The organism is Aeromonas sp. 602396, from assembly GCF_049173735.1.
Lineage (GTDB): Bacteria > Pseudomonadota > Gammaproteobacteria > Enterobacterales > Aeromonadaceae > Aeromonas > Aeromonas veronii_A.
Genome location: NZ_JAAKSD010000001.1, coordinates 173,015 through 403,700 on the forward strand (window position 1 = coordinate 173,015; position 230,686 = coordinate 403,700).

Here is a 230,686-nt window from a genome sequence, read left to right on the forward strand (position 1 = left end):
GGAGCGATCCACCCCTTCGTAATCCTTGATGTTGCCACCGTTGGCGGCGACCAGCGCGATGCCCTTGGCACAGTCGTGAGGCGAGCCGCCACCCAGCGAGATGACGCAATCACAGCCGTTGGCCTTGATCATGGCCAGACCCGCTTCGACGTTGCTGGTGGTGGGGTTGGGTTTGGTCTCATCGAAAACAGCGCTTTCAATGCCATGTTCAGCCAGCAGGGTGGTGAGCTTGGCAACCACACCGATCTGGTTGAGGATTTTGTCGGTGACGATCAGCGCCTTGCGATAGCCGTAACCCTTGATATCGGCGGCAGCCTCTTGCAGACAGCCGGCACCCATCAGGTTGATTGCGGGAATATAGAATTTGAATGTAGCCATGATGGACTTCCTATAGTTAGCCATTAAGTGGTAGTTGAGAGCTAGGCTACCATCTAGAAAGGGATACAAAAGCATCTTGTTTACAACTTTACGGGGTCGATCACGAGTCGTTAATTAAGCGCTGAACCAGGCTTGACTTTCCCGCATCTGACTCGATTTGCAGAAAAACGTTTGTCAATTATTTCATTGAGTTAGCAAACGTTTTGCGCAATGTTTGTCACTGTCAATGCGTGGAAGTGTGAGGCGCTTCAAGGAATTGGAAAGCGCTTTCGACCATAGTTGGCGCCTCCCCGAAGAGGGGGTAAAGGCTTGAAAGTATCATAAAGAATCATCTTAACTTGTGCCCTGACCATGCTGGCAGGGGGCAACCAGGAGTCCAATATGTCTGATGTATTTCACTTGGGTTTGAAGAAAGCGGATCTGCAAGGCGCCACCCTGGCGATCGTCCCCGGTGACCCCGAGCGCGTGAAGCGTATCGCAGAGCTGTTGGATAACCCGGTGCACCTGGCCAGCCATCGTGAATTTACTACCTGGCGCGGCGAGATGGACGGCAAGGCCGTGATCATCTGCTCTACCGGTATCGGTGGCCCGTCCACCTCCATTGCAGTGGAAGAGCTGGCCCAGCTGGGCATCCGCACCTTCCTGCGTATCGGCACCACCGGCGCCATCCAGCCGCACCTGAACGTGGGTGACGTGATCGTGACCACCGGCTCCGTGCGCCTCGACGGTGCCAGCCTGCACTTCGCACCGATGGAGTTCCCGGCTGTTGCCGACTTCGACTGCACCACAGCGCTGGTCAACACCGCCAAAGAGATGGGCTCCAAGCTGCACATCGGTGTGACTGCCTCCTCTGACACCTTCTACCCGGGTCAGGAGCGTTACGACACCGTATCCGGCCGCGTAGTGAGCCGTTTCCAGGGTTCCATGAAAGAGTGGCAAGCCATGGGCGTGCTGAACTATGAGATGGAGTCCGCAACCCTGCTGACCATGTGCTCCAGCCAGGGCCTGCGTGCCGGTATGGTGGCTGGCGTTATCGTCAACCGTACCCAGCAGGAAATTCCGAACGCCGAAACCATGGCGAAGACCGAATCTGATGCCATCAAGATCGTACTGGGCGCTGCCCGCAAGCTGATCTGATAGCCCTCTTTGTAACAAAGAGTACCGAGTGGGGGGTGGGGGCCGTTGCGAAAGCGCGGCCCCTATCTTTATCTGCCGTTTACCGCTTTTCCTCTCCCGTCACCCCTTTCACTGATCCCGTCGCACTTGCGCTGGTTGTCTCTGCTGGCAGCCTCTACCTATTGCCCCTAAAAAGGCGCTGCACAGCGGATCTGCATCGGCTCGCCGCTCACCGGATGAGCAAAATCCAGCTCGCTGGCATGCAGCATCAGCCGCGGCGCCTGTTCGCAGCCGGGTGGCAGCAGGCCGCCATAGAGATCGCAGCCGAGGATGGGGTAGCCCAGCAGCTGGCTGTGGATGCGCAACTGATGGGTGCGACCGGTCTCTGGCACCAACCTCACCCGGGTCAGGGGAACGGTTTGCCCCTGCATCTGCATCTGCAACTCCAGCCGCTCAATCACCTGATAGCGGGAGCGGGCGGGTTTGCCGCTGGCGGCGCAAATCTTCATCAGCGGAAAGAGGGCCGGATCCTTGGCGATGGGGGCGTCGATAACTCCTTCGTCGTCAATCAGATGACCGCAGAGCAGGGCGCTGTAGGCCTTGCTCACCGCCCGTTGACTGAACTGCTGGCAGAGCAGGGCATTGATGGCCTTGTTTCTGGCGACCACCATGATGCCTGAGGTGCCAAAATCGAGGCGATGCACCAGGGTGCAGCCTGGGAAATCCTGCACCAAGCGATAGTGCACCGAGTCGAGGTTCTGCGGATTTTTGCCCGACAGACTCAGCAGGCCGCTCGGCTTGTTGATGAACAGCAGGTGTTCATCCTCGAACAGGATCTCGATGGCGGCATTGCAGGGCGGGGCAATAAAGGTGTCGACGATAACGGACATAGGTGGCACAGGCTGGAAATGGGGTGCGATCATACCCGAACCGGCGCGGCCGGGCGAATGGGCGGTGCGCTGCCTCGGAAAATGAACGGCATGACGCCATACAAACTTTTGATAGTGAGCCGTGTTGAGCTAGGTGGCGTGCCGTGCAAACCGCCCAGGTCAGCAACAAGGCCCCGTTTTGTGACCCCCTCCCGAGTTAATCCGAGGCTTGCTTGTTAAGGTATGGCTCCCTGTTATGTTGTAAGGACTCATCCCATGGCACTGCCCGTTATTCTCGATTGTGATCCCGGCCACGACGATGCCATCGCCCTGATTCTGGCGCTGGCCAGCCCTGAACTGAAGGTGCTGGCGGTTACCACCAGCGCGGGCAACCAGACGCCGGACAAGACCCTCAACAATGCCCTGCGCATTCTCACCCTGCTGGGACGTGACGATATTCCGGTGGCGGCGGGGGCACCGAAACCGCTGGCCCGCGAGTTGATCATCGCCGACAACGTCCACGGCGAGTCGGGCCTCGATGGCCCCAAGTTGCCGGATCCCGCCTTTGCACCGCAGGCCATGACGGGGATCGAGCTAATGGCCAGATGTCTGCGCGAGAGCACGGAGCCCGTGACTCTGGTGCCGACCGGCCCGCTGACCAATATCGCCCTGCTGCTGGCAGCTCACCCCGAGCTAAAGAGCAAGATCGCCCGCATCGTGCTGATGGGGGGCGCCGCAGGGGCCGGCAACTGGACGCCAGCGGCGGAATTCAATATTTATGTGGACCCGGAAGCGGCCGATATGGTCTTCAAGTCGGGTATCCCCATCACCATGTGTGGCCTCGATGTGACCCATGAGGCGCAGGTGATGGATGAGGATATCGAGCGGGTGCGCGCCATCACCAATCCGGTGGCCCAGTGTGTGGCCGAGCTGCTCGACTTTTTCATGATCTACCATCGGGACCCCAAGTGGGGATTTGCTGGCGCACCGCTCCACGACCCCTGTACCATTGCCTGGTTGCTGGCTCCCGAGCTGTTCCACGGGGTCGAGTGCCGGGTCGATATCGAGACCCGGGGGGAGCATACCGTGGGGATGACGGTGGTGGACCGCTACGGTCTGACCGGCAAGCCCGCCAATGCGCTGGTATTGTTGGGGCTGGATCGTCCGGGCTTTATCGATCTGCTGGTGACGCGGCTGCGGGCGTTTGACTGAGCGCCGGTTCATTTTTGCAAGAAGGGGCGGGGAATGTGGAAGAGAGGCTTGATGCTGCTGGCCGGGTTGCAACTGACAGGCTGTGCGACGCCATTCGAGCGGATGTGGCAGGGGCTGGCGACCTGTGAATTTACCGATCTCTATGTGGATGAGACGGGCAGGCCCGCCAATCTACAATTGGCCAACTACACCCCCTACAAGGTGAGCGACGGCTTTGCCTGGTACAAGGTGCACGAGGAGCTGCACGGCTTGCCGGTGGTCGGTTTTATCGTGCCGGCCTCCAGCTTCGAAGTGCATGCCCTCTTTGTCGATACCCCCATCGCCAATGCCCGCCGGTTGACCCACAACGCCTACGGCAGCGAGTTTGGCGACGAGCAGAAGCATGACGAGGGCTCAGCCCCTCTGCTTTTGCGCGATCCCAACAACCCCAAGCGCTCCATCATCGATTGCACCCGCGGCGAGTCTGATGGGGAACTTGAGGATTCGGCCATGCCCGAGTAGGACTACCTGTCATGCTATCGGCCTGAAATAGAGGGGCCAGCCTTGCCGGCTGGCCCCTCTTTTTTATTGTTGCTTAGCGCCCTGATCAGGGATAGCTCAGCGTCTCCTTGATAAGAGGCAGTTGGGCCTTGATCCATGCCGGATTGCAATAGGTTCCCCAGTCGCAGGCCTGACTCGACATCATTTCAGGGATAGCTCAAAGTCTCTTTGATAAGCGGCAGTTGAGCCTTGATCCACGCTGGGTTGATGGGGCCCCAGTCGCTGATGCGGTAGTGTCCCTGCAGGTGGCGAGCCCCCTCGGTCTGCTCGAAGGCGCAGCTGATGTCGAGCTCGGCCAGCGCGCTCAGGGTATCTTGCGCGGTGCGGCGCGGCATGCCGGTTGCCTCCATGATGGCGGGCACCGTATCCGTGCCTTGGCTGATCAGCCAGGCCACGTAGAGCCGCCGGTAGAAACTGGTGCGGGTCTTGCTCGGCTCCATCAGATCTCATCCTCAAGACGATCGAAGTAGCGCCAGGTTGCGATGGCGGCTTTGCCCATCACCAGTGCCCAGAGGCCGAACCAGAACCAGCGGAAGAAGCTCCAGGTGGAGGCGTCAGGCTCTGTGCTCTCGATCTTGGTGACGTTGGGGAACATGGAGAACATGTTCACGCGCCAGCCGTAGGAGGTGATGATGGCTAGGCGTTTCTCGAACTCCATCGACTTGGCCTTGGCCTGGACGTCGGCGGCGTTGAACTTAAAGTAGAAGGGCCAGCCCCACTCGGTATCTTCATTGCGAAACACCCGGATCTTCTCGCCGGGGCGCTCGGTGTAGATGTAATAGACGTCGGTGGTGGGGCCGTCAGCCGGGTTTTTCTGGCTGATGGGGCCATCCTTGTCGGTGCGCTTCACCTCGACCCCGGTGATGGTAGCGATGGTGTGCTCCGGCAGGTAGTAGTCGAGCCAGGCGGCGGAAATGAGGGCGATGAGCCCCAAGGCGATAAAAGCGGGTTTCTTGAATCTCAGGCTCATGGTGTGCTCACGTGAGGGGGAGTAACGTGCCTCTACCATACCGATATTTGACAGGGCAGCCCAGCCCCTTATGGCGCCACAAGCCAAAAAATGGCGTTTAAAACAGATACAAAGCCATTGATCCATCAACAAGAAAGGCCCCTGCGGGCCTTTTTGTCTGGTTCACTTTGTGCGCTTACAGCTGGAATTGGGCCAGCTGCTTGCGTTGCTGCTCGGCGAGCTGGGAGAGTTCGTTGCTGGCACTGGCGCTCTGGCTGATGCCGGCGGAGCTCTGGCTCACGATCTCGTGAATATTGGTGATGTTGCGGTTGATGTCGGCAGTGACGCAGGACTGCTCCTCGGCTGCGGTGGCGACCTGGGCGTTGGCGTCGTTGATCTGGCGTACGGCACCGGTAATGCCACTCAGCAGATCCTGCACCTGAGCTGACAGGCGTTGGTTATGACCGAGGATCTCCAGGGTCTCCTGCACGCCGTTGTTGGCGGATTGGGACTGGCTCTGCAGCCGCTCGATGATGGCCTGGATCTCCTTGGTGGAGTCCTGGGTACGGGCTGCCAGCATTCTCACCTCGTCGGCCACCACCGCAAAACCACGACCCGTTTCGCCGGCACGGGCCGCTTCGATGGCGGCATTGAGCGCCAGCAGGTTGGTCTGCTCGGAGATCCCCTGGATCACTTCAATTACCTTGCCGATCTGCTCGGACTGGGATTTGAGCTGGGCCACGATGGCGGCAGCATCTTCCAGACTGCCTGCCATCCGGCTGTTGGCGGCGATGCTTTCGGTAAAGAGGGCGAGCCCCTGTTCGACCCGGCCATTGGCATCCCGCGCCAGCTCGTCGGCGATGGCGGCGTTGTGGTTGACGTTGTCTGCTGTGCTGGAGAGTTCGGTCACGGCGGAGGCGACCTGTTCGATCTCGCTGTGCTGCTGCTGGGCGTTGGCTTCAGCCTGGGTCATCACGGCGGCCAGCTCGGTGGCGGCGGAGGCGACGCTGTTGCTGATCCCGGTCAGGTTCTCGATGGTGCTACCAAGTTGCCCCAGAGTGAGGTTGATATCTTTGGCCAGACGGGTCAGCTCGTTGTTGCCATCCGCTTTGGCGCGCACGTTGAAGCGCCCTTGCGCCACGGCGTACATCACCTCTTGCAACTGACCGATGGGGCTGACGATGCGACCGGAGAGGACCCAGCCACAGATCAGCGCCGCCAGTAGGGTACCGGCGGTGAGCAGCAGGGTACGCAGCAGGGTTGCGTCGTAGTGAGCCTGCTCGTCGGCCAGCTCTTGCTGGATCAGCTGGTTGATGTGGGCCGACATGCTGTCGATCTGTTTGATCAGCTGTTCACCCAGCTCGCGGAAATGGAGGCGGGCCGCCTCGTAGGCGACCGGATCGCCGCCACCCTGATGTTTTTGCGCCAGCAGCGGCAGCATGTTGCTGCGGGTATGGCTGAGGTAGGCCTGCAGGGCGGCAGCGACCTGCCGGTTATCCTGCTCGGCACCGGGGAGCACCAGACGGCCGAGAATGGTGTTGATCTCCTGCTCGGCGCTGTTGAGGTTCGCAGGTAGTGCGGCAAACAGCTTGGCATCGTAGAGGCCATAGATGGCGCTGGTGCGCAGCCGGTAGGTGGCGTGGATCAGTTTGGCAATATCGTCCTTGTGCTGGACCACGCTCTGGGTCGTCTCATCTATGTCATTGATGGCTTCATCCAGACCCTGTTTACTGATGGCAATCATCACCATCATCAGCAGGCTGGCCAGCAGCAGCGGTATCAGGACCTGGACACGTATTGATAGATTATTCAATGACATAAATGGCTCTAATCCGAAATGGGAGGAGCCGACATATTACACACCTACGTCAGGAGCTGTCACAGGCTTTTATTGCTGAAATTTGCTGAAGAAAAGGTTTTTCCTTGTGAAAAAGGCGCCATATATGCATGATTGAACGCTTGATCCCCTGAATATGTGGTACAACTGGCCGGATTGAGTCAATCCTGTCCCGTTTTCGTGATTCCCCGCTCTTGGCGTATGGAGGTGTGTAGTGTCCAGCTGGATCGATCCGGCCATTCTGGCTCTGTTTATCCCGACCTTTTTCTTTGTCTCGGTGACCCCCGGCATGTGCATGACCCTGTCGATGACGTTGGGGATGAGCCTGGGGGTGCGCCGTACCCTGCACATGATGTGGGGGGAGCTGATCGGAGTCGGGTTGGTTTCGGTGCTGTCGGTGATCGGGGTGGCTGCCATCATGCTCAACTATCCGGGGATCTTTGCCGCCTTCAAATATGTGGGGGGCGCCTATCTGGTTTGGCTCGGTATCCAGATGTGGCAGGCCAAGGGGAAGATGGCCATTCCGGCGGATCTTTCGTCCGGTCAGCAGACCAGCGCCATGGGACTGGCGGTGCAGGGTTTCGTCACCGCCATTGCCAACCCCAAGGGGTGGGCCTTCATGATCTCCCTGCTGCCACCGTTTATTTCGGCCAGCAAGCCGATGGTGCCGCAGATCACTGCGCTGGTGGCGCTTATTCTGGTCATCGAATTCTCCTGCCTGCTGCTCTACGCCAGTGGTGGCCGAACTCTGCGCCACTTCCTCGCCAAGAGCGGCAACGTCACCCTGATGAACCGCATCGCCGGTACCCTGATGCTGGGGGTGGGAGTCTGGCTGGCGCTTGGTTAAGCGCTGTCAGTGACCCTGGGCAGACAAGAAAAATGCCACCGGTCGGTGGCATTTTTTATGAGTGCCAAGTGGTTCAGCGGGGTTTGAAACGTGCGACCCAGGGGTTGGCGGTGATGCCATGCAGCAGCACGCTCAATATGATGGTGCAGAGCACAGTGGCGATGATGGGGCGCTGGCCAATCAGGGCAGGCTGGTTTTGCAGCACCATCACTGCAAAGACGATGCTGGCAAGGCCCCGCGGGCCGAACCAGCCGATAAAGAGCTTGAGCTCTGGCTTGAGGCCGGTGCCGAGCAGGCTCAGCCAGACCGGCACCATCCGCAGCAGGGTGAGGCTGGCAATGGCATAGAGCCAGTATTGCCAGTGCATCAGCTCCGACAACATGGGGAGCAGAGTTGCGCCAAACACCATCCAGATCACCACGGAGAGCAGGTCGCCGTAGCCTTCGCAACTGTCCATATAGGCGTGCTTGTGTTCACCGAGTCTGCGCCCGATAAAGAGACCGCCGACAAAGGCGGCGATAAAGCCGCTCCCCCCCAGACTCTGGGCCAGCGCAAAGCAGAGCAGGGCCAGTCCCGGCATGGTGAGCTGGCGCCAGAGCGGCAGTTGCCAGCCGTTGAGATAAGAGATTTTCAGCAGCCGTATGGTTAGGCTGGTCAGCACGAAGGCGACCAGCAGGCCAATGCCGATCTCCTCCAGCATCAGGGTGATGGCCAGCGTGGCTGTGCCTGCGTGCTGCTCTGTGGGGGCGATAAGGGCCAGCAGCAGAAGCAGCACAGGCACACAGATGCCGTCGTTGAGGCCGCTCTCCTGATTGAGCCCTTCGCGCAGTGGCGCCGGTACGGCCGGGTTGCTCACCACCGCCTTGCCGAGCGCCGCATCCGTGGGGGCAAGAATGGTGGAGAGGATGGCCATCTCCAGCAGTGGCAGGTCGGGGAAGATCCAGTGACCAAACAGGGCTCCGGCGATGAGCGTCAGTGGCAGGCCGATCATTAGCAGCCGGATGGGCAGCTGCCGGTTGGCCAGCAATACTTGCCAGTTGGTGTTGGCGGCATCGTTGAACAGCACGATAACCAGAGTCAGCTCGGCCAGCAGCTTGATGCCGGCGCTGTCGATAGAGAGGGAGAGCAGCTCCAGCCCGCCAGGCCCCAGCAACCAGCCGGTCAGTAGAAAGAGCAGGGGGCCGTTGACCAGCTTTGATTCGAAGCGCCCCGCGATCAGGCTGTAGATCAGCAAGAAGGCAGCGATCACCGCCAGATTCTGGTAAAGCAGATGTGCATCCATACAACCTCCTTTCTGCCCCCCGCAGGGGTGGTTTAATCGGTCAGGCAGTCGGGGTCGAACACATACTCCCCATCCAGCCAGCGCACGATTTCGTCGACACAGGATTGGTCGCGAAACGGCAGGTAGCGGGCCTTGAGATGGGCCACCTGCTCGGGGGTCAGCTGGGCCAGCCCTATGTCCTGAAACAGCGGCAGGTCGGCCTCGATCATCGCCGAGATCTGCGGGCCACAGGTGGCGTTGAGGGCGGCGTGCAGCGCCTTGTCGGGATCATACTGCTTGCCGAGTCGGTAGCTCATTGGCAGGGTGGCGAGGGGCAGGGCGGAGAGCGCCGCCTGCTTCATCGGGTTGACCGCATGGCCAGAGACCAGCTCCGCCAGCTCGGCGGGGCGGTTCTCGAAAGCGCGCAGGTGCAGGTAGCTGCTCGCCTTGCTGCCATCGTTAACCGGGTAGTTGTCCCAAAGGAAGGGCTTGCGGCCGAGCAGTTCGGTCACCTGCTTGAGGTGGCTGGCCGGATATTCGCTGGAGCAGACCTTGGGGCCGGTCCAGAAGATCTCGAAACGGCGGTCGAGTTGTTCGCCAAGCTCCTCCAGATAGCGGGGAGGCATGGCGCCAAACACCTTCTCCAGCACCGGATCGGTCGAGTAGTAGCTGGGACAGAAGATGAGGCGGGTCGCCTTGCTGTGGGCCGCGATATCGTGGGCGATGGTGAGCTGGTGACGGGCCAGATCCGGGGTATCCCCCTTCATGTCGTCAAACAGCACCGCCAGAATATCGGGCTGGAGCATCTCGTCGATGAGGCGCACTTTCTCAAGCAGCGCCGGGCGTTTGCGATCGTAGTCGTGATGGGCCCCCATGGGGCTTAAGCCCACCCCGAAGGCGAGCCCGTTGGCGCGGCACTGGCGCGCCAGCTCGGCGAGATCCGCCAGCTGCTGCTCGGGCCAGGGGAGGGCCCAGTGCTTGCGCAGATAGCCATCCTCTTTCGGTGCATAGATATAGAAGACGTAACCGTGGCGTGGCAGCCACTGTGCGTAGCGGGCGCGGGTCTGCCAGCTCCATCCCTTGCCAAAAAAACCTTCAATGACCCCCAGATTGGCAGCTGGGGGGAGGGGGCCGGACAGCAAACTTTGATATGGCATAACGCTCTCCCTTCTTGCTGGGGACTTGATACGGGACGGTCGGTCAGACCGGGTCCTCTTCCTGAAAGCGCACCCCGATTTTGCTCGGCACGCTCTCGTCCATTTCGGCCACGGTCCAGATCAGGCCCTGCCATTCGATGTTGTCACCGACCACCAGATTATCGCCCAACTGGCTGGCAATAAAATCACCCAGTGTCTGATCCGCCACCTCGCTCACATCCAGCCCGTAGAGAGGGGCGAGATCCACCAGCCGTGCCGCTGCTTCCAGCAGGAAGTCACCGAAGAAGCGGGGGCCGAGATCTTGCTCCGGCGCCTGACTGAACAGCTGGCCGAGGGCGGGGAGGTCACGTTCGTGACCGATCACGCAGAGAATGTCATCGGCCTGCAGACAGGTACTGCCCGAGGGGTGGAGCAGCTCGCGGCCACGAAACAGGGCACAGATCCGGGTGCCGGCAGGCATCTGCAGATCCCGCAGCGGCGAGCCGATACACCACTTCTCTTCCCCCAGCTGGTAGACGAAGGTCTCCCACTGGCTGTCGAGATCGATCTCGAGCCCTGAGCGATTGATGGGTGACGGTGGTGCCGGGACTTCGACCCGTGCCAGTTTTGATGCCAGCGGCAGCGAGCTGCCCTGCAAAATCAGCGAGACCAGCACCACGAAGAAGGCGACGTTGAAGTAGAGCTGGGCATTGGGCAGTCCTGCCATCATGGGGAACACCGCCAGAATGATGGGCACGGCGCCGCGCAAGCCAACCCAGGAGATAAACCAGCGCTCGCGCGGGGCGAAGTTCTTGAACGGCAATAGCCCAATCCAGACCGACACCGGGCGGGCAAACAGGATCATCCAGGCTGCCAGCGCCAGTGCGGGCAGGGCGATGGGTAGCAGCTTGTGGGGCGAGGCGAGCAGCCCCAGCACCAGAAACATGCCGATTTGGCTCAGCCAGGTCAGACCGTCCAGCACCGACAATGTGGTGCTACGGCTGCGCAGGGAGAGGTTGCCGAGCAACAGACCTGTGAGGTAGATGGCAAGAATGCCGCTGCCGCCTACGGCAGTAGTGAGGGCAAAAATGAGCAGGCCGCCGCTGACGGTGAGCAGCGGATAGAGCCCCGGGGCCAGGCGGGCGGTGTTGATGAGGCGCCACAGCAGCCAGCCGCCGCCAAGGCCGATCCCGGCACCAAGGCCAAACTGCTTGACCAGTTGTAGCAGCAGGAAGCCCGCATCCAGCCCCTGCTGGGCGGTTGCAAGTACCTCAATCAGGGTGACGGTGAGAAACACCGCCATGGGGTCGTTGCTGCCTGACTCTATCTCCAGGGTGGCGCTCACCCGCTCGTTGAGACTGCGCCCGCCGAGCAGGGAGAAGACCGCCGCCGCATCGGTGGAGCCGACGATGGCTCCGATCAGCATTCCCTGCATCAGGTTGAGGTCAAACAGCCAGGCGGCGGCCAGACCCGTCAGGCCGGTGGTGATGGCCACCCCGACCGTGGCCAGCGACAAGGCTGGCCAGAGTGCCACCCGAAACGAGGAGACCCGGGTGCGCATGCCGCCGTCAAGCAGAATGATGGCTAGCGCCAGGTTGCCTACCAGATAGGCGACGGAGTAGTCGGCGAAGTGGATGCCACCTGGACCATCTTCACCCGCCAGCATGCCGACGGCGAGGAAAATGACCAGAATGGGAATGCCGAGGCGGGAAGAGAGTGCGCTCAACAGTACGCTGGCTCCCACCAACAGGGCAGCGACAAGAAAGAAACTGTTGATGGTAGCGGCATCCAAGGGCGAACTCCTTCTTGGTAATGTGCAAAGTAGGCACATTATATGCAGTTAGGTCCCCTTTGTGTGGCTTATTTGTGCATCAATTTGCACTTTTTTACATTTTTTGCCTCATGGCCACGCCATATTCTGACTGTGACGGGGTTAACGAAAGCAGTGTAAAAGGTGCATCGATATCGGGATGCGCAGGGAGGAGCGGGCGGGGAAAAGCGAAATGACACGGCAGAGGAAGAGGGGAGCACAAGGGCGCTCCCCACGGGATGGAGCGGGACTCAGTCGTCCTCGTCATCCTTTACTTCGCGGATCTTGTCCTTGTAGTTGGGCAACTGCTTCTCCAGCCGTTTCATGTCTTTGATGGCATTGAGAAACAGCCCGAGCAGGAACAGCAGCGGCAACCCTATCCACAGCCAGAGATTCATGGGATTTTCCTTTCGTCAGGACAGGTGGTGACATAACGGACCAAAATTTCATCAAGGTTGGCCAATATGGTCGACTTGCCTTCAATATCCGCCTGTTGCAGGCAAAGCGCCAGTGCCGCGGGATCGAGTCGCTGCTCGTCGGACTCCAGCGAGAAGCTGACATGCCAGGGCTCGTAGGCGACCCCGCTCTGTGCCCCGACCGGCTTGGCATAAGGGAGGAAGAAGCCGAAGTCGCTCATATGGTCGCTGAGCCACTCGCTGAGATCTGCAAACCAGCCTCCGGCTTCATATTCCCAGGGCTCCAGCGCCAGTTTGGTATCGGCGGGCAAACAGTCCGGGTCGTAGATGTCGAGATCGGTCCCCCAGTGGTGACGGCTGGTGCCGGGCAGGGCACTCCAGCGCAGGATGGCGTGCAGCCGCTCTACCTCGCTTAGTTGCAGGGCATCGATGGGCTGGCTGTTGGCATCGAGCAGTGGCCGTTCGCCGCGCCACTTGCCATTCCAGATGGCGAGCTGGCGCTCGAAGCTGCGCCAGCTGGAGGCCGCCTGCAGGTTGAACCCCTCATAGGCGGCGGCTACCTGCATGTCGTTGAAGGCCGCCGCGGTGGCGGCGGTCAGACGATGAGGGCCGCGCCCCACCAGAATAAGGTGGCTCTCGTCGAGCCCCAGCAGTTGTTCCTGCGTCATGCCAGCAATCTCTCGAGCACCCCTTGGTACATGTCGGCCAGCAGATCCAGATCGTCCGCCTTCACGCACTCGTTCACCTTGTGAATGGTGGCGTTGACGGGGCCAAGTTCAATCACCTCGGCGCCGGTGGGGGCGATAAAGCGCCCGTCGGAGGTGCCGCCGGTGGTGAGCAGGGCCGGTCGCTGACCATTAACCTGTTCGATGGCCGCCACGGCCGCATCGAGCAGCGCGCCGGTATCGGTGAGGAAAGGTTGGCCGGAGAGGGTCCAGTTCAGCTGATAATCGAGTCCATGTTTATCCAGCAGCGCTTCGACCCGCTCGCGGATATCCATGTCGGTCAGTTCGGTACTGAAGCGGAAGTTGAACTGCACCTGCAGCTCGCCCGGAATGACGTTGGAGGCGCCGGTGCCGGCCGAGATGTTGGCGATCTGGAAGCTGGTGGGGGGGAAGTAGGCGTTGCCCTCATCCCACACGGTGGCGGCAAGTTTCGCCAGCGCTGGCGCCGCCTTGTGGATCGGGTTGTCCGCCAGATGGGGATAGGCCACATGCCCCTGCACCCCGCGCACCAGCAGATCGCCGGTGATGGAGCCGCGGCGGCCGTTCTTCACCACATCCCCCACCACGGCGGTGGAGGAGGGCTCGCCGACGATACACCAGCGGATCTTCTCGTTGCGGGCCTCCAGGGTGTCGATCACCCGGGTGGTGCCATTGATAAAGGGCCCCTCCTCATCGGAGGTGATGAGAAAGGCGATGGACCCGGTGTGATCCGGATTCTCGGCCACGAAGCGCTCGACCGCCACCACCATGGCAGCCAGCGAGCCCTTCATGTCGGCGGCGCCACGGCCGTAGAGCACGCCATCCTTGATGGTCGGCTCGAACGGCGGGGTGTGCCATTTGTCCAGCGGCCCGGCGGGCACCACGTCTGTGTGACCGGCGAAGCAGAACAGTGGCCCCTCGCTGCCACGACGGGCCCAGAGGTTGGTGGTGTCCTCAAACACCATGGGCTCGATAACGAACCCGATCCTGGCGAGGCGCTCCGCCATCAGGGTCTGACACCCTTCATCGAGGGGGGTAACGGAGGGGCGGCGGATCAGATCCTTGGCCAGTGCGATGACATCCGACATCAGTTGTCCTTAGTTGTCCTTAACGGGAGAAGAGGGATTGGTAGTGATCAGCCTTGAAACCCAGAGTCAGTTCGCCGTCACGGTCGAGCAGCGGGCGCTTGATCATGGCCGGATGTTCCAGCAGCAGGGCACGCGCCTTGGTGGTGTCGAGCCCCTGTTTGGCCTCATCCGGCAGGGCGCGGAAGGTGGTGCCGCGGCTGTTGAGCAGGGCTTCCCAGCCGAGTTTTGCCAGCCAGCTGTCCAGATCGTCCGGGTTCAGGCCGTCGGCGCGGTGGTCGTGAAAGCGGTAGTCGATACCGGCCTCATCCAGCCACTTGCGGGCTTTCTTGATGGTGTCGCAGTTCTTGATGCCATAGAGGGTGATGGCCATGGGGAGTCCTTCTCTTGTGTGCGCTGGCCGTGGGCCGCGTCCCGAAAATCCGAATCAACACAGTGCAAGGGCCCGATTCTGGCATTGTGGCAATCCCATGGCAACGCCGATGGTCCGGCTCGCGGGTTTTACCGGAACTGGTCACACCTGAACGGCGATTTTGAGCACAAGATCAGAAGCGGTGCGGCTGGCGTGCCCGATGGGGCGGTTATTGCGGGAGAAGAGCCGCGTTTGCAGGAGAAAAAGAGAAGGGGGCAAACGCCAGATAGCTAAAACGCGCCAGCGGGCGCGTTTTGGTCGGCATCATCAAGCACCTCAATTAGTGCAGGGTGGTCCACTCATGGTCAAAGACCCGGGCCCGTTCCCAGGGTGCATCAGGCAGGCTGGAAGAGAGGCCAGTGTATTTGCCCACGTCGTCCACCACGATGGCGGAGAGGATCGGCAGGTTGTTTTCGGTGCAGTACATGCGGATGCGTTGCAGCAGGGTGCGCAGTTCATCCTGGCACTGCTCCAGCCCGGCCTGTTTGGCCAGTTTGGAGTAACGAATGGTAGTGCGTTCCTTTGCAGACTCGACGAGGATGTCCCACAGCTTGTAGTCGCAGGTCGAAGCACCTGCGGTGGCTTGGCTTGTCATAACTCTCTCCGGCGCGAAATGGTCGCTATATGTCGAAGCGCATCTTCGCCAGTTCGGCGCCGTCATATGTTGATCCAACGCAAAAAAGAGGGGAGTCGCGTCACACAATTCCCGGATATGGGGTGATAAAGGTTTTACGGCAGTTGAAATAACGAAAAATTGTTACATGGCCGACATATTATGCTAATGAATCACGGTGACGGCACCTTTATTGATAGGGATCAAAGGCAAACAGTGGTCAGATCACTAGATTTCGCTCTTCGATAAATTTATCAGGAGTGAATATTGGAACTTTTATTCGTCTTGCTCGTTCTGGTCGCCGTGGTCTACGGCATTATCAAGGATTACAACCCGCAGGCGGTGTTGGCGCTGGCGGGCATGGCCATTTTTGCGGTGGCCTACTGGCTGGGGCTGCACCCCATTCTCCCCGCTGACAAGAGCACCGGTTTCGCCCTGTTCGACCTGTTCGAAGTGTTCAAGGGAATCTTCTCCTACCGCGCGGCGGGCCTCGGCCTCACCATCATGGCGGTGGCGGGTTTTGCCACCTACATGTCCCATATCGGGGCCTCCCAGGCGCTGGTGCGGGTGGCGGTCAAACCGGTGGCAGGCATCCAGTCCAGCTACCTGATGCTCTCCATCTGTTATCTGGTGGCGGTCTTTGTCTCCCTGTTCGTTACCTCCGCTACCGGCCTTGGCCTGCTGTTGATGGTCACCATGTATCCGGTGATGCGCAACCTCGGTATCAGCCCGGCCTCCGCTTGTGGCGTTATCGCCACCTCACAGGCGTTCGAGATTGGCCCGACCCAGACCAACGCCATCTTCTCCGCCGGTCAATCCGGCATGGATCCGACCAGCTATTTTGTCGACTACCAGATCTGGCTGGTGGCCCCCATGCTGCTGGTGACCATGGTGCTGCACTTCTTCTGGCAGCGTCACTGCGATCGCAAGGATGGCTGGGATCCTGCGCTCCATCGCGGCGATCACGCCGAGCTGGACGAACAGGGCACCGAGAGTGTGCAGGCCCCCACCTGGTATGCCCTGCTGCCGATCATCCCCTTCGTGCTGATGATGACCTTCTCCAAGCTGCTGGTGAGCGACATCAAGATGAGCGTGGAGGTGGCCATGCTGCTGTCGGTCTTTATCGGCATGCTGTGCGAGCTGCTGCGTAGCCGCTCGGTGCGTACCGCTTTTGCCGGTCTGTCGAGCTTCCTCGACGGCATGGGCAAGGTGTTTGGCCCCGTGGTGGCGCTCATCGTCTGTGCCGAGCTGTTTGCCGAATCTCTCAAGGCCATCGGCGCCATCGATACCCTGCTGCACTCTGCCAGCAATGCCGGTATCGGCAGCGGCCTGATGACCCTGGTGATGGTGGCGCTGATCATGGTAGCGGCGGTCATCATGGGCTCCGGCAACGCGGCCTTCCTCAGCTTCTCGACCCTGGCACCGGCGGTGGCGGCCAAGTTTGGCGTACCGGCGGTGACCATGCTGCTGCCGATGCAGCTCGCTTCCAGTATCGGCCGTACCGTCTCTCCCATCGCGGCTGTGCTGATCGCCTGTGCGGGGATTGCCAAGGTATCGCCCTTTACCGTGGTCAAGCGCACCAGCGTGCCGATGGCGGGGGCGCTGGTGACGGCGCTGACCCTCAACTATCTGCTGTTCATGTAGTGATGTGGGTTATGTAGTGGTGTTTGGAATTTACCGGTCGGGCGGGTGGCATGGCTGCCCGCCTTTTTCTCACTGTGTCGCATTGTTGCAATAGACGATCGGCCATCAATGCTGATTGTTGCATGGAGAAGATAATGACAGTTGTAAAGAGCCCGTTTTCCCTCGATAACTATCTGGCCGATTTGGCCCCGCTCATCAACCTCGATTGCGGTACTCGCACCCCGGCCGGGGTAGCGAAAGTGGCCGACATCATGACCGAGAAATATGAGGCCATCGGCTGGCAGGTGACTCGCCACCAGTTCGCTGCCGAGTGCGGCCCCTGCCTCGAGATCACCAATGCGCCGGGTGCAGATCACTACGACGTGATGCTGTGCGGCCACATGGATACCGTCTTCCCCGAGGGGACGGCGGCCAAGCGCCCGCTGAAAATCGAAGGCAATCAAGCCTTTGGCCCCGGCGTTTCGGACATGAAGAGCGGCTTGCTCTCTATCTGGTATGCCCTCAAAGAGATGGACCCGGCATTGCTTGCCAAGCTCAAGGTGCTGGTCTGCTACAACTGCGACGAAGAGATTGGCTCCCCCTGGTCCAAGGATTGGCTGGTGAAAAAAGCCAAACAGAGCGGCTGCGTGCTGGTGGCCGAGGCTGCCCGTCCCAACGGGGATCTCATCAGCGCCCGCAAGGGCAATGCCAAGTACCGCATCACCTTCCACGGCAAGGCGTCCCACGCCGGTTCGGCCCTGACCGAAGGGGTCTCTGCCATTACAGAACTCGCTCATTGGGTGCTGGCCATCAACGAGCAGGTCAACATGACCACGGGCACCACCATGAACGTTGGCGTGGTACAGGGCGGCACCGGTGTCAACGTGGTGCCGGACTTTGCCGAGGCGATCGTCGATCTGCGCTTCTGGAGCAACGAAGAGGCCGCTGTGGTACACGATCGGCTCACCTTTATGGCCAACAACCCCTTCCTCGCGGGTTGTCGGGTCGAGGTGGATCGCCAGACCTTCAAGCCGGCGATGCGCCCGAGTGGCGACACCGAGGCGCTGATGGCACTGGTGGAGGCGGCAGCCAAGGAGGAGGGGATCCCCTTCAACTGGCTGGAGGCCGGTGGCGGCTCGGATGCCAACTTCACCGCCGCCGCGGGGGTGCCGTCGCTGGATGGCTTCGGCCCCATGGGGGGCGGTTTCCACTCGGAGGCGGAGTTCCTGCTGCTGGAGAGCATCGAGCCGCGCATCCGCCTGCTGCAGCGGGTGCTGGGCAAGCTGGCGAAATAAGCCGGTTTATCCCTTGTTCGGGTCGTTATTGGCCCGCTCAAAACTGGTCCGCTCAAATCCAAACGGGAGGCTGTTGCCTCCCGTTTTTTTATCTCGATTTTTCGCGCGCTGAGTGAGCGGGCCAGATGGCCTGATGCCGTTACCCCTGCGGTTCGGCCAGATAGGCCAGATGATCCTGCCGCGTCACCTGCCAGCCATCGAGGCGCAGCGGGGCGGCAAAGCCCGGGCCGTCGGTCACCATGGTGTGGTACTCCCCTTGCTCGCCGCAGGCATCGAAGCCCTCGTGCTCGGCCAGTTGCTGCAGATCGCTGAGGGTGGTGGCATCAAGGGTGCGTCCAGTCCACTCGGGGGAAAGCACCCGGGTATCGACGCAGGAGAGGTGGGCGACGATGCCACGCGCCAGCATATCCGCCAGCAAGGCTTGACGAGATTGCTGCCAGAGCGGGGTATGGACGGTGAGGCCCAGCGGCTGGCAGCGTTCGCGGATCCAGTTAGGCGCACCGCCCACGCTGTCGATATCGCCGGTGACCACGCCATCGAGTTGCCACTCCTCCTTGAGCCGTGCCAGTGCCCGCTCATAACCGAGATCGAACGGCGCTTCTATGGTGACCAGCAGATGGGGCAGCCCGAGGGCTTCCGCCTGACGGCGCACCAGCGGCAAGGGGTGAGCGAGAAATCGGGGCTCAGGCGGCGCAAAGGTGGCCAGTGCCACCAGCTGATGGCCCGCTTGGCGAGCATGACAGAGGGCCAGCATGGCATCTTTGCCACCGCTCCAGAGCAGGATGACGCGAGACATGGATGAGATTCCGGTGGTGAACGAGGGGGCATGCTACCCAGCGGCGGGGGCAGAGGTAAAGGTATTGTGTCCGGAAATGGTGGCGGGGAAGTGGTTGAGGTAACTGAGCGGGGAAAAAAGCAGGCCCCCGAAGCGGGGGCCTGTATTGCAATAGCGTGGTAAACGCCGCTGCGATTAGAGCAGGATGCTGGTGAGGATAAAGCCCAGCGAGCAGGAGGTCACCACCCCGATCAGCCCCGGAATGATGAAGCTGTGGTTGATGATGAACTTGCCGATGCGGGTGGTGCCGGAGCGGTCGAAACCGATACAGGCCAGATCGCTCGGGTAGGTCGGCAGCACGAAGTAGCCGTAGCTCGCTGGCAGGAAGGCGATCAGCAGCTTCGGCTCGACACCCAGCGCCAGACCCATGGGGGCGATGGCGGTGAGGGCGGCGGCCTGGCTGTTTACCAGCTTGGAGATGAGGAACAGCACCAGGGCGTAGGTCCAGGGCTGGGCCTGTACCACATGGGCCAGGGTCTCTTTGAGCAGCGGCATGTGGGCCTGGAAGAAGGTCTCACTCATCCAGGCAACCCCGAATACGGAGAAGATGGCGACCATGCCCGCCTTGAAGACGGCGCCGTTGGCGATCTCGCCCGGCTTGACCTTGCAGCGCATCAGGATGATGGCACCGGCGATCAGCATCATCATCTGGATCACCAGGTTCATGGAGAGCGGGCCGGTCTTGTCCTTGATGGTGAACACCGGCCGCAGACCTTCGTTGGCGCCGAGCAATACCACGGCAGCGATGGCGGCGAAGAAGATCCAGGTAGACCAGTAGGCCTCTTTCGGGAACTTGGTGTTGAGCAGGGTCTCGCCACCACCGTAGATAAAGGCACGCTGCTCCGGGTCTTTGATCTTGGCCTGGAACTCTTCATCCTTGTCCAGATCCTTGCCGCGACGCAGGCTCCACAGGGCCGCCACGATGACACCGGTCAGGGAGGAGGGGATGGCGATCATCAGGATGTCGAGCAGGCCGTAAGCCTGACCGATACCGTGACCTGCCGCCAGAATGGAGACCATGGAGACCACGGCAACGGAGACCGGGGAGGCGCAGATGGCCATCTGGGAGGCAACGGAGGCGACAGCCATCGGGCGCTCGGGACGGATGTTCTTCTGCAGCGCGATGTCAGCGATGATGGGGAACATGGTGTAGACCACGTGGCCGGTACCGCACAGGAAGGTGAGGGTCCAGGTGGTGAGCGGCGCCAGGATAGTGATGTATTGCGGGTGACGGCGCAGCAGGCGCTCGGCCACTTGCATCATCAGGTTGAGGCCACCGGCAGTCTGCAGGGTGGCGGCACAGCCGATCACCGCCAGAATGGTCAGCATTACCTGAACAGGCGGTTCGCCCGGCACCAGGCCGAAGACGAAGGTCAGCAGGAAGAGACCGATACCACTGATGAGACCGAGTCCCATGCCACCAAAGCGGGTACCCAGCAGCAAGCAGCCGAGTACCACCAAAAATTCCATCAAGATCATTCCGTTACCTCGTGTGATTCAACCCATATTGCCGCGGGTAGCCTGAACCATGAATTGTCATTGTCTGTTTTATTTAGCCCAAAAGGGTTAGTTGCTATTCTGCTCCCCTGAAAAAGTGAAAAAATTGAGTTACTTCAATAACTCGATGAATTTTTGATTAAACCACTTAAAAACCACGTACTAACAAAAACATCATTTTTGTCACCAAGTGGTATCACTCGGGGCCAGCCCATCAGAGTGCAACCAGAGGCGTTGTGATGGGGAAGGCGTTGGTAAGGAAGGTGTGGAAAAAGGCCCGGGTCAGGGGAGAAGAGGCTGTAAAAACACGGGTTAAAGATATCTTTTTTGACAAATGGGGTGTTCTGCGACTCTGCTCATCGGGGGGCGGGTGCTGATAGCAGATAGCGACGCTGATACTGTTCGCTCAGCTGCTTGATATCGAGTCTGGCTAGCGCATTGTTCACTCGCTGTTGCAGTTGCTGTTGATCGGGACGGAACATGATGTGCAGGCTCTTGTACCCGAGGATCTTCGGGTTGAACTGCAGCTGTTCGGGGTGGAGTTTGTCATCGTGATAGGTGAGCCAGTAGAAAACATCCCGGTCGATCACGGCCAGATCGAGCCGGTCGCGCTGCAATTTTCGCAGGTTGAGGTGATCGTCGTCCACGGCAAAGGTGTTGAGGCGCTTGCTGGCCATCAGGGCATCAAATTCACGGGTATTGATATAACCTGCGACGACCCCAATCCGGTAGGAAGCGAGATCTTCGAGTCGCTGCCAGTGGATAGGGGGGCCGGCTTGCTGCGCCATGCCCAGCACACTACTGCCCACGCTGGTGGAAATATGCCACCGTTTATCCAGATCATCGGCGAAGTATTTGGGGAAGTAGCCGCTGTAGTGCTGGGCGGGATCGGATGCCAGCAACATGGCTCGATGCCAGGGGTAGAAGTCAAACTGAACCTCCAGCCCCGCTTCGGCAAATGCACGCTTGACGATATGGCCGGTAAGGCCACCATCAGGGAGATGCTGGCTGGTATAGGGGGGCCACTCCAGGGTGGTCAGGTGCACGGGTTCTGCCCGCAATTGCAGGGGGAGCCAGAGCAGCAAGAGTGTCAGAAGCTGACGATATCCCATGAACGACCCATTCCTTGTGTCGATTGGTTCTGAGTATTACCCATAACGGGGGTAATAAAAAAGCCGACCCTGAGGACGGCTTTTGCAATGTAGTGGCAATATGCCGCTGATCAGAACTCGGCGGTACGCGGAGTACGCGGGAACGGGATCACGTCGCGGACGTTGCCCATACCGGTCACGTAAACCACCAGACGCTCGAAGCCCAGACCGAAGCCGGAGTGCGGGACTGTGCCGTAGCGGCGCAGATCGCGATACCACCAGTAGTCTTCCTGCTTCAGCCCCATCTCGGCCAGGCGGGCATCCAGCACCTCCAAACGCTCTTCACGTTGGGAGCCACCGATGATCTCGCCGATGCCCGGTGCCAGTACGTCCATCGCGGCAACGGTCTTGCCGTCGTCGTTGAGGCGCATATAGAACGCCTTGATATCTTTCGGGTAGTTCTTCACTACCACCGGAGACTTGAAGTGCTCCTCGGCCAGATAGCGCTCGTGCTCGGAGGAGAGATCGATACCCCAGGAGACCGGGAACTCGAACTTCTTGCCGCAGTTCTTCAGCACTTCGATGGCATCTGTGTAATCGATCTGGGCGAAGTCGGAGGCGACGAAACGCTCCAGACGGCCGATGGCATCCTTGTCCACGTGCTGGGCAAAGAACTCCAGGTCGTCGCGACGCTCGGTCAGAACGGCGTTGAAGACGTACTTCAGCATGGCTTCAGCCAGCGCGGCGTTATCTTCCAGATTGTTGAAGGCCACTTCCGGCTCCACCATCCAGAACTCTGCCAGGTGACGGCTGGTGTTGGAGTTTTCGGCGCGGAAGGTAGGACCGAAGGTGTAGACCTTGGAGAGGGCACAGGCATAGGTTTCGGCGTTCAGCTGGCCGGATACGGTCAGGAAGGCCTCTTTGCCGAAGAAATCTTCGTTGTAGTCCACCTTGCCGGCGTCGGTGCGCGGCAGGTTTTCCATATCCAGGGTAGAGACGCGGAACATCTCGCCGGCCCCTTCGGTGTCAGAGGCGGTGATGAGCGGGGTCGCTACCCAGACAAAACCCTCTTCGTGGAAGAAGCGGTGGATGGCTTGCGCTAGGCAGTGACGAACCCGGGTCACGGCACCCACGATGTTGGTGCGCGGACGCAGGTGGGCCTGTTCACGCAGGTACTCGATGCTGTGGCGCTTGGCGGCCATCGGGTAGGTATCGGGATCTTCGACCCAGCCGACGACCTTCACATCGGTGGCCTGCAGTTCGAAAGCCTGGCCGCTGCCCTGGGATTCGGCGATGATGCCAGTCACTTCCACGGAGCAGGCGGTGGTCAGACGCAGCACTTCATTCTCGTAATTGGCCAGGGTATTGGGGACGACGGCCTGTACCGGATGGAAACAGGAGCCATCGGAAATGGCCAAAAATGAGATCCCCGCCTTGGAATCACGGCGAGTCCGGATCCACCCTCGTACAGTCAGGGTGGTGCCAACCGCATATTTACCGGTCAGCACATCAACTACGGATGCGTGCGTCATCGAAATATTGTCTCCAGCTTGTTCTTGCAGCGCTATTTGCAACACTAGGGAGTCTGGCCCGGGCACAGATGGCCCACCATGGCAGACTAAGCCGTCAATCTTACCCGCGCGGGTTTGATAAACAAGCAAAAATGTCGGACTCTGGTGGGGTTTTCAGCATGGTTCACCCAAGCAGGGTTCCCTCGGGACAGGAGATGCGAGTGAAAGAGCGGCGACAAGGGCCGGATTGGCTGACACGACTGTTGCGAGCAATGGTGCTGATCTGCTGGTGCGGTTTTATCGTGCTGCTTGCGCTCTATCACTATGCTAGGCCGGAGATTGCATATGGTTTTCTGGTTTACGGCGGCATCAAGGTACGCGATTACTGGGATCCCGCACTCACTCCCTGGTTGGTGCATGGCCTGTGGGGTTGCAGCTTGCTGACCCTGGCTGTACTGCTGCTGGAGCGGCGGCGCAGTCGGCGCAGGGATGATGCCTATCACGTCAATCTGGCGATCCTGCTGCTGATCCTTATTGCTTGTCTGCTGTTCTATTACACCGGTTAGCCGATGCCGGGCGGTGTGGTCCGCTATTCGCCAGGGCGAGCTCCCGGCTTGCCGCCGAGCGGTCGCTTGCCGAGTTGGCGCTCCACGCTGTCGAGCATCTGGTTGTAGGCCACCGCCACCCGGCCAATCTCGTCGCCGTCATCCCCCTCCAGCCGATGACCGAAGTCGTGCAGGTCGGTGGCCTCTTCCATGGAGCGGGTCAACTGGTTGAGAGGGCGCACGATCCAGGTGCGGATGACCCAGAGGGTCAGCAGCAGTCCCATCCCGAAGATGCCGGTGAGAATGAGCGCCGAGGTGAGAATATTCTGCTCGACCCGGGTAAACAGCGAATCGAGGGAGTAGTCAAAGCGCACGGCCCCTAACACAGTGTTCTCCGGCACCAGATGACAGCTGGTGCAGTCGGTGCCGCGAAAATCCTTCTTGGCCAGTAGTGGTCGGGTGACCACCAGACGGCTGTGCATGCCGTTGTGCACCACCTCCAGACTCCCTTTGCCCGCCAGAGCCAGCTCATCAAACTCATCTTTTACCTGTTCTGTCTCCCGTCCTGGCCCGAACTGTTTGCTCACCGCATCGCCACGAACGATGCGGGCATCCTCCACATGGGCGTGGTCGAGAAACTTGCCGCGCAGGGTATCGCGGGCATCCATCTTGCCGGTCAGCATCAGCATGTTGAGGCCATCAAAGTAGGCTTCGGTCTGCTCGCGGCTCTGCTCCTTGATGAGGGTCAGGATGAGATCGCGCTCGCGCACCGCCTGATAGGCTGCGGAGAAGACCAGTACCATGGAGAAGATGAAGAGCAGGAAAAAGTTGATTTTGGCAGCAATGGAGAGGCGCATGAGCAGTCTTTCTTGATGGTAAAACCGCAGCAGTTTACCCCTCTTGAGGCCTCAGGTCTGGTGTTTTGCTCACATTACGGCAAGTGAAACTGCACTGAAGTGGATAAAGTTGCCCTCTTTATATATCAAATGCCGGTAGTCAAACGGGCGGCTGCGATGGCCGCCCGCTGCATGCATTAAAACTCGCCTTCGGTGATGGCCTGACGGATGGCGCCGGTCAATACCCGCAACTCTTCAGGGGTAATGACGAAGGGGGGCATCAGGTAGACCAGCTTGCCAAAGGGGCGGATCCAGGCGCCCAGTTCGACAAACTTGCGCTGGATGCGCGCTACATCCACCCGCTCTTTCATCTCCACCACCCCGATGGCGCCGAGCACCCGCACATCCGCGACCGCCGGGTGCAGGGTCAGCTCTACCAGTTCTGTTCGCAGCTGATGCTCGATGGTGCGCACCCGCTCCTGCCAAGGTGAGGTCAGCAGCAACTCGATGGAGGCGTTGGCCACCGCGCAGGCGAGGGGATTGCCCATAAAGGTGGGGCCGTGCATAAAGACGCCGGCCTTGCCGTCACAGATGGTGCGGGCGACATGCTCGGTGGTCAGGGTCGCCGAGAGGGTGAGGTAGCCGCCGGTAAGCGCCTTGCCCAGACACATGATGTCGGGGCTGATCCCCGCCCAGTCGCAGGCAAACAGCTGGCCGGTGCGGCCAAAGCCGGTGGCAATCTCGTCGGCAATCAGCAGCACGCCGAACTCGTCGCACAGGGCGCGTACCCACTGCAGGTAGCGGGGATGGTAGAAGCGCATGCCGCCAGCGCCCTGCACTATGGGCTCAAGCACGATGGCGGCGATCTCCTCGTGATGATCGGCCATGAGTGTCGCCAGCTCCACCACGCACTGTTCATCCCACTCGGCGTGGAAGCGACAGCTGGGCGCGTCGACAAAATGGTGCTCCGGCAGGAATCCCTTGTAGAGCTCATGCATGCCGCCATCGGGATCGCAGACGCTCATGGCGCCAAAGGTGTCGCCGTGATAGCCGTTGCGCAGGGCGACAAATTTGGCTCTGGGCGTCCCCCTGGCGTGCCAGTACTGCTGGGCCATCTTGAGCGCCACTTCCACTGCCACCGAGCCGGAATCAGCCAGAAATACCCGATCAAGCCCCTTCGGAGTGATCTCCACCAGCTTGCGGCAGAGCTCGACCGCCGGAGCGTGGGTGAGGCCGCCAAACATTACGTGAGACATCTTGCCGAGCTGGGCGGTGGCGGCGGCGTCCAGTTCCGGCACCTGATAGCCGTGCACGCAAGCCCACCAGGAGCTCATGCCATCCACCAATTCACGGCCGTCGCTGAGGGTGATGGTCACCCCTTTGGCGCTGGCCACTTCATAGCAGGGCAGGGGGTGAGTGAGGGAGGTATAGGGGTGCCAGATGTGGTGCAGGTCGAATTCTTGGTTGGTCATTTGTTGTTCTGTTGTCAATTGGTTTGATCTGGTCGGTGTTGACAGTCTACGCGTGCTCTCTACACTAGCCAACAATTTCAGCCACTTGGCACTGCGCATCACCTTGAGCGCGCGGGCCCGGCGGCGGGTTCTGTGGCCGTCCATCCCAAGATGGCGGGCGCAGGATCCCACTAATAACAACCGGAAGCCATGTATGAATGCTCTCACCGCGGGCGGTCACGCCCTTCGTCATGACTGGACCCTCGCCGAGGTTCAGGCCCTGTTTGCCCTGCCGTTCAACGATCTGCTGTTTCAGGCCCAGACCGTCCACCGCGCCCACTTTGACCCGAACGAAGTGCAGGTGAGCACCTTGCTTTCCATCAAGACCGGCGCCTGCCCGGAAGATTGCAAATATTGTCCCCAGAGCGCCCGTTACCACACCGGTCTTGAGGCCGAGCGGCTGATGGAGGTGGAGAAGGTGCTGGAGCGGGCCCGCGAAGCCAAGGCCAACGGCTCGTCCCGTTTCTGCATGGGGGCCGCCTGGCGCAATCCCAAAGAGAAGGACATGCCCTACATCATCCGGATGATCGAGGAGGTGCGCGGGCTCGGCATGGAGACCTGCATGACGCTGGGGATGCTCACCGCCGATCAGGCGGCGCGTCTGGGGGCCGCGGGGCTCGATTACTACAACCACAACCTCGACACCTCGCCGGAGTTTTACGGCGAGATCATCTCCACCCGCACCTATCAGGACCGGCTCGATACCCTGGAGCATGTGCGCAGCGCCGGCATGAAGGTCTGCTCCGGCGGTATCGTCGGTATGGGCGAGCAGGCGAAAGATCGGGCGGGCCTCTTGATGGCGCTCGCCAATCTGCCCCGTCACCCGGAGAGTGTGCCCATCAACATGCTGGTCAAGGTGAAGGGGACGCCGCTGGAGGATCAGGAGAACCTCGATCCGTTCGAATTTATCCGCACCATCGCCGTGGCACGGATCATGATGCCTGCCTCCCATGTGCGCCTCTCTGCCGGGCGGGAGAAGATGAACGAGCAGATGCAGGCGATGTGCTTTATGGCGGGGGCCAACTCCATCTTCTACGGCTGCAAACTGCTGACCACCCCCAACCCGGACGAAAACAGCGACATGCAGCTGTTCAAGCGGCTCGGCATTCGCCCCGCCCAGCGGGCCCAGAAGCCGGATCAGGTTCAAGAAGAGGAGCTGCTGGCCGAGGTGAGTCGCCAGAGCGAGCCCACCGAGATGTTTTATGACGCCACTCGCCCCCGTGCAGGGGCCGCTCGGTCATGAACGGCCCTGCAGTAACGGGCCCCTTTGTGTTGGGCACGGCGCTGGCCGAGCGCGAGCAGGCGGGTCTGCTGCGCAACCGCATCGCGACCGACGGGGCGAGTGGCGGGCGGCTCAGGGTTGCAGGGCGCGACTACCTCAACTTTTCCGCCAACGACTATCTGGGACTGGCGGATCACGGCGCCATCAAGGCCGCCTTCAACGCGGGGATTGAGCGTTATGGCACGGGCTCCGGCGCTTCGCCGCTGGTGACCGGTTACAGTCATGCCCACCAAGAGCTTGAGAAGACCCTGGCCGAGTGGCTCGGGGTGGAGGCGGTGCTGCTCTTCAACTGCGGTTTTTCCGCCAATCAGGCGGTGCTCAAAGCCCTGCTCGGCAAGGATCATCTGCTGTGGCAGGACAAACTCAACCACGCCTCCCTGCAGGAGATGGGCAGCCAGCTCCCCTGCAAGATGAAGCGCTTTGCCCACAACGACATGGCGGCCCTTGAACGGCAGCTTGAGCCAAATCGCGGACTGATTGTCTCGGAAGGGGTGTTCAGCATGGACGGGGATCAGGGCCCTTGGCGCGAGCTCGCAACCCTCGCCGCCCAAAGCGGCAACTGGTTGATGATCGACGATGCCCATGGTCTTGGTGTGCTGGGATCCGAGGGGCGCGGCACCCTGGCGGCACAAGGGGTTCAACCTGCCAGCGTACATATCCAGATGGGCACTTTTGGCAAGTCGCTTGGCGTCGCCGGTGCCTTTGTCGGCGGCAGTCGCGAGCTGGTGGAGTATCTGGTCAACTTTGCCCGCCACTATGTCTACAGCACCCATATGCCCGCCGCGCAGGCTTGCGCGGTCAGCAAGAGCATCGAACTGGTGCGCGCGGCTGATGAGTCCCGCGCCCATCTTGGCCAGCTGATCGCTCGCTTCCGGCAAGGGGCAGAGGCGTTGGGTTGGCAGCTTGGCGCGAGCGATACCCCGATCCAGCCGCTGCTGGTGGGGGAGAGCAGCACCGCCCTGCAACTGGCTGAACGGCTGCGGGTGCGCGGTGTCTGGGCTGGCGCCATCCGCCCGCCCACTGTGCCGGTCGGTACGGCCCGGCTGCGCATTACGCTGAGTGCAGCCCACCGCGAGCAGGATGTGGATCGCCTGCTCGATGCCTTGGGGGTTTGCCCTGCAGCGACAACGGTTGGGGAGGCTTGCCATGGCTGAGCGTTTTCAAACGGTGGACAAGGCGCAGCTCGCCCGTCGTTTCGGGGCGGCGGCCCGTCACTACGACGCCCATGCCCGCTTTCAGCAGGAGGTGGGGCAGGCGTTGATGGAATGGATGCCGAGCAGGCCGGTTGGCACTGATCTGACGGTGAGCGGGCTGGATCTGGGCTGCGGCACCGGCTTTTTCTTGCCCCAACTGGCGAACCGTTGTCACCAGCTGGTGGGGCTTGATCTCGCCCCCGGCATGCTGGCGCAGGCCGCCTTGCGTGGCAGCGGTGCTCGCTTGCTCTGCGGCGATGCGGAGCAGCTTCCTTTCGCCGACAGCGCGTTCGACTGGGTTTTCTCCAGTCTGGCGCTGCAGTGGTGCGAGCGTCCGGCCCAGGCTTTTGGCGAGCTGCTGCGGGTGGTCAAACCGGGCGGCCAGATCTTTTTCTCGACCCTGCTCGATGAGTCGCTCTGGCAGTTGCGAGCCGCCTGGCAGCAGCTTGATGGTCGCGCCCATGTCAATCGCTTCCTCAGCCTGCCACAATTGGAGCAGGCGCTGGCTAGCGCCGGGGTATCTGCTCCCGAGCTGCGTTGTATCACCTGGGATCTCGCCTATCTTGAATTGCCGCAGTTGTTGCGCGATCTCAAGGGGATTGGGGCCAATCAGATCAACGACAATCAAGGGGGCGCCGCCCCGGCCGGTCTGAGCGGTCGCGCCAGATTGCAGCAGCTGGCTCAGGCATATGAAGCATTTCGCCAGCCCGATGGCAGGTTGGTCGCCAGTTATCGGGTGTGTCTCGGTCGCCTCAGCAAGCCTTGCTGAGCGCCGGGAATTGCAGTGTGTGCAGGGCAGTGAGCCACTCCCTGCCAAGGAGAGAACCATATGAAATCATTCTTTATCACCGGCACAGATACCGATGCGGGCAAGACGCTGGTGGCACGCACTCTGCTGCGCGAATTCAGCGCACAGGGGATCCGCTGTGCCGGCTACAAGCCTATCTCGGCAGGGTGTGCCCGAACACCCGATGGATTGCGCAACCTCGACGCTGTTCTGTTGCAGGAGGCGGCGAGTGTTCAGCTGCCTTATGAGGTGGTCAATCCCTTTGCCTATGAGCCGCCGATTGCGCCCCATATCGCTGCCAGCGAGGCGCGCCAGCCCATTACCATGCAGGGGCTGAGCGAGGGGCTGCGCAAGATTGAACAGGCAGGGGCCGAGCTTGCAGTAGTGGAAGGGGCGGGGGGCTGGTATCTGCCGCTGGATCGCAAGCATCTGCTGTCGGATTGGGTGAAGCAGGAGAACATGCCGGTGATTTTGGTGGTGGGGGCCAAGCTGGGCTGTCTCAACCATGCACTGCTCACCTTTGCTGCCATTCGCAACGATCGGTTGCCAGTGGCGGGATGGGTTATTAATCGCCTTCACAGTGCCATGAGCCACTATCAGGAAAATCTGGACACCCTGAGGGGGATGTTACCGGCCCCGTTTCTGGGGGAAATTCCCTTTATAAACAATCCATTTGAGGCTGATTTGCAGGGGCGGCTTGATATCTCTCCGCTCTTGTGACGTCACATTCAGCGAACATTCATCGAGTCTCCCTAAAATTCATCCATAACATGGAGATAGGGAGGTCGAGTGATCTCTCTCCGTGTCTTTAATTCTCACAAGGAGTCTATATGAAGCGAATTATGCTATTCCTGGTGACCAACCTGGCCGTCATGCTGGTGCTGGGGGTGGTACTCAATATCCTGTTCTCGGTTCTGGGGATCAACAAGTCCAGCATTTCCGGGCTGTTGATGTTCTGTGCCGTGTTCGGTTTTGGGGGTTCCTTTATCTCCTTGCTGATGTCCAAGTGGATGGCCAAGCGCAGCTATGGCGTCCAGGTCATCGAGCAACCCCGTAACGAGACCGAGCACTGGCTGGTGAGCACTGTTGCCCGTCAGGCCCGCGAAGCGGGTATCAAGATGCCGGAAGTGGGGATCTACGACTCTCCCGAGATGAACGCCTTTGCGACCGGCGCCCGCCGAGATGATTCGCTGGTGGCGGTCTCCTCCGGCCTGCTCTACAGCATGAGCCGTGACGAGGCGGAAGCGGTACTGGCCCACGAGGTGAGCCACGTTGCCAACGGCGACATGGTGACCCTGACCCTGATCCAGGGGGTGGTGAACACCTTCGTGATGTTCTTCGCCCGCATCGTGGCTGGCGTCATCAGCAACTTCTTCAGTTCCAACAACGAGGAAGAGAGCAGCAGCACCGGTGGTTTTGCCTACATGATCACCGTGTTTGTGCTGGAGATGTTGTTCGGCATTCTGGCCTCCATCATCGTCATGTGGTTCAGCCGTCAGCGCGAGTTCCGTGCCGATGCCGGTGCCGCCAAGCTGGCAGGTCGCGACAAGATGATTGCCGCCCTTGAGCGCCTCTCCCGCGGTGCCGAGCCGCAGCTGGAAGGCTCCATGATGGCCTTTGGCATCAACGGCAAGCGCTCCATGAGCGAACTGTTCATGAGCCACCCGCCCATTGAGCAGCGTATCGCCGCCCTGCGTGGTTGATAGATACTGAATGACAGGGGATAACCCCGCATAAAAAACGGCTGCCTTGGGGCAGCCGTTTTGTTTTGCAGCCTTCTTTAAAGCTTGAAGTGCCCCATCTCCTGGCGCAGCACCCGTGACAGCTGCTTGAGCTTGGCTGCCTCTTGGGACACGTGGCGGGCGGCATCCCCCGATTGTTCCGAGAGGGAGGTGATGTTGCCGACGGTAGAGACCACCTCGTTGGCGGCGGTGGACTGCTCGCGCAGGGTGTGGCTGATCTCTCCCATCAGACCGGTGAGATTGGAGGCGTGGCTCTGGATGCTGGCGATTGCCTGCCCGGTCTGGTTGGCCAGTGTGACCCCGCGGGAGACGTTGTTGACCGTGTTCTCCATGCTGCGGATAGAGGCATCCGCCCCGCTCTGGATCTTGCTGATCATCCCGGTGATCTGCTGGGTCGAGGCCGCCGAGCGGCTGGCCAGATTGCGTACTTCGTCGGCAACCACCGCAAAGCCACGTCCCTGCTCACCGGCCCGCGCCGCCTCGATAGCCGCGTTGAGGGCCAGCAGGTTGGTCTGATCGGCGATGCCGCGGATCACGCCGATGATCTCCGAGATCTGCTGGGTATGGCTGTTGAGTTCTGCGATGGTGCTGGCTGCTTCACCGACCGTGGTGGAGATATTCTCGATGCTGCCAAGCGTCTCCTTGATGACCCCGGAGCCCTCCTCCAGCGTGTCGGCTGAGACCTTGCTGAGCTCGTCTGCATGGCTGGCATTGTCGGAGAGGTGGCTGATGCTCACCACCAGCTCTTCGATGGCGGCGGCCATGGTCTGGGTACTGGTTTGCTGATCGGTGGCGAACTGGGCGGTCTGCTCCGCTATCTGGGCGATGCTGTCGGCCGAATTGGACAACTCCTCGGTGGAGTGGGATACCTTGCCGATGATCCCCTTGAGGGTGCTCTGTGTGGTGCCAAGCAGGCCGATAAGACTCTCTTTCGAGCCTTGGGGCACCTTGATGGGGCGGGAGAAATCCCCTTCCGCCAGCAGATGGAGATCGGTCTTGAGCTGTTCGACCGAGGTGCCCACCAGATCGAGCAGGGAGCGATAGGTGCGCCAGAGGAAGAACATCAATACCAGGCCCAGAGCGATAAAAAGGTAGCGCAGCATGTCGGTATTGGCGGTGGCACTCTCGACCGCCTCCTGGTTGCGCCCCTCCATCATCACGTAGAAATCGTCGATGGGTGACATGATGCGACCCTTGTTCTGGTGATAGGCCTTGTCATGCATCATGGCGATGGCCTTCTGCTGGTTGGCGGCCAGATCACCGTCCGTCTGCTGCACCAGTTTGAAGGCAGCCACCTCGGTGTTGACCAGTGCATCCGAGTTGTTCTTGGCCTCGTTGAGCTTGGCGAGTTCAGCATCGGTGAAACCGGCATCCTTCATCAGATCGATCAGGCCGCGGCGAACATTGCTGTCGGGGCGAGGATTCTGGCCGTTGGCCGCGACAAAATCCCAATAGATACGGTTGTAGCCATCCGGTCTCGGCTGTTCGCCGTTGCGAATGGCCAGTATCCGCATGTACTGCTGCTCGTAGGCTGGATCCTTGGTGATGACGTAGGTGCGACCGAGTCGGGTCAGGTCATCGGAGGATTGGCGCAGCTCGTCGGCCAGCAGGTAGGAGAGATATTGTTGTCGATAACTCTCTTCCAGTTGTTTACCCGCCCAGCTGTAGGCGAAAAACACCAGTGACAGCAGGATCAGGGTGATCACGGAGAGCAAGAGGTTGAGTTGAAAGGCGGGTTTGTTCTGTTCCATGGTTTGAGCGTCCTTATTCTCACCGGGTAACCCCCTTGGTCAGACGGCAAAGGCCGCTACGTCGGAGGGGTTTTGTTGTTATTGCTGTGAGTATAGAAGTCATCGTCGGCATGGTTGCGCAGGCGGGGCGAGAAAGAGACGAGAATGGAGGAACCGCGGGTCGACAGGGGGGAAAAGGTCGGCCAGGATCGGGGCCCAGCCAGCCTTTTCGTGGCTCGATCACCTTATTTGATGACGATGTCTGTGAGCGGTACGGCGCAGCAGGTGAGGATTTTGCCCTCTGCCCGCTCGGCGGCACTGATGGCGGGGGCGTCGGGGTGATCCACCTCGCCCGAGATCAGCGTCTGTTTGCAACTGCCGCAGATCCCGGCGCGGCAGCTCCAGGGCAGCTCTACGCCTTGCTTGTTGGCCTGATCCAGCACAGTGCCCTGATTGTTGCCGGTAAAGGCTTGGGCGCCGATACGCAGTTGTACCGCCTGATGGGGGCGGGCCACCGAGAGAATGGCGCCGCCAAAACTCTCCTGTTTGATCCGTGCGGCCGGAACGCCGAGGGCCGCAACTTTGGCGGCAGCATCGGCCATAAAACCGTGGGGGCCGCAGATAAAGACCTCTTTTTCGGCCAACCCTTTGACCAGTCGCAGATGCTCATCATTGAGTCGCCCTTGCAGCCCCTGCCAGTGATTGTCCGGCTGGCTCAGGATAATGGTGAGGGTCATGCCCTGCTGCGCCATGGCGTACAGTTCGCTGGCGGCGGGAATGTCCGCTTCACTGCGGCACAGGTGCATAAAGTGAACCTCTTCCAGCTCCCCGCGTAGCGCCAGGGTGCGGGCTATCGCCAGCATGGGGGTGACGCCGGAGCCTGCGGAGAGCAACAGGAGGTTGCGCTCGCGGCCTAGGTGAAAATCGCCAGCGGGGTTGGCGGCCAGCAGCCGATCACCCACCTGCAACTGCTGGTGCAGCCAGTGGGAGATGCGGCCACCCTTCACCTTCTTGACGCTGATGCCGTAACGCTCCGGGTGATCCGGCGTGGAGCTCAGGGTATAGCGCCGCTGGATCCGTTCATTTTTGATATCGAGGCTGATGGGCAGATGCTGGCCCGGCAGGTAGTCGGGCAGAGGCTCGCCATCGGCTGCTTCGAACCAGAAGGTCTCCAGAGCCCGCGCCAGCGGTTCGCGGGCCATGCAGACCAGCTCCCGCTTCTTCGGCGCGGCGGCGGGATAGACCACCGGACGGGTGCGCTCCAGCACTTCTATCTCGCTGCCTGCCTCAATCCAGCCCTCGTTCAGCGCCACCAGATTCTGGCCGAAGTAGACCTCGCCATCCTCGCCACGGCGGTAGCGGGTAAGGGTGGCCAGCGGCTCTTTCAGGGCGTTGAAACGATCGGTGCCCGCTTCCACCGTGGTCATGATGCAGCGGCTGCAGGGCTTGACCACTTTAAATTCCACTTCGCCGATGCGGATGCGCACCCAGCTGTCCTCCTCGAAGGGCTGGGTATTGCTTGCCACCAGATTGGTGCGGAACTGGCTCATCTGGTGCAGCGCATCGGAGCGCAGATTGAGATCCTCAAGGGAAGCCTGGCTTATCAGCAGCAGCGGATAACCGTCGGCAAAGCTGACCCGGGTGCCGGTCTTCTCGCGAAAGCGATCAGAGGTCTCACCCAGCCAGAGTAGTTGCACCGTTTCCCCTGCCACCCGGCTCAGCCACCCATCGGCTTTGGGGTCGGTGTGCAGGGCGGTGAAACGGTCGCTCCAGACTCCGGTAGCTTGCGGGGCGCAGCTGAAGTCGGCCTCTTGCAGGGTGAGCGGTTCAAAGCCCGGATAGCGCAGTTGCAAGCCTCCTTCGATGGGGGTGGCCACGACCTGTTGCAGCTGGGGATGGGTACGGGCGGTGATAAAGGTGCCGTCCGGTTTGACCACCATGTAGCGGCGATCCCCTGCCAGTCCCTCTTCGGTCACCCGGGCGCGAGCCAGCGGCATACCTGCAGTCGATTTGATGGGGTAGAGGTGAATGCTGTCTAGCCTGGGCATCTTCATATCCTTGTGACGCGGCGCGATCGCCTAGAAAAAGGGGAACATAACGGTTCCCCGGCGATCCGGCAATCCTTTCAAGGGGGCGGTCTATAGTTGGGAAAAGAGAACAAGAGGGCATCGGGATGAAAATAAGCTGGTTGCTGGCGGGGAGCCTTTTTTGCCACGGGCTCTGGGCGCAGGAGCTGACCCTGACCACGGGAGAGTATCCCCCTTACTGCTCCGAGACGCTGAAATATCAGGGGCTTATCCCCCATGTGGTGAGCGAGGCATTCAGGAGTGAAGGGGTGAGCGTCAAGTTCCAGTTTCTGCCCTGGAAGCGGGCCTTTCGCTTGTCGGAGGAGGGAGTGGTGGATGGCACTGTCCACTGGTATGAGTCGAGCGAGCGGCGCAAAACCCATCTCTACAGCGATCCCATCCTGAGCGAAACCTACGTCTGGTTCTATCTCAAATCAAACCCGCTGGAATGGCGTGGCTATCAGGATCTGGCGGATCGCAAGCTGGCTGCGGTCAGTGGCTATACCTACAATGCAGATTTTTTTGCAGCCATCGCGCAGGTGCCGCTGCAGGTGCAGTTCGTCACCCGGCTGCGCCAGAGCTTTGATCTGCTGCTCTCCGGCCGCGCCGACCTGACCCTGGAGAACATCGATGTCGGCTACTACTCCCTGCGTCAGTTCTACCCGGCCAGCACGGTCGATCTCTTTGCAACCCATTCAAAACCCGTGATGAAAGTTGAAGGCCACCTGCTGATCAGCCGCAAGCGTGCCAACGCTGACGAGCTGATCAAAACCTTCAATCGGGGGCTCGCCAAACTGAAAGCCAGCGGTCAGCTGGAGAAGATGTTACTTGAGTCACGTTCTGGTCTCTATGAACCATAAAGTGCAACATTTTTTGATCCTGATTCGCTAATCAGTACAAAAAAGCGGCCATTATCGACTCAGTTCCCAGTTTCTAACGCTTTCGCTTCTTCCCCATCCGGCCACCGTCCGCTTCGGCTACACGGTATCAAGCGCCATCGGGTGGGGCCTGTCACACAAAAAGAAGAAAGCAATGTATGAGCAAACAACTGGACATGACCCCATTGCCGGATCTCTCCCTGAAAACGGGAACAGGCCCGGTGCGTACCCGGCTACCCGTTTGGCGGCCGGCCCTGCCACCCTGCAATCACGCCTGCCCGGCCGGAGAAAATATCCAGGCCTGGCTCTCTTTGGCGCAGGCCGGCCGTTTTGAGGCGGCCTGGCAGACCCTGATCGAAGAGAACCCCTTGCCCGCCATCCATGGCCGGGTCTGCTATCACCCCTGCGAGAGCGCCTGCAACCGCGGTCAGGTGGATGAATCCGTCTCTATCCACGCCATCGAACGCTTCCTCGGCGACGAAGCGCTGGCCCGTGGTTGGCAGCCTGCGCCACCTGCCCCTGCCAGCGGCAAGAAGGTGCTGGTCATAGGCGCTGGTCCCTCAGGTCTCTCCTGCGCTTGGCACCTCAACCGGCTCGGTCATCAGGTGGAGATCCGCGAAGCGGGGCCGCTTGCTGGCGGCATGCTGCGCTTTGGCATTCCCGCCTACCGTCTGCCCCGCGACGTGCTGGATCGGGAGGTGGCCCGCATCGTGGCTGCTGGTGTCACCCTGACCCTCAACCACAAGGTGGAGGATGTGCTGCGCGAGCGCGACGAGGGGGGCTTTGATGCCGTCTTTATGGCCATCGGCGCCCATCTGGCCAAGCGGGTCGATATTCCGGCCCGGGAAGCGGGCAAGATCCTCGATGCGGTGAGTTTCCTAGAGCAGGCCAGTCTGGCCGAAGAGCAGGGCTTGCCGCCCCCCAAACTGGGACGGCGGGTAGCGATTTATGGGGGTGGCAATACCGCCATGGATGCGGCCCGTACCGCCCGCCGTTTGGGCGTTGAAGAGGCAATGATCATCTACCGCCGCGACCGGGACCATATGCCTGCTCACGCCTTTGAAGCCGACGAGGCCGAGGAGGAGGGGATCAAGATCAACTGGCTGCGCAGCATCCGCCAGCTCGACAATACCCATATCGAGGTGGAGGTGATGGCGCTGGATGCCGAGGGCAAGCCGGTGCCCACCGGCAAGTTTGAAACTCTCGAAGCGGACTCCCTTATTCTGGCGCTCGGTCAGGAGGTCGACCTCTCGGTGCTGGAGAGCATTCCCGGCGTGCGGGTCAACAAGGAGGGAGTGGTGCAGGTAGCGGGTAACCTGATGACGGATGTGCCGGGTTTGTTTGCGGGCGGCGACATGGTGCCCTCCGAGCGCACCGTCACCATCGCCACCGGCCATGGCAAGAAGGCGGCGCGCCATATGGATGCCTGGCTGCGCGGTCGCCACTACCAAAAGATGGTCTCCTACCCGCTGGTGGGGCCAGAGCAGTTGCAGCTCTGGTTCCAGACCCACGCTCCGGCCAGCAGTCAGCCGGTCAAACCGGCGTGGGCGCGGGATGACTTTGGCGAGATCATCGGCGGGCTGGATGAGGTGGCCGCCCGCTACGAGGCGGCGCGCTGCTACTCCTGCGGCAACTGCTTCGAGTGCGACGGCTGCTATGGCAGTTGCCCCGAGCAGGCCATAGCCAAGCTGGGGCCGGGCAAGGGGTATCAGGTGGATGCCGAGCGCTGCACCGGCTGCGGTGCCTGTCATGATCAGTGCCCTTGTCACGCCATCGAGCTGCGCCAACCACAGGAGTCCCTATGAAACATGAATTGATCATGGTCGACGGTAACGAAGCCGCGGCTCGGGTGGCGTACCAGCTGAGCGAAGTGTGTGCCATCTACCCCATCACCCCGAGCTCGACTATGGCCGAACTGGCCGATGCCTGGGCGGCAGAAGGGCAGACCAACCTGTGGGGCAACATCCCCACCGTGGTGGAGATGCAGAGTGAAGGGGGGGCGGCCGGCACGGTACACGGCGCCCTGCAGGCGGGGGCGCTCGCCACCACCTTCACCGCCAGTCAAGGGCTGATGCTGATGCTGCCCAACATGTACAAGATCGCCGGTGAATTGACTTCGGCGGTGTTCCATGTGGCGGCCCGCTCGCTGGCGGCGCAGGGGCTGTCGATTTTTGGTGACCATCAGGACGTGATGGCGGCGCGCAGCACCGGCTTTGCCATGCTCGCCTCCGGCTCGGTGCAGGAGGCGCAGGACCTGGCCTTGGTCGCCCACAGCGTCACCCTGCAGTGCCGGGTGCCCTTTATCCACTTTTTCGACGGCTTTCGTACCTCCCACGAGGTGAACAAGATCACCGCCCTGCATCGGGATGAGATCCGGGCGCTGATCGACAACGATTGGGTACGCGCCCACCGTGCGCGGGCCCTCAACCCGGATCATCCGGTGATGCGCGGTACCGCCCAGAACCCGGATACCTATTTCCAGTCCCGCGAGAGCGTCAACCCCTTCTACGAAGCGGTACCGGCGCGGGTGCAGCAGTGCATGGACAATCTCGGCGAGCTGACCGGCCGCCACTACCGGCTGGTGGAGTACCACGGCGCGCCCGATGCCACCGACGTCATCGTACTGATGGGCTCGGGAGCGGCCACCGCCCGCACGACTGTGGATTGGCTCAATCAACAGGATCGCAAGACCGGGGTCTTGGTTGTGCGCCTCTATCGCCCCTTCCCGGTACAGGCGCTGCTCGATGCGCTACCGCAGAGCGTGCGGCGCATGGCGGTGCTGGATCGCACCAAGGAGCCGGGGGCGGGCGGCGAGCCGCTGCTGCTGGATGTGCAGAGCGCCCTTATCGACGGTTTGCAGCGCGGCCTTATCAAGCGGCTGCCCTGGCTGAGCGGCGGTCGCTATGGCCTCTCTTCCAAAGAGTTCACCCCCGCCATGTGCGCGGCGGTGTTCGAGGAGTTGGCATCCGATGCGCCGCGCCCCCGCTTTACGGTGGGGATTGTCGATGATGTGTCGGGCCTCAGTCTGGCCTGGCACCCCATCGGCGATCTGGAGCCTGCCAGCCGGGTGCGGGCGCTCTTCTTCGGCCTCGGTGCCGACGGCACGGTGGGCGCCAACAAGAACAGCATCAAGATCATCGGTGAGCTGGAGGGCTTCCACGCCCAGGGCTACTTCGTCTACGACTCCAAAAAGTCGGGCTCGCGCACCGTCTCCCACCTGCGCTTTGGCCCCGAGCCCATCGACGCCCCCTGGCTTATCGAGCAGGCGAGCTTTATCGGCTGCCATCAGTGGGGCTTTGTCGAATCGGTCGATCTGCTGGAGCACGCCGCCGAAGGGGCGACCCTGCTGCTCAATGCCCCCTACGAGGCTGACAAGGTGTGGGGCCAGCTGCCCGAGCGGCTGCGTGCCCGCATTCGCGCCCTCGATATCCGCCTCTACTGCATCGATGGGGATCGGGTGGCCGAGCAAAACGGCATGGGCAATCGCATAAACACCATTATGCAGACCTGCTTTTTCGCGCTGGCCGGAGTCTTGCCGCGGGATGAGGCCATTGCGCTGATCAAGGAGAGCATCGAGAAGAGTTATGCCCGCAAGGGGCCCGAAGTGGTTGAGCGCAACTTCGCGGCGGTGGATGACACTCTGGCTCATCTCCATCAGGTGGCCATCCCGGCCGGTGAGGAGCAGATCAGCGACTATCCGCTACCGCTGGCACCGGGTGGCAGCGAGTTTGTCCAGCGGGTCACCGGCGAGATGCTGGCGGGGCGTGGCGATCTTATTCCGGTCTCCATGTTGCCGGTGGATGGCACTTACCCCACCGCCACCAGTCGCTTCGAGAAGCGGGATATCGCCCGCGAGATCCCGATCTGGCACTCCGATATCTGCATCCAGTGCGGCAACTGTGTCTTTGTCTGCCCCCACGCGGCGCTGCGGGCCAAGTTCTACCATCAGGACTGGCTGGCGACCGCCCCCGAGGCAGCCCAGTCGGTGCCCGTTACCGCCAAGGGCTTCCCCGACAGCCGCTACACCCTGCAACTCTATCCGGAGGATTGCACCGGCTGCGGTCAGTGCGTGCAGGCCTGTCCGGTGCGGGTCGGGGCCGATGAGGAACACGAGGGCGAGCGCGCCATCACCATGATGGACAAGGCGCCCCATCTGGCTGGCCAGAAACAGGCGCTGCGCTGGTTCGAGAGTCTGCCGTGGCCTGCCCGCGAGCGGGTGGATTTCTCCACGGTGCGCGGTGCCCAGTTCCTCGAACCCCTGTTCGAGTTCTCCGGTGCCTGCGCCGGCTGTGGCGAGACTCCGTATCTCAAGCTGCTGACCCAGCTGTTTGGCGATCGCATGCTGGTGGCCAATGCCACCGGTTGCTCCTCCATCTACGGCGGTAACCTGCCGACCACGCCGTGGGCCAAGAACGGGGAAGGGAAGGGGCCGGCCTGGTCCAACTCCCTGTTCGAAGACAACGCCGAGTTTGGCTTTGGTTTTCGTCTCACCGCCGATCAGCATCACGGGCAGGCGGTGGCGGCCCTTGAAGCGATGAAGGGGGAGCTGGGGGAGGCATTGGTCGAGTCGCTTATCAACGCCCCGCAGCGGCTGGAGTCGGAGATCCGTGCCCAGCGTACCCGGGTCGCGCAAGTGCGGGAGCGGCTGGAGGAGGTGAAGTCCGGCAAGGCCCGCGAGCTGCTCTCCTTGATTGATCAACTGGTGCGCCGCTCGGTCTGGATTATTGGCGGCGATGGCTGGGCCTATGACATCGGCTCATCGGGGCTCGATCATGTGCTCGCTTCCGGCCGCGATGTGAACGTGCTGGTGATGGATACCGAGGTCTACTCCAACACCGGCGGCCAGATGTCGAAATCGACCCCGCTCGGCGCCGTCGCCAAGTTCGCGGCGGGAGGCAAGACGCTGGCCAAGAAGGATGTGGCGTTGCAGGCCATCTCCTACGGCAACGTCTATGTTGCCCGCATCGCCTTTGGTGCCAACCCGCAGCAGGCGCTGCAGGCCTTGCGTGAGGCCGAAGCCTATCCGGGCCCGTCGCTGATCATCGCCTACAGCCACTGCATCGCCCACGGTATTGATATGGAGTTTGGCCTGACCCAGCAAAAACGGGCCGTGGCCTCCGGTCACTGGCCGCTGATGCGCTACAACCCGGTATTGCGCAGATCGGGGCAGAACCCATTCAGTCTCGACAGCCTGCGTCCCTCCATCCCCCTTGCGGAATACCGGCAGGAGGAGACCCGTTATCGGGTGCTGGCCCAGAGCCATCCGGAGGAGGCTGAACGGCTGATGCAGGTGGCACAAAAAGTTGCGTGGCAGAAGTGGGCCACCTATGAGGAGATGGCCACCCGCGAAGCCAGCCATTTCCATCCGCCGGTATGAGGATGGGGTGAGTGAAATATAACCAAGCGGGCCACTGGCCCGCTTATTGTCTCGGGAGACTATTGGATGTCACTCCTCACTATCTGATAGCAACTACAGGCGTTGTGTTGGTGAAATCAAAAATGATGTGTTGATATGTTAGAGGAAGCTGGGCAGGATATATGCGGAAAAAACAGACCATTACATTAATTCTTTAACTTAAAACCGGAAAGCTTAACATTATCACGCAAGGTAAAAATGGAACATTTATTAGAAGATAAGAATATATCATTGGCACATGACGTGATATTACCCAATGTGCAGTTGGCTGAAGGGGGAAGTAAGATTACGATTCTATCCTCTCAAGGTTGCTTTAATGGCTACAATATGCGAGTTCCACCTCCAGAGTTTGAAGCTCTTATGTTTTTCAATTCTCTTGATGCGGCTGTAAAAGCAGAAATATTAAAGAAAGGTATTAAAGTACAAAAGTCAAATTTTGACAAATTGCCTGAAGTGGACTCTTCGGGAGAAAATATGAAATTATTTTTCGCAATGTGTCAGCAAGCAATGGCAGCTATCACATTTTCAATCGGAGCTATAGAATCATGGGTTAACAAGTCATTTATTTTATACGGAACAGAAAATGGCAAGGTTTCACAACTGAAACTAGAGCGACCTGGCAAGCCGGATAGAATTATTGCAGCTGACAAAATTGCATCTGATCCATCAATACCTATTAGGCCAAAAATTTTCCAACTCGCTCCACAGATCTTCAATGTCCAGCCTCTTAAAACTCATAGCACTTTAAGAAATGCTGTTGCCGATATTGTAGATGAGAGAAATATTGTAATGCATATGCAATCTAGCTTGTCCATAAATAATATGGAGTTAGATAGGGTTAGTTATGCCGTAAAACTATACAAGATTAGTGCTTTAAATGGGCCGGAGCAGGTTTTAAAATACTTAAACTATATCTATCAAAATTCGGCAATATCTTCACCGTCTTGGTTGGAAATTGCAAATAATGAATTAAAGGTGGTTAGGAAAAAGCTTAAGTCATTATAAAAATATCACGGTTGCACTTAGATAACTTAGCAGTTTTTATTGTTAAGCGGCTTTGATGGAATGATTGGCCTGTAAATGTATGTTTTGTCGGTTCTATTTTATTTTACGTTATGTGTTTTTACATTGCAGTTTCATTCTCAAAGGTGCCATATATTCCGTCAGTATTTCGTACCTATTGTGTTTTTCTTTTTATGTAACGGCAGGTAAGCTGCGGGGCACATAGCGTCAAGCAGGAGAAGGGACGATGACAGAACAAGATATCGCCGGGACGATCGGCATTCTGGGTGCGGGGTGGCTGGGGCTACCGCTGGCGCGGGCCCTGCTGGCGGCAGGCAAGCAGGTAGCGGTGACGGTCAGCAGTGCCGAGAAGGCGGCCCGTCTGCAGGGGGAGGGGATCAACGCCCATCCGCTGACGATTTCTGCCCATATGTCGGATGCGTGGCCCATCCCCTGCGAATCGCTGGTTATCTGCGTACCGCCCAGCAAGACCGATGACTACCCGCAGGCGGTGGCAAAGGCCTGTCAGCTTGCCAAAGCAAGTGGTACCCGGCGGGTGCTGTTTGTCAGCGCCACCTCAGTGTGGGGTGCAGGGCAGCAGGAGGGGGAAGAACCGCAACCCCGCCATGCCCGTGGCGAGCGGATGCTGGCGGCGGAGCAGGCGGTGCTGGCGGCCGGTTTCGAGACGGTGATGATAGTGCGCCCCTCCGGACTTTATGGCCCAGATCGCCATCCCGGCCGTTTTCTGGCGGGCAAGACTCTCGATGGCGGCGAGCAGTCGGTCAATCTGGTTCATCTGGACGATGTGGTGGCGGCCTGCATCTTGCTGCTGGAGCGGGGCAAGGACGGGGATGTCTTCAACCTGAGCGCGCCTGTGCATCCGCGCCGCGAGCAGTTCTACCCCTTTGCGGCTCGCCAGCAGGGGCTGCCCGCGCCGGTCTTTATCGAGCCTGCCGGTGAATTTCAGCCCATCGATGGTCAGCTGATTTGCCAGCAGATGGGATTCAACTATCGCTGGCCCGATCCGGCCCACTGGTTTGCCGAGCTCGCCGCCTCGGGCAATTGAGGTTTGCCAAGGGGGTGATCGCCCCCTATCATGCCGCCATCCATGAGAGAGAGGCGGTAATGATGGTAGATACAAAACGTCACCCCGATGGGGAGTTGTTGCTGAGAACCCTGGCAATGCCAGCCGATACCAACCCCAATGGCGACATCTTTGGTGGTTGGATCATGTCCCAGATGGATATAGGTGGGGGCATTATGGCCAAGGAGCTGGCAAAAGGACGTATTTGTACCGTATCCGTCGAAGGCATGACCTTTCACAGTCCGGTCAAGGTGGGCGATGTGGTCTGCTGCTACGGCCGCTGCATGAAGATCGGCCGCAGCTCCATGAAGCTCAAGCTGGAGGTGTGGGTCAAGCCGGTACTGCGGGAAAACGATGCCCAGCGTTACTGCGTGACCGAGGGGATCTTCACCTATGTCGCCATCGACGAACATGGCAAATCCCGCCCGGTTCCGGTGAGTGTCTGATTAAATCAGCCGGGCATTGATGATGGATATTTCCTGCTCAAGCCCGGTTTTTTGCCGTATCATGCGTTCCAGCATCTCTTCCGAGCCCACATATTGCAGGGTGTCGAACAGGCAGAGATCGCATTGAGGGTCCCGTCTTATCTGGTAGACGGTGGACAGCTCCACTTGATGACAATTTCCTTGTTGATCATAAAACGTCACGTTGTACCGAAGTTCTTTCGCCATGAGACAAGGTCCTTCTGGTTGGGTGGAACAGGGACTATCAGCTTAGTCGGCGTGGATGACGTTTGTGATGGTCGCAACAAAAAGCAAAGGCGGGCGGTTGTTAGCCAATGAAAAATAGTTATCGCATTCTTGGCACCTCCCTGCTGACCCTGGGGTTGGTAGGCTGTTTTGAGGTGCCGGATCAGAACCATCTGGTCACAGCTCAAGGGATTGTGCCGGGACTCGACTGCCAGCGTCCGCCGCTGGTAGCGTTGGCGACCACGGCGCTGCCCCGTGAATTCGGGGTGACGGTGTGGAATCTCTACAAGGGCCAGCGCAAAAACTGGCGCGAAGGGATGGACAGTTATGCCAAGGGGCAGGATCTGGTGCTGCTGCAAGAGTCGGCCACCCGTCCCGATATGCTCGACTGGCTGCGCGCCGGTGATTTCCAGTGGCAACAGCTGCAAGCCTTCACCCAGGGCGGCGTCTCGTTCGGGGTGATGACGGTGGCCAAGACCCCGCAGGCGTTCGTCTGTGGCGTGCGCTCCCCCGAACCTTTGCTGCGCATCCCCAAATCCGGGCTGGTCAGCCTCTATCCGCTGCAGGGCGATCCTGATGGCGTCATGGTCATCAATATCCATGCGGTCAACTTCGAACTGGGGATGGCTACCTTCCGCGAGCAGCTCAACGATCTGACTGCGCTGGTGCGCCGCCATCAGGGGCCGGTGATCCTGGCCGGTGATTTCAACACCTGGAGCGACAAGCGCCAGTTCTGGCTGAATAAATTGGTGGACGAGCTGGGTCTGCAAGAGGCCGTGCCGGTGCCTGACTTGCGCCGAACCGCCTTCGGTCGCCCGCTGGATCACCTCTACTACCGCAATCTGGATTTGGTCGAGGTGAGCTCACCGGCGACCGACAGTTCGGATCACAACCCCATCATTGCGCGCTTTGCCGCCCAGTCTGTGACTCCCTGACCCCAGTCTGTGACTTCCTGACAAGGGATGGTGCGAGTTCCGCTAATAAAAAATCCGGCGCCTGATGGCGCCGGATTTTTTATACGTTCTGGCGGTCAACCCGCTCGGGATGACCCGCAGGCATTACTGGTAGAGACCCAGATTCGCTTTGGCGTAGGCTTCGAAATCGGTGCAGCCGCCGATGTGCTGCTCATCCAGGAAGATCTGCGGCACGGTATTGACCGGCTTGCCGGCGCTCTTGGCCAGATCTTCTTTGGTGATCCCTTCGGCATGGATATCCACGTAGCGGAATTTGAAGTCATCGCGCTGTTCGGTCAGCTGCTCGGCGATCTGTACGGCACGGACACAGTAGGGGCAACCCGGGCGACCAAAAATCACTGCAAACATATTTTCTCTCCGTTTTTTAAGCCGTTTATGTATGGCCGTTGATATGAGGCAGGCAACAGCATAGCCCTGCCTCGTGGCGACTTGAAGCCGAAATTATCGATACCCTGATTCGAGTGGGCCTATTGGCTCAGCTCTCATCGGCGATCTGGATCGGCTGCTGCTGATAGATGCTCTCCAGCACCCCCTTCTCGAATACAGTCCAGGGCCACGGCGCCTTGCTGGCACGGTAGCGCTCATGGGTGGCCGGATCTTGGGACAGGCCGCGCTGGAACATCACGAACGCCTTGCGCTGGCCGCCCGCAGTGTCGATAAAGCCCACCAGATTGGAGGTGCCGGTGATGGTGCCGGTCTTGGCGTGGACCTTGTTCTTCATCATGGGGGCGGTGACACTGCGGCGCCACGCCAGGGTGCCATCTACCTGAGAGCTCGGCAGCAGCTTGATCAGGCCAAGCTCGGCATCATTTTTCTGGATGAAGTTCAGCACCGACATCATCTGACGGGCGCTGATGAGATTGTGAGCGGAGAGACCGGAGCCGTCAGCCAGAGTGGCGTTGCCCAGATCGATACCGTTCTTGGTCAGAATGGCGCGCACCGCCATGGTGCCGCTGCGATAGCTGCCCGGCTTGTTGTAGTAGTGACGGCCCACGGTTTTGAGGAAGGTATCGGCGTAGAGGTTGTCCGATTTCTTCAGCATCTTGGCGAGCATCACCGGCAGGGAGACCGAGTAGTGGGTGCCCAGCGTCTCTGCCCCTTCAGGGGCCTTGTGGGTGACCCGCAGCAGGCCATCATGCTTGATACCGGCCCGGTTCATCGCCCAGCGGATATTGTCCCAGCCCCAGGCTTCCACGTCGTGGATGGCGAAACGCAGCCCCTGCGGCTCTTTATTCGGGGTGATGCAGCCCTTGAGCTCGTAGAAGTTGCCCTTGGCCATGTCCACTTCCAGTGCGCAGAACTGGCGCGCCATGTCGCCATAGCTCATCACCTCCACGTTGTCGGCCCCGACCCCGATGGGGACGCCGGTAGCCACATTGCCCACCGCCGGTTTGCCAATCTGGGTGGCAGTGATGGTGCCGTAGGCGCAGTTCTTGTCGATGATGACCGAGGAGACAGGAGCGGCGAAGCAGAGGGTCTGATCTCCCCACGACCAGCCGTTGCCACGCTCGTAGCCGTTGTAGGCGCCAGTGTTGACGTAGACGTTGCCCTTGATCTGGTTGACGCCAAGCTGCTTGAACAGGGCCAGCAGATCCATCCGTGACAGAGTGGGGTCGCCGACGAAGTTGATCCAGATATCGCCGTTGATGGTGTCACCCTGTTTGGCTCCGGGTTGGGCCTGAATGTCAGTGGCGAAGCGGAAGTCGGCACCCAGCTCGAGGCGGGCCGCCAGCGCGGTGAGCACCTTCATGGTGGAGGCGGGGGCGATCATCTGATCCGCGTGGCGGGCGAACTCGACGCCGTTATTGCCCTGCACCATGATGGCGTACTGGCCACCCTGAGGGGGCGTCAGCGGGGCGGCATGAGCCGCCAGAGAAGAAAAAAGAGCACAAAAACCAATCAACAGCCGCTGCATAACATCCTCTAACGTGATGAAGGGCCCGGCAGTGGTGCCGACCCTGATAATTCAACCAGCCGATGCGGGATCGACGGGGGTAATGCAATTCATGCCATATATGCTGGTCGCCATCATGCCATCGAGTTGGCGGTACGATAGCGACCCTCATAATCAAAAATTTTCTCTTTTATCTGCCAGAAGCGACCCGATTTGCGGGCGATGACAAAATCCGGATGACGGAACTGGCTTTGCGCGGCCAGCACGCTCGCCAAGGTGGCAAATTCGGGCTCCAGCCCCGGTGCGGGCCAATGATGACGCACAAAGTGCTGTTGAAACAAGCGCCGTGCGCCCGGGGAGTGAAATCCGAAGTATTCACTGAGGGTCAATCCATCCTCATCGTGGTAGGTCACCTCCAGCCGCTCCCCCTGTTTGCCGCGCCCGGCTGTGAGGGTTAGCCCCGCGCAGCGGATCACCATGCAATCCTTGAGATTGAGCGCCTCTTTGAGCTTGTCGTCAGGGTCCACCAGTAGTTGAACGCAGCTCTGGCAGCGGCGGGCGGCGATGTCGTTCTCCGCACCGCAGCCGGGGCAGATCTTGGCGCGAAAGCGGTAGTCACACTCTTCGCGGTTGCCCTCATCATCTTCAAACAGCCCCTGACAGCGGCGGCCGTAGTGCTCGATCACCTTGCCATCCTCGTCGGTCTTGCCCCAGAAGGTGTTGGCAAAACCGCAGGCGGGGCAGGGCACCTGTACCGGCTCGGTACCGGCGTGGGGGCGAGGCTCCCCCACTTCGGGGGCGAACAGGTTGAAGTTGTTGCCCGCATAGTCGAGTACTAGACAATCGCTCTTGCCCGGCGAGAGACGCAGGCCCCGCCCCACAATCTGCTGATAGAGGGAGACCGACTCGGTGGGCCTGAGCATTACGATAAGATCGACATGGGGGGCATCGAAGCCGGTGGTGAGCACCGCCACGTTGACCAGAAACTTGAGCTCCCGCGCCTTGAAGGCGCTGATGAGGGCATCGCGCTCCGGCCCCGGCGTTTCGCCGGTGATAAGGGCTGCCTGCTGGCCTCGGGCGCCAAGCAGGCCGTGAATTTCACGGGCGTGTTCGACGGTGGCGGCGAAGATCATCACCCCCTGCCGGTCGGCGGCATACTCCAGCACCTGGCTCAGGATATGGGGGGTAACCCGCTGCTGGCGCTTGAGCTCGCCGTTGAGATCCGCCTCGCTGAAGAGGCCGTTCTCCCTCGCCACCAGCTTGCTGAAGTCGTAGTGGACTATGGGGGCATCCACCATGCGCGGCGGAGTGAGGTAGCCGTTTTTCACCATAAAACGCAAGGGCAGCTCGAACACGCAGTCGCCAAACAGCCGCTCGCCGTGGCTCTTGACCATGCCGTGGTAGTGGCGCCGGTAGATCCAGCCCAGCCCGAGCCGATAGGGGGTGGCGGTGAGGCCGAGGGTCTTGAGGGCGGGATTGGCGGCCTTGAGGTGGCCTAACACCTGATGGTACTGGCTGTCGTCATCGAGCGAGACCCGATGGCACTCATCGATGATCAGCAGTGAAAACGCCCCGTCGAAGGCCGCCAGATTGCGGGCGACCGACTGCACCGAGCCGAACACCACCTGGGCGCTCGCCTCCTTGCGATCCAGGCCGGCAGCGAAAATATCGGCCTTGAGCCCCCACGCCTCGTATTTAGCGTGGTTCTGCTCCACCAGCTCCTTGACGTGGGCCAGCACCAGCACCCGACCGCGTGCCTTGCGGGCCAGCTCGGCGATCACCAGACTCTTGCCGGCCCCGGTGGGCAGCACCACTACGGCGGGATCCGGGTGTTTGCGAAAGTGGCTGATCACGGCGTTGACGGCGTCGGTCTGATAGGGTCTGAGAACGAACATGCAGGCTTGGGTATGTCGATGTGGGGTGGTGCAAGATGGCGCCATTATAGGGTGCTTGCCGTCACAAAAACAGCGGGCCGGCATGATGCCGGCCCGCAGGGTGCTTGGGTGCTGATCAATGGAACGGGAAGATGTAGTTCATCCAGCTTGCCATGCGCAGCAGCACTTTGCGCATCACAGATACATGGTGGAAGTAGTGGGTATAGATGGCAGCCTGCCCGCTGGAGCCTGCAATTACCTGATACTTGGCCCACTCGGGGTCGGTGATGGAGATAACCACCGGCAGACGACCCGGGCGCACCGCAGTGGTTTGATCCAGCAGACCGGCGTTGGCCTGCACGTTACCGGCGGCAATGGCCGGAACCACGGCTGTCACCTTGCCTTTGAAGATCTTGCCGGGTACGCCATCGATCACCACTTCGGCCTCATCGCCCACCGCCAGTCTCTGCATGCTGTTCTGCCAGAACCAGCCGACGTAGGCAGTGTCATCCTTGTGGATGAAGGTCATCACCGGACGATACATGAAGGGGGTGGCGATCATGCCGGGGCGTAGGGCCAATTGCACCACATGACCATCGCTCGGGGCATAGACCACGGTTTGTGACTGCTGGTACTTGGCTTCCATCAGCTGGGCCTGCAGATCGTTCAGGGTGGCTTTCTGCTGGTCAATCTGGGCCACGATGTCGTCCACGTTGGCCTGGGTGACGTCGAGGTCGCGCTGCTTGCCCACGCCACGGCGCATCAGGTCGCTGGCGCGATCCCGATCCAGCCTGGCGGAGCGCAGTCTCGCCTCGATGGACTTGAGGTGTTCGCGGTTGGATTCGACCCGTGCGGTGAGGCTCTCCACTTTCAGGCGGAACGGCTCGTCATCGATGCGAAACAGCACATCCCCTTTTTTCACCGGCTGGTTGGCCTGTACCGGCACCTCAACCACCCGGCCCTTGACCAGCGGCACTATGGGGGTGGAGACGTAGTAGTTGCGCGCCATCTCGGAGTAGGGGTGGTTGTAGTTCATCAGCATGATCAGGGTGCCGATGAGCAGCACGCCACCCAGAGCTGCGGTGGGGACGGTCCACTTGTTGAGCGGGATGCGGAAGATTTTGAATATGGCGACACACAGCGCCGTGTAGGTCAGGATCAGTAGCAGGTCCATGGTTTATCCCTGTTGCTCACTCTGTTCGATAGTGTTGATACGGCTCTTCAGATCCGCCAACTCCTGCTTGAGGGCCGCCAGCTCCTCTTCATCTTTTTGCAACCGCTGGCTAAAGCCCCAGCCGCGATCGGGGCGATAGATGGTTGCCCAGATCCAGAGGAAGGGCCACAGCACATGCAGGGTAAACAGGCTGACCCAACCTGCCACGTGAATGGCATCCTGATGAGGGTGATTCCGATGTTTGGCGATTTCGTAAGGAATATCGTGGATAACGATGACTCCATAAAAAATGACCAGCCCGACAAAGACGAGCAGACCAAGGGCAAAATAATCAAGGGCCATTTATAACCTCCACTGGCATGACGCACAGCTTAATCATTGGTTCCAACAAGCACTAAAGCAATTAAGAATCACACATTTATCGTCAGTTTGCCCGGAATCTTAAAGCTATTCGCTGTATTGAAGCTGAAGCCGTTCAACAGTTGCATTATTAGTCTTTTTGTCATTAAAAAAGGCGCCATCAGGCGCCTTTTTTGTGCTGCTTTCGCTGCATTTTTTGCTGTTTTTACCCTTCGCTGGTACTGCTGACCAGCGGCTGGCGGAACTTCATCAGGAAGGCCACGGTAATGGCCGCCGTTGCAGTCAGGCCGATGATGGTGGAGGTCCCCATCTCCAGCCCGAACCCGATGGGGGCGTTGGCCAGATAGGTGATCACTACAGCAGTCATGAACATGGCGGGAATGGTGCAGATCCAGTGCAGCTTGCCCTCTTTGATGAGGTAGGCAGCCGCAGCCCACAGCATGATGACGGCGGTGGTCTGGTTGGCCCAGCCGAAGTAGCGCCAGATCACCCCGAATTCAGCCTTGGAGATGATGAAGCCAAGGATAAACATGGGGATGGCGATCAGCAGACGCTTGGCCAGCGGCTTCTGGGTCATCTTCAGGAAGTCCGCCACGATCAGGCGAGCACTGCGAAACGCGGTGTCACCAGAGGTGATGGGCAGGATCACCACGCCGAGGATGGCCAGAATGCCGCCGACTGTGCCGAGCAGGCTGGTGGAGACTTCGTGTACCACGGCTGCCGGGCCGCCGTTGGCCATAGTAGCGTTGAGTGCTTCGGTGCTGTCGTAGAAGGAGAGACCCAGGGTGCACCAGATAAGGGCGATGATCCCTTCACCGATCATTGCGCCGTAGAAGATGAAGCGGCCGGATTTTTCGTTCTGCATGCAGCGCGCCATCAGCGGTGACTGGGTGGCGTGGAAGCCTGATACCGCGCCACAGGCGATGGTGATGAACAGCAGCGGCCAGAGCGGCAGTTCGGTCGGGTGCAGGTTGGAGAAGTCCATCCCGGTGTTGTAGAAGCCTTTGCCGGAGGCGATCAGGCCAACGATGAGGCCGACCGACATGAAGACCAGCAGGGCGCCGAAGATGGGGTAGAAGCGGCCGATGATCTTGTCGATGGGGACTATGGTCGCGAGGATGTAGTAGGCAAAGATTGCCACAATCCAGTAGACCAGATCGGTGGAGGTGAGGTTGGCGAGCAGCCCTGCCGGGCTCAGCACGAATACCACGCCCACCAGCATCAGCAGCACCACGGCAAACAGGTTCATGAAGTGCTTGGCGGCGGTGCCCAGATGCTCACCGACCACGGTTGGCACCGAGGCACCCTTGGCGCGCACCGACAGCATGCCGGAGAAGTAGTCATGTACCGCACCGGCGAAGATGCAGCCAAAGACGATCCAGAGCATGGCGACCGGGCCGTAGAGGGCACCCAGGATGGGGCCGAAGATGGGGCCGACGCCTGCGATGTTGAGCAGTTGAACCAGATAGACTTTCTTGTCCGACATCGGGACATAGTCCACCCCGTCAGCCATGGTGATGGCGGGGGTTTTCAGCTCGGGTTTCGGGCTGAATATCCGTTCGATGAATTTGCCGTATATGAAGTAGCCGGCCACAAGTAAGCCGACACAGAGGAAGAACCAGATCATTGCTACGCTCCTGCATTGTTTTTTTTAGTGTGCAGAGCGAGTCTAAAACGGTTGCGCCTGTCTGGCAGGTGAAACTCCCCGAGCGGCGCTTTGGCGCGCCGAGCGGTCGGCGGCTGTGATCAGGCGCACACTCCGCGGCTCAGTCCAGCCCCAGCTGATCTTTGAGCTCCTTGAGATAGCGACGACTGACCGGCACTCGGGCGCCGCTCGGGGTGACAATCTCTGCCAGCTGGTTATCCAGCAGCTGGATCTCGAAGATGGCGTTGGGGGAGACCAGATACTGGCGGTGGCAGCGCAGCAGCGGGCTCTTTTCTTCCAGCGATTTGAGGGTGAGCTGGGTGTGGAACAGCTCGCCCTGACAGGCCACATGGACCCCGCCCAGATCGGAGAAGGCATACTCCACCTGCGCGATGGGCAGCAGCCTGACCCGATTGTGCAGATAGCCCGGAATATGTTCGATAGTCGGGGCCAGCCGCTCGATGGGCTGCGGGGAGATATCCTGCTTGAGGCGAGCGAGGGTCTTGGCGAGCCGGGCGGGCTCCACCGGCTTGAGCAGGTAGTCGAAGGCGTTCTCTTCAAAGGCCTGAATGGCATATTCGTCAAAGGCGGTGACAAAGACGATGCGGGGCAGGGGGTCGAGCATGGCGACCAGCTCCATGCCGCTCAGCTTGGGCATCTGGATATCGAGGAACACCACATCAGGCTTGAGGCGCTGAATAAGCGGCAGCGCCTCGATGGCGTTGGCCGCTTCCCCCACGATCTCGATGGCAGGATCGCAGGCCAGCTGCTGCCTCAGCTCTTCGCGGGCGTAGTGTTCGTCATCGACTATCAGAGTGCGGATCATGGTTGCTCCTTGGGGATGGTGAACGACACCCGGGTCCACTGTTCCGGCTCGCACGCAATAGTCACGCCATAGCGCTCGCCAAAGGCGCTTTTCAGTCGCCGGTCTACGATGGTCATGCCCAGACCGTCGCCAGCGGGATGTGCTTGCCAGGTGCCTGCATTATCTTCCACATGGATGGTGACGCTGGTGGGATGCTCATCGGTCCAGAGGCGAATGCGCCCCTGCTCCAGCAGAGTCGAGATGCCGTGCTTGATGGCATTCTCGATCAACGGTTGCAGGGTGAAGCTGGGCAGTCGCAGTGTGGCCAGATGGGGCGGGATCTCGTTTATCACCGTCAGCCGATCGCCAAAACGGGCCAGCTCGATCTCCAGATAGGATTGGCAGTGCTCCTGCTCCTCCTGCAGAGTCGCAAGGCCGCTCTGGCGTTTGAGGTTCTTGCGAAAGAACAGCGAAAGATGCAGCAGCAGATCCCGCGCCTTGTCCGGATCGCGCCGGGTGATGGCACTGATGGTGTTGAGGGTGTTGAACAGAAAGTGGGGGTTGATCTGGGCCTGGATCAGCTTGAGTTCGGACTGCACCAGCAGCCGCTGATGCTGCTCCAGCCGACCGGCCAGCAACTGCTGTGACAGCAGGTTGGCAATCCCTTCCCCCAGGGTGTGGTTGATCTTGAGAAACAGCCGCTTCTTCGGCTCGTAGAGCTTGATGGTGCCGATCACCCCCTTGTCCCCCTGCAGCGGGATCACCAGCACCGAGCCCAGCTGGCATGCGGAGGAGAGGCTGCAGCGATAGGGCTGGCTGTTGCCATCGGCAAACAGCACCTTGTTCTGGGCGATGGCCTGCATGGTGATGGCTGACGCGATGGGGGTGCCCGGCAGATGGTGATCTTCGCCGGTGCCGATAAAGGCGAGGATCTGCTCGGTGTCCGTGATGGCGACCGCCCCAACGCCGGTCTCCTCCTGAATGATGCGGGCAATCTTGTTGCTCGCCTGTGGGGTAAAGCCCTGACTCATGATACCCACTGTACGGTTGGCGATATTGAGCGCCTTGGCGGAGAAGACCCGGGAGAACTTCTCATACATCCGCTGCTGGTCGCGGATCATGCTGATAAAGAGCGCCGCGCCGCAGGAGTTGGCGAGAATCATCGGGGTGGCGATGGTGCGCACCAGCAGCAGGGATTTGTCGAACGGGGTCGCCACCAGCAGGATGATGACCATCTGCATGATCTCGGCGTAGAGGGTGGTAAAGAAGGCGATACGCGGTTCAAACAGGGCATCCGTTCGCCCCGAGCGCATCAGTCGCCAGTGCACTATGCCCCCAAGCAACCCCTCGCAGGTGGTGGAGATAGCGCAGGCGAGATCGGTAAATCCCCCCAGCGTATAGCGGTGCAGACCACCGGTCAGCCCCACCAGAAAGCCCACCAGCGGCCCCCCCAATAATCCCCCCAAGACGGCGCCGACCGCCCGGGTGTTGGCGATGGCATCGTCGATATCGAGGCCTACATAGGTTCCGAGGATGCAAAAACATGAAAATATCATGTATATCAGTATCTTGTGAGGAAGCCTCACTGAATAGTTGGCAAGCGGGCGAAGCAGCGGGCTTTTCGAGAAGAGATAGGCGATCACCAGGCTGACGCTCATCTGCTGTAACAAAGAGAGAACCAACTGCATAAAAAACGCGCCTCATCAGCCAGCCTAAAAAACAACCAGCCCGTGAATAAGTGTGATCAGGATCTTGTTCTGTTGGCCCAACTGGGCGCAACGGGCCGTCAGTTTGCCAGAAAAACTGGATAAAACTACATTAAATCAGCATGTTAAATTGATATTTGTGTAAGAGGTGATGGATTGCTATTGATGAATGGAGCATGAATGTATCCGCCGGATACGCCACACGGAGGTGGCATGCTCCGCCCGGCCCCTTGGCTGGGCGTTTTTTATACATGGTCAGTTGGCAACCTTCTGATGGGGGTTTGAGCAATTATTCCGGTTTGTCCAATGAGTTATCCCCAGCTTCTGGGGATAACTCAGAATGCAAAGTAGTAACAGAAGCGGCGGGTCAGATTGAAGAACTGCCGCTGTCCCTCATCCAGCTCCTCCTGTTTGATAAAGGCACTGATGGTGCGTTCATCTTCCCGCAGATCGATCATGGCGACCGCTTCCGGCCGCTGGGCCTTGATATAGGGCAGGATCTTCGGCTTGAGGGGCATGGTGGGTTCGGTAGAGAGTACCAGCGCAATGCTCTCGTCGGAGAGTTTCACCAGGGAGCCCGGTGGGTAGACCCCCAGCACCTTGACCAGCAACTTGACCAGATTCTGGTCGAACTTCTTCTGGGATAACTTGTAGAGCTGGCTGATGGCCTGACTCGGTGCCGCCGGCGTGCCACTGTTGCGGGGATGAAGCAGCTCGTCGTAGAAGTCGACCAGTCCGATCAGCCGCGCCAGCGGCGGGATCTCCCCCCCCTTGATCCCCAGCGGATAACCGCTGCCGTCGAGCCGTTCGTGGTGCAGATGGGCTACCTGACGAATTTTGGGCTCAAAGGCATTGAGTTGGTTCAGCATGTCAAATCCGTACTGGGGATGCATCTTGAGGAAGTTCTGCTCGGCCTTGTTTAGCTCACCACGCTTTTGGGTGATCTGGCTGGGAATTTTCAGTTCACCTATGTCGTGGATAAGTCCCGCAAGGCCGGTCTCTTCCAGCTCGATGGGATTCATCCCCAATTCGCGGGCCATCAGCATGGCAATGAAAGCCACGTTGAGACTGTGCTGCAGCAGGACATCGGTGTGGGGACTACGGATCAGGTGGAGCCCGAGGGGGCCCTCGTGCTGACTAAGGGTGAAGGCGGCATTGCGGACGATCTGGGCGGTGTTGGCCAGCCCTTCATCCGGTTTGAGGTTGAGTGCCCCGAGCGCATCGCGCAGCTCGCTCATGGACTGGCCAAAGGCCTTGTCGGCGGCGCGCATGGAGCGGCGAAAGGCTTTTTCGTCAAAAGGGGGCGGGCCCGAGGCAATCAGCTCTTCCAGTTCATCAAGATCAGGCCCGGCATCGGGGATATCGCCACGCAACAGTGGCTCGATAGGCAGATCGCTCTTGTCCGGATCCACCATCATCAGGCTCAGATCAAGGTGGCGGATGATATCCAGCTGCTGCTGATCTTTGATTTTGAAGGCATTGAACATAAACGGGTGGTTGGTCCATCCGGTGGGGAGATGGATATAGTGGCCTACCCGCAACTGTTCTATGGAGGCTTGGATCAGTGCCATCGGTTAACCTGCATTTCTGGAATGCCTACTCAACAAGCTAGCAAAATCCGATGGATAGACAACTAAAAATCCATTTCGGGGCCGCAGTGCACCCCGTGCTGTGATGGGGCGCACGAGCGCCGTGCTTCTCCTCTTAATTCGCGCTTAAGTTTTACTTCCTACGCTGGTCCCGTCGTTTTTGTTGGCTTGGCCGGCCCGCTGCGCTGCAGGCCGGTATGTAGGAGTTGTTTATGCGTGTAACTCTCGGTGTACTGCAGACCAATCTGTTGCTGGTGCTCTTTTTCGCCCTGGTACTGAACTGGCCAGTCTTTTTGCATTTCTATACGGTGCTCAGCGCCCTGACCCATGTCAAAGCCGGATTTGCCATCTCGATCCCGCTGGTGCTGATCGCGGCGCTCAATGCCGTTTTTATTCCCTTCACGTTCCGGTTTGTGCTCAAGCCCTTTTTTACCGTGCTCATTCTGACTGGCTCCATCGTCAGCTACGCCATGCTCAAATACGGCGTCATCTTTGATGCAGGCATGATCCAGAACATAGTGGAGACCAACAGTGGTGAGGCGGGGGCCTATTTGAATGGCTCGGTTGCGCTCTGGTTTCTGCTGACCGGGCTGTTGCCTGTTCTGGTGCTCTGGTCACTGCGGATCCGCTATCCGGCTCGCTGGTATCAGGGGTTGGCGTTGCGGGCTGGTGCACTGGCTATCTCTCTGCTGTTTATCGGGGGCGTCGCGTCACTTTACTATCAGGATTACGCCTCGGTCGGGCGCAACAACAAGTCGCTGGCCAAAGAGATTGTGCCCGCCAACTATGTGCACGGCCTCTACAAATATGGGCGGGATGTGCTGTTTGCCACGCCGATCCCCTACCAGCAGTTGGGGACCGATGCCAGGGTGGTGGCCCGGGGAAGCAAGCCGACTTTGATGTTCCTGGTGGTGGGGGAGACGGCGCGCAGCCAGAACTACTCCCTTAACGGGTATGGCAAGGCAACCAACAGCTTCACGGCCAAAGAGCAGGGGGTGGTGTCGTTCAGGAATGTGCGCTCCTGCGGTACGGCCACTGCGGTCTCGGTGCCCTGCATGTTCTCCAACCTCACGCGCCGTGGTTACGATGACCAGCTCGCCAGCTCCCGTGACGGCCTGCTAGATGTGCTGCAACATGCCGGAGTCTCGGTATTGTGGAAAGAGAATGATGGCGGCTGCAAAGGGGTGTGCCGCAATGTGCCGACCATCGAGATCCTTCCCAAATCCTATCCTGCGCTCTGTCAGGGGGAGTCCTGCTATGACGAGGTGCTGCTGGAGGGGCTGGATCAGCAGATTGCCGGCATGAAGGGCAACAAGCTGGTGGCCTTTCACCTGATGGGCAGCCATGGCCCGACCTATTTCCGTCGTTACCCTGCCAGCGAGCGCGTCTTTATGCCGGATTGCCCGCGCAGCGACATTGAAAACTGCAGCAACGAAGAGCTGGTCAACACTTATGACAACACCATCCGCTACACCGATAAGGTGGTGGGACTGCTGATAGACAAGCTCAAGTCGCTGGAGAGCCAGTACGATGTGGGGCTGGTCTATCTCTCCGATCACGGTGAATCCCTTGGGGCTATGGGGCTCTATCTGCACGGCACGCCCTACAAGTTTGCGCCGGATGATCAGACCCGGGTGCCGCTGCTGACCTGGTTCTCGCCTCAGTTACAGGCCGATCGCCAGCTTGATATGGGTTGCCTGGCAGCGGAGGCGAGCAGTCAGCGTTTCTCCCACGATAATTTGTTCCACTCCATGCTGGGGATCATGGATGTGCAGACCAAGGTTTACGACGGGGCTCTGGATCTGTTCAAACCGTGCCGGGCGGGCTAAACCGCCAGCAAGCACACAATAGAAAACGGCAGCCACTGGCTGCCGTTTGGTTATCTCGCAAGATCAGTGTTTTACTTCTGCTCCATGATGATCTGCAGCAGATCCCCCTCCAGCAGGGCGCGCTTGACCAGCGCAAAGCCGCCATAGGTCGGCTGGTTCTGGAAGCGGGCTTTCACGATGGGCAGGCCACGGTGGAAGCTCGGCAGGGATTGATGCTCGACGCAGCGACGGATGGCCGGGAAGAGGATCTCTTCGGCGGCGGTGATTTCACCGGCGATCAGCACCTTCTGCGGGTTGAACAGGTTGACCGTGATGGCCACCGCCCGTCCCAGATGCTCACCCACGTTCTCGATGACGCTGCGGGCCAGTTCGTCCCCCGCCAGCGCCGCCTTGCACACCTCCTGAATGGTGATGTGCTTCTCTTGCAGCGCGCTCTGGTGACCGCGGCTGATAAGCTCCTTCACCTTGTCGATGATCGCTTCGTTGGAGGCGATGGTCTCGAGGCAGCCGAAGTTGCCACAGTGGCAGCGCTTGCCGAGCGGCTCGACCTGAATATGGCCGATCTCGCCGACGTTGCGGTTCTGACCGAGGAACACCTGACCCTTGGTGATGATCCCGGAGCCCGTCCCCTGGTGAACACTCACCAGAATGGAGTCCATGCAGTCGCGGGACTCGCCGAAGAAGTGTTCGGCCAGTGCCAGTGAGCGGGTGTCGTTGCCCACGTAGCAGGGGAGGTTGAAGTGGTTCTCAAGCAGCTTCGCCAGTCCCAGATTGCGGATCTGGTACTTGGGGGTGTAGATGACCATACCGGATTCCGGGTTGACCAGACCCGGCATGGTCAGCGCGATGCTGATGAGGTTGCGACAGCGTTCGCGGTTGGCATCGATAAAGGCGCCAATCTCCCGCAGCAGCATGTCGACCACGGGTTGCTGGTCGATCTCGGTCACCTGAATGACGTGCTGGTCGAGCTCCTTGCCATCGAGGTCATAGAGACTCAGTTGCAGGTAGCCGCGGCCCAGCTTGGCAGAGACAAACTGAAAGCGATGTTTGATGGTGGTCAGGGAGATGGCACGCCGCCCGCCGGTTGAGGCTTGCGGAGAGGTCTCCTTGATCAGGCCATGCTCGATCAGTTGCCGGGTTATTTTGGTCACGCTGGCCGGGGCCAGCTGACTCAACTCGGCAATCTTGACCCGGGAGATGGGGCCTTGCAGGTCGATGAGCCGATACACGGCTGCACTGTTGACCTGCTTGATAAGATCTACGTTTGCTATTTGTCCGCCAGTCATGATGTCACTGTTGTGTGTAGTGTCCGTTAACCACGGTCCCACGGACCGTGAAGTCCTGATCGAAGACAGTGAGGTTGGCTACTTTACCGACCTGGATACTACCGAGACGTGAGTCCCATCCAATGGCGCGAGCGGGGTAGAGGCTGGCCATTCTCAGTGCTTCATCGAGCGGTAATCCGACCTGCTTGACCAGATTCTCCACCCCCTCAATCATGGTGAGGGAGGAACCGCCGAGTGTACCATTCTCGTCGACACACTGACCATCGCGTAAAAAGACGGTGGTGCCACAAAAATCAAATTTCTCAAAGCCTTCCGGCGCTCCGGCTGCTGCGGTGGCATCGGTGACCAGCACCAGTCGCTCCCCCAGCGCCTTGTGAGCCAGACGCACGTTGGCCCAGTGCACATGGTGGCCATCGACGATGATGCCCGCGTAGACATCCTTGCGATCATAGATGGCGCCCACCACACCCGGCTCGCGACCGTTGAGGGTCGGGGTCATGGCGTTGTAGAGGTGGGTCGCAAAGCGAATACCGTTATCGAACCCGGCCATCGCCTGATCGTAACTGGCGGCAGTGTGACCGGCCGAGACCAGAATGCCCGCGTCCACCAGACGGCGGATATGGACCGGCTCGTTGCGCTCCGGAGCCAGGGTGATTTTGGTGATGGCATCCGCGTTGGCGCAGAAGAAGTCGATCATCTCGTCCGCTGGCTGGCGAATTTGCGCGGCAGGGTGGATCCCCTTGCGCTTGAGGTTGGTGTAAGGCCCTTCCAGATGGACGCCCAGCACCTCGTTGGGGTGTGCCGCCATGTAGTCACGGGTCACCGCAACGGCCTGCTTCATATCCGCATCCGGACTGGTGATCAGGGTCGGCAGGAAGCTGGTGGTACCGGATTTCAGGTTGGCGGCCTGCATGGTCGCCAGGGTCTGGGTGGTGATGTGGCCGTTGAACATGACGCCACCACAGCCGTTGAGCTGGACGTCGATGAAACCGGCGCAGAGGTTGGCACCCTTGAGATCAATGCGTTCGATGCCGGCCGGCAGTTCGGCCAGGTGAGAGATGGCGACAATCTTGTCGCCCTCGATAAGCACCCCGTAGCCGGTCAGCACGCAGCTGCCGGTGTAGAGGGTGCAGTTGGTCAATGCGTACATGACGACTCCTTACAGACGGCCGATGTTGGCGGCTTCCAGTTGCTGGAAGTAGCGAACGGTCTTGACCTTGAGCTCCATGGTGGAGGGCTCGTCGCACACCATCATTCCCTTCGGATGCAGTTGCAGGGTGGAGATGGTCCACATGTGGTTGACGCTGCCTTCCACGGCGGCCTGCAGGGCCAGAGCCTTGCCGTGACCGGTGACCAGGATCATGATCTCCTCCGCATCCATCAGGGTGCCGACACCCACGGTCAGGGCCAGCTTGGGCACCTGCTCCATGTCGCCACCGAAGAAGCGGGAGTTGGCGATACGGGTGTCTTCGGTCAGGGTCTTGACCCGGGTGCGGGAGGAGAGGGAAGAGGCTGGCTCGTTGAATGCGATGTGGCCGTCGTTACCCACGCCACCCATGAACAGGTGGATCTTGCCGTAGGACTTGATTTTGTCTTCGTAGCGCTTGCACTCGGCCACCAGATCCTCGGCATTGCCGTTGAGGATGTTGATGTTCTCGGGACGAATGTCGATGTGGCTGAAGAAGTTGTTGTGCATGAAGCTGTGGTAGCTCTCCGGGTGATCTTCCGGCAGGCCGACGTACTCGTCCATGTTGAAGGTGACCACGTTCTGGAAGCTCACTTCACCGGCTTTGTGCAACTCGATCAGGCGCTTGTAGGTGTTGAGCGGGGTGCCACCGGTGGGCAGGCCCAGTACGAAAGGGCGATCGCTGGTCGGCTTGAACGCGTTGATGCGGTCAACGATGTAACGAGCAGACCACAGGCCTACTTGGCTGGCAGATTTCAACGGGATCAGGCGCATATGGGATACCTCTGTGTCGGGTTGCGACCGGTTTGGCGGTGGCAATTGGCTAAGACGGATTCAAGTTGTTTTATAGCGTAAATAAAGATTGCGAACTAAGCCACATCTATCCACCACCTTTATCTTGTTTGGGTGATAACGATCACGATTATCGGTTTATTAATTTGCGCAGCGAAATAAAAGCCCTAGACTGCCAATCAAGCCTTGATGGCTTATGCGTCAAACGTGATAAGCACTTAATTTCTAGAAAAACATTAACTAAGGAGAGGAACCGTGAACATTCTCGGTTATTTGCAAAAGATCGGCCGTGCCCTGATGGTGCCGGTAGCGGTATTGCCTGCCGCAGCGATCCTGATGGGGGTTGGCTACTGGATTGACCCGAATGGTTGGGGTGGTGACAGTGCGCTGGCTGCCTTCCTGATTAAAGCGGGCGCAGCCATTATCGATAACATGTCCGTACTGTTCGCAGTCGGTGTCGCCTACGGTATGTCCAAGGATAAAGACGGTTCTGCTGCCCTGGCAGGTCTGGTCGGCTTCCTGGTCGTTACCACCCTGCTGAGCCCGGGTGCTGTGGCACAGATCAAGAGCATCCCGGTGGAGCAGGTTCCTGCCGCGTTTGCCAAGATCAGCAACCAGTTCGTGGGTATCCTGTGTGGTGTTATCGCCGCTGAGCTGTACAACCGCTTCAGCAGCGTCGAGCTGCACAAGGCACTCTCCTTCTTCTCCGGTCGTCGTCTGGTACCGATCGTAACCTCCGTCGTGATGATCGTCGTATCTTTCATCCTGATGGCCGTATGGCCGGCAATCTACGGTGGTCTGGTCTCCTTCGGTGAGTCCATCGTGAGCCTGGGCTCTACCGGTGCCGGTATCTACGCCTTCTTCAACCGTCTGCTGATCCCGATCGGTCTGCACCACGCCCTGAACTCCGTGTTCTGGTTCAACGTGGCCGGTATCAACGACATCCCGAACTTCCTGGGTGGTCAGGCTACCATCGATGCCGCTCTGGCCGCTGGCAAGAGCCTGGATCAGGTGAAAGGCGTGGTCGGTATGTACCAGGCTGGCTTCTTCCCCATCATGATGTTCGGTCTGCCGGGTGCCGCTCTGGCCATCTACCACTCCGCCAAGAAAGAGAACAAAGAGAAAGTTGCTTCCATCATGATCGCAGCTGCCTTTGCCTCCTTCTTCACCGGTGTAACCGAGCCGCTCGAGTTCTCCTTCATGTTCGTGGCGCCGGTACTGTATGTCATCCACGCCGTACTGACCGGTATCTCCGTGTTCATCGCTGCCTCCATGCAGTGGATGGCCGGTTTCGGTTTCAGTGCCGGTCTGGTGGATATGGTGCTCTCCAGCCGTAACCCGCTGGCGACCAACTGGTACATGCTGATCCCTCAGGGTCTGGTCTTCTTCGGCCTCTACTACACCGTGTTCCGCGTAGTCATTGCCAAGCTGAACCTGAAAACCCCGGGTCGTGAAGATGATGAAGAGACTGCTCCGGCTGCCGCTCAATCTACCAACCGTACCGAGCTGGCCAAGCAATACCTGGAAGTGCTGGGTGGTCAAGAGAACCTGGTCTCCATCGATGCCTGCATCACCCGTCTGCGTCTGACTCTGAAAGACCGCAGCATCGTCGATGAGCGCAAGCTGAAAGCCCTGGGTGCGGCCGGTGTGGTCAAACTCGGTGAGCAGAACCTGCAGGTGATTCTGGGCCCATTGGCCGAAATCATCGCCGGTGAGATGAAAGCCCTGCGTTAATCGAGCGACTCGCTCACCTCAAGTCTAAGTCCATTGTTGACATAACTGAGGGCCCCGCTCAGGGGCCCCATATAAAAAAGCCAAGAAAATCCAACCTTTACTTCAAATGAGAGCAGCAGTTATGAACTTGAAACATTCTCTGTTAGCCATTGCCATGTCTACCGTTTTTGTCAGCCAGGTCCAGGCAGCCGATGCCGCCAAGCAGGCTGTGGTCGACTCCCTCGCCAACAACCTGGTGGTCAAGTATGAAGTGGTCACCAACGACGGTGCCGGTGCCGGCCTCGATTGCCAGGCACTCGGTTCCGAGTGGGCGAGCTGTGGCGTTGCCAAGCTGCACCTGACCAATACCGGTGCGGACGTCACCTCCAAAGACTGGAGCATCTACGTCTCCTCCATCCGTCGTATCCAGCGTGTGGATAACGACCAGTTCACCATCACTCACCTGACCGGCGATCTCTATCGTTTGACGCCAACCGAGAAGTTCCAGGGCTTTGCCAAGGATGCTACGGTCGAAGTGCCGCTGGTGGTGGAATACTGGGTACTGTTCGAATCTGACATCATGCCGAACTGGTATGTCGCCAGCGAAGGTGCCGAGCCGAAAGTACTGGCCAGCATGAGCAACATCAATGATGCCAGCACCTACGAGAAGCCGATGCCGGCCGATGGCTGGAAGCGCACCAAGGATGACAAGAACATCCTGATGAACAGCGAAACCCGTTTCGCGGCCAACCAGACCAGCACCCTGCTGCCGGCTGGCAAGATTGACAACCAGATCCTGCCGACCCCGATGAAGCAAGTGGTCAAGGCTGGTCCGCAAATCGACTTCTCTACCATCAAGCTCAATGCCCTGGATTTGCCGAGCGATCGCGCCGAGGCCCTGAAGGCTCAACTGACCAAGCTGGGTGTTACCCTCTCCGACACCGGCTACCCGGTGACCATCAAGCTCGGCAGCAAGCTCAAGCAGGCTGAAGGCTATGACATGACCATCGGTCAGAAGGGCACAGTGATCCAGGGGCGCGACATCGACGGGGCATTCTGGGGTGCACAATCCCTGATCTCCCTGCTGGGTGTTGATGACAAGCTGGTGAGCCCGATGACCGTCGAGGATGCGCCGCGCTTTGAATACCGTGGCATGCAGACCGACGTGGCCCGCCACTTCCGCAGTCTGGATACCATGAAGAAGCTGGTTGACCAGATGTCTGCCATGAAGCTCAACGTGCTGCACCTTGGCCTGACCAACGATGAAGGCTGGCGTCTGGAGATCCCGGGTCTGCCGGAGCTGACCCAGGTCGGTAGCCAGCGTTGCCACGACGAGTCCGAAACCAAGTGCCTGATGCCGCAACTGGGTTCCGGCCCGACCAGCGACAACCAGGGTTCCGGTTTCTACAGCAAGTCTGACTACGTGGATCTGGTGCGTTATGCCAAGGCCCGCGGTGTGACCGTGATCCCCGAGATCAACATGCCGGCCCACGCCCGTGCTGCCGTGGTCTCCATGGAAGCGCGCTACAAGCGTCTGATGGCGGAAGGCAAAGAAGCGGAAGCCAACCAGTTCCGTCTGACTGATCCGGCTGACACCTCCAACGTCACCTCGGTCCAGTTCTACGACAAGATGTCCTTCATCAACCCTTGCCAGCCGGGTGCTGCCACCTTCGTGGCCAAGGTAATGGATGAAGTTGCCCAGATGCACCAGGCCGCCGGTCAGCCGCTGACCGCATGGCACTACGGTGGTGATGAGGCGAAGAACATCATGCAGGGCGGTGGCTATCAGGATCCGGCCGTCACCAAGAAAGAAGAGCTGGTCGCCTGGAAAGGTAACGTCGACTCCAGCAAGCAGGACAAGCCGTTTGGCAAGTCCCCGATGTGCCAGAAGATGATCGATGAAGGCAAGATCAAGGAAGTGGGCGAGCTGCCGGTTTACTTCGCCAAGGAAGTGGGCCAGATGGTCAAAGACCGCGGCTTCTCTACCCTGCAGGCGTGGGAAGATGGTCTGAAGTACGCCAGCGGTGCCAAGGATTTCGCCACCGACAACACCCGTGTCAACTTCTGGGAAACCCTCTACTGGGGTGGCTTCAACGAAGCGATGAAGTGGGCCCACAAGGGTTACCAAGTGGTGCTGTCCAACCCGGATTACCTCTACTTCGACTTCCCGAACGAAGTACACCCGGCTGAGCGTGGCTACTACTGGGCAACCCGTTTCAACGACACCCGCAAGGTATTTGCCTTCGCCCCGGAAAACCTGCCGCAGAACGCCGAGACTTCGGTTGACCGCGACGGCAACGCCTTCGTGGCCAAGGGTGACCAGGATCCGGTCAAGTTCAAGGGGATCTCCGGTCAGCAGTGGAGTGAAACCGTGCGTACCGATGCTCAGTACGAGTACATGGTCTACCCGCGTATCTTCTCTGTGGCCGAGCGTGCCTGGCACAAAGGTGGCTTCGAGCTGGATTACGTGAAGAACCGCGAGTTCTCCGGCGAGACCAAGTTCGTCAACAAGGCCACCCTCAACAAAGAGTGGAACCAGTTTGCCAACGTACTGGGTCAGCGCGTGTTGCCGAAACTGGATCAGGCCGGTGTTGAATACCGCCTCTCCGTACCGGGTGCCAAGGTAGTGAACGGTGTGCTGGAAGCGAACGTGGATCTGCCGGGTCTGCCCATCCAGTACAGCCTGGACGGTACCAACTGGAGTGCCTATGACGCCGCGGCCAAGCCGAGCGTGAATGGCAAGGTCTACCTGCGTACCACCAGCTTCGATGGCAAGCGCTCCAGCCGCGTCACCGAACTGAACTGATAGCAGTCAACCGTTAACATGAGGTGGGTCGCAAGACCCGCCTTTCCCAAGGGCGATGGCGCATCGGATTTGGGAAAGGTTGACTGTGCGTGTGAGCCTTTGTTGTGTGTAATTGTCTGTTTTGTGTTTTTCATCACTTTCAGCCCCGCCTAGTGCGGGGCTTTTTTATGCATTTGGGGTGCAATGTGCCAAGCCACGCCGTTTTTAGCGGCGCAATGGCCGGGAAATGGCCCGGAAGTGCCAAATTCAGGTTGAGACAGCGCCCGTAATAAGGGATCATATCCGGCTTGACGGCGGGGGGATGAGGGTGCCAGCCGGCACAACTTCCGCCAGTGACGCTTTTTTGAGGTGAGCCATGAGTCAGGCGAACAGCCCAACTAACTTTATTCGTCAGATCATTGATGAAGATCTGGCCAGCGGTAAGCACAGCAGCGTGCATACCCGTTTTCCGCCCGAGCCGAACGGTTATCTCCATATCGGCCACGCCAAATCAATCTGCCTGAACTTCGGCATCGCCCGCGACTATCAGGGCCAGTGCAACCTGCGTTTCGATGACACCAACCCGGTGAAGGAAGATATCGAGTACGTAGAGTCCATCAAGCAGGACGTACAGTGGCTCGGCTTCCAGTGGAACGGCGAGATCTGCTACTCCTCCGACTATTTCGACAAGCTGCACGGCTACGCCATCGAGCTGATTGAAAAGGGTCTGGCCTATGTGGACGAGCTGACGCCCGAGCAGATGCGCGAGTACCGTGGCACCCTGACTGAAGCTGGCAAGAACAGCCCGTTCCGAGATCGCAGCGTGGAAGAGAACCTGGCGCTGTTTGCCAAGATGAAGAACGGCGAGTTCGCCGAAGGCACCGCCTGCCTGCGCGCCAAGATCGACATGGCATCCCCCTTCATGGTGATGCGCGATCCGGTTATCTACCGCATCAAGTTTGCCCACCACCACCAGACCGGTGACAAGTGGTGCATCTACCCGATGTATGACTTCACCCACTGCATCTCGGACGCGCTGGAAGGGATCACCCACTCCATCTGTACCCTGGAGTTCCAGGACAACCGTCGCCTGTACGACTGGGTGCTGGACAACATCACCATCGACTGCCATCCGCGTCAGTACGAGTTCTCTCGTCTGAACCTCGAATACACCGTCATGTCCAAGCGCAAGCTGAACCTGCTGGTGACCGAGAAGCACGTCGATGGTTGGGATGACCCGCGCATGCTGACCGTCTCCGGTCTGCGTCGTCGTGGTTACACCCCGGCCTCCATCCGCGAGTTCTGCAAGCGCATCGGCGTCACCAAGCAGGACAACATCGTCGAGATGAGCATGCTGGAAGCCTGCATCCGCGAAGACCTCAACGAGCATGCGCCGCGCGCCATGGCCGTGCTGCATCCGGTGAAAGTGGTCATCGAGAACCTGGCTGCCGACGAAGTGCTGACAGCCCCGGCCCACCCGAGCAATGCCGAGATGGGTACCCGCGAGCTGAACTTCACACGCGAGATCTTCATCGATGAAGCGGACTTCAAAGAAGAGGCGAACAAGCAGTTCAAGCGTCTGGTGCTGGGCAAGGAAGTGCGTCTGCGCAATGCCTATGTGATCAAGGCCGAGCGCATCGAGAAAGATGCCGATGGCAAGGTCACCTGCATCTACTGCTCCTACGACCCCGAGACTCTGGGCAAGGATCCGGCCGATGGCCGCAAGGTGAAAGGGGTGATCCACTGGGTCAGCGCCACTCACTCCCTGCCAGCGGAAGTGCGTCTTTACGACCGTCTGTTCAAGGTGCCGAACCCGGGCGCCGAGGATGACTTTGAAGCTGCGCTGAACCCGGAATCCCTGGTGATCATCGAGGGGGCCCGTGTCGAGGCATCCCTGAAGAACGCCAAGCCGGAGCAGGCTTACCAGTTCGAGCGTGAAGGTTACTTCTGCGCCGACAACAAGCTCTCCAGCCCGGAGCATCTGGTGTTCAACCGCACCGTTGCCCTGCGTGACTCCTGGGGCAAAGTCGAAGGCTAAGCCGATGGGGCAGGGGAGACCCTGCCCTGTGCGATGCCAACGGCCTGCGCCGGACAATAAAAAGCCAGCTGATGCTGGCTTTTTATTGTCCGTTATCTGCAAGTCACGGGCGACTTATTCGTCGTGCTTGCACTCACCTGTTGCACAGTGACCGTAGAGGTAGAGGCTGTGGTTGGTGAGACGGATATTGAATTTCTTGGCGATCTCGCGCTGGCGCTGTTCGATCACTTCGTCGGAGAACTCGATCACCTTGCCGCAGTCAAGGCAAACCAGGTGGTCGTGGTGCTCCTGAGTGGCCAGCTCGAATACCGACTTGCCACCTTCGAAGTGGTGACGGGTAACGATACCGGCATCATCAAACTGGTTGAGAACGCGATAGACGGTAGCGAGACCAATCTCTTCACCCAGGTCGATCAGTCGTTTATAGAGATCTTCGGCGCTGGTGTGCTGGCAGTCCGGCTGTTGCAGGATTTCCAGGATTTTGACCCGGGGCAAGGTGATCTTGAGCCCGGCCTTTTTTAACGCTTGGTTGTTGTCTGCCATATTCTACTTATTCGCATTCTCGAAGGTGGGGTTATTCTGATGGACTGCCGCAGGAATGGCAACCTTGAACTCGCTTGGCCTGTCATTATAGGTCGTAGCCTCCCTAAAAATAAACCCAGCAATTCAAGGGGTTTAGTCATAAATGGCCGGTTGGATTGAAATAATCAATCGTGTCGTCCGACTTGCTGGCATGGCAGATGTTGATAAGATGTAACTTTCATATTCTGGTCGGATGAGATCCATGGATTGGCTTTTTGACAATGCGGCCTGGGTGCGCCGCGCACTCAACGCTTGGCCCCCTTTCTGGGGTGCCGGTATCAAGATAGAGACCCTGAGCGATGACTTTCGCTACTGCCGGGTGACCCTCAAATCCCGCTGGTGGAACAAGAACGCCAACCGCACCCAGTTTGGCGGCAGCATGTTTGCCATGACGGACCCCATCTATCCGCTGATGCTGATGGGCTACTTCAAGAATCGCTACTACGTCTGGGACAAGGCGGGCAGCATCAACTACATCAAGCCGGGCAAGGGCAAGCTGGTGGCCGAGTTCAACCTGACCGAGGGCAAGTTGGCCGAAATCGTGGCGGCGACCGAAGGTGGCAACAAACACTTCCCCGAATTCGAGGTGACGGTACAGGACAAGAGCGGCGAGCTGGTGGCGCAGGTCAAGCGCACCCTCTATGTGCGAGCCAAACCGGAGCACAGAGGTGAATAACAGGGGAGAATGAAGGCAGGCATCGCCACTTGCAGATACAACAAGGGCCCGTCAGGGCCCTTGTTGTCAGAGGTATGAGGGGAAGCGGATTACTCCAGCTCGCCCAGGCACATCTCTTCGTGCAGCTGCTTGCACCAGCCCTTGACGCGCTCGGCGGTCAGCTCCGGCTGGCGATCTTCATCGATACCCAGACCGACAAAGTGCTTGTCATCAACCAGTGCCTTGGAGGCTTCGAACTCGTAGCCGGCAGTCGGCCAGTGACCGATGATGATGGCGCCTTTTGCTTCGACGATGTCGCGCAGGGTGCCCATGGCATCGAGGAAGTACTCGGAATAGTCTTCCTGATCACCGCAACCGAAGATGGCGACCAGCTTGTTGGTGAAGTCGATTTCGCCCAGATCGGGGAAGAAGTCGTCCCAGTCGGCCTGGGCTTCGCCGTAGTACCAAGTCGGGATGCCGAACATCAGCAGATCAAAGCTCTCGATGTCGGCCTTGCTGCTCTTGGCGATGTCACGGACTTCAATCAGGTTTTTGCCCAGCTCTTTCTGGATCATCTTGGCGACAGCTTCGGTGTTACCGGTATCGCTGCCAAAAAACAGACCTACACTTGCCATAGTGTTTAGTTACCCGTATTTGGTGTTAATGCTCAACGCTCAGACTGCAATGTCCACCGCAAAGGCGGACTCAATCTGTTGTTTCAGGATAGATTGGATCAGCTCGGCTCGGCTGATGTTCTGTTGTAACGCAAGTTGGTTCAGGCGCTCCAGCAACTCGGCCTCCACCTTTAACTCTACCCGCTTCAGCCCATTTTCCCGATCGCGCTTAAGCTGGTTACGCTTGTTGATCTTGAGCTGGGTCTCGCGGGGGAGTGGATTGGTCTTTGGCCTGCCGGGGCGCTTCTCATTTGCGAACAGATCCAGTGTTGTTCGATCAGTTTGCTGTTTGGCCATACATCACAGATGAAAATAAGTTAGCCGAGTCCTGAGCCTTCCCAGCCCAGTTCGATCAGCCCCTTGGCGACAAAACCCGCACAACCCAGAAACAGTACCAACCAGACGATAAAACGACCGAAACGGGGCACGTTGCCGCGCTTGAGCACGTCCTGAATGGCCAGGCCAATCAATATGAAAATGGCCACAAAGAATAACTTGAGGCCCAAACTTTCGATCAGGTCGATATGTTCACTTAGCATGGATTGCGCACACTCCTTATGACGGGCGCACTATATCACAAAGGATTTGAAACTGTTAACCGCCTGTCGACAGGAAATCCACAACCAATTTGTTGAACAGAGCCGGTTTTTCCGCATGCAGCCAGTGGCCGGTACCCGCGATGACACGCACCTTTGCCGCCGGGAATTGGGCCAGTGCCGTCTCGCTGTATTGCGGCTGCATATAGTCAGAATCCCCCCCCTTGATAAAGAGCACCGGCCCCTCGAAGCGGTGCTCATCCTCTGGCCAGCCCATGATGTTGGCGTAGTTTTGCTCAAGGGCGGGCACATTGAAGCGCCAACCCCAGCCATGCTCGCCTCTGGCGAACGATTTGAGCAGGAACTGGCGTACCCCGGCGATCTCGATGTGCTGTGCCAGCATGGCTTCCGCTTCACTGCGGCTTTGCGGCGGCGTGCGCAGTGTGGCGTTGAGTCCGGCAAAGACATTCTGGTGGCGGGAGTGGGGATAGGCGACCGGCGCCATGTCGGCCACCACCAGTTTGGTCACCCGCTCTGGCGCCAGCTTGGTGACCTGCATCCCTACCTTGCCGCCCATCGAGTGGCCAATCAGGGTCGCTTCGGCAATCTCCAGCCGATCCATCAGGGCCAGGATATCGGCCGCCTGCGCCGGATAGCTCATCTCGCTGCTATGAAAGGAGGCTCCGTGGTTGCGCAGATCGACGCTGATGACCCGGTACTGTTCGCAGAGGGCACGGGCCAGCAGGCCGAGGTTGTCGAGGCTGCCAAACAGGCCGTGGATCAGAATGACCGCCGGGCCCTGACCCTGCTCCTTGAAGTTCAATATGCTGTTTTGTTGCAAAATGACACCTTGTCGGTCGTGGGTGCGTATCGCTGTTTTATTTAACGCACTGGAAAGAAAAGGATTTCGTCCAATGGATTGGGATTTTATGTGGTTTTTTTTCTAAAAAATCCTGTCCGGATCGGCTATCAGTGCGGCTGATCACACACTTGGCCCGCTATTATGCCGTATTCTCGATGAGATTCATGTACATCTGCCAGCCCCTTGCTTGGGCTGTCGGGTTTGCCTATGTATAATCGCCGCATCCGAATTTCGACGAGTCCAGCGCATCCCTATGAAAACCATCGAGCTTGATGACGATCTCTACTTCTATATCGCCAGCCAGACCCGGCACATTGGTGAGAGTGCCTCCGATATCCTGCGCCGTCTGCTGGAACAGCCTGCTCACCAAGGTGTGCCGGTTGCCGAGCCCGTTGCCGTCGCGCAGCCCAGTGCGGTAGCCACCCGGCAAGGGCTGCAAGCCCTGCTTGATTCTGGCGAGCTGCAGCAGGAAGAGAAGTCCATCAACCGTTTCATGCAGGTGCTGAGTACCCTCTACCGGGATGATCCGGTCGGGTTTACCCAGGCCACCGAAATCAAGGGGCGCAAGCGCGTCTATTTCTCGCGGGATCCCGAGGCTCTGCGCGCCAGTGGCAGCACCACCAAGCCCAAGCCGGTACCGGAAACCCCGTTCTGGGTAATCACCAACACCAACACCAGTCGCAAGCAGAACATGGTGGCCCAGCTGATGAGCAGCATGGGTTACGGCGACGAGGTGATCGCGCAGGTGTGCGGCGCAATCTAACGGTTTTTCAAGACTCAGGCCTTGCCCGGCAAGGCCGCCATTACGCAAGGAAAACGCCATGGCTCAGCATTCCCACGCCGGTCAGCCGGCCCGTTTAAGCGACCTGACCAACATTCCCCGTCTGGTCAGCGCCTACTACCTCAACAAGCCGGACATGAGCCGCCCCGAGCAGCGAGTTGCCTTCGGTACCTCCGGCCACCGCGGCAGCGCCCTGCACAGCGCCTTTACCGAATCCCATATTCTGGCTGTGACCCAGGCCCTGGTGGAGTATCGCCAGCAGGCCGGCATTACTGGCCCGCTGTTTGTCGGCATGGATACTCACGCTCTGTCCGAATCCGCCTTTGCCAGCGCCGTCGAAGTGCTGGCCGCCAACGGCGTTGAAACCCGCATTCAGGCTGGCCTCGGCTTTACCCCGACCCCGGTCATCTCTCACGCCATCTTGCGCCACAATGCAGGCAAACCGGCTGCCCGTGCTGACGGCGTGGTGATCACTCCGTCCCACAACCCGCCGGAAGATGGTGGCTTCAAGTACAACCCGCCTCACGGTGGCCCCGCCGAAGGGGAGATCACCAAGTGGGTGGAGGACCGTGCCAACGCGATTCTGGAAGCGGGTCTGGCTGGCGTGAAACGGATGCCGTTCGCCGAAGCGCTCAAGAGCCCGTTCGTGGTCGAGCACGACTATGTCACCCCCTATGTGGATGATCTGAAGAACGTGCTGGACATGGATGCCATCAAGAACGCGGGCATCAAGATCGGTGTCGATCCGCTGGGCGGCTCCGGTGTCGCCTACTGGGACGTCATCGCCAAGACCTACGGCCTGAATATCGAGGTGGTGAACTACAAGGTCGACCCGACCTTCTCCTTCATGACCCTGGATAAAGACGGCAAGATCCGGATGGACTGCTCCAGCCCGTTCGCCATGGCGAGCCTGATCGCGCTCAAGGACAAGTTCGACATCGCCCTTGGCAATGACCCTGACTACGACCGTCACGGCATCGTCACCAAGTCAGGCCTGATGAACCCGAACCACTATCTGGCGGTGGCGATCCAGTATCTGTTTACCCATCGTACCGGCTGGTCTGCGGATGCGGCCGTCGGCAAGACGCTGGTCTCCTCCTCGATGATCGACCGGGTTGCCGGCGAGATTGGCCGCACCCTGAAAGAGGTGCCGGTCGGCTTCAAGTGGTTCGTGGATGGCCTCTACAGCGGCGAGTTCGGCTTTGGCGGCGAGGAGAGCGCTGGCGCCTCCTTCCTGCGCAAAGATGGCACCGTCTGGACCACCGACAAGGATGGTTTCATTCTGGCGCTGCTGGCGGCGGAAATTCTGGCGGTGACCGGCAAGGATCCGCAAGCCCACTACGACGCACTGGAAGCCAAGTTCGGCCGCTCCAGCTATCGTCGCATCGACGCCCCGGCCAACAGCGCCCAGAAAGCGGTGCTCTCCAAGCTGGATCCTGCTCTGGTGGAAGCCTCAACTCTGGCGGGTGAGCCCATCATCGCCAAGCTGACCAAGGCACCGGGCAACGATGCCGCCATCGGCGGCCTCAAGGTGGTGACCGAGAACGGCTGGTTCGCGGCGCGCCCCTCCGGCACCGAGTCCATCTACAAGATCTATATGGAGAGCTTCAAGGGCGACGCGCACCTCGACCTCATCCAGCAAGAGGCCCAGCAGATCGTCTCTGCTGCGCTGGCCAAGGCAGGCGTCTAAATCAGGTAGCCATCCTTGAGCCCCTGATGAGGTGGAACGTTGGATATAACAAAGGAGCCATGATGGCTCCTTTTTCATTGTCTGTTTTATGCCAGCGAGTTATCAGCGCGCCGCCTTCACCGCCAGCCCCAGCTGCCACACCGCCATGGCGTAGTGAGTGCTGTGGTTGTAGCGGGTGATGGTGTAGAAGTTGGGCAGACCGTACCAGTATTGGTAGCCGGTGCCGACATCGAGGCGCAGCAGGCTCGCTTCGTTGTGGTTGCCCAGGCTACTGGTGGGGGTGAGCCCTGCGCGGCGCAGGGTGGCGACCGGGTAGCGGGTCTGGAAGCCATGCTCATAGCCGGGCAGTTGGCCCTGACCGCGCACCGCAACCGGTTGGCCTTTCTCCCAGCCGTGGGCCTTGAAGTAGTTGGCGACGCTGCCGATGGCATCTACCGGATCCCACAGGTTGGTGTGGCCGTTGCCATCAAAGTCCACCGCATAGCGCTGGAAGCTGGAGGGCATAAACTGGCCGTAGCCCATGGCGCCCGCATAGGAGCCCTTGGGTTCGGTGGGATCCATCCCCTCGTCGCGGGTCATCACCAGGAAGGCTTCCAGCTCGCTCGTGAAGAACTCGGCGCGGCGCGGATAATCAAATGCCAGAGTGGCCAGCGCATCCAGAATGCGGGTCTTGCCCATCACCCGGCCCCAGCGGGTTTCCACCCCGATAATGCCGACGATGATCTCCGGCGGCACCCCGTAGATCTGCTCCGCCCGGTTCAGCTCGCTTGCGTATTCACGCCAGAAGTTGACGCCGTTCTGTACGTTGTCTGGGGTGATGAACTTGGCGCGATAGCGGTTCCAGGCGCCGGTCGGGCCGGTGGGCTTGGCGGTAGTCGGCGCCTGGGCATCCATCAGGCGGATGATCCAGTCGTAACGCTCTGCCTGTGCCAGCACCTGATGCAGCTGGGCGTTGTCAAAACCGTGCTTCTCGACCATTTTCTGGACGAACCGATCCACGTTGGGGCGATTGGCGAAGTCCCCCTTGCTAACCCCTTGTGTATAAACGGGTTTGCTCGATGGCGCTTGATTGATAAAGGCGCTCTTGGGCTGGGGGACGACCACGGGCTTTGGCGCTGGGGCGCTGCTGCAGCCACCGAGCAGGGGGAATAACGACAGAGTGAGAAGAGAGGCAAGGCGACGCATAGGGTTCTCAAAGAGACTGATAAAAGTGCCGTCATGGTAAAACATTGTCATCCCCGTGCAAGTGTTCCGTGTGCCTTGTTTGCCGCCAATTCATCGTGCGATGGATTAGCCCTCCGGTGAGGGCTGTGCTGTTTATGGCTGGGGGGGACGCAGCGTGTAGTAACCGCTCCAGAGCCGGGTCAGGGTGGTGATGGCGCAGAGCAGGGCAAAGCCGTAGGCGAGAGGGGCGAAGGCGGCGGGCCACAGGCACATCAGCACGAACAGGGCGATGGTCTCGCTCCCCTCGGTGAGGCCGCCCAGATAGTAGAGGGATTTGTGGTGGTAGACCGGATTGTCGATGCCCCGCTTGCCCGCCATGATGGCAAACGCCAGAAAGCTCGAGCCGGTGCCCATGAAGGCAAACAGCAGAGTGGCGGCGGGCAGCGCATTGGCGGGGGCGGCGAGGGCAAAGCCCAGCACCACGGCGGCGTAGAAGATGAAATCCAGCGTGATGTCGAGAAAGCCGCCGCAGTCGGTGATGCCGGTTTCCCGCGCCACGGCGCCGTCCAGCCCGTCCAGCAGCCGGTTGAGCAGGATGGTCGCGAGTGCCCACTGATAGCTGCCAAAGGCCAGCAGCGGCAGCGCCAGCATGCCGATGGCAAAGCCGGTGAGGCTGACCTGATTGGCACTGATCCCGGCACGGCAGAGCGGTTTGGCAAGCTGGGTGAGAGGGCTGCGGATCACGGGGATCAGATGGCGATCAAACAAGGTGAACACTCCTCGGTTAACAGTGGCATTCGGTGAGGTTGAGTATGGTGCCCGGCGCGTCTTCCGCATCGTGGGTCACCAGGATGGCGGGGATGGCCAGCGCCTTGATCTGCGCGAACACCAGTTCGCGAAAGGCGGCCCGCAGCGGCTTGTCGAGGCGGGAGAAGGGCTCGTCCAGCAGCAGGGCATCGGGTTCCGCCAACAGTGCCCGCAGCAGGCTGACCCGCGCCCGTTGACCCCCTGACAGCTGTTGCGGCAGCTTGTCAACCTGATCCGCCAGCGCGACCTGTGCCAATGCGGCCAGTGCCTTTTCCCGCCGCGCACGTTTTCCCTTTATGATCGCAGGCATGCCGAACATCAGGTTCTCCGCCACCGTCAGATGGTCAAACAGCAGGTCATCCTGAAACAGCATGCCGATGCGCCTCGCTTGCGCGGGCAAGGCGTTGAGTGGCCGCTCGCCGAGCCTTATCTCTCCCTCCAGCCGGATCGGGCCATTTCCTGTCAGCGCGCTGGGCAGTACCCCCGCCAGCCCTGCCAGCAGGGAGCTTTTACCGCAACCGCTCGGCCCCATCAGGGTCAATACCTCGCCGGGGGCCACCTGCAGGGCAGGGAGCGAGAGCAGCGGATTTTCATCAAGGTAAAGTCGAAGAGGTGTGGTGCTCAGCATATGGCTGTTTCCATCATCAGAGTTCATCGTGAGCCGCCCCCCTTGAGCGCCGGATTGATCCGCGCCGGCAGCCAGAGCGCCAGCAGATAGATAACGAGCGGCAGCAGCAGTTGCAGCAGGCCGTAGAGCCCCGCCAGCCGTCGGTTGAGGCCGCTGCCGATGGCCACCGCTTCGGTGGTGATGGTGACCACTCTGCCCGCGCCAAAGATCAGGGTCGGCAGATACTGGGCCAAACTCACGGCTGCCCCGACGCTGAAGGCAAACAGCAGCGGGCGCGCCAGCAGCGGCGCTTTGACTTGCCACCAGGCTCGCCATGGCGTAGCCCCCAGCAGCAGGGCGCTCTGGGTGATCCGCGGATCGAACTGGCGATAGGGGCCATGCAGGCAGAGATAGACATAGGGAAAGACAAACAGCAGCTGGCTCCAGAGCACCCAGCCCCAGCCAATGCCGCTGCTTATCGAGTCATGCGCAAGCCAGTCCAACCCGAACCGGATGCCAAACAGCAGGCTTGCCTGCGGCAGCAACAGCGGCAGGCAGATAAGCCAGAGCGGCCAGGGGCGGCGGCTGGCTTGTGCCTCCAGACTGCACACCGCCATCATCAGTGCCAACAAGCCGCTCACCAGCGCCAGCAGTGCGCTGGTTACCAGCAGTGGCAGCAGGGTTGGCAGCAGATCCAGCCAGTAATGACTGCTCCACTGGCTGGGCCAGAGGGAGGGAAAGGGCCAGCGGCGCGCCAGCGACCAGAGCAGCAGCGCCGCCAGCACCGCCAGATTGAGGGTGATCAGGGTGAAGGCAAAGCCCGCTGCGAGCCGGTTGGCAAAGAAGTGGGGCGCCGCCCGTTTGCCATCGAGCCAGCAGCCTTTGCCCATCTCTTTATGAAGCCACTCCAGTAATCTGAGCAGAGCGATGAGCAACGCCGTGATGGCGAGCAAAAGCAGGGCGCCGCTGGCGGTGGCTCCGCGCCAGAGCAGATCCGGGTCCTGATACCAGAGCCACAACCGCACCGCCAGCGGGGCGGGGGCATCGGGCCCGAGCAACTGGGCGAGATCCACCACCGCCACTCCGTAGGCCGCCACCGCATAGATGGGCAGGCGCAGGGCAGGCCAGAGCGCTGGCAGCAGCAGGCGCCACCAGATCAGGGGGGCGCTGAAACCGAGGCTCGCCCCCAGCCACTGCTGGCGTGCCAGCAGGATGGGTTGCTGCGCGGCCATCGCCATCAGCAGCAAAAAGGGGGTCTCCTTGAAAACGAGCAGTGCAATCAGCCCGAGCCCCCAAGGATCCCGAATGGTCTGCCAATCGGGGGGAAGATCAAACCCCGTTAGAGCTGGCGAGACGAGCCGCAGCAGCCAGCCGGAGGGGGCGAGCAGAAAGGCAAAGCCGATGGCAAAGGCGACGTGGGGCATGGCCAGCATAGGCGAGAGCAGGCGACGGAGCAGCCCGAAAGCCCGGCTGTTGCTGTGGGCCAGCAGCAGGGCGGTCAACAGCAGAGTGCCGAGGGTGGAGGCTGCGCCAATCCACAGGCTCAGCGCAGCGGAATGCCAAAGGCCAGGCTGAGCCAGCAGCAAGGCGAGATGAGAGGCGGCCATCCCCTCCGCCAGCAGTTGCCACAGTCCCGCCAGCAATGGGATGACTAAGATCGCCAGATAAATGACCGCCATCCCCGCACTCATAGTGGGGTGGCGTGTCAAGCGGCGCCACGGTCGGGAGCGGGAAAGCGGGTGACCAGCGGCACTCATCAGTGACCGTAACGCTCGGCCCAGGCCGCTTCCAGTTTGAGCTGCCAGCTGGGGTGAGGCTCGGCCACCGCTTTGAAGCGCAGTGCCGGTTGCCCCTTGGCTGAATCAGGCAGGGTATCGGCCCGCAGCACGCTGGGATCACCCCAGAAGGCCGGATTGGCTTTTCGCGCCTGCGCCGCCGGGCTCAGCAGGAAGTTGGCCACCACCTTGGCACCCGCACGGGCACTGGCGTTGAAGGGGATGGCGAGAAAATGGCTGTTGGTGAGCGACCCCTTTGCCATGGCGACCGCCTCGACGCTGGGGGGCAGGGCGCCAATCTGGGCAGCGCTCTGCGCCTCCTGCGGATTGAAGCTGATGGCCATGGCCAGTTCGCCATCATCGAGTAACTGGCGGGTTTCGGCGGCGCTGGTGGGGAACAGTTTGCCCTTGCGCCAGAGTGCCGGATGCAGCTCATCGAGCCAGGCCCAGAGCGGGGCGGTGAGTTGGGTAAACTCGGTATCGGTCGCCTCCCGATAGAGGGGGGCTGGGTTTGGCGTCAATTCCAGCAGGATCTGCTTGAGAAAACTGGAGCCATGGAACTGGGGCGGCTTGGGATAGGTGAAGCGGCCAGGATGGGCCTTGGCCCACGCCAGCAGGGCTGCTGCCGAGGTGGGCGGGCTGGCGACCTCTTCGGTGTCGACCATCAGATTGAGCTGGCCGATGCCCCAGGGGGCTTCCAGCCCTTCCACCGGCAGGGTGAAGTCCTCACTCACCGGCAGGGTGCTGTCTACCAGCGCCATGTTGGGTAGCTCGGCGGTAAAGGGAGCGCCGAGCAGCCCCTGCTCCTTGAGCGCCTTGAAGTTCTCGCCGTTGACCCAGAGCAGATCGATGGGGCCGCCAGCTTGTTTGCCCGCCTGCTTGTTGGCCAGCAACTGGCTGACGCTCTGGGCGATGTCATCCACCTTCACCTGCACCAGTTTGACCTGATAGTCGCGTGCCAGCTCCTGCCCGGCCCACACCAGATAGGCGTTGATCTCCGGGCTGCCGCCCCAGGCGTTGAAGTAGACGGTCTGTCCCTTCGCCTCCTCAAGGGTCCGTTGCCAGTTGTCATCAGGAGTGGCTAACAGCGGGCCGCTGGCGAGCAGTGGCAGGGTGCACAGCAGCGCATTTAGCCGCTGTTTGAGCTGTGAGCTGAGTTGTGAGAATGGCTTGAGCATAAACGTTTCCCTGATTGTCAGGCGCCACGGCGCCAGCGGTGATAACGGGCCAGCAACGCCAGCACCCGGGTGGGCTGATGGGCCCGTTTCCATTCACCCGCCACATATTTGTTACCCTCCATCAGGGTGGGATAGGCGTGAATGGTGCCGAGGATCTTGCCAAGGCCGAGGTGGTGACGCATGGCGAGCACAAATTCGGCGATCCGCTCACCGGCGTGAGTGCCCACTATGGTGGCGCCAAGGATAGTATCCTTGCCCGGCACGGTCAGCACCTCGACAAAACCGTGGCGCTCCCCATCGGCAATGGCGCGATCCAGCTCAGCCAGCTCGAAGCGGGTCGCCTCGAAGGGAATCCCCTGTGCTTCGGCTTCCTTGCGATTGAGGCCGACCCGGGCAATCTCCGGCGTGGTGTAGGTGGCCGCCGGAATAACCCGATAGTCGGCCCGAAAGCGCTTGAACTGGCCAAACAGGGCATTTACTGCCGCATACCAGGCCTGATGGGCGGCAAAGTGGGTGAACTGGTAAGGGCCCGCTACGTCTCCCACTGCCAGTATGCTGGGGAAGTTGGTGGCAAGGAAGCCATCGACCGCTAGGGTGCCGCGGGGGGCAAGCTCGACCCCCAACGCTTCGAGCCCGAAGCCGCTCACATTGGCGACCCGACCCAGTGCCAGCAGCAGTTGATCCCCTTCCACCACCTGTGTCTCATCGCCACGGCGCAGTTGCAGCCGGATGGGGAGATCCCCCTCGGCTGCGGGCAGATAGTCGGCTCGTTCGGCGCGCCAGCCGGTGAGTAGCTGCACACCATCGCGGCTCATCTGCCCGGCCAGAGCATCGGCGACCTCTCTCTCTTCGCGGGGCAGCAGTTGCTCCGAGAGTTCCACCAAGGTCACGGGAATGCCGAGCAGGGCGAAGCTCTGGGCCAGCTCGCAGCCGATGGGACCGCCGCCCAGCACCAGCAGGCGGCGCGGCGGAGTGCGCAGCTGCCAGAGGCTATCCGAGGTGAGGTAAGGCACCTGATCCAGCCCCGGCAGCTTGGGCACCAACGGTCGGGCGCCGGTGGCGATAACGATATGGCGGCTGGCGAGGCGCTGGCCGTTCACTTCTACCTCCCAGGGGGAGACCAGCCGCGCCTCTCCTTCGATGCACTCCACTCCAAGCCCCTGATAGCGTTCGATGGAGTCGTGGGGCTCGACCTCCTTGATCACCTCAGTCACCCGCTCCATCACGGCGGCAAAATCGGCGCGGGAGTGGCTTGGGCTAAAGCCCAGCTCGTCGGCTTTACGCTGCTCTGCGGCAAAGCGGGCGCTTCGGATCAATGCCTTGGAGGGGACGCAACCGCTGTTGAGGCAATCGCCCCCCATCTTGTGTTTCTCGATGAGCGCCACTTTGGCCTTCACCGCTGCCGCGATATAGCTGGTAACCAGCCCACCTGCACCGGCACCGATCACCAGCAGGTTGTAGTCGTAGCGAGCGGGCTTGCGGTAGGGGGAGAGCAAGCGGCGCAGCGCGAGCTTGGCGGTCAATTTCTTGACCAGCCAGGGCATCAGCCCCAGCAGGGTCAACGCGACCATCAGGCCGGGGGAGAGGATATTGCCGGTGCTGGTTAACTGGCCAAGCTCGCTGCCCGCCAGCACATAGACGAAGGTGCCAGGCAGCATGCCAAGCTGGCTGACCCAGTAGTAGGTGCTGACTCTGATGGGGGTGAGCCCCATCAGCAGATTGACCAAAAAGAAGGGGAAGATGGGGATGAGGCGCAGGCTGAGCAGATAGAAGGCCCCCTCCTTCGCCATGCCGGACTGAAAGGTGGCCAGCTTGTCGCCAAAGCGCCGCTCGACCCAGTCGCGCAGCAGAAAGCGGGCGCTGAGAAAAGCCAGGGTTGCGCCTAGGGTGCTGGCGAAAGAGACCAGCAGTAGCCCCCAGCCGACGCCGAACACAGCGCTGCCACCCAGGGTGAGCAAGCTGGCGCCGGGTAGGGAGAGGGCGGTGCTCAGCACATAGATAAGCACGAACAGCAGGCTGGCCGAGACAAAGTGGCCGTCGACCCATTGCGCCACTGCCGCCTGCTGGGCCTGCAAGGCGTCCAGAGTGAGGTAACGGCCAAGATCGAGGGCAAAAAAGGTGCCGATAAGGCTCCCCATCACCAGTGCAAGCAGCAGGCGGGTCCGGTTCATCAGGCGTCCTTGCTGTCTGGCTGGGCAGGGCGTTCCGGTTGCACCGGCAGCTGGCAGAAGCCCTGCGGCGCGATATCGAGGGCGGCGTTGAACTTGGCCGACATGTTCTGGAAGGCGATAAGACCGGTCAGCTCCACCATGGCGTCGTCGTCGAACCAGGGCTTGAGGCGGGCAGCCTGTTCATCGCTCACCCCATCGAGGCCAGTCATCGCTTCGGTATAGTCGAGCACCGCTTTTTCCCGCTCGTCAAACAAGGGGCTTTCGCGCCAGTTGGCCAGCGCCTCCACTTTCTCGCTGGAACCGGCTCTCTTTACCAAGGTCATGGCGTTGATGTCGACGCAAAAACGGCACCAGTTGAGCTGGGAGACCCGCACCGTCACCAGCGAGCGCAGCACGGGGTCGATGGGGGAGCGCTTGCGGTTGATGACGCCGTAGAGGGTGGCGACGGCGGCAAAGAGGCGCGGCGAGCGGCCCCAGCACTTGCCCGGAATAAGCACCTGACCATAGTTGCGCTTTTGCAGCCAGAAAAAGGGGCGGATAAACCAGGCATATTCCCGGTCGGGTTTGACCTCAACGCGCATCAGTTACCTTCTTGTTGTTTCACACTTACGGTTTCAAATTGGGTTTGTAGGCCTGACCGAGTCGCTCGTTCAGGCGGGTCAGGAAATCCTCGATCCGCGCCCGGTTGGTGCCCAGATCGCTTTGCCCCTGACGGGAGGCTGATCGCATATCGATGCGGGTCTCTTTGGGGCCAGCAAAGACCCGCAGCGCCACATCATCCTGAAAGCCGAACCAGCCGGTGGTGACCACTGCATCCAGACCGTCGGGGCTGGGTCGCACCTGCCAGCCCAGCTCCTGCATCAGTTCGCTGGCTTCAATCAACACTTCGGCAGGAGAAGCCCTGGTAAAGAGAGGACCGGGTTTTGCCTCAACTGCTTTCAGCGGGGCGCTATTAATTGGTAGATCCTGCGCTGTTCTGAGCTCTGCCGCCCAGCGCAGTTGGGGGGGATTGTAGGGATCTGTGCTCACATCGTTGATCAGCGGCATGCGCAGCGCCTGTGCCACAAATGTCAGGGGCAGCAGTAGCGGCAAGGCGCCAAGGCCGTTGGCGTAGCGGTTGCGGCTCCAGGGCAGGCGTACCAGCAAGATCAGGGAGACAAGGGCTCCGATGAGACAGATCGCAAAACCGATCCACCAGGGCCAGAGATGAAAGCGGCTGCCGAGGGCGCCAGCGAGCGGGAGTAACCAGGCCAACAGGGGCCACAAGCAAGAGCGGGGCATAGCACGGGATCCATCGTCGAATGTGGACAATGCCGAGAAGGATAAACTTAATTGCCTGATAACGTTAGTAAATTGATGCGAGTTTGGCGTGGTTTTGGCCAGTTTTGCGAGGGGAATGCAGAGGTCGGTGAAGCCCGCCTGACGGGAGCTTCACCGAGAAAATGGTCAGTTGCGATGACTTAGTTGCGATAGAGCACTTTGATCAGATGGAAGCCGAACTTGGTGCGCACCGGTCCCAGCACCTTGAGCAGTTCGCCCTTGAAGACGGCATCGTCAAAGGGCTTGACCATATCCCCTTTATTGAACTCCCCCAGATCGCCGCTGCGTTTTGCAGAAGCGCAGGTGGAAAAGCGCTTGGCCATCTGGCCGAAGTCGGCTCCCTTCTCGATCTTCTCCTTGATCTCCAGACACTGTTTTTCGGTCTTGACCAGAATGTGCTGGGCACAGGCTTTTTTCATCGGGGCGCTCCTGGGAGTGATGGCGAAGGTTGTTAATGCCAAGTGTGGTGACAAATGGGGGCGCAAGAGTACCCCAATTTGCCACCGGCGTCAGCCATCACTGCCTGCCATTTATCGGCGCTCGTCGGCCCTGTTATTGGCGAGCGCGGGTGGCCAGCACGGCGCGGGGACGAGCTTGCCAGAGGATCTCCAGCCCGAGCAGGGCGTAGAGGCTCCAGATGGCCAGCGGATTGAGCCACACTCCCCCCAGTTGCAGGGTCATCATGGCGCAACCTGCCAGCAGCAAGGTGACGCCCGGCAGTCGCCAGTGGGCGGGCAGGGGGGCCAGCAGCGCCATCGCCAGCAAAATGCCGAGGCCAAACGGCAGGTTCAGGGCGGTAAAGGCCAGCGCCTGCTGGCCACTCATGCCGGTCAGCAGGGCCAGCAGGGCGCTGCAACAGGCGAGAAAGGTGATGAACTCGAGACGATCGGCAATATAGTCAGCCATCTGTTCGCTACGTGCATGCATGATGTGTCTCCTTCAGTTGATGGTTCAAGTGTGAGGGAGGGACGTCTGCAAAGGCAGCGGGATAATTCGATTGCGCTGAACGAGCAATTCTTAATCACCCGCTACGGCGGGCTTTGGCGTGTGCCGGGCCTGTTAAACGGTGAGGGTGGGGCTATGCCGACAAACTCTGTCGTGGTGGGTTTCTGGTGGTAAAGAGAGGGGGGAGGGGGGACAAATGGTGCCTGACGACCAAGTGACCCTTGTTCAGGGCAGGTCAATTCGCTTCCATCGGGAAAGCGGGCGGCGTCATTGTCACCAAAATGTGTGATTTGTGGTCAACCTCTTAAAAGATATGGTGAATTTGCCAATGGTGCTGCGCTGTCGCTGGCGGATGCCTATGTTAGGATAAGGTTCGCCATTTTTCTGGCGCGCATTTTTGTGTCACGGCCATGCACGGCATGGCGTGCTGCGCCGCATTCGGGGTTGGCCCGAAAGGGCGCTGGTTTCCTTCACCACAGATTCAGGAATATTGACCTTTGACAGGATGCATTTCATCCCTGCTGGCAGGGCGTTCACTGTTCGGCCCTGCCTTTCGCCGCGGCCTGCGGGTACTGGGGGTGGGCCTGTTGCTGTCGCTGCTGGCCTCACCCGCGTTTGCCGCCAAGCTCACCTATCAGGTCAAGGGGTTGAAAGGGGAGAACAAGGATAACGTCGAAGCCTACCTCAATGCCCTGCCAGTCTATCAGGAGCGGCAATACCGCCCGGCTCGAGCCAAAATCACCGAGAGCGTGCAAAAGGCGCTGCAGGTTTATGGCTACTACCAGCCGAAAATCACCCTGAGTCGCGACAAGAAAACCCCGTCCAAAGTGGTGATTGAGGTGGACAAGGGGGAGCCGGTCATCGTCTCCCGCCTCGATATTCTGCTGGAGGGGGATGCGGGCAGCGACGAGCTTTACAGCGCCCTGTTGGACAAGTTGCCCCTCAAAGAGGGCGAGCCCCTCAATCACGCCAAATATGAATCCATCAAGGCCGATCTGGGCAGCCTCGGGCTGGCCCGCGGTTACTTTGATGCCAAGCTGAGCAAGAGTCAGGTCAAGGTGTTCCCGGACAAGGGGACGGCGGAGATCTTTATTCTGTTCGAATCGGGCCATCGCTACCGTTTTGGCGAGATCCGCTACGATGCCACTCCCGAAGCGCTTCACCTTATTCGCCCGCTTATCAACATCAAGAGCGGCGATCCCTATCTCGCTATCCGTCTGGCCGAGATGTCGCAGGATGTCTCCTCCACCAAGCTGTTCCGTCAGGTCGATATCAAGCCGGTATTGAGCGAGGCGAGCAACTATCGGGTGCCCATCGCGGTGACGCTGGATAACCGGGTCGATCACGAAATCGAGACCGGTATCGGTTATGCCACCGACGTAGGGCCGCGGATGAGTGCCACCTGGGAGAAGCCCTGGGTCAACCGCTACGGCCACCGCCTGTTTGCCACCGCCAAGGTGTCGGCGCCGGAGGCCGAGCTCAGCTTCGACTACCAGATCCCGGTGGGCAACCCGCTGCGGGACTACTACTCCATCCAGACCGGTTACCAGTACAAGGACAACAACGATACCCGATCCGATCTCACTACCATCGGTGTGCACCGCTGGACGCGGCGGCCGGAGAGCTGGGATCGGGACGTCTTTATCCGGCTGGAGAACGAGATCTATACCCAGGGCGCCGACGAGGGGAACAGCTTGCTGCTGATCCCCGGGGTCTCCTGGTCCCGACTGCGGGTGCGCGGCACCCTGGTGCCCGATTGGGGGGATCGCCAGCAACTGACGCTGGAGTTCTCCGACCCCAGATGGGGCTCCGACATCAGCTTTATGCGGGTGTGGGGACGCAGCAAGTGGCTGCGAACCCTCGGCGATAACCACAGATTCCTGATGCGGGCAGAGCAGGGAGCCATCATAGGTGACAGCTTCTCGTTGGTGCCGCCGTCTTTGCGCTTCTTTACCGGTGGCGATCAGACGGTGCGCGGCTTTGGTTACGAGAGCATCTCCCCCACCGGGCCGGATGGCAAGCTGACCGGTGGCCGCTACACCAGCGTGGCCAGTCTGGAATACAACTACCGCTTCAGCGAGAAGTGGCTGGGGGCCATGTTTGTGGATGGCGGCACCTCCACCACCGATTACAGCGAGCCCTGGAAAATAGGTACCGGCGTCGGTGTGCGCTGGGTCACCCCCATCGGCCAGGTCAGGCTGGATCTGGCGGTCGGGGTATCGGAGGAGGACAAGCCCTTGCGGCTGCATTTCGCACTGGGGCCTGAATTATGATGTTGTCTAAACGCTTTTTTCTTTGGCCGCTGCGGCTGTATCTTTCGCGGGGGTCTGCATTGTGATCTGGCTAAAACGCATCTTTCTCTGGCTGATGGGGCTGGTGTTCCTGCTGCTCATCGGCGTCAGCCTGCTGGGCTTTACCCATCAGGGCAACAAGTGGTTGTGGCAACAGGCCAAAGGGGCGCTGCCTTCCCTCAAGGGGGAGCTGGTTGCCGGTCAGCTTGGCTATGGCTGGACCCTGGAAGGGGCCGGCTGGCAGGATGAGCTGGTGGATGTCACGGTGGATCGCGCCGTGCTCGACTGGGATCTGGGCAAGTTGCTGCAGGGCAAGCTCTGGATAAAATCCCTAGCGGTGACCCATCCGGTGGTCAAGGTAGCCGACTCCGAACCTGCGCCGGAAGAGCCTTCCGAACCCTTTGTCTGGCACCCGCTGCCACTCAAGATCCAGGTCGATAGCCTCAAGGTGGCCGATCTCGATCTGGCGGTGCCCGGTGTTGCCGTGACCCTGGGGTCCCTCGATATCGGCGCCACCCTCAACCGCAAGGGGCTGATTGTACGCGGCCCGGTGCTTGATAACCTGACGGTGACGCTGGATGACGCGGCACCCGCCAGCGCAGCCAAATCTGCCAAGCAGCCGGCCGCTAACGAGAAGCAAGCCGTGACTGCGGTTGCTCGTACCGACAAGGCCAGCGCCAAGACCGTCAAACAGGGCAAAGGGACGCCAGCTGCGAACACGGCAAAGGCAGCCCCCATTGTCCTGCCCGCCATTCATCTTCCTTTCCCCATCCAGCTGGAAGGGGTCAGCGCGACTCGCGTGAAATATAAGCAGGGCGAGCTGATCGAAGGGCTCGACAAGCTGCTGCTGTCGGCCACTGCCGCCGACGATCGTATCGAAGTGCGCGAGCTTTCGCTGCGCCACACCATGGCCGATCTGGCGCTCAAGGGGCACATCCAGCTCAGTGATGACTATCCGCTGGCGGTGACCCTGGATGCCAAGGCTCGCAAAGGGCTGCTGGATGGCGAGCTGCAGGGTGAGCAGGCCACGCTGGCGCTGAACGGTTCGGTCGGCAAGCTGGGGTTGGCGTTGTCGGCCAAGGGGCCGGTCGCCGCCAGTCTCAAGGGCTCGCTGGCCGCCCTCGACCCGGATCTCCCTTTTGATCTGGCCCTCGACTGGAAGAGCCTCGGCTGGCCTCTTCACAAGCCAGCCAAAGATGAGCCGAGCTATCGGCTGGACAAAGGGAGCCTGACTGCCAAGGGCAAGCTCTCCGGCTACCAGTTTGCCCTCAATACCTCCGGCAAGGGGACCGATGTCCCCCCCTTCAAGCTTGCGCTGGACGGGAAGGGGGATCTGGAGCGGCTCAGCAAGATCGCCTTGCAGCTCAATGCCCTCAAGGGGGAGCTCAAGCTCGATGGCAAGCTGGCATGGAACAAGGGGATCGAGTGGCAGGGGACCACTCTGTTCAAGGGGATCAATCCGGCCGAGCTGTTGCCTGAGCTGAAAGGGACGCTGGCCGGTGAGCTGGAGAGCCGTTTCGTGATGAACGAAGAGGGCCACTGGGAGCTGAAACTGCCCAAGCTCAAGGTGGATGGCAAGCTCAACCAGTACCCGCTGGCCCTCAAGGGGGAGCTTAGCGGCAACGACAAGATGGAGTGGCAGATCCCGGCGCTCTCGCTGCAAAGTGGCCCCAACCAGTTGCAGGCCAAGGGCAGTATCAGCACTGCCCAATGGAAGCTCGATGCCAACCTGCAGGCTCCCCAGCTGGGGGGGATCTATCCCGGCCTGAAAGGGGATATCAAGGGACAGGTGAAGGTCAGTGGCAATCAGCAGACGCCAAAAATCGATGCGGATCTCGTCTCCGACCGGCTCTACTATGCCGGCACCGACCTGAAGGGCATTAGCCTCAAGGGCAATGCGGCGATCGGTGCCAAACCGGCCGGTGAGCTCGCGTTGTTGGTGGCGCAGCTGAAACAGGGCGAAACCAAGCTCAGCCAGCTGGCCCTGAACCTCAGCGGCGATATCAGTCAGCATCTGTTGACCCTGACCATGAAGGGTGACCCTGTTGCGGCCAACCTCAAACTGGGTGGCGGCGTGCGCGGGGATCACTGGCGCGGGGCTCTCTCCGAGTTGCAGTTGAAAACCCCGCTGCGCCGTTGGGACTTGAGTTCCCCGTGGGCACTGGATCTCGATCTGCCGCGTCAGCGGCTGGCGATGGGGGATATCTGCCTCGGCTCCCAGGGGGCCAGCCTCTGCGTCAAGGGGAGTCAGGTCTCCGCTGCACAGGGCACTCTGGAGTTTGCCCTGAGCGAGTTTGATCTCAAGCGGCTACGCCCCTGGTTGCCGGACAACTTCCGCTGGCAGGCGATGCTCTCGGCCGATGGCCGTGCCAGCTGGCGTGGCAATCAGCCGACCCTGCATGCGGTGGTGCGCACCACGCCGGGCACTTTTGTGGCTGATGGTCTCAAGACTGATTATCAGCAGCTGGCTTTGGCCCTGGATTTCGAGCGGCAGCAGGCGGCCATTCGCCTCGATTTTGCCTCCAAGCAGATCGGCAATATCGATACCGATCTGCTGATCAGGGAGCCCGCCGGTCGCGGTCTGCTCGGTGGTCAGCTCAAGTTTGACGATCTCAAGCTCAATACCTTTGCGCCGCTCATCCCTGAGGTGCGCTCCCTGCAAGGGATCATCTCCGCCGATGCCCGTTTCGACGGCACCCTGGCAGCGCCCCTGCTGTTTGGTCAGCTAAACCTGCGTGACGGTGAGGTGCAGACTCACTCCGATATGGTGACCCTGACCAAGCTGGTGACCCGCCTCAAGATCGAGGGCAATCGCGCCGAGCTCGATGGCTCCATGCTGGTGGGCAAGGGGCCGCTGGCGTTGGGCGGCTGGCTGAGCTGGGCCAAGATGCCGGTCAGCGGCAGCCTCACCATTCAGGGCAAGGATCTGGAGGCGCAATATCCGGGCATGGGCCGGGTCAGAGTCTCGCCCGATATCGCGGTGTCGCTTGGTGAGGAGACCCGCATTACCGGTCAGGTGGATATTCCCTGGGCGCGCATTCTGGTCAAGAGCCTGCCGGATTCGGCGGTGGCGGTCTCCGACGATGTGACTGTGGTATATGACGATCTGCCCCCGGCTCCCAAGCAGGCCAGCCTGCCGCTGGCGATGAAGGTGGCGATCCGCCTTGGCAACGATGTGAAGCTTGATGCCATGGGGCTGAAGACCGATGTCTCCGGCGGTCTCAATATCCGTCAGGATCCCGAGAAGCCGCTGGCAGGCAACGGCCAGCTGGTGCTGACCAATGGCCGCTTCAAGGCTTACGGTCAGAACCTCATCATCAAGGAGGGGCGGATCCTCTTCTCCGGTCCGCTGGATCGACCGTTCCTCAACATCGAGGCTAACCGGGATCCCGATACCATCGAGGGTCAGGTGACGGTCGGGGTGCGGGTGACCGGCCCTGCCAGCAAGCCTGAGATCACTGTCTACTCCGAACCGCAGATGGCGCAGTCGGAACAGCTCTCCTATCTGCTGCGCGGCAAAGGGTTGCAGACCGGCGGTGAGGATGGCGGTTTCAACGGTCTGCTGGTGGCCGGTGCGGTGAGTCAGGCCAACGGTGTGGTGTCGAGCATCGGCGAGTCGCTGGGGATGAGCGATGTCTCCCTCGATACGGCGGGCAGTGGTGACAACACCCAGGTGACTCTGTCTGCATATCTGCTGCCGGGCCTGCAGTTCCAGTACGGGGTCGGGGTCTTCAGCCCCATCGCCGAGTTCAAGCTGCGCTACGAGGTATTGCCACGGCTCTATCTGCAGGCGATGAGCGGGGTGGCTCAGGCGGTCGATATCTTCTATCGCTTTACTCTGTAACGCTTCATCCCGTAACAGGGCTGATATGAATCTAAACGGGAGGCGCAGGCCTCCCGTTTTGTATTGCTCGATCGGCCGCGGGCAAGCCGTGATAAAGGTTGGCAGTGCAGAGGGAGAATGAATTGCGATGGGCCAAAAATGCGAAAACCCGGCACTAGGCCGGGTTTTCTGAATGATGGTGGAGGGAGAAGGATTCGAACCTTCGAAGGCAGAGCCGTCAGATTTACAGTCTGATCCCTTTGGCCGCTCGGGAACCCCTCCACAAGTGCGAGGCGCATACTAACAGATCTTCCGGTTTTGTGAACCCCCAAGCAGGATTTTTCCATTAAAAGAATTGGATTTGTGGCCGATAACCAGTGAAATCGCCATTTTCGAGAGTTATCTCATGCTGCCCAGTTCAATCCGTAATCACCTGCTCGTTGATGAGGGCCAGTTGGGGCAGCGCCTCAACCGTGACCTGCAGCATGGCGATCGGGCGGATTTCCGGTTGCATCTGGCCCTGCTGACCGACGCGGTGGAGGAGCAGCCCTGGTTTGATGCCAAACCGGCGGCCACTCCCCAGAGCCGTGACTGGCGTCTGCACTTTGATCTGCGACCGGCAGAGGTGCTGGTGGCTGAAGGGGCGGGGAGTGACTGCAGTGCCATCAATGAGCGGCTGCAGCAGGGGGGAAGCATGGTGGATGTGCGGCTCTGGCTGGTGCTGCAAACACCGCCGCTGGCGGTCAAACAACCGCTGCTGGATGAGGCTGTCTACGACAACCTGTCACCGCTGGCGCGGGAGCGGTTGCAAGGAAAGCTGGCCGATATGCCACGCCAGGAGGATCCGCTGGTATTGCTGCCGATCCTCGACCGTTTGCAAGAGGGGGTGGATACCCGGTTGCACTGGCTCAGTTGATGGCGCCTGTTCACTGACGTAATGCTGTGCTTGTGGGGTAAATCACAGGCAACATAAAGGCGGGTAACCCCGCCTTTATGCTCTTTGGAATTTTTAGCCTTGCAGCATGCTATCAAGCGTCAGCTTCATCCGGTTGCGGCTGCTCTTTGAGTGCGGCATTGGCACGACGGGCAATCGGCTTTTCGGTGTGACGGTTGAGTTGGCGCTCCAGTTTTTGCCCCAGTTCGTTGATGGCGGCGTAGAGATCCTCATGCTCTGCCTGGGCAAACAGTTTGCCGTTGGGGATGCCAGCACTGGCTTCGACAGTGAACATCAGACGCTCTTTGGAAACAATCACATGGGGTGTGATGAGAGGCACCTGAAGACGTTCGAGCTTTTCAAAACGGGATTCGATGCGCTCGCGGATAGCCGGGGTGATGTCGATGATTTTGCTGGTAATTTCGATTTTCATATTGGCCCCCTTCGGGTCGTCTTGCTTGTGTCTTCACCTTCAGATTACTCATTGGTAAAGATTGAAATGTGATCCATGTCACATAACATTCCCTTGGCTATTCAGCAACTTATAAATTGTGATCTTTTCCGGTTTCGTGCCAAAAACAGCTTGAGCTCCATGAAACTGGCAGGCAGTATGACGGGAATAGGATCGTTTCTGTCCCTTCTTGGCAGCACTTCGTGTCGACCTCATGTCCGGTTTCCACTGCTTGATATCGCATGTTTGTACTCTTCCCTCGCAACCTCTGATCTCATGAGCGGATGCAGGGGGCGTTGCTATGCCTGATTGGACATCAAACGTGGTTGGTTGTTGTGTTGGAGTGGTAAATGAAGCAGCAGGCCACGCAAGTCATGTGGTTTTTCGATCGGCAACATGATCAGTGGAGTCTCTCTGATCAGGAGGCCTACCAGCAGTGGCAAGGGGAGGGCAATCATCCCTGGGCCGCTCGCCTGTTACCGGAAGATGAGGCAGGCTTTGCCGACTTTCTTGTCCGGCTTCATGAATCACATCTGCCTGAGCAGTTCATCGGTCATCTGAAAGATGATCAGGGGCAGCTCAACCATGTGCTCTGGAGCGGCCAGTTTGTGCCCACCCAGCAGATCTGCTGTGGCTGGCTGGCCCCTCTTGATACCGCCAACAGTGCGGTCTCCTCCCTCAATCTCTCTTTGCCGTTGCTGCAAACCACCCTGCTCACCCAGTTGGCGCAGGCGCTCTCTGCCCGCACCGGGCTCGATTTCTTCAATACCCTGGTCAGCCAGTTGGCCCATATCCTCAAGGTGGATGCGGTCTGGGTGGGTGAGTTGTGCGGTGCCGACCGGGTCAAAGTGCTGGCCGCCGACGGGCTGGCGCAGAAGGATTATCCGCTGGCGGGATCCCCCTGTCAGGAGCTCTACAAGCAAGGGGCCATCTGTTTCGAGGTGATCGACCAGTCGCAGGAGTATCAACCCTGGCTGGCGGCCGGGCAGACTTACTACGGTCAGCCGCTGTTTGATGCCAGAGGCCAACTTCTGGGCCATCTGGCGCTGCTCTATTCGGCTCCGGCAGATACCAGCAACCTCACCTCGGTACTCAATACCTTTTCGGTACGGATGGTGGCCGAGCTGGAGCGCCTGCAATCAGATGCCCAGATGCGCCTCTCTGCCGTTGCATTCGAGACCCACGAAGGGATCATCATCACGGATCCGGGGTTCAAGATCCTGCGGGTCAACAACGCCTTCAGCCAGATCACCGGCTTTGACAGCCAGTCGGTGCTGGGCCTGCATCTGGAAGAGGATCTCTGGCCAAATCTGGGAGGGCTCGGTTACGAGCTCAACACCCTCAGCCGCTGGCAGGGGGAGACCCAGCGTCGCCATGTCGATGGTCACACCTATCCCCAGTGGGAGATAGTGACGCCGGTGCAGGATGAGAAGGGGGTGATCAGCCACTTTGTCATCTGCTTCGAGGATATCTCCGAGCGCAAGGCGGCCGAGCGGCGCATCCAGGATCTCGCCTATTACGACGAGCTGACCGGATTGCCCAATCGCCGTCAGCTCCACGAGACCCTGGTGCAGACCTTCAACGAGGCGACCCGCGACGGTCTGATTGGCGCGCTGCTCTTTATCGATCTCGACCACTTCAAGACCATCAACGACTCCCTCGGCCACGCCACCGGTGACTGGCTGCTCAAGGAGGTCGCCGCCCGTCTCAAACGGTTGGTGCGGCAAGGAGATTGCCTGGCCCGCCTCGGCGGTGACGAGTTTGTGTTGCTGTTGCCATCGCTCTCGGCCAGCCCGCCCCAGGCGGAGATGCAGGCCGATATCATTGCCGAGCGGCTCATCACCGAGATTGCCGCTCCTTATACCTATGTGGGGCAAGTGCTGCACATCGGCGCCAGCGTTGGCATTACCCTGTTTCCGGATCGGGAGCAGGGGGTCGATGACCTGCTCAAGCAGGCGGATACCGCCATGTATCAGGCCAAGTCCGCTGGCCGCAAGACCCGTCGCTTCTTCGATGCCTCGATGCAGCAGCAGGCGGATCGCCGTCTGCTCATTCACAACGAATTGCGCAACGCCCTCAGCCAGCAAGAGCTGACCCTCTACTATCAGCCCCAGCATATGGTCGATGGCGGCGATATCATTGGTGTCGAGGCGCTGATCCGCTGGCAGCCAGCCGGTCGCTCGCTGGTCTCGCCGGCCGAATTTATCCCCATCGCCGAGGAGACGGACCTGATTGTCGATATCGGCAACTGGGTGCTGCACGAGGCGTGCGCCCAGTATGTGCTGTGGGAGGAAAACGGCATCCACATTCCGCAGATCTCGGTCAACGTCAGTGCCAAGCAGTTCCATGCCACCGATTTTGTCGAGCGGATCCACGATGTGTTGGCGCAAACCGGCATGGATCCGGCCTGCCTCAATCTGGAGATCACCGAGTCCGTGGTGCTGGGTCATGCCGAGGACACCATCAGCAAGATGACCGAGCTCAAGGAGCTCGGCATCAGCTTTGCCATCGACGATTTTGGCGCCGGTTACTCCTCCCTGAGCTACCTCAAGCGGCTGCCTGCCGATGAGCTCAAGATCGACCGCTCCTTCATTCAGGACATCCCGAAAGATGGCGACAACATGGCCATCGTCGAGGCGGTGATCGCCATGGCGCGCCATATGGGGTTCAACGTCACGGCGGAAGGGGTGGAATCCCGCCAGCAACTGAAGTTTCTCAAGGCGCAGGGGTGCAGTTTCTATCAGGGCTATCTCGCCTCCAAGCCGCTGCCGGTGCCCTATCTGGAGAAATATGTACAGCGGCTGACCAGACCGGAGCAACTGCGTGAAATGCAGCTGAGCGAGGCAGAAAAATAGTCCTTGCTCCCCGCTGTAGCGCTGCCCGGCAACGGGTAGAATGAGAGGCAGTAGACCCACCGCCACCGGGCGGTGTATTGCCCTCAATGGAGATGCTCAGTGAAAGCTGTATGGGGAATTGTTTTGTCGGCGCTGTTCGTGCCGACCCTGATGGCGCAGACTGCCGACCAGACGCTCTACCGTCAGGCGTATGACGCCGTACGGGCCAATGATCAGGCCCGTTTCCAGCAAATTCGTGCCCGGTTGACCCATTACCCCCTGCTCCCTTACCTCGATTACTATCAGCTCGCCTTTCGTCCGGGGGCGGCGGATTACAACGATGTGACCCGCTTTATCCGCCAGCATGGAGATACCCCCCAGTCCAACCGGCTGGAGCGCAGCTATCTGACCTATCTGGCCCAGAGCCAGCAGTGGTCGCAGTTCCTGCGCTTCTATCCGGCCAAGCCGAGCTCCACCGATCTGCTCTGCATGCACTATCAGGCGCTCTATTACACCGGCAAGCAGAAAGAGGCGTTGCAGGGGGCGGGCAAGATCTGGATGAGCGGTCAATCCCGTCCCGATGCCTGCTCCCCGCTGTTCCAGCTGTGGCAGGCATCCGGTCAGCGAACCCAGGAGAAGATCTGGCAGCGGATGACGCTGGCGTTCGAGGCGGAAAACCCCAACCTGATCCGCCACCTTGGCGCGACCCTGGGTAGTGGCTTGCAGAGCTATGGCGATCAGATGGTGACCCTGTTCGAGCAGCCTGCCAAGGCGATGAACCCGGCCTATTTCAGCAGCAATCCCTACTCCCGTAAGCTGCTCTCCCTCGGTTTGACCCGCTATGCCAATCAGGAGCCGGAGTCGGTGCTGCGCCAGCTTGCGCTGTTTCGCAGCCGTTTCGGGCTGACCCAGGCCGAGGTGAAACCGGTAGAGCGTGCCATTGCCCGCCGCCTGCTGCTGGATCGCTCCATAGCCCAGCGCAGCTGGGTCGACAGCACGGTGAAAAAGCTGGCGGATCCCGACATTACCGAGCTGCGGGCGCGACTGGCCATCTGGGAGCAGGATTGGCGTGGCCTCTCCGGCTGGGTGAAGATGATGCCGATGGCCCGTCAGAAAGAGGATCGCTGGCGCTACTGGATGGCGCGCTCCCTTGAGGTGCAGGGGCAGCAAAAACCGGCGCGGGATCTCTATCTGGAGACCGCCAACCTGCGCGGTTTCTACGGCTTTATGGCCGCCCAGCGCACCGGCGTGCCCTATCGCATCAAGAACCAGAGCGTCAAGCATGTACCGGACTGGCGCACGGCCAGCCAGCGCTGGCCCTTCCTGTTGCGGGTGCGCGAATTGCTCTCGATGAACGAGATTGCGGCGGCCCGCTCGGAGTGGATCCACAACATGGATCGCAATCCGGTGGCCCAGCGCATCGAGTTTGGTCATATCGCCCTCAATCAGGGGTGGCACGAGCTGGCCATTCTCGCCAGCATTCGCGCCGAAGCGTGGGATGCTCTCGACCTGCGCTTCCCGCTGCCGCTCAAACGCACCTTCTCCCAGATGGCGCAAGAGCGCACCATGAACACCAGTTTGCTCTATGCCATCTCCCGTCAGGAGAGTGCCCTCTATCCGCTGGCCCAGTCGCCGGTGGGGGCGCGCGGTCTGATGCAACTGATGCCTGCTACTGCCAAAGAGACTGCCGGCAAGCTGGGGGTGCCCTATCGCAACGAGCAGCAACTGTTTGATCCGACGATGAATATTCGTCTGGGGAGCGCCTATCTCAAGCGCTTGCTGGATGTCTATGACGGCAACCGGATCCTGGCGGCGGCCGCCTACAACGCCGGGCCGGGACGGGTAAAACGCTGGCGAGAGCAGAGTGACAACAAGCCGATGGATGTGTGGGTCGAGAGTATTCCCTACAAGGAGACCCGCAACTACGTGCAAAACGTGTTGTCGTTCGATCTCATCTATCAGCACAAGCTGCAGCAGCCGCTGCGCTTCATGTCAGAGCGGGAGCTCAAGCACGCCTATTGAGTCGGGGGCCGCCAGCCGGCCCCTGTTTTCAAATTTCCCTGCCGCCGGGTATCATCGGGTAAGGTTTTGTTACCAAAGGAAACATGCCTGGTGACCTGGCTCCGGGAATTGCATCAGGCCGCAGGGTATACTCAGGCGTCGGCACCGACAGGTTCCCCCACAATAAAGGAATGGATAGTGGCAACGATTAAAGACGTTTCTCAGCTGGCAAATGTGTCTATCTCCACCGTGTCGCGGGTTATCAACAACACGGCACAGGTAGCACCGGAAAAGCGTGAGGCCGTACTGGCGGCCATGAAGGAACTGAATTTTCGACCCAACAGTTTTGCCCAGGCTCTGGTCAGCAAGCGTTCCAACTGCATTGGCGTGCTGGTTGGCGACCTCTGCGGCGGCCCCTTCTTTGCCCAGATGATGCGTGGCATCGAAACCATGGTCGATCAGGCCAACAAGTTCACCATCGTCATGTCTGGCAATCACGATATCGCACGCGAGCGTCATGCCATTCAGGCGCTGCTGCAGCGCCAGTGCGATGCGCTGATCCTCCACAGCAAGGCGCTTCCGGACGAGGAGCTGAGCGAGCTGGCGGCAGGCTCTACCCCCATCGTGTTTATCAACCGTCAGGTGCCGGGCTTTGAGGATCGCTGCGTCTGGCTCGATAACCAGGCGGGGATCACCACCGCGTGCCAGCACTTGCTGGATGCCGGTCATCGCAACATCGCCTTTATCACCTCCGATGATGAAGAGTTTGTCGATGGTCAGCAGCGGATGGCCGGTTACACCCAGACCCTGGCGAGAGCAGGGATCGCCTTTGATCCTGCACTCGTCAGCCGCGCCTATGCCGACGAAAATGGCGGCTATGTGGCGATGAGTGAACTGCTGGCCCGTGGTGTCGAGTTCACGGCCGTGCTCGGTTTCAACGACGGTATGGTGGCGGGGGCGATCTCTTGCCTGCTGGAGCGGGGTTACAAGATCCCGCAGCAGGTGTCGGTGGTGGGGTTCGACGATATCCCCTACGCCCGCTACATCTATCCCAAGCTCACCACGGTGCGCTACCCCATCGAGGAGATGGGCAGCCGCGCTGCCGAGCTGGCGCTGCGTCTGCTCGATCACAAGCCGGTGGACGGCCTGGCGCTCAAGTTTGAAGCCCAGCTGGTGGAGCGGGAGTCAGTCGCCTGACGAGTGTCAAACAGCGAACAACAAGGTGGCCCCATCGGGGCCACACTCTTTTCTGCGTTATCTCTCTAATCCGCCATTTATCCCGCCAGGGCGATCCGCTGCTGACGGCGCGCCTCAACCCCTTCTGCCACCATATCGAGCAGTTGCCTTGTCTGTTCCCAGCCGATGCAGCTATCGGTGATCGACTGGCCGTAGCGCAGCGGTTTGCTGCCAATCTCCTGACGCCCTTCGCAGATAAAACTTTCCACCATGATGGCGGCGATGGCATGGCTACCAGCACCCAGCTGGTCGGCAATGTCACGGGCAACCAGCAGCTGGCGGGCATGCTGCTTCTGGCTGTTGCCGTGGCTGCAATCGATCATCAGCCGGGGTGACAGATGATGTTGGCGCAGCAAGTCGCCAGCCTCTGTAACATGATTGCTCTGATAGTTGGGTTGGCGGCCACCGCGCAGGATCAGATGACAGTCGGGGTTGCCATGGCTGCGCACCAGTGCCAGCTGGCCATCACCGGAAGGCTGGGTATAGAGGTGGGCTGCCCGGCTGGCGAGGATCGCCTCGACCGCGATCCGGATATTACCGTCGGTGCCGTTTTTAAAACCAATGGGGCAGGGGAGGGCCGAGGCCAGTTGGCGGTGGAGCTGGGATTCGGTGGTGCGGGCACCGATAGCGCCCCAGCTGATGAGATCCCCCAGATAGAGCATGCTGGTGAGATCGAGAAATTCGGTGGCACAGGCGAGCCCTTCCTGTCCAAGGGCCAGCAGTAACTCTCGGGCCTGGGATAGGCCCTTTTCCAGCCGATCGCTGCCATCGAGGTCGGGATCGAAGATAAACCCTTTCCAGCCGAGCGTCGTGCGCGGCTTTTCGAAATAGGTGCGCATCACCAGTTGCAACTGCTCCCCGTATTGGTCCTGCAGTTCAGCGAGCTGGCCACCATAGTCGCGGGCGGCAGCCGGATCGTGAATGGAGCAGGGGCCGATCACCAGCAGCAGGCGATCATCCTCACCCTGCAGAATATGGCGGGCTTGCTGGCGGCTGCGTGCAATTTGGCGAGCGAGCCGTACCGGACAGGGTCTGGCCTTTAACATCTCGTCAGGGGTGGGCAATGTTGCAAGGGGTGAAGCATTCAGAAGTGAGGTGAACATGAGCGATCCTGATGAAAATGGAAATCTGCATGCTCTTTGCTGTCCAGTGGGGATCTTCCCCTTATTCTCTTGGTTAACAGAGCGCGGGCATGGGCCCGCGCTCTGTTATATCGGCCTTGGCTACCTTAGAAGCGGGCTGAGCCGCTGACGTAGTAGCTGCGACCCGGTTCGACGTTCTGGAAGAGGGTGTCTTTCTCTTGCAGGCGCACGTCGGTCAGGTTGTTGATCCCCAGTCGCAGGTCAAAGTTCTCGGTGACCTTGAAGCCGGTGCCGAGATCGAAGGTCTGATAGCTGGGCAGCTTGTGCAGTACGACAACCTTGTTGACGGTCTGCTCGGCAAACTGGGTGCCGGTGTAGGTGGTGCCGACAAAGGCATTGACCCGCTCGGTGGCCTGCCAGGTGATCTTGGCGTTGGCCTTGTGCTCGGGCCGCTCGGGCAGAGCCTGACCCTGATCGCCTTCCGCCTTGAGGTAGGTGTAGTTGGCGCCAAGGTTGATATCGTCGGTCAGATCGAGCTTGCCGGTCAGCTCCAGCCCCTTGGTGGTGGCTTTCTCCAGGTTGTACCAAGTGCGGTCAGTGGAGTTCGGCAACTGCTTGAAGGTGAGCATGTCGTCGATGTCGGAGTAGAAGAGGGTGGCGCTGGTCTCCCAGATCCCTTCTCCTGCGATGACACCCAGCTCGTAGTTGGTGCTGGTTTCCGGCTTGACCTTGTCGCTGCCATAGATGCGGCAGCTGCCGCCGCAGCTCTCGATGCTGTAACCGTTGGAGTACTGGTGTGGTGCCGGAGCCTTGAAGGCCTGGCTGACCCCGCCCTTGACGGTCACCACATCGTTCATCTCATAGACCAGATAGCCGCGCGGGGTGAAGTGGCTGCCGTAGATCTCGTGGTGATCGTAACGGCCGCCCAGCGTGAAGGTCAGGCTGTCGGTCAGGCCGATCTCGTCCTGAGCGAACAGCGCCTCTTGGGAGTGACTCTCTTTACCGCCGATATCCTTGTAGCTCACCGCATCCACCAGCTCCCGATCCAGATATTCACCACCCAGGGTCAGGTAGTGGTTGGCCAGCGCCAGGTTGGTGTAGCCCTTGAGGGTCAGGGTGTTCTCCTCCAGTTCGCGATGCTGCGGGGCCGAGTAGCTGGTATTGAAATCATCGATCTGGGAGCTTTCATAGTTGGCCATGACGGTGGTGTCACCCCAGCTCCAGTTCCCCTTGTGAGTCAGGCCAAACAGGTTGCGATCGTTCTGCTGCTGGCGGCTGTGCACCTTGTTGCCGGTCTTGCGGAAGATATCGAGGGGGCGCTCATCCTGGTTGTAGAGATAGTCAAACTCGAAGCGCTGCTGCTCATCCACCAGCCAGCTCAGGGTGGAGGCAAAGTTGCGGGTCTGCTTGGCTTCGATGAGCGGAATGCCATCGGCCGCTTCGGTGGGGGTCCAGGCTTGACGGTCATACACCTCGCCGTTCATCCGGATCAGCAGGTTGTCGGTCAGCGGGCCGGTAAAGCCCAGGTTGGTTCTGTGCTGATCGCCGCCATCCTTGCCCTCGATGGCTTTGAAGTCGGCATCGGCTGCCCCTTGCCAGGTTTTGCCCGGCTGCTTGGTGATGATGTTAATGACACCGCCGATGGCATCGGAGCCGTAAAGTGCTGACATGGGGCCGCGGATCACCTCGACCCGCTGGATCATGCCGAGGGGCACCGGGGTGTTGTCGAAGTTGCCGCCGCGCCACAGGGCATTGGAGGAGGAGAGGCGTTTGCCATCCACCAGCACCAGGGTGTACTTGCCGGACATGCCGCGAATGCCGATATCGCTGCGGCCATTGGTGTCAGCTTCAGCCTGAATGCCCACTTCGTGGCGCAGCAGATCTGCAAGGTCATTGACTGGCGCGGCGGCGATCTGTTCGGCCGTGATGACAGAGATAGAGGCAGGTGCCGATCGAGTATTGTGCGCCGTGGTGGTGACGGTGATCACCTCATCGGCTTGAGGGGGGTTGCTGGCGGCGATCGCTTGCTGGGTCAGCAGAGTGACGATGGTGGTGGCCAGCAGGCTGGGAGCAATAAAACGGGAGGTTGAGGATTTCATTATTTACATCTTCCATAACATACAAATGATAAGCGTTATCATTATCAAATTGAATTTGCTCCGATCGCAACTCTTTTTTATCGGCGAAGTTCAGTTTCGTTCGTCACCCGCTTTTGACTAAAAAGAAGTTAATGAAATTAATTCTCATTTGTATTGATCGTTTTTTCGCTCCTTGTTAGGATGCCGTTCACTCTGATATCTGGTGAGTCAAATGACTCACCTTAAGTCGTGTCAGGCAGTGATTCATTCCAAGGAGTAGCACCGTCATGTGTGACCATGCACTGGAAGGAGAGTGGCCCGCCACAGCGGTCGGGCTGGATAAAGTGTGCTGTTTTGCCAGCGGTGACAGGGTACTGGTCGCCTCCGGTATCCACGACAGTTTTACCGGCATCCCGCCGGAGAAGCTGCTCGCCCATCTGCGTCAGTTGCGCCAGCAGGGGATGGACAATCCCATCGCCATCGGCGCCATCCCTTTTGATACCCAATCCCCCTGGCATCTGGTGATCTCGGCGCAATCGCAGTGGGTCGCAAGGGATGCGCTGTTGCCCGCCCGCTGTTGTCAGCTTCGTGGTGAGGTGAGTGAAGTGACCGGCGCTGCCCACTATCAGGGAGCGGTGCGGGCGGCACTGCAGCAGTTCAGCGAGGGGCAGCTCGAGAAGGTGGTGCTGTCGCGCGCCATCGATGTGCAGAGCGCAGAGCAGACCTCCCCCGCACACGCCTATGGCTCTCTGTTGGCCCAGAATCCGGGCGCCTATGTGTTCCAGATCCCGCTGCCGGAGGGGGAGACCCTGCTTGGTGCGAGCCCCGAGCTGCTGGTATCGCGCAGCGAGATGGCGGTGGTGAGCAATCCGCTGGCGGGCTCCCGTCCGCGCCACGCGTTTTCCGATCAACAGGCGGCCAGTGCCGAACTGCTGGGGGCGCAGAAGGATCGCTATGAACATGCGCTGGTGGCCGATGCGGTCGCTGCGGCCCTCGCTCCCTTCTGCCGCGAGCTGGACGTCCCTCTGGAGCCGCAGGTGATCGCCACTCCTACCATGTGGCACCTCTCGACCCGCATCGCCGGACGGCTCCATGAACCCTCTCCCGTGCTGGCTCTGGCGCTGGCACTGCACCCGACACCGGCGGTGTGCGGCACGCCGCTCTCGGCAGCGCGTCAGGCCATCGCCCGGCTTGAGGGGTACGATCGCCGCTTCTACTGCGGCGCCGTTGGTTGGATGGATGCCGACGGCAATGGCGAGTGGGTAGTCACCATTCGCTGTGGCGTGCTTGCCGGCAGACAGCTGCGGCTCTATGCTGGCGCCGGGGTGGTGGTGGGCTCTTCGCCGGAAGCGGAGTGGCAGGAGACCGCCGCCAAGCTCGGCACCATGTTGCGTGCCTTCGGCCTCGAAAGCCGGGAGCCGGAGGTAACCGCATGAAGCCGCTGGTGCCCTTTACCCCCTGGCCCGCCGAGCTGGCAGCCCACTACCGGGCACAAGGGTGGTGGCGCGGACAACCGCTCACCGCCCTGCTCGATGAATCTGCAGAACGGTATCCCGAGCGCACGGCCCTGATCTGTGGCGAGCGCACCCTCAGTTATGGCCGGTTAAAGCGTGAGGTTGATGCGCTGGCGGCGCGGCTGGCGGCGCGCGGGCTGGGCCACGGCGATACCGCGCTGGTGCAGTTGCCCAACTGCGCCGAGTTCTATATCTGCTGGTTTGCCCTGATCCGCTGCGGCGTAGTGGCGGTGCATGCCCTCTACAGCCATCAGCGGCGCGAGCTGGTGGCCTTTGCCCGCCAGATTGAGCCCGCCTTGCTGGTACTCAGCCCCTCCCATCCCGGCTTTGCCGGTGAAGCGGGGAGCCTCGCGGCCCTTGATGAGCTGGTATATCCCCCCTGCCAGACACTGCTGTTCGAGCAGGCTGAAGGCTCCGATCTTCTGTCAGGATTTGCATGGCTTCAGCCTGAAACCGTGGCTCGTGCTGATGGTTCGCCTCTGACGGCCACTGCGCCGACTCCTACTCCGGCCGATCAGGTCGCCTTTTTCCAGCTCTCCGGCGGCAGCACCGGCACTCCCAAACTGATCCCCCGTACCCACGATGACTATGGCTACAGCGTGCGCCAGAGCGTAGCGGTGTGCGGTTGGGATGAGCGGGTGATCTATCTATGCGCTCTGCCAGCGCCCCACAACTTTCCCCTGAGCTCCCCCGGCGCACTCGGAGTGTTTTATGCCGGTGGCTGCGTGGTGCTGGCAAAGGATCCCTCTGCAGCAACCTGTCTGCCGCTGGTGCAGCGCCATCAGGTCAACTGGGCGGCATTGGTGCCACCGGCTCTGGCGCTCTGGCTGGAGGCGGCCAGCCACTATTCACAGACCTCTCTGGAGTGTGTGCAGGTGGGAGGTGCGCGCCTCAGCCCGGCTCACGCCGAGGCGGTGGCGAGCCGCCTTGGTTGCCGTTTGCAGCAGGTGTTCGGCATGGCCGAGGGGCTGGTCAACTACACCCGCATCGAGGATAACCAGTGGCACATCGTCAATACCCAGGGCCGCCCGATGAGTCCGGGCGACGAGGTCGAGGTGCGGGGCAGCGACGGACGCCCCTTGCCAGATGGCGAGTGCGGCGAGCTCTGGACGCGTGGCCCCTACACCTTTCGCGGCTACTTCAAGGCTGGTGCCCACAATCAGCGGGCTTTTGATCGGGACGGTTTCTACTGCACCGGCGATCTGGTCTGCCGCTTGCCCGGCGGTCATCTGATGGTGGTGGGGCGCAACAAGGATCAGATCAACCGGGGTGGGGAGAAGATCGACGCCCTCGAGATTGAAGAGCTGTTGCTGACCCACCCGGAGGTGCGGCAGGCGGTACTGGTTGCCATGCCCGATCCCATGCTCGGGGAGCGCAGCTGCGCCTTTCTGATGTGCCGCGAGCCCCTCAATCTGCCCCGCTTGCGCCGTTTCCTGCGCGAGCAGGGGGTGGCCGATTACAAACTGCCCGATCGCCTGGTGCTGGTGGAGCAACTGCCCCACACCCCGGTCGGCAAGATAGACAAACAGAGGCTGCGCGAGCAGCTCGCCAAGGAGTGTGCATGACCATTCAATCCCTCGCCGCCTATCCGCTGCCTATCGCAGAGGAGCTGCACGCCGGGCGGGTGAACTGGCCCTTCGAACCGGGCCGGGCCGCCTTGCTGGTCCACGATATGCAGTACTATTTCGTCGATTTCTACGGGCCAGACAATCCGCTGATCAATCAGGTCATCGACCATATCGCCACCCTGATCCGTCAGGCGCGTGCTCTCGGCATGCCAGTGGTCTATACCGCCCAGCCCGCCGAACAGAGTCAGGCAGATCGGGCGCTGCTCAATGACATGTGGGGGCCGGGGCTGACCCGGGCGCCGGAGCGTCAACCCATCGTTCCGGCGCTGGCACCCGAGCCGCAGGATACGGTGCTGACCAAGTGGCGCTACAGCGCTTTTTGCCGCTCGCCGCTGGCAGAGCTGATGGCCGAATGGGGGCGAGATCAGCTGGTGATCTGCGGCATCTACGGCCATATCGGGGTGATGCAGACGGCGGTCGATGCTTTTATGCGCGATATCCGCCCCTTCCTGGTGGCAGATGCCATCGCCGACTTCTCCCGCGAGGATCATCTGTTGGCGCTCTCCTACGTCAGCCGCAATGCGGGTCGGGTGATTACCGTGGCCGAGGTGATGGCGGCCAGCAAACGCCCCCTGACTCGGGAGTCGCTACGTGCTCAGGTGTTGGTGCGGCTGCCCGCCGAGATGCAGCAGGAGCAGCCCACCGAGGATGACAACTTGCTCGACTACGGTCTCGACTCGCTGGCGGTGATGGGGCTGGTGGAAGAGTGGCGTCAGCAGGGGCTGGTGGTGGAGCTGGCCGAGCTGGCCCGCACGCCGACCCTGGCTCACTGGTGGGGGCTCCTCTCCCGTCAGCTTAATGTCAGTCAGGCCACGGCTTATCAGGTCAACGAAGATCACGTCAGCGAACCGGAGTGCACCCCATGAGCGAGTGGCAAGGCAGAACCGTCTGGGTAACCGGTGCGGCACAGGGAATTGGCCATGCGGTGGCACGTACCTTTGCCGAGGTGGGAGCCAGCGTGGTGGCGTTCGATTTGCAACTGGTCGAGGCGCTGCCCGGCAACGTGAAGGGAGTGGTAATCGATGTCAGCGACAGCGAGGCCGTGACCCGCTGCAGCGAACAGCTGCTGGACGAGGGGCTGGGGCCCGATGTGCTGGTCAATGTCGCGGGCGTACTGGCGACCGGCAGGATCGATGAGGTGGATGACGCCCTCTTGCAGCGCACCTTTGCCATCAACACCTTCGCCCCCTTCTACCTGATGCGAGCCCTGACCCCGTGGTTTCAGGGACGGCGCAGGGGCGCCATCGTCAATGTCTCCTCCAATGCCGGTCGGGTGCCGCGAGTGGGGATGGGCATATATGGCGCCTCCAAGGCGGCGCTGACCAGCCTGACCCGAACTGCTGGGTTGGAGCTTGCCCCCTACGGCGTGCGCTGCAATCTGGTGTCGCCGGGCTCGACCCGAACCCCGATGCTGTACGGCATGTGGCAGGAGGGGGAACAGCGCGAAGGGGAGCTGCGCACCATCGCGGGCCTGCCTGGGCAGTTCAAGCTGGGGATCCCCCTTGGCAAACTTGGGACCCCCGACGAGGTGGCTGCCTGCGTGCTGTTTCTCGCCTCTAATGCCGCCAGCCATATCACCCTGCAGGATCTGGTGGTTGATGGCGGTGCCACTCTGGGGGTCTAGCCCGCGCGCAGCCGATCTGGCAGGTGTGACACTCTACTTTATGGAGGAGGCCTGGCCTCCTCGCTTTTCAGCCATGCGGGCAGGGGCAAGCCGCTGCCCGCTCGATGTTTGCGCAAGGACATTCCCATGGAACAGACAATGGCGATGCGCGCCACCCATCAGCGTGGGGAGCAGCCGCGCTGGTCGCTTACCACAGCTCAGGCGGGCATCTGGTTTGCCCAGCAAAAATATCCGCAGAGCCCCGCCTGCAATACCGGCGAGTACTGGCTGCTGGAGGGGGCGCTGGCACCCCATCACTTCACCCGCGCGGTGCGCCAGACTATCGACGAGATCCCCTGTCTGCACTGTGCCTTTGTGGCCACTGCCGATGGCCCGCAGATGGTGGCCAACCCCGCGTGCTGGCAGCTGAGCGAACGGGATCTGCGCAGCGAAGCCGATCCGCTTGCCGCCGCGCAGGCCGAGATGCGTGCGCAGCTGGCCGTCCCCTTCAATCTGGCCGGGGGGCCACTGTTTGCCACTACCCTCTATCGCCTTGGTGAGGAGCAGTGGGCCTGGTTTATCGCCGTGCACCATATCGCCATTGACGGCTTTGGCCTGAGCCTGCTCTGCCAGCGGGTGGCGAGCTGGTATGAGGCGCTCTGCATTGGCCAGCAGCCAGCCCCCTGTCGTTATGCGACCCAGCAGGAGTTGCTGGCCGAGGAGGTGGCCTATCAGGATTCGCCGCGCGCCGCGCGGGATCGCGATTTCTTCGTGCAGCAGCTGGCCGGGGTGGAGAGCCCTGCGTCGCTCTCCCGCCGTCCGGCGCAAGGGCCGGGCCCCACATATCGTCTTGAGCAGCGGCTTGCTGGCCGCCAGTGGCAGGCTTTGGTGGCACGGGCGAGTCGTTCGGCCTGTCACCCCTACAGCCTGCTGCTGGCGGCGGTGGCCAGCTATGTGCAGCGGATGAGCGGCGCTGGCGAGGTGGTGCTGGGTATTCCGCTGATGGGGCGGCTGGGCTCAGTGGCGGCCGATACCCCCTGCATGAAGGTCAATGTGGTGCCCCTGCGCATCGAGCTGAGCGGCACCAGCCGGGTAGGGGAGTTGCTGGCACAGGTCGAGCGGCAATTTGCCGCCCTGCGCCGTCATCAGGGCTGCCGTCAGGAGTGGTTGCAACAGCGCCAGCCGGGTCAGCCGCTGTTTGGCCCTCAGGTCAACCTGATGCCCTTTGCCCGTACCCTCAGCGTTGGTGAAGGTCACAACCAGGTTCGTGGCGAGGTGCAGGTGCTGGCGGCGGGGCCGGTGGAGGAGTGCGCCTTCTATTTTGCCGAGGAGGCAGGCGCTATGACCCTGACCCTCGAAGCACATCAGGGGCGCTTCAGCCAACAGGAGAGCGAACGTCATCTGGCCCGGCTGGTAGCCTATCTGGCGGCCTGGAGTGAGGCGGATGACGAGACCCTGGCGGTGCGCTTGCCGCTGCTGCTGCCCTGCGAGCAGGCTGAGCTGGCGCGCTGGAACCAAACCGACCATCCGTTGCCGACCACCACCCTGAGCGCACTACTGGCCGAGGGGCTGGCGGCGGCAGATCAGAGCGTCATCGCGCTGGAGTGTGGCGCCGAGCGCTGGAGTGTGGCCGAGCTGCGCCAGCGTACCCGCCAGCTGGCCAGCTATCTGGCGGGGAGGGGCGTGGGCCCCGGTTGCCGGGTGGCGGTGGTGATCCCGCGCTCTCCCGAGCTTATTCTCGCCCAGCAGGCTATCATGGCGGCGGGGGCCGTCTATGTACCCGTTGATCCGGACTATCCGGCGGAGCGGATTGGCTACATTCTCGCCAGCAGCGATCCTGCGCTGGTGCTGACCAGTCGCACCTTGCGGATGCCGCTCGATGTGGTCGCGCCACTTGTCTGCCTCGATGCCCCCGGTGTGGCAGAGCAGCTGGCGACGCTAGACGTGGCGGCGATAGCACCTTGTGAGCTGCCAGCCCCCAAGCCGGAAGATGCGGCCTACATCATCTACACCTCCGGCTCGACCGGTCGGCCCAAAGGGGTGGTGGTGAGCCATGGCGCCATCGTCAACCGACTGCTCTGGATGCAGCACATGTATCCCATCGGCCCGGCGGATCGGGTGCTGCAAAAGACCCCGGCCGGTTTCGATGTCTCCATCTGGGAGTTTTTCTGGCCCTTTATGACCGGGGCGCGGCTGGTGCTCGCCAAACCGGGCGGCCACAAGGATCCCGCCTACCTTGCCGAGCTGATTGAGCAGGCCGGGATCACCACCTTGCACTTTGTCCCCTCCATGCTGCAGATTTTTGTCACTCAGGCCGAGCCTGCTCGTTGCCGCGCCCTGCGCCAGGTATTTTGCTCCGGCGAGGCGCTGCCCGCGGATCTGGTGCAGCGCTGGTATGGGATATTCTCAGCCCCCCTGCACAACCTCTATGGCCCGACCGAGGCGGCGGTGGATGTCACCTGGTATCCCTGCCGGGCAGACGAGGCGGTGACCAGCGTGCCCATCGGCTATCCGGTCTGGAATACCAGCATCCACATTCTCGACCCCTGGTTGCAGCCGGTGCCCCCCGGGGTGGCAGGCGAGCTCTGGATCGGCGGCGTGCAGGTGGCAGAGGGCTACTTTGGCCAGCCCGAGCTCACCGCCGAGCGCTTTATTGCCAACCCCTTCGGAGCGGGACGGCTCTATCGCAGCGGCGATCTGGCCGCCTGGCGCGAGGATGGCGCCATCGAGTATCTGGGGCGCCTCGATTTTCAGGTGAAGATCCGCGGCCAGCGCATCGAACTGGAGGAGATCGAGCAGGTGCTGCTGCGCCATCCCCGGGTGGCGCAGGCGGTGGTGCTGGCCCCCGAATTTACCCCCGGCGATCGCCGTCTGGTGGCCTATGTGGTGGCCGCAGATAGCACAGTGCTGACGCTGGCCGAGCTTACACCTGCCCTTGGCGCAGCCTTGCCCGACTACATGGTGCCGGGGCTCCTGGTAAACCTGGCTGAGCTGCCGCTCACTCCCAATGGCAAGCTGGATCGCAAGGGGCTGCCGCTGCCCGATATGGCGTCGGCGGTGGGTCAGTCGCTGCCGAAAACCCTGCTGGAGGAGCGGCTCTGTCGCCTCTTCGCCGAGATACTGGGGCTGGCGCGGGTCGGCGCCGACGATAACTTCTTTGCTCTCGGCGGCCACTCCCTGCTGGCGGCGCAGCTGGTGGTGCGCATTGAAGAGTCGACCGGACAGACTCTCACTCTGGCCAGTCTGTTCGAAGCGCCGAGCCCAGCCCAGCTGGCGCGTCGTCTTGGCGGCGAGCGGGAGGCCATGCCCATGCTGTTGCCCCTGCGGGCGCCCGGTGCGCAGTCCGGCGTATCAGGCCCCACCCTCTTTTGCGTCCACCCAGCAGGGGGGCTCGGCTGGTGTTATGCGCCACTGGTGCCCCATCTGCCGACCGACATGGCCGTCTATGCCCTGCAGGCGCGGGCGCTCTGTCAGCCGGATGCGCCGCTGCCCGCCAGTTTCGACGAGCTGGCGCTTGATTATGTGACCGAGCTGCGTCGTCAACAGAGCGAGGGACCCTACTGGCTGCTCGGCTGGTCGCTCGGGGGCATGCTGGTGCACCGGATGGCCGCCATGTTGCAAGAGCAGGGACAGGAGGTGGCCATGGTGCTGCTGCTCGACGCCTACCCCTGCCAGCAGTGGCAGACCCAGCCGCTGCCCGATGAGCAGCGGATGCTTGATACGCTGCTGCGAATGGGGGGGATTGCGGTTGCGGATGAGGCGCTCGACTCTCTCACTCGCGACGAGGTGGTGGCCCGACTGGGGGCGGAGGGTAGTGCGCTGGCCATGCTCGACGAGCAGGTGGTGAGCGCCATGATTGAGCTGGTGGGCCACAACAACCGGCTCATCCGTGAGCCGGTCGACTACTGCTACCACGGGGAGGTGATCTTTATCGAGGCGTCAGCCTCTCGCCAGCCCTGGCTGGATGGGCGCGGCTGGGAGTCGCTGACAAAAGGGGAGATCCGCTATGAGCGCTTCCCCTGTCTGCATCAGGAGATGGTGCATCCCGACTGGCTGGCAAAGATCGGCGCCCTTATTTGTGAGCGGGTCGATGGGGTCGGGCAGCAACCGCACATCCGGCAGAAGGGGGACGCATGACCCCGGTTGCCGCCATCCGGGAAGCCTTGCTGGCGGGCAAGCTGGTGGGGCTGGGGGAGCCGCATTGGCACCCGGATTTTATCCGGCGCCAGCACGCCTGGCTGTGTGATCCGGAGCTCTGGGGAGTCATGACCGATCTGGTGCTGGAGTGCGGCAACCGCCGCCATCAGGGCTTGCTCGATGCCTGGCTGACGGGGCAGGAGAACTGGCAGGGTGAGCCGCTCACGCTGGCGCGGCTCTATCCGGTCTGGCTCGACTCCTGCGCCTTTCCTGCCTGGATGGCCCCCGAGTTTCCGGCTCTCTTTTCCGCTCTGCGCCAGAGCAATCTGGTGCGCCCTGAACATGTGCGGCTACGGGTGCATCTCTGCGAGCCCTTATTCGAGTGGCAGGAGATGAGCCCGGAGCGGTGGCAGCAACACAACTGGGGGCGGGATCAGGCGCTGGCCGACTATCTTCTTGCACTTCCCCCGCGCGGCGTGGTGGTGCTGGCGGGGACGCGTCATCTGCTCAAAGTCGCTGGGGATCCCCATTTTGCGCAGCCGACGCTGGGCCAGTTGCTGGAGGCCGCACGGCCGGGCTGGCTGCAGGTGCTTCACCCCTGGCCAATGGCTGATGGAAAGGGAAATGAGGAAGAGGAGCGGGTGTGCGAGCTGGCCGGGATCGCGACTGCCGACCTCTATCCCCACTGGCCGACGCATCCGCCGCTGGAGACTCTTGTCGACAGGTTGGTGCGCGTGGCTGACAGGGGGCGGGAGATGCGAATTTGCCCCATCTTGCTGGCCGAGCCCTGGCGCAGCCACTTGCTAAGTCGCGCTCACTTGCTGCCAGCTGGCATGGCCAGCCAGCTGCAACAGTGGCTGGCGTAACTGCTGGTTGGAGTAACCCCTGACAAGAAGTAACAGCTAACTGAAGTAACTCAATGGGGGAGCAAGGCTCCCCTTTTTCACATTTTGCATCCTGCATTCAGCGCTGCAAAGTTGCACCATTTACGGCATACCTTGCCACTCATCGCCGAAAATTCAGCTCCTTCGCTACTTTAAAGAAGTTTCTACTGGTCTTACCTGAGTAAATCCCTTTGCTTTTTATTTAACAAGGTATTTACATCTAGGTGTCACCAGCATCGGTGACGCTCACAACGGCAAGGAGCCAGTTATGACCCATGTCGACATCCCTTTCCTTCGTTACCTCGATGCGGAAGGGTGCCCGGTCGCCACCTTACCGACCTGGCTGGACAAGGCGATACTGCACACCTTCTACCGCAATATGGTGATGGTGCGCAGCTATGACAAAAAAGCGATTGCGCTGCAACGAACCGGCAAACTCGGTACTTTTCCCTCCCATCTCGGCGCAGAAGCCGTGGGGATTGGCATTGGTCTGGCCATGCAGCCGCAGGATGTCTACGTTCCCTACTATCGGGACATGCCCACCCTCTATGTGCGGGGCGTGCCGATGGAGAAGAACCTGCAATATTGGGGTGGTGACGAGCGGGGCAGTTATTTTCTCAAACCCGATGGGACCCCCTCTGAAGATCTCCCCATCTGCGTCCCCATCGCTACCCAGATCACCCACGCTTGCGGTATTGCCTCGGCCTTCAAACTGCGTAATCAACCGCGCGTCGCCGTAGTCACTATCGGCGACGGCGGTACCTCCAAGGGTGATTTTCTAGAGGGGCTCAACTGCGCCGGGGTCTGGCATCTGCCGATGGTCATCATCGTCAACAACAACCAGTGGGCCATCTCGGTGCCGCGCAAGCTGCAATCGAGCGCTCCTACGCTGGCCCAAAAGGGGATTGGTGCAGGGGTGCGCAGCCTGCAGGTGGATGGCAACGATGTGGTGGCGGTCTACGATGCCGCGCGCAATGCCGTCGAACGGGCCCGCAGCGGCAAGGGGCCGACCCTGATAGAAGCGGTCAGTTATCGCCTCGGCGATCACACCACGGCCGACGATGCCACTCGCTATCGCGACGGGGCCGAGGTCGAGGCCGCCTGGGCGAAAGAGCCGGTCAAGCGGCTGCGCCAGTTTATGCACAGCCAGGGCTGGTGGGATGAAGAGCAGGAGCAGAGCCTGCTGGCGGAAGCCACCCGGGAGGTGGAGCAAGCGGTCGCCCGTTATGAGGCGATGGCACCCCAGCCACCGGAGGCGATGCTCGATTATCACTACGCCAGCCTGCCCGCCGAACTCTTGCCCCAGCGCGAGCGAGTAATTGCCAAGGGGATGAAGCAGGAGGTTGGCCATGAGTGAGATCAGTTTGCTGGAAGCGGTCAACATGGCCCTTCACTACGAGATGGAACACGACCCGGATGTGGTGGTGTTGGGCGAGGATGTGGGGGTCAACGGCGGGGTGTTTCGCGCCACCGTGGGGCTGCGCGACAAGTTCGGGTTCAAGCGGGTGATCGACACGCCGCTCGCCGAGGGATTGATCGCCGGGGTGGCGGTCGGCATGGCCACCCAGGGGCTCAAGCCGGTGGCTGAGTTCCAGTTTCAGGGCTTCATCTTCCCCGGGATGGAGCAGATCATCTGTCAGGCGGCGCGGATGCGAAACCGCACTCGTGGCCGTCTCTCCTGTCCCCTTGTCTATCGCTCCCCGTATGGCGCGGGCATTCATTCGCCTGAACATCACAGCGAGAGCGTCGAGGCGCTGTTTGCCCATATCCCTGGGCTACGGGTAGTGATCCCCTCCAGCCCGAGACGCGCCTATGGCCTGCTGCTCTCGGCCATCCGCGATCCGGATCCCGTGATGTTTTTCGAACCGGATCGCATCTATCGCTCGATGAAATCCGAGGTGGTGGATGACGGTGTCGGCCTGCCGCTGGATGTCTGCTTCACCCTGCGCCCGGGCCGGGATATCACGGTAGTGGCCTGGGGGGCCTGCATTCAGGAGGTGATGCGGGCGGCGAACCTGCTGGCCGAGCAGGATATCCAGTGCGAGGTGCTGGATCTGGCCACCATCAAGCCGCTGGATATGGAGACCATCCTCACCTCGGTACGCAAGACCGGCCGGTTGCTGGTGGTACACGAGGCGTGTGGCAGCTTCGGGGTCGGAGCCGAAATCGTGGCGCGAGTGACCGAGCAGGCACTTCCCAGCCTCAAGGCGCCGCCCAAGCGGCTGACCGGCGTGGATGCCGCCGTTCCCTACTATCGCAACGAAGCGTATTACCTCATCACCGAGCAGGATATCGCAGATGCGGCTCATCAGCTGATGGAGAACCAGTGGCTATGAAATTTTTCAAATTACCGGATCTGGGTGAAGGGTTGGCCGAAGCCGAGATCGTCGAGTGGAAGGTGAGTGCCGGGGATACCGTCGCGGTCGATCAGGTGCTCTTGTCGGTGGAAACGGCCAAGGCGCTGGTGGATGTACCCTCTCCGGTAGCCGGGGTGATTGCCCGTCTCTGCGGCGCCGAGGGGGATATCCTCCATATCGGTGCGCCGCTGGTGGAGTTCGAGGGGGGTGAAGATGATGGCACCGTGGTGGGCAAGGTGAGCGCCCATCAGCAACATATCGAGGATCACTTCGTGGTGGGGGCCATTGCCCCGGGGGGAGCGCTGGTGCAAGCCATGCCTGCCGTGCGCCTGCTGGCACAAAAACTGGGTCTGGATATCGACCGGATCAAGGGGAGTGGCAGCGGCAGCATGGTGACCGAGTTGGATGTGCAGCAGGCATTCGAGTCACAGCAGAGCAGCGGCAACGAGTTCCTCAAAGGGTCACGGCGGGCCATGGCCAAGGCGATGGAGCTCTCTCATCAGACTGTGGTGCCGGTCAGCATCACCGATGAGGTGGATTTGCGTCACTGGCGGCCTGATGAGGATGTGACGGTGCGCCTTATCAAGGCCATTGGCGTGGCGTGCCGCGCCGAGCCCTCGATGAACGCCTGGTTTGATGGCGACACCCTTTCACGGCGTCTGTTCAAAGAGGTCAATGTAGCCATCGCGGTGGATTCAAAGCATGGCCTTTATGTGCCGGTGATGGAGAACGTGGCCGAGCGGGAGGGGGCGGATATCCGGCAGGGGCTGGATCGGATGATCGCCGATGTGAAGGCGCGCGCCGTGCCGCGCGAGATGTTGCAGGGGGCGACCATTACGCTCACCAACTTCGGCGCCATCGCAGGCCGCTATGCCAGCCCCATCGTGACGCCGCCGCAGGTGGCCATCATAGGGGCAGGCAAACTGTTCGAACAAGTGGTGTTCATCCATGGTGAAGCGCGTCCCGTCAGAGCATTGCCGCTGTCGATGACATTTGACCACAGAGCCTGTACTGGCGGGGAGGCGGCTCGTTTTCTCAGAGCGCTGGTCGAAGCGTTGGAAGCAGCCACCTTATAACAGTTTGTGCCCTGTCATTGGCAGGGCACAAATTTGTTTGCGTAATCTACAAAGCCACGTATAATCCAAACCAGCTTGAAAGGGCGATAGTTATGTCAATGAATACGATGTTTCACATCTTGTCCTGTTGTTCATAAGTTAATCCCGTTTTTTGAGCTTTACCCGCTGAAAAGCATAAGTAATTATTTTGAATACAGGTTTAAAAGATATGTCTAACATGATCACCGGTACCGTTAAGTTTTTCAACGAAACCAAAGGTTTTGGCTTCATCCAGCAAGAAAACGGCCCGGACGTTTTCGTTCACTTCAGCGCCATTCAAGGTAACGGTTTCCGTACCCTGGCTGAAGGTCAGCGCGTACAGTTCTCTGTGACCCAAGGTCAGAAAGGCCCGCAGGCTGAGAACGTAACCGCTCTGTAATTCTTACAGAATTTAAGAAAGCCGTGGTACCTCTGGTGCCACGGCTTTTTGTTTATATGGCTTTTGCTACTAATTCCTATGTTCTGAATCATGCTGCTATCGCTCCTGCTTGCTGCCACCTTGACTCCGACGTCCGATGCGCCGGTACCGGTTCAATCCGCGATGGAAGCGCAGGTGATCTGCCAGCAATTTGTCCAGATCCGGATGGGCACCGCACAGCAACCTGATGAGGTGAATGCGCGACTGGTCCCTGAAAGGGAGGGGGAGTGGCTGGTGGATGGTAAAGTAAAAGGACCCGAAGGTCCTTTGCTGTTTGCCTGTCATCTTCACCAAGGGGAGCGCTGGGAGCTACTCAACTTTTCACTTTGGGCACCACAGCCGATCAAAGTGGTTTGAGTGCGACCAGTAGATGTTGCAGGTGTTCAACCATGGTCATGCCAAACGGGGTGAGATAGCCGCCATCTTCTGCGCTGATGAGCCCCTGTTGATGCAGACGGGCTGCCGCCTGGCACAACTCTTCAGACATATCGCTGCGTAATTTAATCCCTAGGCTCATGTTGGCCGGATCAAAGCATGCCAGTATTTTCAAATCGTTCACGAATTCGTTAGAAACCTGGTCGATCCCAATCATGGATTTACTCCTTACGCTAAAGATGTATGCAAACTAGCATCCCCGGATCCACTTTAGTGGGCGCTGGCTCAAATTATTGATCTTTGGCTGGATGCTGCGTTTCAAATGCTGTTTTTTTCGGCGTAATCAGATGGTTGGCTGACAGCTTCGTCAAGGGGCGAACCGGGCCAAACGTGGTAGGATAGGGGAATTCTTTATATCGGACGGTCCATTGGCGGCTGTTCGCCCAGTCCAAGGTATTGCTCATGGTCAAGATCACGCTGGTATCCCTGCTGCATTCACACACCGCCACTTTCCCTGTTTACCCAGTCTCCTTGCTGACCTCCTTGTTGGAGGGCCATGAGGGAGAGGTGTGGCTACCTGCCCGCAAGGGGGGCGACATTACCCATCTTCGCAAACATGCTAAAGGGGCTCGCGCCCGCGAGCTGGCAAATCTCGATGCCGGTTGGTGCGATTTTATATCTGGTCAGGAAGGAGCGACTGCGGAGCTGGATGCGTTGGCCAACTACGACACCGAGATGATGGATAACCTGCAGATGTACTGGCATAGCGCGGGCAAGATCAACAGCCCGATCACAGATAATTTGTTCGAACTTCGTCGCGAAGTGGTGGATGAGGCCCATGGCGAAAAGCTTGCCGCTCTCTGGGAGCAACAACAACAGCAGCGATTTGAACAGTTGATGAAAAGTGCGGCTGACGGTCGGGATCAACTCTGTTTCGTCGAAGTAGAGTCTGCCTACTGGCTGCGACAGAAGTTGAGCGAGCAACCTGATGTAGAGCTGATCACCCCGACCTTTTAATCAGGTCTGGAAGGTGGGTGAGACGTTTTATTCGCCGCCCTGCTCTATCCTTATGAGCGTTGCTGTTTCCCCGACGGGAGTCAGGAGGCGGCAAGCTGGACAAGCTGACCACAAGATGTGAACATGGCGCCCTTTATCGAGAGAGAGACTTGGCCAATGAGCTATGAACTGAGCGATACCGAGCGCAATGCCGCGCTGCAACTGAACGCTGACTACCGTTACGATCACTTCATCAGCAAGCTGGTCGAGCATGAAGAGCTGTTCGTCCTGACTGACGAGCATGGCGTCATGATGCTGACCACCGACGATGAAGATTGCATCCCGGTATGGCCGCACCCGGAGTACGCCAAGGCGTGGGCCGAAGGCGAGTGGGCCGATTGCAAACCACAGTCCATCACCCTCAAGGTGTGGCTGGAGCGGTGGATTGACGGCATGGAGCAGGACGAGCTGTGTGTTGCCGTGTTCCCGACCCCGGATCAGGAAGGCATCGTACTGGAGCCGGCTGACGTGGCTGACGCCATTGCCGAGAAGCAGGCCAAACGCGGCTGATCACCGAGCTATTCGCAACACCGGTTGCCAACAAAGACCCCGCTATCTGGCGGGGTCTTTGTTTTAGGTCTGTTTGCCAAACGAGTTGTGGCTATCAGGGCTGGCGATAGGTGGTGTCGATGATGGGCTCGGCCGGGAAAGTCTTGCCACTCTTGATGGCTGCCCTGGTCTCGGATTTTAGCTCTTCATCGATCCACAGCAGACCGCCATAGCTGTAACCGCTGTTGTCGCCACCGAGTGGCCAATAGAGCTGCTCGCTCTTGGGCGTTGCTGGTACTTTTGGCAGTTTGATCCAGCGCCATGCCCCTTCCCGGGTGTAGGGCACCTGATACGCAGGCACGAAGCTGGCCAGCTCATAGAGCCGCTGCTGGATCTGCCGTGACAGGGCCGCTTTTTTGGCAAAGTCGAACTCCTTGTCATACTGCTCCACCAAGGCTGTGATGGCGTCGTCATCGATGTTCATGATGTTGTTGGTCTGGGGCTTGTTGGCGTTGACCATGTGGAAGAACTCCCAATAGGCGGGATAGCGGCTACCCGCCCAGGCCATCCAGGCGCTCTGGTGCTTTTTCTCCCGCATCGATTTGAAACCGGCCGATGCATCCATCAGGTTGAGCTCCAGATTAAGCCCCGCCTTTTTGGCCTCTTCCCGCAGCAGTGTGAGCCGCTGGGCGTGCTCTGCGGTGGTGTAGGTGATGGCGAGGGTCAGTGACTGCCCCTTGTCGTTTTGAAAAATCCCCTGCGGCCCCACTTTGTTAAAGCCTGCCTTGGCAAAGTATTCCCGTGCCAGTTTGGGAGCGAACGGACGGGCCTTGATCTCGCTGTTGGTAAACTCACCCTGACCTGAGCCATAACTGTTGAGTCGCTGGTAATCCCCCCGCAGCAGGGTAGCGAGCATTCTGTCGAAATTGAGGGCATGCTGGATGCCGAGGCGAACATCGAGATTGCGCAGCAGCGGATCGGCGGTGTTGAGATAGAGCCCCATCGGCGGTTGCGGGGTCTGGTTGTAGAACCAGCGCCGCTCGATATACCCCTTCTCGAACTCGGCGGTGTTGGTCTTGTCGTGCCACCAGTTGGGGATCACCAGCGGGAAGCTGTCGAGATCGCCGCGCAGGAAGTGCTGCCAGGCGATGTTCAGATCCCTGAGCACCTTGATCTCGATCCGCGCGGGGTTGAAGCGATGCTGGAAGTAGCGCTCGTCATCCCCCCACCAGTTTTCAATCCGCTTGAAGGTGACCGATTTGCCCTTTTTCACCTGATCGATCTGATAGGGACCGGTGACCGGCAACACCTTCCAGTTGTACTCCTTGACCCAGTTGGCGGTGAGCTTGATGGCATGGCTCGGCTCCGGGCTGATGGGCAGCGATTCGAGCAGATCCTGGCGGCTCTTTTCGGTGCCGCTGGTGATGGCCAGGGTGTGATCATCAAACTTGGTGATGTCTGCTATCTGGGTGCTGTAGTAGTTGTTGTACCAGGGGTCGTTGATCTCCTTGCTGCGCATCATCTTGAGGGTAAAGAGCCAGTCATCGGCGGTGACCGGTTGGCCATCTGACCAGCGCGCTTTGGGATTGATGCGAAAATAGAGGGTCTTGTTGTCGGCGCCGAAGGCCCACTCGTTTGCCAGCATCGGCATGGGGTTGCCGGTGACGGGATGAGTGCTCAGCAGTGGCAGGTTGGTTTCCCGCACGTAACTGGCAAAGCCGCCGTTGGAGTCGGGGCCATATTTGCGCAGGGTCAGGGGGAAGCTGGTCATAAAGGTGCGAAAGGTGCCGCCGCGTTTGGCGGCCGGATCGGCATAGAGAGGGTCCTGGTTGTTGCTCTCCCACTTCAAGTCAGCGGGCAGTGTGGCACTCCAGCCAAACGGGCTCCAGCACAGGGTCAGGGTGATGGCGGTGGCGCGAATGATAGGGGGGAGGCGGCGCCCCCCGGCGGCGGTGGTCGATGGCATGTCCTTGCTCTCCTGAAGTCTGCTTCCTGCAGATCACACACTGGTGATGTCAGTCCCGATGGGGACTGGCTCATCATGAAAATTTTATCCTGTCAGGTCAATGAAATAGCGTAAATGGGCAGGCGCTCATCATGTCGCTCTCTGTGGTTTGAACCAGCGCAGTCGGCTACCCAGCAGATGGACCACAAAGCCGAGCAGCACCAGAGCTGAGCCCAGCCACTGCAAGGGTGTTGGATGTTCATCGAGCAGCAGCGCTGCCGTGACCATGCCGACACAGGGGATCAGCAGGGAGAGCGGTGCCACCTGCGCCACCGGATAGCGCATCAGCAGTCGTCCCCACAGGCCGTAACCCAGCCAGGTCGCGACATACGAGAGATAGAGCACGCACAGCAATCCCTGCCAGCTGAAGTCGCACAGGCTGCTGGCCATCAGCTCCGGCCCTTCGAACAGCCAGGAGAGGGCGAAAAATGGCAGGATGGGCACCAGACCGCCCCAGGCGATCAGGCTCGGCAGCGTGGTCTGGTAGCGCAGACCAATCTGGCGATTGATGACGTTGCCAAGGCCCCAACAGGCGGCGGCACACAGCGTCAGGATAAACCCGAGCAAGGTCAGGTTGCCTTCACCGTGAGTGGCGATGAGATAGAGGCCGAATCCCGCCAAGGGCAGCGCCACCCAGTGGTGGGATTGCCAGCGCTCCCCCAGCCAGATCATTGCAAAAAGCAGGGTGAACACCACCTGGGATTGCAGCACCAGCGAGGCCATACCTGCGGGCATGCCGAATTTCATGGCACTGAACAAAAATGCGAATTGACCGAGGCTGATGGCGCCGCCATAGGCCAGCAGCCAGCGCCAGGGCATGGCAGGTTTGGGTACCAGCAAGATGGCGGGGAAGACCACGCCGATAAAGCGCAGCGCACCCAGCAGCAGTGGGGGGATCCCCTCCAGCCCCCACTTGATGGCCACGAAGTTAAGCCCCCAGCAGAGGATGACCAGAGCGGCCAGAAACTTGTCTTTGGTGTGCATGCGGTGTCCTTCGGTCTGTGGCCTCTGCCATGAGAGGCCAAAAGAGGACGAGCATACCCCCGCCAGGGTGGGCGCCGTCAAGCCGACCGGCGGGGGAGCAACCCGGCAACGGGGGCTAGGTGCGATTCAGGAAGAGACGCAGTGCACTGTGATGCCGCGTGCGGCCAGGGTGGCCCGCATGGGGGCGGGCAGGGCATCGTCGGTAACCAGCACGTTGATCTGGCCCGGCGCGCCAAGCTGGCTCGGGTGGATGGCGCCAAATTTGCTGCTGTCGGTGATCACCACATTGGTCATCCCCTTGGCCAGCACGCTGTTGACCACGTCGGCCCGCATCATGTCGCGGCCGGTAAAGCCCATCTCGGGATGAAAACCGTCGACCCCGATAAAGGCCTTGGAGAAGTGCACCTGCTCGATGCAGAGGCGCGTGAGCGGCCCCACCACGCTCTCGCTCTGATGCTGGAACAGCCCGCCGAGCAGCACCACCTGAGCCGGGGTATCTTTGAGCAGATGGGCGATATAGCTGCTGATGGTGATGATGGTGACCCGTTTGTGCAGGGCCAGATGGCGCGCCAGCATGGCGTTGGCACTGCCCCCTTCGATAAAGACCGTTTCGCCATCTTCCACCAGCTGGGCGGCCCGCTCGGCGAGGCGCTCCTTGAGCAGGTAGTTGATGTTCATCCGGGCATCGGGGTCATCGGTCTCCAGCGCCATGGCCGAGCCGTGTACCCGTCTGAGCAGTCCCTGTTTCTCCAGCGCGGTGAGGTCGTTGCGCACCGTCACCTCAGACACACCTGTGTGTCGGGAGAGTTCACTCACGCTCATCTTGCGAGCCTGATGGACCAGAGTGAGGATCAGTTGGTGGCGTGGATTCATGGTGCGCTCGCATGCAAGGTGGTGGATAGCGGAAAGCCACCCGAGGGTGGCTTGCCAATCATATGACGTCACAGGCGCCATGGGGAGCGCCCCGTCAGAGACTGTGCTCGGTGCGGGCGATGATATCATCTTGCGCATCCGGGGATAAGGCGGTGAAGAAGGCTGAATAGCCCGCCACCCGTACCACCAGATCCCGGTATTGATCCGGATTGGCCTTGGCTGCCAGCAGGGTTTCCCGCGAGACGATGTTGTACTGCACGTGCCACCCCTTGTGCACCTCGAAGAAGGTGCGCAGCAGGCTCATCAGCTTGGCCTTGTCCCGCTCGTTCTCAAGGCTCGCCGGACTCAGCTTCTGGTTGAGCAGCACCCCGCCGAGGATGGCCGCCGTGGGCAGCTTGCCGATGGAGTTGAACACCGCCGTCGGGCCGAGACGATCCGAACCCGACGAGGGGCTGGCCCCTTCCGCCAGCGGCGTGCGGGCGTGGCGGCCATCCGGGGTGGCCATGGTGGCGGCACCGAAGGGGACGTTGGCCGAGATGGAGGAGGTGCCGGCATAGTAGGTGCCGCCGATGGGGCCACGGCCGAAGCGGGTGTTGTGCAGCCCCTTGAGCTCGTCGATGTAGCTCTGGTAAGCCTGCACCAGCAGCAGGTCAACCTCGTCCAGATCGTTGCCATATTTGGGGGCTGCATTGGTGAGGCGCTGGCGCAGCTGCTCCCCCTCCAGTCCTGAAAAATCTTGCTCGAGTGCTTCGGCCAGCTCTTGCTGATCCACTATCCCCTGTTCGAACACCAGTTTCTTCAGGGCAGCCAGACTGTTGCCGAGGTTGGCGATCCCCACCTGCAGACCTGAGACCCAGTCATAGACGGCGCCCCCCTCCTTGATGGTCTTGCCGCGCTCGATGCAGTCATCCACCAGGGCGCTGCAGAGGATGTCGTGGGCCTGAGCCTCCAGCACGCTGTCGACCACGCAGTCGATCTCGATGGATTTGCGGGTGAAGTAGCGCACCTGTTCGTCCCAGCGGGCCATCACCTCGTCAAAGTTGCCAAAGCTCCCGTCTCGCAGCGACTGGGGCTGGGGCAGGAAGACCTTGCCGGTGGTGGCATCGCGGCCGCCATCAAGGGAGGCCAGCAGGATGCGGGCGAAGTTGATAAAGCTCATGCCGGTGCAGCGATAGCCCCACTTGCCGGGCACGGCGGTCTCGATGCAACCGATGGCGGCGTAGTGGTGGGCATCCTCCACGCTCACCCCGAGCTTGATGAACTCGGGGATCACCACCTCGTCGTTGTTGAAGGCGGGCATGCCAAAGCCGCAGCGGATCACCTGAATGCAGGCGTCGAGGAAATCCTCGCTCATCCCGGCATGGTAGCGCACCGAGAGGTTGGGCTGGGTGGATCTCAGCTGGCCGCAGGACTCCAGAATCGCGTAGGAGAGGCCGTTGACCGCGTCATGGGCACTGCCATCCCGCCAGTTCTGGCCGCCGATGGTGACGTTTTGATAGAGCGGGCTGCCGGCGGAGGCCTTGGAGTGGGTGCCGGAGCGGATCTTGTTCACCTCTAGCAACTTGAGCCAGCACCCTTGCAGCAGCTCGATGGCGCGCGTCCGAGGCAGGGATTCCGACAATTCCACCTCGCGGCGATACCAGGGGTAGAGGTACTGATCCATCCGGCCAAACGACACCGAGTGACCGTTGGATTCGATCTGCAGGATGAGCTGGATAAAGTAGCAGAGCTGCAGCGCCTGCCAGAAGGTCTCGGGGGGCTGGTGGGCGATGTGGGCGCAGTTGAGCGCGATGGTCTCAAGCTCGTTTCGGCGCTCGGGGCGCGGCTCTTGCTCGGCCATGTCACGGGCAAGGGCGGCGTAGCGCCCGATATGAGCGCTGACCGCATCCAGGGTGATGGCGACGGCGTGCAGGAACTGCTCGCGCTGCAGATCGGCCCAATCCGCCAAATCCAGCCGACTGCGGCGCTCGGCCACCTTGGCCTTGAAGCCATCGAGCCCCAGCGTGAGCAGCTCCTCATAGTTGACCGCGAGGTGGGCATCCCCCGAGGTCATGTTGCCCTCGGCCTTGATGATGCCGCTCTCCAGCAGCGCTTTCTGCTCGTCGGTAAAGAGGCCGAAGCAGCGATCCTGCACCGTCTGGCCGCGCCAGAAGGGGGTGAGGGCGTGTATGATCGCCTTGTCGGTTTCGCTGACTGCAAAACCGGCGCCGGGGCGATCTGCCAGCTCGTCGACCTCCTTCTCAATCCAGCTCACCGTGTATTCGGGAAAGAGCGGCGCCGCCCGTACCTGACTGGCCTGATTGCCGACGATCAGCTCGTCGTGCTTGATCCAGATGGTGCGTTCCTTGAGGTGATGGGCCAGAGCCAGGGCGCGGCGCACCGGCAGCGGCCGGGCGAGATGAGTCTGATAGGCCTCGGTATAGTGGCGGGCCCGCTCGGTACAGACCGGCGGCTGAACGATGTGGATCAGGCTCTCTTTGTGGGCGCGGATCCGCGGGCTCAGGGTATTGAGGTCGAGCTGGGTCATGATCTTATCCTCTGGTCACAGGGGTCAGCCCCTGACGTTGGGCGTATGCGTGGGCAAAGTGGAGTAAATCGGGGTCGTCAAACGGTGTCTCAGGCGCCTGATAGGGCAGATCCAGCAGGGCATATTTGCCCATCCCCAGCGTGTGGTAGGGGAGGAAGTGGATCTCCTGCACCGTGCCGAGGCTGGCAGCGGTGTCGGTGATGGCTTCGATCGACGCGTGGTCGGCATTGAAGCCGGGAATGAGTGGCACCCGGATCTGCATCGGCACGCCGCGCTCGGCGAGGCGCTTGAGGTTCGCGATGGGCAACTCCACCTTGCCGCGGGTCCAGTGGAAGAAACGTTCTTTATCCACGTGTTTGAGGTCCGCCAGCAGCAGATCCAGTGAGGGAAGGCTTTGCTCAATCTGGTGCCAGGGCACATGCAGGCAGCTCTCGACCGCGGTGTGCAGCCCTTCGGCCTTGCAGCGGGCCAGCAGGTTGGCAGCAAATTCGGGCTGCATAAACGGTTCGCCACCTGAGAGGGTGACGCCACCGCCGCTGCGCTCGAAGAAGGGGCGATCCCGCAAGATGGTGTCCATCAGGGTGTCCAGGGTTTCATCGCGGCCGCACACCTGCAGCGCTTCGCTTGGGCAGAGGCCGCGCAGCCGTTCCATATCATCGGCCTTGAGGGCAGAACGGCTGAGCTGGATGCCCTCGCTGTCACGCAAGATTGCCGGACAAGCCTGGCTGCAGAGCTGGCATCCCTCGATGCACTGGCGCCGGTCGAGTAGTATGTCCGGCTTGGGAGAGCGGCTTTCCGGGTTTTGACACCAGCGACAGGCCAGCGAGCACCCCTTGAGAAACACCAGGGTGCGAATGCCGGGGCCATCGTGAGTTGAATATCGTTGCAGGTCGAAAATCATACCGCCTCCTTTTGTATTTGCATTCTATTTGCTTTCATTCGAAAGTTGATTTGATTTCGATCAAGCTGTTTGCAGATGTTTTCTCGCTAGAATGGCGACATATTGAACATCCCGTTAAGGAGTTAGAGATGGAGCTGTATCTCGATACCGCCGATGTGGCGGCAGTGCGTCGCTGGTCACGGATCCTGCCGTTGGCCGGTGTCACCACCAATCCTTCCATTACCGCCGCCGGGGGATTGCCTCTCTGTGAGCTGCTGCCCGCCTTGCGCGATGTGCTGGGGCCCAAGGCGCGCCTGTTTGCCCAGGTGATGGCCAAAACCGAAACCGAGATGGTGCGCGAGGCGTTCGCTCTGCGTGAGCTGGACCCGGATCTGGTGATCAAAATCCCGGTATGCGCAGAGGGGCTGGCGGCCATCAAGAGCCTGACCGCCAACGGTGTGCCGACTTTGGGCACCGCTGTCTATACCCCGCTGCAGGGTTGGCTGGCGGCGGTGGCGGGGGCAGAGTACGTGGCGCCCTACGTCAACCGGCTGGATGCCCAGGGGGGTGACGGCATCGCCACCGTGCAGGAGCTGCAACAGCTGCTTGCGCTGCACGCGCCGAACAGCAAGGTGCTGGCGGCATCGTTCCGTACCCCGCGCCAGGCGCTCGACTGCCTGCTGGCGGGTTGCCAGTCCATCACTCTGCCGCTCGATGTGGCGGAGCAGCTGATGAACGTGCCAGCGGTGGATGCGGCGCTGGTGAAGTTCGATCAGGATTGGCAGCGAGCTTTCGGTCGCTGATTGCCTGATTGCAGTGACAGATGGGGGAGGGTGAGGAGACGCAGGAGGGGATTGGGATTGACCGACTAGACTTGTAATAGGCAGTCAGATGCGCTGGCTGCCTTGCGATCTACCGGAGGTATCCCATGAGCGACCATCTGCTGCTCCCCCATGGTGAAGATCTGCGACGTGCGGTGCGCTGGCTCAGTGAGCACCACCAGTACGATATCGCCGCCATCGAAGAGGCCAGCCAGCGTTTCGATCTCTCGCCGCTGGATGAGGAGTTTCTGATCCGGCACTGGCTCGATAGCCAGCGCCAGTCGTGAGGACTGAGTTAGAAGAAGTTGGTGAGGTTGATGCCAAACTCTTTGGGGTCGACCGTGCACTCGATGCTCTCCTTCACACTCGATCTGGCCAGATCCAGCCACTGCACATCGAGGTAGTGGCGCTGGGAAGCGTGATAGATCACCTTGACCACCGGCTTGAGCGGCTGCTGCTCGTTGCGCTGCATCACGATGGCCAACCGCTGGTTTGAAAGCTGTACCAGCGTTCCCACCGGATAGACCCCCATGCACTTGATGAACTTGGTGACCAGTTCGGCATCGAAGTGCTGGTTGACTCCCTTTAGCAGAATGCGAAAGGCCTGGGTGGGTTGCATGCCAGCCTTGTAGACTCTGTCGGCAGTTACTGCGTCATAGACATCGACAATACCGCTCATGCGGGTATAGAGGGAGAGTTCATCCCCTTTGAGCCTTAGTGGGTAGCCAGTACCATCGAGCCGCTCGTGGTGGTTGGCGGCTACTTCCAGCATGGTTGGGGTGATGCCGGGGGTATTGCGGAGAATGTCGTAGCTATGCACCACATGCTGGCGCATGATGGCAAACTCCTCGTCGGTCAGCTTGCCCGGTTTGTTGAGCACCTCGTCCGGCGTCATGATCTTGCCCACGTCGTGCAACAGCCCTCCCAGAGTCAACTCCTTGAGCACGCTGCGCTCCAGCCCCAGATAACGGCCGAAGTTGGCCAGCAGGATGGCCACGTTCATGGAGTGCTCCATCAGATAGGCATCCTTGGCACGAATACGGGCCAGGCAGAGCATGGCATCGCCATGGGTGAACATGGTGTCCACCATCTCCTCGGCGACTTCGGCGAGCGGGGTGATGTTAATGGGTTCACCCGCCTTGAGCTGACGAATGAACTTGCCTTGCAGCTCGCGCGCCTCCTGATAGAGGCGGCGGATCTTCAGCTCCCGCCCTTCGCCGTTGGCCCCGACCCGGCGTCCTGCCTGAGCACTGTTGGCATTGAGGTCAGGGGAGGTGATGGCGTCACTCTCGGTACTGCCCAGCTTGCTGCGGGCCAGATCGATGCGTACCGTGAGCACCCCCTGACGCACCAGATTGGCAATTTGCGCCACACTGGTCACCATGCCCATCCGGGCAATCTCCATCCCACCTGTCTGGCTGGCGATAGCAATGACATACATGCCGGGTTTCAGCTGGTTGACGGGAATGACGGGGTAGGATGCTTGAGACTTCATGAGGGCTTCCTGACTCTTATTATTATGAGTATCGTGCGGATAGATTGCACCCGAGAAGTGTAACATCGGATGACCAGTTCGTCATAATTGGCAACCCCTTAACAGTGGCGTTGTCGCCCCCGCCCGATATAATGACGCCCCTTTACTTGTTGGACTCCGAGGTTGTGAATGCGGCTTGATAAATTTCTGTGCGATTGTTCCGATTTGACCCGCTCGCTGGCAGGCAAACTGATCCGTCAGGGTGAGGTCATGGTGGATGGCATTGTGGTCAAGCAGCCTGCCTTTCATATCAATGAGCAGAGCCAGATCGAGTTTGACGGCGTGCTGCTGACGCTGGAGCAGCGCAACCGTTATTTCATGCTGCACAAACCGGAAGGGTATGTCTGCTCCAACGAGGATCCGGATCACCCGACCGTTTTCTTCCTGATGGATGAGCCGGCGATGGGCAAGCTGCACGTGGTGGGGCGCCTTGACCTCGATACCACCGGACTGGTGTTGGTGACCGACGATGGTCAATGGTCCCATCGCATCACCTCGCCGCGTCGCGAATGTGCCAAAACCTATCACGTCTGGCTGGCCGACCCGGTGAGCCCGGATGCAATCGAGTTGTTCGCCGAAGGGGTCTACCTGCGCAACGAGACCGATAAAACCCGTCCAGCCCAGCTGGAAATTCTCGGTGAGTGCGAGGCCAGGCTGACAATTCACGAAGGCAAGTACCATCAGGTCAAGCGGATGTTTGCCTCCATCGGTAACAAGGTCGTTGGCTTGCATCGCGAGCGGATTGGCGGCCTGACGCTGGATGAGACGCTTGCTCTCGGTGAATACCGTGAGCTGACCGTTGACGAGATCGCCCTGTTCTGATCAAGCTTGTTGCCGGGTGTCAGTGAGTGCTGAAACCCAGCACCAGTGCCGTACCCAGGGTGGCAATCAGTGCCCCCACCCAGGCGGCAATGGATGGCCGCTCCCCCGAGTGCCACCACAACAGTGGCAGCAGCAGTACCGGCGTGGTGGAGGAGAGAATGGCCACCATGCCAACCTCGCCCTGCCGTAACGCAATCAGGATCAGCGTCATGCCTAGCGTCATCGCCAGGAAGCCATTAGCGATGATCATAGCTAGGACCCTACGGTTGATAGGGTTTAACGGACGTGCGATAGGCATTCCTGCCAGTCGCAAGCTGCAGTGTGCCAGCAACGCGGTGGCCATTCTGACCCCGGACGCGCTGACGGCATCGACATTGCCGCTCATCATCACAGGTTTGGCGATGATCACACCGAGACTCTGGCAAAGCGCAGCGGTGAGACCCAGCGTGATGCCTATTCCCAGGCCGCCACGGATCTGCTCCCACTCGTTATTGTTGCTGCGCCTGCCAAACAGGATCGCCAGCATCACGCCGACAAAAACCAGCAAGGCACCCAGCAAGCGCCATCCGGTCAGTGGCTCATTAAACAACCAGAGCCCCAGCATGGCTGAGAAGAGGGCATGACAGGAGAAGAGCAGGCCGCTGCGTCTTGGGCCCATCCTGTTCATGCAGGCATAGAGCGCCGTATCACCAATAAAAATGCCGATAAGTCCGGAGAGGGCGAGCAGTGGAAGTGTGCCGGCGGTGAGGGTTTGCCAGCCGCCGCTGAGCAGGCTGATGCTGCCGAGCATCAGGCTGACCAGAAACATGCGCCAGCGGCTGTAGGCAAATGCGCCGAGATGACGGGCCGGTTTGACCGAAATCAGCGCTGCAATTGCCCATAAACTGGCCGAGGCGAGGGCCAGCCACTCATAACCCATAAAAACTCCTGAAAAAAATCTCCCGAAAGACTCCATCTCCCGGGCAAGCCCGATACAATACGGGGCGTTTTCGGGGATAACAAGCGCGGCATCAGGCATTCATAAGGCGAGCCGTCGGCCTTCCCCCTCCTGCAGTAGTTTTATTCGAGGTTTTGTCATGAGGTCTGGTTTCTTCCCCACGCTGGCGCGACGCTGGCTCCCCCCCCTATTGCTTGCCGCGCTGGCCGTTCCACAGGCTCATGCAACAGCCGTTGTACAGCAGCCTCCTGTGGCCGACCGGCAGATGTTGGTCAAAGGCAATGGTGCCGAACCGGAATCCCTTGACCCGGCACTGGTGCGCTCCGGTTTTCCGGGGGAAGCCGTGTTGGTCGATCTTTTTGAAGGGCTGGTCAGTGAGGATGGCCAGGGGCATATCGTCCCGGCTCAGGCACAGCGCTGGGAGGTCAGTGAAGATGGGCTGGAGTGGCGATTTTTCCTGCGCCCCCAACTGAAGTGGTCCAATGGCGAGCCGCTGGTGGCCGCTGATTTCGTCTATGCCTGGCGCCGTCTGCTCGATCCGGCCATCAACTCCCCTTCTGCCGGATTGCTGTTGGCCATGGGGATCAACAATGCGCAATCCATCTATGCCGGCGCACTGGAGCTCGACAATCTTGGCATTGAGGCGCAAAGCGATCAGATCCTGAAAGTCACCCTGGAGCGGCCGGTTCCTTATTTTTTGCAGCTAATAAGTCAGCGTCCCTTTGTACCGGTCAATCGGCAGGTGATAGCCCAGTTTGGCAAACAGTGGACCGAGCCCGGCAAGCTGGTGAGCAATGGGGCGTATCGTTTGGCTAGTTGGGTGCCTAACGAGAGACTCGAAGCCGAACGCAATATCCACTACTGGGACGATCGCCACACTCGCATCGGGCGAGTCACCTACCTGCCGATCACCTCGCAACATGCGGAGCGGCTGCGTTATGAGGCCGGTGAAATCCAGCTGACCAACAAGGTCTCCCTCGGCTATTACCAGAAGATGAAGCGCGGATCCCCGGAGCGGCTCTGGGGCTTGCCGCTGTTTGGTACCTATCTCTATGCATTCAATTTGAAACGCCCGGAACTGCAGGATGTGCGGGTGCGTCAGGCGCTCTCCATGGCGATTGATCGACTGCAGCTCATTGAATCGGTGAGCGGGCAGGGTGAACAGGCGGCATGGTCGCTGTTGCCGGAGATGCCAGGTTACCCCCGGGTGGTATTGCCTGTCGCGCTTGAAGATATGCCGACCCGTCAGGCCAAAGCGGCTGCACTGCTGTCAGCGGCCGGGTATAACAGCGCTAATCCACTCAAGCTGAGCATTACCTACAACAGTGCCGACACCCACAAGCAGATGGCAATGGCCATTGCTGCCATGTGGCAGAAGCTGGGGGTACAGGTCACCCTCAACAGTCTGGAGTGGGGCACCTATCAGGTGGCCAAGGATAGCGGTGATTTCCAGGTGGCCAGAAGTTTCCTGTTTGGCGATTACGTGGAGCCGTCAGCCATATTGGGCAGCTTCCGTTGTCAGGATCTGCGCAACGAGAGCGGCTACTGCAATCCCGATTTTGATCTGCTGCTGGAGCAGGCTGCCAATACGCTGGACAGTGCGAGTCGGGTTGAATTGTACCGGCATGCCGAACAGTTGCTGCTTGAAGAGGCGCCGATCCTCCCCGTGTATCATTACAATCAGATGAGACTGGTTGACCCCACCCTGCGGGGACTGCCCAGCCAGAATTTGAAAGGGACGATTGCCACCAAGGATCTCTATTTCAGCCCGCAGTGAGGAGCATTTCATGAAACTTGCCATCATTTCCGACATCCACGGCAGCATCATTGCGCTGGAGCGGGTGTTGACCCGACTTGACTCCTGGCAGCCGGATCACTATCTGCTGCTCGGCGATCTGCTCAACCATGGCCCGCGTAATCCTCTGCCGGAAGGGTATAACCCGGCGGCAGTGGCTGACAGGCTCAACGAGCTTGCGCCACAGATCATCGCGGTGCGGGGCAATTGCGATTCCGAAGTGGATCAGATGCTGTTGCGCTTTCCCATCACCGCCCCCTACAACCAGTTGCTGATCGATGAGCGGCGCTGGTTTGTCAGCCACGGTCATCTTTATCGCCCGGACGAGGTACAGCTACCGGCGGGTAGTCTGTTCCTGAGCGGCCACACCCATGTACCTGTGCTGGAGTGGCAGGGGGAACGGATATTGATGAACCCGGGGTCAATCTGTTTCCCGCGCGGCGAGCTGCCAGCCAGTTATGGAAGCTATGAGGATGGGGTACTGCGCGTCAACGCGTGTGAGGATGGGCGGGAGTTGTTGCGCCTCGCGCTTTAAAACGGAGAGCAAAAATGCAAGGCCTGATAAGAGATGTCAGGCCTTGATACCGTAGGAGCGGGTGCCAGAGCGAGTATTGCCTTTGGCGTCATAGGTCAGGCTGTTGCGATCACGCAACTGACTCAGAAAGGTTGCCAGACGACGGTTGGAGACGATGCTCAATTCAAGCAAGCGACCGTTGATATCATTTTGTGCCTGGCAGGCATCCAGTTTTGCACGAAGCTGCGCCATCTCGTCGGGATAGGCTGCCAGCTGCAGTGCCAGTTCCGGCATCTCTGCCAGTGTCTTGTCCAGAGTTTCTATCGCAGCAAGCAACTGCTGTTTGCGCTCGGTCAGTGCAGGCAGGGCCAGTGCCTGATGCTGCTCGAGCAAGCTGAACTCCTCTTCCAGAATGCCTTGCATCTGGCTGAGGTAATCATCTTGGGTGTGCAGTAACGAAGGTAAGTCCATCATCCCAGAACTTTGTCCAGATTGGCCTCGAAACTGAACATCTTCTTGGCTACAGCGTCGCTGTTAACCTGATATTCGCCACTCGCGACGGCTTTTTTCAGTCGTTCAACCTTGCTCTCGTTGCCGGTTGAGGCGGTATTGAGGTTCTGTTGCATTTTTTGCAATTGTTGCGCCTCACTGGTCAAGGAGACGGAGTCCAGCTTGACAGTGGTCGCTTTGTTTTCGGGCGATGAGGTGACTGACTTGCTGCCTGTCCCTTGGCTATTAGCGGTATTTTGCAACCGATTATTCGCCAAGTTGTTGATATTGTTGATGGCCATTTTAGTTACCTTCGTCTGCTTTAAGGTTTGCTTACCTGTTTATCGGTGCGGCAGCTCAAAACTTTAGAAAAAAAATTGTTCAGGCTCCGGATATCAAAAAGTGACCGATGCGGCACCGACTGCTGTGACTTTACCTTCCACCGTTTTGCCGGAGCGAATATTGACGAGTTTGATGATCTCTCCGAAACTGCCATCTTGCAAGGCTCGGGCCATGGTTTTGATCTGGAAGTTGCTGTTTTCGGCTGTCAGGGTGACCTGATCCCCTTTACATATCACGCAAACCTGGCTCAAGCGGATGGGCTGTCCCGGTTTGATCTCCCGCTTGCTGCGTACCCCAATCAGAGGGGCCGGGTTGGTCAGATAGTCACCACGGATCAGGGTTTGATCCTGAAACGCCACTACCAGCTTGCTTTCATTCAGCAGATCCCCTTTGGTAATGGGGTCGGTGACAGTAACAAAGGGTTTTTGAATACTGACCCTTACCGGTAAGTAGACATCCCAGGGTTTTTCTTCCTCACACTTCATGTAAACAGTTGTATTACGACGAATTTCCATTTTTGCTGGCAAGCTGATGGTCAACAGATCATCGCAACGGGTTAGCGGGAGTCTCTCATCAAGGGTCGCGGCAGTGACCTCTGCTCTGGCATCCAGCGGCAGATCGAGTTGACCATAAACGAACTCTTGTGCCTGCTCTCTCAGATAGGTTGTGACATCCGAGGCATGGCTCGAGGATATGCTGCCAAAAAAGAGGCTGATGAGTAAAAGTCGGTTAATCATTTTCGCTCGTCGGTCGATAAGTTGTTCACGCATATCACCATATTTAACTATGATTGCTTCAGAATCTGTTTGTTGTCACATCGATAGTCTGACGCAATCCATCACGCATGCATGATTAATGCCAAGCGTTTTTAGGGAGTGTTTATGGCCAGTATCCTGGACTCGGTCAACCAACGTACCCAGCTAGTGGGGCAAAACCGGCTGGAATTGTTGTTGTTTCGTCTCAATGGACGTCAAAGATTTGGCATCAACGTATTCAAAGTGCGTGAAGTGTTGCAGTGCCCCCCCTTGACCGTGATGCCCAAGTTGAACTCCTGTATTCGCGGAGTGGCTCATATTCGTGGCCAGACTATCTCGGTCATCGATCTCAGCATGGCAATGGGCAAGCGCCCCATTGAAGATTTGAGCAAGTGCTTCATTATCATCTCCGAGTACAACCGCTCCATTCAGGGTTTTTTGGTGCACTCGGTCGAGCGCATCATCAATATGAACTGGGAATCTATCCTTCCTCCCCCCAAGGGGGCTGGTCGCATCAACTATATGACGGCGGTTACCGAGGTTGATGGCGAGTTGGTCGAGATCCTCGACGTTGAACGTATTCTCAACGAAATATCTCCGGTTTCTACTGAGGTCAGCCAGGAGCTGGTGGAGGCCAGTGTCGAGCATCCGACCTTGGGACGTCCCGTATTGGTTGCTGACGACTCTTCGGTTGCGCGCAAACAGGTACAGCGTGCGCTGGAGGCGATCGGAGTTGAATGCGTGCTGGCAAAAGATGGCCGCGAAGCATTGAACATGCTGCTGGAGATGACCAAAAATGGCCCTATCAAGGATCAGATTGCGCTGGTGATTTCCGATATCGAAATGCCCGAGATGGATGGCTATACATTCACTGCCGAGATCCGGAATAATCCCAATCTCAAAGATTTGCATGTTATTCTGCATACCTCGCTCAGTGGTGTATTTAACCAGGCTATGGTGCAAAAAGTTGGTGCAAACAACTTTATTGCCAAGTTCCAGCCTGATGAATTGGCCAAAGCCGTACAAAACGCACTCTAATTTAAAGAAGAACAGCTGCATGAAGACACTTTCGGATGACTTATACAAACAGTTCAGCAACTTTCTTGCGGTTCAGAGCGGGATCGTGCTGGGTGATAACAAACAGTATCTGGTGAAGAGCCGTCTTTCACCTTTGATGGCACAGTTTGGCATCGAGAGTCTGTCTGAACTGGTCACCCGTGCAATGAGTGTACGAGAGCGTGACCTGAAAATGGCGGTTGTTGATGCGATGACCACTAACGAGACCCTCTGGTTTCGTGATACATATCCGTTCCAGCTGCTGACCGACAAGATTTTTCCTGAATTGGGCAAAAGTGGTCGCCCTGTCAAGATTTGGTCTGCTGCCTCATCTTCGGGACAGGAGCCATATTCTATCGCCATGACGGCGCTGGAGCAGCAGATGAAGAAGCCGGGTACCTTGCCCGGTGGAGTGCAGATTGTCGGGACAGACATATCGACTACCATGCTGAATCAGTGCAAGGAAGGGGTATATGACAGTCTGGCTTTGGCACGCGGATTGTCGCCAGAGCGCAAGAAGATGTTTTTTGAGCCCTATGGTGACAACAAAATGCGGGTGGTAGAGCGAGTCAGAAAATTGACCACCTTCCGGCCGCTCAATCTGCTGGAGAGTTATAGTCTGCTCGGTAAATTTGACATCATTTTTTGCCGTAACGTGCTTATCTACTTTGCACCGGAAGTGAAGTCAAAAATCCTCAACCAGTTTGCATCCAGCCTCAATCCTGGTGGATACCTGATGCTGGGAGCGTCGGAATCGCTGGCGGGTTTGACTGACCGATTCGAGATGATTCGGTGCAATCCCGGAATTGTTTACAAGGTCAAATAACGTTGCAGCCCATGGTATTCAATGAGTTGTGATTGGTGACATTGTTTATAAGAGAAGGAGGCACAGTGCCTCCTTCTCTCTTTATGGCTCCATTCTTATAGCTCCATTCGTGATGGCATTGCGCCATGTTCCTATCTATCGCGCAGCAGATCCTTGCACTCCGTCTAAAGGCTTTCATAGCTAGGCTCGACAACCTGGCAACATTTTGAAAATCGTCTGGCACATCTCTTGCAAGCAAAATATACCAAGCAGGAGGTGTGCTATGGCTTTTTCATTCGACAAGGCATTTGGTATCCATCAATACACGCTGGGTGTTCGCGCCAAGCGTGCCGAGGTGTTGTCCAGCAATATTGCCAATGCGGACACGCCAGGTTTTAAAGCAAGGGATATCAACTTTGCACAGGCATTGCAGGATGCCCAGCATAAACAGGGTTTTGGCCTGGTAACAACCAGTGAAAAGCACTTTGCCTTGAATATGGATGCCCCCGGTACTGTTCAATACCGCAATCCGTTGCAGCCTGATACGGGTGATGGCAACACGGTGGATGTGCAGCAGGAGCGGAGCGAGTTCTTGCGCAACAGTCTGGAGTACCAAACCTCCCTGGAATTTATGAATCGCAAGATCAGTGGCCTGCTTAAAGCCCTGAAAGGAGAGCAGTGATGAGTTTGTTCAAGGTCTTTGATATTGCCGGCTCGGCCATGAGTGCGCAGTCCGTGCGTCTCAATACGGTTGCCAGCAATATGGCCAACGCGGACAGCGTAAGCTCCAGCGTGGAAAACACTTACCACGCAAGGCGGCCAATTTTTGCCGCTCAGCTCGATCAGGCCATGTCAGATAAGCAGGGATCGGTCGGCGTTGAGGTGAAGGGCATTGTCGAGAGCAAGGCTCCACTGCTCAAGGAGTACAACCCTAACCACCCGATGGCGGACAAGGATGGCTTTATCTTCAAACCGAACGTCAACATGGTTGAAGAGATGGCTGACATGATCAATGCCTCGCGCAGCTACCAGACCAATGTACAGGTTGCAGATTCGGCCAAGAAGATGCTGCAGCAGACGCTCCAGCTTGGCAAATCCTGATAGGAGGGATGCAACATGGTCGACACCACAAACAGTGTGAACGGCATTGGCCGTACCACGACCCAGACCACAGGCACCACAACGACGCCGAAGAAAGAGCTGGATCAGGCTTCGTTTATGAAACTGCTGACCATGCAACTATCATATCAGGATCCCTTCAAGCCGGTGGACAATGCCCAGATGCTCTCCCAGATGGCTTCCATGTCTACCTCGGAGGGGATCAGCAGTCTGTCTACCCAGATGGGCAAGCTCAATGAGCAGATGATCTCCAGCCAGGCTCTGCAAGCATCTTCTCTGGTTGGCCAGAATGTACTCTTGCCCAGCAATGTGGGCTATCTGGACAAGGAGGGCCCTGTTTCCGGTGTCGTTCAGGTTGGCACGACCAATCAATACGCGGGTGTCAAGATTATCGTTGAAGACGAGGCGGGTCAGGTCATCAAGGAATTTAGCCTGGAAGGAGAACAGAAGGGCAATGTGGAGATCGCCTGGGATGGCACTGACAAGGCGGGCAACCGGGTCAAGCCAGGCAAATACGTGATCAAGGCCAGTGGCAGTGTGGATGGCAAGGCAGAAACTATTCCCACATACGCTTATGGCAAGGTCGACAGCGTTGCCCTGGGGAATGCAACAAATCCCACAATGCTTAATTTGAAGGGACTGGGGAGCACCCTGCTGAGTTCCGTCCTGCAAATATCAGGCACCAATCCAAACCAGACGGCTACTCCGTCAAAAACCACGTCGACAGCATCGATCTAAGGAGCTGGATATGTCATTTAACAATGCCTTGAGCGGTGTCAACGCGGCACAAAAAGACTTGAACGTCACCGCTAACAACATTGCGAACGTCAATACAATGGGCTTTAAAGAGTCCCGTGCCGAGTTTGCGGATGTCTACGCCAACTCCATCTTTGTCAATGCCAAGACTCAGGTCGGTAACGGTGTGGCGACCGGTGCTGTTGCCCAGCAGTTCCATCAGGGTGCGCTGCAATTTACCAATAACGCGCTGGATTTGGCCATTCAGGGGAACGGCTTCTTTGTCACCTCTGATGGTTTGACCAACCTGGATCGCACTTACACCCGTGCCGGTGCATTCAAGCTCAATGAAAACAGCTATATGGTCAACAATCAGGGCCACTATCTGCAAGGCTACGAGATCAACGCCGATGGCACACCCAAGGCGGTCAGTATCAATGCGACCAAGCCGATCCAGATCCCTGATCGGGCGGGTGAGCCGATCAAAACCAGCAAGATTGATGCAAGTTTCAACTTGCCTTCCACCGCATCGCCCCTGCCTGCAGGTAATGGTGCGGGGGATGCCTCCACCTTTGACCCTAAGGATTCCAAAACCTACTCCTCATCCACCTCAGTGGTGATTTATGACTCGCTCGGTGAACCTCACACTATCACCCAGTATTTTGTCAAAGAAGCAGATCCAGCAGACCTGACCAAGCCAGCTAGCCCGACAGCTTGGCGCATGTATCTTTATCAAGGTGACAAGCCGGTCGATATCGTCGGAGGGGTGACGCCAACAATGGCCACAGGGTTGAATCCTGCACCTGCCGGTGCCCGAATTACCTTTGGTGCCGATGGTAAAATGATTACTCCGACCACACCGGCAAACATCCAAACGGAGCAGTTGGGGGCAGCAGGAGCGGGAATTATTACCAATGGTGCGGATCCTACCCAGCAGGTAGATATCACTTTCGGCACTGTGACCCAATATGCCTCACCGTTTGAAGTCAACAAGTTGTCACAGGATGGTTCCACTGTCGGCCGTTTGACCAAGGTCGAGATCACGCCGGATGGGATTGTCTCTGCAACCTACAGCAATGCCACCACCATCAAGGTAGCCATGGTGGCCATGGCCAAATTTGCCAACTCGCAAGGGCTGACCCAGGTGGGTGATACTTCCTGGCGGCAATCCCTGCTCTCCGGCGATGCTTTGCCGGGAACGCCCAATTCAGGCACCTTCGGTACCATCAAATCGTCGGCGCTGGAGCAATCCAACGTAGATTTGACCTCCGAACTGGTTGATCTGATCACTGCCCAGCGTAACTTCCAGGCGAACTCCCGCTCTCTGGAGGTCAACAGTTCGCTGCAGCAGACCATCTTGCAGATCCGTTAATTCCTCTCAGGCGACGGGGCACCTTGGGTGCCCCGTTTTTTTATCGTTCTCTACTGTCGAATGGCGTGGCATTCCCCTTCTGTTGGCATCCAAATTGCAGTTCTGCTGTCAGAGTCATCTGTTTGACGGAGAATCCCATGGATCACCTGCTTTATATCGCCATGTCCGGGGCCAAAGAGAACATGAACAGCCTGGCTGTTCGCGGTAATAACCTCGCCAATGCCAATACCACCGGCTTTAAATCCGATTTCGAGCAGGCCCGCAGCATGCAGGCCTTTGGTGAGGGGCTGCCCAGTCGGGTATTTGCCATGACGGAACGTCCCGGCCAAAACCTGCAGCATGGCATGTTGATGACCACGGGGAGGGATCTTGACGTGGCGGTGGATGGTCCCGGCTGGATTGCGGTGCAAGATCCGAAGGGGGGGGAGGCCTATACCCGTATGGGAAATCTGCAGGTCAATGCGACTGGCAACCTGCAGACCTCTACCGGCTTGAACGTCGTGGATGACGGTGGTCAACCCATCGTGCTGCCAATGCCGATGGAGAAGCTGGAGATTAACCGGGATGGCACCATCAGTGGCCGTCCTGAAGGGGCCGCCGCGAATTTGTCGGAAGATTTTCAGCGGATCAAACTGGTTAACCCGGCCGCCGATGCGGTAGAGAAGGGCCAGGATGGGCTTTTTCGGCGCAAAGATGGCCAGAATGAGCCTGCCTCTGCCAACGTTGGCCTGATCGCCGGCTCCCTGGAGGGGAGCAATGTCAATGTGGTGGATGAGATGACCAACCTGATCCGGTTACAACGACAGTTTGAAACCCAGGTCAAGATGATGAAAACGGCCGAAGAGAATGACGAGGCCCAAACCCAGTTGCTGCGTATCAGCTAATCAAGGAGTTACCTATGAATCCTGCACTCTGGATCAGCAAGACCGGGTTGGATGCTCAGCAGACCAATATTTCGGTCACCTCGAACAACTTGGCGAACGCCAGCACCGTTGGTTTCAAGAAATCGCGGGCCATTTTCGAGGATCTGCTCTATCAAAACATCAATCAGCCCGGCGGCCGTTCGTCGGCGGATACCGAGTTGCCCTCCGGCTTAATGCTTGGCGCGGGCGCCAAGGTGGTGGCTACCCAGAAAAACCACAGTCAGGGCAACGTACAGACTACGGATAATTCGCTGGATCTGATGATCAGTGGCCGTGGCTACTTTGAAATTCAATTGCCCGACGGCAGCCTGGCCTATACCCGTAATGGGCAATTCACCCTTAACAGTGAAGGCACCATAGTGACGCCGGGTAACGGTTATCCCCTGCAGCCAGAAATCCAGATCCCGGAAAATGCCCAGAGTGTCACTGTCGGCACTGATGGTCAGGTCTCGGTACAGTTGAAGGGAGATGGTGCTTCTCAAGTGGTCGGACAGATCACCCTGTCAGACTTTGTCAATGCCAGTGGTCTGCAGCCGATGGGTGAGAACATGTTTCTGGAAACCCAGTCCAGCGGTGCAGCCATTCAGGGAACTGCCGGGGCGGATGGCATGGGGGTCTTGAAGCAAGGGATGCTGGAAAGCTCCAACGTTAACGTCACCGAAGAGCTGGTGAATCTGATCCAGGCTCAGCGGGTCTACGAGATGAACTCTAAAGTCCTCTCTGCGGTGGATGGCATGATGTCCTTCCTGATCCAGCGGACCTAATGGGGAGAGCCATGATGAAAAGCTTATGGATGCTGGGGTTGCTGGTGTTGGGGGGGTGTAGCAGTACTCCCAATACACCCAGGCCTGATGACCCCGAGTTTTCCCCCGTATACGGGGAGTCGGAGCCAGTCTCGGTGAGACCGACGGGTGCTATTTTTCAGCCGGATCAGGTTAATGGCATCTATTCGGATATCAAGGCGCACAAGGTGGGTGACATCATCACCATCGAGCTGGCTGAGTCCACTTCCGCCTCGAAGAAGGCAAATACCCAGAGTGGCAAGGATAACAAGTTCAATCTGGATCCGGTGACGCTGGGGGGCGTGCCTGTCACTGCCAGCCCCTATGATCTCTCCGCATCCATCGCTCAAAACAGTGCCTTCAAGGGGCAGGCCAAGGCGGATCAGAGCAACAGCCTGCAGGGCAATATTTCGGTCAGTGTGGCCAAGGTACTGCCCAATGGCAATCTGCTGGTACGGGGCGAGAAGTGGATCATGCTCAACAATGGCAATGAGTATATCCGTATCACAGGTCTGATTAGACCGGAGGATGTCACCTCGGATAACAGCGTGTCATCCCAGAAAGTGGCGAATGCCCGTATCTACTATGGTGGTACCGGCGATCTTGCCAATACCCAGGAACAGGGATGGCTTACCAGCTTTTTCAATGGTCCCTGGTGGCCGCTCTAGGAGATGTTATGAAGTCACTCCGTTTGGTTACTCTGCTCTGCTGTCTGCTGCCTTTGGGGATGGCTAATGCCGCCCGGATAAAGGACATCAGCTCGGTAGAGGGGGTGCGTAGCAACCAGTTGATTGGCTACGGTCTGGTCGTGGGTCTACCCGGTACCGGCGAGAAGAACAACGCCTTTACCGAACAGACCTTCCGCACCATGCTCAACAACTTTGGTATCAAGGTACCGGACAACATCAAACCCAAGATCAAGGATGTGGCGCCGGTGGCAATCCATGCGGATTTGCCGCCGTTTGCCAAGCCGGGCCAGACCATAGACGTCACTGTTTCTGCCATCGGTGAGGCCAAGAGCCTGCGCGGTGGTACGCTGCTGCAGAGTTTCCTGAAAGGGCTGGATGGGCGGGTCTATGCAGTCGCGCAGGGCAGCCTGGTGGTCGGCGGGTTGGGTGCCGAGGGGGCTGATGGCTCCAAGGTGGTGGTCAATACTCCGACCGTCGGCCGCATTGCCAATGGTGCCACTGTAGAGCGAGAGGTGCCCAATGCCTTCAGCCAGGGTGACACCATCACCTTCAATCTCAATCGCCCCGATTTTACCACCGCGCGTCGGTTGGCCGATGTGGTCAACGATCTGGTGGGGCCCAATACTGCGCAGGCACTCGATGCCACTTCGGTCAAGGTTTATGCCCCACGAGATCCGGGTCAACGGGTCTCCTATCTGGCGACTATCGAGAACCTGGAGGTGGATCCGGCCAACGAGGCGGCCAAGATCATCGTCAACTCCCGCACCGGCACCATAGTTATCGGCAGTCAGGTGAAGCTCAAACCGGCGGCCATCAGCCACGGAGGCCTGACGGTGACCATAGCCGAAAACCAGCAGGTCTCTCAACCCAACCCGCTGGCAGGGGGCGAGACCACGGTCACCAACAACTCGACCATCAATGTCCAGCAGGAGCCCGGGCGGATGTTCAAGTTTGATACCGGTGCGACTCTGGACGATCTGGTCCGTGCGGTCAATCAGGTCGGGGTCGCCCCCGGTGATTTGATGGCTATCCTTGAGGCGCTGCAGCAGGCAGGTGCCATCGAGGGGCAACTGGTCATATTGTAACTGGCGGCAAGTGATTGCCACGGGTGGCAATGAGGTAAGCAAAATGGCGGAGTTTGACACCAACAGCGGCATGAATCTCGGGGTGGTGCAGGATATCAAGAACCTAGACCGTCTGCGCCAGATGAGCCACAGCAAAGAGGGACAGGCCGAGGCACTGCAGGGGGCTGCGCGCCAGTTCGAGTCAATCTTTACCCAGATGTTGTTTCAGAGCATGCGTCAGGCCAACGGGGTGTTGACTCAGGACAACCCTATGAACAGCAGCTATACCCAGTTCTATGAAGGGATGCTGGATGAACAGCGAGTGGCAGACATGTCCAGCAAGGGGGGGCTTGGATTGGCTGACATGGTGGCCAGGCAGCTCTCACCGGCGACATTTGTCCATCAGGATGGCCGGGTGCTCAAGATGCCGCAACGGACGGAACGGGTCTATAAACCCTACGAGCCACCCAAGACGGCTGCCACTGATTTGATCTCGGCATCAAAAGTTGGCAAAGATTTTGCTGAAAAAGAGATGACCGAGGGGGTCAAGGAGAGCCAAGCACTCACTATGCCCCGTCGACCGCACCGCAGCATTCCGCCCATGGGACGCATGGCCAGCGAAGAGGGCAGTGCCGCCAGTAGTGGGGGCAAAGAGTTCGATACGCCGGAAGAGTTCGTTAATCGCCTGATGCCGCTGGCCAAGAAAGCGGCCGACAAGTTGGGGTTAAGCCCGGCGGTACTGGTCGCTCAGGCGGCATTGGAGAGCGGCTGGGGCAAACGGGTGATCAAGGATGGTGAAGGGCAGATGACCCATAACCTGTTTGGCATCAAGGCCGATCCTCGCTGGGAAGGGCCCAAGGCGGTAGTCAGCACCCTGGAATATGAAGAGGGAGTGGCGTCCCGCCAGAAAGCGGCGTTTCGTTCCTATGGCTCGTTTGAAGAGAGCTTCAACGACTATGTGGACTTTCTCACCTCCGGTTCCCGCTACAAGGGGGCCCTGGCCAGAGTGGACAGTCCGGATCGCTACTTCGAGGCGCTGCAACAGGCGGGTTATGCCACCGACCCGCACTATGCCAGAAAACTGAAACAGGTATTGCGCAGTGATGCCATTGCCCGATACAACGAGATGGAGCTGTAACATATGGCAAGCGATCTGCTTGGAATTGGTACATCGGGCGTGCTGGCACAGCAGCGCCTGCTGCAGAGCACCAGTAACAATATCGTAAACGTCAATAGCCAGGGCTATGTGCGTGAGCGTACGCTGGTGTTTACCAATGCCATCGGTCTTGGCACCGGTGACATCAGGACCGAGCGGGTAATCAACAGCTATATGCAGGGAGAAGTGCGTCGCGATACCTCTGCCTTTTACGCATCCCTGACTCATTACGAGCAGTTGGCCGGCGTGGATCGCCTGCTGGGAGACAGCAGCAATAGCGTAGGGGAGACCATCACCTCTTATTTCAAGTCCTTTCATTCGGCAAATGAATCACCCGCCGAGATCGGTGGCCGCAAGGTAGTGATGACGGAGCTGAGCGGTATGGTGAACCGTTTTCACACACTCTCGGCCCAGCTCGACAAGCAGAGCGATACCCTCAACACCCGTATTGAAGATGAGACCAAGCAGGTCAACAGTCTGCTCACCAGCATCAATGATCTCAACCAGGCGATCATCCGTACTCAGGGGTCTCCCGAAGAGAACCTGATGCTGTTTGATCAGCGTGACGAGGCGATCAGGCAGCTCTCCGAGAAGATGGATATCCGTACCGTAACCCAGGCTAACGGCAGCGTATTGGTCAATATGAGCACTGGTCATTCGCTGATCCTGGATGGGGGCGTTGCCCAGTTCAAGGTGGTGGCGGGCGATCCCGATTCCCGTGATCAGGAGTTGCAGCTGACTCTTGGCGACAATCAGGCTCTCATCGATCACGATACCTTCGGGGGGGCCATGGGAGGGCTGTTCAAGGCGCGTACCGACCTGGAGCCGACCAAGCGTGAACTGGGCCAGCTGGCCGTTGCGATGGCGGATGCCATGAACCAGCAAAACCGTCTCGGGATGGATCTGGACAACGAGTTGGGCAGCGATATTTTCACCCTGCCAACCAGCAAGGGATTGCCTTATGGCGACAACACAGGGTCGGTCGGAGCGAATGTCAGCTTTGTACCTGGCAAAGGAAGCTCTGTAACCCCCTTCGACTATGAAGTGCGCTTTAGCAGTGCGACCGGATATGAAGTGTTCTCGCTGGACAAATCTGGTAATCGCACCTCTGTGGCGACGGGCACCACGCCGCCAGCAACGTTTGAACTGGCTGGCCACGGGATCTCGATCGATCTCACCGGTACGCCAGCGGCAGGAGACAAGCTGCTGCTGCAACCAACCAAGGGGGCTGCCGCCGGGCTGGCTCAGCAGATCAACCGGCCGGAAGACCTGGCCTTGGCTGCACCTCTCAAAGTACAGAAGACTACCAACAACATCGGCAGTGCAGACATCAAGCTCGATGGCATCTTCAATACCGGAACGGGTTCCGGTTTTGGTACCAACAGCCTGGATCCCGCCGCTCCCCAGATCGTCAAGATCGGCAATAACGGCAATTATGAGGTGTATGCCGGTGATGGCACTACCTTGATCGGTGTCGCGCCGGCAGCCAGCAAAGGGCAGAATTTGATGGCCTCGATAGTAAACCCCTTTCCGGGTGGGCCTGCGGTCTACAGCAACCCGAAACAGAGCCCGGGCTACGAGTTCAGCATTACCGGCACGGTAGAACAAACCGACAGCTTCCAGCTTAGTTACAACACCAATGGTTTTGCTGATAACAGCAATGGTCTGGCAATGGCTGAGTTGCAGAACAAGGATCTGGTACGCAAAAGCACCAATGGTGGTACCACCAACGACAAGATGACCTTTAACCAGGCTTACTCCGGGTTGGTGATGGAAGTGGGTAACAATACCAGTCAGGCAAAAACCCTGCTCAAGGCTAATGAATCCAAGCTGATCCAGAGTACCGGGATCTACGAGAGCGTCTCCGGGGTCAATCTGGAGGAGGAAGCGGCCAATCTGATCCGTTTCCAGCAATCTTACGCGGCATCCGCGCAGGTGGTCAGTACGGCCAAAACCATCTTCGATACACTGCTTTCGTCCGTGAGGTAACGTCATGCGCATCACTACAAACATGATCTACGATCGGAATCTTTACTCCCTCACCAATACCAACGAGCGACTGGACAAGGCCTATCAGCAGCTGCAAACCGGCAACAAGTTTCAGAGCGCCGGTGAGGATCCGGCAGGCATGAGCCAGAAGATGGCGCTGACCAAAGAGATTGAACTGTTTAAACAGTACGGGGTGAATGGCAGTTTGCTGCAGAACAGTCTGGGGCATGAAGAGACGGTATTGGACTCTCTCAATACTGCGATGCTCAGTGCCCAGACCCTGATCCAGAAATCCAATAATGGTGCCATTAGCCTGGATGACCGAAAGGCCATTGCCAGTGAACTGGAAGGGTTGCAGCAGCAAATGTTTGACCTGATGAACAGCAAGAACTCATCGGGTGAATTTATTTTCGGGGGCAATCAGAGCAAGACCCAGCCCTATGTGAAAGATGCCAACGGTAAATACATTTATCAGGGAGATCCTGGCCAGCGAAATATTCAGGTATCGCCCACAGTGCAAATTGCTGCCAATGACTCCGGACAGGATCTGTTTGAAATCGTAGCAACCAGAAGAACCGCCAGTGCCACCAGTGCGAATATCAAGGTAGGGGTCGGGGATCAGGGGGATTTTGATAATTTCTATAAATCCAGTTACGACCCGGCACTGCCCAGCAACACCTACACAGTCTCCACCACAATTGGCCCGCCCGATACCTATGATATCAAGGATGCGGGTGGCAATACCCTGCAGACAGGTAATTACACTCCCGGTACCAAAATACCGTTCAATGGTCTCGAACTGACACTGGATCAGCCTGCAGGTGGTGCAGCACAGCAGTTTGCTCTCAATCCTCCCAAGAATGACAACGTGTTGAACGGGATGTCAGACTTCATTACGGCTCTGCGTGATCCCAATATTTCAGCCGAGAGTTTTGAGCAAAAAGTGGCCGATGCCACCGTTCATATGAAAAATGCCCGTTTGAACATTGATCATGGGCTGGGTGAACTGGGTGGCCGGATGAACAGTCTGGAGCAGGTGATGGGTTCCAACGAGGGGTTGAGCACCCTCAATGCCGAGGCGAGAGCCAAGGTGTCGGAAGCCGATCTCTATGAGGTAATTTCAGCCCTGTCAAAAGAGGATGCGGCATTGAGTGCCTCGCAGCTCTCGTTCAGCAAAATAAGTCGTCTGACGCTATTTGACTATATTCGCTAAGAAAAGGCCCCTATGGGGCCTTTTTGCTATGCATCCCCGGCAGAGTTCCCCTGATATGTTCCGACAATTGTAACAAGCTGTTGCCATACCCTGTTTCCTGGTTGAGGCGGGGTTGACCTCCCTGCGGGATTGGATAATCATGCCGCCCGCACAACAGAGGGTTGTGCATATTATTTGCAGCATCTCGTTAGGCGAGGCTCCTGTATAAACACAGGCCACTGATCTCACGACGTCCAGAGACGCCCAAGATCAGGACAGTTTTCATCGGATTAAGGTGTAAACCCAAGTGGCTTCCGGCATGCCGGATACGTTATGCAGTGCTAAAGCTGGTACGTGGGGATGATGACACGCCGAACGGCGTCATTTCCTGCCTATTACTCGTCAATCAAATTGCTGTTTTCTTTCAGACAGCGAACGGTCTCCGCTCGCGCTCAGGCTTGCCTGAAATCACATGAGGTTCTTTGTGATGAAGAAAACACACACCATTCTCAACCGTCATCAACTGCTCGATCTCGCCAGCCTGCAAGGCTGGCTGGAACACAATCTGGATCCGGTTCAGCGCGCCGATCAGCTGCTGACCCTGCGTCCGGAAGAGCTCAACTGCATCTTTGACACCTTGCCTGCGTCAGAAGGGGCAGAACTGATCGCTTCTCTCTCCGCAGAGAGTGCCGGTCGCCTTTTGTTGCGGCTGCATGGCAGCATCGTCAGCGTGTTGCAGGAGGCTATTCCCCGTCGCGAAATGGTGGCTATCCTGCGCAAACTGAGTCGTCAGGATCGCACCATGTTGCTGGCTCGCTTCCCGACCCAGGCGCAGGCCATCTACTACTCACTGCTGGATTGGCCGCCTGAGTCCGTCGGGGCCAATATGCGCCACGAGTATCTGGCAGTGAGCGAACAGGATTCCGTCGGCAAGGCCAAGCAGCTGATCCACGATGCCTGGGACAATGCCCAGCTGTTCCGCCACATCTATGTGGTCAACGTGGATGGCCGTCTACAGGGGAGTATCTCGCTCAAGAGCTTGCTGATTGCTGACCCCGAGGCCAGTGTCGCTAACCTGATGGACCGGGAGACGGTGCGGATCAACGCTCGGGCTGATCAGGAGCTGGCGGCGCGCCTGCTGATCGACCGCGACCTGTCGGTATTGCCGGTCGAGGATCAGGGGAGACTGGTCGGTATTTTCCACGTCGATGATGCCGCCGACATTCTGGAGCTTGAATCCACCGAGGATGCCGAGATGCAGGGTGGCTCATCACCGCTCGATACCCCTTACTTGCAGGCGACCCCCTGGCAGTTATGGCGCAAACGGGTGGGCTGGTTGCTGATCCTGTTTGTGGCGGAAGCCTACACCGGCACCGTGCTGCGGGCGTTCGAGGAGCAACTGGAAGCCGCCATCGCGCTAGCCTTCTTTATCCCCTTGTTGATTGGGACTGGCGGTAACAGCGGCACCCAGATCACCACCACGATCGTGCGTGCCATGGCGGTTGGGGAGGTGAGTCTGCGCAATCTCGGCACCGTGCTGAAAAAGGAGCTCTCCACCGGTCTGCTCATCTCGGGGGCCATTGCCATGGCGGCCTGGGTACGGGCATGGAGTCTCGGCGTCGGTCCCCAGATTGGCATGGTGGTGACCTTTACCATCATCGCCATCGTGCTCTGGAGTGCCACGGTCGCATCCATTATTCCCATGGTGCTGCGTCGTTTCCGCATCGATCCGGCGGTGGTCTCTGCACCCTTCATCGCGACGCTGGTGGATGGTACCGGCCTTATCATCTACTTCGAGATGGCCAAGCTGTTGTTGCCCGAGTTGCAGTAACCGGGAGATTGAGATGCAAAAGGCAGCCAGTGGGCTGCCTTTTGCATTTATCTTTCCGGTTTAGCCGAGTTGGAACAGCAGTGGCCAGCCCTGCTCCTGGCAATAACGATGCTCTTTCTCCAGATTCTGCATCAGGAGACGGTTCTCCTCGCACCAGTCAATCGGCAGGGTCACGACCAGCTGATCCCCTTGTACCGCGACTTTCCACTCGGGCAGCAGGTTGTCCTGGCGCTTGTGGTGAGCGGCGACTGCGAGGCGCAAGATGCGGATGCAACGCAGCACCGTTTGCATGTCGTGGTTGGGCAGGGGAGGCAGCTCGGAGAGCTTGAGCCCCTTGCGCTGGAAGCGTACCAGCGCTGCCAGCAGGGCCTGATCGTCCTGGTTGAAGCCAGGCAGGTCGGTGTGTTGCAGGATATAGGCGGAGTGGCGATGAATGCCGCTGTAGTTGATGGCAAGGCCGATTTCGTGCAGCCGCGCTGCCCAGCCGAGGATGGCGCGATAGGGCTCAATCTCCATCTGCCAGGGCTCTTGCAGGGCATCAAACAGGGTCAGCACGCTCTGCTCAACCCGGGCTGCTTGTTTGCGGTCCATCCGGTAGTGGGTGCCGAGCGCCTGCGCGGTACGCTCGCGAATATCGTGGTGCTGCAAGCGTTCCTCGAATTCATAAAGCAACCCTTCGCGCAGCGCACCATCGGAGTAGTCGAGCCGCTCTATGGGCAGCGAGGTAAACAGCCCGAGCAGGATGGCGACCGCAGCGGCAAACACCTCCTGACGCTCCTCGGTAAGCCCGACCAGTTTGAGGTTATCGACTCGCTTGCGCTCAATCATCAGCGCCTTGAGCCGCTCCAGCCCCTCCAGCGTAATGCTGCCGTCAGTCAGCCCTTCCCCCTGCAGCACGTCGCGCACGGTACGAATGGAGCCTGAGCTGCCAAGGCAGCTCTGCCAGCCCAGCTTGCGGTACTGGTTGACGATGGGGGCGAGTTGGTGCTGCGCCTCTAGCACGGCATTGGTGAAGTGTTTGTCGCTCAGCTTGCCGCTGGCGAAGAAGCTTTGGGTAAAGCTGACGCAGCCCATCTTGCGACTGGTGAGGGCCTTGTGTTCAAACCCTTCACCGATGATGAGTTCGGTGCTGCCGCCGCCGATATCGATCACCAGTACCTGACCCTCGATATGCTGGGTATGGGCGACACCCTGATAGATGAGGCGTGCTTCTTCCTGCCCGCTGATGATCTCGATGGGGTGGTTGAGCACCTTGGCTGCTTCACTCACAAATTCGCGGGCGTTGCTGGCACGGCGCAGGGTATAGGTACCGGCGATGCGGATCTGATCCGGTTTGATGTTGGTGAGCCGCTCGGCAAACAGCGAGAGGCAGGCGAGGCCGCGTTCCATCGCCTCCGGGCTCATGCGTTTTTGCTCATCCATCCCTTCCGCCAGCCGCACTCGCTCCTTGATGCGATCGACGATGCGAAAACGCCCTTCGCTCAGATGGGCGATCACCATATGAAAACTGTTGGAGCCGAGATCCACGGCGGCATAGAGACTATTGTCCATTGTTTGACTCGATACGTTTGAGATAGTCGTAAATCGCCACCTGAGAGCGGATCTTGCGGCGGTTGCCCCGCTTCACATATTCGTTCTGCTGGTCGGCATCAATGACCCGCGCCTTGCAGGTATCACTCAGTTGTAGTTCGAGAATGTCCATGATGCGCTGCTTGAGCCGCTCATCATAAATGGGGGTGCCCACCTCAATACGGCCGTCGATATTGCGGCTCATCCAGTCAGCGCTGGAGATATAGAGCTGGGGGTTGCCCTTGTTGTGGAACACCATCACCCGCGGGTGCTCGAGGAAGCGGTCGATGATGCTGATCACCTTGATGTTGTCACTGAGGCCAGGTACGCCCGGACGCAGGGCGCACATGCCACGGATGATCATCTGGATCGGCACCCCGGCCTGCCCGGCGGCATAGAGGCGGTTGATGAGATCCTTGTCCACCAGATTGTTGATCTTGAGGATGATGCCGCTCGGCTGGCCCGCCTTGGCGTTGGAGAGCTCGTTGTCGATGAGGCGATAGAGCTGACGGCGGCTGTTGATGGGGGAGACCAGCAGGTGGTTGAACTTGTAGCGCCGATAGGGGTACTCGATGTATTCAAACACCCCTTCCACTTCGGCGGTGATATCCGGATTGCGGGTCAGCAGCGAGAAGTCGGTGTAGATCTTGGCGGTCTTCTCGTTGAAGTTGCCGGTACCGATATGGGCATAGCGCACCGCCTCGCCATTTTCGTGGCGGGTGATGAGGCAGAGCTTGGAGTGGATCTTGAGGCTCGGTACCCCGAATACCACCTTGACCCCGGCATCGGTGAGAATATTGGCCCAGTCGATGTTGGCCGCCTCGTCGAAACGGGCGCGCAGCTCGACCACCACGGTCACCTTCTTGCCGTTGTTGGCGGCATCGATGAGGGAGTGGATGATCCGCGACTTCTTGGCCACCCGATAAATGTTGATGCGAATGGCGCTGACCGCCGGGTCGAACGCCGCCTGGCGCACCAGCTCGGTGAAGTGGTGGAATTTGTGGTACGGGTAGTAGAGCAGGATATCCTGCTTGGTAATCGCATCGAAGGCGTTGACGAAGCCGTCAAAATCGCGGCAATCCAGCGCCGGCAGCTTGGGGTTTTCCAGATAGTCACGGCCCACGTTGGGGAAGCCGATGAAATCCTTGAAGTTGTGATAGCGTCCGCCCGGCATGATGGCGTCGTAGGAGCTGATCTGCAGCTTGAGTTTCAGGAAGCTTATCATGGCAGCGGGCATCTCCCGCTCGTAGACGAAGCGCACCGGCATGGCGGTGAGGCGCTGCTTCAAGCCATCACTCATCTTGTCCACCAGGCTCAAGTCCAGCTGGTCGGAGAGATCATATTCGGCATCCCGGGTCAGCTTCACCGCATAGGCGGCAATCTCGTCGTAGTCGAAGAAGCCCTTGAAGATCTCGTCGAGGCAGAAGCGGATGACGTTATCCAGAATGATGATCTGCTTCTTGCGGCGGGTCCCTTCCGGCGGCAGCTGGAAGAAGCGGGGCAGGTCGTCGGTCGGCACTTCCACCAGGGCGTACTGGATCACCTGGCCGTTCTTCTTCATCTCGATGGCCAGATAGGTGTACTCATCCTTGAGGAATTTGACCGGATTGACCTCTTTGTTGAGCAGGATCGGGATGATGTGACGCAGCACCTTCTCCTTGAAGAAGACCCGCAGCCACTTCTGAATGGCATCGGAGAGCTGGTTCTCGTTGACCAGGAAGATGTTGTGGCGAGCCAGCGCAATCAACAGCTCCTTGTAGGTGTTGTCGAACGCCTCACCGAGCGCCATCACTTTTTGCTGGATGGCGCGCAGCAGCACTTTCGCTTCATCGTCGCCACCATGTACTTCATTGATGAGGATGCGACGCTTGACGTCCGATACCCGTACCTTGAAGAACTCATCCTGGTTGGAGGAGAAGATCCCCAGAAAACGAACCCGCTCGATGAGGGGCACCGTCTTGTCCATTGCCTCTTGCAACACCCGTTCATTGAATGAGAGCCAGCTCAGCTCTTTCTCTTCATACTGCTTGTCGGTGCTCATCTTGTGCCTCTGTTTCAGGTCGCGTCTGCGCGGCAGTTATGGCGTTAATATATGACAAATAAATGACAGTATTGTTACTGCTCGCTGAACGCTTCGTCGATGTCGACCACCAGATCATCGGAGAGGGATTCCAGCGCGGTGATAAGCGTATCCATCGCGAGCCCGTCGGGCAGTGCAACCAGCGCATGGGCATAGAAGAGCGGGGCGCCGGAGTGGGGCGCCGGTTCACAGCCAGTGGTGAGATCGGCCACGTTGATCTCGAGCTGGCGCAGGATGCTGGCAACTTCGTGGACGATACCGGGGCGGTCGTTGCCGGTCACTGTCATCATGACTTGATGGGCTGGCTCGGTGGTCGGTGTCCCTTCGGCAAAGCTGATGGTCAGACCCGGTAGCAGGGCCAGTGCTTCGCACAGGCTGCGATAGTGCTCATCGGGGACAGAGACATGGAGGATACCGGCAAACTGGCCCGCCAGTTCGCTCATGGCGCTGCCCAGCCAGTTACCCTGTTCGCGGCTGATGACAGCTGCCAGACTCTCGACGATCCCGGGTTTGTCTGCACCGATCACGGTGACCACCAATTGCTTTTGCATCCTGCTCTTCTCCTTGAAATGGGATTTCTTGCTCTATCCCTATTGTGCCTGCTGGAACTGGTCATATGAACCCCCGCCTGCTGACAAATAGATAAAAAGACGGGACTTTTCACTTTCTATACACGGGTCTGCTGCCTTGCTTCGTGGCGGCTGTGGTAAAGTGATTCCCCTTTCGTGTCGTGAACTGGATCGTGCTCTCATGAATACCCTTGTCCTATCGGGATTGTTGTTGCTGGCGCTGCTTGTGCTGGCGATCTTCTGGAGCAGAGGCAGACAGCAAAAGCGCCTGCCCTATGATGTGCAGGAGACCCTGTTCAGTCCCGCCGAACGATCCTTTCTCGGGGTGCTGGATCTGGCGGTGGGTGACAAGGCCCGGGTCTTTGCCAAGGTAAGAGTGGCCGATGTGCTGACGCCGCAGGCCGGGATCGGCAAGAGCAAATGGCAGCAGCACTTCAACAAGATCAGCGCCAAGCATTTCGACTATCTGCTTTGCCACCCTTCTGATCTCTCCTTTATCTGTGCCATCGAACTCGATGACAGCTCCCACCGCCATCAGAAGCGCAAGGCGCGGGATCTCTTTCTGAAAACCGCCTGCGACAGCGCCGGTCTGCCCTTGCTACAGATCCCGGCAAGTGCCAGCTATCTGGTGGAAGAGCTGCGCGAACAGATCCTGCCGCTGCTGGTCAAAACCAGCGAACCGTTGATCGACGATCTGCCGCACGGGGCGCGCCGCGAGCCCACCTTCAACCCTCTGTTGCTGGACGGCGTGGATGTCGGTGCCGGGATGCGTGGTCGCACTGCCCATGCCGAGGCTATCTCGCCTGCGTCGCTCCGCGAGCCCGCCATCCAGCCCGAGGGGATGGTGGAGGCGCCACAGAGTGAGGGGGAGCTGATCGATGGCTTGTTCGCCGATGTAGAGGAGGACGAGGAGCACGAGGTACACCACTGCCCCCGCTGCGATGCGCCGCTGGTGGAGCGGGAGGCGAAAAAAGGCCCCCACGCCGGTCGACTCTTCCTGGCCTGTAGTCGTTTTCCCGAGTGTCGTTATGCGGCGCCGCATCACCACCACAGCCACTGAGTTCATCTGACCGTGCTGCATGCTGCCCTCTGACGAGGGCAGTTTTCTTTCCGCCATTGGCGGCGTTTGCTAGCGGCGCCAATGCAGAAAATTCCTCGGCAAAATTTATCTAATCTCCCGTTTCTATCGATACACTTAGCCTGAATACGACAATTTTTGACAATGTGTCGGTTTTTTGGCACTTTGTGTGCCTGCAAAAAGACGGTCAGTAGCTGTTTTATTACTAAATAAAACAATAAGTTAGTTCAGGATATCGCGAGGGATGGATATGGTGGAGATGGGCGTGTTGATTGTTGATGCCGATGCGCAGCGGCGCCAGCAGTTGGGAACCGTGCTCTCGTTTATGGGGATCCTGTGGCAGGATGTCGCAGAAGGGGACCTGGATGTCGCCATCGAATCTTCTGGCCCACTGCAAGGGGTGCTGGTGGGTGAACTGGCAGGTCGCACCTTGCCCGAGTTACTTGCCGCTTTCCCTCGTACCCCCTTTATCTCGCTGGTTGAGGCGGAACTGCCCAACAGCAACTTTATCGGTGTTGCCCAGGCCCCCTTTACCTATGAGTCGCTGACTCGTCACCTGCACTTCTGTCAGGCTTTTGTCTCTCTCCATCCCCGTCAACAGACCCACGACAAGGGGCAGACGTTGCTGCGTTTGCTGGTGGGCAAAGGGAAGGGGATCCAGGAGGTTCGCCGCCTCATCAGCCAGGTGGCCGAGACCGATGCCAACGTGCTGATCCTTGGTGAATCGGGAACCGGCAAAGAAGTGGTGGCCCGTGCCATTCACGAACTCTCGGCCCGCAGTAGTGGCCCCTTTGTGCCTATCAACTGTGGTGCCATTCCTGCCGAGTTGCTTGAGAGCGAACTGTTCGGTCACGAGAAGGGAGCCTTTACCGGCGCCATCGCAGCTCGTCGCGGTCGTTTCGAGCTGGCGCAGGGGGGCACTCTGTTCCTCGACGAGATTGGCGACATGCCGATGCCGATGCAGGTCAAACTGCTGCGGGTATTGCAGGAGCGGCTGTTCGACAGGGTCGGTGGCGGCAAGCCCATTCAGGCCGATGTGCGCATCATTGCGGCGACCCATCGGGATCTGGAGGCATTGATCCGCAGTCAGGGTTTTCGTGAAGATCTCTACTACCGCCTCAACGTCTTCCCCATTGAGACCCCGCCACTGCGGGATCGCATCGATGACATTCCGCTGCTGCTGCAGGAGTTGCTCAACCGTCACGCGGAGCAGCACCACAGTGTGATCCGTCTGACCCAGCGGGCGCTGGAGTCGCTGATGCAGTACCCCTGGCCGGGCAATGTGCGCGAGCTTTCCAACCTGCTGGAGCGGCTGCTTATCCTCTACCCGCAACAGATCGTCGATGTGGCGGATCTGCCGAGTCGTTATCGTCTGTTGCCGAGCGAGCCGCGGGATGAGCGGCTGACCGAGATGGATGAGCGGGATGCGCTGGCGGCGGTGTTCCAGGAGCCGCCGGAGCTGGATCACCCCCTCGCCTCTGCCCGCACCATGCAACTGCCGGAGGAGGGGGTCAATCTCAAGGAGATGCTGGCCGACCTTGAAGTGGAGCTGATCCGCCAGGCGCTGGAGTCGCAGGACGGGGTGGTGGCCCGCGCCGCCGATCTGCTCGGCATGCGCCGTACCACCCTGGTAGAGAAGATGAAAAAGTACGGGATGAGCAAGGACGTTTAAGGGTCAAAGCCTTGACGCCAACATGCAATCTATTGTTTTAATTAAAATATTTTAGTGGCATGGAAATTGAATGACCTGACCCAATAGCCAGTTTGAGGTCAGGTTTATGACGATCCAGCAGCAGGACATGCCACTCCAGTCCCACGAAGTGAGCCAGCTCTATGCCATCTTCAAGGCGCTCCCCACCGGGGTGTTGCTGCTTGACGGGGCTGGGGTGGTCACCCGCGCGAATCCGGCAGCCATCTCCCTGCTGGGGGAGCCGCTGGAAGGAGAGCTCTGGCGCCGCATCATTGCCCGCTGTTTTGAACCACGTGAGGATGATGGCCACGAGATCTCCCTGCGCGATGGACGACGGGTCCAGCTTTCTACCCAGCCGCTGCCGGATCAGAGCGGCCAGCTGGTCTTTATCAATGACCTCACTGAAACCCGCAAGCTTCAGGATCGCATCAACCACATGAAGCGGCTGTCGGCGCTGGGAAATATGGCGGCTTCGCTCGCCCACCAGATCCGCACTCCGCTCTCCGCCGCCATGCTCTATGCCGCCAACCTGGCCAACCGTACCCTCAAGCCGGAGTCCCGCAGCCAGTTTCAGCAAAAGCTGATGGCCCGCCTCCAGGATCTGGAGAAGCAGATCAACGACATCCTGCTGTTTGCCCGCAATGGCGACAATCAGGTGGTCACCCCCATCTCGGTACAGGGCTTGCTGGCTGAAGTGCAGGCTGGTGCCGAGGCTTTCTGTCAGCAACAGGGCTGCGAACTGCTCATGGAGGCGCCGGAGCCCGATCTCTGCCTGCTGGCCAACAGCAGCGCACTGGCGGGCGCCATCAACAACCTGATCGCCAATGCCCAGCAGGCGGGGGCCACGTCACTCTTGGTCAGCGCGGTGCGCAGTGGTGTCCGGGTGGAGATGCGTGTCATCGACAATGGCAAGGGGATCCCTTCTCACCTGCTTGGTCAGGTATTCGAACCCTTCTTTACCACCCGCTCCCAAGGCACTGGGCTCGGGCTGGCGGTGGTGCAATCCGTCGTGCGTGCCCATCAGGGGGAGGTCGGTGTGGCCTCGGTTCCCGGTGAAGGCACCTGTTTTACTCTGTCGTTCCCCCTGCATCAGCAGCAGGTGCAACTTGGAGGTGCAGCATGAGCCTTGTTAAGGAGCTGTGCCGGCCGAGAGGGAGCCATATCAATGCGGCCAGGTTGGCTGTCGTGGGAGGTGTAGCATGACTCAGGCCCGGATCCTGGTTGTAGAAGATGACAATGGCCTGCGCGAAGCGCTGGTGGATACCCTTTTGCTCGGCGGTTATGAGTGCCGTGAAGCGGACAGCGGCGAGCGGGCTCTGCTGGCTCTCTCCCGTCAGCCGTTTGACATGGTGATCTCCGATATCCAGATGGGGGGAATGGACGGCCTCACCCTGCTGGCTACCATCCGCCAGCAATATCCGCAGATACCTGTGTTGCTGATGACCGCCTACGCCAATATCGACGGCGCGGTGCGCGCCATGCGCGAAGGGGCCATCGACTATCTGGCCAAGCCCTTTTCGCCGGAGGTGCTGCTCAATCAGGTCAGCCGCTATGTGCCTGCTCAGAAGGTGGAAAAACGTGCCGTGGTCTACGGGGATCCCAAAACTGCCGAGCTGTTCCAGCTGGCGACCCGGGTGGCCAGAAGCGAAGCGACCGTGATGGTGACCGGCCCGAGCGGGACGGGTAAAGAGGTGCTGGCCCGTTACATTCACGACAACTCCAGCCGCGCCGAGCAGCCTTTCGTCGCCATCAACTGCGCCGCCATTCCGGAAAACATGCTGGAGGCAACCCTGTTTGGCTACGAGAAGGGAGCCTTCACTGGTGCGGTACAGGGGTGCCCGGGCAAGTTCGAGCAGGCGCAGGGGGGCACCCTGCTGCTTGACGAGATCACCGAGATGGATCAGGGGCTGCAAGCCAAATTGCTGCGGGTGTTGCAGGAGAAAGAGGTGGAGCGGCTCGGCAGTCGCAAGATGATCCCGCTGGATGTGCGAGTTATCGCCACCAGCAACCGGGATTTGAAAAAAGCGGTGCAGGATGGCCTGTTCCGCGAAGATCTCTACTATCGCCTCAACGTCTTCCCGCTGCGATGGTCTGCCCTGAGTGAGCGGCCCGGCGACATTCTGCCGCTGGCGGAGCACCTGCTGGCTCTCCATGCCAGCCAGCAAGGGCTGCCCACCCCGCAGCTGGAGCCGCAGGCGCGCGAGCGGCTGCTCTCTCATCCCTGGCCCGGCAATGTGCGGGAGCTGGATAACGTGGTACAGCGTGCCCTGATCCTTAGCCCCGACGGGGTCATTGATTGTGACCACCTCATTCTGGAAGAGCTGGACGAGCAGGAGATGGAGTTTGTCAGCGTGGAGCGCAGCTATGGCGGCGATCGCCTCGGCAGCGAGCTCAAGCAGCAGGAGCACCAGATCATTCTCGACACCCTGCAAGAGTGCAACGGCAGTCGCAAGGATGTGGCCGACCGGCTCGGGATCAGCCCGCGCACTCTGCGCTACAAGTTGGCCCAGATGCGGGATGCCGGCATCGACTTGCCCGCCTGAATCAGGCTGGTGCCTCAATAGAGGGATGTATCACTGTGTGGGAACCGTCATGGTCTTGATGACGGCTCTCGATTATCATAGGGCCCTTGGCGTTTTGAGCCGGGGCCTTGTTTTTATTGGTAAAACAGGGAATCGCGCCGTTATAAAGGGACCCTTATGATCTCTCATCGAAAATTGGAAACCGTACTGAACCACCTGCTTGAGCCCCACGCCATCAAGGATTACTGCCCCAATGGCCTGCAAGTGGAGGGGCGCGAGCGCATTCGCAAGGTGGTGACCGGTGTCACCGCCAGTCAAGCCCTCATCGATGCCGCCGTGGCTGCCGATGCCGATGCCATTCTGGTTCACCACGGCTACTTCTGGAGCGGTGAGCCGGCCCAGATCACCGGTATGAAGCAGCGCCGCATCAAGACCCTGCTGGTCCACGATATCAACCTGTTTGCCTACCACCTGCCACTGGATGTCCATCCCGAGGTGGGCAATAACGCCCAGCTCGCCAAGCTGCTCGATATCAAGGTGCGTCGCGGTCTGGAGCCGTGGAATAGCAAGAGCGTCGCCATGGTGGGTAAGCTGGAAGAGCTGATGAGTGGCGCCGACTTTGCCAAGCTGATTGCCGAGCGCCTTGGTCGTGAGCCGCTCCACTGTGGCGACAGCGGCCCCGAGCTGATCCGTTCCGTGGCCTGGTGCACCGGCGGCGGTCAGAGCTACATCAATCTGGCGGCGGAGCAGGGCATCGATGCCTTTATCTCCGGTGAAGCCTCCGAGCAGACCATTCACACAGCCCGCGAGATGGGGATGCACTTCTACGCTGCTGGCCATCACGCCACCGAACGTTACGGCGTCAAGGCGCTGGGGGAGTGGCTGGCGACCGTGCACGGGTTGGATGTCACCTTTATCGATATCGACAATCCGGTGTAGGGTCGCTTGGCCGAGTAATCCGACCTAACCGCTGCCATCGTGCGGTAGGTAGAAATGACAAGGGAGGCTTAAGCCTCCCTGTTGTATCTGACATGCAGTTGTTAGCGGTTACTCGCAGGCGTAACCAGCGGGGCCCAGCAGGGCGCCATCCAGTTGCACAGCGCCGTCCACCATCTGCAGCCTGCCTTCGCAGAACCAGCGCACCACCAGCGGGTAGATGCTGTGCTCCTGCGCCTGTACCCGTGCCGCTACCTCGTCCGCCGTGTCCCCTTCAAAGATGGGCACGCGGGCCTGCAGGATAACCGGGCCACCATCCAGCTCTTCGGTCACGAAGTGGACACTGGCGCCGTGTTCACTGTCACCGGCATCTATGGCGCGCTGGTGGGTGTGCAAGCCCTGATACTTGGGCAGCAGGGAGGGGTGGATATTGATCATCCTGCCGGCGAAATGGCGCACCAGATCGCCGCTCAATATCCGCATAAACCCGGCCAGCACCACCAGATCCGGCTGATAGTCTGCCATCAGCGCCAGCAGGGCGGCGTCATACTCCTCCCGGCTGGCAAACTGCTGCTGGGCCAGAATGGAGGTCGCCACGCCAGCTTCTTTGGCGCGAACCAGACCATAGGCATCGGCCTTGTTGCTGATAACGCCGGCCACTTCACCGGCAATCTTGCCGCTGGCGCAGTGGTCGAGGATCGCCTGCAGGTTGCTGCCGCTGCCAGAGATTAGGACGAGGATCCGCATCATTTGATGACGACCTGCTCCTCACCGTCTGCTGCCTTGGCGATATGACCGATGTGCCATGCGTTCTCGCCTTCTGCCTTGAGCAGGGTCAGCGCCTTCTCCAGCTGGTTGGCGGGCAGGGCGATGATCATGCCGACACCGCAGTTGAAGGTGCGATACATCTCGTGACGGGTGACGTTGCCAGCCTGCTGCAGCCAGCTGAACACCGCCGGCCACTGCCAGCTCTGCTCGTCGATCACCGCTTGAGTATTGGCAGGCAATACGCGGGGGATGTTCTCCCAGAAGCCACCGCCGGTGATGTGGGAGAGGGCGTGGATCTCGCACTCCTTGATGAGCTTGAGCACAGGTTTCACATAGATGCGGGTCGGCTCCAGCAAGGCATCTGCGAGGGTGCGGTCACCCAGCGGCTGATGCACGTCGGCTTTGGAGACTTCCAGAATTTTACGGATCAGGGAGAAGCCGTTGGAGTGAGGGCCGCTGGCAGCCAGCGCGATCAGGGCATCCCCTTCACCGACCTTGCTGCCGTCGATGATTTCGCTCTTCTCCACCACACCGACGCAGAAACCGGCGATGTCGTAGTCTTCCCCTTCATACATACCCGGCATCTCGGCGGTCTCGCCGCCCACCAGGGCACAGCCTGATTGCTCGCAACCGGCACCGATCCCGGTGACCACCGCGGCTGCGGTGTCCACGTCCAGCTTGCCGGTTGCATAGTAGTCGAGGAAGAACAGCGGCTCGGCGCCCTGTACGATCAGGTCATTGACGCACATGGCCACCAGATCGATGCCCACGGTGTCGTGCTTCTTCAGGTCGATGGCCAGCCGCAGCTTGGTGCCCACACCATCGGTACCGGAGACCAGTACCGGCTCCTTGTAGCCCGCAGGGATTTGACACAAGGCCCCAAAGCCGCCAAGACCACCAAGGACTTCAGGACGACGAGTGCGCTTTGACACGCCCTTGATACGTTCAACCAGTGCATTGCCGGCATCGATATCTACGCCAGCATCCTTGTAGCTCAGTGAGGTTTTGTCAGTCACGAGTATTCCCCGTCATGTAAAGAAGTGGAGGGTAAAATTCGGGGCGTATTCTAACAGTGGCGGTGAAAAACCAGAAAGGAAATCGTTTGCGCGTTTTTGCGCGGAAATGCTCTACAAGCGGCGGCTTTTGTTGTATGATTCCGCGATTTTTTTGCGGCAGGTTAGAGGAGATAATAATGAAAGTCGTTGAAGTCAAACACCCCTTGGTCAAACACAAGATCGGTCTGATGCGTGAAGGCGATATCAGCACCAAGCGTTTCCGTGAACTGGCCAAAGAAGTGGGCAGTTTGTTGACCTATGAAGCGACCTCTGACTTCGAAACCGAGAAGGTTATCATCGATGGCTGGAATGGGCCAGTAGAAGTTGACCAGATCAAAGGCAAGAAGGTAACCGTCGTACCTATCCTGCGTGCCGGCCTTGGCATGATGGATGGCGTGCTGGAGCACATGCCGAGCGCCCGCGTCAGCGTGGTCGGTATCTACCGCGATGAAGAGACCCTGCAACCGGTTCCCTATTTCGAGAAGATCGTCAGCAACATCGAAGAGCGTCTGGCGCTGGTCATTGACCCGATGCTGGCCACCGGCGGCTCCATGATCGCCACCATCGATCTGCTGAAGAAGAAAGGCTGCCAATCCATCAAGGTGCTGGTACTGGTTGCCGCGCCGGAAGGGATCAAGGCGCTGGAAGCCGCTCACCCTGACGTGGAGCTCTATTGCGCTTCTGTCGACCAGGGGCTGAACGAGAAAGGCTACATCGTGCCGGGTCTGGGCGATGCAGGCGACAAGATCTTCGGTACCAAATAAGTTTATGCCTTGACCCGCTTCCCATGTGGAAGGGGTGATCGGAGCCGGCGCATCGCCGGCTCTGCTGTTTGTGGCCGCTTGTGCCAGCCTTGCCGCAGGATGCGCCTTGCCGCTACCATAAGCACACTCTCCCATTTCGAGACTCTGTTCATGTTCAAACGTGTTGTGACCGCCCTCTGCTGCGGCTTGTCATTCATGGCTTCGGCCGCTCAGGTGACCGACCTCTATCAGGGCAAGGCCCCGACCAGTGGTGACATGGTGGCCGCTCAGGGGCAGGCACTGGGTCAGGTGCTGATCAAGGTGACCGGCAAGCGTGACATCCTCACCCAGCCGGTGGTGGTCAAGGCGCTGGCGGCCCCGGGCGACTATGTCAAAAGCTATGGTTATCAGGATCAGGACTCCGTCAAGTATCTGAAAGCCGAGTTCAAGAGTGACAAGGTTAACAGCCTGGTCTCCGAGAGCCAGTTTGCCCTGCTTGGCCCGGCGCGTCCCCAGATGGCGATCTGGCTGGTGGTGGATCAGGGGGAGCGTCGCCTGCTGGCGGATCAATCCAGCGATGGTTGGGCGCAAGCCTTGCGCGAGCAGGCCCAGACGTTGGGGCTGCCCATCAGCATTCCGCTGATGGATCTCGATGACAACATGGCGGTCAGTGCCACCGACGTCTGGGGACGCTTTGCCGACCCGATTTTGCAGGCAAGCCAGCGCTATGGCGCCGAGATGGTGGTGCTGGGCAAGCTGACACCAGAAGGTGACAAGTGGAGCATCGATTGGGGACTCTACGGCCCCAAGGCGGCCGGTGAAGTGGCCGAGCTGACCCGTGGCAATAGCACCGGCACTCAGGCCGAAGTGGCGCAAGGGTTTGCTGATACCCTAGCGGCCTGGCTGGTGAAAAACTACGGTGCCCGTATCTCGGGTCCGGCAACCAGCCAGACCCTGGTGGTAGATGGCCTCTCCGAAGTGGACAGCATGATCGCCGTGCAGAAGATGCTGCAGGGGATGGCCAACGTCAGCAAGGTGGCGATCGGCAAGCTGGAGGGGGACCAGGTCACCTTCAACTTTACCCTGCAAGGAGATCTGGCCGAGCTGGTACGGGCGCTGCAGCTTGAGAGTCGTTTGCGCAAGGTTGACGATAATGGCAGCGGTTTGCGTTACCAATGGTCGCAGCCCTGATTTTATAAGGCTTTTGTAGACCGCCCGGCTTGCCCGGGCGGTTCTCTATCTGTCTTTGCGATGATACACTTAGCCACAAATGTCACAGTCAAAGCCCAACGAGTGAAGCAACCGGCCCAACTGTCTTTAGCCGTACAACTACCGGATGATGAAACCTTCGTCAGTTTTTATCCCGGCACCAATGCTCATCTGATCACCGCCCTCAAAAACGCGGCCATCGGTCAGGGATCACCTTTCCTCTATTTCTGGGGAGCCAAGGGATCCGGACGCTCTCATCTGCTCCACGCCACCTGTGCCGAGGTCAACGCCCGCGATGCGGCGGCGGCCTATCTCTCCCTCGATCAATTTGAACAGCTCGATCCCAGCATGCTCGATGCCCTCGAAAGCTTGCCGCTGGTCTGTCTCGACAGCCTTGAGGCCATCGCCGGCAATGCCGTGTGGGAGCGGGCGCTATTCGATTTCTACAACCGCTGGCAGGAGAAGGGCGAGGGGACGTTGGTGGTCACCGGTTGCAGCGCACCGCGCAAACTGGGGCTGCAACTGCCGGATCTCGCCTCGCGCCTTGACTGGGGGGTGAGTTTCCATCTCGAAGAACTGGATGACGAAGGCAAGCTCAGTGCCCTGCAGCTGCGTGCCGAGCTGCGGGGCTTCAAATTGCCCATCGATGTGGGCCGCTTCCTGCTCAACCGACTCTCCCGCGATATGCGAACCCTGCTCACCACTCTCAATCAGCTCGACAACGCCTCATTTCGCGCCAAGCGCAAGCTGACCATTCCCTTTGTCAAAGAGATACTCGAGCTCTGAGAACCTGGCCACGTTCTTACTGCGAGGCCGTGAGCAAGGCTCATGTGCTGCTCTTCACCTTGCTGACGACCTCTCGTCACAAACCGTGAACCGGTTCTATAGCTTTGTTCCTTCTCCCTTCGGGAGAAGGGCCTTTCAAAAAGAAACCCCGGCATCAAGCCGGGGTTTTGCTATCTCAAGGACTCTCTCAAAGAGTTCTGCCTATCAGTGGAACTGATCTTCTTCGGTGGAGCCGGTCAGCGCGGTGACCGAGGATTGGCCACCCTGAATCACGGTAGTCACCTTGTCGAAGTAACCGGTACCGACCTCCTGCTGGTGGGCCACGAAGGTGTAGCCACGGCTGGCGGCAGCAAATTCCGGCTCCTGCACCATCTCGACGTAGTGCTTCATCCCTTCGCCACGGGCGTACTGGTAGGCCAGTTCGTACATGTGGAACCACATGTTGTGGATACCCGCGAGGGTGATGAACTGATACTTGTAGCCCATGTCGGAGAGCTCCTGCTGGAAGCGGGCGATGGTGGCATCGTCCAGATTTTTCTTCCAGTTGAAGCTCGGGGAGCAGTTGTAGGCCAGGATGCGATCCGGGAACTTGGCCTTGATTGCTTCGGCAAATTTACGCGCTTCGTCCAGATCCGGCTTGGCGGTTTCACACCACACCATGTCGGCGTAGGGGGCGTAAGCCAGACCGCGAGCGATGGCCTGATCGATACCGGCACGCACCTTGTAGAATCCTTCAGCAGTGCGCTCACCAGTCAGGAAGTCTGCATCGTACGGGTCGGCGTCGGTGGTCAACAGGTCAGCGGCGTTGGCGTCGGTACGGGCGATCACCAGGGTGGTGGTGCCGCACACATCGGCTGCCAGACGGGCAGCAACCAGCTTCTGCACCGCTTCCTGAGTCGGTACCAGCACTTTGCCACCCATATGACCGCACTTCTTGACCGAAGCGAGCTGATCTTCGAAGTGCACGCCAGCGGCGCCGGCTTCAATCATCCCCTTCATCAGTTCGAAGGCGTTCAGCACACCGCCGAAACCGGCTTCCGCATCAGCCACGATCGGCAGGAAGTAGTCGATAAAGCCCTCATCCTGAGGTCCTACCTTGTTGGCCCACTGGATCTGGTCGGCACGGGCGAAGGAGTTGTTGATGCGCTCCACCACGGACGGTACCGAGTTGGCCGGGTAGAGGGACTGATCCGGATACATGGTGGAGGACAAGTTGTTGTCCGCCGCCACCTGCCAGCCGGAGAGGTAGATCGCCTCGATCCCCGCCTTGGCCTGCTGCACTGCCTGACCACCGGTCAGGGCGCCGAGGCAGTTGACGTAGCCTTTCTTGGCGTCGCCGTGGATCAGACCCCACAGCTTGTCGGCACCGCGCTGGGCCAGGGTGTGCTCTGGCTGCAAGCTGCCGCGCAGGTTCACCACATCTTCGGCGCTGTAGCCGCGCTTGATCCCTTTCCAGCGGGGGTTTTCCGCCCAGTCTTTCTCGATAGCCTGGATCTGTTGCTCACGGGTCAGTGCCATATCAGTTCCCTCTTTCATTGATTTCACGTTTCCATTGACTTGTTATTGGCGAGCCCCGCTGGGGGCCCGTGATTCAGAGCCGCTCGTAACCGGGCAGCGTCAGAAAATCGATCAGGGTATCGGCGCAGGTGATCTCTTCCATCAGATCTCTTGCCTCGGCAAAGCGTCCTGTCTGCCAGCGAGCTGTGCCCACCTCGGCTTTGACCACTTCCAGCTCCTCGGCCAGCATCTGGCGGAACAGCTCCTTAGTCACCACCTTGCCGTTCGACAGGCTCTTGCCGTGGCGTATCCACTGCCAGATGGAGGTGCGGGAGATCTCGGCGGTGGCGGCATCTTCCATCAGACCGTAGATGGGCACGCAGCCGTTGCCGTTGATCCAGGCCTCCAGATATTGCAGGGCAACCCGGATATTGGTGCGCATCCCCGCCTCGGTGCGCTCGCCCTCACAGGGGGCCAGCAGGTCGGTGGCGGTGATGGGGGCATCCTGCTCGCGCAGCACGCCGATCTGGTTCTTGGCGCCAGCCGCAATGGTGGCATTGAACACCGCCATGGCGGTATCAGCTAGGCCAGGGTGGGCGACCCAGGTACCATCGTGGCCGTTGTTGGCTTCGCGCTCCTTGTCGGCCTTGACCTTGGCGAAGACCTGCTCGTTGGCGGCAGCGTCCTTGGCCGGAATAAAGGCGGCCATGCCACCCATCGCCAGCGCACCCCGCTTGTGACAGGTCTTGATCAGCAGCCGCGAGTAGGCGGAGAGGAACGGCTTGTCCATGGTCACCACCTGACGATCAGGCAGTACCCGATCCGGATGGTTCTTCAAGGTTTTGATATAGCTGAAGATGTAGTCCCAGCGGCCGCAGTTCAGCGCAACGATGTGATCCTTCATCTGATAGAGCAGCTCATCCATCTCGAATACGGCTGGCAGGGTTTCAATCAGCACGGTGGCCTTGATGGTGCCACGGGGCAGACCGAACTTGTCCTCGGTCCAGGCGAACACTTCGCTCCACCAGCGCCCTTCCAGATGGCTCTGCAACTTGGGCACGTAGAAGTAGGGGCCCGAGCCTTTGGCCAGCAGCGCCTGATAGTTGTGCAGGAAGTAGAGAGCAAAATCGAACAGGCCACCGGGGATCGGCTCGCCATCGAAGGTGACATGTTTTTCCGGCAGGTGCAGACCGCGTACCCGGCAGATGAGCACCGCCGGATTGTGGGTCAGGGTGTAGGCCTTTCCTTCCGGACTGGTGTAAGAGATGGTGCCGTTGACCGCATCTCGCAGGTTGATTTGGCCCTCGATCACCTTATTCCAGGCGGGAGCCAGTGAATCCTCGAAATCCGCCATGAACACCTTGACGTTGGCGTTGAGGGCGTTGATCACCATCTTGCGCTCGACCGGGCCGGTGATCTCCACACGGCGGTCTTGCAGGTCGGTGGGAATACCGCGAATGGTCCAGTCACCTTCACGGATGTGGGCGGTTTCCGGCAGGAAGTCCGGCAGCTCGCCGCCATCGATACGGGCCTGGCGTGCCACACGTTGTTTCAGCAATTCCCCTCTTTGGGGAGCAAAACGTTCCACCAGTTCGGAGACCAGAGCCACCGCGTCCGGCGTCAGAATTTGCGCGTATTCGGGTAGCATCTCGCCCTGGATGCGAAGGCGGGCGCTGCAGTGGGTCTGAGCCGGTGCCGACATAAGGTTCACTCCTTTGAGAATTACATTTTGAACTTACTAACTACGACTAAAGTCGAATCCCTGTTCCTGAAACGTTCCCGCAACAACGGGGTAACACGATTGATAAGGTGCGAAATATTGTTGAGTACGTCAACAGTTTTTTTTAAACACCTGTTTTTTGGATATGGTTAAGTTGATGTTTTTTATTGTTTTATTTGGTTGGTGTAAAAGCTCTACGCAGATGGTTATGCTCCTGCTTTTTCCCATCGGACAACGGCTAATTTGGGCCGTTACCCTGCCCCTCATTTTGTAACTTATTACGTAATAAAATTACAAATGCAAAAACAAATCCCGACCTAACTCCAGGCTGTGCCAAAACAGCCGTATAAAGCGCGTTTGAATGTGGTCATGAATGTTTTGCTAATGCTAGACCTGATTGGTGAACGTGCGTTTTAAACTTGGTGTGGTGATGCAGGCTCTGTTGGCACCAGCGGTTGCAGCGATAGAAAGTGAAGCGCAATAACGTAGGTTTGTATCAGTTGTCGGGGGGAATGCCGGAGAGGGAAGGGGGAGACACATTAGTCAATAATACTGCCATCCTTGATAGAATTAGCAGTTTGTCGTTTTTTGCAGATTTCTCGCCAAGGGCCTGAAACTGAGTGCGTTGAACAGGCGATGTGCTGGTGATTGAGCGGCCATCTGGCCGGGCTCAATAGTCATCATCCGGTTCGGCCAGATCGATCACATCCAGCTGGATGACCTGTTCGTCTTCGCTTTCGGTGTGGCAAGGGGTGTCATGAGGAACGGAATAAAGTGTAATGGCGGGTGCGAAATCGGTGTTCTGGTTCATGCCTGGTCCTGTGTTGCACGCAAGCCGGACAGTGATCCCTTCACTCGTGTTTCCACCTCCCTGTGTTGTCTACCGGCGGAAAGTTGCGCATCTTAATGAGTTCGGCAAAAAGATTCAAGTGGTTCTGGGTGTTTTTTGTTCTTGGTGAGCTGGCATCGTCAGAAGGATAAATCGGAAGCAAAAAAATAGCCCAGTCGTTTGACTGGGCTATTCTCGGGGAAAATGGTCGGTGTGAGAGGATTCGAACCTCCGACCCTCTACACCCCATGCAGATGCGCTACCTGGCTGCGCTACACACCGACGGAGTCAGACTCGGCTGACGGGGAGGAAGTCTAATAGCATGGCCAAACGGGTGCAACTCCTTTTTTATCATAGAGATGCCGATTGCTTCTTTATTGCTCAGTCGGGATGCGGCTTGGGTCTGACGTGCAGATTTGGCATAATCGCTGCCCTGTCACCGCTAGCTATCATGCCTGCTATCTATGGAATCATCTGACAGGTATGGATAGCTGGAATGTAAAAAGCACAATTGAACAATATAAAGAGGGGATGGGCGTGAAACCATCAGAGGTCCCAGAAACACTGGGTCAGGCTCCGAGTCAGACCGCGCAGGATGAACAGTGGATGCGCCATGCTATGGCATTGGCCGCCCGGGCCGAAGGGATTGGCGAGATCCCGGTCGGTGCCGTTCTGGTGCTGGATGGTCAGGTGGTGGGCGAGGGGTGGAACCGCTCCATCAGCGAACACGATGCCTGTGCCCATGCCGAGGTGATGGCAATTCGGGCAGCGGGCCAGCAGCTTGCGAACTACCGCCTGCTCGACACCACACTTTATGTGACGCTGGAACCCTGCTGCATGTGTGCCGGTGCGCTGATCCATAGCCGGGTCAAGCGGGTGGTTTACGGCGCACGTGATCTCAAGACCGGTGCTGCGGGGTCGGTGTTCGAGATCTTGCAGGACCCGCGCCACAACCACAGTGTCGAGCTGACCGGCGGTGTGCTGGCCGATGCCTGCTCGGCCCAGTTGTCGGCCTTCTTCAAGCGTCGCCGCGCCGAGAAAAAGGCGGTCAAACTGGCGCTGCAACAATCAAACGATGCCCTTTCCTGAATGATTTGGGGGCAGCATAGGCTGCCCTTGCTGATTATTCTCACAAATATCTCTTTATAAACAATATATTGTGTTCACTTTCCCTCGAAAGGACCCCCGCCCATTTTTCCACTAGCAACCTCGGTTAAAGCGCTCTCGATGTAACAAAACTGTCATGCAACCGCCATATAATGCCGCCAAGCCTAGCTTACATTGAGGTCTTGCATGTCATCGGAATCGTTAAACCTGGTCATGGCGGGCAGTAGAAAACGCCGGATCAAGGATAAATTGGCCAAATATGGCGTCACCACAGGCGGAGCCCTGGTACTGGTGGCGCTGCTGCTTATCTTCTTTTATCTGCTCTATGTGGTGAAACCCATCTTCAATGGCGCCTCCATGGAGCCAACTGCCTCATTTACCCTGCCTGCCGCAGGGAAGACCGCCTGGCTCGGCGTGGAAGAGCAGAACGAGATCGGCTATCGCTTCAGCGATAAAGGACTGGTCAACTTCTTCGCGGTGCAGGGAGATGACAAGATCAAGGTCGGGCAATCCCTTGGTCATGCTGAGGTCACCGGTGATGTCACTGCAGTGGCGCCACCGTCCCCTGGTCAGAAGCTGATCGCCTACGGTTTCGCCGATGGCAAGGCGCAGGTCGTCCAGCCTGCGTTCAAGGTCTCCTATCCCAACGATGTGCGGGTGATCGAACCCAGTCTGCAATATCCCTTTGGCGAGGAGCCGGTAGTGGTCGATCCGCAGGGCAAAGCGCTGCGTGCCATGGTATTTGAGGCCACCAAGGACAAGATGGCGACCGCCGCCGTGACCGAAGATGGTCGTGGCGTACTGATGGTGATGAGCGGTGAGGAGAACTTCCTCTCCGGCGAGATTGAGTGGAGCAGTGAGAACTACACCATTCCGTCCCTGCCGCGCCATGTGGATCAGATGCTTTTGACCCCCAATCTGCGGATCCTCTTTGTGCGGGAAGGCAATCGTCTCTCTGTCTATGACATTCATGACCTGAGCAATATATCCGTGCGCAATGTGCTGGAGATCAATGCGCCAGATGCCAACGTGACCCGGGTCGAGCTGCTCTCCGGTGCCTCCTCCCTGCTGGTGGGCAACGACAACGGCATCATCTCCCAGTGGTTTGAAGTGGCAAAAGATGGCAAACGCCAGTTCACTCAGATCCGTGACTTCAAGGGCGATGGCGCGGTGGATCTTCTGACCCCCGAGCACTATCGCAAAGCCTTCATCAGTGCCGACAAGGACGGCATCATCAGCTTCTTCCACGCCACTGGCGAGACCAAGCTGCTGACCGAGACGGTGGAAGGGGGTGAACTCTCTGCCCTGGCCATCTCCCCCCGTCACAACCTGTTGCTGATGCAGCAAGGGGAGACCTTCAAGCTTTTCTCGGTGGAGAACGATCACCCCGAGGTGACCTGGTCGGCCCTGTGGCAGAAGGTATGGTATGAAGGGTATCCGGAGCCCCAGTATGTGTGGCAATCCACCTCCGCCAGCAACGACTTTGAAGCCAAGCTGAGCCTGGTGCCACTGGTATTCGGTACGCTGAAAGCCTCTTTCTACGCCATGGTGTTTGCGGTGCCGCTCGGTGTCGCCGGTGCTATCTATACCGCCTACTTCATGTCGGCGGGGCTGCGCAAATACGTCAAACCGACGGTGGAGATCATGGCGGCGTTGCCGACCGTTATCCTGGGCTTCCTGGCGGGTCTGTGGCTGGCGCCCATCATAGAGGGGGCGCTGCCCGGGGTGATCCTGCTGTTGATCCTGCTGCCGATGGGGATGCTGTTGACCGCACTGGTCTGGAACTACCTGCCGGAGCGTGGCAAGTCCTGGCTGCCGGAGGGATGGCACGCCATCCTGCTTATTCCAGTGCTGCTGCTGATTGGCTGGGGGGCCTTCGCCCTGAGCCCGCTCATCGAGAATGCCTTTATGCACGGTGATTCGCGCATCTGGCTGACCCACGAAATGGGTATCAAGTTTGACCAGCGCAATTCGCTGGTGGTCGGTATCGCCATGGGCTTTGCGGTCATCCCCACCATCTTCTCCATCGCCGAAGATGCGGTCTTCTCGGTGCCCAAGCACCTGACCCAGGGCTCGCTGGCGTTGGGGGCTACCCCGTGGCAGACCCTGAGCCGAGTGGTGATCCTCACTGCCAGCCCGGGCATCTTCTCGGCGGTGATGATGGGCCTTGGCCGTGCCGTGGGCGAAACCATGATCGTACTGATGGCTACCGGCAACACCCCCATCATGGACTTCTCCATGTTCCAGGGGCTGCGTACTCTGGCCGCCAACATTGCGGTGGAGATGCCGGAGTCGGAAGTGGGCAGCTCCCACTATCGGGTATTGTTCCTCGCGGCCTTCGTCCTGTTTGTGTTCACCTTTATGTTCAACACCCTGGCCGAGTTTGTCCGTCAGCGGTTGCGTGAAAAATACAGCTCGATGTAAGGGGCGGCTCTGTAATGGACAAGGAATCGACAATGGGTAAGTGGTTTAAATCAGGGGCCCCCTGGATCTGGATGACCGGCGGAGCCGTCAGCCTGAGTCTGGTGGCGGTACTGGGTCTGCTGCTGCTGATCGGATGGCGTGGTCTGGTCTACTTCTGGCCGCACCCCATCTATGAGTGGCAGCTGGAGGACGCCAGCGGCAACAAGAGCGTGCTGATCGGCGAGATCAACGATCGCGAGCTGGTGCCGGTGGAGCGACTGCGCGCCGCAGGTCTGCCGCTGGAGGGGGAAGAGCGCGAGCTGCTGACCCGCTATCTGGTCAAGACCGGCAACCGTGAGTTCGTCGATCTCGATTTTCGCTGGGTATTGGAGACTGACATCAAGTCCCAGAGCCAGCCAGCCGAGCTGGCCATGGTTGAGCGTGCCACCAACGGTAACTTCTACGGTTATATCGTCGGGGTAAAAGAGGATGGCCGCGAGCTGACTTCGGATCTGCATCCTGCCCTGCAGCGGGTGCTGGCGAGAGCCAATGCCCTCTCCGAACAGGCCAACGATCTGCAAAAAGGGGACATCGGCAGCATCAACTATCAGCTGGAGCGGCTGCGCCTGAAAGAGCGCAAGGCCGAGCTGGAAGAGAAGCTGACCGATCAGCTGAAAGCTCAGCTGGAGCGTGAACGTCAGGCCCTTAACGATCGTTATCAGGTGCTGGAAAAAGAGCTCTTCTCACTGCGCAGTCAGGCTGACCGGGACAGCATCACCGTCAAGGATATGCGTGGCGAGCTGGTGACCATGCCCATGTCCAGGGTACTGGATGTGGTATGGCCCAACGACATGAGCCTGCTGGCCAAGGTGGGTCACTGGTTCCACCAGATCGGCAAGTTTGTATCCGACGATCCCCGTGAGGCGAACACCGAGGGCGGCGTCTTCCCGGCCATCTTCGGCACCGTCTTCATGGTGTTCCTGATGGCGATCATCGTGACCCCGCTCGGCGTGGTGGCGGCGGTCTACCTGCACGAGTACGCAGGCAAGAACAGCCTGACCAAGATCATCCGCATCGCGGTGATCAATCTGGCGGGCGTGCCCTCCATCGTCTACGGCGTGTTTGGTCTGGGCTTCTTCGTCTACACGCTCGGTGGCTCGCTGGATCAGCTGTTCTACCCGGAAGCGCTGCCGAGCCCGACCTTTGGTTCACCTGGCGTGATTTGGTCGGCGCTGACCCTGGCTATCCTGACCCTGCCGGTGGTGATTGTCTCCACCGAAGAGGGGCTGGCGCGGATCCCGAGCACCATCCGTCAGGGCTCGTTGGCACTGGGCGCCACCCAGGCCGAGACCTTGTGGCGCATCGTGCTGCCGATGGCGAGCCCGGCCATCATGACCGGCCTTATTCTGGCGATTGCCCGTGCAGCCGGTGAAGTTGCGCCGCTGATGCTGGTGGGGGTGGTGAAACTGGCACCGACCTTGCCGATGGATGGCAACTTCCCGTATCTGCATGTGGAGCGCAAGTTCATGCACCTGGGCTTCCACATCTATGACGTCGGCTTCCAGAGCCCCAACGTCGAGGCGGCCCGCCCGCTGGTCTACGCCACCTCCTTCCTGCTGGTGACGGTGATCGTGGGCCTGAACCTGACCGCTATCGGTATTCGTAACCACTTGCGCGAGAAATTCCGGTCGCTGGAGCATTAATCCGGCGCCGCATGAGTGATACAAGAGTGAGATAACAGAGGGGCGGCCGAGCGCGAGCCGCCATCTCTCTGCACCAATACGTGAGGGGCGCCGGCAGCAGTCCGGCCACTCCAGATAGATTTTGAGGTAACAGATGATCAACGTAACGACCACGTCTACCCAGCACACCGCGCTGGACCTGCTTAACCTGAGCCCGGAGCAGACCGCGCTGGAGGTGAAGGATCTCAACCTGTACTACGGCAGCAAGCAGGCGTTGTTCAACGTCAACATGAAGATCCCCAAAGGGCAGGTGACCGCCTTCATCGGCCCGTCAGGCTGTGGCAAATCGACCCTGCTGCGCTGCATCAACCGGATGAACGATCTGGTGGAGATCTGCCGCATCGACGGGGAGATCCTGCTGCACGGCCACAACATCTATGACAAGAGCGTGGATGTATCCGCCCTGCGCCGTCAGGTGGGCATGGTGTTCCAGCGCCCGAACCCGTTCCCCAAGTCTATTTACGAGAACGTGGTCTATGGTCTGCGCCTGCAGGGGATCAACGATCGCCGCACCCTGGATGAGGCCGCCGAGCGCTCCCTGCGCGGTGCGGCCCTGTGGGACGAGGTGAAGGATCGTCTGCACGACAACGCCTTCGGTCTCTCCGGGGGTCAGCAGCAGCGTCTGGTGATCGCCCGCGCCATCGCCATCGAGCCGGAAGTGTTGCTGCTCGATGAACCGACCTCGGCGCTCGACCCCATCTCCACCCTCACCATCGAGGAGCTGATCAACGAGCTCAAGAGCCAGTTCACCGTGGTGATCGTGACCCACAACATGCAACAGGCTGCGCGCGTGTCGGATCAGACCGCCTTCATGTATATGGGCGAGCTTATCGAGTACTCGGATACCAACACCATCTTCACCACCCCGGCCAAGAAAAAGACCGAAGATTACATTACCGGTCGTTACGGCTAAGGAGAGGAGAGGATGAATCTCAGCAAACAGATTGGCAGTCGCTTCCACGGCTAAGGCATAATCGGAGCAATCAAGGATTATTTGTATGGACAATATGAACCTCAATAAACACATCTCCGGTCAGTTCAATGCCGAGCTTGAGAGCGTGCGCAACCAAGTGCTGGTGATGGGCGGCATGGTGGAGCAGCAGCTCACCGACGCCATCGCGGCGATCCACGATCAGGATCTCGATGCTGCGCGCAAGATCGTGGCCAACGACCACAAGGTCAACGCGATGGAAGTGGCGATCGACGAGGAGTGCACCCGCATCATCGCCAAGCGTCAGCCGACAGCCTCCGACCTGCGACTGGTGATGGCCATCATCAAGACCATCACCGATCTGGAGCGCATTGGCGACGTGGCCGACAAGATCGCCCGCATGCTGACCGACAACGCCAACAAGCCGCAGCCGCCGCTGGTGTCGCTGGAGAACATGGGCCGTCGTACCATCAAGATGCTGCACGATGTGCTCGACGCTTTCGCCCGCATGGATCTGGATGCGGCGCTGGCGGTCTACAAGGAAGATGACAAGGTAGACCGCGAGTACGAGTCCATCATCCGCGAGCTGATGACCTATATGATGGAAGATCCCCGCACCATCCCCCAGGTGCTCAACGTCCTGTGGGCGGCGCGTGCCATCGAGCGGGTCGGCGATCGCTGCCAGCACATCTGCGAGTACATCGTCTACTACGTGAAAGGCAAGGATGTACGCCACACCAAGGCGGACGATCTGGGCACCTTGCTGGGCAAGGGCTAACCGGAAGTGAATAAAAAGGCGCGTGAAGCGCCTTTTTTGTTGCATAACTGGTCGGAGTAAGATAAAGCCCCCAACTGGCTGTTTTCTGATAGAATACTCCCCCTGTGTGAGTCCCGGATGGGCTCACGGTCCGGTCTCCCGGGCCCAGTTTGCCGTCTTGTGCTAAGGCGGGTGTAGCAATAGGTTAATCATGAGTTTTGCCGATAGTTTGTTCTTTTTAATGCTGCTGGTTGGCGGCAGTGTGTTCTTCTCCCTCTCCGAGATCTCTCTCGCCGCGTCTCGCAAAATCAAATTGCAGGTGATGGCGGATGAAGGTAATCGCCAGGCCGAAAAGGTGCTGGCCCTGCAGGCCCAGCCGGGCAACTTTTTCACCGTGGTGCAGATTGGCCTCAATACCGTCGCCATTCTGGGCGGTATCCTGGGTGAGTCTGCCCTCAACCCCGCCATCAAGGGGATTGTCTCCCAGTTCTACCAGGGACCCTGGCTTGGCGAGATCAGCTCTGGTGCGTCCTTCGTGTTCGTCACCGGTATGTTTATCCTGATCGCCGATCTGATGCCCAAGCGTCTGGCCATGATCATGCCCGAGCAGATTGCCGTGGTGGTGGTGCGCCCCATGCTCTTCTTCGTCACCCTGCTGATGCCGCTGGTATGGATTTTCAATGGTCTGGCCAATACCCTGTTTCGCCTGATGCGCATTTCTACAGAGCGCAACGACGAGATCACCTCCGATGATATCTATGCGGTAATGGATGCCGGTGCCGAGGCTGGAGTTATCCAGCGCGAGGAGCATCAACTCATCGAGAACGTGTTCGAACTGCAGTCACTCTGCGTCACCTCCGCCATGACGGCTCGCGAGAGCCTCATCTACTTCACCCTGCAAGAGGATGAAGAGGACATCAAGGCGAAGATCGCCGAACACCCCCACAACAAGTTTCTGGTCTGTGACCACAACCTCGACAGCATCAAGGGCTTTGTCGATGCCAAGGAGCTGCTGATCCGCGTCATCAGCGGCCAGAGCATCGATCTCAACAGCGGCTCGCTGGTACAAAACGTCATCATCATTCCCGATACCCTGAACCTCTATGAGGCGATGGAGTACTTCAAAAATCATCGTGGCGACTTTGCCGTGGTGATGAACGAGTACGCGCTGGTGGTGGGGATCGTCACCATGAACGACCTGATGAGCACCGTCATGGGCGAGTGGGCGACCCACGTGGTGGAAGAGCAGATCGTCCAGCGGGACGAGAACTCCTGGCTGGTGGACGGGGTGACCCCGATCTCAGACGTGATGCGCGCCTTCGATATAGAAGAGTTTCCGGACGATCAGAACTACGAGACCATCGCCGGTTTCATCATGTATATGCTGCGCAAGATCCCCAAGCGCACTGACTCGGTCAAATATGCCGGTTACAAGTTCGAAGTGGTGGATATCGACAGTTACAAGATCGATCAGCTGCTGGTTACCCGGGTCGAGCCGGTGGTGGCCGAGAAGCCAGCTCAGGAATCGTAAAAGGAGCGACATAAAAGTCATGAAGATGCAGTCTCATTCCCGTGCGCTGGCCTTTGTCGCGCTCGCCCTGGCACTGGGTGCCTGTAGCCAGAGCGCGCCGCGCAAAGCCACAGTGGCAGCCAAGCCGGTTGCCCCCAAGCCCGCGGTGGTCGTGCCGCAGCCGGATCCCGATGCGGTGGTGCAAAGCGGCATGGCCGAGCCGAGCCCGGTTTTTGACGAGCAGTATCACGGTCCGGATCAGGGGTCGCTGGAGTCGGTGACCGCCCTGTTTGCCCGTGGCTACATCGAGTCGGCTATGCGCGAGACCATGCTGGCGGCTGTGCACAACGACTATCCGCTGCTCGGCATGCGGGATGTGCGGTTGACCGATCCGGTCTCCAAATTCCTCACCTCCGAGCATGCGGCCACCACGGCCCATGACTACCTATATGCAGGCGTACAGCGTCGCCTCGGTCGTCCGCTCAGCCCTGCCCAGTGGGAGCAGATCTGGCGCGGTTTGCCGCAGCAGGGTCGGGTCTCCGACTGGGTCAAACAGATTAAGCGAGTGCTGGCCGGGCGTTAAGTTACCAGCGGATCAAGATAGTGATGAGGCCACCTTCGGGTGGCCTCTTGCATTTCTGCGTTTGCCTCGCCGTTTGCACGCTGATTTCTGCTGATACTGATTGCCGCCCGTGGCACTTTGTTTTACCTTGCTCTAGCCATCTAAACATCTATATGTTTTTATGGCTGCATAATAAAAGGGCTTCCCAGGATGAAGCGGGACGATCTGCAGCGATTCGATGCGAAACCGCAGATCAACAAAACAAACAGATAAATACGCAAATAAACAACGCACATAACAAAGAGACACGACAGATGAAAACCAGGGAATTGTGGGTGCTGGATGGGGGCATGGGGCGCGAGTTGGCACGGCGGGGGGCACCGTTTCGTCAACCCGAGTGGTCGGCGCTGGCCTTGATGGAGGCGCCAGAGACGGTGCGTGACGTGCATCAGGCCTATGTGGCGAGCGGGGCCAGGGTCATTACTACCAATAGCTATGCGCTGGTGCCGTTTCATATCGGCGATGAGCGTTTCTTTGCCGACGGGGAGGGGCTGGCAGCGCTGGCTGGTCAGCTGGCCCGTGAGGTGGCTGACGAGCAGAAGGGCGCCGTGCGGGTGGCGGGTTCTCTGCCACCGCTGTTTGGCTCCTACCGTGCCGACCTGTTCAAGGCGGACCGGGTGAGCGAGTTGGCGATGCCGCTTATCCGGGCGCTATCCCCTTATGTGGATATCTGGCTGGCCGAGACCATGAGCCTGATTGCCGAGCCACTGGCCCTGAAAGCGCTGTTGCCTGACGATGGCAAGCCGTTCTGGGTTTCCTTCACGCTGGAAGATGAGGCGCCGGGCAACGAGCCGCGACTGCGCTCCGGCGAGCGGGTGGCCGATGCGGTGACCTCGCTGGTGGCGGCTGGAGTCGATGCCATCCTGTTCAACTGCTGTCAGCCCGAGGTGATCGAGGGGGCCCTCGAGGTTGCTCGCGCCCGATTGCAGGCGCTGGGTCGCATCGACATCCGCCTCGGTGCCTATGCCAACGCCTTCCCGCCGCAGCCCAAAGAGGCCACCGCCAACGACGGACTGGACGAGATCCGCGCCGATCTGGGGCCGCTGGATTATCTCGGCTGGGCCGAGCGCTGGCGCGGGGCCGGGGCGAACTTGATCGGCGGTTGCTGCGGTATCGGCCCCGAGCATATTCAGGCGCTGAGCAGCCGGTTGCGCTAAGGAGCACCCATGAAAGAGAACAAGATTGGGCTCTGGTCCCTCACCGCGCTGGTGTTCAGCTCCATGGTGGGGGCGGGGATTTTCAGCCTGCCCCAGAACATGGCCGAGGTGGCGGGGGCGCGCGCTGTGCTGATCGGCTGGGGCGTGACGGGTGTGGGCATCCTGGCGCTCGCCATGAGTTTTCTCTATCTGTCGCGACTCAGACCGGATCTCGACGGCGGCATCTACAGCTACGCCCGCGCCGGTTTTGGCGATCTGGTGGGCTTCTTCTCCGCCTGGGGGTACTGGCTCTGCGCCACCATCGGCGTGGTGGGTTATCTGGTCATTGCCTTTGCGGCGCTGGGCAGCTTCGTCGATACGCCGGAGCAGGTCTGGTTTGGTGAGGGCAACACGCTGGCAGCGTTTGTCGGCGAGTCCTGCATCCTCTGGGCGGTGCACCTGCTGGTGGCCCGCGGCGTGCAGCAGGCGGCGCTGTTCAATCTGGTGGCGACCCTGGCCAAGAGCCTGCCGCTGCTGCTGTTTATCCTGTTCGCCTGCTACTGGTTCGACCCGGTCACCTTCGCGGCGGATCAGCAGGGCAGCACCCTGGCGGTGCCGGTCTCCGAGCAGGTGCGCAATACCATGCTCATCACTCTCTGGGTCTTCACCGGTATCGAGGGGGCCGCGGTGCTGTCGGCCCGCGCCAGAAACCGGCGAGATGTGGGCACGGCCACTGTGCTTGGCGTGGTATTGGCGTTGCTGCTCTATGTGCTTATCTCGGTGCTGGCGCTCGGAATATTGAGCCGACCCGAGCTGGCGGCGCTGCCCAACCCCTCCATGGCAGGGCTGATGGCCCAGATGACCGGCTCATGGGGCAAGCTGCTCATCAGCGTCGGCCTGATCGTCTCGGTGCTTGCCTCCTACGTGAGCTGGACCCTCTTCTCGGCCGAGGTGCCGTTCAGCGCGGCACGCCACGGCGCGTTTCCCGCCATCTTCCGGCGCCAGAACCGCAATGGGACGCCTATCGCCTCGCTCTGGCTCACCAGCCTGACGGTGCAGACTTGCCTGCTGCTGGTATGGCTGCTCGGCAAGGGCTACACCAGCCTGCTGCTTATCTCTACCTCGATGATTTTGGTGCCTTACCTGCTGATCGGCCTGTTCTTGCTCAAGCTCTCGTTCAGCAAGAAGGGTGAGGGCGGGCAGGGCCGCGGTCTGATGCGGGCGGTAGCGCTGGTATCGAGTTGTTACGGTTTCTGGCTGCTCTATGCTGCCGGGGTGGAATATCTGCTGCTGTCGTTGTTGCTCTACGGGCCGGGTCTGCTGCTGTTTCTCTACAGCCGCCGTCAGCTGGGCGCAGATCTTTGCCTGAGTGGTCGCGAACGGCTGTTGGCCGGAGTGACCTTGCTGAGCCTGATCCCCGCCGTCTGGTCGTTCGCCCATCTCTGACATCGAAGATGTGACTGACCATAAGAGAGCGCCACTGTGGCGCTCTCTTGTTATCAGGGACTGGTTATAAGGGGCTTGCTATCCGGGAGTTGTGACCTGGGGAGAAGGCTTAGCGGCTGGCAGGTCCGGCCGGTTTGCCAAACAGCACCGCGAGTTTTTGTCGCCAAGGCAGGCCACGGGCGTCGCGCAGCATGTCGCGCCACTCGTGGAAGGTGAGGGTGAGGGGATTGAAGCTGTGGATCGGCTTGGTGATGCCGAAGCGGCACGGCTCGGCCGGGTCTTCTTCCACAAAGGTGCCGAACAGCCGATCCCAGATGATCAGCACCCCGGCAAAGTTGCGGTCTATGTACTTGGCGTTGCTGGCGTGATGCACCCTGTGGTGGGAGGGGGTGTTGAAGATCCACTCCAGCCAGCCGAGTTTGCCCACTACCTGGGTGTGGACGAAGAACTGGAAGCCCAGACTCAGCAGCACGGTGGCGACCACCGCCTCGGGCGGGAAGCCGATGACAATCATCGGGATCCAGAACAGCCACATGCCGGAGATGGGATACATCAGGCTCTGGCGAAAGGCGGTGGAGAGGTTGAGCCGCTCCGAGCTGTGATGTACCACGTGGGAAGCCCACAGCCAGCGCACATGGTGGCTGGTGAAGTGGAACAGCCAGTAACAGAGATCCTGCAACAGAAACAGCAGTAGCACACTCCAGAGATTCAGCTCGATATCGAACAGCCGCCAGCCCCATAGGGTGTCATACAGATAAGCAATGGCGATGGCCGCCAGCGCATCGCCCCCTTGGTGCATCAGGGCCAGGGCGGCGTTTGCGAACAGATCCCGCCACTGGTAGGTGGCGGTTGGAAGGGCCGCGCCATGTTTGCGCAGGTAGAGCATCTCCCAGCCGATAAAGGCCAGAAAAACCGGGGAGAGGTAGAGCAGAAGCAGTTGCACATCCATATGCGGCCATCCATTCAGAGCAATTGCTCTCCAGCATAAAGGATGGCCTTAATATTTCATTAACATTTTTCTGCCAACGAAGAGATGGCATGAAATATGGCGCGGCAGCAGAGGAAGGTGCGGCGGATGGCTATGCTTGATGCAGGCTTTTTCAGGAGGTGCTGGCTTATGCGCGTCTGGTGTTGCTTGTTGCTGGGGTTGTGCATGATGGCCCAGGCCAAAACCCGTGTTGAAATTTTGGCCGATGCCAACTATCCCCCCTACTCCTGGCAGGAGGGGGAGGAGGTCAGGGGGATCTATGCCGATATTATCCGCGAGGTGACCTCTGCCATGCCTGACTATGAGGTGGTGCTCAAGCCGATGCCGTGGCGGCGCGGTCTGAGCATGGTGGAGCAGGGCAGCGCCTTCGCCATCTTTCCGCCTTACTACCAGCCCGACAGTCGCCCCTGGATGTGGCCCTACTCCCAGCCGATGCTGGATGAAGAGCTGGTGGTGATGTGCGGCGCCAGTGTTGCGGTCAATACTCCGCAGGCCAGGTTTCCGCTCGACTATCATGGTTTACGCTTTGGCATGAACGCCGGTTTTGCCGTCGGCGGTGATGCCTTTTGGCAGGCGGTAAAAGAGAAGCAGATCGACGTGGAGGAGGTGAAAAGCAATCGGGAGAACTTGCTCAAGATTGTCCGCGGCCGGGTCGATTGCACCATCAATGATCGCCTCTCCCTGCTCTATGAGTTGCTCAACATGATAAAGGCCGATCAGCTGGCGGTGGCCGATATGTCCTTGCTCAAACAGGGGCCGGTGCTCAGCAAGGAGCAGGGGTTTCTCGGCTACAGCCGCAAGGGGGAGTACCCCTACAAACAGGCCTTTATCGACCAGTTTGACAAGGAGCTCTATCAGCTCAAAAAACGTGACGGGGTGAAAGTGATCGTGGAGCGCTATTTGGGAAAGTCCCCGCGCTGAGCCGATGAGATGGGCACTCGGGTTCAGCTGGGTTAAGCCTGCTCAGCGTGACACACAAGAAGAGGGACCTTGCGGTCCCTCTTCATTTATCCAGCAGAGCATGTTGGCTACAGCACCTGACTCAGGAACTGGCGCAGGCGTGGGGAGGGAGGATTGTCGAAGAAATCGGCCGGTTTTTCATCCACCAGCAGTTCGCCACTCTCCATAAAGAGCACCCGATCCGCTACCTCGCGGGCAAAGCCCATCTCGTGTGTCACCACCACCATGGTCATCCCTTCGCGGGCCAGCCCCTTCATCACATCCAGCACTTCCCCCACCATTTCGGGGTCCAGCGCACTGGTGGGCTCGTCAAACAGCATGATGCGCGGCTGCATGGCGAGCGCCCGGGCAATGGCTACCCGCTGTTGCTGACCACCGGAGAGTTGGGAGGGATAGCTGGCCGCTTTCACCGACAGCCCCACTTTCAGCAGCAGCGCCTTGGCTCTGTCTTCGGCCTCACGGCGTGACAGACCACGCACCTTCTGAGGGGCGAGGCAGATGTTGTCCAGCACCGTCAGGTGGGGAAAGAGGTTGAAGGACTGGAACACCATGCCCACCTCTTCCCGCAGCTTGTTGACATCGCCCGGCTCGGTCAGGCTGATGCCGTCGACTACTATGTTGCCGTCGTTGATGGTCTCCAGCTGGTTGAGGGTGCGCAGGAAGGTGGACTTGCCCGAGCCACTGGGGCCGACGATCACCACCACTTCCCCTTCGGCGACCTGGGTGCTGACATTTTTCAGGGCATGCACTTCGCTGCCGTAAAACTTCTCGACACCGGTCGCTTTGATGATGGGATCAGTTGCTGCGCGCATATTTCGCCTCCAGAAAACGAACCGGGAAGGCGAAGGGGGTGCCGGTGATGGCTGCACTTCTCGACGCCCGTTGCACCTTGATGATGGGATCAGTTACTGCGTGCATATTTCACCTCCAGAAAACGAACCGGGAAGGCGAAGAGGGGGGCGGTGATGGCTGCACTTCTCGATGCCTGTGGCACCTTGATGATGGGATCAGTTGCTGCGTGCATATTTCACCTCGAGACGGCGTACCAAGAAAGAGAGGGTGCCGGTCAGCACCAGATAGAGCAAGGCGACGGTAAACCATACCTCGAACGGACTGAAGGTGGAGCTGACTACCTCGCGACCGGCCTTGGTCAGATCGGTGATGGAGATGACCGAGACCAGCGAGGAGTCCTTGATCAGGTTGATGAATTGGCCTGCCAGCGGTGGCAGTACCCGCTTGAACGCCTGCGGCAGGATGACGTAGCGCATGGTCTGGGCCGAGGTCATACCCAGGCTGCGACCCGCCTCCATCTGCCCCTTGTGGATGGAGCTGATACCGGCGCGGACGATCTCCGCCACATAGGCACCGGTAAAGACCGCCAGCGCGGCGACCCCGGCGGTGAAGCGGTCGAGGTTCAGCACGGTGCCGATAAAGAAGTAGACGATGAAGATCTGCACCAGCAGCGGCGTGCCGCGGATGAGCTCAACGTAGGTGACCGCCAGATTGCGCAGGGCCGGATTGGGGGAGAGACGCGCCAGCCCGGCCAGGGTTCCGAGCAGGATGGCGAAGATGCCCGCCACCAGCGAGAGTTTGACGGTGACCCAGACGCCCCAGGCAATGGGGCCTGCAGTCCAGCTCAGTTGGGTGTCGAGGGTATCGCCACGAAAAACGGTATCCCCTTCGGCGACTTGTACGCCGGTACTGGCAATGGCTTGCCGCACATTGGGGTCGAGATCGTCTTGCAGGAACAGCTTGCCCTTCTCGGCCTCGCTGGTGCCCGCCATCACGGTGCCGTCAAATTCGGCGAGATTCTTCTGCTCCGCCTGATAGGCGATGTATTGGGGAATGCGTTCCCAGCGCCAGGTGTAATCCACTGACTGGACAGCCTTGTAGATGCCGAATACGGCAACCAGCAGCATCAGCAGGAAAACCCCATGCCAGAGCAGCTGATTGGGTTGTTTTTCCATCTGTCTTGTCGGTTTGGGTGTGTGCACAGTCACAACCTCTTCTCGTTATTGTGTGGGGAGCTGCGTGGTGCAGGGGCGGCATGTGCCGCCCCCCGGAGGTTATTTGAGCTGATTCAGCCAGGCGTTGGATTCGAACCACTTCTTGTAGAGACGGTCGTAGCTGCCATCGCCCTTGATCTGGCGCAGGTAGTTGTTGAACCAGTTGAGGGTGTCCTGATCCCCTTTGCGGATGGCCCAGGCCAGCGGCTCGAAGGTGAACGGCTTGTCGAGGTGCACCACGGCGCCCTGATTCTGGGAGGCGAAAATAGCGTTGTAGGGCAGGTCATAGACGAACGCATCGACCTTGCCGTTGATCACTTCCAGCTTGGCGTCATCCTGGGTTTCAAACTGCAGCAGGGTGGCTTTGGGGATCAGGCGCTTGACTGCCTGCTCGCCGGTGGTGCCGAGCTTGACCGCGATCTTGTATTTCGGGTCGTTGAGGTCGGTGAAGGATTTGATTTCGCCCGCCTTCTCTTTGCGCAGGACGATGGTCTGGCCGACCACGATGTAAGGATCGGCAAAGTTGACCCGCAGGTTGCGCTGGGGAGTGACGGTCATGCCGCCCATGATGACGTCGAACTTGTTGGTCAGGAGTGCCGGAATGATGCCATCCCAGGCGGTGTTGACGAACTCGACCTTCACGCCCATCTCTTTGGCGACCATCTTGGCGAGATCCACATCAAAGCCGATGTATTGGCCCTGCTTGTTGGTCATCTCGAAGGGTTGATAGCCGGCGTCGAAGCCGACTCGCAGCACGCCGCGTTCGAGCACGGCATCCAGGGTGGACGTGGGGGCAGGTGTCGGGGCCGCCGTGGCGATCCCGCAAAACAGCAGGGTAGAAAGAATCAGTTTTTTGATCATAAGTGACGTCTCTGTCGGTGGTGTGTTCGGCCTTGAACCTGATCCCGTGCGACTCCGTGGCACAAGAGACTGCTGCATCCGGCAACAGGCAAGACAGGATGAATGTCTTGAGCGGGACAAAAGCCCCATATGAGATGCTATGAATAGTGGTTGAGTGAAAAATGTACCAAAAACAGATTGTGTCAGAAGACTCAACAGGTTAGAGACATTTATTGCTCATGGCTTCATTCATAAAATCACACGAAAACAACATATCTATCTAATTGAGTGGGTTCAAGCCCAAATTATCCCCAAGACATTTTGTTACAAAGCCAGGGCGCCGCTTGCGGCTCTTATTGTGCTATCGGGCTCCGTAAGAGGCTTTTTATGGGGCTGATACGAATACGCATTGGTGGGATATCACGCTCATTGCGCTGTTTGTCAGCAAACGAACGGGCTTTATTATGAAAACCATCAAGTCCCACTGGGTCTTGGCAAACGCTTCTCATATACTCAGTTACCCTCTCTGCATGGCTTTGGTATGGACGCCTCACTACTGCTTAAGCTGGATATTTTTACCTTGATGATCATGGCCTTGTGTGGCTATTGTCTCGGTTTCCTGACTCTTACCATCATTCGTGTTACCCACAACGATATTCCCGGTGTCGGGGTCTGGTGGTGGTCCAGTCTGTTTGCCATGCTGGGTCAGGCTGGATTTGCCAGCTTGCTGCTGACCCCCACCCCCTATGGCTCCTGGGTTGGCAATGTCTTCCTGATTTTTCATGTGTCGCTGCTGCTGGTTGCCCAGCGCTGTTTCTTCCGGCAATCGCCAGGCTGGCCTGCCTGCTGGGGATTCATCCTGCTGTTTGCCGCCATCATGACCTGGTCGGTCGCCATCGATGGCCGGATTGCTGTGCGGGTGATGATCAGCAGCGCCACCTTCCTCATGCTCAGTATGCTCATCATCTGGCAGCTCTGGCGTCACGGCCGACCCGATTATCAGGTGGCGGTCTGGGTGCTGATTGGCCTCAATCTGGTACTGATTGCCATGACATTGATGCGGATGTTTACCGTGTGGGGCGAGGTGATCGAAAGCCCGTTCCAGCGTCAGCTGTTCAACGTGTTGCCCTATGTCTCCATGCTGGTGGGCAGCTCCATGCTTACCTTCGGGGTGCTGCTGCTCTGCAACCAGCACCGGGCGCTGGAGCTGCGCTATCAGGCCAGTCATGACCCGCTGACCGGCTTGTTCAATCGCCGTGGTTTTATGGAGCGTCTGGCCCGGGGACGCCCTGCACAACAGGGGGCGTTGGTGGTGCTCGATCTGGATGACTTCAAGCAGATCAACGATCGGCATGGTCATGAGGTGGGTGATCGGGTGCTGGAGCGGGTCGGGTTGGCACTGCGCGAGCTGGAGGGGGTATTGGCGGGCCGCTTTGGGGGTGAGGAGTTTGTGCTGCTGTTTCGCCATGTCGCCGCAGAGGAGGCCATCGCCCGTTGCCAGTCACTGCTGGTTCAGCTTGCGGCCAGCGAGGTGGAGGGGATTCATATCACCGTCAGCATGGGTATTGCTTACTGGCAGGGGGAGTGGCACTTTGACAGCCTGTTCAGCCGTGCGGATGACGCTCTCTATCGGGCCAAGCGGGAAGGAAAGAACCGGGTCTGTCAGGCTGCCTGATGCAGGAATAGGTTCAGGAATAAAATCAGGGCGCGGTGATCCGCGCCCTGATTGTTTCTGTTTGCCGGATATAGCTCGTCAGCTGCCGTCCATTACTCTGACGCAGCTTGAGCTGTTCTCGGTGCCTGCGCCTTGAGGAAGGGGAGCAGCAACAGGGCCGAGACGCCCGCTGCCACCGAGATCACCACGAAGAAGCCGTTCCAGTGCCAGATCTCCATCACCTTGGCCAGCGGATAGCCTGACAGCGCCGCCCCCATGTAGGCAAACAGGCCGACAAAGCCGGTGGCGGCCCCCGCCGAGTTTTTGTGGGAGCACTCCGCTGCCGCCATGCCGATCAGCATCTGGGGGCCGAACACGAAAAAGCCGATGGTGAAGAAGCAGGCCGCCTGCATCACGTAGCTGAAGAAGGGCATCAGCCAGAGCGATCCCACCGCCAGCAGGATCCCCACCGCAAAGATGAGGTTCATCGGGCCACGGTTGCCGTTGAACAGCTTGTCCGATCCCCAGCCCGCCACCAGGGCGCCGATAAAACCCCCTACCTCGAACATGGAGATGGCCGAGTTGGCGCTCATCAGATTGAAGCCGCGCTGCTCGGTCATGTAGAGGTTGCCCCAGTCGTTGATGGCGGTGCGCACCACATAGACCAGCACGTAACAGCAGGCCAGCAGCCAGATATAGGGGTTGCCGAGCACATATTTGCGCAGGATCTGGCGATGGGAGAGCCCCGCATCCTGGGTCTGCTGGGCCAGCTCCATGGCATCCTTGCGCCACTCGCCCACCGACGGCAGTCCCATGGCCGCCGGGGTATCCCGCAGCCGCCAGCAGAGCAGCAGACCGGCTGCAATGGCGATAAGGCCGGGCACTATCATGCCGTAGCGCCAGCCATGCTGCAGGGCCAGGGTGCTGACGATAAGGGGGATGAGCGCCCCGCCGGCGTTGTGGGCTGTGTTCCAGGCCGACCACCAGACGCCCCGCTCGCTGCGCGAATACCAGCTGGTGAGCAGTTTGGAGCAGGGTGGCCAACCCCAGCCCTGAAAGAAGGCGTTGGCCACCCAGAGGGCGGCAAACATCCAGAGAGCGGACGAGAGGCCGAACAGGATATTGATGACGCCGGTGGCCATCAGTCCGACACCCATAAAGTAGCGCGGGTTGGCGCGGTCACTGATGATGCCGGAGAAGAACTTGGAGCAGCCGTAGGTGATGTAGAACAGGGTCCAGAGCATGCCGATGTCTGACTTGTCCAGCATGTCGCTCGCCAGCATGTCCGGCATGGCGAAGTTGAAACTCTTGCGGGTGAAGTAGAAGACCGCATAGCCCAGATACATGGTCAGCAGCAGATGCAGCCGCCAGTGACGATAGGTGGCGTCGATCTCGGCCTGCTCGCGGATCGGCGGTTGCGCCGGTGCGCTTCTCATAAAGCTCAGCATGGGGCTCCTCCCTGATGAAGGGCGAGGTTACTCATGGCTCTCCTCCCGCTTGCGGCAGGGGAGATTGACCGTCAACTGGGTGCCGTGGACGCAGGAGAGCTGCAAGGTGCCTCCCAGCGCCTGCACCCGCTCGCGAATACCGAGCAGACCATAGCCCTGCGCCGCGCGGCTTTGCGGCAAGCCGCGACCATCATCCTCCAGCACCAGCTGCAGCTGTTCTTCACCGTGCCGCGTCCGGATAGTCACCGAGTGGGCGTTGGCATGCTTGACCACGTTGTTGAGCCCCTCCTGACAGACCCGAAACAGGGTGACCCGCTGGGCATCCGAGAGATCCCCATCCGCCAGCTGCCACTCCAGCCGGGTGACGATGCCGTGGCGCTCCAGCTCCAGCTCTCTGAGCAGTGCCCGTACCGCTTGCTCCAGGGTCATGTCGTCGAGCTGGCGCGGGCGCAGGCGACCGAGCAGACCGCGCACCGCGTCGTAGATGCCAAGGGAGAGGGTATCGATCAGGGCGCTGCTCTGGCCCACACCCGCATTGTCGGGGGCGAGGCGGCGAACAATACCGGCCTGGGTACGAATGGCTGTGATGGTCTGGCCGATGTCGTCGTGCAGCTCGCGCGCCACCTCCTTGCGGATGCTCTCCTCGGTCTCCAGCAACCGCTCGGTGAGTTGGCGATTGTGGGCAAGCTGGCGGGTCAGCGCCTGATTGAGCTCGCGCTGGCGCTGGATCCCGGCGCCCAGCAGCAGGCCGGTGAGACTCTGGGCCAGCAGGGAGAGCAGCAGATCGAGGGGGTGATCGTGCCAGGCCTGGCTCGCCAGCAGGGCGATGGTGTTCATCAGGGTTGCGAGCAGCGCCCCCTGCCAGCCGTAGCGCCACGCCATGGCGATGATAGGGATGGCCAGACAAAACGGGGTAAATCGCACCAGCGAGTTGGGCAGCCCCAGCTGAAGCCATAGGCTCAGCACGAATAACAGCAGATACCAGACCAGATGGCGAAAGCGCCAGTCTACCGGCTGATCCACCAGTGCAGGACCGAGCGGCACCCAGGTGGCGCGGGTAAGGTAGTGCCAGATCAGCATGCAGGTGGAGGTGAGGGTGAGCCCGCCGGTGAGGGTGAGCAGCAGGGCCGAGAGGCCATCTTCTCCCGCCAGATGCCAGAGCAGGGATTGCAGCAGGGCTGCCACCGAGACGGTGGCGAGCAGCAACAGCAGTTGCTGCCAGTCGTTGCGCACCGGCTGGCGGCGGGCAATCAGCAGGGGGAGCAGGGTGAGCAGGCTGCCGGTCAGCAACCACTGCCAGTGGGGCAGCCCAACCTCCAGATTGATCCAGTAGAGCAGCCCCCCTTCACAGAGCAGCAGCGGCAGCCAGTAGCGACCGGGACTTTGCAACAGCAGGCCGAGACGCAGGCCGAAGGGGAACAGCAGCACCGCCAGTGCCGGGCCGCCCGCCAGATGCAGGCTGATGCTCCACAGGCAAAACCAGCCGGCGGCAAAGATGAAGCAGGCCGCCAGCGCGATGGCGACATAGCTGGCAAAACGGGAGATCACCAGCTATCCAGCATGCGGTGGGCCAGCTCGACGTTGTTGCTGACCTTGAGCTTGTCCATCAGGTTGGCGCGATGGACGTGAACCGTCTTGGGGGAGAGTCCAAGCTGCTCGGCAATGGCCTTCACCTCCAGCCCCTGTGCCAGCAACTGGGCAATCTCCCGCTCCCGATTGGTGAGGGGATCCCGGCTGCTGCTGGCCAGTTTCTGGGCGATGTCCGGCGTCAGATAACACCCCCCCTGGGCGGCGGTACGCACCGCGGCGATCAGCTCGTCCGGACTGCAGCGTTTGGAGAGAAATCCCTTGGCGCCGGTTTGCAGTGCCTGCTCGATGAGGGCCGGGCTGTCGTGCACCGAGAGCATCACCACGGCCAGACCGGAGGGGAGCTGCTTGAGCAGATCCAGCCCCGATTGGTCGGGCATCGAGATGTCGCAGACGCAGACGCGCGCCCCGCTGCCGGGCAGGCCGGCAAGGGCATCGCTGGCGGAGCCGAATTCGGCGACCACCTGCAGGTCGGGCTCCAGATTGAGCAGTTGGGCAAAACCGGATCGGACGATCTGGTGATCGTCGATAAGGGCAATTTTTATCATGATGTCAGCCTGAAATTCGGTGCGTCATGACCATGACGCGGCCAACAAGATACCTGCCCCTCGAGTCAGGCTCAAGCAGCAGCAGGAAAAGGGGCTAAAAACCGGGGAGCAAGGTGAACAAAGCTTGATCGGGATCAGCTGGCAAGGGCGAGCAAGCGGGCTGATCAACAGGGGATGACCAGCCCGTGGGACTCAGCGGTGCAGCTCGCCGGCGCGCTCCGGCTGATAGACCACTTCCAGAATTTCGACCTCGATGGTGCGACCGGCCGGGCCCGGCCAGGCGATGCTGTCGCCCACTTTCAGACCGAGCAGGGCGCTGCCCACCGGCGCCAGTACCGAGATGTTGCTCTCGTCGCCCTTGGCATCGCGCGGGTAGACCAGGGTGAGGCAGAACTCGTTGCCGCTGCTCTGCATCTTGAAGCGTACCTTGCTGTTCATGGTGACCACGTCCGGCGGCATGTCGGCCGGTTCGCGGATCTCGGCGCGGTCCAGCTCCTCTTGCAGGGCGAGATGCTGCGGGTGGTTGCCGAGCAGTTGTTCGATACGGTCCAGATCAAGGCTGGAGATAACCAGATGAGGTTGTTTCATAAGATATTCCTTATCAATAGCGGATAGGCCCATACCGGCGGGTGCAGGTTGGCCATCACGCAAAGTGTTACAAAAATGGATTCAACAGGTTCAATCGATTGAAAATGCCATGCCCCCAAGCGACTCGCGGCCGAAGGAGCGAGGCGGGGGCTCAGCAGGGTGTGAGCAAATGCGAGGAAATAGCGAGTATTTTCATGGGGCTACCATAACCATTCTGGCCGGCCTTGGCAACCGTGATTGAGTGACTACTCAGGAACCTGATAGTTGTACTGACGGATGATCCGCGCCAGTGTGCCATCATGGCGCATCTCGTCAATCACGGCTTGCCAGCGACGCCCTTCGGTGAAGGGAAAATCCTTGCTGGCCGCGATAAATAACTGGGTACGCATCAAGGATTCGCCTTTTACTATCTCATCGATGGAAAATCCGCCCGTCTGCTGGTTGTAGAGGATGACGTTCCAGGCTGCGACCCAGGCATCGATGCGTCCTCGTTGCAGTTTGAGGGCATTGAGGTCTTCGGTGGCGACGGTTTGGCTGGCGAGATTCAGCCTCTGCTTGAGCAGATACTGGCCGAAGGAGTGACGCAAGGTGCCCACCTTGAGTGAAGGAAGCGCGTTTATCATGAGCGGGGTGGGATGCTTGTGGCGATTGCTGACAATGAGGAACTCTTCATCAAGGATGGGGGAAACCCAGTAGTAGAGATGCTCCCGTTGAGAGCTGCGTACTGGCGGTATCAGCAGTACATCCTTGCGATGGGCGGTTTGGGTGAGGGCTCGGGCCAGCGGCATCAGCTCGATGGTGAGCGGCTCTTTGAGGCGCCGGGCGGCCTCCTCCATGATCTCGATGGCGACACCGCTTGGTTTGCCGTGAGAGGAGCGAATGACGTAAGGGGGCAGCTCGGCCGCCACCAGCACAATAGCCTGGGCACCGGTGTTCACCAGCAACAACAGCAGGGCAAAAAAGGGCAGGCAGAGAGCGCGCATCAAGGTCGTGAGCCAGAGTCGAATATGCAGAGTGTAACATTCCTGCCTGCGTTGTCGTTGTGCCCGCTGAGGGGTTGGGATCTCAGTCGAAGAAATCCCGCAGATCGCGCACTTCGTAATCAGCGAGTTGCTGCCAGGGGAGCTGAGCAGGCAGCTTGCGCAGGGTCACCTCCATCCGGTAGCTGCGATAGCCGTCGAGACTGGCTGACTCGACCACCAGCGGGATCTGCCACTGACTCGACCAGAGAATCCGGGTTCGTTGCTGCCCTTCGCGCTTTTCATACCAGCGGGCCTGCTCGGGGGCGGCCTCATCCAGCGGGGTCATCCCCTCGAGCAGCGCCGGGTTGACGAGATGGCGGAGCCGCGGCCAGTCGGGTTTGAAGGCCACCTGGCCATACTCTTCCACCGGCACCTCAACCAGTTGGTTGTGCCAGCTGTCGGCATAACGCAGCTGAAGTTCACCCTCATCACTGCGACTGACCCAGCGGGCCGCCATCTGGTGGGTAAAGTGCTTGTGGCCGGGGGTGGCGTCGTGAGTGGCGTGATAGGCACGGGCAAGGGGGAGGGGAATGAGCCGCTGGCTCCACACCTGATTGCCCACGCGCAGCCACTTCTCTTGCCAGACACTCTCTCTGGCGATGCCATCGCTGCCGGTGTTCCGGTCGTGATAGCTGATCCGGGCGGCGAGATCCGGGGGCGTGTCGTCAGCATGCAGGGGGAAGGCGAAGGTGCTGCCAAGCAGCCATAACGAAAGCAAAAGTCGCATCATCATCTGTCGCTCGAAAGAGCCGGGGCCCGGGCCGCTGAGTCGATTGCTCAGATGCACCCGGGCCCCTGCTGCTTACAGGCCGAGCGCCTCCCGCAGTTTGCCAAACACCTTGGTGTTATCCAGCGTGCCCTTGAAGCGGTTGCTGCCGGCGCCATCGGCAAACAGCATCACATCGCCGCCGCCGTGGGTTTCCGATGTCAGTTTGACGCCGGTCTCCTGCAGATAGTCATTGGCCATCACCTGATCGCTGGTGAGGACGGGGCGTACATCGGGGCGGTTGGGGCCGTTACCGAACACCAGGGTGGTGAAGGGCTTGCCATCCACGTCGTTCTGGGTCGAGCCATCGCCATTTTTAACCAGATCCAGCACCGGATTACCCTTGGCGGAGTAGCCGTTAATGGTCATGGTGTGGTCATGGTCGGCGGTGACCACGATCAGGGTATTGCTGAGATCCACTTTACCCAGCGCCGTCTTGACCGCCTCATCCAGTGCCACTGCGTCGGTGAGCGAGCGCTTGGCATTGGTGCCGTGCAGGGCGTGATCGATACGGCCACCCTCTACCATCAGGAAGTAACCCTGACTGTTCTTGCTCAGCAGGTCGATCGCCTTGGCGGTCATTTCGGAGAGGGACGGCTGGGTATTGGCTGCCCCCTTGGCGACCCGATCCAGCTCGTAGTCCAGGTGGGATTTGCTACTGAACAGACCGAGCACCTTGCCGCTGGTGACCTTGGCCAGTTCGCTTTGGGTGGTGACATAGCTGTATCCCTGCGCCTTCATCTCGGCGGTCAGGTCGCGGTTGTCATTGCGACCGCCCTTGTTGCTGGCGCTGTAGGGGGTCCAGTGGTTGGCACCACCGCCCATCAGTACATCGACCCCATCCCCCAGCGCCTGGTTGAAACCAGTTCCTCCCGGAACAGCTTGTGCGGCGATGTCATAAGCGGCATCCCGATGGCAGATGTGGGCGTAGGTAGCCGCCGGGGTGGCGTGGGTCAGCTCGGTGGTGGTGACGGCTCCGACCGATTTGCCTGCCGCCTTGGCCAGCTCCAGGATGGTGGGCACCGGCTTGCCATTATCGCTGCTGCAATTGTTGACGGTTTTGTTGCCATTGACGTCTTTGCCGGGGGCGACGGCTTTGGTGTCGCTGCTCATGGCGATCACCTCGTTGTTCATCTTGACCCCGGTGGTGTAGGCCGCCATGGAGGGGGCCGAGTCGGTGGTCTGGGCATCGTTGGAGAAGGTCTTGATGCGGGCACTGCGCGGCAGTTTCATCATCTCCAGATTGCCCTCTTCTCCCACCTTGAACAGGCGGGTGGCGGTGAGCACGGTAGGCCCCATGCCATCACCGATAAAGAGAATGACGTTTTTGGCATCACCGGCCTGTGCCTGGGAGGTTGCGCCCAGTGCACTGAACAGGGCGGCGCAGACCAGCGTGTGCTTGATGGATGTGTTCATCTGTTTGCTCATGAAAGTGCTCCTTACAGCTTGGCCGCAGCCTTGATCTTGCCGAACACGGCGGTGTTGTCGAGTGAGCCATGGAAGCTGTCAGCCCCCTTGCCGATGGCGCCGAGGAAGACATCTGTGCCGCCGTGGGTCTCGTTGCCGATCTCGCCCACCTTGACCACCACTTCCTGGTGGTAGTCATTGGCGGAGACGGTGGCATCGTCGAGCGGGGCGACGCTGCTGCGCGGGCCATCCAGCCGGTTGTAGCCGTTGCCAAAACCTATGATGGTGTAGGGCATGCCCTCGCTATCCTTGCTTGGCTCGCCAGTCTCGTAGTTCTTCACCAGCCCGAGTACGCCGGGGTTGTCGGCGGTGGTCTTGCCGGTGCGCTTGGCATAGCCGTTGAGCACGAGCGTGTGGTCGTGATCGGCGGTGACCACGATCAGGGTGTTTTTCAGCTCGGGGTCGCTCTTTTTCACCTCGTCGATGGCGGCTTTGATGGCGTTGTCGAAGGCGATGGTGTCCTGCAGCGCCCGCTTGGCGTTGGTGTCGTGCAGGGCGTGGTCTATGCGGCCCCCTTCCACCATCAGGAAGTAACCCTTCTCTTTGCCCTTGAGCTGCTTGATGGCGGCCAGGGTCATCTGGGCCAGTGACGGCTCGCTGGCAGGGCGGTCCAGGTCATATTTCATGTGGCTGGAACCAAACAGACCCAGCAGCGGCTTGCCCGCATCGGCCTTGTTCAGCTCATCCAGATTGCTGGCAAACTGGTAGCCCTTGGCCTGCATTTCGCTGATGAGGTTGCGGCCATCCTCCCGCTTGCCCTTGTCGGCTTTGGGCAGGAAGAAACTGCTGCCGCCACCGAGCACCACATCCAGCCCCTCCTTGAGGGCGCTGTTGTAGCCTTTGCCGCCCGGTACCAGCTGGACGGCGATATCTGCCTCCAGATCCCGGTTGCAGATATGGGCATAGGTAGCCGCCGGGGTGGCGTGGGTCACCCGGGTACTGGTTACCACGCCGGTACCGCGGCCATCGGCTTTGGCCAGCTCTAGCAGGGTAGTCACCGGCTTGCCGGCGCTCTTGCTGCAGTCGCTCTCATAGGTGGCGTCGCCGTCCATGCTGATGACGCCGTTGTTGCTCTTGACCCCGGTCATGTAGGCCGCCATGGAGGGGGCCGAGTCAGTGACCTGGGCATCGTGGGAGAAGGTCTTGATAAAGGCCGTTTCTGGCAGGGTATCGATGGTGAGATCACCCTCTTCGCCGACACCGTAGATGCGGGCTGCCGTCAGGGTGTTGAGGCCCATGCCGTCACCGAGGAAGAAGATGACGTTGGTGGGTTGGGCTGCGGGCTTGGTCGCCACCGTGTCATTGTCTGATTTGCAGCCGGCAGCCAGGGCGGCGCCGATCATCACTGCAAGTCCTGCCATTTTTCTCATTGGGGTTCGCTCCTTGTAAAACCTGAGCGCAGCCTAGAGGGGGCAGATGACACTTTTACTGACTATCGGTGACGGTTGTGTGAAAAAGTGATGAAAATGTTACACTATATCAATGTGTTATCTGTCAATTGAGCCAGTTGGTCCGGTCGCTTCCGGCAAGGTCGCTCCGCCTCGGCGGTTTGCTGATTTGATGAGGTGATGGTTAGAATGACCTGTCAAAAGAGGCCCGCAGCAGGTAAAATGCGCCCCCTTCGTTCGATGCCCGCGGCAGAGCGCCTGTTGTTCCATGCGCCCGCCCGCAGCCCCCACAGAGAGTAACGGATATGTCCATCAACTGGTTCCCCGGTCACATGCACAAGGCCCGCAAAGAGATTGCCGAGGTCATGCCCCAGGTCGATGTGATCATCGAGATGCTCGATGCCCGCATCCCCTTCTCCAGCGAAAACCCGCTGGTGCCCGAGCTGCGTGGTGATACCCCTGTGATCAAGGTGCTGAACAAGGCGGACCTGGCCGATCCGGCGATCACCGATCTGTGGGTGGCGCACATGGAAAAAGAGAAGGGGATCAAGGCGCTGCCGCTGACGCAACAAGAGCCGGAGAAGATCAAGCAACTGCTGACTCTCTGCCACGAGATGCTGCCGGAGCGCAATTTTGAGCTGCGCGGCGTGCGGGCGATGATCATGGGGATCCCCAACGTGGGCAAGTCCACTCTGATCAATACCCTGGCGGGGCGCATCATCGCCCGTACCGGCAACGAGGCGGGGGTGACCAAGTCCCAGCAGCGGATCAAGCTGGATAACAACGTTATCCTGACCGATACCCCGGGTTTTCTCTGGCCCAAGCTCAATCCGCCCTCTTGCGGTTATCGTCTGGCCATCACCGCGGCCATCAAGGACACGGTGTTCGACTATGCCGATATCGCCATGTTCGCCGCCGATTACTTCATCAAGGCCTATCCGGAGCGGATCAAGGCGCGTTACCAGATTGACGAGTTGCCCGAGACCGAGATCGAGCTGCTGGAGATGATCGCCCGCCAGCGGGCGTTTATGCGCAAAGGGGGGCTGGCCGACTTGCACAAGGCGTCCGAGATCCTGATCAACGAGTTCCGCTCCGGCTTGCTTGGCCGCATCTCGCTGGAGACGCCGGAGATGGTGAGCGTCGAGATTGTCGAAGCCGCCGCAGAAGCCGAGCAAAAAGCCAAAGAGAAGGCCGAGCGGGAAGAGGAGCGTCAGGCCCGCGCCCGTCGCAAGTACGCCCGCAAGCGTCAGAGATAATTATCCTCAGGCGTCCCGAGCTTGCCTGACAACGAGCGAGCTTGTGTGACCGAGAGGACAAAACACGAAGAGGCGACCCCAGGGGTCGCCTCTTCTGTTTTATCTGGTGAAATGCCGCCCACTCTGATGGGGTGTCCGCGCTATAAGCCATGCCATCAACCAAAACGGTGGAGCGCCGCCTCAAACAGCGACATATGAAGCGGGATCAGCTGTTGCCAGTCGCGGCGATAGCCGCCACCGGGTACAGCGGCGACAGGCAACCCATGCTTGATTGCACAGTCAAATACCATGGCATCGCGCAGGCGCACCCCTTCATCGCTCAGGGAGAGATAGCCAAGCTCGTCGGCATGATGCACATCGACGCCCGCCTGATAGAGGATGAGATCCGGCGAATAGAGGCGCAGTGCCAGCGAGAGTGCCTGTTGCAGTGTGGTGAGATAGGCATCGTCTGCCATGCCGCTTGGCAGCGGAAAGTCGAGGTGAGAGGCGGCTTTGTGATGGGGAAAGTTGTGCTCCCCATGAAGGGATAGGGTGATGATATCGCGCCGTCCGGCGCACAGGGCCGCACTGCCATCTCCCTGATGCACATCGAGATCGATGATCAGCACCTGTTCACAGCGCCCCTCGTCGAGGCAAGTCTGGGCGGCAATCACCAGATCGTTGAACAGACAAAAACCGCTGCCGTGATCCCGATGGGCGTGGTGGTAGCCGCCGGAGATCTGCAAGCCGCAGCCCTGCTCAAGAGCATGGCGGCTGGCGGCAATAGTGGCACCGACCGAGCGCAAGGTGCGCTCCATCAGCATGGGTGACCAGGGAAAACCGATCTTGCGGATGGCGCGCTCTTCAAGCTGGCCGCTCAGGACCGCTGCGACATAATCGGCATCGTGAATGCGACAGATTTGCTCCCGGGTGGCCGACGGCGCTTCGCCAAGGGGGTAACCCTGCACCTGCAGGCGCTCAAACAGCCCCTGATACTTGGCCAGCGGGAAGCGATGGCGTTCGGGCAGGGCCAGGGAGGAGTAGAGGGGGTGATAGAAAATATGCAGTGACATCAGGGCATTGTTCCATCGATGCAGAGATGAACCTGGATATGAAAAAGGGGAGCCAAGCTCCCCTTGTCATTCCCGACGGGTCAGGATGATGTTTCCGGATTACTGCTGCTGGATAACCCAGATCTGGAAGGCTTTGCGGGTTTCCGCATCGGCCTTGTTGTACCAGTTTTGCAGTTGGGTCAGGGCTTCCGGATTGCTTTGCGCCTTGCTGGGCGCGGCTTGGGCCGGTGCGCTGGCGGCAGCCATCACGGCAGCAGAGGAGACGGCAACGGTTTTGGGCTGGTTGAAAGCTTTGCCCATGTTGATCAGCTCTTGCTGATAGTCACGGGTCAGCTGGAAGCCCTCTACTTTCGGCATTACGAACTGTTCACTGCTCACTTGCTGTCCTGTGACCTTGTCTTTCAGCGCCACTTTCTGATCTTTCAGGAACTGTTTGGCTTCTGCTTCATTGCGGGGCTTTTTATAGTCCAGCACCAGCTGCTGATTGTCGGCTGCAGTGAAGTTCAGCACCAGCGGCTCGGCGGTCACCAGCTTGATTTCGTTACGGCTGGAGTAGTTGCCTTCAAAGGCGACGACCAACTGGTGCTTGCCGGCAGAGAGGGGGAAGGTGCTGGTTTTGTCGAGCAGCTGGGGGTTGATGGATTGGCCATCAATCAACTGCACGATGTAAGGGGTGGATACTTCCAGTTTGGCATCAGCCAAGGCGCTACCGGCCCACAACAGACCAGCCAGCGCCGGTACCAGAACAGTCAGTTTCATTTCATCTCCTTGAACAGTCAGGCGATTGCCCACTGAAAACAGGGGCTCATTTTTACAGGTTTGGTCTACTGCGGCAATGGCTCTTTCTGGAGGTGTATGTTCGTGCAGTTGTCAGTTCATTTATCAATAACGGCATGCTTATTTATTCGAACCGCCGTGTAAACGGGGGGAGGGCATCAAGTAACCCCTTGCCATAACGTTTGGTCAGTAGACGCCGGTCCAGAATGGTGACCCGTCCCCGATCGGCCTCTTTGCGGATGAGGCGGCCACAGGCCTGGATCAGTTTGCGCGATGCCTCCGGCACCGTCAGTTGCAGAAAGGGGTTGCCTCCTCGCTGCTCCACCCACTCGGCGGTAGCCTCCTCGACCGGTGAGTTGGGCACCGCAAAGGGGAGTTTGGTGATCACCAGATTGGTGAGGTAGTGACCCGGCAGATCCAGCCCCTCCGAGAAGCTGCCGGTACCAAACAGGATGCTGGCTTGACCGCCATCGCATTTCTGCTTGTGCAGGGTGAGCAGGGCATTGCGGGAGGCTTCCCCCTGCACCAGCAGTGACAGTCCCTTGGCTCGCAAGCCAACGGCCACCTCATTCATCTGGCGGTAGGAGGAGAAGAGCACCAGACTCGCCTCCTTGCCCGCCAGAATACGTGGCAGCACGCTGATGAGTTCATTGGTAAAGGCTGGTGAGTTGGGTTCGTGCTCCATCTTGGGCAGATAGAGCTCGGCTTTCTGGTAGTCAAAGGGGGAGCGCAGGCGCAGATAGCGGGTACCGTCGTGCTCCTTGAGCCCCACCTGATGGCGAAAATAGCTAAAGGAAGAGAGGGCGGTGAGAGTCGCGGAGACTAGCACGGCCCCCAAACATTTCGACCAGAGCCACTCCTCCAGCAGATAGCCCACATCTATCGGTGAAGCGTGCAGCCAGATATCGCCGTCATCGCTCTTGGCTATCCAGCGGGCGAGCGGGGTTTTGCCGGTCGGCACATGGCGCCCCAGCATCTCCCACAGGGCGCAGAAACTCTCCAGCCGTTGCAGATGAAAACCGCTCTCGGCCAGCAGGGGTTCGGCCTCCTTGCGGCGGATCTCGCCATCTTTCAGCGCTTCACCTATGGCCCCCTGCATCCGATCCAGCGCCCGCAGCGCCTTCTTGCTCGACTCCTTGAGATTCTCCGCCAGCATGGGCAGGGGATCCGGCAATACCCCTTCGGCGAAGCGGTAGTGAGGTTCACTGCCAAACAGCCGATCGTTGGCGCTGAGCCACTGCTCGACCGCCTTCAGGTCGGGCTGGATGGAGGCCAGCGCATCCTGCAGTTTGAGTTGGGGGTCGAGCAGGCTTTCCTTATTAAGCGTCCGCGCCAGCTTGCCTGCACTTTGTACCAGCTTCTCCAGCCAGCGGCGCGAGCCTTTGACGCTGGCCGATGCCGCGCCGTGATCCCGGGCGATGGTGGGCAGGTGATGGGCCTCATCCAGCACATAGATGCACTCATCAGGGGGCGGCAGAATGATGCCGCCGCCCATGGTGAGATCGGAGAGCAGGAGTGCATGGTTGACGACCAGCACATCGGCGCTCTCCATGTCGTTGCGGGCGCGATGAAAGGGGCAGTGCTGGTGATGGCTTAGCGCCTTGTTGCAGGTGTGGCGGTCTGCGGCGATGCGATCCCAGCAAGTGTCGGGAATGGGCTCCGGCCAGTTGTCCCGATCCCCGTCCCACTTGCCATTGGTGTAGGCCTGCCACAGCGCCTGGTAGCGATCCTTGTCGCTGTCCGATGGTTTGGATTTGCTCAGACTGCCAAAGTCGAGCTCGAAGTTGGCCATCTCGGCGCCACTGGCTGCCTGCTCCAGCAGATGCTCGCAGCAGTAGCGCTGCCGCCCCTTGACCAGCATAAAGCGAAACGGCAGCTCGCTGTGGCGGTGGTAAAAAGGAAGGTCTTTGTGGATCAGCTGCTCTTGCAGGGCCACTGTGGCGGTGGAGATCACCAGCTTCTTCTGGGTGAGTCGCGCCACCGGAATGGCGCCCTGCGCATAGGAGAGGGATTTGCCGATACCGGTACCCGCTTCGGCAACCAGAATACGGCGTTGTTTGTCGTACTCGCCGGTCAGGGTTTTGGCTATCTCGGCCACCAGAAAGTTCTGCTCTTTGCGCGGCACAAAACCGGGTAATCCATCCGAAATCTGGCGATAGGTTTGACGAATGGTTGCTTTGAGGCGAGTAGAGAGCATGAAGAGAAGGCCAGTTAGGGGTTAATCGAAGGACAAGGATACCCGCAACCCCTCGGTGAGGTCGAGGCAACAGCCATTATCACGGAGTTTTACGCTGATCAGACCACTTTGGTTGTTTATCAGGTAGTTAGCGTCATTTGCATGCAAAATAGACTATTTGAGTCCAAATAATCAGCAGGATTCATTGTAAACGTTTTCCTTTTACCTTGCCGTCAGGTGAGACTTGGCTCACATTTTTGCCTCCATGACTATGGTTTCCGTAAAAAGTTCCAAGTTTTTTCATTGCGGTTCAAAAAATCCGGTGCTAGTCTCGGCGGCATAGTGATGCAAAGAACATCGCTAACACAGGGAATAACAACAACTTAGTGTTTAATTACAGTAGGCATTGGAAACTATGAAAAAGACAATTCTGGCTATTGCCATTCCGGCTCTGTTTGCATCCGCCGCTAACGCCGCGGTGATCTATGACAAAGACGGTACCACTTTCGACGTATACGGCCGTGTACAGGCTAACTACTACGGTGAGCACGATGATACCGATGGCGAGCTGATTGGTTCTTCCCGTCTGGGCTGGTCCGGTAAAGTTGCTCTGAACAACACCTGGTCCGGTATCGCCAAGACCGAGTGGCAAGTTGCTGCTGAAAACTCCGACAAGGGCAGTGACGGTAAGTCTAGCAAGTTCGATGCTCGTCATATCTATGCAGGCTTTGACGGCACCCAGTACGGTAAAATCATCTTCGGTCAGACCGACACTGCTTTCTACGACGTACTCGAGCCGACCGATATTTTCAACGAGTGGGGCGATGCGGGTAACTTCTATGACGGTCGTCAGGAAGGCCAGGTTATCTACTCCAACACCTTCGGTGGTTTCAAAGGTAAAGTTTCCTACCAAACCAATGACGACGTAGCGGTCAAGATCACTGACGTTGGTCAGAAGGTCAAAGAAGATGCCATCTTTGGTTCCGACGTTAAGCGTAAGAAAGCTTATGCCGTTGCCGCCGGTTACGATTTTGACTTCGGCCTGGGCTTCAACGCCGGTTATGCCTACTCCGACCTGCAAAACAAAGTTAACGGTCAGACTGGTAAGAAAGACGAGTGGGCTATTGGCGCGCACTACGCTATCAATGGCTTCTATTTTGCCGGTGTTTACACTGAAGGCGAAGTGAAGAACAAGAGCCTGGGTCTGAAAGATGACGGGCGTGGTTACGAGCTGGCTGCTTCTTACAACGTAGATGCTTGGACCTTCCTGGCTGGTTACAACTTCAAAGAAGGCAAGGCCAACGCTCAAGCTGCCGGTTCTACTTACAAGGATCTGGTTGACGAGACCCTGCTGGGTGTTCAGTACGCTTTCACTCCGAAGCTGAAAGCTTACACCGAGTACAAGATCCAGGGTATCGAGAAGCATGACGACGAGTGGACTGTTGCTCTGCAGTACAACTTCTAATAAGTTGAACAAGAGTAATATCCAGGCTTGAGTCTTTGACCAGGCTACAAATGGCCGAGATAATTTCTCGGCCATTTTCTTTTTTGGCGACAGCGGATTGGCGCCATGATAAATCGCCGAATTGCTGTGTTAAGTGATCTTTGGCAAACCATTTGTCTCGGTTAATCTCTCCTGCTTCCTGCTTCCTGCTTCCTGCTTCCTGCTTCCTGCTTCCTGCTTCCTGCTTCCTGCTTCCTGCTTCCTGCTTCCTGTTTATCTCTTTGATGGGGAGTACACCGTTCTCCTTTGCGTCGTACAGCCTTGCTCGCAGCAGTTTGGTTTGACCGTTAGAGTCTGGCAGCCCTTGCAAGGGGCGGTGCTATTTGCGCGGATTGCGTGGATATTGAGGGGGCATACTTGCTGGATGTGAGGCAGCGCCAGGGGAGGGTATTGAGGCCAGTCAGCTGTGGGGGCTCGACGTAGGGCCGAGCGTGACTGGCGTCAGTGTTTAAATCGGTAACAAATAAAATGGGAAGATGCCCAGGCATCTTCCCATTCTGGCGATATGAGATCAGCCGTGTTGGCGGCGGTCGTTGGCCTGGGCGAGCAGCATGCGGCTTTCACGCAGGAACTGGTCGGCGTGTTCGCCGAAGAAACCGGAGACTTGAGAGAAGGCCTCGATGAAACCGTCCCTGTCGCCCCGCTCCAGCAGCCCCAGCGCTTCGCCGAAGTTTTGGTAGTAGCGACGGATCATCGCCAGATTCTGCGGTGACGACAAAATGATGTCGGCATAGAGGTGGGGATCCTGAGCGAACAGCCGCCCCACCATGGCGAGCTCCAGCCGGTAGATGGGGGAGCTTAGCGCCAGCAGGCGATCCAGATTGGCCTGCTCGCGCGCGAGGTGCCAGCCATAGGCAAAGGTGGCGAAGTGACGCAGTGCCTGAATGAGGGTCATCGCCTCATCGTGGGCCTTGGCTTCTACCTGTTGCAAGCGGGCGCCCCAGATAGTCATCTGATCCAGCAGCCACTGGCTGGCGGCGCCGTCGCGCCCCTGACAGCAGACGATCACCTGCTTGGCAAGGCTCGCCACATCCGGCCCGAACATGGGGTGCAGTCCCAGTACCGGCCCTTGGTGCACAGCCAGCATGTGCTCGAGCGGCGCCGCTTTCACGCTGGTGACATCAACCAGCAGGCAATCTGCGGGCAGGTTGCCGAGCCGATCAATGATCTGGCAGGTGATGTCGATGGGCACTGCCACCATCACCAGTCCTGCGCCCTGCAGGATCTCGTCAGCGCGCGGCCAGTCTGCTTGTTCCAGCGTCTCGACCCGGTAGCCGGAGAGGCTGAACATATGACCGAACAGCCGGCCAAGCTGGCCCTGACCGCCGATGATGACCACCTTGCCAAGGTCCGGCTTCATACACTTGAAGCCAGTATCTTTCTCGCTGGCATAAGATTCACGCATCACCCGGCGCAGCACATCTTCGATGAGATCGCCGGGCACCCCTAACTGCTCGGCCTCGGCGCGGCGGCGGGCCAGCATGCTCGCTTCCCGGTCCGGTGCATAGATGGGCAGGCCGTGGCGGCTCTTTACTTCACCCACTTCTCCCACCAGGGCCAGACGGGCGGCCAGCAGATCGATCAGCTGCTTGTCCACCGCATCTATCTTGTCCCTGAGTACATTCAACTCTTCAGCCATATCCAGTCCCTGCTGGCGCCGCGAGCGGCGGCGCCCTGAAAATCAAGATGCAACAAGGTATCACGGCGTGAGCGGTTTGATGCCACCACTAGTGATACCTCGATTGTTCAATAGGTTACGACAAGATACCACGGCTTACCGTGCAGTTCTGCCCTTGAGGGGGTCAGCCAGCTGGTTGTGGCAGCGGTCCAGCAGGGTAGCGGTGGTGTCCCAGTCGATGCAGGCATCGGTGATGGAGACCCCGTAGCGCATCTGCTCCTTGGGCTGCTCGCTGGACTGGTTTCCCTCGAACAGGTTGGATTCGAGCATCACCCCGATGATGGAGCGGTTGCCCTCCTGGATCTGGTGGATGACGTTGTCGGCCACCTTGGGCTGCAAACGGTGATCCTTGCTGGAGTTGCCGTGGCTGCAATCCACCACAAGGCTCGGCAGCAGGCCCGCTTTCTCCAGCGCCTCTTCCGCCAGCGACACGTTGACCGAGTCATAGTTGGGATGTTTGCCGCCGCGCAGGATCACGTGGCCATCCGGGTTGCCCTGAGTCTGCAGCAGCGCAACCTGGCCCTGCTGGTTGATCCCCATAAAGGCGTGAGGGGAGGAGGCCGCCTGCAACGCATTAATGGCAGTCCCCAGGTTGCCGTCGGTGCCGTTCTTGAAGCCGACCGGCATGGAGAGGCCGGACGCCATCTCCCTGTGGGTCTGGGATTCGGTGGTACGGGCGCCAATAGCTGACCAGGAGAAGAGCTCCGCCAGGTATTGCGGGCTGATGGGGTCGAGCGCTTCTGTGGCCAGCGGCAACTCCAGCTCCGCCAGCCAGCAGAGCAGCTCGCGGGCACGGTGCAGCCCCAGTTCCACATCGAAGGTGCCATCCAGATTGGGGTCGTTGATAAAGCCTTTCCAGCCGACCGTGGTGCGCGGCTTTTCAAAGTAGACCCGCATGACAATGTAGAGAGAGTCCTGATAGGCATCATGCAGCGCTTTGAGTCTGGTTGCGTACTCTTTGGCGGCGTCCATGTCGTGGATGGAGCAGGGACCACAGATCACCAGCAGCCGGTGATCGCGGCGGTGAATGATATCGGCGATGGTATTGCGGGCCCCTTGCACGAATGCCAGCGCCTTGTCGGAGATGGGTAACTTCTCCTTGAGCTGGGCAGGCGTGATCATCACTTGTTCGGACTGGATATGTATATTGTTCAGGGGATCTCGTTGCATAGTCTCTTCGCCTCGTCAGAGTCAGCACACTGGTTTTGATGCTACCGGCTGTAATCTTAGGTTTACGAAAGTGCCGCTTTCGTTACAAATGGCCATCACAATACCAAGTAAATGCCAACTTTCAAGTGTGAATATGGAATTTAATAGCCTTTTGGCAATATGAAAATACTGCTCATCGCCAAAGGTTTGGATTAACTGCCAAATTTGTCCATGAAAAGCTACTGATGTAATTATATATTTACAGCCTAAAAAGAGGAGGTCGAATGGCGGGGGGCAAGTGGCTATAAAAAACGGGAGCCTGCAAGGGCTCCCGTTTTTTGTCGCGATAACAGTGCTGGTCGGAGAGTTATGCCGGTACGGCCTGCTCTACAGCCTGCTTGCGCGCCGTTTTTGCCAGTGCATCCAGCATGGGCTTGGTGACCAGTACGATCCCCTGTTCGGATCGGTGGAAGCGGCGGGCATCTTCATCGGCGTTCTCACCGATCACCATCCCTTCCGGCAGCTTGCACCCCTTGTCGATCACTACCCGACGCAGCCGGCAGCCGGCACCGATCTCCACACCCGGGAAGATCACGGCTTGATCCAGAGTGCAGAAGGAGTCGACTCGTACATTGGTGAAGAGCACCGAGCTCAGGATGAAGGAGCCGCTGACGATGGTGCCGCCCGAAAACATCGAGTTGATGGTCATGCCGTGCTGACCGTTTCTGTCCTGCACGAACTTGGCGGGAGGGGTCATGTTCTGGCTGGTCCAGATGGGCCACTCCTGATCGTAGATATCCAGCTCCGGCGTGACGGAGGCGAGATCCATGTTGGCTTCCCAGAAGGAGTCCACGGTGCCCACGTCGCGCCAGTAGGGGCGGCGATCCGGACAGCAACCGACACAGGACATGCCAAACGGGTGAGCGAATGCAGTACCCTCTTTCACCACGCGGGGGATCACGTCCATGCCGAAATCGTGATGGGACTGTGCGTTGGCAATGTCCTCTTCCAGCAGTTGGTAGAGATATTCGGCATCAAAAATATAGACGCCCATGGAGGCCAGCGCGGTGTCGGCCTTGCCCGGCATGGCTGGCGGGTTGGCGGGCTTTTCGACGAAGGCGTTGATCTTGCGATCATCATCCACAGCCATTACCCCGAAGGCGCTTGCTTCACTGCGTGGCACCTCGATGCAGGCTACAGTCACCTTGGCACCCATATTGACGTGGTCGAGCAGCATGGCGGCGTAATCCATCTTGTAGATGTGATCGCCTGCCAGCACCACCACATATTTGGGGGCGTGATCGCGGATGATATCCAGATTCTGGTAGACCGCATCGGCGGTACCTCGATACCAGTTCACCTCATCCACTCGCTGCTGGGCAGGGAGCAGATCGATAAATTCGTTCATCTGGTAGCGCAGGAAAGACCAGCCGGACTGGAGATGGCGCAACAGGCTGTGGGATTTGTACTGGGTCACGACACCGACCCGACGGATGCCGGAGTTGATGCAGTTGGAGAGCACGAAATCGATAATGCGGAATTTGCCGCCGAAATGGACGGCAGGCTTGGCACGGTTGTCGGTTAACTGTTTGAGGCGACTACCCCGCCCTCCTGCGAGTACCAGAGCCATGGTCTCGTTCAGCAACTGTCTGGCTTTTGCTGTATTGGCAGGTTGTAACAACATCTCATATCCCTTTGTAGATAAATCACTACAATGTTGCCTCCTTTGAACCCTCAAGAAAGTGCTTTCAGTCACATTTCAGGGTTTTTGACGTAATAAAATGACCTTTTTGTTATTAAAAATGACGGATTGATCCGTCATTGCTTTCAATATGGTCAGTTGTCAATTGAGGCGACTTGGCCAGTAACAGGAGCGACGGGGATTGGCGGGGGAGGGTAGCAAAAGCCCCTGCCAATGGTTGGCAAGGGCATAGTTGGTAGAGGCTCGATTAGCCGACTCTGGATAGCAAGGGTCAGGCTGCGTTGGCCACTGGCTCCTCGCTCTTTTTCTGATAGGCCTGCGGGGTGAGGCCCAGCAGCTCCTGCACGGTCGAGGCAACGGTAATAGAGGAGACGGTGCCTACCAGGATCCCGGCAAACAGGGTGAAGGAGAAGCCGTAGAGAGCGTCACCGCCAAACAGCAGCAGCGCGCCCACGGTAAACAGGGTGGTGCCCGAGGTGATCATGGTGCGACTGAAGGTTGCCCTGATGGCCACATCGGAGCATTCGTGGATGCCCATCTGGGTACGCGAGCTCAGCAGATCCCGCAACCTGTCCGAGATGACGATGCTGTCGTTGAGGGAGTAGCCGATCACCGCCATCAGACCGGCGATGATGTTCAGATCGAATTCGATCTGAAAGAGTGACAGCAGCCCCAGCGCTACGATAGCGTCATGGACCACCGAGAGCAGGATGCCGATGGCCTGACGCCACTCGAAGCGAAACGCCAGATAGGCCGACATCGCCAGCGAAGCGACCAGCACGGCCAGCATACCCTGCTGGAACAGCTCGGCACCCACCTGAGGACCGACGATGGTGGTGCGCAGCAACTCGACCGGCATCCCCAACTGCTGGGTCAGCATGGTGGCGAGATCCGCCGCGGGCCACGGCAACTCATGGGGTGGCAGCTTGATCAGCCACTCGCCGGGAATACCGGCCGAGCTCAGCTCAACGGCTCCCGCCAGCGGGGAGACCAGCATGGCATTGAGCTCATGGGCCTCTTTCAGGGTCTGGATATGAAACTCCAGCAGGATCCCGCCGGTAAAATCGAGCCCCAGTGTCAGGCCGTTCACCAGCAAGATGGCGACGCTGGCCACGGTCAGCAGGATGGAAGCCCACAGGCCGATATAACGCCAACGGGTCAGCCCCATGGCAACGATCATTCTCAACATAATTCTCTCCTTGGCCAGCCAGCATCAGGCTGTTGGCCCATCACGACGTGTCGCGACACGCCGGGAAATAGTGTTCTGCTTTGGCCGCTCCGGCCATATCCATGGCCGATGGCGCAGCCAAAGCCGCTCATCAGAGGGATTGCTGTCCCGTTACACCTTCAGCGTGCGCTCGTTGCTGCGTCCCCACAGGGGATTGATGATGGCGCGCGTTCCCCAGATCCCGGTGATCATGCTGGAGAGCAGACCCAGAATGAGGGTGATGGAGAAGCCCTGCAGCGGCCCGGAGCCGATGGAGTAGAGCACCACGGCGCAGATGAGGGTGGTGATGTTGGCATCGAAAATGGTGTGGAAGGCCGAGCGATAGCCAAAGTCGATGGCGTTGGCCAATGAGCCCCCTTCTCGCAGACGGTCCCTGATCCGCTCGAAGATCAGCACATGGGTATCCACCGCCATGCCCACCGTCAGCACCAGACCGGCGATCCCCGGCAGGGTCAGCACGGCGCCCGGCAGCACTGCCAGCATGCCGACCTGCATCAACAGGTTGGCGACCAGCGCCGTGATGGCAACCCAGCCGAATTTGCGGTACCAGGCCATCATAAACAGCATCATGCCTGCCATGCCGAAGGCCAGCGCGGTGAAACCCGCCTCGATATTCTGCATCCCCAGCGTCGGGCCTATGCTGCGTTCTTCCAGGATCTTGAGAGGGGCGGTGAGGGCACCGGCGCGCAGCAGCATGGCCAGCTCTTGTGCTTCCGGCAGACTGCCAATGCCGGTGATGCGGAACTGGTTGCCAAGGGCGGTCTGGATGGTGGCGACGTTGATCACCTCGCTCTGGGCGCGCAGTTTGCCCTGGGCATTGGTCTTGTACTCGGTGAAGACGGTCGCCATCGGCTTGCCCACATGCAGGCGGCTGAACTGGTTCATCTTGCTGCCACCCAGGGTGTCAAGCACGATATTGACCTGGGGCTGGCCCATCTCGCCCATATTGGCGCGGGCATCGACGATGTGCTCGCCGGTGAGTACCGGCTTGCGCGCCATGCCGACGGCCTGACCGTTGCGATCGGCGATGTAGAAGTGGCTGTCGGCTTTGGCCTCGTAGAAGGCCAGCGAGGCGGTGGCCCCGATCACCTCTTTCGCCTGTTTGGGGTTATGTACCCCGGGCAGTTCGATACGGATACCATCCTGCCCCTGACGCACCACCGAGGCCTCGACGATGCCGAGCTCGTTGATCCGTTTTTTCAGGATCGACAGGTTCTGGGTCACGGCGTTGTTGACCAGCAGGGTACGCTCCGCCTCGCTCAGCACCAGTTTCAGATCATTGCCGGAGCGGGTCAGCTTCCACTGATCCTGACGGGTACCGGCACTCTCCTTGATGATGGCGAGCCAGCTCTCCTGTTCGGCCACCTCCGGCAGGGTGACGGCTACGGCGCCCTGTGCGCTGCGCGTGACGCTGGCGCCGCGCAGGTTGGCTTCACGGAAGCGGGTGCGCAGGTTATCCACCAGATTCTTGGTCTGATTGTCGATGACAAAGTCCACGTCCACCCCGATAAGCAGCTGGGAGCCGCCACGCAGGTCCAGTCCCAGCTTGATGGGATCGGCGCCGAGGCGGGTGATCCAGGTCGGCGCGTTGGAGTGAAACTCCAGGGTCAGGGCGGCACTGTCGACCCCTTGCTGCTCCAGCAACTGCTTTGCGCGCTGCTGCTCGCCCTGGCTGGCAAAGACCAGCTCGACCCGCTCAGGTTGCTCAATGACCTTGAGCGGGGTCAGGTGCTTGTCGCTCAGCAACATCTGTTGCTGGGGGGTCAGGCGCTGCTGTCCGTGCAGGCCGAGGGAGGGCTGCTCACCAAAAAAGGTGGGCAGGGAGTAAAAGGTAAAGGTCAACAGCATCAACAGCAGCAGTGCGTACTGCCACTTGCTCATGCGGTTGAGAACGGTGCGATTGCTCTTTCTCATGGCAAACAAGCCTCTGTCAGGAGAATGGTGCCCGGGCCGATAGCAACAAGGCTCGGCAAGGCGCAAAAAATGGGATGCATCAAATGCGGATCAGGCAGTTGCCGGATCCGTAAGGAAGAGGAGATGAGCAAACAGTGGATGTGCCAGCCCCTCCGGGGTCAGGCGCTCAGATAGCTCTGGGTGAAGCGGTATTGTAGATGTTGGCGCTGTAGATGGCGCCGGTGGATCGCGCCAAAGCGATCGCGAAAACTCTGTTTGTGATAGAGCTCGGGGGCCAGCATCAGCCAGCCAAGCAGCAACAGCAGGATGGCCTGGGCCGACCAGCTCTGGATCAGCTCGTAGACCACACTCTTGGGCTGGTTGTCACTGCGCAGGGATTGTTCGAGACGCAGCAGGTGATTCTGATGGCTGCCAACAAACTTGATGATGCCATCATCGCTGTCGCTAAGCTGATTGAACACCTGAGTCTGCTGCTGTTCACTCTGGGGAGATGCGGGTAGCAGCGGGCCTTCCATTCGGGCGATGGAACAAAGCAGGGTGAGGGCGATAACCAGAGTGACCAGCACCAGTTTTACTTTGTCGATAAGGCGCAAAAAGTTAATTCCCGATAAATAGAAAGGACAAACTACCACACGCGCCCGGTTTGAACAAGGTTGCCCCGGGCGCATGGCACCATTCGGTGCCGCTCGTCAGCTGCCGCTCATCTGCTTGAAGTCGCGGGCGTAGCCCTTGAGCAGGGAGTAGAGATGGGCCCGCTGGGAGATATCCAGCGACTGGCTCATGGCGCTCAGCCAGTTGACGGTACGCTGGCGCGACTGTTCGGTATAGCCGGTAAAGCGGCCATCCATCAGCCCATCCCCTTCGGCCAGCAGGTCAGTCAGCTCGCGGGTAAAGTCGGGACTCTGGCGCTGCTTCATCAGCCTGTCCAGCTCCTGGGTCCAGGACTCCTGAAACTCGAGCCAGGGGGGCATTAGCTCGTATTGCCATTCGGCCCACTGGGCCACCAGTGGCGCCTGTGCCGGTTTCACCTCACCAATCCAGAACTCGAGCCGCTTGTTCATCTTGTCGCGAAACTCCGCCAGCATCTGCTCTTTGGGCTCAGTGGCAAAGTCCTTTTGCCGTTCCTGTTGCCGCTTGACCCGATCGGTCATAAAGCGGGCCACCTGCTCGTCGGTCAGGGTGCGCGCCAGCCTGACGGCACGGGGGATAGTGTTTTCCAGCGTGCGGGTCAGGCTCTGCTGCACCGCATCTAGGTTGGTCGAGATCTGCTCCGGCGTCATGGGGCTGGCCACCGCCTTGGCCAGTGCATCGAGATCCCTGGCGTAGCGCGGCAGCTCGTGCTGGCGGTGCCAAGCCATCAGCCCCTTCACTTCGCGGCTGAGCAGATCCTTCTGCGAATAGGAGAGGGCAAAGTAGTCATCCAGCTGCCAGATGATGGCGGTATCGAGCCAGTAGTAGATCACCCGGGTGGAGCAGCCGGTCAGCAGCAGGCCGATCAGCAGCAGACCCCAGGTTTTCGGCTTGTGCCAGCGCACCTTGTTTATCATCTGTTACTCCAGTCGTTGCCGGTTGATGGCGATCAGGGTGTCATAGTCGAGTGAGGGCTGTTGCTCTGTCATCAGCAGGGCCCAGAGCAGGCCGATATAGTCGACCCAGGGTAAAAATGCCTCGCTCTGAAAATCGGGCCACTGGTGGCGCGGCAGGGCCTGCAGATAGTGCGCTTCCAGCTCGTCGCGCCGCTCGGCGGGCCACTCATGGGTGCGCTGGATGCTGGCGAGCTCAAAGCCGGGGTGACCTGCCGCGCCATACTCCCAGTCGATGACCCAGGGTTTGCTTCCCAACAAGTTAGCCGGATTGAGATCATGGTGGCAAGGGCGCCAGCAATCATTTGGCTCACTGCTGGCGAGCAAGCCCCGCTCCAGGGCGGGCAGCCAGGAGGGAATGTGGGCCAGTCGGGCGCGATAGCCCGCGGCGTGGGCTCGCACCGCCATCACCACCTCAGGCAGCGGCAGGCGATGGAGCTTGCGCAGCACCTCAGCCAGCAGACGGGGCTGATCGGCTTCCGGTGGTGCCGCGAGCACCCAGTTTGGCTCATCGCACCATTCGAGCAGCATCAGACCGCTGGCGGGATCGCCATAGTGGCAAGGCAGCGCCAGCCCTTCGGCCATCGCCCCCTGATAAAGCTGCCACTCGGTGGAGCGGTCGATGCCAAGGCGCAGCGGATCGGGGTGCCCTTGACGCAAAAAGTAACTGCGCCCCGAGGGGAGGCGCAGTCGATAGTTGCAGTTGGTCAGGCCTAACCCGAGTGGTTCCAACTGCCCCTCCCGCCAGGGGGCGGGCAGGCTGGCCAGTAGCGGATCACAGTTGCCTGTCACCAGGAGCCTGTTACCAGCCAAAGGTGGATTTCTTCGCCTGTTTGCGGATCTCTTTCTGATCGGCCCATAGCAGTTCGCCGTTTTGCAGGTCCATCAGGTTCATGGTCATCTGGTAGTAGACATCCTTCACCTTGCCATTGTCCTTGACGATGCTGGCGAGGTTGCCATAGACCATGTAGCGGGCACCAGTCTGCTTGCCAAGCCGCACCATGGAGGCAGGATCCACCATGCCGCTGCTCTGCTGGTATTCGAGCTGCTGCTTGACGGCGGCCACCTTGCTCATGTCGACGAAGCGGAACTTGCCGGCCCGCAGCAGCTTGGTGCGGATGGTGTCGGTGATGGCTTCGGTATCGATGTGCTCGGAGGTCTTGTTGCGGATAGAGTCCATAAACATCACCGGACGACCGCCTGCGGTGATCTCGCTGGTGGCAGGGGAGGCGAGCATGGAGTCCGCCATCTTGTCGGCGATGGCCTGCAGGTCGCTTGAGCCGTAATCGACGGTGACGGTTTCGGTTTCAGTGGGATCGCCATAGCTGACGGTAGTGCTGGAGCAGCCGCCCAAGAGCAATGCAGAGGTCAGGATCAGCAGGGCATGATTCATTTTCATCAGTAGGATTCCTCAATCACTTCGCGTACGTAAATCCGGTAACCTTGCGCCGCCGGGCTGGGCGCCAGGGCCGAGAGGGTGCGGGTCTGATAGCCATGCAGCTTGATGGGGGTCCAGCCGCGGCCATCGCTGGCGACCTCCTGACCGGCCTCATCATACCAATAGAAGATATATTGCAGCTTGTTATCGCTGCGCTGGGTGCTGGCAGCGGCCACATTGACCTGCAGCAGGCCATTTTGCTGGCGGCGGCTCAGCTCGGTCAGGGTGACGTTGACGTTTTGATGCTGCTCTGCCACTGGTGCACCGCCCGCCGGGCCATAGAGCGCCACGCCGGAGGTGTTGGTGGCGCAGCCGGTCAGCAGCAGCGCGAGCCCGAGGGCCAACCCGTATGCTTTCATCTTGCTCTCCTTAATCGGGGTGAGTGGGGCCGCGAGTGTGCCTGCCCGGTTAATTGTCTTGCTCATCTCTCTTCGCCGTCTGCTCAGAGCGGCATCACCCTGGTGGTCAGACCGGCGCCGAGGCGCTGTACCCAGACCAGGGTTATGCGGCCCTTGTGGATGGTGAGCGGCAATTGCCGCTGCGCTGCCCCCGCGCCCAGGGTGAGATTGATTTCACCTGCCGGCACCATCCCCTGCCAGCTCGATGCCTGCGCTGGCAGCGTCAGCCAACTGCGGGTATCGGCCCGCTCCGAGAGGGTGTTGAAGATCCCCACCAGAATATTGCCCACATCCCCTCCCTCTTTGGCGGCGGTGCGGCGCATCTGCTCCTTGGCCACCAGTCGCAGCGCCTGGCGGGTCAGCATGCCGGGCAGCCGCTCCTGCAGATCTTTGGCGGCCAGCGCTTCCAGCCTGACCAGCTCGCTGGTCTGCTCGACCCGCTTGCCGACTTCCACCGTCAGCGGGCCGGTGTCGCTGGCCCGATTATCGTAATAGGGGATGGCGACGGTAAAGGTGCGAAAATCGCCGCGGGAGGTGGAGATGGGGAGCGGCAGGAACAGTTCGCGCCGTGCCGGGATCAAACCATCTTCAAACAGCACCACCAGCTGGCCTTGATCTTTTGCAAGCGGCGGCGCTTTGCGGCCTATCTTTTTCTCGGTCTCGCGGATCTCGTCCGGTGAGCCACGCAGCCGCGCCAGACGCAGCAAGGCATCTTGCAGGCTGCGGTTGTCCGGCGCTATCTGGTAGCCGCGCTGATAGTCGACCCAGGCATCGTTGAGATCCCCGGCCGCCTCATAGAGCACGGCGGAAAAATAGAAGGTGTAGGCGTTCTGAAAACCGTTTTTGACCTTGCCGATCAACCGGTCGAGATCCGGTGCGCCGCGCGACATCAGCTGGCGCATCTCGCCTTCTGCTTCGACCTCTTCGCTCTCATCCTTCGCCTTGCGCACCTCATCGGCTCGCCGTTTCAGGGCCTGTTCCTGCACCTGATTGGCCCGACGCACCTCCACCAGGGCGCCATTGGCATCACCCCGTTGCAGATAGTTGAGTGCCAGATAGTGATGCAGCATGGTGCGTTCGTAATCGGGAGTACGATAGGCCATCGACTGATCGTTAGTGAGCAGACTGCCCACCTGATCCAGACCGTGGCTCAGCCGGTATTCGGCCTGATTGTCTTCCCACTGAAGGCGGCTGTCGGCGGCGGTGAACGCCTGCTTGCTGCCCGCATCCTGACCCGCCAGCCAGGCGATGCGCCCCTCTTCAAGGCGATCGAGGATAAAGGTGTCATCGCCGAGGGTGGAGTCGCGCACCTCGGGCAGCGCTTCGGCGGCATGGCCCAGCAGCAGCTGGTTGCGCAGCGGCACCATCTGATCGGAGTAGGAGACGAACATGTCTTGCCAGCGGGAGGCGCAGCCCCCCAGCAACAGCAGGGCGCCGCAGAGCAACAGGGCGCTGCGGCAGGTTGAGGCGTTGCGATTCATTACAGGCTGAGCAGCGGTCCCAACGGCTCGCCGCCGACCAGATGCATGTGGATGTGGTAGACCTCCTGCCCGCCGTGGCGGTTGCAGTTCATAATGAGGCGGTAGCCATCTTCGGCGATGCCCGCATCGCTTGCCAGCTTGCGGGCCACGGTGAACATCCGGCCAAGGGCCAGTTCATGTTCGGCTTCCACGTCATTGACGGTGGGGATCAGCACATTCGGGATGATCAGGATATGGGTCTTGGCCTTGGGCTGGATATCCCGGAATGCGGTGACCAGATCGTCTTGATAAAGGATGTCGGCAGGGATCTCTTTACGGATGATTTTGCTGAAAATGGTTTCTTGCGCCATGGCTAACTCCCTTATATGAAAAAGAAAATTGAACTTGCATCCCAAGCGGCTCCCGAAAGAAGGCGAGCAGCGCGTCAAGTGTGACACAAGCCGAGATTTGACACAGCTGATGTCCCATTCCCTTCAGTTATTGTTAAGAATACCGATAGCCAGAGGGACGTCATCTGCAGCGCCTGTTCAGGGGTCTGCAGGGTATCAAAAGGACGGGGTACTCAGGCAAGGGACTTTTGCATATACAGCGGGACAATAATGAAACAAACAATGTCGGATCTCTCCATCTTGCAGCGAGTCTACCTTGGCTTCGCGATCCTGGTGGCCGTGATGGTGGCCAGTTCACTACTCACATTTCGTAGTCAGAATACTCTGGGGGGAGCGCTGGAACAGGTGACCCGGCAGTCTATGCCGCTGGTGATTGCCAGCAGCCAGACCCAGATCACCCTGCTCAGTGCCAACAAGTGGCTGGGGGATGTGCTCACCGAGCAGGACCCCAAACAGCTGCCTGCCGAAGTGGCCGAACTGAAACAGGCCAAGGCCGCGGTGGGCAAGAGCCTCGATGCCTTGCGCCAGCAGGTCGCCCACCACCCCGAACTGCAAGGGGAGATGGGCACTCTGAGCCAGCAGGTCGACAGCTACCTGCAACTGACCGATACCCTGCCGGGCGAACACGAGGCGCTGCTCACCCGATTGCACAAGGTCAATCTGGCCAAGGGGCAGTTTCAGGTCAGCTTGCCCCAGTTCAAGAAGAGTCTGGGGGACATGATGATCACCATCGACGACAGCTTCATCAAGATGCTCTCCGAGACCCTGACCACCAAGCTCTCCGCTATCGAACTCTCCACCATGGATGCCCTCAATCAGAGCATTCCGGCCCCCATTGAAGCCGCGCTCAAGCGCAACAGGATGCAGATGGAGGGGTTCAACAGCACCATCAAGGATCTGCAGGGTGAGCTCAAGGATTTCGACAACAACATGGGTCACTACGTCCACGGTTTCGTGCGCGATACGACCGGTAATGAAGGTGTACTCGCCCAGTATCTGACGCTGATGCAACAGCAGGAGCAGATGCGGGAGAAGAGCAAGCAGGCGAGTGCGCTCATCGTGGCAATTCAGGATCGGCTTGAGCGGGTCACCTCTCAGAGCCAGCAACTGATGAACCAGAGCATTCAGCATGCCAAAGCCGCACAGAGCCAGAGCACCCTGACTCAGGGAGCCAGCATCGTAGTCGCCATCCTGATTGCCATGCTGGTGGCTTATACCCTGGGCAAGGCCATTCGCCGTCCGCTCAGGGAGTTGCTGCTGGTGCTGACCGAAGTAACCCAGGGTGACATGACTCAGCGCATCGGTTTTCAGAGCAAGAATGAATTTGGTCAGCTGGGCAGCCAGATCAACCTGCTGATCGCCCAGATGGGGGAGGTACTGGCGCAGCTTTCACAAGCATCGGCCCAGCTTAACGATGCCGCCCACGGCAACCGTCGCACCACCGAATCGGTGCGGGCGGATCTGGAGAAACAGCGGCAGGAGACCGCCTCGGTCGCCGCCGCAATGACCCAGATGGAGGCCTCGGTGCGGGAGGTGGCGCAGGCTGCCAACCAGACACTGGAGCGGGTGCAGGATGTGGAGAAGGCCTCCGAGATGGGACGCAAGGTGATGGCAGGCAATATCACCACCACTCATCAACTGGCGGGCAAACTGCAACAGACCGGCAAGGTGATTGGTGATGTGAGCGCCATGAGCAGCCAGATCGGCAATATCCTCGATGTCATTCGCGGCATCGCCGAGCAGACCAATCTGCTGGCCCTCAACGCCGCTATCGAAGCGGCGCGGGCCGGCGAGCAGGGGCGCGGATTTGCGGTGGTGGCGGATGAGGTGCGCAGTCTGGCGGGCCGCACCGCCCAGTCCACCAGCGAAATCCAGACCATGATCGAGAACCTGCAGCAGGGGGTAGCCAAGGCGGTGACCGTGATGCAGGAGTGCTCTCGCGAGATGGACAGTTGCGTGGATCAGAGCTCTCACGCCAACAACGCCATGGAGGAAGTGCAGGGGATTGTGGTGCTGATCAGCGACATGTCGAGCCAGATCGCCTCTGCCGCCGAGCAGCAGCAGGCCACCAGCGCCGATATCGCCACCAACCTCAACCGCATCTCCGATATCTCGGATCTCAACTATCAGGGGATTGAGCGGGTAGCCGAGACCAGCCAGCAGCTGGACTCCCTTGCCGAGCAGCAGGAGAGCCTGGTCAAGCGCTTCCGCCTGAGCGCCTGATGGTCGAGAGTTGAAACAACAAGGCCCCGCAGATGCGGGGCCTTCTCTTTATTGCGGCCGTGACAAGGGGATCAGGCGTAGGCAATGGCGCCCTTGCCGACCCCTTCATAGGCGACAATCTTGACGAACTTGTCGCCCACCATCTTCTTCACTTCGCGGGCGATGTAGCAGGCCAGCAGCTCGACTGTGGTGTCGGTGTCGATCATCTCTACCTCGGCGGTGGGGATGGCCAGCTGGAACAGCCCTTGCGGCGCCATATATTTGAAGCCGGTGTGATGCTCGCCAAGCTGGGCATTGGCGCGAGGGCTCAAAGCGAGCTCGGTCAGCGCCACCTTGTCCTCCTCGGTGCCGAGGTAGATATCGCCCCAGCGCTCGGCCCAGTTGAGCTCAAGCTCCTGGTCGCGCTCGCCATCGATGTGGATCTCGATGGGAGAGCGGTGGCCGTGGGCGATGCGCTGGCAGTTGCCATCGTGCTTTTTCAGGCCGTGGCTGTAGTGGTAGAAGGCACCGGTGATCGCCTCCTGACGCAGGGTCAGCGACAGATCCTTGATGTTGCCCGGCAGCCGTTTGGCCAGCACCGCCAGCAGGTAGCGGGTCACCGACTCTTTATCAACTTGCGGGGCAGGGATAAAGGCAAAGCCCTGGGATGGGCAGCGCAGATGGATGGAGCGACCCGGGCGCAGCAGATCCACTGTGCTTTCGTCACCATCCAGTGTCTCGACGTGGATCAGCGGGCACTCGGTCGGCACCAGCAGCTTGTGGTCCACCTCTTCATCGATGCTCGACTTGATCAGCTTCTTTACCCGGCCAAAGTCCAGCAGCATGCTCATTTCGTTGAGCTCACCGCTCATTTCGATATCTACCAGCCAGCTCTCGCCCACCATGCCGCGGCGTTCGCAGAGGTAGCTGGAGTCGATCACGGTCAAATCTCTTACAAATAACTTCATCAGTCAGGCCTTGCTACAGAGAAAGGGCAGTTTTGCGCTATTATGACCCGCGATTATCGGCAAAGGAACTGGAACCCCCCATGAACAAACTGCTTATCAAAAATGCCACCCTGGTCAACGAAGGCCGCATCTATGCCTCCGATGTGTTGATCGAGGGGGAACGGATTACCCGCATTGCCCCGGATATCGAGGCGCCCGATGCGCTGGTTATCGATGCGGCAGGTCGCCACCTCATCCCCGGAATGATCGATGATCAGGTCCACTTCCGGGAGCCGGGATTGACCCACAAGGGGACCATCGCCAGCGAATCCCGCGCCGCCGTCGCCGGTGGCACCACCAGTTTCATGGAAATGCCCAACGTCAATCCCCAGACCACCACCCTCGACGCCCTCGAAGCCAAATACCAGATCGCCGCCAACTCCTCCGTCGCCAACTACAGCTTCTATCTCGGCGCCACCAACGACAACCTTGCAGAGATCAAGCGTCTCGACCCCAAGCAGTCCTGCGGGGTCAAGGTGTTTATGGGCTCCTCGACCGGCAACATGCTGGTGGACAATCAGGAGACCCTGGCGGCCATCTTCCGCGAAAGTCCGGTGATGATCGTCACCCACTGCGAAGACACCCCGACCATCGCCAAGGCCGAAGAGGCGGCGCGAGCCAAGTGGGGCGAGAATGTGCCGATGGGCGAGCACGGCCGCATTCGCAGTGACGAGGCGTGCTACAAATCCTCCAGCATGGCGGTGGCGCTGGCGAAAAAATACGGTGCCAAGCTGCATGTGCTGCATCTGACCTCGGCCAAGGAGCTGTCGCTGTTTACCGCCAGCCACGACCTGAGCGAGCTGAAGGACAAGAACATCACCGCCGAGGTGTGCGTTCACCACCTCTTCTTCAATGAAGCCGATTACGAGACCCAGGGCAGCCTGATCAAGTGCAACCCTGCGGTGAAGAGTGCCGCCGACCAGCAGGCACTGCTGGATGCGGTACGCAACGACGTGCTCGACATCATCGCCACCGACCACGCGCCCCACACCTGGGAAGAGAAGCAGAACAGCTACTTCAAGGCGCCGTCCGGCGTACCGCTGGTGCAGCACTCTTTGCAGGCGCTGCTGGAGCTCTACCACAACGGCGTGTTTACCCTGGAGACTATCGTCAAGAAGACCTCCCACGCGGTAGCCGAGCGCTTCCAGGTGCAGGATCGCGGTTATATCCGCGAGGGCTACTTCGCCGATCTGGTGCTGTTGGATCTGGGCAAGCCCTATGTGGTCAACGACGACAACATCCTCTACCACTGTGGCTGGTCACCCTTCAACGGCTACCGCTTCCACAGCACGGTGGAGATGACGCTGGTGAATGGCCAGATCGCCTGGCAAAACGGGCAGGTGACTGACCAGATCCTGGGCAAGCGGCTGACCTTTAACCGCTGATTGTTCGCAAAGCAGGCGAACGCACCGTGGCCGAGGAATTGGCGGCGTTTCCCTGTTGACAGGGCGGGGTCATCTCCATAAACTCTGCCCCCGTCAGCCGAGCTGACTCCGTCGGTGTGTAGCGCAGCCAGGTAGCGCATCTGCATGGGGTGTAGAGGGTCGGAGGTTCGAATCCTCTCACACCGACCAAATTCCCCGGTAAAGGCCTTGTCAAACGACAAGGCCTTTTCTTTTGCCTGCGATTCGCCGCACAGGCGTGAAGCCTGTGGTGATGCACGCTGGTCGCTGCTGGCGTGAGCAGATTGTGCAGTCACCGCGCTTTATGGTGTAGTAACAACTCTGTTGCTCATTTGCCTGGCGAGGCCTCTCGTGTCTGCATCCGTATCTAAACCCTGTTGTCTGCTGATTCTCACCCTGCTGCTGGTGGGCTGCGCCACCCCTTACCAGAGTGAAAAGTCATTCTGGAACGGCCAGACCGGTTTTTCCCAGACCCGGCTTGGCCCGGACAAGTGGCAGCTGGAGTTTGTCGGCAACGATCTGGTGGACAGGGAGACCGCCCGCAAATATGTGCTCAAGCGGGCAGGGGAGCTGGCACTGGCAGAGGGTTACTCCTGGCTCAAGGTCGATGAGCTGACCATTAACCGCGATGCCGTCAGGGTGACCCCATCACGGCCGATCTTCGGCTTTGACGAGGATGAGCCGGATCTCTTTATGGCCCAGATGCAGGTGCAGCATACCATCTCGGCGCTGCTCACTTTTCGCCTGTTGCCACGGGCACTCGATGAGCGAACTCTGGATGCGAAATATCTCGCTGAAATCAAAATAAACAGTGATTAATATTGGTGGTTTGCAAGATCTATATCACATACACCTAATGGCAGGATAAAATTCTGGAGAAAGCCTCTAGATTTACCCCCTGCTTTTAGGCATTCTCCCAGCATACCAGCCGCCAGGAATCAACGGCTCGGATCACAAAAACGGACTGTTGTGGCTCCCATGCCACCGTTTACGGCTTGCACCAATCAAAACCGGGACTCCCCCATGAAAATGAATAAACTGACGGTCGCCATCCTCATCTCCATGATGTTTGGCATCCTCACCGGCCAGGGCTATCGGATGTTTGCCGCAGATCAGGCTGCGGATTTTGCCAATAACATCACGATCCTGACCGATATCTTCCTGCGACTGATCAAGATGATCATCGCTCCCCTGGTCTTCACCACCCTGGTGGTCGGTATCGCCAAGATGGGCGACACCCGCACCGTGGGGCGTATCGGTGCCAAGACCCTCGGCTGGTTTATGCTGGCCTCCCTGATGTCCCTGAGCCTGGGTCTGGTGATGGTGACCCTGATGCAGCCGGGTGTGGGGCTTTCGCTCTCCCTGCCCAATGACACCGCCAGCTCGGGCATTGCTGCCGGTGCCATTACCCTGAAAGATTTCGTGACCCACGCCATCCCCAAAAGCGTGGTAGAGGCAATGGCCACCAACGAGATCCTGCAGATCGTGGTCTTCTCACTCTTCTTCGGTCTGGCCGCCGCTGCGCTCGGCGATCTGGCCAAGCCGGTGGTGGTGCTGATGGCCAGCGCTGCCGAGATCATGCTGAAAGTGACCGGTTACGTGATGAACTTTGCGCCGTTCGCGGTATTTGGCGCCATCGCCGCCATGGTGGCCAAAGAGGGGCTGGGTATTCTGGTTACCTACGGCAGCTTTATGGCCCAGTTCTACATCGCGCTGGCCTGCCTCTGGCTGCTGCTGATCGCCATGGGCAGCGTCTTCCTGCGTGGTCGTGTCATCAAGCTGCTGGCGATGATCCGCGAACCCATCCTGCTCGCCTTCTCGACCGCCAGCTCTGAAGCCGCCTATCCGAAGACCCTGGATCGTCTGGAGAAGTTCGGTTGTGACAAGCGCATTGCCAGCTTCGTGCTGCCGATGGGTTACTCCTTCAACCTCGACGGCTCAATGATGTACTGCACCTTCGCGGTGATGTTCATTGCCCAAGCGTATGGAATCGAGCTCTCCATGGCCCAGCAGATCACCATGCTGCTGCTGCTGATGGTCACCTCCAAGGGGATGGCCGGGGTACCGCGCGCCTCTCTGGTGGTGATTGCCGCCACCCTGAACCAATTCCATATTCCGGAAGCGGGCATCCTGCTGCTGCTGGGGATCGATCACTTCCTCGACATGGGCCGCTCTGCCACCAACGTGCTGGGCAACGCCATCGCCGCCAGCGTGGTGGCCAAGACCGAAGACAGTCTGGGTGAAACCGTCGCGCTGGGCGAGAGTGAGCCAGCCAAAGCCTGATCACAACGCCATGAAAAATAAACAACAACGGCCCGCCAATGCGGGCCGTTGTTGTTTATGGCTCGTCTACACTGCTAGATAGTTTTCATCTGGAGTGTACGGTTATGAATATTGCTCGTCGACTGCAACTGATCGCGCTGCTGGTGATGCTGACGCTCATTTTTCTCAGTTGGTTCAGTATCAACCGCCTCGATTCGGCCAACCGGGATTTAGGCTATGTGACGGACAATACGGTGCCCAGTATTTCGCTGATTAAGGAAGTGCAGGCCGATTTCTATGAATTGCACTCGCTGGTGCAGACACATGTGCTCAATACCGACACCGGCAAGATGCAGCAGATCGAAACGGGTATCACCGAGATACAGGGACAGATCACTTCACTGCTCGACAAATACAAAGCTGAGATGCTCTCCAATGATGAAGATCGGCGCCTGACCGACGATGATCAACGTATTGTCGCGCAATATTATCAGGAGATAGACAAGGTTCTGCAGCTCTCCAGACAAAACAAGAACGATGAAGCGCGAGACATGCTGGCGGGAGAAGCCACCAGAGTGTTCCAGCAGTTTGCCAAGGCAATCGAGCTTCACGTCAACTTCAATATGGATTTGGGACTGGCGCTCAAGAAGCAGGGCCAGGAGAACTACGACAACAGCCTGCAAACCCTGCTGTTTATCGCCGGTGGCACCATTGTGCTGACGATGGGGCTGTTTGTCTGGTTGTTCAATCAGGTGGCCAATCCTCTTCGCACCGCCATGGATACCCTGACCCGGATCCAGCGCGACCTCAACTTTACCCTCAGAGCGGATGTGAAACAGCAGGATGAGATTGGTCTGACCCTCAATGCGGTCAACCGGTTGCTCGATACGCTGCAACAGACATTTACCGAATTTTCCGTCGGCAGCTTGCAGATCAAGAGCACTGCCGAATCCCTCTCTCAAGCGGCGCAGCACCTCGCCAGCTCGGCCAGTCAGGCCAATGATGCTACCAGTCTGATCGCCGCCGGTGTGGAAGAGATGACTGTCAGCATCACAGATATCTCCCAGCGTACCCAGGAGACGAGCCGTATCACCAATGAGTCAGGGCAGCTGGCTAGCGAAGGAAGCAGAACCATAGATCGTACCGTTCATGCCATCAACGAGATCGCCGACTCCATTCGGCAGGCCTCGGCCGAGGTCATTGCGCTGGGTGAGGGCATTTCGCGCATTGGCGGTGTGGTCAACGTGATCCGTGATGTGGCGGGGCAGACCAACTTGCTGGCCTTGAACGCGGCCATTGAGGCGGCGAGGGCCGGGGAGTCCGGCCGTGGCTTTGCGGTGGTGGCAGATGAAGTGCGCAAACTGGCTGAGCGCACAGCCCAATCCACTCAGGAGATATCTGCCACTGTAGAGGCGATCCAGCAGGAGTCGAACAATACGGTCTCCCGCATGCATCTGGTGGAGGAGAAGGTGAGCCAGGGGGTCAACATGGCGACCGAGAGTGGCGCCATTATTGCCGAGATCCGCAGTGCGTCGCACCGGGTGATGGAGCAGGTGGGCGAGATCACCAATGCCATCCGCGAGCAGAGTTCGGCCGCCGAGTCGATCGCTCATCAGGTAGAGCAGATTGCTCAGGTCGTGCAGCAAACCAGCAGCACAGCGGAAGAGACCTCAGCCGCCGCCGAGGAGCTCAATGTCACCACAGAGAGCATCCACCAGCAGATATCCCGTTATCGCATTCAGTAACGCCGAGAGTTGTTATCCATCTGCTATCCCCGCCAGCCAGCTGGCGGGGATTTTTTATATGACCTGCTTAGAAGCCTGAGCCCGGTTGCTGCAAAAATGCCGCCTCTTCCGGTGTGCTGGTGCGACCGAGTATGTCGTTGCGGTGGGGGAAGCGGCCAAAGCGTTCGATGATCACCTGATGGCGGCGGGCAAAGTCGGCAAATCCGGCAAAGGTCGCCTGCGCCGGTGTGCCAGCCTGCTCGGCAGCGAGTGCCTCGAACAGCGCCACACTTCTGGCCTGTTGTTCGCGGGATTCGGCATGCTCCAGCGGCAGATAGAAGAAGACCCGCTCCAGTGGCGAGAGGGATTTGTCAGCCCCGATGGACAGCCCTTTCAGGCAGAGATCCCGTGCCAGCGGATCCTGGGTAAAGGCCGCAGGCGTGCCGCGATGAATATTGCGCGGCAGCTGGTCGAGCAGCAGGATCAGCGCCAGCCGACCGCTGGAGAGATCGGCCCAGTGGGCGAGACTGCCCTTGGCTGCCGCCTCCGCCAGCTCGCCAAAGCGGCTGGCCAGCAGGGCATCCGTTTCGCTGCTTTTTCCCCACCAGAGGGGGGCTTGCCGTGTGGCCCGCAGAACGTCATCGGCTTCGTCGCCAAACCAGAAATCGAGCAGAGGTTGCCAGGGTTGCATGGGAACTCCTTGAGGTGATTCAGAGGGAACCAGGAACAAATGGCTCGGGGGTGCTGCCGAAACGGCGGCTTCTCGTTACACTGTGCCATCTTTTGCCCGAAAGACGTAACCCCCCGATGGTGAGCGCCGGATTCTTGGCTCGGCCGATGATGGCCTGCCATCGCCATGAGGTGGTCCTGTTGACCCTGGTGGTTATCGGGACGTACACCTCTCTCCTGGGGTTGTTCTCACTGATATAAGGAATCTCTGATATGGCTGGAACCAGTTTGTTGGCCCTGCTCGATGATATCGCCAGCGTGCTTGATGACGTGGCGCTGATGACCAAGATGGCGGCGAAGAAGACTGCCGGGGTGTTGGGTGATGATCTGGCCCTCAACGCGGAGCAGGTCTCCGGGGTGCGCGCCGAGCGGGAGTTGCCGGTGGTGTGGGCGGTGGCCAAGGGGTCATTTCGCAACAAGCTGATTCTGGTGCCCGCCGCCATCGCCATCAGTGCCCTGGTGCCCTGGCTTATCACGCCGCTCTTGATGCTGGGAGGCGCCTACCTCTGCTTTGAGGGGGCCGAGAAGCTGGCCCACAAGTTCCTGCCTCATGAAGTGAGCGAGGGTGAGGCACACACAGCTTCTATTCCCGATGATCTGGTGGCCTTCGAGCAGCAGAAGGTAAAAGGGGCGATCCGCACCGATTTTATTCTCTCTGCCGAGATCATCGTCATCGCCCTTGGCACGGTACAGGGAGCAAGCCTCGCGCTGCAGCTCTCGGTAGTGGCGGGCATCGCCCTGCTGATGACCATCGGGGTCTACGGGTTGGTGGGGCTGATCGTCAAGCTCGATGACATCGGTCTGCATCTGCTGCAAAAGCACGATGGTAGCGCCCTGCGCCGCGCGGTGGGGCAGGGACTGCTGGTGACGGCGCCCCGTCTGATGCACCTGCTGGCACTGGTCGGCACCATCGCCATGTTTATGGTGGGCGGCGGCATTCTGGTGCATGGCTGGCCCTTTGCCCATCACCTGATTGAAGGCGCAGCCGCTGTCGTTGCCACCCTGCCCACAGTAGGGGCCGTACTGGCGGCGGTGACGCCGACGCTGCTCAACTCCGTGGCCGGTGTGGTGGCGGGTCTGCTGCTGGTTGCCGTGATGACGCTGGTGAGCCGTCTTGCCCCAGCCAAGGGATAAGCGAGCTTGCGGGCCATTGTCTCTTTTTTCCTCTCTTCATTTTTTGGCCTTCGGGTTGCCCGGTGTCGGACTTGCTGCCCGCAGGTCTGTTGCGCCTCCCGATAAAGGCCTTTGCGAGAAGTTATGTATCAACAACAGTGGAATAACGACCATATCTACCCGGGCCTCGACAGCACCGAGCTGGAAGCGGACATGCGCGCAGCCCGCCACGCGCTGGAAGAGCTGGCCAGCTATATGGCGGGTCTGGACGGGGTGTGCGACGATGACGCTGCGCTGCTGAATTTTTTGCGGGAGGTGCGGCTGCGGACTCGGGACATTCACAACATTGGCTGGAACATGGCGATTCTGGCCGCGTGCCGCGGCAGCCAAGATGCGCGGGATCCGCAGGCCAAACAGCTGGCGTCACGTGCCCGTACCCTCATTGCCGATCTTTTCAAGACCCTGGCGCCGGTGGAAGATCTGATGCTGGCGTTGCCGGAAGAGGAGTTCGCCGCGCTGATGAGGGATCCGCTGCTCGGTGAAGAGGCGTACCGCCTGCGCCATGAGCGTCGCTTGCAGGATCAGCGCCTGCCGGTGGCGGCTGAGCAGCTGGTGATCGGCCTTGGCACCGATGGCCTTCATGCCTGGGGCAACCTCTACAATGATCTGGTGGGCAAGATCAGCTTGACCATTGATGGCCGCGAGATGGGGCTGGCCGAGGCGAGCAATCTGCTCTCCAGCCCGGTGCGGGCATTGCGCCTTGAGGCGTTTGATGCCATCAGTGCTGGCTGGGAAGGTGAGCAGGAGACGGTCGCCGCCATACTCAATGCCCTCAACGGCTGGCGGCTGGAGCTGGCCCGTCAGCGTGGCAACACCCGGTTGCTCGATGCGCTGGATTTCTCCTGCCACCAGAGCCATATCGAGCGTGCCACCCTCGATGCCCTGATGAGCGAAACCTGGCGAGCCCGTGGGTTGGGCCAGCGGGCGCTGGAGCTGATGGCCGAGCGCCTTGGTCTCGACGATCTGGGGCCGGAGGATCTCTTTGCGCCGCCGCCTGCTTCCAGCAGCCGCGACATTCCTTTTGATGAGGCGATCGAGTTGATTGCCGATGCCTTTAGCCGATTCGATCCCGAGATGGGGGCATTTGCCCGCATGATGGCCGAGAGGGGGTGGATTGATGCGGCGCCCACGCCAAATCGCCGCACCGGCGCTTACTGCACCAAGTTTGCCGAACCGGTCGAGCCACGGGTCTTTGTTACCTATGCTGGCACCATGGACAACGTCATTACCCTGGCCCATGAGCTGGGTCACGCCTGGCACAACTGGGTGATCCGCGATCTGCCGATGAGCCAGCGCCGTTACCCCATGACGCTGGCGGAGACCGCCTCTATTTTTGCCGAAACCCTGGTGCGTAGCGCCTTGTTTGAACAGGCGCAAAGCCCGGAAGAGCAGCTGGCCATTGCTTGGGCCGAAGCCGATGGAGCTGCCACCTTCCTGGTCAATATCCCGGCTCGCTTCGATTTCGAGCAGGCCTTGGTGGCCGAGCGGGCGCAGGGTTATGTGTCGGCAGAGCGGCTCAAGGCGTTGACCGACGAGGCGTGGGGACGCTGGTATGAGGGGAGCCTGACCCGCTATCACCCCATGTTCTGGGCGGCCAAGGCGCACTTCTCCATCGCGGGGCTGGGCTTTTACAACTATCCCTATCTGTTCGGTTATCTGTTCAGCCTCGGGGTCTATCAGCAGTTGATGAGCCGCAAGGCGGCGGGGGAAGAGGGCGTGGCCGAGGCGTATCGCGCCTTGCTGCGCGATACCGGCCGGATGAGCGCCGAAGATCTGGTAGCCAAGCATCTGGGGCAGGATATCCGTGAGGCCGCCTTCTGGCAGGGGAGTCTGGCACAAGTAGCGCAGGCGGTAGAACGCTTCGAGCAGTTGCCTGCCTGATTGGGTCAGCGGTGATATGAACAACAGGCCCCCGGACAGTCTCGCTGTCCGGGGGCCTGTTTGTTATGCCTGCTCTTGCTGCGGTTTGATGGGACCAACGAACAGGGGGCGGGTCTGGTGACTCAGATCCGGCTGATAGCCGTTGAAGAAGAGGTTGAGCAGCACCGAACTGATGGTGGCCAGCAGGATACCGCTATGAAAAAGCGGTTGTAGCTGCGCCGGAAGCTGCTGGAAAAAATTCCCAGAGACCGTCGGGATCATGCCAATTCCGAGACTGATGGCGACGATATAGAGGTTGTGGCGATTGGTGTTGTAATCGGTGCGCGCCAGGATGCGAATGCCGGTGGCCAGCACCATACCGAACATCACGATACCGGCGCCCCCCAGCACGAAGGGCGGGATGGAGGCGACCAGCACCGACATCTTGGGGATGAGGCCAAAGGCGAGCAGTATCCCCCCCGACATCACACAGACCCAGCGACTAGATACTCCGGTCACGCTCACCAGACCGATATTCTGGGAGAAGGAGGTGTGGGGGAAGCTGTTGAATATCCCACCAATAATGGTGCCGATGCCATCCACCCGCAGCCCGCGCACGATATCACCGCGCCTGGCCGGATGGCCGACGATGTCGCCAAGGGCCAGAAACATCCCCATGGATTCGATAAAGGTGATGAGCATGATCACCGTCAGGGTGGCGATGGAGATGGGATCGAAGGTGGGCCAGCCGAAGGCGAAGGGCACTATGGGGGCAAACCAGGCTGCCTCGCCAAGGCCATCGAGGCTTACTTCGCCCATGGCGATGGCCACCACGAAACCGAAGATGATCCCGAGCAGCACCGAGATATTGCTGAAAAAGCCCTTGGTGAAGCGGGTCACCAGCAGGATAAAGACGAGCACCAGAAAGCTGGTGCCGATGTAGCGCAGGCTGCCATATTCCGGATTGCCCTTGCCCCCCGCCATCCAGTCGATCCCCACCTGCATGATGCTGATCCCGATGGAGGTGATAACCACCCCGGTCACGACGGTCGGGAAGAGCGGCATCAGCCGACCTATCAGCGGCACCAGCAGGGTCGAGATGATACCGGCGGCAATGGTGGCGCCGAAGATGCCCGTCAGCCCCAGATCCGGGTTGGCTCCGATGGCCAGCATGGGCATCACGGCGGCAAAGGTGACCGACATGATGACCGGCAACCGGATCCCGGCAAAGCGGCCAATCCCGACACATTGCAGCAGGGTGACGATGCCGCAGCAGAAGAGATCCGAACTGATAAGGTAGGAGATCTGCTCCTTGGGCAGCCCCAGACTGCCGCCAATCACCAGTGGCACCGCCACGGCGCCGGCGTACATCACCAGCACATGTTGCAGGCCCAGGGTAAAGAGTTGGCCCATGGGGAGCATGCGCTCCACTTCATCCACCGGGCGCTTGCGCACACCCGGTCGGGGGGAGGGGGGATTGGTCTCGTTCATGAACAGATCACTCCTTGAAGCCCGCGCAACTGCTACAGGCAAGATAGTGAAAGCCGCAGCTTTCCCGGTCATTGATCTCGTGTATTGACAGAGGTGCCAGATCCCTCGGCAGTAGTGAGAGGGATCCGGTGCAGCACGGGTCAGTGCACAAAACATGCACAACGCCGCTCACGAGAGAAAACGTTTGGCGATAACGCCTTGTTTTTGCGAAATGAGTCACATACCGGCCAGATAAGTGTCCGGCTGCTGGCAGGGGAAGGAGGTGAGGGCATCTCAGATTGGTAAGGGGTTTATCATTATTGGTCTGGCGATCTCACTTTGATAGCCGGGCACCATAACGTTGCTCGCAATGCGCCCGTCTTCATGTGACGGCGCTCGCGGGCTGCTGGGCGCAATCGGGGGCGGGGGCGTGATCCAAAGCAAGAAAGTTGGATGTTTTGGTGGCGCGCATGGCCGCCGCTGGGGTAGTTTCGATAAAACCGACACAGATCCTGAGGTCTTATCCATGATCATCTATCTGCATGGCTTTGATGCCACCAGCCCAGGCAATCACGAGAAAGTGCTGCAGTTGCAGTTTATTGATGATGATGTGCGTTTCGTGCACTACAGCACGGTTCACCCCCGTCATGATATGAGCCATCTGCTCAAGGAAGTGAAAAAACAGCTCGATATGAGTACCGATCCCAAACCGCTGATCTGCGGCGTGGGTCTTGGTGGCTACTGGAGCGAGCGGATCGGCTTTCTGTGCGGCATTCGCCAGGTGATCTTCAACCCCAACCTCCATCCTGAAGAGAACATGCAGGGCAAGATCGACCGGCCGGAAGAATATGACGATATTGGCACCAAGTGTGTAACTGAATTTCGTAAGAAAAATTCAGGAAACTGCCTGTGTATCCTTTCCGTTCAGGATGAAGTGCGCGATAATCGGGACACTGAACGTGAATTGAAGAACTATTACGACATCGTGTGGGATGAGCGCGAGACTCATAAGTTCAAAAATATCTCGCATCATCTGCAGCGGATGAAGGCCTTCAAAGAAGCCTGATCCATCACGTCGACCGATTTCGTTTTAGGGAGCCAATGGCTCCCTTTCGTTTTGAGGAACCGAGGAAAATCATCATGATGAATATTGTCGTTGTAGGCGGCGGCGCCGGTGGCCTGGAGCTGGCCACCAGTCTGGGTCGCAAGCTTGGCAAGAAGAACAAGGCCAAGATCACTCTGGTCGATCGCAACCGCACCCACCTGTGGAAACCCCTGCTGCACGAAGTGGCCACCGGCTCCATGGACGCGGGCATCGATGCCCTGAGCTACCAGTCTCACGCCAAGAACCACGGTTTCGACTTCCAGCTCGGCACCCTGACCGACATCAAGCGTGACGATAAACGCATCGTGCTGGCCCCGATCCACGACGACAATGGCGACATCGTGGTCAACGAGCGCGAACTGCCCTACGACTATCTGGTGATGGCCATCGGTTCTGTCTCCAACGACTTCAACACCAAGGGCATCAAGGATCACTGTATTTTCCTCGATAGCCCCTCCCAGGCGCACCGTTTCCACAACAGCATGATGAACCGCTTCCTGCAGTTCGCCACCGAATATAAGCCGGGCGACAAGGTGAAGATTGCCATCGTCGGCGGCGGCGCAACCGGCGTCGAGCTCTCTGCCGAGCTCTACAATGCGGTCGAGCAGCTCTACGCCTACGGCTTCAAGAACCTCACCACCGACAGCCTGAAGGTGACCCTGGTGGAAGCGGGCCCGCGCATTCTGCCGGCTCTGCCGGAGCGCATCAGCGGCGCCGCCCATCAGGAGCTGGTCAAGCTGGGTGTGGACGTGCGTACCGCCACCATGATCACCGAAGCGACCAGCGACGGTCTGCACACCAAGGATGGCGAGCTGATTGAAGCGGATCTGATGGTGTGGGCGGCCGGTATCAAGGCACCTGACTTTATGAAGGATATCGCTGGTCTTGAGACGAACCGCATCAACCAGCTGGTGGTGAAAGAGACCCTGCAGACTACCCGTGACGAGAGCATCTTCGTTATCGGTGACTGCGCTGCCTGCCCGCAGCCGGATGGCAAGTTTGTGCCGCCGCGCGCCCAGTCTGCCCACCAGATGGCCAGCCAGGCGTTCAAGAACATTCTGGCCAAGATGAACGGCGGCGAGATGAAGCCCTACCTCTACCACGACCACGGTTCGCTGGTCTCCCTCAGCCGCTTCTCCACCGTGGGCAGCCTGATGGGCAACCTGATGCGTGGATCCATGATGGTCGAGGGCTACATTGCCCGTCTGGTCTACATCTCCCTCTACCGGATGCACCAGATCGCCCTGCACGGCTATGTCAAGACCGGCCTCATCATGCTGGTGGGTCGCATCAACCGTGTGCTGCGTCCGACCCTGAAGCTGCACTAAGCCAAGGTTTGACAGAATTCGGAATACCAAAAGGAGAGGCGATGACCTCTCCTTTTTTATGGGCGCAGATCAGGAAAGAGAGCGTTACTTGCCCAGATAGGTACGGTCGAAGAAGGTATTGACCCAGTGAGGGCGGTAGATGGCCAGCACCGTCATCGCCATGCCGTTGAGCAGGGCTTCGGGGAACAACAGCAGTGGCCAGATGGAGAGGTAATCCGCCGTGATGGTGTGCCAGGGGTAGCTGTCACTCAGCCCCATCAGCAACGCACTGGCGGCCACCTTGACCGAGATGGTGATGGCGCCGCCGAGAAAGGCGGCCACGAAGATATAGACAAAGAGATGGCGCGGCAGCCAGGCCCAGCTGGCCAGAAACAGCAGCCAGCTGGTGGCTACCGGCAGGGCGATGCCAACCAGTGCCTGCCAGCCAAAATCGGCCAGATTGGTGACACCGAAGTAACCGAGCACCAGCAGGGTCAGGCAGGGGGCGAGCAACGCCAGTCGCCAGCCCAGCAGCAGGGTGAGGGAGGTGAGCCCGAGAAAATGGACCTCCAGCCCCTCATGCAGACCGGCCCTTAGATACCAGAGCGGCACCAGCGCGATGGCACTCCCCAGCAGCAGGTGCTGATAGAGGGGGTTGTCATAGAGGGTTTGCCACAGGGAGCGGCGCAGGCTGAAGGCCAGCAGTACCAGCCAGATCAGGAGGGCGGCGAGTTGTCCTTCACTCATCTTGTCGTCCATTTATGCAGTAGAGTCCGGGCGGTCTTCCCGACCGCCCATAGCAGAGCAGGCTGACGAGTCAGCCTGCTTTTACCATCAATATTTGACGTTGTTGTGGTACTTGCCGAGGATGCCCTTGACCCGTTCCATGGTCTCCTTGCTGGGGGGCTTGATCCCGCTCAGCTCGTACGGATCGCCCAGCACGTCCCACTTGTGTTTGCCCAGCTCATGGTAGGGGAGCAGCTCCACCTTCTCCACGCTCTCGCCCAGCTCGGCGATGAACTGGCCCAGCCCTTCGGCGCTCTCGTCGTCATCGCTCCAGGTCGGTACCACCACGTAGCGGATCCACATGGTCTTGCCTTTGGCCGCCAGATAGCGGGCAAACTCCAGGGTGTATCTGTTGCTGACGTGAGTCAGCGGAATGTGTTTCTCGTCATTGATCTGTTTGATGTCGAGCAGCACCAGATCGGTCTGGTCGAGCAGCTTGTCCACCTGTTCGTCGAGATGACGGACGAAGCCGTTGGTGTCGAGACAGGTGTGGATCCCTTTCTCTTTGCAGGCGGTAAAAAGTTCGGTAATGAAAGCCGGTTGCAGCATGGCTTCACCGCCGGACGCTGTCACGCCACCGCCGGAGGCATTCATGAAGTGGCGATAGCTGGTGATGTCACTCATCAACTCCGGTACGGTCACTTCGCGGCCACCTTCGGTATCCCAGGTATCGCGGTTGTGGCAGTACTTGCAGCGCATCAGGCAGCCTTGCATGAATACGATAAAGCGTATTCCCGGGCCATCGACAGTGCCGCAGGTTTCGACGGAATGGATCCGGCCAACGGTGCCGTGAGCTCCGGCTGGCTGGCTGATTTCAACGGCAGGGATCCGATTAATGACAGACATAAACAACTCCAACGATTCGAGCAGGCCGTTATTTTATTACATAAACCCCTATTGATCCTACACCTTTAGTCCGGCGCCCGGCTGCCAAGCAGCTGCTCCAGCCCCTTGACGGTGAGCGGCCGACTGGTGAGAAACCCTTGATAATGCTGGCATCCCAGCGCTTTGAGGATGGCCAGCTGCGCCTCCTCTTCCACCCCTTCGGCGGTGACGGTAAAACGAAAGACCTGGGCCAGATCGAGTATCGCCTTGACGATGGCTCTGTCCTGTTCGCTGTGTACCAGGGTCTGAATGAAGCTTCTGTCCAGCTTCACCTCGTCGGCGGGCAGATCCCGCAGATAGGCCAGCGACGAGTAGCCGGTGCCGAAATCGTCGATGGAGATGAGGATGCCGAGCTCCTTGAGCTGGCGCATTCTGGCAATACTCTCCTGCCTATTCTCCAAGACTACCGATTCGGTCACCTCCAGCAGCAGGCGGGAGGGGGGCACACCGGTATCGCGCAAGATGTACTCCACCTGTTGTACGAAGCCCTGGGTGTGGAACTGGCGGGCACTGACGTTGACCGACAGATGGGGGATCTGCAGGCCACGGTTGAGCCAGAAGCTGTATTGGGCGCAGGCGGTCTTCATCACCCAGTAGCCGATCTCGAGGATCAGGCTGGTCTCTTCGGCGATGGGGATAAACTCCCCGGGTGGCACCATGGTGCCGTCGCTGCGCTGCCAGCGCAGCAGCGCCTCGATACCCGACAGCGAGCCATTGTCGACCCGGTATTGCGGTTGGTAGTGGAGTTGCAGCTCGTGATGACGCAGGGCATCGCGCAGTTCATTGGTAAGGGTCAGGCGGTTCTTCTCATGCTGGGCCATCGCCTCGGTAAAGAAGACGTAGTGGCCCTGACCGGCGCGCTTGGCCATGTGGGTCGCGGTGTCGGCTTGTTGCATCAGGACCAGATGATCCGTCTCGTTGCCGGAGAAGAGGCTGATCCCCACCGAGGCGCTGCAGTGCAGTTTGTGATCGCCGATGTCGAACGGGGTGCGAAACAGCCCCATCAGCTCGCGGGCGAAGTGCTCTGCCAGAATTTTGGCAGTGACTTCCCCTTGTCCCAGCTGGGTAAAGAGCAGGGCAAACTCATCCCCCGAGATGCGCGCCTGCACCAGATTGTCCTGGGGCAGCTCCCTGAAACGCTGCACCACGGCCTGCAGCAACAGATCGCCGCAGGCGTGACCGAGGGAGTCGTTGATCGACTTGAAGTTGTCGAGATCCACCAGCAGCAGGGCGCCCCATTGGCTGTTTGGCTCGCTCAGGGTCTGCTGCAGAATATTGTTGAGACTGCGTCGGTTGTGCAGGCCACAGAGATCGTCGTAATAGGCGAGCTGCTCGATATGTCTGGCTGCTTCCTTCTCCCGGGTGATGTCGTAGAAGCTGCAGATAAAGTGGCTCAGTTCTCCCTGCTCATCCTTGACGCCGTTCACCATCAAGCGCACCGGAAAGAGGTGCCCATCCTTGTGCAGACAGCGCTCTTCCCCGAGCCAGAACGCCTGCTCGTTGACGGCGCGACTGACATCCTCCTTGAGGTGATCACCGAAGTAGGTGGGGCGCAGCTTGCGAATGGAGTGGCCGAGCACCTCTACCTC

General features: G+C 59.5%; 201 protein-coding genes, 3 tRNA genes and 1 riboswitch (2 of these 205 cut by a window edge). Of the genes, 95 read left to right on the forward strand and 109 right to left on the reverse strand.

From position 1 onward, the window contains the following. Positions 1–378, reverse strand: the 5' portion of a protein-coding gene (gene yiaY / locus G5229_RS00765) for an L-threonine dehydrogenase (protein ID WP_216954231.1). 774 nt of this gene lie to the left of the window's left edge; the window shows 378 of its 1,152 coding nt (coding positions 1–378); the start codon lies at positions 376–378; its stop codon lies beyond the left edge, outside the window. A gap of 381 nt (positions 379–759) precedes the next feature. Here yiaY and udp point away from each other — a divergent pair, with 381 nt between their 5' ends. Further along, positions 760–1,515, forward strand: coding sequence for a uridine phosphorylase (gene udp / locus G5229_RS00770; protein WP_005337975.1), 756 nt, complete (start codon positions 760–762; stop codon positions 1,513–1,515). Between the two features lie 167 nt (positions 1,516–1,682). Here the strand turns inward: udp and G5229_RS00775 are convergent, their stop codons facing one another. Continuing rightward, positions 1,683–2,417, reverse strand: coding sequence for an RluA family pseudouridine synthase (locus G5229_RS00775; protein ID WP_421208057.1), 735 nt, complete (start codon positions 2,415–2,417; stop codon positions 1,683–1,685). Positions 2,418–2,639: 222 nt separating this feature from the next. Here G5229_RS00775 and rihA point away from each other — a divergent pair, with 222 nt between their 5' ends. Together rihA and G5229_RS00785 are read left to right on the forward strand one after the other, a co-directional pair. After that, positions 2,640–3,575, forward strand: coding sequence for a pyrimidine-specific ribonucleoside hydrolase RihA (gene rihA / locus G5229_RS00780; RefSeq protein WP_421208058.1), 936 nt, complete (start codon positions 2,640–2,642; stop codon positions 3,573–3,575). 33 nt (positions 3,576–3,608) lie between these two features. Beyond that, entirely contained in the window at positions 3,609–4,076 is a 468-nt protein-coding gene (locus G5229_RS00785; protein WP_421208060.1) for a hypothetical protein, read from the forward strand. 185 nt (positions 4,077–4,261) lie between these two features. On the opposite strand, the gene G5229_RS00790 is transcribed toward G5229_RS00785, so the two are convergent. The 3 genes from G5229_RS00790 to G5229_RS00800 all read right to left on the reverse strand — a co-directional run bounded on the left by G5229_RS00790 (position 4,262) and on the right by G5229_RS00800 (position 6,883). Further along, the gene (locus G5229_RS00790; protein WP_204827381.1) at positions 4,262–4,555 is read right to left on the reverse strand and encodes a winged helix-turn-helix domain-containing protein; all 294 of its coding nucleotides are present in this window, start codon (positions 4,553–4,555) and stop codon (positions 4,262–4,264) included. Further along, a complete protein-coding gene (locus tag G5229_RS00795; protein ID WP_005337948.1) occupies positions 4,555–5,085 on the reverse strand; it encodes a DUF1523 family protein in 531 nt (176 codons plus the stop codon). Before G5229_RS00795 ends, G5229_RS00790 begins: the two co-directional genes overlap by 1 nt. 175 nt (positions 5,086–5,260) lie before the next feature. Further along, the gene (locus G5229_RS00800; protein ID WP_421208062.1) at positions 5,261–6,883 is read right to left on the reverse strand and encodes a methyl-accepting chemotaxis protein; all 1,623 of its coding nucleotides are present in this window, start codon (positions 6,881–6,883) and stop codon (positions 5,261–5,263) included. Positions 6,884–7,115: 232 nt separating this feature from the next. Here G5229_RS00800 and G5229_RS00805 point away from each other — a divergent pair, with 232 nt between their 5' ends. After that, on the forward strand, positions 7,116–7,748 hold the full coding sequence (locus G5229_RS00805) for a LysE family translocator (protein ID WP_216954223.1): 633 nt from the start codon (positions 7,116–7,118) through the stop codon (positions 7,746–7,748). A 73-nt stretch (positions 7,749–7,821) separates the two neighbouring features. Here G5229_RS00805 and G5229_RS00810 read toward each other — a convergent pair whose 3' ends face one another. From G5229_RS00810 to G5229_RS00845, 8 genes are all read right to left on the reverse strand, one after another. After that, on the reverse strand, positions 7,822–9,030 hold the full coding sequence (locus tag G5229_RS00810) for a cation:proton antiporter (protein ID WP_421208063.1): 1,209 nt from the start codon (positions 9,028–9,030) through the stop codon (positions 7,822–7,824). 32 nt (positions 9,031–9,062) lie between these two features. Then, positions 9,063–10,166, reverse strand: coding sequence for a beta-N-acetylglucosaminidase domain-containing protein (locus G5229_RS00815; protein WP_421208065.1), 1,104 nt, complete (start codon positions 10,164–10,166; stop codon positions 9,063–9,065). Positions 10,167–10,209: 43 nt separating this feature from the next. Beyond that, positions 10,210–11,937 (reverse strand): potassium/proton antiporter, encoded by a 1,728-nt coding sequence (locus G5229_RS00820; protein ID WP_337073590.1) that lies wholly within the window; start codon positions 11,935–11,937, stop codon positions 10,210–10,212. A 269-nt stretch (positions 11,938–12,206) separates the two neighbouring features. Continuing rightward, on the reverse strand, positions 12,207–12,353 hold the full coding sequence (locus G5229_RS00825) for a hypothetical protein (RefSeq protein WP_005337933.1): 147 nt from the start codon (positions 12,351–12,353) through the stop codon (positions 12,207–12,209). Further along, positions 12,350–13,039, reverse strand: a complete 690-nt coding sequence (locus G5229_RS00830) for a M15 family metallopeptidase (protein ID WP_421208066.1) — start codon at positions 13,037–13,039, stop codon at positions 12,350–12,352. The genes G5229_RS00825 and G5229_RS00830 overlap by 4 nt, the downstream gene beginning before the upstream one ends. After that, on the reverse strand, positions 13,036–14,163 hold the full coding sequence (dapE, locus tag G5229_RS00835) for a succinyl-diaminopimelate desuccinylase (RefSeq protein ID WP_421208068.1): 1,128 nt from the start codon (positions 14,161–14,163) through the stop codon (positions 13,036–13,038). Before dapE ends, G5229_RS00830 begins: the two co-directional genes overlap by 4 nt. 19 nt (positions 14,164–14,182) lie before the next feature. Beyond that, the gene (locus G5229_RS00840) at positions 14,183–14,533 is read right to left on the reverse strand and encodes an ArsC family reductase (protein ID WP_005350451.1); all 351 of its coding nucleotides are present in this window, start codon (positions 14,531–14,533) and stop codon (positions 14,183–14,185) included. A gap of 319 nt (positions 14,534–14,852) precedes the next feature. Beyond that, entirely contained in the window at positions 14,853–15,167 is a 315-nt protein-coding gene (locus G5229_RS00845; protein WP_005337929.1) for a hypothetical protein, read from the reverse strand. A gap of 285 nt (positions 15,168–15,452) precedes the next feature. Here G5229_RS00845 and dcuC point away from each other — a divergent pair, with 285 nt between their 5' ends. Together dcuC and G5229_RS00855 are read left to right on the forward strand one after the other, a co-directional pair. Then, positions 15,453–16,829, forward strand: a complete 1,377-nt coding sequence (gene dcuC, locus G5229_RS00850) for a C4-dicarboxylate transporter DcuC (RefSeq protein ID WP_005350454.1) — start codon at positions 15,453–15,455, stop codon at positions 16,827–16,829. Positions 16,830–16,963: 134 nt separating this feature from the next. Then, positions 16,964–18,103 carry a M20 family metallopeptidase gene (locus tag G5229_RS00855; RefSeq protein WP_337073586.1) on the forward strand — a complete coding sequence of 380 codons (1,140 nt, stop codon included), beginning with the start codon at positions 16,964–16,966 and terminating at the stop codon, positions 18,101–18,103. 139 nt (positions 18,104–18,242) lie between these two features. Here the strand turns inward: G5229_RS00855 and G5229_RS00860 are convergent, their stop codons facing one another. The 4 genes from G5229_RS00860 to asnS form a co-directional block, all read right to left on the reverse strand. Further along, positions 18,243–18,899, reverse strand: coding sequence for a hypothetical protein (locus tag G5229_RS00860; protein WP_337073585.1), 657 nt, complete (start codon positions 18,897–18,899; stop codon positions 18,243–18,245). A gap of 174 nt (positions 18,900–19,073) precedes the next feature. Beyond that, the gene (locus G5229_RS00865; protein ID WP_005337916.1) at positions 19,074–20,417 is read right to left on the reverse strand and encodes an anaerobic C4-dicarboxylate transporter; all 1,344 of its coding nucleotides are present in this window, start codon (positions 20,415–20,417) and stop codon (positions 19,074–19,076) included. A 374-nt stretch (positions 20,418–20,791) separates the two neighbouring features. After that, positions 20,792–21,547, reverse strand: coding sequence for a substrate-binding periplasmic protein (locus tag G5229_RS00870; RefSeq protein WP_421208072.1), 756 nt, complete (start codon positions 21,545–21,547; stop codon positions 20,792–20,794). A 110-nt stretch (positions 21,548–21,657) separates the two neighbouring features. Next, positions 21,658–23,058, reverse strand: a complete 1,401-nt coding sequence (gene asnS / locus G5229_RS00875) for an asparagine--tRNA ligase (RefSeq protein WP_005344365.1) — start codon at positions 23,056–23,058, stop codon at positions 21,658–21,660. A 194-nt stretch (positions 23,059–23,252) separates the two neighbouring features. On the opposite strand from asnS, the gene G5229_RS00880 reads away from it, so the two are divergent. Beyond that, complete coding sequence (locus tag G5229_RS00880; RefSeq protein ID WP_216979128.1) at positions 23,253–23,603, forward strand: hypothetical protein; 351 nt, start codon at positions 23,253–23,255, stop codon at positions 23,601–23,603. Positions 23,604–23,626: 23 nt separating this feature from the next. Here the strand turns inward: G5229_RS00880 and G5229_RS00885 are convergent, their stop codons facing one another. Then, on the reverse strand, positions 23,627–24,439 hold the full coding sequence (locus G5229_RS00885) for a HAMP domain-containing protein (RefSeq protein WP_216979127.1): 813 nt from the start codon (positions 24,437–24,439) through the stop codon (positions 23,627–23,629). Positions 24,440–24,615: 176 nt separating this feature from the next. Continuing rightward, positions 24,616–25,890 carry an adenosylmethionine--8-amino-7-oxononanoate transaminase gene (gene bioA / locus G5229_RS00890; protein ID WP_421208074.1) on the reverse strand — a complete coding sequence of 425 codons (1,275 nt, stop codon included), beginning with the start codon at positions 25,888–25,890 and terminating at the stop codon, positions 24,616–24,618. A gap of 193 nt (positions 25,891–26,083) precedes the next feature. Here bioA and bioB point away from each other — a divergent pair, with 193 nt between their 5' ends. The 5 genes from bioB (at position 26,084) to htpX (ending at position 30,894) form a co-directional block, all read left to right on the forward strand. Beyond that, the gene (gene bioB / locus G5229_RS00895) at positions 26,084–27,172 is read left to right on the forward strand and encodes a biotin synthase BioB (RefSeq protein WP_069527881.1); all 1,089 of its coding nucleotides are present in this window, start codon (positions 26,084–26,086) and stop codon (positions 27,170–27,172) included. Then, entirely contained in the window at positions 27,169–28,365 is a 1,197-nt protein-coding gene (gene bioF / locus G5229_RS00900) for an 8-amino-7-oxononanoate synthase (RefSeq protein WP_421208076.1), read from the forward strand. The genes bioB and bioF overlap by 4 nt, the downstream gene beginning before the upstream one ends. After that, positions 28,358–29,173, forward strand: a complete 816-nt coding sequence (gene bioC, locus G5229_RS00905) for a malonyl-ACP O-methyltransferase BioC (protein ID WP_421208077.1) — start codon at positions 28,358–28,360, stop codon at positions 29,171–29,173. Before bioF ends, bioC begins: the two co-directional genes overlap by 8 nt. A 60-nt stretch (positions 29,174–29,233) precedes the next feature. Further along, positions 29,234–29,911 carry a dethiobiotin synthase gene (bioD, locus tag G5229_RS00910; protein WP_227340888.1) on the forward strand — a complete coding sequence of 226 codons (678 nt, stop codon included), beginning with the start codon at positions 29,234–29,236 and terminating at the stop codon, positions 29,909–29,911. A 110-nt stretch (positions 29,912–30,021) separates the two neighbouring features. Beyond that, positions 30,022–30,894: a protease HtpX gene (gene htpX, locus G5229_RS00915; protein WP_069527876.1), complete on the forward strand. Its 873-nt coding sequence runs from the start codon at positions 30,022–30,024 to the stop codon at positions 30,892–30,894. A gap of 77 nt (positions 30,895–30,971) precedes the next feature. Here htpX and G5229_RS00920 read toward each other — a convergent pair whose 3' ends face one another. Both G5229_RS00920 and G5229_RS00925 read right to left on the reverse strand, forming a co-directional pair. Then, positions 30,972–32,684, reverse strand: coding sequence for a methyl-accepting chemotaxis protein (locus G5229_RS00920; RefSeq protein WP_266134426.1), 1,713 nt, complete (start codon positions 32,682–32,684; stop codon positions 30,972–30,974). A 224-nt stretch (positions 32,685–32,908) separates the two neighbouring features. Beyond that, positions 32,909–34,711 carry an MOSC N-terminal beta barrel domain-containing protein gene (locus G5229_RS00925; protein WP_421208078.1) on the reverse strand — a complete coding sequence of 601 codons (1,803 nt, stop codon included), beginning with the start codon at positions 34,709–34,711 and terminating at the stop codon, positions 32,909–32,911. Between the two features lie 125 nt (positions 34,712–34,836). On the opposite strand from G5229_RS00925, the gene G5229_RS00930 reads away from it, so the two are divergent. From G5229_RS00930 to yciA, 6 genes are all read left to right on the forward strand, one after another. Beyond that, positions 34,837–35,589 (forward strand): substrate-binding periplasmic protein, encoded by a 753-nt coding sequence (locus G5229_RS00930; RefSeq protein ID WP_216954185.1) that lies wholly within the window; start codon positions 34,837–34,839, stop codon positions 35,587–35,589. 176 nt (positions 35,590–35,765) lie between these two features. Beyond that, positions 35,766–37,412 carry an NAD(P)-binding protein gene (locus tag G5229_RS00935; protein WP_421208080.1) on the forward strand — a complete coding sequence of 549 codons (1,647 nt, stop codon included), beginning with the start codon at positions 35,766–35,768 and terminating at the stop codon, positions 37,410–37,412. Beyond that, positions 37,409–40,984: a pyruvate:ferredoxin (flavodoxin) oxidoreductase gene (nifJ, locus tag G5229_RS00940; protein WP_421208082.1), complete on the forward strand. Its 3,576-nt coding sequence runs from the start codon at positions 37,409–37,411 to the stop codon at positions 40,982–40,984. Before G5229_RS00935 ends, nifJ begins: the two co-directional genes overlap by 4 nt. Positions 40,985–41,221: 237 nt before the next feature. Next, the gene (locus tag G5229_RS00945) at positions 41,222–42,028 is read left to right on the forward strand and encodes a hypothetical protein (RefSeq protein ID WP_421208084.1); all 807 of its coding nucleotides are present in this window, start codon (positions 41,222–41,224) and stop codon (positions 42,026–42,028) included. 244 nt (positions 42,029–42,272) lie between these two features. Then, positions 42,273–43,091 carry an NAD-dependent epimerase/dehydratase family protein gene (locus G5229_RS00950; RefSeq protein WP_421208086.1) on the forward strand — a complete coding sequence of 273 codons (819 nt, stop codon included), beginning with the start codon at positions 42,273–42,275 and terminating at the stop codon, positions 43,089–43,091. Between the two features lie 59 nt (positions 43,092–43,150). Then, positions 43,151–43,555, forward strand: coding sequence for an acyl-CoA thioester hydrolase YciA (yciA, locus tag G5229_RS00955; RefSeq protein ID WP_421208088.1), 405 nt, complete (start codon positions 43,151–43,153; stop codon positions 43,553–43,555). On the opposite strand, the gene G5229_RS00960 is transcribed toward yciA, so the two are convergent. Further along, positions 43,556–43,780 carry a hypothetical protein gene (locus G5229_RS00960; RefSeq protein ID WP_005344394.1) on the reverse strand — a complete coding sequence of 75 codons (225 nt, stop codon included), beginning with the start codon at positions 43,778–43,780 and terminating at the stop codon, positions 43,556–43,558. A 107-nt stretch (positions 43,781–43,887) separates the two neighbouring features. Here G5229_RS00960 and G5229_RS00965 point away from each other — a divergent pair, with 107 nt between their 5' ends. Then, positions 43,888–44,733: an endonuclease/exonuclease/phosphatase family protein gene (locus tag G5229_RS00965; protein WP_005337873.1), complete on the forward strand. Its 846-nt coding sequence runs from the start codon at positions 43,888–43,890 to the stop codon at positions 44,731–44,733. Positions 44,734–44,856: 123 nt separating this feature from the next. Here G5229_RS00965 and G5229_RS00970 read toward each other — a convergent pair whose 3' ends face one another. The 9 genes from G5229_RS00970 to G5229_RS01010 all read right to left on the reverse strand — a co-directional run bounded on the left by G5229_RS00970 (position 44,857) and on the right by G5229_RS01010 (position 55,801). Continuing rightward, entirely contained in the window at positions 44,857–45,153 is a 297-nt protein-coding gene (locus G5229_RS00970) for a GrxA family glutaredoxin (protein ID WP_223849348.1), read from the reverse strand. Between the two features lie 94 nt (positions 45,154–45,247). Continuing rightward, on the reverse strand, positions 45,248–46,687 hold the full coding sequence (gene dacB / locus G5229_RS00975) for a D-alanyl-D-alanine carboxypeptidase/D-alanyl-D-alanine endopeptidase (RefSeq protein WP_421208089.1): 1,440 nt from the start codon (positions 46,685–46,687) through the stop codon (positions 45,248–45,250). A 113-nt stretch (positions 46,688–46,800) separates the two neighbouring features. Next, positions 46,801–48,561, reverse strand: a complete 1,761-nt coding sequence (locus G5229_RS00980) for a DEAD/DEAH box helicase (RefSeq protein ID WP_421208090.1) — start codon at positions 48,559–48,561, stop codon at positions 46,801–46,803. A gap of 115 nt (positions 48,562–48,676) precedes the next feature. Further along, complete coding sequence (locus G5229_RS00985; protein ID WP_075115488.1) at positions 48,677–49,714, reverse strand: HlyD family secretion protein; 1,038 nt, start codon at positions 49,712–49,714, stop codon at positions 48,677–48,679. A gap of 3 nt (positions 49,715–49,717) precedes the next feature. After that, complete coding sequence (locus tag G5229_RS00990) at positions 49,718–50,056, reverse strand: DUF3302 domain-containing protein (RefSeq protein ID WP_005337862.1); 339 nt, start codon at positions 50,054–50,056, stop codon at positions 49,718–49,720. A 223-nt stretch (positions 50,057–50,279) separates the two neighbouring features. Then, positions 50,280–51,701: a carbon starvation protein A gene (locus G5229_RS00995; protein ID WP_005350521.1), complete on the reverse strand. Its 1,422-nt coding sequence runs from the start codon at positions 51,699–51,701 to the stop codon at positions 50,280–50,282. A gap of 139 nt (positions 51,702–51,840) precedes the next feature. Continuing rightward, positions 51,841–52,545 (reverse strand): two-component system response regulator BtsR, encoded by a 705-nt coding sequence (gene btsR, locus G5229_RS01000; RefSeq protein ID WP_216979111.1) that lies wholly within the window; start codon positions 52,543–52,545, stop codon positions 51,841–51,843. Next, positions 52,542–54,212 carry a LytS/YhcK type 5TM receptor domain-containing protein gene (locus tag G5229_RS01005; protein ID WP_421208091.1) on the reverse strand — a complete coding sequence of 557 codons (1,671 nt, stop codon included), beginning with the start codon at positions 54,210–54,212 and terminating at the stop codon, positions 52,542–52,544. The genes btsR and G5229_RS01005 overlap by 4 nt, the downstream gene beginning before the upstream one ends. Before the next feature lie 353 nt (positions 54,213–54,565). Next, entirely contained in the window at positions 54,566–55,801 is a 1,236-nt protein-coding gene (locus tag G5229_RS01010) for an HD-GYP domain-containing protein (protein ID WP_421208092.1), read from the reverse strand. A 230-nt stretch (positions 55,802–56,031) separates the two neighbouring features. Here G5229_RS01010 and G5229_RS01015 point away from each other — a divergent pair, with 230 nt between their 5' ends. Beyond that, on the forward strand, positions 56,032–57,648 hold the full coding sequence (locus G5229_RS01015; RefSeq protein ID WP_421208093.1) for a phosphoethanolamine transferase: 1,617 nt from the start codon (positions 56,032–56,034) through the stop codon (positions 57,646–57,648). 71 nt (positions 57,649–57,719) lie between these two features. Here the strand turns inward: G5229_RS01015 and nagC are convergent, their stop codons facing one another. From nagC to nagB, 3 genes are read right to left on the reverse strand one after another with little or no spacing between them, the layout of a single operon-like run. Beyond that, a complete protein-coding gene (gene nagC / locus G5229_RS01020; protein ID WP_005334312.1) occupies positions 57,720–58,934 on the reverse strand; it encodes a DNA-binding transcriptional regulator NagC in 1,215 nt (404 codons plus the stop codon). Between the two features lie 4 nt (positions 58,935–58,938). After that, a complete protein-coding gene (nagA, locus tag G5229_RS01025) occupies positions 58,939–60,084 on the reverse strand; it encodes an N-acetylglucosamine-6-phosphate deacetylase (RefSeq protein ID WP_421208094.1) in 1,146 nt (381 codons plus the stop codon). A 9-nt stretch (positions 60,085–60,093) separates the two neighbouring features. After that, entirely contained in the window at positions 60,094–60,894 is an 801-nt protein-coding gene (gene nagB, locus G5229_RS01030; RefSeq protein WP_005334308.1) for a glucosamine-6-phosphate deaminase, read from the reverse strand. A gap of 273 nt (positions 60,895–61,167) precedes the next feature. Here nagB and nagE point away from each other — a divergent pair, with 273 nt between their 5' ends. From nagE to glnS, 3 genes are all read left to right on the forward strand, one after another. Then, positions 61,168–62,646 carry an N-acetylglucosamine-specific PTS transporter subunit IIBC gene (gene nagE, locus G5229_RS01035; protein WP_076492426.1) on the forward strand — a complete coding sequence of 493 codons (1,479 nt, stop codon included), beginning with the start codon at positions 61,168–61,170 and terminating at the stop codon, positions 62,644–62,646. 121 nt (positions 62,647–62,767) lie between these two features. Continuing rightward, on the forward strand, positions 62,768–65,431 hold the full coding sequence (locus G5229_RS01040; RefSeq protein ID WP_421208095.1) for a beta-N-acetylhexosaminidase: 2,664 nt from the start codon (positions 62,768–62,770) through the stop codon (positions 65,429–65,431). A 355-nt stretch (positions 65,432–65,786) separates the two neighbouring features. Beyond that, on the forward strand, positions 65,787–67,448 hold the full coding sequence (gene glnS / locus G5229_RS01045) for a glutamine--tRNA ligase (protein WP_005334302.1): 1,662 nt from the start codon (positions 65,787–65,789) through the stop codon (positions 67,446–67,448). Between the two features lie 114 nt (positions 67,449–67,562). On the opposite strand, the gene fur is transcribed toward glnS, so the two are convergent. Then, positions 67,563–67,991, reverse strand: coding sequence for a ferric iron uptake transcriptional regulator (fur, locus tag G5229_RS01050; RefSeq protein WP_005334301.1), 429 nt, complete (start codon positions 67,989–67,991; stop codon positions 67,563–67,565). Positions 67,992–68,232: 241 nt separating this feature from the next. Between fur and G5229_RS01055 the strand changes: the two genes are divergently transcribed. Continuing rightward, on the forward strand, positions 68,233–68,706 hold the full coding sequence (locus G5229_RS01055; protein WP_005334300.1) for a DUF4442 domain-containing protein: 474 nt from the start codon (positions 68,233–68,235) through the stop codon (positions 68,704–68,706). 89 nt (positions 68,707–68,795) lie between these two features. On the opposite strand, the gene fldA is transcribed toward G5229_RS01055, so the two are convergent. The 4 genes from fldA to G5229_RS01075 are packed head-to-tail and all read right to left on the reverse strand — an operon-like array spanning position 68,796 to position 70,736. Continuing rightward, positions 68,796–69,320 (reverse strand): flavodoxin FldA, encoded by a 525-nt coding sequence (fldA, locus tag G5229_RS01060; protein ID WP_005334298.1) that lies wholly within the window; start codon positions 69,318–69,320, stop codon positions 68,796–68,798. Between the two features lie 39 nt (positions 69,321–69,359). Continuing rightward, entirely contained in the window at positions 69,360–69,656 is a 297-nt protein-coding gene (gene ybfE / locus G5229_RS01065; protein WP_005334297.1) for a LexA regulated protein, read from the reverse strand. Between the two features lie 20 nt (positions 69,657–69,676). Then, positions 69,677–69,898 (reverse strand): DUF2788 domain-containing protein, encoded by a 222-nt coding sequence (locus G5229_RS01070; RefSeq protein WP_005334296.1) that lies wholly within the window; start codon positions 69,896–69,898, stop codon positions 69,677–69,679. 55 nt (positions 69,899–69,953) lie between these two features. After that, entirely contained in the window at positions 69,954–70,736 is a 783-nt protein-coding gene (locus G5229_RS01075) for an alpha/beta fold hydrolase (protein WP_421208097.1), read from the reverse strand. A 274-nt stretch (positions 70,737–71,010) separates the two neighbouring features. Here G5229_RS01075 and seqA point away from each other — a divergent pair, with 274 nt between their 5' ends. Together seqA and pgm are read left to right on the forward strand one after the other, a co-directional pair. Further along, on the forward strand, positions 71,011–71,520 hold the full coding sequence (seqA, locus tag G5229_RS01080; protein WP_421208099.1) for a replication initiation negative regulator SeqA: 510 nt from the start codon (positions 71,011–71,013) through the stop codon (positions 71,518–71,520). A 58-nt stretch (positions 71,521–71,578) separates the two neighbouring features. Further along, positions 71,579–73,228, forward strand: a complete 1,650-nt coding sequence (gene pgm, locus G5229_RS01085; RefSeq protein ID WP_021231101.1) for a phosphoglucomutase (alpha-D-glucose-1,6-bisphosphate-dependent) — start codon at positions 71,579–71,581, stop codon at positions 73,226–73,228. Between the two features lie 102 nt (positions 73,229–73,330). On the opposite strand, the gene mltB is transcribed toward pgm, so the two are convergent. The 10 genes from mltB to G5229_RS01135 form a co-directional block, all read right to left on the reverse strand. Beyond that, positions 73,331–74,413, reverse strand: coding sequence for a lytic murein transglycosylase B (mltB, locus tag G5229_RS01090; protein ID WP_368225202.1), 1,083 nt, complete (start codon positions 74,411–74,413; stop codon positions 73,331–73,333). A 132-nt stretch (positions 74,414–74,545) separates the two neighbouring features. Next, positions 74,546–75,160, reverse strand: coding sequence for a CDP-alcohol phosphatidyltransferase family protein (locus G5229_RS01095; RefSeq protein ID WP_421208102.1), 615 nt, complete (start codon positions 75,158–75,160; stop codon positions 74,546–74,548). A 16-nt stretch (positions 75,161–75,176) separates the two neighbouring features. Then, positions 75,177–75,827, reverse strand: a complete 651-nt coding sequence (locus G5229_RS01100; protein WP_421208104.1) for an ATP-binding cassette domain-containing protein — start codon at positions 75,825–75,827, stop codon at positions 75,177–75,179. A 23-nt stretch (positions 75,828–75,850) separates the two neighbouring features. Then, positions 75,851–77,485 carry an ABC transporter permease gene (locus G5229_RS01105; RefSeq protein ID WP_421208105.1) on the reverse strand — a complete coding sequence of 545 codons (1,635 nt, stop codon included), beginning with the start codon at positions 77,483–77,485 and terminating at the stop codon, positions 75,851–75,853. A gap of 77 nt (positions 77,486–77,562) precedes the next feature. Next, a complete protein-coding gene (locus G5229_RS01110; RefSeq protein WP_421208107.1) occupies positions 77,563–78,759 on the reverse strand; it encodes an ABC transporter substrate-binding protein in 1,197 nt (398 codons plus the stop codon). 17 nt (positions 78,760–78,776) lie between these two features. Further along, positions 78,777–80,930, reverse strand: coding sequence for an FAD-dependent oxidoreductase (locus G5229_RS01115; protein WP_421208109.1), 2,154 nt, complete (start codon positions 80,928–80,930; stop codon positions 78,777–78,779). After that, positions 80,930–81,511, reverse strand: coding sequence for a carboxymuconolactone decarboxylase family protein (locus tag G5229_RS01120; RefSeq protein ID WP_021231092.1), 582 nt, complete (start codon positions 81,509–81,511; stop codon positions 80,930–80,932). The genes G5229_RS01115 and G5229_RS01120 overlap by 1 nt, the downstream gene beginning before the upstream one ends. Before the next feature lie 25 nt (positions 81,512–81,536). Next, positions 81,537–82,211, reverse strand: coding sequence for a DUF1499 domain-containing protein (locus G5229_RS01125; protein WP_421208110.1), 675 nt, complete (start codon positions 82,209–82,211; stop codon positions 81,537–81,539). Between the two features lie 179 nt (positions 82,212–82,390). Beyond that, complete coding sequence (locus tag G5229_RS01130) at positions 82,391–82,669, reverse strand: peptidylprolyl isomerase (RefSeq protein ID WP_005334269.1); 279 nt, start codon at positions 82,667–82,669, stop codon at positions 82,391–82,393. Between the two features lie 133 nt (positions 82,670–82,802). Beyond that, complete coding sequence (locus G5229_RS01135; protein ID WP_421208112.1) at positions 82,803–83,177, reverse strand: hypothetical protein; 375 nt, start codon at positions 83,175–83,177, stop codon at positions 82,803–82,805. Between the two features lie 515 nt (positions 83,178–83,692). On the opposite strand from G5229_RS01135, the gene G5229_RS01140 reads away from it, so the two are divergent. Next, positions 83,693–85,468 carry an autotransporter assembly complex protein TamA gene (locus G5229_RS01140; RefSeq protein ID WP_043818463.1) on the forward strand — a complete coding sequence of 592 codons (1,776 nt, stop codon included), beginning with the start codon at positions 83,693–83,695 and terminating at the stop codon, positions 85,466–85,468. Positions 85,469–85,529: 61 nt separating this feature from the next. Then, entirely contained in the window at positions 85,530–89,330 is a 3,801-nt protein-coding gene (locus tag G5229_RS01145; RefSeq protein WP_421208114.1) for a translocation/assembly module TamB domain-containing protein, read from the forward strand. A 176-nt stretch (positions 89,331–89,506) separates the two neighbouring features. Here the strand turns inward: G5229_RS01145 and G5229_RS01150 are convergent. Then, a tRNA-Tyr gene (locus G5229_RS01150) sits at positions 89,507–89,591 on the reverse strand. A 124-nt stretch (positions 89,592–89,715) separates the two neighbouring features. Between G5229_RS01150 and G5229_RS01155 the strand changes: the two genes are divergently transcribed. Next, complete coding sequence (locus tag G5229_RS01155; protein WP_167558009.1) at positions 89,716–90,225, forward strand: VC2046/SO_2500 family protein; 510 nt, start codon at positions 89,716–89,718, stop codon at positions 90,223–90,225. Positions 90,226–90,337: 112 nt separating this feature from the next. Here G5229_RS01155 and hpf read toward each other — a convergent pair whose 3' ends face one another. After that, positions 90,338–90,676 carry a ribosome hibernation-promoting factor, HPF/YfiA family gene (hpf, locus tag G5229_RS01160; RefSeq protein ID WP_005334257.1) on the reverse strand — a complete coding sequence of 113 codons (339 nt, stop codon included), beginning with the start codon at positions 90,674–90,676 and terminating at the stop codon, positions 90,338–90,340. A 368-nt stretch (positions 90,677–91,044) separates the two neighbouring features. On the opposite strand from hpf, the gene G5229_RS01165 reads away from it, so the two are divergent. From G5229_RS01165 to G5229_RS01175, 3 genes are all read left to right on the forward strand, one after another. After that, positions 91,045–93,549, forward strand: a complete 2,505-nt coding sequence (locus G5229_RS01165) for a putative bifunctional diguanylate cyclase/phosphodiesterase (protein ID WP_421208116.1) — start codon at positions 91,045–91,047, stop codon at positions 93,547–93,549. Between the two features lie 99 nt (positions 93,550–93,648). Then, positions 93,649–95,550: a transglycosylase SLT domain-containing protein gene (locus G5229_RS01170; protein ID WP_421208118.1), complete on the forward strand. Its 1,902-nt coding sequence runs from the start codon at positions 93,649–93,651 to the stop codon at positions 95,548–95,550. Between the two features lie 177 nt (positions 95,551–95,727). After that, on the forward strand, positions 95,728–96,726 hold the full coding sequence (locus G5229_RS01175; protein WP_069527099.1) for a LacI family DNA-binding transcriptional regulator: 999 nt from the start codon (positions 95,728–95,730) through the stop codon (positions 96,724–96,726). Positions 96,727–96,803: 77 nt separating this feature from the next. Here G5229_RS01175 and G5229_RS01180 read toward each other — a convergent pair whose 3' ends face one another. Beyond that, positions 96,804–97,868: a 3-deoxy-7-phosphoheptulonate synthase gene (locus G5229_RS01180; protein ID WP_421208120.1), complete on the reverse strand. Its 1,065-nt coding sequence runs from the start codon at positions 97,866–97,868 to the stop codon at positions 96,804–96,806. A gap of 125 nt (positions 97,869–97,993) precedes the next feature. Next, the gene (locus G5229_RS01185) at positions 97,994–99,946 is read right to left on the reverse strand and encodes a TonB-dependent receptor domain-containing protein (RefSeq protein WP_421208121.1); all 1,953 of its coding nucleotides are present in this window, start codon (positions 99,944–99,946) and stop codon (positions 97,994–97,996) included. A gap of 266 nt (positions 99,947–100,212) precedes the next feature. On the opposite strand from G5229_RS01185, the gene G5229_RS01190 reads away from it, so the two are divergent. The 11 genes from G5229_RS01190 (at position 100,213) to G5229_RS01240 (ending at position 113,938) form a co-directional block, all read left to right on the forward strand. After that, positions 100,213–101,361: an isochorismate synthase gene (locus tag G5229_RS01190; protein ID WP_216979091.1), complete on the forward strand. Its 1,149-nt coding sequence runs from the start codon at positions 100,213–100,215 to the stop codon at positions 101,359–101,361. After that, positions 101,358–103,004: a (2,3-dihydroxybenzoyl)adenylate synthase gene (locus tag G5229_RS01195; protein WP_227340859.1), complete on the forward strand. Its 1,647-nt coding sequence runs from the start codon at positions 101,358–101,360 to the stop codon at positions 103,002–103,004. The genes G5229_RS01190 and G5229_RS01195 overlap by 4 nt, the downstream gene beginning before the upstream one ends. Next, complete coding sequence (locus G5229_RS01200) at positions 103,001–103,933, forward strand: isochorismatase family protein (protein ID WP_421208124.1); 933 nt, start codon at positions 103,001–103,003, stop codon at positions 103,931–103,933. Before G5229_RS01195 ends, G5229_RS01200 begins: the two co-directional genes overlap by 4 nt. Continuing rightward, positions 103,930–104,691 (forward strand): 2,3-dihydro-2,3-dihydroxybenzoate dehydrogenase, encoded by a 762-nt coding sequence (dhbA, locus tag G5229_RS01205; RefSeq protein ID WP_421208126.1) that lies wholly within the window; start codon positions 103,930–103,932, stop codon positions 104,689–104,691. The genes G5229_RS01200 and dhbA overlap by 4 nt, the downstream gene beginning before the upstream one ends. 126 nt (positions 104,692–104,817) lie before the next feature. Then, the gene (locus G5229_RS01210; RefSeq protein ID WP_421208128.1) at positions 104,818–108,807 is read left to right on the forward strand and encodes an amino acid adenylation domain-containing protein; all 3,990 of its coding nucleotides are present in this window, start codon (positions 104,818–104,820) and stop codon (positions 108,805–108,807) included. Continuing rightward, positions 108,804–109,673, forward strand: a complete 870-nt coding sequence (locus G5229_RS01215) for a hypothetical protein (RefSeq protein ID WP_421208130.1) — start codon at positions 108,804–108,806, stop codon at positions 109,671–109,673. Before G5229_RS01210 ends, G5229_RS01215 begins: the two co-directional genes overlap by 4 nt. A 286-nt stretch (positions 109,674–109,959) precedes the next feature. Then, positions 109,960–111,048 (forward strand): pyruvate dehydrogenase (acetyl-transferring) E1 component subunit alpha, encoded by a 1,089-nt coding sequence (gene pdhA / locus G5229_RS01220; RefSeq protein WP_100654074.1) that lies wholly within the window; start codon positions 109,960–109,962, stop codon positions 111,046–111,048. Continuing rightward, entirely contained in the window at positions 111,041–112,027 is a 987-nt protein-coding gene (locus G5229_RS01225; protein WP_021231077.1) for an alpha-ketoacid dehydrogenase subunit beta, read from the forward strand. Before pdhA ends, G5229_RS01225 begins: the two co-directional genes overlap by 8 nt. Beyond that, complete coding sequence (locus G5229_RS01230) at positions 112,024–113,124, forward strand: dihydrolipoamide acetyltransferase family protein (protein ID WP_421208506.1); 1,101 nt, start codon at positions 112,024–112,026, stop codon at positions 113,122–113,124. The genes G5229_RS01225 and G5229_RS01230 overlap by 4 nt, the downstream gene beginning before the upstream one ends. 208 nt (positions 113,125–113,332) lie before the next feature. Then, entirely contained in the window at positions 113,333–113,542 is a 210-nt protein-coding gene (locus G5229_RS01235) for a cold-shock protein (RefSeq protein ID WP_005302803.1), read from the forward strand. Positions 113,543–113,632: 90 nt separating this feature from the next. Then, the gene (locus G5229_RS01240; RefSeq protein ID WP_421208132.1) at positions 113,633–113,938 is read left to right on the forward strand and encodes a hypothetical protein; all 306 of its coding nucleotides are present in this window, start codon (positions 113,633–113,635) and stop codon (positions 113,936–113,938) included. On the opposite strand, the gene G5229_RS01245 is transcribed toward G5229_RS01240, so the two are convergent. Both G5229_RS01245 and G5229_RS01250 read right to left on the reverse strand, forming a co-directional pair. Further along, entirely contained in the window at positions 113,925–114,173 is a 249-nt protein-coding gene (locus G5229_RS01245; RefSeq protein ID WP_005334209.1) for a TIGR02647 family protein, read from the reverse strand. The two genes, G5229_RS01240 and G5229_RS01245, sit on opposite strands and share 14 nt — an antisense overlap. Before the next feature lie 73 nt (positions 114,174–114,246). Further along, positions 114,247–114,420, reverse strand: a complete 174-nt coding sequence (locus G5229_RS01250) for a hypothetical protein (RefSeq protein WP_421204649.1) — start codon at positions 114,418–114,420, stop codon at positions 114,247–114,249. On the opposite strand from G5229_RS01250, the gene G5229_RS01255 reads away from it, so the two are divergent. Together G5229_RS01255 and G5229_RS01260 are read left to right on the forward strand one after the other, a co-directional pair. Then, positions 114,419–114,973, forward strand: coding sequence for a hypothetical protein (locus tag G5229_RS01255; RefSeq protein WP_227340850.1), 555 nt, complete (start codon positions 114,419–114,421; stop codon positions 114,971–114,973). The genes G5229_RS01250 and G5229_RS01255 overlap by 2 nt on opposite strands. A 156-nt stretch (positions 114,974–115,129) precedes the next feature. After that, on the forward strand, positions 115,130–115,522 hold the full coding sequence (locus tag G5229_RS01260) for a DUF2750 domain-containing protein (RefSeq protein ID WP_227340849.1): 393 nt from the start codon (positions 115,130–115,132) through the stop codon (positions 115,520–115,522). A 94-nt stretch (positions 115,523–115,616) separates the two neighbouring features. Here G5229_RS01260 and G5229_RS01265 read toward each other — a convergent pair whose 3' ends face one another. The 5 genes from G5229_RS01265 to G5229_RS01285 form a co-directional block, all read right to left on the reverse strand. Continuing rightward, a complete protein-coding gene (locus G5229_RS01265) occupies positions 115,617–117,467 on the reverse strand; it encodes an extracellular solute-binding protein (protein WP_421208134.1) in 1,851 nt (616 codons plus the stop codon). A 129-nt stretch (positions 117,468–117,596) separates the two neighbouring features. Continuing rightward, the gene (locus tag G5229_RS01270) at positions 117,597–118,490 is read right to left on the reverse strand and encodes an EamA family transporter (protein WP_421208136.1); all 894 of its coding nucleotides are present in this window, start codon (positions 118,488–118,490) and stop codon (positions 117,597–117,599) included. A 126-nt stretch (positions 118,491–118,616) separates the two neighbouring features. Beyond that, positions 118,617–119,363, reverse strand: a complete 747-nt coding sequence (locus tag G5229_RS01275) for a DNA-binding transcriptional regulator YciT (RefSeq protein ID WP_421208138.1) — start codon at positions 119,361–119,363, stop codon at positions 118,617–118,619. Positions 119,364–119,457: 94 nt separating this feature from the next. Further along, complete coding sequence (locus G5229_RS01280; protein ID WP_421208141.1) at positions 119,458–121,890, reverse strand: formate C-acetyltransferase/glycerol dehydratase family glycyl radical enzyme; 2,433 nt, start codon at positions 121,888–121,890, stop codon at positions 119,458–119,460. Positions 121,891–121,894: 4 nt separating this feature from the next. Next, positions 121,895–122,791, reverse strand: coding sequence for a glycyl-radical enzyme activating protein (locus G5229_RS01285; protein ID WP_216954122.1), 897 nt, complete (start codon positions 122,789–122,791; stop codon positions 121,895–121,897). A 128-nt stretch (positions 122,792–122,919) separates the two neighbouring features. On the opposite strand from G5229_RS01285, the gene fsa reads away from it, so the two are divergent. Then, the gene (fsa, locus tag G5229_RS01290; RefSeq protein ID WP_227340846.1) at positions 122,920–123,573 is read left to right on the forward strand and encodes a fructose-6-phosphate aldolase; all 654 of its coding nucleotides are present in this window, start codon (positions 122,920–122,922) and stop codon (positions 123,571–123,573) included. A 125-nt stretch (positions 123,574–123,698) separates the two neighbouring features. Continuing rightward, complete coding sequence (locus G5229_RS01295) at positions 123,699–123,878, forward strand: hypothetical protein (RefSeq protein ID WP_227340845.1); 180 nt, start codon at positions 123,699–123,701, stop codon at positions 123,876–123,878. Positions 123,879–123,886: 8 nt separating this feature from the next. On the opposite strand, the gene G5229_RS01300 is transcribed toward G5229_RS01295, so the two are convergent. Beyond that, positions 123,887–125,086, reverse strand: a complete 1,200-nt coding sequence (locus G5229_RS01300; protein ID WP_421204654.1) for an HD-GYP domain-containing protein — start codon at positions 125,084–125,086, stop codon at positions 123,887–123,889. 168 nt (positions 125,087–125,254) lie between these two features. Between G5229_RS01300 and rsuA the strand changes: the two genes are divergently transcribed. Then, positions 125,255–125,947: a 16S rRNA pseudouridine(516) synthase RsuA gene (gene rsuA, locus G5229_RS01305; protein WP_421208144.1), complete on the forward strand. Its 693-nt coding sequence runs from the start codon at positions 125,255–125,257 to the stop codon at positions 125,945–125,947. Positions 125,948–125,966: 19 nt separating this feature from the next. Here the strand turns inward: rsuA and G5229_RS01310 are convergent, their stop codons facing one another. Then, entirely contained in the window at positions 125,967–126,866 is a 900-nt protein-coding gene (locus tag G5229_RS01310) for a DMT family transporter (protein WP_421208145.1), read from the reverse strand. 157 nt (positions 126,867–127,023) lie between these two features. On the opposite strand from G5229_RS01310, the gene G5229_RS01315 reads away from it, so the two are divergent. Both G5229_RS01315 and yfcE read left to right on the forward strand, forming a co-directional pair. Further along, positions 127,024–128,661, forward strand: coding sequence for a peptide ABC transporter substrate-binding protein (locus tag G5229_RS01315; protein WP_421208147.1), 1,638 nt, complete (start codon positions 127,024–127,026; stop codon positions 128,659–128,661). Positions 128,662–128,671: 10 nt separating this feature from the next. Further along, complete coding sequence (gene yfcE / locus G5229_RS01320) at positions 128,672–129,214, forward strand: phosphodiesterase (RefSeq protein ID WP_227340840.1); 543 nt, start codon at positions 128,672–128,674, stop codon at positions 129,212–129,214. Positions 129,215–129,250: 36 nt separating this feature from the next. Here yfcE and G5229_RS01325 read toward each other — a convergent pair whose 3' ends face one another. From G5229_RS01325 to flgA, 3 genes are all read right to left on the reverse strand, one after another. Further along, on the reverse strand, positions 129,251–129,667 hold the full coding sequence (locus G5229_RS01325; protein WP_040066163.1) for a flagella synthesis protein FlgN: 417 nt from the start codon (positions 129,665–129,667) through the stop codon (positions 129,251–129,253). Next, the gene (flgM, locus tag G5229_RS01330; protein ID WP_005344518.1) at positions 129,664–129,984 is read right to left on the reverse strand and encodes a flagellar biosynthesis anti-sigma factor FlgM; all 321 of its coding nucleotides are present in this window, start codon (positions 129,982–129,984) and stop codon (positions 129,664–129,666) included. The genes G5229_RS01325 and flgM overlap by 4 nt, the downstream gene beginning before the upstream one ends. Before the next feature lie 93 nt (positions 129,985–130,077). Then, positions 130,078–130,761 carry a flagellar basal body P-ring formation chaperone FlgA gene (flgA, locus tag G5229_RS01335; protein WP_421204980.1) on the reverse strand — a complete coding sequence of 228 codons (684 nt, stop codon included), beginning with the start codon at positions 130,759–130,761 and terminating at the stop codon, positions 130,078–130,080. 144 nt (positions 130,762–130,905) lie between these two features. Between flgA and G5229_RS01340 the strand changes: the two genes are divergently transcribed. From G5229_RS01340 to mgtE, 14 genes are all read left to right on the forward strand, one after another. Further along, on the forward strand, positions 130,906–131,817 hold the full coding sequence (locus tag G5229_RS01340; RefSeq protein WP_005344523.1) for a chemotaxis protein CheV: 912 nt from the start codon (positions 130,906–130,908) through the stop codon (positions 131,815–131,817). Positions 131,818–131,836: 19 nt separating this feature from the next. Continuing rightward, positions 131,837–132,661: a CheR family methyltransferase gene (locus G5229_RS01345; RefSeq protein ID WP_005344525.1), complete on the forward strand. Its 825-nt coding sequence runs from the start codon at positions 131,837–131,839 to the stop codon at positions 132,659–132,661. Between the two features lie 262 nt (positions 132,662–132,923). Further along, positions 132,924–133,322 (forward strand): flagellar basal body rod protein FlgB, encoded by a 399-nt coding sequence (flgB, locus tag G5229_RS01350; RefSeq protein ID WP_005344526.1) that lies wholly within the window; start codon positions 132,924–132,926, stop codon positions 133,320–133,322. Next, positions 133,322–133,741: a flagellar basal body rod protein FlgC gene (gene flgC, locus G5229_RS01355; RefSeq protein ID WP_005344527.1), complete on the forward strand. Its 420-nt coding sequence runs from the start codon at positions 133,322–133,324 to the stop codon at positions 133,739–133,741. Before flgB ends, flgC begins: the two co-directional genes overlap by 1 nt. A 15-nt stretch (positions 133,742–133,756) precedes the next feature. Then, positions 133,757–134,497, forward strand: a complete 741-nt coding sequence (locus G5229_RS01360) for a flagellar hook assembly protein FlgD (protein ID WP_216954111.1) — start codon at positions 133,757–133,759, stop codon at positions 134,495–134,497. A gap of 10 nt (positions 134,498–134,507) precedes the next feature. Beyond that, a complete protein-coding gene (gene flgE, locus G5229_RS01365) occupies positions 134,508–135,866 on the forward strand; it encodes a flagellar hook protein FlgE (protein WP_421173084.1) in 1,359 nt (452 codons plus the stop codon). A 137-nt stretch (positions 135,867–136,003) separates the two neighbouring features. Beyond that, positions 136,004–136,750: a flagellar basal-body rod protein FlgF gene (gene flgF / locus G5229_RS01370; protein WP_005344530.1), complete on the forward strand. Its 747-nt coding sequence runs from the start codon at positions 136,004–136,006 to the stop codon at positions 136,748–136,750. A 14-nt stretch (positions 136,751–136,764) separates the two neighbouring features. Next, positions 136,765–137,553 carry a flagellar basal-body rod protein FlgG gene (gene flgG / locus G5229_RS01375; RefSeq protein ID WP_216954109.1) on the forward strand — a complete coding sequence of 263 codons (789 nt, stop codon included), beginning with the start codon at positions 136,765–136,767 and terminating at the stop codon, positions 137,551–137,553. Between the two features lie 14 nt (positions 137,554–137,567). After that, positions 137,568–138,239: a flagellar basal body L-ring protein FlgH gene (gene flgH / locus G5229_RS01380; protein WP_421208508.1), complete on the forward strand. Its 672-nt coding sequence runs from the start codon at positions 137,568–137,570 to the stop codon at positions 138,237–138,239. Between the two features lie 8 nt (positions 138,240–138,247). Further along, positions 138,248–139,345 carry a flagellar basal body P-ring protein FlgI gene (locus G5229_RS01385; protein ID WP_216954108.1) on the forward strand — a complete coding sequence of 366 codons (1,098 nt, stop codon included), beginning with the start codon at positions 138,248–138,250 and terminating at the stop codon, positions 139,343–139,345. Between the two features lie 43 nt (positions 139,346–139,388). Then, the gene (flgJ, locus tag G5229_RS01390; RefSeq protein WP_421208149.1) at positions 139,389–140,462 is read left to right on the forward strand and encodes a flagellar assembly peptidoglycan hydrolase FlgJ; all 1,074 of its coding nucleotides are present in this window, start codon (positions 139,389–139,391) and stop codon (positions 140,460–140,462) included. 3 nt (positions 140,463–140,465) lie between these two features. After that, entirely contained in the window at positions 140,466–142,469 is a 2,004-nt protein-coding gene (locus G5229_RS01395; protein WP_216954106.1) for a FlgK family flagellar hook-associated protein, read from the forward strand. Positions 142,470–142,473: 4 nt separating this feature from the next. Further along, positions 142,474–143,682: a flagellar hook-associated protein FlgL gene (flgL, locus tag G5229_RS01400; protein WP_216954104.1), complete on the forward strand. Its 1,209-nt coding sequence runs from the start codon at positions 142,474–142,476 to the stop codon at positions 143,680–143,682. 176 nt (positions 143,683–143,858) lie between these two features. Further along, a riboswitch (M-box (ykoK) riboswitch) is annotated at positions 143,859–144,028 on the forward strand. Between the two features lie 120 nt (positions 144,029–144,148). Beyond that, positions 144,149–145,492, forward strand: a complete 1,344-nt coding sequence (gene mgtE / locus G5229_RS01405; protein ID WP_216954102.1) for a magnesium transporter — start codon at positions 144,149–144,151, stop codon at positions 145,490–145,492. A 60-nt stretch (positions 145,493–145,552) separates the two neighbouring features. Here mgtE and ppx read toward each other — a convergent pair whose 3' ends face one another. The 3 genes from ppx to G5229_RS01420 form a co-directional block, all read right to left on the reverse strand. Then, a complete protein-coding gene (gene ppx / locus G5229_RS01410) occupies positions 145,553–147,043 on the reverse strand; it encodes an exopolyphosphatase (protein WP_139444045.1) in 1,491 nt (496 codons plus the stop codon). Beyond that, a complete protein-coding gene (gene ppk1 / locus G5229_RS01415) occupies positions 147,033–149,102 on the reverse strand; it encodes a polyphosphate kinase 1 (protein WP_139734028.1) in 2,070 nt (689 codons plus the stop codon). The genes ppx and ppk1 overlap by 11 nt, the downstream gene beginning before the upstream one ends. 74 nt (positions 149,103–149,176) lie before the next feature. Further along, positions 149,177–149,692: a glycine cleavage system protein R gene (locus G5229_RS01420; RefSeq protein ID WP_005350673.1), complete on the reverse strand. Its 516-nt coding sequence runs from the start codon at positions 149,690–149,692 to the stop codon at positions 149,177–149,179. Positions 149,693–149,891: 199 nt separating this feature from the next. Here G5229_RS01420 and G5229_RS01425 point away from each other — a divergent pair, with 199 nt between their 5' ends. From G5229_RS01425 to G5229_RS01445, 5 genes are all read left to right on the forward strand, one after another. Beyond that, positions 149,892–150,770: a DUF2726 domain-containing protein gene (locus tag G5229_RS01425; RefSeq protein WP_421208152.1), complete on the forward strand. Its 879-nt coding sequence runs from the start codon at positions 149,892–149,894 to the stop codon at positions 150,768–150,770. 268 nt (positions 150,771–151,038) lie between these two features. Then, positions 151,039–152,460 carry a sigma-54 dependent transcriptional regulator gene (locus G5229_RS01430; RefSeq protein WP_266133996.1) on the forward strand — a complete coding sequence of 474 codons (1,422 nt, stop codon included), beginning with the start codon at positions 151,039–151,041 and terminating at the stop codon, positions 152,458–152,460. Positions 152,461–152,566: 106 nt separating this feature from the next. Further along, positions 152,567–153,601: a sensor histidine kinase gene (locus G5229_RS01435; protein ID WP_421208154.1), complete on the forward strand. Its 1,035-nt coding sequence runs from the start codon at positions 152,567–152,569 to the stop codon at positions 153,599–153,601. Positions 153,602–153,677: 76 nt separating this feature from the next. Beyond that, the gene (locus G5229_RS01440) at positions 153,678–155,021 is read left to right on the forward strand and encodes a sigma-54-dependent transcriptional regulator (protein WP_421208156.1); all 1,344 of its coding nucleotides are present in this window, start codon (positions 153,678–153,680) and stop codon (positions 155,019–155,021) included. A 156-nt stretch (positions 155,022–155,177) separates the two neighbouring features. Further along, positions 155,178–155,939 carry a Nif3-like dinuclear metal center hexameric protein gene (locus G5229_RS01445; RefSeq protein ID WP_421208158.1) on the forward strand — a complete coding sequence of 254 codons (762 nt, stop codon included), beginning with the start codon at positions 155,178–155,180 and terminating at the stop codon, positions 155,937–155,939. Positions 155,940–156,047: 108 nt separating this feature from the next. On the opposite strand, the gene purN is transcribed toward G5229_RS01445, so the two are convergent. Next, a complete protein-coding gene (gene purN / locus G5229_RS01450; RefSeq protein ID WP_338711386.1) occupies positions 156,048–156,686 on the reverse strand; it encodes a phosphoribosylglycinamide formyltransferase in 639 nt (212 codons plus the stop codon). Then, entirely contained in the window at positions 156,683–157,720 is a 1,038-nt protein-coding gene (gene purM, locus G5229_RS01455; RefSeq protein WP_042080181.1) for a phosphoribosylformylglycinamidine cyclo-ligase, read from the reverse strand. The genes purN and purM overlap by 4 nt, the downstream gene beginning before the upstream one ends. Before the next feature lie 176 nt (positions 157,721–157,896). Here purM and upp point away from each other — a divergent pair, with 176 nt between their 5' ends. The 3 genes from upp (at position 157,897) to hda (ending at position 160,497) form a co-directional block, all read left to right on the forward strand. Continuing rightward, on the forward strand, positions 157,897–158,523 hold the full coding sequence (gene upp, locus G5229_RS01460) for a uracil phosphoribosyltransferase (protein ID WP_005334115.1): 627 nt from the start codon (positions 157,897–157,899) through the stop codon (positions 158,521–158,523). A gap of 150 nt (positions 158,524–158,673) precedes the next feature. Further along, positions 158,674–159,693: a DUF2066 domain-containing protein gene (locus G5229_RS01465; RefSeq protein ID WP_421204662.1), complete on the forward strand. Its 1,020-nt coding sequence runs from the start codon at positions 158,674–158,676 to the stop codon at positions 159,691–159,693. A gap of 102 nt (positions 159,694–159,795) precedes the next feature. Continuing rightward, on the forward strand, positions 159,796–160,497 hold the full coding sequence (gene hda, locus G5229_RS01470; RefSeq protein ID WP_021231044.1) for a DnaA inactivator Hda: 702 nt from the start codon (positions 159,796–159,798) through the stop codon (positions 160,495–160,497). A gap of 204 nt (positions 160,498–160,701) precedes the next feature. Here hda and aceA read toward each other — a convergent pair whose 3' ends face one another. From aceA to G5229_RS01490, 4 genes are all read right to left on the reverse strand, one after another. After that, positions 160,702–162,015, reverse strand: coding sequence for an isocitrate lyase (gene aceA / locus G5229_RS01475; RefSeq protein WP_421204663.1), 1,314 nt, complete (start codon positions 162,013–162,015; stop codon positions 160,702–160,704). A gap of 73 nt (positions 162,016–162,088) precedes the next feature. Continuing rightward, a complete protein-coding gene (gene aceB / locus G5229_RS01480; RefSeq protein ID WP_421208160.1) occupies positions 162,089–163,696 on the reverse strand; it encodes a malate synthase A in 1,608 nt (535 codons plus the stop codon). 688 nt (positions 163,697–164,384) lie between these two features. Continuing rightward, the gene (locus G5229_RS01485) at positions 164,385–164,525 is read right to left on the reverse strand and encodes a hypothetical protein (protein WP_421204665.1); all 141 of its coding nucleotides are present in this window, start codon (positions 164,523–164,525) and stop codon (positions 164,385–164,387) included. A gap of 223 nt (positions 164,526–164,748) precedes the next feature. Continuing rightward, a tRNA-Pro gene (locus tag G5229_RS01490) sits at positions 164,749–164,825 on the reverse strand. 255 nt (positions 164,826–165,080) lie between these two features. Here G5229_RS01490 and tadA point away from each other — a divergent pair. The 9 genes from tadA to G5229_RS01535 all read left to right on the forward strand — a co-directional run bounded on the left by tadA (position 165,081) and on the right by G5229_RS01535 (position 176,197). Then, on the forward strand, positions 165,081–165,632 hold the full coding sequence (gene tadA, locus G5229_RS01495) for a tRNA adenosine(34) deaminase TadA (protein WP_421208161.1): 552 nt from the start codon (positions 165,081–165,083) through the stop codon (positions 165,630–165,632). A 204-nt stretch (positions 165,633–165,836) separates the two neighbouring features. Next, complete coding sequence (locus G5229_RS01500) at positions 165,837–168,074, forward strand: ABC transporter permease subunit (protein ID WP_266133795.1); 2,238 nt, start codon at positions 165,837–165,839, stop codon at positions 168,072–168,074. Positions 168,075–168,106: 32 nt separating this feature from the next. Beyond that, positions 168,107–169,756 (forward strand): phosphate ABC transporter permease PstA, encoded by a 1,650-nt coding sequence (pstA, locus tag G5229_RS01505; RefSeq protein WP_042012620.1) that lies wholly within the window; start codon positions 168,107–168,109, stop codon positions 169,754–169,756. Between the two features lie 133 nt (positions 169,757–169,889). Next, positions 169,890–170,708: a phosphate ABC transporter ATP-binding protein PstB gene (pstB, locus tag G5229_RS01510; RefSeq protein WP_216954080.1), complete on the forward strand. Its 819-nt coding sequence runs from the start codon at positions 169,890–169,892 to the stop codon at positions 170,706–170,708. A gap of 85 nt (positions 170,709–170,793) precedes the next feature. Continuing rightward, on the forward strand, positions 170,794–171,504 hold the full coding sequence (gene phoU / locus G5229_RS01515; RefSeq protein ID WP_236346667.1) for a phosphate signaling complex protein PhoU: 711 nt from the start codon (positions 170,794–170,796) through the stop codon (positions 171,502–171,504). 190 nt (positions 171,505–171,694) lie between these two features. After that, complete coding sequence (locus G5229_RS01520) at positions 171,695–173,014, forward strand: hemolysin family protein (RefSeq protein ID WP_216954078.1); 1,320 nt, start codon at positions 171,695–171,697, stop codon at positions 173,012–173,014. Positions 173,015–173,033: 19 nt separating this feature from the next. Then, positions 173,034–173,576 carry a hypothetical protein gene (locus G5229_RS01525; protein ID WP_266133798.1) on the forward strand — a complete coding sequence of 181 codons (543 nt, stop codon included), beginning with the start codon at positions 173,034–173,036 and terminating at the stop codon, positions 173,574–173,576. A 293-nt stretch (positions 173,577–173,869) separates the two neighbouring features. Beyond that, entirely contained in the window at positions 173,870–174,772 is a 903-nt protein-coding gene (locus G5229_RS01530; RefSeq protein ID WP_421208163.1) for a homocysteine S-methyltransferase family protein, read from the forward strand. Positions 174,773–174,781: 9 nt separating this feature from the next. Continuing rightward, positions 174,782–176,197, forward strand: coding sequence for a basic amino acid/polyamine antiporter (locus tag G5229_RS01535; protein ID WP_266133800.1), 1,416 nt, complete (start codon positions 174,782–174,784; stop codon positions 176,195–176,197). Between the two features lie 109 nt (positions 176,198–176,306). On the opposite strand, the gene G5229_RS01540 is transcribed toward G5229_RS01535, so the two are convergent. Further along, positions 176,307–177,146 (reverse strand): sterol desaturase family protein, encoded by an 840-nt coding sequence (locus G5229_RS01540; protein WP_266133801.1) that lies wholly within the window; start codon positions 177,144–177,146, stop codon positions 176,307–176,309. A gap of 168 nt (positions 177,147–177,314) precedes the next feature. On the opposite strand from G5229_RS01540, the gene G5229_RS01545 reads away from it, so the two are divergent. After that, complete coding sequence (locus G5229_RS01545) at positions 177,315–178,106, forward strand: substrate-binding periplasmic protein (protein WP_266133802.1); 792 nt, start codon at positions 177,315–177,317, stop codon at positions 178,104–178,106. Between the two features lie 107 nt (positions 178,107–178,213). Here G5229_RS01545 and G5229_RS01550 read toward each other — a convergent pair whose 3' ends face one another. The 5 genes from G5229_RS01550 to G5229_RS01570 all read right to left on the reverse strand — a co-directional run bounded on the left by G5229_RS01550 (position 178,214) and on the right by G5229_RS01570 (position 181,012). Continuing rightward, positions 178,214–178,957: an amino acid ABC transporter ATP-binding protein gene (locus G5229_RS01550; RefSeq protein WP_120414562.1), complete on the reverse strand. Its 744-nt coding sequence runs from the start codon at positions 178,955–178,957 to the stop codon at positions 178,214–178,216. Then, on the reverse strand, positions 178,941–179,063 hold the full coding sequence (locus G5229_RS01555) for a hypothetical protein (RefSeq protein WP_265177235.1): 123 nt from the start codon (positions 179,061–179,063) through the stop codon (positions 178,941–178,943). The genes G5229_RS01550 and G5229_RS01555 overlap by 17 nt, the downstream gene beginning before the upstream one ends. Beyond that, the gene (locus G5229_RS01560; protein WP_265328643.1) at positions 179,047–179,169 is read right to left on the reverse strand and encodes a hypothetical protein; all 123 of its coding nucleotides are present in this window, start codon (positions 179,167–179,169) and stop codon (positions 179,047–179,049) included. The genes G5229_RS01555 and G5229_RS01560 overlap by 17 nt, the downstream gene beginning before the upstream one ends. Next, entirely contained in the window at positions 179,153–180,112 is a 960-nt protein-coding gene (locus G5229_RS01565) for an amino acid ABC transporter permease (protein WP_019445267.1), read from the reverse strand. The genes G5229_RS01560 and G5229_RS01565 overlap by 17 nt, the downstream gene beginning before the upstream one ends. Positions 180,113–180,211: 99 nt before the next feature. Continuing rightward, on the reverse strand, positions 180,212–181,012 hold the full coding sequence (locus G5229_RS01570; protein ID WP_005334079.1) for a transporter substrate-binding domain-containing protein: 801 nt from the start codon (positions 181,010–181,012) through the stop codon (positions 180,212–180,214). A 520-nt stretch (positions 181,013–181,532) separates the two neighbouring features. Between G5229_RS01570 and G5229_RS01575 the strand changes: the two genes are divergently transcribed. Further along, positions 181,533–182,666 carry a GGDEF domain-containing protein gene (locus G5229_RS01575; protein ID WP_421208166.1) on the forward strand — a complete coding sequence of 378 codons (1,134 nt, stop codon included), beginning with the start codon at positions 181,533–181,535 and terminating at the stop codon, positions 182,664–182,666. A gap of 92 nt (positions 182,667–182,758) precedes the next feature. Here G5229_RS01575 and G5229_RS01580 read toward each other — a convergent pair whose 3' ends face one another. The 8 genes from G5229_RS01580 to G5229_RS01615 all read right to left on the reverse strand — a co-directional run bounded on the left by G5229_RS01580 (position 182,759) and on the right by G5229_RS01615 (position 191,441). Next, a complete protein-coding gene (locus G5229_RS01580; protein WP_421173157.1) occupies positions 182,759–184,093 on the reverse strand; it encodes an MFS transporter in 1,335 nt (444 codons plus the stop codon). Positions 184,094–184,120: 27 nt separating this feature from the next. Beyond that, positions 184,121–185,641, reverse strand: a complete 1,521-nt coding sequence (uhpB, locus tag G5229_RS01585) for a signal transduction histidine-protein kinase/phosphatase UhpB (RefSeq protein WP_421208168.1) — start codon at positions 185,639–185,641, stop codon at positions 184,121–184,123. After that, positions 185,638–186,228 carry a transcriptional regulator UhpA gene (gene uhpA, locus G5229_RS01590; protein WP_005334071.1) on the reverse strand — a complete coding sequence of 197 codons (591 nt, stop codon included), beginning with the start codon at positions 186,226–186,228 and terminating at the stop codon, positions 185,638–185,640. Before uhpA ends, uhpB begins: the two co-directional genes overlap by 4 nt. Positions 186,229–186,420: 192 nt before the next feature. Next, entirely contained in the window at positions 186,421–186,816 is a 396-nt protein-coding gene (gene rnk, locus G5229_RS01595) for a nucleoside diphosphate kinase regulator (RefSeq protein WP_005334070.1), read from the reverse strand. A gap of 245 nt (positions 186,817–187,061) precedes the next feature. Beyond that, positions 187,062–187,799 carry a substrate-binding periplasmic protein gene (locus tag G5229_RS01600; protein ID WP_421208170.1) on the reverse strand — a complete coding sequence of 246 codons (738 nt, stop codon included), beginning with the start codon at positions 187,797–187,799 and terminating at the stop codon, positions 187,062–187,064. Positions 187,800–187,881: 82 nt separating this feature from the next. After that, complete coding sequence (locus G5229_RS01605; protein WP_421208510.1) at positions 187,882–188,568, reverse strand: hypothetical protein; 687 nt, start codon at positions 188,566–188,568, stop codon at positions 187,882–187,884. Between the two features lie 72 nt (positions 188,569–188,640). After that, positions 188,641–190,032 (reverse strand): alkaline phosphatase, encoded by a 1,392-nt coding sequence (locus G5229_RS01610; protein ID WP_139732383.1) that lies wholly within the window; start codon positions 190,030–190,032, stop codon positions 188,641–188,643. Between the two features lie 11 nt (positions 190,033–190,043). Continuing rightward, complete coding sequence (locus tag G5229_RS01615; protein WP_421208172.1) at positions 190,044–191,441, reverse strand: alkaline phosphatase; 1,398 nt, start codon at positions 191,439–191,441, stop codon at positions 190,044–190,046. A gap of 323 nt (positions 191,442–191,764) precedes the next feature. Between G5229_RS01615 and ylqF the strand changes: the two genes are divergently transcribed. Continuing rightward, positions 191,765–192,715: a ribosome biogenesis GTPase YlqF gene (ylqF, locus tag G5229_RS01620; RefSeq protein ID WP_421208174.1), complete on the forward strand. Its 951-nt coding sequence runs from the start codon at positions 191,765–191,767 to the stop codon at positions 192,713–192,715. Between the two features lie 155 nt (positions 192,716–192,870). Here ylqF and G5229_RS01625 read toward each other — a convergent pair whose 3' ends face one another. The 3 genes from G5229_RS01625 to dinG form a co-directional block, all read right to left on the reverse strand. Next, complete coding sequence (locus tag G5229_RS01625) at positions 192,871–193,767, reverse strand: histone deacetylase (RefSeq protein ID WP_421208176.1); 897 nt, start codon at positions 193,765–193,767, stop codon at positions 192,871–192,873. A gap of 99 nt (positions 193,768–193,866) precedes the next feature. Next, entirely contained in the window at positions 193,867–194,526 is a 660-nt protein-coding gene (locus G5229_RS01630) for a DUF2057 domain-containing protein (protein ID WP_216954052.1), read from the reverse strand. A gap of 142 nt (positions 194,527–194,668) precedes the next feature. Next, positions 194,669–196,741 (reverse strand): ATP-dependent DNA helicase DinG, encoded by a 2,073-nt coding sequence (gene dinG, locus G5229_RS01635; RefSeq protein WP_421208178.1) that lies wholly within the window; start codon positions 196,739–196,741, stop codon positions 194,669–194,671. Positions 196,742–197,135: 394 nt separating this feature from the next. Here dinG and G5229_RS01640 point away from each other — a divergent pair, with 394 nt between their 5' ends. Then, positions 197,136–198,185 carry a porin gene (locus G5229_RS01640; RefSeq protein ID WP_088869706.1) on the forward strand — a complete coding sequence of 350 codons (1,050 nt, stop codon included), beginning with the start codon at positions 197,136–197,138 and terminating at the stop codon, positions 198,183–198,185. 550 nt (positions 198,186–198,735) lie between these two features. Here G5229_RS01640 and tyrA read toward each other — a convergent pair. The 12 genes from tyrA to hinT form a co-directional block, all read right to left on the reverse strand. Further along, positions 198,736–199,863 carry a bifunctional chorismate mutase/prephenate dehydrogenase gene (tyrA, locus tag G5229_RS01645; protein WP_421208180.1) on the reverse strand — a complete coding sequence of 376 codons (1,128 nt, stop codon included), beginning with the start codon at positions 199,861–199,863 and terminating at the stop codon, positions 198,736–198,738. A gap of 135 nt (positions 199,864–199,998) precedes the next feature. Next, complete coding sequence (locus G5229_RS01650; RefSeq protein WP_139411344.1) at positions 199,999–201,072, reverse strand: 3-deoxy-7-phosphoheptulonate synthase; 1,074 nt, start codon at positions 201,070–201,072, stop codon at positions 199,999–200,001. Between the two features lie 346 nt (positions 201,073–201,418). Further along, a complete protein-coding gene (glgC, locus tag G5229_RS01655; RefSeq protein ID WP_216954048.1) occupies positions 201,419–202,735 on the reverse strand; it encodes a glucose-1-phosphate adenylyltransferase in 1,317 nt (438 codons plus the stop codon). A 289-nt stretch (positions 202,736–203,024) separates the two neighbouring features. Beyond that, positions 203,025–203,942 (reverse strand): protein translocase subunit SecF, encoded by a 918-nt coding sequence (secF, locus tag G5229_RS01660; protein ID WP_257690224.1) that lies wholly within the window; start codon positions 203,940–203,942, stop codon positions 203,025–203,027. A 150-nt stretch (positions 203,943–204,092) separates the two neighbouring features. Then, positions 204,093–205,895: a protein translocase subunit SecD gene (gene secD / locus G5229_RS01665; protein WP_421208182.1), complete on the reverse strand. Its 1,803-nt coding sequence runs from the start codon at positions 205,893–205,895 to the stop codon at positions 204,093–204,095. Between the two features lie 158 nt (positions 205,896–206,053). Beyond that, a complete protein-coding gene (locus G5229_RS01670) occupies positions 206,054–206,488 on the reverse strand; it encodes a hypothetical protein (RefSeq protein WP_005334044.1) in 435 nt (144 codons plus the stop codon). 96 nt (positions 206,489–206,584) lie between these two features. Then, positions 206,585–207,442 (reverse strand): DUF6279 family lipoprotein, encoded by an 858-nt coding sequence (locus G5229_RS01675; RefSeq protein WP_005361577.1) that lies wholly within the window; start codon positions 207,440–207,442, stop codon positions 206,585–206,587. A gap of 3 nt (positions 207,443–207,445) precedes the next feature. Beyond that, positions 207,446–208,270 carry a phosphotransferase gene (locus G5229_RS01680; protein WP_421204680.1) on the reverse strand — a complete coding sequence of 275 codons (825 nt, stop codon included), beginning with the start codon at positions 208,268–208,270 and terminating at the stop codon, positions 207,446–207,448. Positions 208,271–208,280: 10 nt separating this feature from the next. Then, on the reverse strand, positions 208,281–208,877 hold the full coding sequence (gene lpoB / locus G5229_RS01685) for a penicillin-binding protein activator LpoB (RefSeq protein ID WP_005334041.1): 597 nt from the start codon (positions 208,875–208,877) through the stop codon (positions 208,281–208,283). Then, positions 208,877–209,275 carry a YcfL family protein gene (locus G5229_RS01690; RefSeq protein ID WP_231719680.1) on the reverse strand — a complete coding sequence of 133 codons (399 nt, stop codon included), beginning with the start codon at positions 209,273–209,275 and terminating at the stop codon, positions 208,877–208,879. The genes lpoB and G5229_RS01690 overlap by 1 nt, the downstream gene beginning before the upstream one ends. A gap of 83 nt (positions 209,276–209,358) precedes the next feature. Beyond that, entirely contained in the window at positions 209,359–210,795 is a 1,437-nt protein-coding gene (locus G5229_RS01695) for a COG3014 family protein (RefSeq protein WP_421208184.1), read from the reverse strand. Continuing rightward, positions 210,795–211,145 (reverse strand): purine nucleoside phosphoramidase, encoded by a 351-nt coding sequence (hinT, locus tag G5229_RS01700; protein ID WP_167558071.1) that lies wholly within the window; start codon positions 211,143–211,145, stop codon positions 210,795–210,797. The genes G5229_RS01695 and hinT overlap by 1 nt, the downstream gene beginning before the upstream one ends. Before the next feature lie 249 nt (positions 211,146–211,394). On the opposite strand from hinT, the gene G5229_RS01705 reads away from it, so the two are divergent. Beyond that, positions 211,395–213,407: a methyl-accepting chemotaxis protein gene (locus tag G5229_RS01705; RefSeq protein ID WP_421204682.1), complete on the forward strand. Its 2,013-nt coding sequence runs from the start codon at positions 211,395–211,397 to the stop codon at positions 213,405–213,407. Positions 213,408–213,478: 71 nt separating this feature from the next. Here G5229_RS01705 and G5229_RS01710 read toward each other — a convergent pair whose 3' ends face one another. Continuing rightward, entirely contained in the window at positions 213,479–214,354 is an 876-nt protein-coding gene (locus tag G5229_RS01710) for a 6-carboxytetrahydropterin synthase (protein ID WP_421208186.1), read from the reverse strand. Between the two features lie 80 nt (positions 214,355–214,434). Between G5229_RS01710 and G5229_RS01715 the strand changes: the two genes are divergently transcribed. The 5 genes from G5229_RS01715 (at position 214,435) to G5229_RS01735 (ending at position 219,803) form a co-directional block, all read left to right on the forward strand. Continuing rightward, entirely contained in the window at positions 214,435–215,778 is a 1,344-nt protein-coding gene (locus G5229_RS01715; protein WP_227340808.1) for a dihydroorotase, read from the forward strand. A 112-nt stretch (positions 215,779–215,890) separates the two neighbouring features. Further along, a tRNA-Pro gene (locus tag G5229_RS01720) sits at positions 215,891–215,967 on the forward strand. A gap of 180 nt (positions 215,968–216,147) precedes the next feature. After that, the gene (locus G5229_RS01725) at positions 216,148–216,615 is read left to right on the forward strand and encodes a CC0125/CC1285 family lipoprotein (RefSeq protein WP_421208188.1); all 468 of its coding nucleotides are present in this window, start codon (positions 216,148–216,150) and stop codon (positions 216,613–216,615) included. A 204-nt stretch (positions 216,616–216,819) separates the two neighbouring features. Next, entirely contained in the window at positions 216,820–218,079 is a 1,260-nt protein-coding gene (locus tag G5229_RS01730; RefSeq protein ID WP_005334018.1) for a dicarboxylate/amino acid:cation symporter, read from the forward strand. A gap of 104 nt (positions 218,080–218,183) precedes the next feature. After that, the gene (locus G5229_RS01735; protein WP_216979041.1) at positions 218,184–219,803 is read left to right on the forward strand and encodes a methyl-accepting chemotaxis protein; all 1,620 of its coding nucleotides are present in this window, start codon (positions 218,184–218,186) and stop codon (positions 219,801–219,803) included. Between the two features lie 67 nt (positions 219,804–219,870). On the opposite strand, the gene G5229_RS01740 is transcribed toward G5229_RS01735, so the two are convergent. Further along, positions 219,871–220,473: a DUF924 family protein gene (locus tag G5229_RS01740; RefSeq protein ID WP_421208190.1), complete on the reverse strand. Its 603-nt coding sequence runs from the start codon at positions 220,471–220,473 to the stop codon at positions 219,871–219,873. A gap of 251 nt (positions 220,474–220,724) precedes the next feature. On the opposite strand from G5229_RS01740, the gene G5229_RS01745 reads away from it, so the two are divergent. Further along, entirely contained in the window at positions 220,725–221,645 is a 921-nt protein-coding gene (locus tag G5229_RS01745) for a DUF808 domain-containing protein (protein WP_421208192.1), read from the forward strand. 123 nt (positions 221,646–221,768) lie between these two features. After that, positions 221,769–223,565 (forward strand): M3 family oligoendopeptidase, encoded by a 1,797-nt coding sequence (locus G5229_RS01750; RefSeq protein ID WP_421208194.1) that lies wholly within the window; start codon positions 221,769–221,771, stop codon positions 223,563–223,565. A gap of 63 nt (positions 223,566–223,628) precedes the next feature. Here G5229_RS01750 and G5229_RS01755 read toward each other — a convergent pair whose 3' ends face one another. Continuing rightward, on the reverse strand, positions 223,629–225,035 hold the full coding sequence (locus tag G5229_RS01755) for a nucleobase:cation symporter-2 family protein (RefSeq protein WP_421208196.1): 1,407 nt from the start codon (positions 225,033–225,035) through the stop codon (positions 223,629–223,631). Between the two features lie 505 nt (positions 225,036–225,540). Between G5229_RS01755 and ycfP the strand changes: the two genes are divergently transcribed. After that, a complete protein-coding gene (ycfP, locus tag G5229_RS01760) occupies positions 225,541–226,080 on the forward strand; it encodes an alpha/beta hydrolase YcfP (RefSeq protein WP_005334000.1) in 540 nt (179 codons plus the stop codon). A 74-nt stretch (positions 226,081–226,154) separates the two neighbouring features. Next, positions 226,155–227,447, forward strand: coding sequence for an NAD(P)/FAD-dependent oxidoreductase (locus G5229_RS01765; protein WP_421173037.1), 1,293 nt, complete (start codon positions 226,155–226,157; stop codon positions 227,445–227,447). A gap of 84 nt (positions 227,448–227,531) precedes the next feature. On the opposite strand, the gene G5229_RS01770 is transcribed toward G5229_RS01765, so the two are convergent. From G5229_RS01770 to G5229_RS01780, 3 genes are all read right to left on the reverse strand, one after another. Further along, a complete protein-coding gene (locus tag G5229_RS01770) occupies positions 227,532–228,173 on the reverse strand; it encodes an energy-coupling factor ABC transporter permease (protein WP_257699128.1) in 642 nt (213 codons plus the stop codon). An 87-nt stretch (positions 228,174–228,260) separates the two neighbouring features. Further along, the gene (pflA, locus tag G5229_RS01775; RefSeq protein ID WP_005333994.1) at positions 228,261–229,058 is read right to left on the reverse strand and encodes a pyruvate formate lyase 1-activating protein; all 798 of its coding nucleotides are present in this window, start codon (positions 229,056–229,058) and stop codon (positions 228,261–228,263) included. 65 nt (positions 229,059–229,123) lie between these two features. Next, positions 229,124–230,686: the 3' portion of an EAL domain-containing protein gene (locus tag G5229_RS01780; RefSeq protein ID WP_421208198.1), read on the reverse strand. Its footprint extends 1,374 nt past the window's final position; only the last 1,563 of its 2,937 coding nucleotides appear in the window; its start codon lies beyond the right edge, outside the window — the gene reads right to left on this strand; the stop codon is at positions 229,124–229,126.

What these genes read in the sequence shown, in the direction of transcription:
- udp (WP_005337975.1), top strand. Translation starts at nt 760, where the DNA reads ATGTCTGATGTATTTCACTTGGGTTTGAAGAAAGCGGATCTGCAAGGC.
- G5229_RS00775 (WP_421208057.1), bottom strand. Translation starts at nt 2,417, where the DNA reads ATGATCGCACCCCATTTCCAGCCTGTGCCACCTATGTCCGTTATCGTC.
- rihA (WP_421208058.1), top strand. Translation starts at nt 2,640, where the DNA reads ATGGCACTGCCCGTTATTCTCGATTGTGATCCCGGCCACGACGATGCC.
- G5229_RS00785 (WP_421208060.1), top strand. Translation starts at nt 3,609, where the DNA reads ATGTGGAAGAGAGGCTTGATGCTGCTGGCCGGGTTGCAACTGACAGGC.
- G5229_RS00790 (WP_204827381.1), bottom strand. Translation starts at nt 4,555, where the DNA reads ATGGAGCCGAGCAAGACCCGCACCAGTTTCTACCGGCGGCTCTACGTG.
- G5229_RS00795 (WP_005337948.1), bottom strand. Translation starts at nt 5,085, where the DNA reads ATGAGCCTGAGATTCAAGAAACCCGCTTTTATCGCCTTGGGGCTCATC.
- G5229_RS00800 (WP_421208062.1), bottom strand. Translation starts at nt 6,883, where the DNA reads ATGTCATTGAATAATCTATCAATACGTGTCCAGGTCCTGATACCGCTG.
- G5229_RS00810 (WP_421208063.1), bottom strand. Translation starts at nt 9,030, where the DNA reads ATGGATGCACATCTGCTTTACCAGAATCTGGCGGTGATCGCTGCCTTC.
- G5229_RS00815 (WP_421208065.1), bottom strand. Translation starts at nt 10,166, where the DNA reads ATGCCATATCAAAGTTTGCTGTCCGGCCCCCTCCCCCCAGCTGCCAAT.
- G5229_RS00825 (WP_005337933.1), bottom strand. Translation starts at nt 12,353, where the DNA reads ATGAATCTCTGGCTGTGGATAGGGTTGCCGCTGCTGTTCCTGCTCGGG.
- G5229_RS00830 (WP_421208066.1), bottom strand. Translation starts at nt 13,039, where the DNA reads ATGACGCAGGAACAACTGCTGGGGCTCGACGAGAGCCACCTTATTCTG.
- dapE (WP_421208068.1), bottom strand. Translation starts at nt 14,163, where the DNA reads ATGTCGGATGTCATCGCACTGGCCAAGGATCTGATCCGCCGCCCCTCC.
- G5229_RS00840 (WP_005350451.1), bottom strand. Translation starts at nt 14,533, where the DNA reads ATGGCCATCACCCTCTATGGCATCAAGAACTGCGACACCATCAAGAAA.
- G5229_RS00845 (WP_005337929.1), bottom strand. Translation starts at nt 15,167, where the DNA reads ATGACAAGCCAAGCCACCGCAGGTGCTTCGACCTGCGACTACAAGCTG.
- G5229_RS00855 (WP_337073586.1), top strand. Translation starts at nt 16,964, where the DNA reads ATGACAGTTGTAAAGAGCCCGTTTTCCCTCGATAACTATCTGGCCGAT.
- G5229_RS00860 (WP_337073585.1), bottom strand. Translation starts at nt 18,899, where the DNA reads ATGTCTCGCGTCATCCTGCTCTGGAGCGGTGGCAAAGATGCCATGCTG.
- G5229_RS00865 (WP_005337916.1), bottom strand. Translation starts at nt 20,417, where the DNA reads ATGATCTTGATGGAATTTTTGGTGGTACTCGGCTGCTTGCTGCTGGGT.
- G5229_RS00870 (WP_421208072.1), bottom strand. Translation starts at nt 21,547, where the DNA reads ATGGGATATCGTCAGCTTCTGACACTCTTGCTGCTCTGGCTCCCCCTG.
- asnS (WP_005344365.1), bottom strand. Translation starts at nt 23,058, where the DNA reads ATGACGCACGCATCCGTAGTTGATGTGCTGACCGGTAAATATGCGGTT.
- G5229_RS00880 (WP_216979128.1), top strand. Translation starts at nt 23,253, where the DNA reads ATGCGAGTGAAAGAGCGGCGACAAGGGCCGGATTGGCTGACACGACTG.
- G5229_RS00885 (WP_216979127.1), bottom strand. Translation starts at nt 24,439, where the DNA reads ATGCGCCTCTCCATTGCTGCCAAAATCAACTTTTTCCTGCTCTTCATC.
- bioA (WP_421208074.1), bottom strand. Translation starts at nt 25,890, where the DNA reads ATGACCAACCAAGAATTCGACCTGCACCACATCTGGCACCCCTATACC.
- bioB (WP_069527881.1), top strand. Translation starts at nt 26,084, where the DNA reads ATGAATGCTCTCACCGCGGGCGGTCACGCCCTTCGTCATGACTGGACC.
- bioF (WP_421208076.1), top strand. Translation starts at nt 27,169, where the DNA reads ATGAACGGCCCTGCAGTAACGGGCCCCTTTGTGTTGGGCACGGCGCTG.
- bioC (WP_421208077.1), top strand. Translation starts at nt 28,358, where the DNA reads ATGGCTGAGCGTTTTCAAACGGTGGACAAGGCGCAGCTCGCCCGTCGT.
- bioD (WP_227340888.1), top strand. Translation starts at nt 29,234, where the DNA reads ATGAAATCATTCTTTATCACCGGCACAGATACCGATGCGGGCAAGACG.
- htpX (WP_069527876.1), top strand. Translation starts at nt 30,022, where the DNA reads ATGAAGCGAATTATGCTATTCCTGGTGACCAACCTGGCCGTCATGCTG.
- G5229_RS00920 (WP_266134426.1), bottom strand. Translation starts at nt 32,684, where the DNA reads ATGGAACAGAACAAACCCGCCTTTCAACTCAACCTCTTGCTCTCCGTG.
- G5229_RS00925 (WP_421208078.1), bottom strand. Translation starts at nt 34,711, where the DNA reads ATGCCCAGGCTAGACAGCATTCACCTCTACCCCATCAAATCGACTGCA.
- G5229_RS00930 (WP_216954185.1), top strand. Translation starts at nt 34,837, where the DNA reads ATGAAAATAAGCTGGTTGCTGGCGGGGAGCCTTTTTTGCCACGGGCTC.
- G5229_RS00935 (WP_421208080.1), top strand. Translation starts at nt 35,766, where the DNA reads ATGAGCAAACAACTGGACATGACCCCATTGCCGGATCTCTCCCTGAAA.
- nifJ (WP_421208082.1), top strand. Translation starts at nt 37,409, where the DNA reads ATGAAACATGAATTGATCATGGTCGACGGTAACGAAGCCGCGGCTCGG.
- G5229_RS00945 (WP_421208084.1), top strand. Translation starts at nt 41,222, where the DNA reads ATGGAACATTTATTAGAAGATAAGAATATATCATTGGCACATGACGTG.
- G5229_RS00950 (WP_421208086.1), top strand. Translation starts at nt 42,273, where the DNA reads ATGACAGAACAAGATATCGCCGGGACGATCGGCATTCTGGGTGCGGGG.
- yciA (WP_421208088.1), top strand. Translation starts at nt 43,151, where the DNA reads ATGATGGTAGATACAAAACGTCACCCCGATGGGGAGTTGTTGCTGAGA.
- G5229_RS00960 (WP_005344394.1), bottom strand. Translation starts at nt 43,780, where the DNA reads ATGGCGAAAGAACTTCGGTACAACGTGACGTTTTATGATCAACAAGGA.
- G5229_RS00965 (WP_005337873.1), top strand. Translation starts at nt 43,888, where the DNA reads ATGAAAAATAGTTATCGCATTCTTGGCACCTCCCTGCTGACCCTGGGG.
- dacB (WP_421208089.1), bottom strand. Translation starts at nt 46,687, where the DNA reads ATGCAGCGGCTGTTGATTGGTTTTTGTGCTCTTTTTTCTTCTCTGGCG.
- G5229_RS00980 (WP_421208090.1), bottom strand. Translation starts at nt 48,561, where the DNA reads ATGTTCGTTCTCAGACCCTATCAGACCGACGCCGTCAACGCCGTGATC.
- G5229_RS00985 (WP_075115488.1), bottom strand. Translation starts at nt 49,714, where the DNA reads ATGGACCTGCTACTGATCCTGACCTACACGGCGCTGTGTGTCGCCATA.
- G5229_RS00990 (WP_005337862.1), bottom strand. Translation starts at nt 50,056, where the DNA reads ATGGCCCTTGATTATTTTGCCCTTGGTCTGCTCGTCTTTGTCGGGCTG.
- G5229_RS00995 (WP_005350521.1), bottom strand. Translation starts at nt 51,701, where the DNA reads ATGATCTGGTTCTTCCTCTGTGTCGGCTTACTTGTGGCCGGCTACTTC.
- btsR (WP_216979111.1), bottom strand. Translation starts at nt 52,545, where the DNA reads ATGATCCGCACTCTGATAGTCGATGACGAACACTACGCCCGCGAAGAG.
- G5229_RS01005 (WP_421208091.1), bottom strand. Translation starts at nt 54,212, where the DNA reads ATGCAGTTGGTTCTCTCTTTGTTACAGCAGATGAGCGTCAGCCTGGTG.
- G5229_RS01010 (WP_421208092.1), bottom strand. Translation starts at nt 55,801, where the DNA reads ATGGCACTGATCCAAGCCTCCATAGAACAGTTGCGGGTAGGCCACTAT.
- G5229_RS01015 (WP_421208093.1), top strand. Translation starts at nt 56,032, where the DNA reads ATGCGTGTAACTCTCGGTGTACTGCAGACCAATCTGTTGCTGGTGCTC.
- nagC (WP_005334312.1), bottom strand. Translation starts at nt 58,934, where the DNA reads ATGACTGGCGGACAAATAGCAAACGTAGATCTTATCAAGCAGGTCAAC.
- nagA (WP_421208094.1), bottom strand. Translation starts at nt 60,084, where the DNA reads ATGTACGCATTGACCAACTGCACCCTCTACACCGGCAGCTGCGTGCTG.
- nagB (WP_005334308.1), bottom strand. Translation starts at nt 60,894, where the DNA reads ATGCGCCTGATCCCGTTGAAATCTGCCAGCCAAGTAGGCCTGTGGTCT.
- G5229_RS01040 (WP_421208095.1), top strand. Translation starts at nt 62,768, where the DNA reads ATGAACTTGAAACATTCTCTGTTAGCCATTGCCATGTCTACCGTTTTT.
- glnS (WP_005334302.1), top strand. Translation starts at nt 65,787, where the DNA reads ATGAGTCAGGCGAACAGCCCAACTAACTTTATTCGTCAGATCATTGAT.
- fur (WP_005334301.1), bottom strand. Translation starts at nt 67,991, where the DNA reads ATGGCAGACAACAACCAAGCGTTAAAAAAGGCCGGGCTCAAGATCACC.
- G5229_RS01055 (WP_005334300.1), top strand. Translation starts at nt 68,233, where the DNA reads ATGGATTGGCTTTTTGACAATGCGGCCTGGGTGCGCCGCGCACTCAAC.
- fldA (WP_005334298.1), bottom strand. Translation starts at nt 69,320, where the DNA reads ATGGCAAGTGTAGGTCTGTTTTTTGGCAGCGATACCGGTAACACCGAA.
- ybfE (WP_005334297.1), bottom strand. Translation starts at nt 69,656, where the DNA reads ATGGCCAAACAGCAAACTGATCGAACAACACTGGATCTGTTCGCAAAT.
- G5229_RS01070 (WP_005334296.1), bottom strand. Translation starts at nt 69,898, where the DNA reads ATGCTAAGTGAACATATCGACCTGATCGAAAGTTTGGGCCTCAAGTTA.
- seqA (WP_421208099.1), top strand. Translation starts at nt 71,011, where the DNA reads ATGAAAACCATCGAGCTTGATGACGATCTCTACTTCTATATCGCCAGC.
- pgm (WP_021231101.1), top strand. Translation starts at nt 71,579, where the DNA reads ATGGCTCAGCATTCCCACGCCGGTCAGCCGGCCCGTTTAAGCGACCTG.
- mltB (WP_368225202.1), bottom strand. Translation starts at nt 74,413, where the DNA reads ATGCGTCGCCTTGCCTCTCTTCTCACTCTGTCGTTATTCCCCCTGCTC.
- G5229_RS01100 (WP_421208104.1), bottom strand. Translation starts at nt 75,827, where the DNA reads ATGCTGAGCACCACACCTCTTCGACTTTACCTTGATGAAAATCCGCTG.
- G5229_RS01105 (WP_421208105.1), bottom strand. Translation starts at nt 77,485, where the DNA reads ATGGCGGTCATTTATCTGGCGATCTTAGTCATCCCATTGCTGGCGGGA.
- G5229_RS01110 (WP_421208107.1), bottom strand. Translation starts at nt 78,759, where the DNA reads ATGCTCAAGCCATTCTCACAACTCAGCTCACAGCTCAAACAGCGGCTA.
- G5229_RS01115 (WP_421208109.1), bottom strand. Translation starts at nt 80,930, where the DNA reads ATGAACCGGACCCGCCTGCTGCTTGCACTGGTGATGGGGAGCCTTATC.
- G5229_RS01120 (WP_021231092.1), bottom strand. Translation starts at nt 81,511, where the DNA reads ATGCGCGTTGAGGTCAAACCCGACCGGGAATATGCCTGGTTTATCCGC.
- G5229_RS01125 (WP_421208110.1), bottom strand. Translation starts at nt 82,211, where the DNA reads ATGCCCCGCTCTTGCTTGTGGCCCCTGTTGGCCTGGTTACTCCCGCTC.
- G5229_RS01130 (WP_005334269.1), bottom strand. Translation starts at nt 82,669, where the DNA reads ATGAAAAAAGCCTGTGCCCAGCACATTCTGGTCAAGACCGAAAAACAG.
- G5229_RS01135 (WP_421208112.1), bottom strand. Translation starts at nt 83,177, where the DNA reads ATGCATGCACGTAGCGAACAGATGGCTGACTATATTGCCGATCGTCTC.
- G5229_RS01155 (WP_167558009.1), top strand. Translation starts at nt 89,716, where the DNA reads ATGCTGCCCAGTTCAATCCGTAATCACCTGCTCGTTGATGAGGGCCAG.
- hpf (WP_005334257.1), bottom strand. Translation starts at nt 90,676, where the DNA reads ATGAAAATCGAAATTACCAGCAAAATCATCGACATCACCCCGGCTATC.
- G5229_RS01165 (WP_421208116.1), top strand. Translation starts at nt 91,045, where the DNA reads ATGAAGCAGCAGGCCACGCAAGTCATGTGGTTTTTCGATCGGCAACAT.
- G5229_RS01180 (WP_421208120.1), bottom strand. Translation starts at nt 97,868, where the DNA reads ATGTTCACCTCACTTCTGAATGCTTCACCCCTTGCAACATTGCCCACC.
- G5229_RS01185 (WP_421208121.1), bottom strand. Translation starts at nt 99,946, where the DNA reads ATGAAATCCTCAACCTCCCGTTTTATTGCTCCCAGCCTGCTGGCCACC.
- G5229_RS01190 (WP_216979091.1), top strand. Translation starts at nt 100,213, where the DNA reads ATGTGTGACCATGCACTGGAAGGAGAGTGGCCCGCCACAGCGGTCGGG.
- G5229_RS01195 (WP_227340859.1), top strand. Translation starts at nt 101,358, where the DNA reads ATGAAGCCGCTGGTGCCCTTTACCCCCTGGCCCGCCGAGCTGGCAGCC.
- G5229_RS01200 (WP_421208124.1), top strand. Translation starts at nt 103,001, where the DNA reads ATGACCATTCAATCCCTCGCCGCCTATCCGCTGCCTATCGCAGAGGAG.
- dhbA (WP_421208126.1), top strand. Translation starts at nt 103,930, where the DNA reads ATGAGCGAGTGGCAAGGCAGAACCGTCTGGGTAACCGGTGCGGCACAG.
- G5229_RS01210 (WP_421208128.1), top strand. Translation starts at nt 104,818, where the DNA reads ATGGAACAGACAATGGCGATGCGCGCCACCCATCAGCGTGGGGAGCAG.
- G5229_RS01215 (WP_421208130.1), top strand. Translation starts at nt 108,804, where the DNA reads ATGACCCCGGTTGCCGCCATCCGGGAAGCCTTGCTGGCGGGCAAGCTG.
- pdhA (WP_100654074.1), top strand. Translation starts at nt 109,960, where the DNA reads ATGACCCATGTCGACATCCCTTTCCTTCGTTACCTCGATGCGGAAGGG.
- G5229_RS01225 (WP_021231077.1), top strand. Translation starts at nt 111,041, where the DNA reads ATGAGTGAGATCAGTTTGCTGGAAGCGGTCAACATGGCCCTTCACTAC.
- G5229_RS01230 (WP_421208506.1), top strand. Translation starts at nt 112,024, where the DNA reads ATGAAATTTTTCAAATTACCGGATCTGGGTGAAGGGTTGGCCGAAGCC.
- G5229_RS01235 (WP_005302803.1), top strand. Translation starts at nt 113,333, where the DNA reads ATGTCTAACATGATCACCGGTACCGTTAAGTTTTTCAACGAAACCAAA.
- G5229_RS01240 (WP_421208132.1), top strand. Translation starts at nt 113,633, where the DNA reads ATGCTGCTATCGCTCCTGCTTGCTGCCACCTTGACTCCGACGTCCGAT.
- G5229_RS01245 (WP_005334209.1), bottom strand. Translation starts at nt 114,173, where the DNA reads ATGATTGGGATCGACCAGGTTTCTAACGAATTCGTGAACGATTTGAAA.
- G5229_RS01255 (WP_227340850.1), top strand. Translation starts at nt 114,419, where the DNA reads ATGGTCAAGATCACGCTGGTATCCCTGCTGCATTCACACACCGCCACT.
- G5229_RS01250 (WP_421204649.1), bottom strand. Translation starts at nt 114,420, where the DNA reads ATGAGCAATACCTTGGACTGGGCGAACAGCCGCCAATGGACCGTCCGA.
- G5229_RS01260 (WP_227340849.1), top strand. Translation starts at nt 115,130, where the DNA reads ATGAGCTATGAACTGAGCGATACCGAGCGCAATGCCGCGCTGCAACTG.
- G5229_RS01265 (WP_421208134.1), bottom strand. Translation starts at nt 117,467, where the DNA reads ATGCCATCGACCACCGCCGCCGGGGGGCGCCGCCTCCCCCCTATCATT.
- G5229_RS01270 (WP_421208136.1), bottom strand. Translation starts at nt 118,490, where the DNA reads ATGCACACCAAAGACAAGTTTCTGGCCGCTCTGGTCATCCTCTGCTGG.
- G5229_RS01275 (WP_421208138.1), bottom strand. Translation starts at nt 119,363, where the DNA reads ATGAATCCACGCCACCAACTGATCCTCACTCTGGTCCATCAGGCTCGC.
- G5229_RS01280 (WP_421208141.1), bottom strand. Translation starts at nt 121,890, where the DNA reads ATGACCCAGCTCGACCTCAATACCCTGAGCCCGCGGATCCGCGCCCAC.
- G5229_RS01285 (WP_216954122.1), bottom strand. Translation starts at nt 122,791, where the DNA reads ATGATTTTCGACCTGCAACGATATTCAACTCACGATGGCCCCGGCATT.
- fsa (WP_227340846.1), top strand. Translation starts at nt 122,920, where the DNA reads ATGGAGCTGTATCTCGATACCGCCGATGTGGCGGCAGTGCGTCGCTGG.
- G5229_RS01295 (WP_227340845.1), top strand. Translation starts at nt 123,699, where the DNA reads ATGAGCGACCATCTGCTGCTCCCCCATGGTGAAGATCTGCGACGTGCG.
- G5229_RS01300 (WP_421204654.1), bottom strand. Translation starts at nt 125,086, where the DNA reads ATGAAGTCTCAAGCATCCTACCCCGTCATTCCCGTCAACCAGCTGAAA.
- rsuA (WP_421208144.1), top strand. Translation starts at nt 125,255, where the DNA reads ATGCGGCTTGATAAATTTCTGTGCGATTGTTCCGATTTGACCCGCTCG.
- G5229_RS01310 (WP_421208145.1), bottom strand. Translation starts at nt 126,866, where the DNA reads ATGGGTTATGAGTGGCTGGCCCTCGCCTCGGCCAGTTTATGGGCAATT.
- G5229_RS01315 (WP_421208147.1), top strand. Translation starts at nt 127,024, where the DNA reads ATGAGGTCTGGTTTCTTCCCCACGCTGGCGCGACGCTGGCTCCCCCCC.
- yfcE (WP_227340840.1), top strand. Translation starts at nt 128,672, where the DNA reads ATGAAACTTGCCATCATTTCCGACATCCACGGCAGCATCATTGCGCTG.
- G5229_RS01325 (WP_040066163.1), bottom strand. Translation starts at nt 129,667, where the DNA reads ATGATGGACTTACCTTCGTTACTGCACACCCAAGATGATTACCTCAGC.
- flgM (WP_005344518.1), bottom strand. Translation starts at nt 129,984, where the DNA reads ATGGCCATCAACAATATCAACAACTTGGCGAATAATCGGTTGCAAAAT.
- flgA (WP_421204980.1), bottom strand. Translation starts at nt 130,761, where the DNA reads ATGATTAACCGACTTTTACTCATCAGCCTCTTTTTTGGCAGCATATCC.
- G5229_RS01340 (WP_005344523.1), top strand. Translation starts at nt 130,906, where the DNA reads ATGGCCAGTATCCTGGACTCGGTCAACCAACGTACCCAGCTAGTGGGG.
- G5229_RS01345 (WP_005344525.1), top strand. Translation starts at nt 131,837, where the DNA reads ATGAAGACACTTTCGGATGACTTATACAAACAGTTCAGCAACTTTCTT.
- flgB (WP_005344526.1), top strand. Translation starts at nt 132,924, where the DNA reads ATGGCTTTTTCATTCGACAAGGCATTTGGTATCCATCAATACACGCTG.
- flgC (WP_005344527.1), top strand. Translation starts at nt 133,322, where the DNA reads ATGAGTTTGTTCAAGGTCTTTGATATTGCCGGCTCGGCCATGAGTGCG.
- G5229_RS01360 (WP_216954111.1), top strand. Translation starts at nt 133,757, where the DNA reads ATGGTCGACACCACAAACAGTGTGAACGGCATTGGCCGTACCACGACC.
- flgE (WP_421173084.1), top strand. Translation starts at nt 134,508, where the DNA reads ATGTCATTTAACAATGCCTTGAGCGGTGTCAACGCGGCACAAAAAGAC.
- flgF (WP_005344530.1), top strand. Translation starts at nt 136,004, where the DNA reads ATGGATCACCTGCTTTATATCGCCATGTCCGGGGCCAAAGAGAACATG.
- flgG (WP_216954109.1), top strand. Translation starts at nt 136,765, where the DNA reads ATGAATCCTGCACTCTGGATCAGCAAGACCGGGTTGGATGCTCAGCAG.
- flgH (WP_421208508.1), top strand. Translation starts at nt 137,568, where the DNA reads ATGAAAAGCTTATGGATGCTGGGGTTGCTGGTGTTGGGGGGGTGTAGC.
- G5229_RS01385 (WP_216954108.1), top strand. Translation starts at nt 138,248, where the DNA reads ATGAAGTCACTCCGTTTGGTTACTCTGCTCTGCTGTCTGCTGCCTTTG.
- flgJ (WP_421208149.1), top strand. Translation starts at nt 139,389, where the DNA reads ATGGCGGAGTTTGACACCAACAGCGGCATGAATCTCGGGGTGGTGCAG.
- G5229_RS01395 (WP_216954106.1), top strand. Translation starts at nt 140,466, where the DNA reads ATGGCAAGCGATCTGCTTGGAATTGGTACATCGGGCGTGCTGGCACAG.
- flgL (WP_216954104.1), top strand. Translation starts at nt 142,474, where the DNA reads ATGCGCATCACTACAAACATGATCTACGATCGGAATCTTTACTCCCTC.
- mgtE (WP_216954102.1), top strand. Translation starts at nt 144,149, where the DNA reads ATGAAGAAAACACACACCATTCTCAACCGTCATCAACTGCTCGATCTC.
- ppx (WP_139444045.1), bottom strand. Translation starts at nt 147,043, where the DNA reads ATGGACAATAGTCTCTATGCCGCCGTGGATCTCGGCTCCAACAGTTTT.
- ppk1 (WP_139734028.1), bottom strand. Translation starts at nt 149,102, where the DNA reads ATGAGCACCGACAAGCAGTATGAAGAGAAAGAGCTGAGCTGGCTCTCA.
- G5229_RS01420 (WP_005350673.1), bottom strand. Translation starts at nt 149,692, where the DNA reads ATGCAAAAGCAATTGGTGGTCACCGTGATCGGTGCAGACAAACCCGGG.
- G5229_RS01425 (WP_421208152.1), top strand. Translation starts at nt 149,892, where the DNA reads ATGAATACCCTTGTCCTATCGGGATTGTTGTTGCTGGCGCTGCTTGTG.
- G5229_RS01430 (WP_266133996.1), top strand. Translation starts at nt 151,039, where the DNA reads ATGGTGGAGATGGGCGTGTTGATTGTTGATGCCGATGCGCAGCGGCGC.
- G5229_RS01435 (WP_421208154.1), top strand. Translation starts at nt 152,567, where the DNA reads ATGACGATCCAGCAGCAGGACATGCCACTCCAGTCCCACGAAGTGAGC.
- G5229_RS01440 (WP_421208156.1), top strand. Translation starts at nt 153,678, where the DNA reads ATGACTCAGGCCCGGATCCTGGTTGTAGAAGATGACAATGGCCTGCGC.
- G5229_RS01445 (WP_421208158.1), top strand. Translation starts at nt 155,178, where the DNA reads ATGATCTCTCATCGAAAATTGGAAACCGTACTGAACCACCTGCTTGAG.
- purN (WP_338711386.1), bottom strand. Translation starts at nt 156,686, where the DNA reads ATGATGCGGATCCTCGTCCTAATCTCTGGCAGCGGCAGCAACCTGCAG.
- upp (WP_005334115.1), top strand. Translation starts at nt 157,897, where the DNA reads ATGAAAGTCGTTGAAGTCAAACACCCCTTGGTCAAACACAAGATCGGT.
- G5229_RS01465 (WP_421204662.1), top strand. Translation starts at nt 158,674, where the DNA reads ATGTTCAAACGTGTTGTGACCGCCCTCTGCTGCGGCTTGTCATTCATG.
- aceA (WP_421204663.1), bottom strand. Translation starts at nt 162,015, where the DNA reads ATGGCACTGACCCGTGAGCAACAGATCCAGGCTATCGAGAAAGACTGG.
- aceB (WP_421208160.1), bottom strand. Translation starts at nt 163,696, where the DNA reads ATGTCGGCACCGGCTCAGACCCACTGCAGCGCCCGCCTTCGCATCCAG.
- G5229_RS01485 (WP_421204665.1), bottom strand. Translation starts at nt 164,525, where the DNA reads ATGAACCAGAACACCGATTTCGCACCCGCCATTACACTTTATTCCGTT.
- G5229_RS01500 (WP_266133795.1), top strand. Translation starts at nt 165,837, where the DNA reads ATGTCATCGGAATCGTTAAACCTGGTCATGGCGGGCAGTAGAAAACGC.
- pstA (WP_042012620.1), top strand. Translation starts at nt 168,107, where the DNA reads ATGGGTAAGTGGTTTAAATCAGGGGCCCCCTGGATCTGGATGACCGGC.
- pstB (WP_216954080.1), top strand. Translation starts at nt 169,890, where the DNA reads ATGATCAACGTAACGACCACGTCTACCCAGCACACCGCGCTGGACCTG.
- phoU (WP_236346667.1), top strand. Translation starts at nt 170,794, where the DNA reads ATGGACAATATGAACCTCAATAAACACATCTCCGGTCAGTTCAATGCC.
- G5229_RS01520 (WP_216954078.1), top strand. Translation starts at nt 171,695, where the DNA reads ATGAGTTTTGCCGATAGTTTGTTCTTTTTAATGCTGCTGGTTGGCGGC.
- G5229_RS01525 (WP_266133798.1), top strand. Translation starts at nt 173,034, where the DNA reads ATGAAGATGCAGTCTCATTCCCGTGCGCTGGCCTTTGTCGCGCTCGCC.
- G5229_RS01530 (WP_421208163.1), top strand. Translation starts at nt 173,870, where the DNA reads ATGAAAACCAGGGAATTGTGGGTGCTGGATGGGGGCATGGGGCGCGAG.
- G5229_RS01535 (WP_266133800.1), top strand. Translation starts at nt 174,782, where the DNA reads ATGAAAGAGAACAAGATTGGGCTCTGGTCCCTCACCGCGCTGGTGTTC.
- G5229_RS01540 (WP_266133801.1), bottom strand. Translation starts at nt 177,146, where the DNA reads ATGGATGTGCAACTGCTTCTGCTCTACCTCTCCCCGGTTTTTCTGGCC.
- G5229_RS01545 (WP_266133802.1), top strand. Translation starts at nt 177,315, where the DNA reads ATGCGCGTCTGGTGTTGCTTGTTGCTGGGGTTGTGCATGATGGCCCAG.
- G5229_RS01550 (WP_120414562.1), bottom strand. Translation starts at nt 178,957, where the DNA reads ATGCGCGCAGCAACTGATCCCATCATCAAAGCGACCGGTGTCGAGAAG.
- G5229_RS01555 (WP_265177235.1), bottom strand. Translation starts at nt 179,063, where the DNA reads ATGCACGCAGTAACTGATCCCATCATCAAGGTGCAACGGGCGTCGAGA.
- G5229_RS01560 (WP_265328643.1), bottom strand. Translation starts at nt 179,169, where the DNA reads ATGCACGCAGCAACTGATCCCATCATCAAGGTGCCACAGGCATCGAGA.
- G5229_RS01565 (WP_019445267.1), bottom strand. Translation starts at nt 180,112, where the DNA reads ATGGAAAAACAACCCAATCAGCTGCTCTGGCATGGGGTTTTCCTGCTG.
- G5229_RS01570 (WP_005334079.1), bottom strand. Translation starts at nt 181,012, where the DNA reads ATGATCAAAAAACTGATTCTTTCTACCCTGCTGTTTTGCGGGATCGCC.
- G5229_RS01575 (WP_421208166.1), top strand. Translation starts at nt 181,533, where the DNA reads ATGGACGCCTCACTACTGCTTAAGCTGGATATTTTTACCTTGATGATC.
- G5229_RS01580 (WP_421173157.1), bottom strand. Translation starts at nt 184,093, where the DNA reads ATGCTGAGCTTTATGAGAAGCGCACCGGCGCAACCGCCGATCCGCGAG.
- uhpA (WP_005334071.1), bottom strand. Translation starts at nt 186,228, where the DNA reads ATGATAAAAATTGCCCTTATCGACGATCACCAGATCGTCCGATCCGGT.
- rnk (WP_005334070.1), bottom strand. Translation starts at nt 186,816, where the DNA reads ATGAAACAACCTCATCTGGTTATCTCCAGCCTTGATCTGGACCGTATC.
- G5229_RS01600 (WP_421208170.1), bottom strand. Translation starts at nt 187,799, where the DNA reads ATGCGCGCTCTCTGCCTGCCCTTTTTTGCCCTGCTGTTGTTGCTGGTG.
- G5229_RS01605 (WP_421208510.1), bottom strand. Translation starts at nt 188,568, where the DNA reads ATGATGCGACTTTTGCTTTCGTTATGGCTGCTTGGCAGCACCTTCGCC.
- G5229_RS01610 (WP_139732383.1), bottom strand. Translation starts at nt 190,032, where the DNA reads ATGAGCAAACAGATGAACACATCCATCAAGCACACGCTGGTCTGCGCC.
- G5229_RS01615 (WP_421208172.1), bottom strand. Translation starts at nt 191,441, where the DNA reads ATGAGAAAAATGGCAGGACTTGCAGTGATGATCGGCGCCGCCCTGGCT.
- ylqF (WP_421208174.1), top strand. Translation starts at nt 191,765, where the DNA reads ATGTCCATCAACTGGTTCCCCGGTCACATGCACAAGGCCCGCAAAGAG.
- G5229_RS01625 (WP_421208176.1), bottom strand. Translation starts at nt 193,767, where the DNA reads ATGTCACTGCATATTTTCTATCACCCCCTCTACTCCTCCCTGGCCCTG.
- G5229_RS01630 (WP_216954052.1), bottom strand. Translation starts at nt 194,526, where the DNA reads ATGAAACTGACTGTTCTGGTACCGGCGCTGGCTGGTCTGTTGTGGGCC.
- dinG (WP_421208178.1), bottom strand. Translation starts at nt 196,741, where the DNA reads ATGCTCTCTACTCGCCTCAAAGCAACCATTCGTCAAACCTATCGCCAG.
- G5229_RS01640 (WP_088869706.1), top strand. Translation starts at nt 197,136, where the DNA reads ATGAAAAAGACAATTCTGGCTATTGCCATTCCGGCTCTGTTTGCATCC.
- tyrA (WP_421208180.1), bottom strand. Translation starts at nt 199,863, where the DNA reads ATGGCTGAAGAGTTGAATGTACTCAGGGACAAGATAGATGCGGTGGAC.
- G5229_RS01650 (WP_139411344.1), bottom strand. Translation starts at nt 201,072, where the DNA reads ATGCAACGAGATCCCCTGAACAATATACATATCCAGTCCGAACAAGTG.
- glgC (WP_216954048.1), bottom strand. Translation starts at nt 202,735, where the DNA reads ATGTTGTTACAACCTGCCAATACAGCAAAAGCCAGACAGTTGCTGAAC.
- secF (WP_257690224.1), bottom strand. Translation starts at nt 203,942, where the DNA reads ATGTTGAGAATGATCGTTGCCATGGGGCTGACCCGTTGGCGTTATATC.
- secD (WP_421208182.1), bottom strand. Translation starts at nt 205,895, where the DNA reads ATGAGAAAGAGCAATCGCACCGTTCTCAACCGCATGAGCAAGTGGCAG.
- G5229_RS01675 (WP_005361577.1), bottom strand. Translation starts at nt 207,442, where the DNA reads ATGATAAACAAGGTGCGCTGGCACAAGCCGAAAACCTGGGGTCTGCTG.
- lpoB (WP_005334041.1), bottom strand. Translation starts at nt 208,877, where the DNA reads ATGAAAATGAATCATGCCCTGCTGATCCTGACCTCTGCATTGCTCTTG.
- G5229_RS01690 (WP_231719680.1), bottom strand. Translation starts at nt 209,275, where the DNA reads ATGAAAGCATACGGGTTGGCCCTCGGGCTCGCGCTGCTGCTGACCGGC.
- G5229_RS01695 (WP_421208184.1), bottom strand. Translation starts at nt 210,795, where the DNA reads ATGAATCGCAACGCCTCAACCTGCCGCAGCGCCCTGTTGCTCTGCGGC.
- hinT (WP_167558071.1), bottom strand. Translation starts at nt 211,145, where the DNA reads ATGGCGCAAGAAACCATTTTCAGCAAAATCATCCGTAAAGAGATCCCT.
- G5229_RS01705 (WP_421204682.1), top strand. Translation starts at nt 211,395, where the DNA reads ATGAAACAAACAATGTCGGATCTCTCCATCTTGCAGCGAGTCTACCTT.
- G5229_RS01710 (WP_421208186.1), bottom strand. Translation starts at nt 214,354, where the DNA reads ATGAAGTTATTTGTAAGAGATTTGACCGTGATCGACTCCAGCTACCTC.
- G5229_RS01715 (WP_227340808.1), top strand. Translation starts at nt 214,435, where the DNA reads ATGAACAAACTGCTTATCAAAAATGCCACCCTGGTCAACGAAGGCCGC.
- G5229_RS01730 (WP_005334018.1), top strand. Translation starts at nt 216,820, where the DNA reads ATGAAAATGAATAAACTGACGGTCGCCATCCTCATCTCCATGATGTTT.
- G5229_RS01735 (WP_216979041.1), top strand. Translation starts at nt 218,184, where the DNA reads ATGAATATTGCTCGTCGACTGCAACTGATCGCGCTGCTGGTGATGCTG.
- G5229_RS01740 (WP_421208190.1), bottom strand. Translation starts at nt 220,473, where the DNA reads ATGCAACCCTGGCAACCTCTGCTCGATTTCTGGTTTGGCGACGAAGCC.
- G5229_RS01745 (WP_421208192.1), top strand. Translation starts at nt 220,725, where the DNA reads ATGGCTGGAACCAGTTTGTTGGCCCTGCTCGATGATATCGCCAGCGTG.
- G5229_RS01750 (WP_421208194.1), top strand. Translation starts at nt 221,769, where the DNA reads ATGTATCAACAACAGTGGAATAACGACCATATCTACCCGGGCCTCGAC.
- G5229_RS01755 (WP_421208196.1), bottom strand. Translation starts at nt 225,035, where the DNA reads ATGAACGAGACCAATCCCCCCTCCCCCCGACCGGGTGTGCGCAAGCGC.
- ycfP (WP_005334000.1), top strand. Translation starts at nt 225,541, where the DNA reads ATGATCATCTATCTGCATGGCTTTGATGCCACCAGCCCAGGCAATCAC.
- G5229_RS01765 (WP_421173037.1), top strand. Translation starts at nt 226,155, where the DNA reads ATGATGAATATTGTCGTTGTAGGCGGCGGCGCCGGTGGCCTGGAGCTG.
- G5229_RS01770 (WP_257699128.1), bottom strand. Translation starts at nt 228,173, where the DNA reads ATGAGTGAAGGACAACTCGCCGCCCTCCTGATCTGGCTGGTACTGCTG.
- pflA (WP_005333994.1), bottom strand. Translation starts at nt 229,058, where the DNA reads ATGTCTGTCATTAATCGGATCCCTGCCGTTGAAATCAGCCAGCCAGCC.